221 protein-coding genes and 12 pseudogenes (1 of these 233 cut by a window edge) are annotated in these 225,800 nt (G+C 69.4%); 137 read left to right on the forward strand and 96 right to left on the reverse strand.

What is annotated here, in order from left to right:
- The first annotated feature begins 345 nt into the window (after positions 1-345).
- From KIS93_RS04680 to KIS93_RS04700, 5 genes are all read left to right on the forward strand, one after another.
- Positions 346-846 carry a hypothetical protein gene (locus KIS93_RS04680; protein WP_186403737.1) on the forward strand — a complete coding sequence of 167 codons (501 nt, stop codon included), beginning with the start codon at positions 346-348 and terminating at the stop codon, positions 844-846.
- Positions 847-878: 32 nt separating this feature from the next.
- On the forward strand, positions 879-1,700 hold the full coding sequence (locus KIS93_RS04685; protein WP_186403738.1) for a TetR/AcrR family transcriptional regulator: 822 nt from the start codon (positions 879-881) through the stop codon (positions 1,698-1,700).
- Positions 1,684-2,790, forward strand: a complete 1,107-nt coding sequence (locus KIS93_RS04690) for an LLM class flavin-dependent oxidoreductase (RefSeq protein WP_186403739.1) — start codon at positions 1,684-1,686, stop codon at positions 2,788-2,790. The genes KIS93_RS04685 and KIS93_RS04690 overlap by 17 nt, the downstream gene beginning before the upstream one ends.
- A gap of 1 nt (position 2,791) precedes the next feature.
- Positions 2,792-3,262 (forward strand): flavin reductase family protein, encoded by a 471-nt coding sequence (locus KIS93_RS04695; RefSeq protein ID WP_222107245.1) that lies wholly within the window; start codon positions 2,792-2,794, stop codon positions 3,260-3,262.
- A 331-nt stretch (positions 3,263-3,593) separates the two neighbouring features.
- Positions 3,594-3,929 carry a hypothetical protein gene (locus KIS93_RS04700; protein ID WP_186403741.1) on the forward strand — a complete coding sequence of 112 codons (336 nt, stop codon included), beginning with the start codon at positions 3,594-3,596 and terminating at the stop codon, positions 3,927-3,929.
- Positions 3,930-3,932: 3 nt separating this feature from the next.
- On the opposite strand, the gene KIS93_RS04705 is transcribed toward KIS93_RS04700, so the two are convergent.
- The gene (locus tag KIS93_RS04705; protein ID WP_186403742.1) at positions 3,933-4,409 is read right to left on the reverse strand and encodes an ester cyclase; all 477 of its coding nucleotides are present in this window, start codon (positions 4,407-4,409) and stop codon (positions 3,933-3,935) included.
- Between the two features lie 317 nt (positions 4,410-4,726).
- Between KIS93_RS04705 and KIS93_RS04710 the strand changes: the two genes are divergently transcribed.
- Positions 4,727-5,944, forward strand: a complete 1,218-nt coding sequence (locus KIS93_RS04710; RefSeq protein ID WP_168017649.1) for an MFS transporter — start codon at positions 4,727-4,729, stop codon at positions 5,942-5,944.
- 39 nt (positions 5,945-5,983) lie between these two features.
- Here the strand turns inward: KIS93_RS04710 and KIS93_RS04715 are convergent, their stop codons facing one another.
- Both KIS93_RS04715 and KIS93_RS04720 read right to left on the reverse strand, forming a co-directional pair.
- Entirely contained in the window at positions 5,984-6,181 is a 198-nt protein-coding gene (locus KIS93_RS04715; RefSeq protein ID WP_186403743.1) for a hypothetical protein, read from the reverse strand.
- Positions 6,182-6,562: 381 nt separating this feature from the next.
- Positions 6,563-7,492: a hypothetical protein gene (locus tag KIS93_RS04720; RefSeq protein WP_186403744.1), complete on the reverse strand. Its 930-nt coding sequence runs from the start codon at positions 7,490-7,492 to the stop codon at positions 6,563-6,565.
- Between the two features lie 161 nt (positions 7,493-7,653).
- Here KIS93_RS04720 and KIS93_RS04725 point away from each other — a divergent pair, with 161 nt between their 5' ends.
- Positions 7,654-8,016, forward strand: coding sequence for an SPW repeat protein (locus KIS93_RS04725; RefSeq protein ID WP_186403745.1), 363 nt, complete (start codon positions 7,654-7,656; stop codon positions 8,014-8,016).
- 74 nt (positions 8,017-8,090) lie between these two features.
- Here KIS93_RS04725 and KIS93_RS04730 read toward each other — a convergent pair whose 3' ends face one another.
- The 3 genes from KIS93_RS04730 to KIS93_RS04740 form a co-directional block, all read right to left on the reverse strand.
- The gene (locus KIS93_RS04730) at positions 8,091-8,519 is read right to left on the reverse strand and encodes a hypothetical protein (protein ID WP_186403746.1); all 429 of its coding nucleotides are present in this window, start codon (positions 8,517-8,519) and stop codon (positions 8,091-8,093) included.
- A gap of 1,006 nt (positions 8,520-9,525) precedes the next feature.
- Entirely contained in the window at positions 9,526-10,449 is a 924-nt protein-coding gene (locus tag KIS93_RS04735) for a DnaB-like helicase C-terminal domain-containing protein (protein ID WP_186403747.1), read from the reverse strand.
- A gap of 144 nt (positions 10,450-10,593) precedes the next feature.
- Positions 10,594-11,406: an SAM-dependent methyltransferase gene (locus KIS93_RS04740; RefSeq protein WP_186403748.1), complete on the reverse strand. Its 813-nt coding sequence runs from the start codon at positions 11,404-11,406 to the stop codon at positions 10,594-10,596.
- 195 nt (positions 11,407-11,601) lie between these two features.
- Here KIS93_RS04740 and KIS93_RS04745 point away from each other — a divergent pair, with 195 nt between their 5' ends.
- The 8 genes from KIS93_RS04745 to KIS93_RS04780 all read left to right on the forward strand — a co-directional run bounded on the left by KIS93_RS04745 (position 11,602) and on the right by KIS93_RS04780 (position 20,411).
- Positions 11,602-12,201, forward strand: a complete 600-nt coding sequence (locus KIS93_RS04745; RefSeq protein ID WP_186403749.1) for a TetR/AcrR family transcriptional regulator — start codon at positions 11,602-11,604, stop codon at positions 12,199-12,201.
- Positions 12,202-12,638: 437 nt separating this feature from the next.
- Positions 12,639-13,214 carry an RNA polymerase sigma factor gene (locus tag KIS93_RS04750; RefSeq protein ID WP_186403750.1) on the forward strand — a complete coding sequence of 192 codons (576 nt, stop codon included), beginning with the start codon at positions 12,639-12,641 and terminating at the stop codon, positions 13,212-13,214.
- Positions 13,215-13,341: 127 nt separating this feature from the next.
- Entirely contained in the window at positions 13,342-14,346 is a 1,005-nt protein-coding gene (locus KIS93_RS04755; protein WP_281261945.1) for a CU044_5270 family protein, read from the forward strand.
- Positions 14,347-14,381: 35 nt separating this feature from the next.
- Entirely contained in the window at positions 14,382-14,714 is a 333-nt protein-coding gene (locus KIS93_RS04760) for a hypothetical protein (protein WP_168017641.1), read from the forward strand.
- A gap of 335 nt (positions 14,715-15,049) precedes the next feature.
- The gene (locus KIS93_RS04765; protein ID WP_186403752.1) at positions 15,050-16,270 is read left to right on the forward strand and encodes a cupredoxin domain-containing protein; all 1,221 of its coding nucleotides are present in this window, start codon (positions 15,050-15,052) and stop codon (positions 16,268-16,270) included.
- Positions 16,271-16,444: 174 nt separating this feature from the next.
- Complete coding sequence (locus KIS93_RS04770; RefSeq protein WP_222107246.1) at positions 16,445-18,559, forward strand: molybdopterin-dependent oxidoreductase; 2,115 nt, start codon at positions 16,445-16,447, stop codon at positions 18,557-18,559.
- 168 nt (positions 18,560-18,727) lie between these two features.
- Positions 18,728-19,414 carry a carboxymuconolactone decarboxylase family protein gene (locus KIS93_RS04775; protein ID WP_186403753.1) on the forward strand — a complete coding sequence of 229 codons (687 nt, stop codon included), beginning with the start codon at positions 18,728-18,730 and terminating at the stop codon, positions 19,412-19,414.
- A gap of 115 nt (positions 19,415-19,529) precedes the next feature.
- Entirely contained in the window at positions 19,530-20,411 is an 882-nt protein-coding gene (locus KIS93_RS04780; RefSeq protein ID WP_186403754.1) for an SDR family oxidoreductase, read from the forward strand.
- Positions 20,412-20,440: 29 nt separating this feature from the next.
- Here KIS93_RS04780 and KIS93_RS68780 read toward each other — a convergent pair.
- Positions 20,441-21,285: pseudogene (locus KIS93_RS68780) on the reverse strand (SAM-dependent methyltransferase).
- Positions 21,286-22,085: 800 nt separating this feature from the next.
- On the reverse strand, positions 22,086-22,226 hold the full coding sequence (locus tag KIS93_RS68785) for a hypothetical protein (RefSeq protein WP_246005234.1): 141 nt from the start codon (positions 22,224-22,226) through the stop codon (positions 22,086-22,088).
- On the opposite strand from KIS93_RS68785, the gene KIS93_RS68790 reads away from it, so the two are divergent.
- Positions 22,170-22,421, forward strand: a complete 252-nt coding sequence (locus KIS93_RS68790; RefSeq protein ID WP_246005223.1) for a hypothetical protein — start codon at positions 22,170-22,172, stop codon at positions 22,419-22,421. The genes KIS93_RS68785 and KIS93_RS68790 overlap by 57 nt on opposite strands.
- Positions 22,373-22,705, forward strand: a pseudogene (locus tag KIS93_RS68795) (sulfotransferase); the annotation flags it as partial. The gene KIS93_RS68790 and the pseudogene KIS93_RS68795, both read left to right, overlap by 49 nt.
- Here KIS93_RS68795 and KIS93_RS04800 read toward each other — a convergent pair.
- The 3 genes from KIS93_RS04800 to KIS93_RS04810 all read right to left on the reverse strand — a co-directional run bounded on the left by KIS93_RS04800 (position 22,632) and on the right by KIS93_RS04810 (position 25,439).
- Positions 22,632-23,789: an alpha/beta hydrolase family protein gene (locus tag KIS93_RS04800; protein WP_186403755.1), complete on the reverse strand. Its 1,158-nt coding sequence runs from the start codon at positions 23,787-23,789 to the stop codon at positions 22,632-22,634. The pseudogene KIS93_RS68795 and the gene KIS93_RS04800 sit on opposite strands and share 74 nt — an antisense overlap.
- 65 nt (positions 23,790-23,854) lie before the next feature.
- The gene (locus KIS93_RS04805) at positions 23,855-24,880 is read right to left on the reverse strand and encodes an AraC family transcriptional regulator ligand-binding domain-containing protein (protein ID WP_186403756.1); all 1,026 of its coding nucleotides are present in this window, start codon (positions 24,878-24,880) and stop codon (positions 23,855-23,857) included.
- 13 nt (positions 24,881-24,893) lie between these two features.
- Complete coding sequence (locus KIS93_RS04810; protein ID WP_222107247.1) at positions 24,894-25,439, reverse strand: TetR/AcrR family transcriptional regulator; 546 nt, start codon at positions 25,437-25,439, stop codon at positions 24,894-24,896.
- Between the two features lie 60 nt (positions 25,440-25,499).
- Here KIS93_RS04810 and KIS93_RS04815 point away from each other — a divergent pair, with 60 nt between their 5' ends.
- Positions 25,500-25,640: a hypothetical protein gene (locus tag KIS93_RS04815; protein ID WP_168017629.1), complete on the forward strand. Its 141-nt coding sequence runs from the start codon at positions 25,500-25,502 to the stop codon at positions 25,638-25,640.
- A gap of 82 nt (positions 25,641-25,722) precedes the next feature.
- Here the strand turns inward: KIS93_RS04815 and KIS93_RS67270 are convergent, their stop codons facing one another.
- Positions 25,723-26,079, reverse strand: a complete 357-nt coding sequence (locus KIS93_RS67270) for a transposase (protein ID WP_222107248.1) — start codon at positions 26,077-26,079, stop codon at positions 25,723-25,725.
- 631 nt (positions 26,080-26,710) lie between these two features.
- Between KIS93_RS67270 and KIS93_RS64590 the strand changes: the two genes are divergently transcribed.
- Both KIS93_RS64590 and KIS93_RS04830 read left to right on the forward strand, forming a co-directional pair.
- A complete protein-coding gene (locus KIS93_RS64590; RefSeq protein WP_246005186.1) occupies positions 26,711-27,073 on the forward strand; it encodes a carboxymuconolactone decarboxylase family protein in 363 nt (120 codons plus the stop codon).
- Positions 27,074-27,294: 221 nt separating this feature from the next.
- Entirely contained in the window at positions 27,295-28,599 is a 1,305-nt protein-coding gene (locus KIS93_RS04830) for a M50 family metallopeptidase (protein ID WP_186403759.1), read from the forward strand.
- A gap of 1,608 nt (positions 28,600-30,207) precedes the next feature.
- Here the strand turns inward: KIS93_RS04830 and KIS93_RS04835 are convergent.
- From KIS93_RS04835 to KIS93_RS04855, 5 genes are all read right to left on the reverse strand, one after another.
- Positions 30,208-31,044 carry a hypothetical protein gene (locus KIS93_RS04835; RefSeq protein ID WP_186403760.1) on the reverse strand — a complete coding sequence of 279 codons (837 nt, stop codon included), beginning with the start codon at positions 31,042-31,044 and terminating at the stop codon, positions 30,208-30,210.
- 236 nt (positions 31,045-31,280) lie between these two features.
- Complete coding sequence (locus KIS93_RS04840) at positions 31,281-32,222, reverse strand: ParA family protein (protein WP_240973824.1); 942 nt, start codon at positions 32,220-32,222, stop codon at positions 31,281-31,283.
- Between the two features lie 924 nt (positions 32,223-33,146).
- Positions 33,147-34,451 carry a LysR family transcriptional regulator gene (locus KIS93_RS04845; protein WP_186403761.1) on the reverse strand — a complete coding sequence of 435 codons (1,305 nt, stop codon included), beginning with the start codon at positions 34,449-34,451 and terminating at the stop codon, positions 33,147-33,149.
- Positions 34,448-35,143 carry a CTP synthase C-terminal region-related (seleno)protein gene (locus tag KIS93_RS04850; protein WP_222107249.1) on the reverse strand — a complete coding sequence of 232 codons (696 nt, stop codon included), beginning with the start codon at positions 35,141-35,143 and terminating at the stop codon, positions 34,448-34,450. Before KIS93_RS04850 ends, KIS93_RS04845 begins: the two co-directional genes overlap by 4 nt.
- 774 nt (positions 35,144-35,917) lie before the next feature.
- Positions 35,918-36,715, reverse strand: a complete 798-nt coding sequence (locus KIS93_RS04855; protein WP_186403762.1) for a hypothetical protein — start codon at positions 36,713-36,715, stop codon at positions 35,918-35,920.
- A 256-nt stretch (positions 36,716-36,971) separates the two neighbouring features.
- Here KIS93_RS04855 and istA point away from each other — a divergent pair, with 256 nt between their 5' ends.
- The 7 genes from istA (at position 36,972) to KIS93_RS04890 (ending at position 46,262) form a co-directional block, all read left to right on the forward strand.
- Entirely contained in the window at positions 36,972-38,543 is a 1,572-nt protein-coding gene (istA, locus tag KIS93_RS04860; protein ID WP_186403763.1) for an IS21 family transposase, read from the forward strand.
- Positions 38,544-38,648: 105 nt separating this feature from the next.
- Positions 38,649-39,431: an IS21-like element helper ATPase IstB gene (gene istB / locus KIS93_RS04865; RefSeq protein WP_186403764.1), complete on the forward strand. Its 783-nt coding sequence runs from the start codon at positions 38,649-38,651 to the stop codon at positions 39,429-39,431.
- 169 nt (positions 39,432-39,600) lie between these two features.
- Entirely contained in the window at positions 39,601-40,704 is a 1,104-nt protein-coding gene (locus KIS93_RS04870) for a TniQ family protein (protein WP_186403765.1), read from the forward strand.
- Positions 40,705-40,859: 155 nt separating this feature from the next.
- The gene (locus KIS93_RS04875) at positions 40,860-41,618 is read left to right on the forward strand and encodes a TnsA-like heteromeric transposase endonuclease subunit (protein WP_186403766.1); all 759 of its coding nucleotides are present in this window, start codon (positions 40,860-40,862) and stop codon (positions 41,616-41,618) included.
- The gene (locus KIS93_RS04880) at positions 41,615-43,741 is read left to right on the forward strand and encodes a Mu transposase C-terminal domain-containing protein (protein ID WP_186403767.1); all 2,127 of its coding nucleotides are present in this window, start codon (positions 41,615-41,617) and stop codon (positions 43,739-43,741) included. Before KIS93_RS04875 ends, KIS93_RS04880 begins: the two co-directional genes overlap by 4 nt.
- The gene (locus KIS93_RS04885; RefSeq protein WP_186403768.1) at positions 43,738-44,934 is read left to right on the forward strand and encodes a TniB family NTP-binding protein; all 1,197 of its coding nucleotides are present in this window, start codon (positions 43,738-43,740) and stop codon (positions 44,932-44,934) included. Before KIS93_RS04880 ends, KIS93_RS04885 begins: the two co-directional genes overlap by 4 nt.
- Positions 44,931-46,262, forward strand: a complete 1,332-nt coding sequence (locus KIS93_RS04890; RefSeq protein ID WP_186403769.1) for a TniQ family protein — start codon at positions 44,931-44,933, stop codon at positions 46,260-46,262. Before KIS93_RS04885 ends, KIS93_RS04890 begins: the two co-directional genes overlap by 4 nt.
- Positions 46,263-46,283: 21 nt before the next feature.
- On the opposite strand, the gene soxR is transcribed toward KIS93_RS04890, so the two are convergent.
- Positions 46,284-46,739, reverse strand: coding sequence for a redox-sensitive transcriptional activator SoxR (gene soxR, locus KIS93_RS04895; RefSeq protein WP_186403770.1), 456 nt, complete (start codon positions 46,737-46,739; stop codon positions 46,284-46,286).
- A 100-nt stretch (positions 46,740-46,839) separates the two neighbouring features.
- On the opposite strand from soxR, the gene KIS93_RS04900 reads away from it, so the two are divergent.
- From KIS93_RS04900 to KIS93_RS04915, 4 genes are all read left to right on the forward strand, one after another.
- Positions 46,840-47,430: an NADPH-dependent FMN reductase gene (locus KIS93_RS04900; RefSeq protein ID WP_186403771.1), complete on the forward strand. Its 591-nt coding sequence runs from the start codon at positions 46,840-46,842 to the stop codon at positions 47,428-47,430.
- 63 nt (positions 47,431-47,493) lie between these two features.
- Positions 47,494-48,435 carry an erythromycin esterase family protein gene (locus KIS93_RS04905; RefSeq protein ID WP_186403772.1) on the forward strand — a complete coding sequence of 314 codons (942 nt, stop codon included), beginning with the start codon at positions 47,494-47,496 and terminating at the stop codon, positions 48,433-48,435.
- 453 nt (positions 48,436-48,888) lie between these two features.
- Entirely contained in the window at positions 48,889-49,632 is a 744-nt protein-coding gene (locus KIS93_RS04910) for a TnsA-like heteromeric transposase endonuclease subunit (RefSeq protein WP_222107250.1), read from the forward strand.
- A 220-nt stretch (positions 49,633-49,852) separates the two neighbouring features.
- Positions 49,853-50,728, forward strand: coding sequence for a COG3415 family protein (locus tag KIS93_RS04915; RefSeq protein ID WP_186403774.1), 876 nt, complete (start codon positions 49,853-49,855; stop codon positions 50,726-50,728).
- A gap of 280 nt (positions 50,729-51,008) precedes the next feature.
- Here KIS93_RS04915 and KIS93_RS04920 read toward each other — a convergent pair whose 3' ends face one another.
- From KIS93_RS04920 to KIS93_RS04930, 3 genes are read right to left on the reverse strand one after another with little or no spacing between them, the layout of a single operon-like run.
- Positions 51,009-51,410: a DUF6009 family protein gene (locus tag KIS93_RS04920; protein WP_168017614.1), complete on the reverse strand. Its 402-nt coding sequence runs from the start codon at positions 51,408-51,410 to the stop codon at positions 51,009-51,011.
- A complete protein-coding gene (locus KIS93_RS04925) occupies positions 51,407-52,921 on the reverse strand; it encodes a DNA primase family protein (protein WP_168017613.1) in 1,515 nt (504 codons plus the stop codon). The genes KIS93_RS04920 and KIS93_RS04925 overlap by 4 nt, the downstream gene beginning before the upstream one ends.
- Positions 52,918-54,066, reverse strand: coding sequence for a bifunctional DNA primase/polymerase (locus KIS93_RS04930; RefSeq protein ID WP_186403775.1), 1,149 nt, complete (start codon positions 54,064-54,066; stop codon positions 52,918-52,920). Before KIS93_RS04930 ends, KIS93_RS04925 begins: the two co-directional genes overlap by 4 nt.
- A 1,745-nt stretch (positions 54,067-55,811) precedes the next feature.
- Here KIS93_RS04930 and KIS93_RS04935 point away from each other — a divergent pair.
- Positions 55,812-57,086 carry a serine hydrolase domain-containing protein gene (locus KIS93_RS04935; protein ID WP_246005188.1) on the forward strand — a complete coding sequence of 425 codons (1,275 nt, stop codon included), beginning with the start codon at positions 55,812-55,814 and terminating at the stop codon, positions 57,084-57,086.
- Between the two features lie 311 nt (positions 57,087-57,397).
- A complete protein-coding gene (locus tag KIS93_RS04940) occupies positions 57,398-57,757 on the forward strand; it encodes a hypothetical protein (RefSeq protein WP_186403776.1) in 360 nt (119 codons plus the stop codon).
- Between the two features lie 525 nt (positions 57,758-58,282).
- On the opposite strand, the gene KIS93_RS04945 is transcribed toward KIS93_RS04940, so the two are convergent.
- The 6 genes from KIS93_RS04945 to KIS93_RS04970 all read right to left on the reverse strand — a co-directional run bounded on the left by KIS93_RS04945 (position 58,283) and on the right by KIS93_RS04970 (position 62,213).
- Positions 58,283-58,708 carry a hypothetical protein gene (locus KIS93_RS04945; RefSeq protein WP_186403777.1) on the reverse strand — a complete coding sequence of 142 codons (426 nt, stop codon included), beginning with the start codon at positions 58,706-58,708 and terminating at the stop codon, positions 58,283-58,285.
- Between the two features lie 160 nt (positions 58,709-58,868).
- A complete protein-coding gene (locus KIS93_RS04950; protein WP_186403778.1) occupies positions 58,869-60,155 on the reverse strand; it encodes a hypothetical protein in 1,287 nt (428 codons plus the stop codon).
- A gap of 42 nt (positions 60,156-60,197) precedes the next feature.
- Positions 60,198-60,545 (reverse strand): hypothetical protein, encoded by a 348-nt coding sequence (locus KIS93_RS04955; protein WP_186403779.1) that lies wholly within the window; start codon positions 60,543-60,545, stop codon positions 60,198-60,200.
- A 135-nt stretch (positions 60,546-60,680) separates the two neighbouring features.
- Entirely contained in the window at positions 60,681-61,115 is a 435-nt protein-coding gene (locus KIS93_RS04960; protein WP_240973822.1) for a YbaB/EbfC family nucleoid-associated protein, read from the reverse strand.
- Positions 61,116-61,172: 57 nt separating this feature from the next.
- Positions 61,173-61,892 (reverse strand): hypothetical protein, encoded by a 720-nt coding sequence (locus KIS93_RS04965; RefSeq protein ID WP_186403780.1) that lies wholly within the window; start codon positions 61,890-61,892, stop codon positions 61,173-61,175.
- Positions 61,893-61,910: 18 nt separating this feature from the next.
- Positions 61,911-62,213 (reverse strand): hypothetical protein, encoded by a 303-nt coding sequence (locus tag KIS93_RS04970; RefSeq protein ID WP_168017605.1) that lies wholly within the window; start codon positions 62,211-62,213, stop codon positions 61,911-61,913.
- A 376-nt stretch (positions 62,214-62,589) separates the two neighbouring features.
- Here KIS93_RS04970 and KIS93_RS04975 point away from each other — a divergent pair, with 376 nt between their 5' ends.
- Entirely contained in the window at positions 62,590-63,183 is a 594-nt protein-coding gene (locus KIS93_RS04975) for a hypothetical protein (RefSeq protein ID WP_186403781.1), read from the forward strand.
- Positions 63,184-63,444: 261 nt separating this feature from the next.
- On the opposite strand, the gene KIS93_RS04980 is transcribed toward KIS93_RS04975, so the two are convergent.
- Genes KIS93_RS04980 through KIS93_RS04990 form a run of 3 tightly spaced genes read right to left on the reverse strand, consistent with a single transcriptional unit; the run spans position 63,445 to position 67,063 of the window.
- On the reverse strand, positions 63,445-66,168 hold the full coding sequence (locus KIS93_RS04980; protein WP_186403782.1) for an ATP-binding protein: 2,724 nt from the start codon (positions 66,166-66,168) through the stop codon (positions 63,445-63,447).
- Between the two features lie 59 nt (positions 66,169-66,227).
- A complete protein-coding gene (locus tag KIS93_RS04985) occupies positions 66,228-66,638 on the reverse strand; it encodes a hypothetical protein (RefSeq protein ID WP_186403783.1) in 411 nt (136 codons plus the stop codon).
- Positions 66,608-67,063 (reverse strand): hypothetical protein, encoded by a 456-nt coding sequence (locus tag KIS93_RS04990; RefSeq protein ID WP_186404011.1) that lies wholly within the window; start codon positions 67,061-67,063, stop codon positions 66,608-66,610. The genes KIS93_RS04985 and KIS93_RS04990 overlap by 31 nt, the downstream gene beginning before the upstream one ends.
- Positions 67,064-67,507: 444 nt before the next feature.
- Between KIS93_RS04990 and KIS93_RS64595 the strand changes: the two are divergent.
- The 3 genes and pseudogenes from KIS93_RS64595 to KIS93_RS62995 form a co-directional block, all read left to right on the forward strand.
- Positions 67,508-67,642: pseudogene (locus tag KIS93_RS64595) on the forward strand (IS5-like element IS4811 family transposase); the annotation flags it as partial.
- A 339-nt stretch (positions 67,643-67,981) separates the two neighbouring features.
- A complete protein-coding gene (locus KIS93_RS64600) occupies positions 67,982-68,203 on the forward strand; it encodes an alcohol dehydrogenase catalytic domain-containing protein (RefSeq protein WP_246005225.1) in 222 nt (73 codons plus the stop codon).
- 345 nt (positions 68,204-68,548) lie between these two features.
- Entirely contained in the window at positions 68,549-68,983 is a 435-nt protein-coding gene (locus KIS93_RS62995) for a zinc-binding dehydrogenase (RefSeq protein ID WP_222107253.1), read from the forward strand.
- A 522-nt stretch (positions 68,984-69,505) separates the two neighbouring features.
- On the opposite strand, the gene KIS93_RS05005 is transcribed toward KIS93_RS62995, so the two are convergent.
- The 4 genes from KIS93_RS05005 to KIS93_RS05020 all read right to left on the reverse strand — a co-directional run bounded on the left by KIS93_RS05005 (position 69,506) and on the right by KIS93_RS05020 (position 74,755).
- A complete protein-coding gene (locus KIS93_RS05005; protein WP_186403784.1) occupies positions 69,506-71,014 on the reverse strand; it encodes a hypothetical protein in 1,509 nt (502 codons plus the stop codon).
- A gap of 1,054 nt (positions 71,015-72,068) precedes the next feature.
- Positions 72,069-72,614, reverse strand: a complete 546-nt coding sequence (locus KIS93_RS05010; protein WP_186403785.1) for a hypothetical protein — start codon at positions 72,612-72,614, stop codon at positions 72,069-72,071.
- 456 nt (positions 72,615-73,070) lie between these two features.
- Positions 73,071-74,144, reverse strand: a complete 1,074-nt coding sequence (locus KIS93_RS05015) for a cytochrome P450 (protein ID WP_246005189.1) — start codon at positions 74,142-74,144, stop codon at positions 73,071-73,073.
- A gap of 332 nt (positions 74,145-74,476) precedes the next feature.
- Entirely contained in the window at positions 74,477-74,755 is a 279-nt protein-coding gene (locus KIS93_RS05020) for a hypothetical protein (protein ID WP_186403787.1), read from the reverse strand.
- Positions 74,756-75,170: 415 nt separating this feature from the next.
- Here KIS93_RS05020 and KIS93_RS05025 point away from each other — a divergent pair, with 415 nt between their 5' ends.
- Positions 75,171-75,611, forward strand: a complete 441-nt coding sequence (locus tag KIS93_RS05025; RefSeq protein WP_186403788.1) for an SRPBCC domain-containing protein — start codon at positions 75,171-75,173, stop codon at positions 75,609-75,611.
- On the opposite strand, the gene KIS93_RS05030 is transcribed toward KIS93_RS05025, so the two are convergent.
- The 3 genes from KIS93_RS05030 to KIS93_RS05040 are packed head-to-tail and all read right to left on the reverse strand — an operon-like array spanning position 75,608 to position 77,939.
- The gene (locus KIS93_RS05030; RefSeq protein ID WP_186403789.1) at positions 75,608-76,804 is read right to left on the reverse strand and encodes a DUF6545 domain-containing protein; all 1,197 of its coding nucleotides are present in this window, start codon (positions 76,802-76,804) and stop codon (positions 75,608-75,610) included. The two genes, KIS93_RS05025 and KIS93_RS05030, sit on opposite strands and share 4 nt — an antisense overlap.
- Positions 76,797-77,489 (reverse strand): hypothetical protein, encoded by a 693-nt coding sequence (locus tag KIS93_RS05035; RefSeq protein ID WP_186403790.1) that lies wholly within the window; start codon positions 77,487-77,489, stop codon positions 76,797-76,799. The genes KIS93_RS05030 and KIS93_RS05035 overlap by 8 nt, the downstream gene beginning before the upstream one ends.
- Before the next feature lie 48 nt (positions 77,490-77,537).
- Positions 77,538-77,939 (reverse strand): helix-turn-helix domain-containing protein, encoded by a 402-nt coding sequence (locus tag KIS93_RS05040; RefSeq protein ID WP_186403791.1) that lies wholly within the window; start codon positions 77,937-77,939, stop codon positions 77,538-77,540.
- Between the two features lie 234 nt (positions 77,940-78,173).
- Between KIS93_RS05040 and KIS93_RS05045 the strand changes: the two genes are divergently transcribed.
- The 10 genes and pseudogenes from KIS93_RS05045 to KIS93_RS05085 all read left to right on the forward strand — a co-directional run bounded on the left by KIS93_RS05045 (position 78,174) and on the right by KIS93_RS05085 (position 85,752).
- Positions 78,174-78,440, forward strand: coding sequence for a hypothetical protein (locus KIS93_RS05045; RefSeq protein ID WP_186403792.1), 267 nt, complete (start codon positions 78,174-78,176; stop codon positions 78,438-78,440).
- 125 nt (positions 78,441-78,565) lie between these two features.
- Positions 78,566-80,041: an MFS transporter gene (locus KIS93_RS05050; protein WP_186403793.1), complete on the forward strand. Its 1,476-nt coding sequence runs from the start codon at positions 78,566-78,568 to the stop codon at positions 80,039-80,041.
- Positions 80,042-80,082: 41 nt separating this feature from the next.
- A complete protein-coding gene (locus tag KIS93_RS05055; protein ID WP_186403794.1) occupies positions 80,083-80,388 on the forward strand; it encodes a hypothetical protein in 306 nt (101 codons plus the stop codon).
- Positions 80,385-80,777 carry a hypothetical protein gene (locus KIS93_RS05060; RefSeq protein ID WP_186403795.1) on the forward strand — a complete coding sequence of 131 codons (393 nt, stop codon included), beginning with the start codon at positions 80,385-80,387 and terminating at the stop codon, positions 80,775-80,777. The genes KIS93_RS05055 and KIS93_RS05060 overlap by 4 nt, the downstream gene beginning before the upstream one ends.
- Positions 80,774-82,369 carry a thiamine pyrophosphate-binding protein gene (locus KIS93_RS05065; protein ID WP_186403796.1) on the forward strand — a complete coding sequence of 532 codons (1,596 nt, stop codon included), beginning with the start codon at positions 80,774-80,776 and terminating at the stop codon, positions 82,367-82,369. Before KIS93_RS05060 ends, KIS93_RS05065 begins: the two co-directional genes overlap by 4 nt.
- Positions 82,370-82,435: 66 nt before the next feature.
- On the forward strand, positions 82,436-83,233 hold the full coding sequence (locus tag KIS93_RS05070; protein WP_186403797.1) for a 2,3-dihydro-2,3-dihydroxybenzoate dehydrogenase: 798 nt from the start codon (positions 82,436-82,438) through the stop codon (positions 83,231-83,233).
- 18 nt (positions 83,234-83,251) lie between these two features.
- Positions 83,252-84,298 (forward strand): annotated as a pseudogene (locus KIS93_RS67275) (isochorismate synthase); the annotation flags it as partial.
- A complete protein-coding gene (locus tag KIS93_RS63000) occupies positions 84,256-84,417 on the forward strand; it encodes a chorismate-binding protein (protein WP_222107254.1) in 162 nt (53 codons plus the stop codon). The pseudogene KIS93_RS67275 and the gene KIS93_RS63000, both read left to right, overlap by 43 nt.
- 147 nt (positions 84,418-84,564) lie before the next feature.
- Positions 84,565-85,109, forward strand: a pseudogene (locus KIS93_RS05080) (isochorismatase family protein).
- Positions 85,110-85,137: 28 nt separating this feature from the next.
- Complete coding sequence (locus tag KIS93_RS05085) at positions 85,138-85,752, forward strand: RNA polymerase sigma factor (protein ID WP_186403798.1); 615 nt, start codon at positions 85,138-85,140, stop codon at positions 85,750-85,752.
- A 683-nt stretch (positions 85,753-86,435) separates the two neighbouring features.
- Here KIS93_RS05085 and KIS93_RS05090 read toward each other — a convergent pair.
- Entirely contained in the window at positions 86,436-86,669 is a 234-nt protein-coding gene (locus tag KIS93_RS05090) for a hypothetical protein (protein ID WP_186403799.1), read from the reverse strand.
- A 944-nt stretch (positions 86,670-87,613) separates the two neighbouring features.
- Between KIS93_RS05090 and KIS93_RS05095 the strand changes: the two genes are divergently transcribed.
- From KIS93_RS05095 to KIS93_RS05110, 4 genes are read left to right on the forward strand one after another with little or no spacing between them, the layout of a single operon-like run.
- Entirely contained in the window at positions 87,614-88,438 is an 825-nt protein-coding gene (locus tag KIS93_RS05095) for a hypothetical protein (RefSeq protein ID WP_186403800.1), read from the forward strand.
- A gap of 52 nt (positions 88,439-88,490) precedes the next feature.
- Positions 88,491-89,180, forward strand: coding sequence for a hypothetical protein (locus tag KIS93_RS05100; RefSeq protein ID WP_186403801.1), 690 nt, complete (start codon positions 88,491-88,493; stop codon positions 89,178-89,180).
- Positions 89,181-89,213: 33 nt separating this feature from the next.
- Positions 89,214-89,693, forward strand: a complete 480-nt coding sequence (locus KIS93_RS05105; RefSeq protein ID WP_186403802.1) for a hypothetical protein — start codon at positions 89,214-89,216, stop codon at positions 89,691-89,693.
- The gene (locus tag KIS93_RS05110; protein ID WP_186403803.1) at positions 89,585-91,540 is read left to right on the forward strand and encodes a TraM recognition domain-containing protein; all 1,956 of its coding nucleotides are present in this window, start codon (positions 89,585-89,587) and stop codon (positions 91,538-91,540) included. The genes KIS93_RS05105 and KIS93_RS05110 overlap by 109 nt, the downstream gene beginning before the upstream one ends.
- Before the next feature lie 175 nt (positions 91,541-91,715).
- On the opposite strand, the gene KIS93_RS05115 is transcribed toward KIS93_RS05110, so the two are convergent.
- The 3 genes from KIS93_RS05115 to KIS93_RS67280 all read right to left on the reverse strand — a co-directional run bounded on the left by KIS93_RS05115 (position 91,716) and on the right by KIS93_RS67280 (position 93,274).
- Positions 91,716-92,747, reverse strand: a complete 1,032-nt coding sequence (locus tag KIS93_RS05115; RefSeq protein WP_186403804.1) for a hypothetical protein — start codon at positions 92,745-92,747, stop codon at positions 91,716-91,718.
- Positions 92,744-93,073, reverse strand: coding sequence for a PadR family transcriptional regulator (locus KIS93_RS05120; protein WP_246005190.1), 330 nt, complete (start codon positions 93,071-93,073; stop codon positions 92,744-92,746). Before KIS93_RS05120 ends, KIS93_RS05115 begins: the two co-directional genes overlap by 4 nt.
- A 69-nt stretch (positions 93,074-93,142) precedes the next feature.
- Entirely contained in the window at positions 93,143-93,274 is a 132-nt protein-coding gene (locus tag KIS93_RS67280; protein WP_281261946.1) for a hypothetical protein, read from the reverse strand.
- 196 nt (positions 93,275-93,470) lie between these two features.
- Here KIS93_RS67280 and KIS93_RS68800 point away from each other — a divergent pair.
- A pseudogene (locus KIS93_RS68800) lies at positions 93,471-93,809 on the forward strand (DDE-type integrase/transposase/recombinase); the annotation flags it as partial.
- Positions 93,810-93,873: 64 nt separating this feature from the next.
- Entirely contained in the window at positions 93,874-94,092 is a 219-nt protein-coding gene (locus tag KIS93_RS68805) for an integrase core domain-containing protein (protein ID WP_420895848.1), read from the forward strand.
- A gap of 78 nt (positions 94,093-94,170) precedes the next feature.
- On the opposite strand, the pseudogene KIS93_RS68810 reads toward KIS93_RS68805, so the two are convergent.
- The 4 genes and pseudogenes from KIS93_RS68810 to KIS93_RS05145 all read right to left on the reverse strand — a co-directional run.
- Positions 94,171-94,803, reverse strand: a pseudogene (locus KIS93_RS68810) (WbqC family protein); the annotation flags it as partial.
- Entirely contained in the window at positions 94,745-95,413 is a 669-nt protein-coding gene (locus KIS93_RS05135) for a YdcF family protein (protein ID WP_246005191.1), read from the reverse strand. The gene KIS93_RS05135 and the pseudogene KIS93_RS68810, both read right to left, overlap by 59 nt.
- A 322-nt stretch (positions 95,414-95,735) precedes the next feature.
- Entirely contained in the window at positions 95,736-96,239 is a 504-nt protein-coding gene (locus KIS93_RS05140; protein ID WP_186403806.1) for a site-specific integrase, read from the reverse strand.
- The gene (locus tag KIS93_RS05145) at positions 96,220-96,639 is read right to left on the reverse strand and encodes a site-specific integrase (protein ID WP_246005192.1); all 420 of its coding nucleotides are present in this window, start codon (positions 96,637-96,639) and stop codon (positions 96,220-96,222) included. The genes KIS93_RS05140 and KIS93_RS05145 overlap by 20 nt, the downstream gene beginning before the upstream one ends.
- Here KIS93_RS05145 and KIS93_RS05150 point away from each other — a divergent pair.
- From KIS93_RS05150 to KIS93_RS05180, 9 genes are all read left to right on the forward strand, one after another.
- Positions 96,610-96,900 (forward strand): tyrosine-type recombinase/integrase, encoded by a 291-nt coding sequence (locus KIS93_RS05150; RefSeq protein WP_246005193.1) that lies wholly within the window; start codon positions 96,610-96,612, stop codon positions 96,898-96,900. The two genes, KIS93_RS05145 and KIS93_RS05150, sit on opposite strands and share 30 nt — an antisense overlap.
- Before the next feature lie 130 nt (positions 96,901-97,030).
- On the forward strand, positions 97,031-97,186 hold the full coding sequence (locus KIS93_RS63005) for a hypothetical protein (RefSeq protein ID WP_222107255.1): 156 nt from the start codon (positions 97,031-97,033) through the stop codon (positions 97,184-97,186).
- A gap of 64 nt (positions 97,187-97,250) precedes the next feature.
- Positions 97,251-97,505 (forward strand): site-specific integrase, encoded by a 255-nt coding sequence (locus KIS93_RS63010; RefSeq protein ID WP_222107256.1) that lies wholly within the window; start codon positions 97,251-97,253, stop codon positions 97,503-97,505.
- Positions 97,506-97,661: 156 nt separating this feature from the next.
- Positions 97,662-98,006, forward strand: coding sequence for a tyrosine-type recombinase/integrase (locus KIS93_RS63015; protein WP_222107257.1), 345 nt, complete (start codon positions 97,662-97,664; stop codon positions 98,004-98,006).
- Positions 98,003-98,335 carry a helix-turn-helix domain-containing protein gene (locus KIS93_RS05160; protein WP_186403808.1) on the forward strand — a complete coding sequence of 111 codons (333 nt, stop codon included), beginning with the start codon at positions 98,003-98,005 and terminating at the stop codon, positions 98,333-98,335. The genes KIS93_RS63015 and KIS93_RS05160 overlap by 4 nt, the downstream gene beginning before the upstream one ends.
- 4 nt (positions 98,336-98,339) lie before the next feature.
- Positions 98,340-100,679, forward strand: a complete 2,340-nt coding sequence (locus tag KIS93_RS05165; protein ID WP_186403809.1) for a hypothetical protein — start codon at positions 98,340-98,342, stop codon at positions 100,677-100,679.
- A gap of 55 nt (positions 100,680-100,734) precedes the next feature.
- A complete protein-coding gene (locus KIS93_RS05170; RefSeq protein WP_186403810.1) occupies positions 100,735-101,349 on the forward strand; it encodes an alpha/beta fold hydrolase in 615 nt (204 codons plus the stop codon).
- A gap of 227 nt (positions 101,350-101,576) precedes the next feature.
- On the forward strand, positions 101,577-102,830 hold the full coding sequence (locus tag KIS93_RS05175) for a hypothetical protein (protein WP_186403811.1): 1,254 nt from the start codon (positions 101,577-101,579) through the stop codon (positions 102,828-102,830).
- A gap of 136 nt (positions 102,831-102,966) precedes the next feature.
- Positions 102,967-103,704 carry a PIN domain-containing protein gene (locus KIS93_RS05180; RefSeq protein WP_186403812.1) on the forward strand — a complete coding sequence of 246 codons (738 nt, stop codon included), beginning with the start codon at positions 102,967-102,969 and terminating at the stop codon, positions 103,702-103,704.
- A gap of 213 nt (positions 103,705-103,917) precedes the next feature.
- Here the strand turns inward: KIS93_RS05180 and KIS93_RS63020 are convergent, their stop codons facing one another.
- Entirely contained in the window at positions 103,918-104,454 is a 537-nt protein-coding gene (locus KIS93_RS63020; protein ID WP_222107258.1) for a hypothetical protein, read from the reverse strand.
- 28 nt (positions 104,455-104,482) lie between these two features.
- Positions 104,483-104,782: a hypothetical protein gene (locus KIS93_RS05190; RefSeq protein ID WP_186403813.1), complete on the reverse strand. Its 300-nt coding sequence runs from the start codon at positions 104,780-104,782 to the stop codon at positions 104,483-104,485.
- Between the two features lie 28 nt (positions 104,783-104,810).
- Here KIS93_RS05190 and KIS93_RS05195 point away from each other — a divergent pair, with 28 nt between their 5' ends.
- Both KIS93_RS05195 and KIS93_RS05200 read left to right on the forward strand, forming a co-directional pair.
- Positions 104,811-104,969 carry a hypothetical protein gene (locus KIS93_RS05195; protein WP_186404012.1) on the forward strand — a complete coding sequence of 53 codons (159 nt, stop codon included), beginning with the start codon at positions 104,811-104,813 and terminating at the stop codon, positions 104,967-104,969.
- 88 nt (positions 104,970-105,057) lie between these two features.
- Positions 105,058-105,489 carry a general stress protein gene (locus tag KIS93_RS05200; RefSeq protein ID WP_222107259.1) on the forward strand — a complete coding sequence of 144 codons (432 nt, stop codon included), beginning with the start codon at positions 105,058-105,060 and terminating at the stop codon, positions 105,487-105,489.
- Between the two features lie 12 nt (positions 105,490-105,501).
- Here the strand turns inward: KIS93_RS05200 and KIS93_RS05205 are convergent, their stop codons facing one another.
- The gene (locus tag KIS93_RS05205) at positions 105,502-106,593 is read right to left on the reverse strand and encodes a serine hydrolase domain-containing protein (RefSeq protein WP_246005226.1); all 1,092 of its coding nucleotides are present in this window, start codon (positions 106,591-106,593) and stop codon (positions 105,502-105,504) included.
- 145 nt (positions 106,594-106,738) lie between these two features.
- Positions 106,739-106,921: a hypothetical protein gene (locus tag KIS93_RS05210; protein ID WP_186403815.1), complete on the reverse strand. Its 183-nt coding sequence runs from the start codon at positions 106,919-106,921 to the stop codon at positions 106,739-106,741.
- Positions 106,922-107,330: 409 nt separating this feature from the next.
- On the opposite strand from KIS93_RS05210, the gene KIS93_RS05215 reads away from it, so the two are divergent.
- Positions 107,331-107,945, forward strand: coding sequence for a hypothetical protein (locus KIS93_RS05215; RefSeq protein ID WP_186403816.1), 615 nt, complete (start codon positions 107,331-107,333; stop codon positions 107,943-107,945).
- Between the two features lie 326 nt (positions 107,946-108,271).
- On the opposite strand, the gene KIS93_RS05220 is transcribed toward KIS93_RS05215, so the two are convergent.
- The 3 genes from KIS93_RS05220 to KIS93_RS05230 all read right to left on the reverse strand — a co-directional run bounded on the left by KIS93_RS05220 (position 108,272) and on the right by KIS93_RS05230 (position 111,010).
- On the reverse strand, positions 108,272-108,838 hold the full coding sequence (locus KIS93_RS05220; protein WP_186403817.1) for a hypothetical protein: 567 nt from the start codon (positions 108,836-108,838) through the stop codon (positions 108,272-108,274).
- Positions 108,839-108,967: 129 nt separating this feature from the next.
- Positions 108,968-109,519, reverse strand: coding sequence for a GNAT family N-acetyltransferase (locus tag KIS93_RS05225; protein WP_186403818.1), 552 nt, complete (start codon positions 109,517-109,519; stop codon positions 108,968-108,970).
- 9 nt (positions 109,520-109,528) lie between these two features.
- Positions 109,529-111,010: an NsdA family TPR-like regulatory protein gene (locus KIS93_RS05230; RefSeq protein WP_222107260.1), complete on the reverse strand. Its 1,482-nt coding sequence runs from the start codon at positions 111,008-111,010 to the stop codon at positions 109,529-109,531.
- 273 nt (positions 111,011-111,283) lie between these two features.
- On the opposite strand from KIS93_RS05230, the gene KIS93_RS05235 reads away from it, so the two are divergent.
- The 6 genes from KIS93_RS05235 to KIS93_RS05260 all read left to right on the forward strand — a co-directional run bounded on the left by KIS93_RS05235 (position 111,284) and on the right by KIS93_RS05260 (position 116,565).
- Positions 111,284-112,126, forward strand: a complete 843-nt coding sequence (locus KIS93_RS05235; protein ID WP_186403819.1) for an SAM-dependent methyltransferase — start codon at positions 111,284-111,286, stop codon at positions 112,124-112,126.
- Positions 112,123-112,437, forward strand: coding sequence for a Rieske (2Fe-2S) protein (locus KIS93_RS05240; protein WP_186403820.1), 315 nt, complete (start codon positions 112,123-112,125; stop codon positions 112,435-112,437). Before KIS93_RS05235 ends, KIS93_RS05240 begins: the two co-directional genes overlap by 4 nt.
- Positions 112,438-112,845: 408 nt before the next feature.
- On the forward strand, positions 112,846-113,736 hold the full coding sequence (locus tag KIS93_RS05245) for a radical SAM protein (protein ID WP_186403821.1): 891 nt from the start codon (positions 112,846-112,848) through the stop codon (positions 113,734-113,736).
- 26 nt (positions 113,737-113,762) lie between these two features.
- The gene (locus tag KIS93_RS05250; protein WP_186403822.1) at positions 113,763-114,974 is read left to right on the forward strand and encodes a methyltransferase domain-containing protein; all 1,212 of its coding nucleotides are present in this window, start codon (positions 113,763-113,765) and stop codon (positions 114,972-114,974) included.
- 419 nt (positions 114,975-115,393) lie between these two features.
- Complete coding sequence (locus KIS93_RS05255; RefSeq protein ID WP_186403823.1) at positions 115,394-116,356, forward strand: CPBP family glutamic-type intramembrane protease; 963 nt, start codon at positions 115,394-115,396, stop codon at positions 116,354-116,356.
- Positions 116,353-116,565 (forward strand): hypothetical protein, encoded by a 213-nt coding sequence (locus KIS93_RS05260; protein ID WP_186403824.1) that lies wholly within the window; start codon positions 116,353-116,355, stop codon positions 116,563-116,565. The genes KIS93_RS05255 and KIS93_RS05260 overlap by 4 nt, the downstream gene beginning before the upstream one ends.
- 602 nt (positions 116,566-117,167) lie before the next feature.
- Here the strand turns inward: KIS93_RS05260 and KIS93_RS05265 are convergent.
- Positions 117,168-118,361, reverse strand: a complete 1,194-nt coding sequence (locus tag KIS93_RS05265) for a hypothetical protein (protein WP_186403825.1) — start codon at positions 118,359-118,361, stop codon at positions 117,168-117,170.
- Complete coding sequence (locus KIS93_RS05270; protein WP_186403826.1) at positions 118,354-118,938, reverse strand: RNA polymerase sigma factor; 585 nt, start codon at positions 118,936-118,938, stop codon at positions 118,354-118,356. Before KIS93_RS05270 ends, KIS93_RS05265 begins: the two co-directional genes overlap by 8 nt.
- Before the next feature lie 133 nt (positions 118,939-119,071).
- Between KIS93_RS05270 and KIS93_RS05275 the strand changes: the two genes are divergently transcribed.
- From KIS93_RS05275 to KIS93_RS05325, 11 genes are all read left to right on the forward strand, one after another.
- Positions 119,072-119,581 carry a hypothetical protein gene (locus KIS93_RS05275; protein ID WP_186403827.1) on the forward strand — a complete coding sequence of 170 codons (510 nt, stop codon included), beginning with the start codon at positions 119,072-119,074 and terminating at the stop codon, positions 119,579-119,581.
- Positions 119,582-120,414: 833 nt separating this feature from the next.
- The gene (locus KIS93_RS05280) at positions 120,415-120,876 is read left to right on the forward strand and encodes a hypothetical protein (protein ID WP_186403828.1); all 462 of its coding nucleotides are present in this window, start codon (positions 120,415-120,417) and stop codon (positions 120,874-120,876) included.
- Positions 120,877-121,021: 145 nt separating this feature from the next.
- On the forward strand, positions 121,022-122,761 hold the full coding sequence (locus KIS93_RS05285) for a ParB/RepB/Spo0J family partition protein (protein WP_186403829.1): 1,740 nt from the start codon (positions 121,022-121,024) through the stop codon (positions 122,759-122,761).
- Between the two features lie 84 nt (positions 122,762-122,845).
- Positions 122,846-123,196, forward strand: a complete 351-nt coding sequence (locus tag KIS93_RS05290) for a hypothetical protein (protein WP_186403830.1) — start codon at positions 122,846-122,848, stop codon at positions 123,194-123,196.
- Positions 123,197-123,451: 255 nt separating this feature from the next.
- Positions 123,452-124,156, forward strand: a complete 705-nt coding sequence (locus tag KIS93_RS05295; protein ID WP_186403831.1) for a hypothetical protein — start codon at positions 123,452-123,454, stop codon at positions 124,154-124,156.
- A gap of 182 nt (positions 124,157-124,338) precedes the next feature.
- Positions 124,339-125,481, forward strand: a complete 1,143-nt coding sequence (locus tag KIS93_RS05300; RefSeq protein ID WP_246005195.1) for a DUF932 domain-containing protein — start codon at positions 124,339-124,341, stop codon at positions 125,479-125,481.
- Between the two features lie 41 nt (positions 125,482-125,522).
- Positions 125,523-125,993 (forward strand): hypothetical protein, encoded by a 471-nt coding sequence (locus KIS93_RS05305; RefSeq protein WP_186403832.1) that lies wholly within the window; start codon positions 125,523-125,525, stop codon positions 125,991-125,993.
- A gap of 99 nt (positions 125,994-126,092) precedes the next feature.
- Complete coding sequence (locus KIS93_RS05310; RefSeq protein WP_186403833.1) at positions 126,093-126,974, forward strand: hypothetical protein; 882 nt, start codon at positions 126,093-126,095, stop codon at positions 126,972-126,974.
- Positions 126,975-127,059: 85 nt separating this feature from the next.
- Positions 127,060-127,746, forward strand: a complete 687-nt coding sequence (locus KIS93_RS05315) for a hypothetical protein (protein WP_186403834.1) — start codon at positions 127,060-127,062, stop codon at positions 127,744-127,746.
- Between the two features lie 27 nt (positions 127,747-127,773).
- Positions 127,774-128,382 carry a vWA domain-containing protein gene (locus KIS93_RS05320; protein WP_186403835.1) on the forward strand — a complete coding sequence of 203 codons (609 nt, stop codon included), beginning with the start codon at positions 127,774-127,776 and terminating at the stop codon, positions 128,380-128,382.
- Positions 128,383-128,429: 47 nt separating this feature from the next.
- Positions 128,430-129,098, forward strand: coding sequence for a DUF4192 domain-containing protein (locus tag KIS93_RS05325; protein ID WP_186403836.1), 669 nt, complete (start codon positions 128,430-128,432; stop codon positions 129,096-129,098).
- On the opposite strand, the gene KIS93_RS05330 is transcribed toward KIS93_RS05325, so the two are convergent.
- Entirely contained in the window at positions 129,095-130,384 is a 1,290-nt protein-coding gene (locus KIS93_RS05330) for an IS256 family transposase (protein ID WP_080044965.1), read from the reverse strand. The genes KIS93_RS05325 and KIS93_RS05330 overlap by 4 nt on opposite strands.
- A 4-nt stretch (positions 130,385-130,388) precedes the next feature.
- Here KIS93_RS05330 and KIS93_RS05335 point away from each other — a divergent pair, with 4 nt between their 5' ends.
- The 4 genes from KIS93_RS05335 to fxlM all read left to right on the forward strand — a co-directional run bounded on the left by KIS93_RS05335 (position 130,389) and on the right by fxlM (position 134,275).
- On the forward strand, positions 130,389-130,970 hold the full coding sequence (locus KIS93_RS05335; protein ID WP_281261953.1) for a DUF4192 domain-containing protein: 582 nt from the start codon (positions 130,389-130,391) through the stop codon (positions 130,968-130,970).
- A 423-nt stretch (positions 130,971-131,393) separates the two neighbouring features.
- A complete protein-coding gene (locus KIS93_RS05340) occupies positions 131,394-132,005 on the forward strand; it encodes a hypothetical protein (RefSeq protein WP_186403838.1) in 612 nt (203 codons plus the stop codon).
- Between the two features lie 648 nt (positions 132,006-132,653).
- On the forward strand, positions 132,654-133,046 hold the full coding sequence (locus KIS93_RS64605; RefSeq protein WP_246005196.1) for a hypothetical protein: 393 nt from the start codon (positions 132,654-132,656) through the stop codon (positions 133,044-133,046).
- On the forward strand, positions 133,043-134,275 hold the full coding sequence (fxlM, locus tag KIS93_RS05345) for a methyltransferase, FxLD system (RefSeq protein ID WP_246005197.1): 1,233 nt from the start codon (positions 133,043-133,045) through the stop codon (positions 134,273-134,275). The genes KIS93_RS64605 and fxlM overlap by 4 nt, the downstream gene beginning before the upstream one ends.
- A gap of 212 nt (positions 134,276-134,487) precedes the next feature.
- Here fxlM and KIS93_RS05350 read toward each other — a convergent pair whose 3' ends face one another.
- The 8 genes from KIS93_RS05350 to KIS93_RS05385 form a co-directional block, all read right to left on the reverse strand.
- The gene (locus KIS93_RS05350) at positions 134,488-135,933 is read right to left on the reverse strand and encodes a glycine hydroxymethyltransferase (RefSeq protein WP_186403840.1); all 1,446 of its coding nucleotides are present in this window, start codon (positions 135,931-135,933) and stop codon (positions 134,488-134,490) included.
- 55 nt (positions 135,934-135,988) lie between these two features.
- Positions 135,989-136,339 carry a putative quinol monooxygenase gene (locus KIS93_RS05355; RefSeq protein WP_186403841.1) on the reverse strand — a complete coding sequence of 117 codons (351 nt, stop codon included), beginning with the start codon at positions 136,337-136,339 and terminating at the stop codon, positions 135,989-135,991.
- Positions 136,340-136,362: 23 nt separating this feature from the next.
- Entirely contained in the window at positions 136,363-137,205 is an 843-nt protein-coding gene (locus KIS93_RS05360) for a phytanoyl-CoA dioxygenase family protein (RefSeq protein WP_186403842.1), read from the reverse strand.
- 11 nt (positions 137,206-137,216) lie between these two features.
- Positions 137,217-138,113, reverse strand: coding sequence for a hypothetical protein (locus KIS93_RS05365; RefSeq protein ID WP_186403843.1), 897 nt, complete (start codon positions 138,111-138,113; stop codon positions 137,217-137,219).
- A 65-nt stretch (positions 138,114-138,178) separates the two neighbouring features.
- Positions 138,179-139,015, reverse strand: coding sequence for a class I SAM-dependent methyltransferase (locus KIS93_RS05370; protein WP_186403844.1), 837 nt, complete (start codon positions 139,013-139,015; stop codon positions 138,179-138,181).
- A gap of 128 nt (positions 139,016-139,143) precedes the next feature.
- A complete protein-coding gene (locus KIS93_RS05375; protein ID WP_186403845.1) occupies positions 139,144-139,407 on the reverse strand; it encodes a hypothetical protein in 264 nt (87 codons plus the stop codon).
- Positions 139,408-139,889: 482 nt separating this feature from the next.
- Positions 139,890-140,186: a hypothetical protein gene (locus KIS93_RS05380; RefSeq protein WP_186403846.1), complete on the reverse strand. Its 297-nt coding sequence runs from the start codon at positions 140,184-140,186 to the stop codon at positions 139,890-139,892.
- A complete protein-coding gene (locus KIS93_RS05385; protein WP_186403847.1) occupies positions 140,183-141,082 on the reverse strand; it encodes an SAM-dependent methyltransferase in 900 nt (299 codons plus the stop codon). Before KIS93_RS05385 ends, KIS93_RS05380 begins: the two co-directional genes overlap by 4 nt.
- A 270-nt stretch (positions 141,083-141,352) precedes the next feature.
- Here KIS93_RS05385 and KIS93_RS67285 point away from each other — a divergent pair, with 270 nt between their 5' ends.
- A complete protein-coding gene (locus KIS93_RS67285; protein ID WP_186403848.1) occupies positions 141,353-142,534 on the forward strand; it encodes a helix-turn-helix domain-containing protein in 1,182 nt (393 codons plus the stop codon).
- On the opposite strand, the gene KIS93_RS05395 is transcribed toward KIS93_RS67285, so the two are convergent.
- On the reverse strand, positions 142,511-143,401 hold the full coding sequence (locus tag KIS93_RS05395) for an alpha/beta hydrolase (RefSeq protein ID WP_246005198.1): 891 nt from the start codon (positions 143,399-143,401) through the stop codon (positions 142,511-142,513). The genes KIS93_RS67285 and KIS93_RS05395 overlap by 24 nt on opposite strands.
- A 443-nt stretch (positions 143,402-143,844) precedes the next feature.
- On the opposite strand from KIS93_RS05395, the gene KIS93_RS05400 reads away from it, so the two are divergent.
- On the forward strand, positions 143,845-144,033 hold the full coding sequence (locus KIS93_RS05400; RefSeq protein WP_186403849.1) for a hypothetical protein: 189 nt from the start codon (positions 143,845-143,847) through the stop codon (positions 144,031-144,033).
- A gap of 56 nt (positions 144,034-144,089) precedes the next feature.
- Positions 144,090-144,605 (forward strand): P-loop NTPase family protein, encoded by a 516-nt coding sequence (locus KIS93_RS05405; RefSeq protein WP_186403850.1) that lies wholly within the window; start codon positions 144,090-144,092, stop codon positions 144,603-144,605.
- Here KIS93_RS05405 and KIS93_RS05415 read toward each other — a convergent pair.
- A complete protein-coding gene (locus KIS93_RS05415) occupies positions 144,538-145,839 on the reverse strand; it encodes a phosphotransferase (protein WP_222107261.1) in 1,302 nt (433 codons plus the stop codon). The two genes, KIS93_RS05405 and KIS93_RS05415, sit on opposite strands and share 68 nt — an antisense overlap.
- A 411-nt stretch (positions 145,840-146,250) precedes the next feature.
- Here KIS93_RS05415 and KIS93_RS05420 point away from each other — a divergent pair, with 411 nt between their 5' ends.
- Positions 146,251-147,444, forward strand: a complete 1,194-nt coding sequence (locus KIS93_RS05420) for an FAD-dependent monooxygenase (protein WP_186403852.1) — start codon at positions 146,251-146,253, stop codon at positions 147,442-147,444.
- A gap of 449 nt (positions 147,445-147,893) precedes the next feature.
- Here KIS93_RS05420 and KIS93_RS05425 read toward each other — a convergent pair whose 3' ends face one another.
- Both KIS93_RS05425 and KIS93_RS05430 read right to left on the reverse strand, forming a co-directional pair.
- Entirely contained in the window at positions 147,894-148,508 is a 615-nt protein-coding gene (locus KIS93_RS05425; RefSeq protein WP_420895854.1) for a hypothetical protein, read from the reverse strand.
- Between the two features lie 84 nt (positions 148,509-148,592).
- Entirely contained in the window at positions 148,593-149,027 is a 435-nt protein-coding gene (locus KIS93_RS05430) for a hypothetical protein (RefSeq protein WP_186403854.1), read from the reverse strand.
- A gap of 718 nt (positions 149,028-149,745) precedes the next feature.
- Between KIS93_RS05430 and KIS93_RS05435 the strand changes: the two genes are divergently transcribed.
- The 7 genes from KIS93_RS05435 (at position 149,746) to KIS93_RS05465 (ending at position 160,544) form a co-directional block, all read left to right on the forward strand.
- Positions 149,746-149,937 (forward strand): hypothetical protein, encoded by a 192-nt coding sequence (locus KIS93_RS05435; RefSeq protein WP_186403855.1) that lies wholly within the window; start codon positions 149,746-149,748, stop codon positions 149,935-149,937.
- A gap of 90 nt (positions 149,938-150,027) precedes the next feature.
- On the forward strand, positions 150,028-150,513 hold the full coding sequence (locus KIS93_RS05440; protein ID WP_186403856.1) for a single-stranded DNA-binding protein: 486 nt from the start codon (positions 150,028-150,030) through the stop codon (positions 150,511-150,513).
- Between the two features lie 81 nt (positions 150,514-150,594).
- Positions 150,595-150,885: a hypothetical protein gene (locus tag KIS93_RS05445; protein ID WP_186403857.1), complete on the forward strand. Its 291-nt coding sequence runs from the start codon at positions 150,595-150,597 to the stop codon at positions 150,883-150,885.
- 489 nt (positions 150,886-151,374) lie between these two features.
- On the forward strand, positions 151,375-153,006 hold the full coding sequence (locus tag KIS93_RS64615; RefSeq protein ID WP_420895844.1) for an IS1634 family transposase: 1,632 nt from the start codon (positions 151,375-151,377) through the stop codon (positions 153,004-153,006).
- A gap of 213 nt (positions 153,007-153,219) precedes the next feature.
- Positions 153,220-158,430 (forward strand): MobF family relaxase, encoded by a 5,211-nt coding sequence (gene mobF / locus KIS93_RS67290; protein WP_186403858.1) that lies wholly within the window; start codon positions 153,220-153,222, stop codon positions 158,428-158,430.
- Between the two features lie 427 nt (positions 158,431-158,857).
- Positions 158,858-159,409, forward strand: coding sequence for an RNA polymerase sigma factor (locus tag KIS93_RS05460; RefSeq protein WP_186403859.1), 552 nt, complete (start codon positions 158,858-158,860; stop codon positions 159,407-159,409).
- Positions 159,402-160,544, forward strand: coding sequence for a CU044_5270 family protein (locus KIS93_RS05465; protein ID WP_186403860.1), 1,143 nt, complete (start codon positions 159,402-159,404; stop codon positions 160,542-160,544). Before KIS93_RS05460 ends, KIS93_RS05465 begins: the two co-directional genes overlap by 8 nt.
- Positions 160,545-161,324: 780 nt before the next feature.
- Here the strand turns inward: KIS93_RS05465 and KIS93_RS64625 are convergent.
- On the reverse strand, positions 161,325-161,717 hold the full coding sequence (locus KIS93_RS64625; protein WP_246005199.1) for an MmyB family transcriptional regulator: 393 nt from the start codon (positions 161,715-161,717) through the stop codon (positions 161,325-161,327).
- A 905-nt stretch (positions 161,718-162,622) separates the two neighbouring features.
- Between KIS93_RS64625 and KIS93_RS64630 the strand changes: the two genes are divergently transcribed.
- The 4 genes from KIS93_RS64630 to KIS93_RS05485 all read left to right on the forward strand — a co-directional run bounded on the left by KIS93_RS64630 (position 162,623) and on the right by KIS93_RS05485 (position 165,182).
- Positions 162,623-162,772 carry a hypothetical protein gene (locus tag KIS93_RS64630; protein WP_246005200.1) on the forward strand — a complete coding sequence of 50 codons (150 nt, stop codon included), beginning with the start codon at positions 162,623-162,625 and terminating at the stop codon, positions 162,770-162,772.
- Positions 162,769-163,119 (forward strand): sigma-70 family RNA polymerase sigma factor, encoded by a 351-nt coding sequence (locus tag KIS93_RS05475; protein ID WP_246005201.1) that lies wholly within the window; start codon positions 162,769-162,771, stop codon positions 163,117-163,119. The genes KIS93_RS64630 and KIS93_RS05475 overlap by 4 nt, the downstream gene beginning before the upstream one ends.
- Entirely contained in the window at positions 163,119-164,423 is a 1,305-nt protein-coding gene (locus KIS93_RS05480; RefSeq protein ID WP_186403861.1) for a TolB family protein, read from the forward strand. Before KIS93_RS05475 ends, KIS93_RS05480 begins: the two co-directional genes overlap by 1 nt.
- Before the next feature lie 525 nt (positions 164,424-164,948).
- Positions 164,949-165,182, forward strand: a complete 234-nt coding sequence (locus KIS93_RS05485) for a heavy-metal-associated domain-containing protein (RefSeq protein WP_186403862.1) — start codon at positions 164,949-164,951, stop codon at positions 165,180-165,182.
- Between the two features lie 289 nt (positions 165,183-165,471).
- Here KIS93_RS05485 and KIS93_RS64635 read toward each other — a convergent pair whose 3' ends face one another.
- A complete protein-coding gene (locus KIS93_RS64635; protein WP_246005202.1) occupies positions 165,472-165,846 on the reverse strand; it encodes a zinc-binding dehydrogenase in 375 nt (124 codons plus the stop codon).
- A gap of 9 nt (positions 165,847-165,855) precedes the next feature.
- Positions 165,856-166,122 carry an MDR/zinc-dependent alcohol dehydrogenase-like family protein gene (locus KIS93_RS64640; protein WP_246005203.1) on the reverse strand — a complete coding sequence of 89 codons (267 nt, stop codon included), beginning with the start codon at positions 166,120-166,122 and terminating at the stop codon, positions 165,856-165,858.
- Between the two features lie 836 nt (positions 166,123-166,958).
- Here KIS93_RS64640 and KIS93_RS05495 point away from each other — a divergent pair.
- Together KIS93_RS05495 and KIS93_RS64645 are read left to right on the forward strand one after the other, a co-directional pair.
- A complete protein-coding gene (locus tag KIS93_RS05495) occupies positions 166,959-167,144 on the forward strand; it encodes a hypothetical protein (protein WP_186403863.1) in 186 nt (61 codons plus the stop codon).
- 83 nt (positions 167,145-167,227) lie between these two features.
- Positions 167,228-167,631: pseudogene (locus tag KIS93_RS64645) on the forward strand (transposase family protein); the annotation flags it as partial.
- 329 nt (positions 167,632-167,960) lie between these two features.
- On the opposite strand, the gene KIS93_RS05505 reads toward KIS93_RS64645, so the two are convergent.
- The 3 genes from KIS93_RS05505 to KIS93_RS64655 are packed head-to-tail and all read right to left on the reverse strand — an operon-like array spanning position 167,961 to position 169,047.
- Positions 167,961-168,614: a permease-like cell division protein FtsX gene (locus tag KIS93_RS05505; protein ID WP_186403865.1), complete on the reverse strand. Its 654-nt coding sequence runs from the start codon at positions 168,612-168,614 to the stop codon at positions 167,961-167,963.
- Between the two features lie 5 nt (positions 168,615-168,619).
- Positions 168,620-168,748, reverse strand: coding sequence for a sigma factor-like helix-turn-helix DNA-binding protein (locus KIS93_RS64650; protein ID WP_246005227.1), 129 nt, complete (start codon positions 168,746-168,748; stop codon positions 168,620-168,622).
- The gene (locus tag KIS93_RS64655; protein ID WP_246005204.1) at positions 168,748-169,047 is read right to left on the reverse strand and encodes an RNA polymerase sigma factor; all 300 of its coding nucleotides are present in this window, start codon (positions 169,045-169,047) and stop codon (positions 168,748-168,750) included. Before KIS93_RS64655 ends, KIS93_RS64650 begins: the two co-directional genes overlap by 1 nt.
- A 686-nt stretch (positions 169,048-169,733) precedes the next feature.
- On the opposite strand from KIS93_RS64655, the pseudogene KIS93_RS68815 reads away from it, so the two are divergent.
- Positions 169,734-170,456: pseudogene (locus KIS93_RS68815) on the forward strand (aminotransferase-like domain-containing protein); the annotation flags it as partial.
- 113 nt (positions 170,457-170,569) lie between these two features.
- Positions 170,570-171,184 carry an aminotransferase-like domain-containing protein gene (locus KIS93_RS64660; RefSeq protein ID WP_246005205.1) on the forward strand — a complete coding sequence of 205 codons (615 nt, stop codon included), beginning with the start codon at positions 170,570-170,572 and terminating at the stop codon, positions 171,182-171,184.
- Between the two features lie 448 nt (positions 171,185-171,632).
- Here the strand turns inward: KIS93_RS64660 and KIS93_RS05520 are convergent, their stop codons facing one another.
- The 3 genes and pseudogenes from KIS93_RS05520 to KIS93_RS05530 form a co-directional block, all read right to left on the reverse strand.
- On the reverse strand, positions 171,633-172,130 hold the full coding sequence (locus KIS93_RS05520; protein WP_186403866.1) for a hypothetical protein: 498 nt from the start codon (positions 172,128-172,130) through the stop codon (positions 171,633-171,635).
- 219 nt (positions 172,131-172,349) lie between these two features.
- Positions 172,350-172,582 (reverse strand): annotated as a pseudogene (locus KIS93_RS05525) (transposase); the annotation flags it as partial.
- Between the two features lie 172 nt (positions 172,583-172,754).
- Positions 172,755-173,063: a hypothetical protein gene (locus KIS93_RS05530; protein WP_168018245.1), complete on the reverse strand. Its 309-nt coding sequence runs from the start codon at positions 173,061-173,063 to the stop codon at positions 172,755-172,757.
- A 93-nt stretch (positions 173,064-173,156) separates the two neighbouring features.
- On the opposite strand from KIS93_RS05530, the gene KIS93_RS05535 reads away from it, so the two are divergent.
- Positions 173,157-173,744 (forward strand): TetR/AcrR family transcriptional regulator, encoded by a 588-nt coding sequence (locus KIS93_RS05535; RefSeq protein ID WP_186403867.1) that lies wholly within the window; start codon positions 173,157-173,159, stop codon positions 173,742-173,744.
- 615 nt (positions 173,745-174,359) lie between these two features.
- Positions 174,360-176,036, forward strand: coding sequence for an FAD-dependent monooxygenase (locus tag KIS93_RS05540; RefSeq protein WP_281261947.1), 1,677 nt, complete (start codon positions 174,360-174,362; stop codon positions 176,034-176,036).
- 255 nt (positions 176,037-176,291) lie between these two features.
- On the opposite strand, the gene KIS93_RS05545 is transcribed toward KIS93_RS05540, so the two are convergent.
- From KIS93_RS05545 to KIS93_RS05565, 5 genes are all read right to left on the reverse strand, one after another.
- Entirely contained in the window at positions 176,292-176,807 is a 516-nt protein-coding gene (locus tag KIS93_RS05545) for a hypothetical protein (RefSeq protein ID WP_186403869.1), read from the reverse strand.
- A 127-nt stretch (positions 176,808-176,934) separates the two neighbouring features.
- Positions 176,935-177,966, reverse strand: a complete 1,032-nt coding sequence (locus tag KIS93_RS05550; protein ID WP_186403870.1) for an alpha/beta fold hydrolase — start codon at positions 177,964-177,966, stop codon at positions 176,935-176,937.
- Positions 177,959-179,386: an amidase gene (locus KIS93_RS05555; RefSeq protein ID WP_246005206.1), complete on the reverse strand. Its 1,428-nt coding sequence runs from the start codon at positions 179,384-179,386 to the stop codon at positions 177,959-177,961. Before KIS93_RS05555 ends, KIS93_RS05550 begins: the two co-directional genes overlap by 8 nt.
- Positions 179,383-180,561 carry a hypothetical protein gene (locus tag KIS93_RS05560; protein ID WP_186403871.1) on the reverse strand — a complete coding sequence of 393 codons (1,179 nt, stop codon included), beginning with the start codon at positions 180,559-180,561 and terminating at the stop codon, positions 179,383-179,385. Before KIS93_RS05560 ends, KIS93_RS05555 begins: the two co-directional genes overlap by 4 nt.
- Positions 180,561-181,460 carry a nitrilase family protein gene (locus tag KIS93_RS05565; RefSeq protein ID WP_186403872.1) on the reverse strand — a complete coding sequence of 300 codons (900 nt, stop codon included), beginning with the start codon at positions 181,458-181,460 and terminating at the stop codon, positions 180,561-180,563. Before KIS93_RS05565 ends, KIS93_RS05560 begins: the two co-directional genes overlap by 1 nt.
- 119 nt (positions 181,461-181,579) lie before the next feature.
- Here KIS93_RS05565 and KIS93_RS05570 point away from each other — a divergent pair, with 119 nt between their 5' ends.
- The gene (locus KIS93_RS05570; RefSeq protein WP_186403873.1) at positions 181,580-182,611 is read left to right on the forward strand and encodes a LacI family DNA-binding transcriptional regulator; all 1,032 of its coding nucleotides are present in this window, start codon (positions 181,580-181,582) and stop codon (positions 182,609-182,611) included.
- A 226-nt stretch (positions 182,612-182,837) separates the two neighbouring features.
- Here KIS93_RS05570 and KIS93_RS05575 read toward each other — a convergent pair whose 3' ends face one another.
- Entirely contained in the window at positions 182,838-183,095 is a 258-nt protein-coding gene (locus tag KIS93_RS05575; RefSeq protein ID WP_186403874.1) for a hypothetical protein, read from the reverse strand.
- Positions 183,096-183,308: 213 nt separating this feature from the next.
- On the opposite strand from KIS93_RS05575, the gene KIS93_RS05580 reads away from it, so the two are divergent.
- The 7 genes from KIS93_RS05580 (at position 183,309) to KIS93_RS05610 (ending at position 193,433) form a co-directional block, all read left to right on the forward strand.
- Positions 183,309-185,825: a hypothetical protein gene (locus KIS93_RS05580; RefSeq protein ID WP_186403875.1), complete on the forward strand. Its 2,517-nt coding sequence runs from the start codon at positions 183,309-183,311 to the stop codon at positions 185,823-185,825.
- 61 nt (positions 185,826-185,886) lie between these two features.
- The gene (locus tag KIS93_RS05585) at positions 185,887-187,263 is read left to right on the forward strand and encodes a DUF2201 family putative metallopeptidase (RefSeq protein ID WP_186403876.1); all 1,377 of its coding nucleotides are present in this window, start codon (positions 185,887-185,889) and stop codon (positions 187,261-187,263) included.
- Between the two features lie 66 nt (positions 187,264-187,329).
- Complete coding sequence (locus KIS93_RS05590; protein WP_186403999.1) at positions 187,330-189,153, forward strand: AAA family ATPase; 1,824 nt, start codon at positions 187,330-187,332, stop codon at positions 189,151-189,153.
- 145 nt (positions 189,154-189,298) lie between these two features.
- Positions 189,299-190,051 (forward strand): alpha/beta hydrolase, encoded by a 753-nt coding sequence (locus tag KIS93_RS05595; RefSeq protein ID WP_186403877.1) that lies wholly within the window; start codon positions 189,299-189,301, stop codon positions 190,049-190,051.
- Positions 190,052-190,149: 98 nt separating this feature from the next.
- Complete coding sequence (locus KIS93_RS05600; RefSeq protein ID WP_186403878.1) at positions 190,150-190,662, forward strand: SigE family RNA polymerase sigma factor; 513 nt, start codon at positions 190,150-190,152, stop codon at positions 190,660-190,662.
- Positions 190,659-191,792, forward strand: a complete 1,134-nt coding sequence (locus KIS93_RS05605; RefSeq protein WP_186403879.1) for a TolB-like translocation protein — start codon at positions 190,659-190,661, stop codon at positions 191,790-191,792. The genes KIS93_RS05600 and KIS93_RS05605 overlap by 4 nt, the downstream gene beginning before the upstream one ends.
- 207 nt (positions 191,793-191,999) lie before the next feature.
- Complete coding sequence (locus tag KIS93_RS05610; RefSeq protein WP_186403880.1) at positions 192,000-193,433, forward strand: serine hydrolase domain-containing protein; 1,434 nt, start codon at positions 192,000-192,002, stop codon at positions 193,431-193,433.
- Between the two features lie 279 nt (positions 193,434-193,712).
- Here the strand turns inward: KIS93_RS05610 and KIS93_RS05615 are convergent, their stop codons facing one another.
- Positions 193,713-194,939: an FAD-dependent oxidoreductase gene (locus KIS93_RS05615; RefSeq protein ID WP_186403881.1), complete on the reverse strand. Its 1,227-nt coding sequence runs from the start codon at positions 194,937-194,939 to the stop codon at positions 193,713-193,715.
- A gap of 88 nt (positions 194,940-195,027) precedes the next feature.
- Here KIS93_RS05615 and KIS93_RS64665 point away from each other — a divergent pair, with 88 nt between their 5' ends.
- The gene (locus KIS93_RS64665) at positions 195,028-195,486 is read left to right on the forward strand and encodes a TetR/AcrR family transcriptional regulator (RefSeq protein ID WP_246005207.1); all 459 of its coding nucleotides are present in this window, start codon (positions 195,028-195,030) and stop codon (positions 195,484-195,486) included.
- Between the two features lie 26 nt (positions 195,487-195,512).
- Complete coding sequence (locus KIS93_RS64670; protein ID WP_246005208.1) at positions 195,513-195,803, forward strand: hypothetical protein; 291 nt, start codon at positions 195,513-195,515, stop codon at positions 195,801-195,803.
- A 130-nt stretch (positions 195,804-195,933) separates the two neighbouring features.
- Here KIS93_RS64670 and KIS93_RS68820 read toward each other — a convergent pair whose 3' ends face one another.
- Together KIS93_RS68820 and KIS93_RS05625 are read right to left on the reverse strand one after the other, a co-directional pair.
- Complete coding sequence (locus tag KIS93_RS68820) at positions 195,934-196,125, reverse strand: alcohol dehydrogenase catalytic domain-containing protein (protein ID WP_420895849.1); 192 nt, start codon at positions 196,123-196,125, stop codon at positions 195,934-195,936.
- Positions 196,126-196,278: 153 nt separating this feature from the next.
- On the reverse strand, positions 196,279-197,250 hold the full coding sequence (locus KIS93_RS05625) for a hypothetical protein (RefSeq protein WP_186403882.1): 972 nt from the start codon (positions 197,248-197,250) through the stop codon (positions 196,279-196,281).
- 190 nt (positions 197,251-197,440) lie between these two features.
- Here KIS93_RS05625 and KIS93_RS05630 point away from each other — a divergent pair, with 190 nt between their 5' ends.
- The 8 genes from KIS93_RS05630 (at position 197,441) to KIS93_RS05665 (ending at position 203,855) form a co-directional block, all read left to right on the forward strand.
- On the forward strand, positions 197,441-198,733 hold the full coding sequence (locus KIS93_RS05630) for an amidohydrolase family protein (RefSeq protein ID WP_186403883.1): 1,293 nt from the start codon (positions 197,441-197,443) through the stop codon (positions 198,731-198,733).
- A gap of 102 nt (positions 198,734-198,835) precedes the next feature.
- Positions 198,836-199,537, forward strand: coding sequence for a DUF2975 domain-containing protein (locus KIS93_RS05635; RefSeq protein WP_186403884.1), 702 nt, complete (start codon positions 198,836-198,838; stop codon positions 199,535-199,537).
- Positions 199,537-199,800, forward strand: a complete 264-nt coding sequence (locus KIS93_RS05640; protein ID WP_186403885.1) for a helix-turn-helix domain-containing protein — start codon at positions 199,537-199,539, stop codon at positions 199,798-199,800. The genes KIS93_RS05635 and KIS93_RS05640 overlap by 1 nt, the downstream gene beginning before the upstream one ends.
- A 122-nt stretch (positions 199,801-199,922) precedes the next feature.
- On the forward strand, positions 199,923-200,891 hold the full coding sequence (locus KIS93_RS05645) for an endonuclease/exonuclease/phosphatase family protein (RefSeq protein WP_186403886.1): 969 nt from the start codon (positions 199,923-199,925) through the stop codon (positions 200,889-200,891).
- Between the two features lie 77 nt (positions 200,892-200,968).
- On the forward strand, positions 200,969-201,304 hold the full coding sequence (locus KIS93_RS05650) for a hypothetical protein (RefSeq protein ID WP_186403887.1): 336 nt from the start codon (positions 200,969-200,971) through the stop codon (positions 201,302-201,304).
- A gap of 303 nt (positions 201,305-201,607) precedes the next feature.
- Positions 201,608-203,071, forward strand: a complete 1,464-nt coding sequence (locus tag KIS93_RS05655; RefSeq protein ID WP_186403888.1) for an aldehyde dehydrogenase family protein — start codon at positions 201,608-201,610, stop codon at positions 203,069-203,071.
- Positions 203,072-203,327: 256 nt separating this feature from the next.
- The gene (locus KIS93_RS05660) at positions 203,328-203,594 is read left to right on the forward strand and encodes a hypothetical protein (RefSeq protein ID WP_186403889.1); all 267 of its coding nucleotides are present in this window, start codon (positions 203,328-203,330) and stop codon (positions 203,592-203,594) included.
- A gap of 45 nt (positions 203,595-203,639) precedes the next feature.
- Positions 203,640-203,855, forward strand: coding sequence for a hypothetical protein (locus KIS93_RS05665; protein WP_186403890.1), 216 nt, complete (start codon positions 203,640-203,642; stop codon positions 203,853-203,855).
- A gap of 85 nt (positions 203,856-203,940) precedes the next feature.
- Here KIS93_RS05665 and KIS93_RS67295 read toward each other — a convergent pair whose 3' ends face one another.
- Both KIS93_RS67295 and KIS93_RS05675 read right to left on the reverse strand, forming a co-directional pair.
- Entirely contained in the window at positions 203,941-208,374 is a 4,434-nt protein-coding gene (locus KIS93_RS67295; RefSeq protein ID WP_186403891.1) for a polymorphic toxin-type HINT domain-containing protein, read from the reverse strand.
- Between the two features lie 72 nt (positions 208,375-208,446).
- Complete coding sequence (locus KIS93_RS05675; protein WP_222107263.1) at positions 208,447-209,355, reverse strand: FG-GAP repeat domain-containing protein; 909 nt, start codon at positions 209,353-209,355, stop codon at positions 208,447-208,449.
- Between the two features lie 231 nt (positions 209,356-209,586).
- On the opposite strand from KIS93_RS05675, the gene KIS93_RS05680 reads away from it, so the two are divergent.
- Positions 209,587-210,126 (forward strand): hypothetical protein, encoded by a 540-nt coding sequence (locus KIS93_RS05680; protein ID WP_186403892.1) that lies wholly within the window; start codon positions 209,587-209,589, stop codon positions 210,124-210,126.
- A gap of 68 nt (positions 210,127-210,194) precedes the next feature.
- On the opposite strand, the gene KIS93_RS05685 is transcribed toward KIS93_RS05680, so the two are convergent.
- Both KIS93_RS05685 and KIS93_RS05690 read right to left on the reverse strand, forming a co-directional pair.
- A complete protein-coding gene (locus KIS93_RS05685) occupies positions 210,195-210,407 on the reverse strand; it encodes an RNA polymerase sigma factor (RefSeq protein ID WP_186403893.1) in 213 nt (70 codons plus the stop codon).
- A gap of 115 nt (positions 210,408-210,522) precedes the next feature.
- Positions 210,523-211,005, reverse strand: coding sequence for a hypothetical protein (locus tag KIS93_RS05690; protein ID WP_186403894.1), 483 nt, complete (start codon positions 211,003-211,005; stop codon positions 210,523-210,525).
- 310 nt (positions 211,006-211,315) lie between these two features.
- On the opposite strand from KIS93_RS05690, the gene KIS93_RS05695 reads away from it, so the two are divergent.
- The 3 genes from KIS93_RS05695 (at position 211,316) to KIS93_RS05705 (ending at position 214,265) form a co-directional block, all read left to right on the forward strand.
- Positions 211,316-212,170, forward strand: coding sequence for an alpha/beta fold hydrolase (locus KIS93_RS05695; protein ID WP_186403895.1), 855 nt, complete (start codon positions 211,316-211,318; stop codon positions 212,168-212,170).
- Positions 212,171-212,337: 167 nt separating this feature from the next.
- Positions 212,338-213,753 carry an MFS transporter gene (locus tag KIS93_RS05700; protein ID WP_246005209.1) on the forward strand — a complete coding sequence of 472 codons (1,416 nt, stop codon included), beginning with the start codon at positions 212,338-212,340 and terminating at the stop codon, positions 213,751-213,753.
- A gap of 26 nt (positions 213,754-213,779) precedes the next feature.
- A complete protein-coding gene (locus KIS93_RS05705; RefSeq protein WP_281261954.1) occupies positions 213,780-214,265 on the forward strand; it encodes an NUDIX hydrolase in 486 nt (161 codons plus the stop codon).
- A 9-nt stretch (positions 214,266-214,274) separates the two neighbouring features.
- Here the strand turns inward: KIS93_RS05705 and KIS93_RS05710 are convergent, their stop codons facing one another.
- The gene (locus KIS93_RS05710; RefSeq protein ID WP_222107264.1) at positions 214,275-215,240 is read right to left on the reverse strand and encodes a GlxA family transcriptional regulator; all 966 of its coding nucleotides are present in this window, start codon (positions 215,238-215,240) and stop codon (positions 214,275-214,277) included.
- A 92-nt stretch (positions 215,241-215,332) separates the two neighbouring features.
- Between KIS93_RS05710 and KIS93_RS05715 the strand changes: the two genes are divergently transcribed.
- Both KIS93_RS05715 and KIS93_RS05720 read left to right on the forward strand, forming a co-directional pair.
- The gene (locus tag KIS93_RS05715; protein ID WP_222107265.1) at positions 215,333-215,722 is read left to right on the forward strand and encodes a dienelactone hydrolase family protein; all 390 of its coding nucleotides are present in this window, start codon (positions 215,333-215,335) and stop codon (positions 215,720-215,722) included.
- 55 nt (positions 215,723-215,777) lie between these two features.
- A pseudogene (locus KIS93_RS05720) lies at positions 215,778-215,954 on the forward strand (leucine zipper domain-containing protein); the annotation flags it as partial.
- A gap of 63 nt (positions 215,955-216,017) precedes the next feature.
- Here the strand turns inward: KIS93_RS05720 and KIS93_RS05725 are convergent.
- The 3 genes and pseudogenes from KIS93_RS05725 to KIS93_RS05735 all read right to left on the reverse strand — a co-directional run.
- A pseudogene (locus tag KIS93_RS05725) lies at positions 216,018-216,377 on the reverse strand (TetR family transcriptional regulator C-terminal domain-containing protein); the annotation flags it as partial.
- A 169-nt stretch (positions 216,378-216,546) separates the two neighbouring features.
- Positions 216,547-217,629 carry an ABC transporter substrate-binding protein gene (locus tag KIS93_RS05730; protein WP_186403899.1) on the reverse strand — a complete coding sequence of 361 codons (1,083 nt, stop codon included), beginning with the start codon at positions 217,627-217,629 and terminating at the stop codon, positions 216,547-216,549.
- Positions 217,626-218,165 carry a SigE family RNA polymerase sigma factor gene (locus KIS93_RS05735; RefSeq protein ID WP_186403900.1) on the reverse strand — a complete coding sequence of 180 codons (540 nt, stop codon included), beginning with the start codon at positions 218,163-218,165 and terminating at the stop codon, positions 217,626-217,628. Before KIS93_RS05735 ends, KIS93_RS05730 begins: the two co-directional genes overlap by 4 nt.
- 639 nt (positions 218,166-218,804) lie before the next feature.
- Here KIS93_RS05735 and KIS93_RS05740 point away from each other — a divergent pair.
- Together KIS93_RS05740 and KIS93_RS63030 are read left to right on the forward strand one after the other, a co-directional pair.
- On the forward strand, positions 218,805-219,641 hold the full coding sequence (locus KIS93_RS05740) for an oxidoreductase (protein WP_186403901.1): 837 nt from the start codon (positions 218,805-218,807) through the stop codon (positions 219,639-219,641).
- Positions 219,642-219,650: 9 nt separating this feature from the next.
- Positions 219,651-220,685 carry an MFS transporter gene (locus tag KIS93_RS63030; RefSeq protein ID WP_222107266.1) on the forward strand — a complete coding sequence of 345 codons (1,035 nt, stop codon included), beginning with the start codon at positions 219,651-219,653 and terminating at the stop codon, positions 220,683-220,685.
- 117 nt (positions 220,686-220,802) lie between these two features.
- On the opposite strand, the gene KIS93_RS63035 is transcribed toward KIS93_RS63030, so the two are convergent.
- Positions 220,803-221,354, reverse strand: a complete 552-nt coding sequence (locus KIS93_RS63035; protein ID WP_246005211.1) for a DJ-1/PfpI family protein — start codon at positions 221,352-221,354, stop codon at positions 220,803-220,805.
- Between the two features lie 92 nt (positions 221,355-221,446).
- On the opposite strand from KIS93_RS63035, the gene KIS93_RS05750 reads away from it, so the two are divergent.
- From KIS93_RS05750 to KIS93_RS05760, 3 genes are all read left to right on the forward strand, one after another.
- Positions 221,447-222,295, forward strand: a complete 849-nt coding sequence (locus KIS93_RS05750) for a dienelactone hydrolase family protein (protein ID WP_186403902.1) — start codon at positions 221,447-221,449, stop codon at positions 222,293-222,295.
- Positions 222,296-222,350: 55 nt separating this feature from the next.
- Positions 222,351-222,851, forward strand: coding sequence for a GNAT family N-acetyltransferase (locus KIS93_RS05755; RefSeq protein WP_186403903.1), 501 nt, complete (start codon positions 222,351-222,353; stop codon positions 222,849-222,851).
- Between the two features lie 266 nt (positions 222,852-223,117).
- Complete coding sequence (locus KIS93_RS05760; RefSeq protein WP_186403904.1) at positions 223,118-223,660, forward strand: TetR/AcrR family transcriptional regulator; 543 nt, start codon at positions 223,118-223,120, stop codon at positions 223,658-223,660.
- 115 nt (positions 223,661-223,775) lie between these two features.
- On the opposite strand, the gene KIS93_RS05765 is transcribed toward KIS93_RS05760, so the two are convergent.
- Positions 223,776-224,612 carry an enoyl-CoA hydratase/isomerase family protein gene (locus KIS93_RS05765; RefSeq protein ID WP_186403905.1) on the reverse strand — a complete coding sequence of 279 codons (837 nt, stop codon included), beginning with the start codon at positions 224,610-224,612 and terminating at the stop codon, positions 223,776-223,778.
- Positions 224,613-225,077: 465 nt separating this feature from the next.
- Positions 225,078-225,800, reverse strand: partial view of an NADP-dependent oxidoreductase gene (locus KIS93_RS05770; RefSeq protein ID WP_186403906.1) — the 3' portion only. It continues 192 nt past the right edge of the window; the window shows 723 of its 915 coding nt (coding positions 193-915); the start codon falls outside the window, past its right edge; the stop codon is at positions 225,078-225,080.

A 225,800-nucleotide genomic window follows, 5' to 3' on the forward strand; every position in this document is an offset into this window, starting at 1 on the left:
CGACCTGTGCTCCGCCCCCGGCGACCTGCTGAACCGGCACGCCCCGGAAGAGGTCCCTGCGGCGGTTCCTGCCGCTGCTCGTGGACCACGCCGCCGTGGGCAAGGGGATGTCCGTCGCGCTGGAGAGCATCATGGCGACGGACTCACCGGTCTTCGACGACGCCCGCACCCACAGGAGCGACGCCCGCACCCGCCTGCTCGGCCGCCTGCGCCACGGCGCCCCGTGCCCGAGCTGAGCCGAAGCCCGCGCGGCCGGGCCACGCCGACGCTCCTTCAACACGAAGCGCCCCCCGAACACAACCCCGCGGGCCAACCCTGACCCGCACCATGCTGATTGGATGGCGAGTGAGCACCCTGAGTTTCGCGCTGGACGTCGTGGCCCGCGGCGACGTGCTCGGCGCCGACCACACCTGCACCCCTGACCAGGTCAGCGCGATACTCGAGCCCACGCCCGCCGAGAACCGCCAGGGCGACTTCATGTGGCGCGACCACGGGCTCGTCGAGTTCTTCTGGGAACGCGGCGACGACGGCTGGCGGGGCACCCACTTCACGGTCCAGCTCCACCGCCTCGCCTCTATCGGGTCCGAGGTCGCCGCCGGGCCGATCGAGGCCAGGTATGGCCCTCTGGAGCCGACCCTGCCGTTCGAGGCGCTGCGGGTGGCGGCGGCCGGGCTCGGCATCGACCTGGTCAGGCTGCCCAGTACAACCTCAGGCGTGCGCGAGTACTGGCAGCCCCGCTCAATGGTGCTGGCCATTCAGGACGACACCGGCGAGGTGTACGCCCTGATCTGCCCGTACAGGCCCCCTGCGGCCAGCCGGTCCAGCATCCCCTCGTGTGACACTTGAAATGAGGTTGATTTAACATCTAGTCTCATTCCATGGCTTCGGTGGAAGAGATCGCCCGGCAGTTGCTCGCCCGCGCCGAGGAGACGGGTGCGGGCCCGTTGGCGGCACTGCACCTGGAGGAGATCGCCGCCCTGTACGGGGTGTCGCGCTCCACGTTGCTGCGCCAGATCGGCAGCCGTAAAGCACTGGACGCAGCGCTCGCCGAGCTGGGCGCGCAGGGAGCACCCCGCCAACGCGTGGCGGATCGGGCGATCGCCGCCGCGGCCGACCTGATCGCCAAGCGCGGCGTCGGCGGCACCACGCTGGAGGACGTGGCGGCCGCCGCGGAATGCAGCGTGCAGGCGATCCACGCGCAGATCGGCGGCAGGGAGGCCCTTCTTGTCGCGATCTTCAAGCACTACAGCCCCATGGACGGCATCGCCGCCGCGCTGGCGGACCCGCCGGCCGACCTCGTCGCCGCAGCACGGGCGGTCTACCTCGCGATCCTCGACGCTGTGCTCGACACCCCCGCGATCGCGCCCATGCTGGCCGAAGTGCTGGCCAGGCCGGACAGTGCCCTCGGCCGCTACGTCCGCGAGAGCTATGTGGCCAGCACGGTCGGGCTCATCGAGCAGTGGCTGGAGGAGCACCTGCGCCGCGGCACGATCCGCCCCATGCGGCTCCGCCTGCTGATGACCCTGTTCGGGGGCCCGATCGCGGCCGAAGCGCTCTCCCATGCCACCGCCGGGTCCAGTCCCGGCCCCGCCTACCGCCGCAGAACGGCTCGCGAGCTCGCGGAGTCCTTCGCCCTCGCCGTCCAGCCGCGCGGCACCACTTCAACCCCCGCAGGAGACGTACATGCGCGTCATGAGTGACAACACCTTCCAGCTCGGCCTGTTCGCCCCGAACGTCTGGGGCGGGCTCACCAAGACGACAGCCGAGCAGCGCTGGCAGGCCACCTGGGACAACAACGCCGCGCTCGGGAAGATGGCCGACGAGGCCGGTCTGGAGTTCATCCTGCCGCTGGCACAGTGGTCGCAGCTCAAGGGGGCCTCCGACACCGACGGCCACACCTTCGAGGCGTTGAGCTGGGCGGCCGGCATGCTCGCGGCGACCGAGCGCATCACCGTGTTCGCCACGGTGCACAGTCCGTTCGTGCACCCCCTGTTCGCCGCGAGACAGGCCGTGACCTGCGACCACATCGGCAAGGGCAGGTTCGGCCTGAACATCGTGTCCGGATCGGCCGGGCCGGACTTCGCGATGTTCGGCACGCCCATGCGCGACCACGACGAGCGCTACGCCTACACCGAGGAGTGGACGACGCTGGTCAAGCGTCTGTGGCAGGAGCCCGAGCCGTTCGACTTCCACGGCAGGTTCTTCGACCTCAAGGGCGTCTTCGCCCTGCCGGGCCCCTACGGCGGCGACCGGCCGACCCTGATCAGCGCCGGCTCCTCCCCCGCCGGCCGCAGGTTCGCCGCCCGGCACGCCGACTGCCTATTCATGATCATCATCTCGCCTGAGGGCCTCGCCGGCCAGATCACCGCCGTCCGCGCCGATGCCGGCCGGTCGATGCCGGTGTACGCCAGCGGCCACGTCATCTGCCGCAAGACCCGCCAGGAGACCGAGGAGTACTACCACTACATCGTCGAGGAGAAGGGCGACTGGGAGGCGGCCGAGGAGGTGCGGCGCAGCATCTTCGGCACAGGGCAGAAGTCGTTGCCGCCCGAGCTCGCCGACCGGATGCTCGAGCGCATGGTCAGCGGCGGCGGCACCTTCCCCGTCAAGGGCGACCCCGACGATGTCGCCCAGACCTTCAAGCGGCTCAGCGACGCCGGGCTCACCGGCATGGCCGTCGCCCTGGTCAACTACCTCGACGACTTCCCCATCCTGCGCGACGAGGTGCTGCCGCGCATGGAGCGGCTGGGCCTGCGCCGGCCGGCGATCGGAGCGGGCCATGCCGGTTGACATGCGGGACTTTAAACAGGCCCTCGCCAAGTACGTCACCGGCGTCACCGTGGTGACCACCGTCGACGGCGCCGGCCGCCGCTGGGGCTTCACCGCCAGCTCGTTCAGCTCGGTCTCGCTCGACCCGCCGCAGATCCTCGTCTGCCTCGCCCGCTCCGCACAGTGCTATCCGGCCTTCACCAGCTCCGCCGGATTCGCGGTGAACGTCCTGACCGGCGAACAGGAGAATGTGGCCAGGCGCTTCGCCCAGCACGACGCCGACAAGTTCGCCGGCCTGCCGTTCAGCACCGGTGAGCACGGCATACCCATCCTCGAAGGCGCCCTCGCCGTCCTCCAATGCGTCACCCGTGCCCGGTTCCCCGCAGGAGACCACACCATCCTGCTCGGTGAGGTCGTCCAGGCGAGGGTGGGCCAGGGAGAGCCGGGCCTCTACTACGACCGCCAGTTCCGCGGAGCCGGCTGCTTCAGGTGAGCCTGGACTGATCGGCCGACTCAAGGTGCCTCACCCCGGTCACGAAGCCAGCCGAACGATATCGGACACGGCGGATCATCCTCCACCGGCACCGGGCCGTCACCGAAGCGACCGTCGTCGCCCGGCAGCATGGCTGAACCTGCGTCCGCGAAGTGCCGGCTGGGCCGCGCAGGCCATCCTCCATCGTGCGGGAAGCGGGATCTCCCGAGCTCTCAGGTCCTCCTTCGAGCACGACAACAGCCTCTGCAGCATCCTCATCGACAGCGTCTTGGGGGCTAACCCCCATCCGCACGATCGCCGCAGTCGTCCCTCAGGCATGTTGGTCGCCTGGATGCTCACCGAGTTGCTGGCGGAGACCGACAACGGGCCGGCCTGGCCGTTCGCGTTGCGGCGTGCGGGCCTGGACGCCGCAGGCGAAACCGATCCCGCCCTTTGGCCTGCTTCTCGGCGGTGGCTGCGGGCGTGGAACCGGACGTGGGACCCTGCGGTGTGCGAGCTCGCGGGGACCCTTCAAGACCGGCTCCGGATCGATCCGCTCTGCCGCCGGGCTGGGCCGCTTCCCGCGCACGCGGGCGGCTTGATGAAATCGCCGACCGCTGAGGTGGGGGTCCTGCCCGACCTCACCATCGACAGGGACCGACAGGGCGGCGTCCCGGTCTTGCGCTGAGTATTAGCGGGCTATCATGGCGTCGGCCCGTTCGCGCCAGGTGCGGAAGCGGTTCGCGGCGGTCGTGGTGTCGATGCCGAGATGCTCGCACATCTCGTTGAAGTCGTAGAAGAACCGCTCCAATGTGATGAGCCCGTCGTGGACGTACCACAGGCACACGAAGGGCAGATCGAAGGCGCGCCCGGTGGGCTCGACGCCCGCCAGGGGGCCCTTCATGGTGCCGGCGATCCTGCCGACGCCCAGCACAAGGTCATCCATCTCCCGCAGATCCTCAAGCTGGACGGAGTAGTCGGGGAAGGCTCCCAGGAAGCCCTGGAACTGCCTGCGAGCCGCGTCGATACCGTGCGCGGCGGACTGGAAGGCGATCGTCTCGAAAATCACGTCCTGATGGCACCAGGCCAATGCGCCAGTGATGTCGCCGCTGGTCTTCGCCTGGGAATGGGCCCGCACCACCGCGGCGGGTGTCAATTCTTCGCTCATATCACTCGTACGCTAAAGCGCTCGGCCGCTTTCCGAATCCGTCGCCCGACTGGTGGTGAGCTCACCCAAGCGGCCATCGTCCCCGGCCGCTGCGGGCGGCGCGCCACATCCAGTCACGTGACGGATGCACCATGGCCTGCGGGACACATAGCCTGCCGCCTGACATGGATTTCCTCAGGAGGTGACACATGCGTATGGGCAACGGCTGGGACTGAGCGGACGTCATGTCCTCCGGCCTGATGGGCGTGATCCCCTGCACGCTCATCAGGCTTTTCCGTGATCGGGGCTTCTTGGTGCGTTATCGAGATCTTTTCGCGGTGCGCGAGTTCCGCCTTCTTTATGCCGGGCTCGCCTCGTCGTACGCCGGGGACCAGCTCGCCGCGCTGGCCGTGTCGGTGCTGGTGCTCGACCGCACCGGCTCCGGCATCCTGTCCGGTCTCGCCTACGCCTCGGCCTACCTTCCGTCACTGGTCGCGGCCCCGCTGCTCGGTGCCCTCGCCGACCGGCTGCCTCGCCGGGGCCTGCTCATCGCCTGCGACCTGGCCCGGTCGGCGCTGGTCTCGGCGATGCTGATCCATGGCCTGCCCGTGTGGGCTCTCGTGGTGCTGCTCTATGCCGCGAGCCTGTTCACCCCGCCGTTCATGGCGGCGCGGTCGGCGCTCATCGCGGAGATCCTGCCCGTGGACGCGGCCGTCACCGGCAACGGCCTCATCCGCGTCACCCACCAGTTGAGCCAGGTGCTGGGCCTGGCGCTCGGCGGCCTGGCCATCGGCTGGATCGGGCCCGAGGGGGCGCTGGCGTGCAACGCCCTCACCTTCGCCGTCTCCGCCGCCCTGTCCGCCGGGCTGCGTCCGCGCCCGCGGCCCGCCGGCTCGGGCTCGGTGCTCGGCGGCTCCCGTGCGGGGGTACGTTACGTCTTCGCCGACCCGTGGTTGCGCGGCTGCCTGCTGCTGGTGTGGCCGGTCTCCATGTTCGTGTACGCGCCGGAGGCCGTCGTCTACCTCTACGCGACGTCGCTCGGCGGCGGTGCACCCCTGGCGGGACTGATGTTGTCGTCCGCCGCGCTGGGTTTCGCGTCCGGCACCGTGCTGCTGACCCGGCTCGTGCCACCGCGTACGCGTGACCGCCTGCTCATCCCGTTCGCCATCCTGGCCGGGGCAGCGCTGATCCCGCTCTGGGCCAAACCATCCCCTCCTGTCGTGGTCGTCCTGCTCTTCGCCTCGGGAGTGGGAGGCGCCTTCTCCGCCCCGCTCAACGCCCTGTTCGTGCAGCGGGTCTCCCCCGAGTTCCGCGGCAGAGCCATGGGAGTGGCGGTCGCGGGCCTGGCCGGCGGGCAGGGACTGGGGTTTCTGCTCGCCGGTGCGCTCAGCAGCGCCGGACTGCACCCGGCTGCGCTCTGGGCCGGATGCGGGGCCGCCGCCACGCTCGCCGCGCTCCTTGCCGCACTGACGTGGGCACGCGACACCCCTCCCCCTTCGTCCTCCTCATCTGCCGGCCTCGGCACACCGGTCCGGGAGACCGCTGACAAGCGATGACCGCGTGAGGGTCGTGCATGACCTGGCGCCAGGCGATCCTCAGCGGGGTCGTTGTCCGGCTCTGTCCACGACGACGGTTTCGAGCACGGCGTCCCCGTCGTGGGTCTCGCCCTTCTCGATGCCGGCGAATGCCCTATCGTCGAACCGTCGCCACGGCTCGCGGGTGTTCGTCACGGCCGGCCCGCCGCGCAGCCACAGCCCGCCATCCGTCCGGGTCCGGACGCTGATGCCTTTCACGTAGCCCCACTGTGCGGGCTCGGCCGCGGCCAGGAATCGCGTTGTCGGCCACATCCTGGGCGTTCACCACGGGCCGAGCTCGGTGCGGCGGAAGCCTGGGCCGAGGACGGGCGCGGGTCTGGAGGAGAAGTTGGAGTCCGTCAGGCGAAGCGCCGGAGCGGAGGCCGGCCGGCCACGTCGCGCCCCAGACCCTGAGGATTGATGGGGGCACTTCTCTGAGGCCGCCTCCCCAGCGCCCACCGGTGCTGTCTCAGGGCAGGTGACGATGCGCCTGCCCGGCACTGCGGTTCCCTCTCACGTCACGGCACAACCCTGCGTCCGGGCTGGAACGACCTGAAAGGCACCGGGTGATAGACGGAATGCGAATCACCCGCGCCTTGGTCAGGGGGCGGTGCGGTCCAGACCGGCGGGCGGACCGTCGAGGGCCAGAAGGCCCGCCTCCCTGAAGGCGATCGTGACGGTCTCAACGTCCTGGCCGTGCACGGCGAGGTGACGCCCGGCCAGCTCGGCGTGCGACACGGCGTGGATCGCGGTACGGCCGTCCTCGTCGATCCAGATCTCCTCATAGAAGGGGGCGTCCTGACGCGCGAGGACCTCGATGAACCAGTCGTGATCAACGGTGAACGCCGGAAGCGGATCGGTGACGCCGGCGGGGACCTGCCACCAGCTCACGGGACGAGGAACCTCCCGCCCGGGAACGCCCGGCCGTACCGTGACCCAGTCCTCCTCGCCGTCCACGGGCCGCGCCGGGCGCAGCACCTCCGCCGGCTCCCGCTCCTCCTGCGCGGCTGCGAGGACCATCGGGTCGTGACGGAGCTCTCCGGCCACCTCTTCGGCGTATGCGGCGGCGGCTCGTACGTCTTCGTCCTCGTGCCGCAGCGCTTCCCTGAGCAGTTCCGCCGTCTCGAGCTCAAGATTCGTGCCTCCAGCCGCCATCACCAGCGGCACCAGAATCCACGACTGCCCGGCGAGGTCCTCCCGCGCCTGGGCGCGCAGCTCCTGTTCCGTCCACACGCGGTACCGCTCGCCGATGACGGCTCGGGCCGCGATGGCGCGTTCCTCGGAGTCCGCGCGTACGAGCAGCGCCTTCGACCCGGTGTCGGGATCGACCGCCTCGATCAGGACGATGCCGCGGGACTCGTCGGCGTAGACGTCGGCCACCGGTCCGCCACCGAACCCGCCGTGGCCGATGCCGGTCAAGGTCGTGCCCGTCCGGGCGGCGAGCTCGGCCAGCAGCCCGGCGTCCACCGAATCGTTCTCTTCGACGACCAACGCGCACCAGAACGGCCCGCTTCGCACCAGATTGATCACCGAAGCTACTCTGCCATGCATCGCGGGGAACACGGCAACCAGTCATGTTTTTGTGCGGCGACAGATTCATCGGATGAGCGGGCCAACCTACCGTGAGATACGGCGAAGCCTCCCACCCCGAGGCTTGGCCGCAATCGGCTTCCCCCACAAGGAGAAATCACATGAAGCCATGGACACGGTGGCAGGACTGGACGAACCTGGTGGCCGGCCTGTACCTCGCACTCGCCCCGATCTGGACAGCCAGTGACACCAGCGCCGCGACGACGCTCATCGTGCTCGGCGCCCTGATCGTGTGCACGGCTCTCTGGGCCCTGATCCAGCCGGCCTCGGCGGCCAGCCAGTGGACCAACGTCACCTGGGCGGTGCTGCTGATCATCGCTCCCTGGGCCATCTCCTACACCGGGCTCGGCGGCGCGGCCTGGACGTCCTGGATCGGCGGCATCGTCGTAGCATGCCTGGCCCTGTGGGCCCTGCCCGCCGCGAAAAGCACCGCAGGAAGCACTGCCGTCTCCACCAGGCGGTGATCCGACATCGCTGCGGAACAGCCCGACAGCGAACGGCGCCGGCCGTTCGCTGTCCGTGTGTCAGAGGCAGGTGCTCAGCCGCAGTGCTTGGACTTCACCGTCCGGGTGGCCGTCGCCATGACCCCGTAGACGTCGATGCACTTGCCGGGTGCCTTAACGAAGACAGGCCCCGCGTAGTACTTGTACATGGCCTGGTCGAGCTCCGCCCAGCCGTTACCCTTCGCCCCGGACACGCGAATGCCGACGCCCTTGTAGTTTCTCTTTCCGTAGAAATCGCCGACTCCTATGGCGACGGCGCAGTTCTTCTGCGTCCTGGAGCTGTAGAACACCTCGATGGACCCGCGGTGCCTGCCACCGTACATGATCTTGTAGCTGCCCACCTGCACGTAGCTGGCATCCTTGCAGAGGTTGCTCGCGGCCTGCGCCGGCGCGGCACCGAGGGGCATCCCGGCCAAAGCCACCAAGGCGCCTACCACCACTCCGAACGTCCTGCGAAACCTCACGGCTCTTCTCCCCTGTGCCACGCGACATAACCGGCCAGAGACGCTACGGGTGCGGCGGGCCGGAGCGAATCTGTCACGTGACTGGAGCTCAGGGGCACTCAGCACCCGGTCGCATGGCAAATTTGACCTCCCTGAAGGACACGCCTGCGATGTCGAGCCGTTCAAGAGTCTCACCGTCTCCCCCGCCACGGCGACGAGCGGCGGCTACACGCCCGGCGCCCCGGGAGTGGGCGGGTCGCTGCCGCCGGTCTTCACCTGAACGGCGCGCCCAACCAGGAGCAGATGGGCCGGTGACCCGCCGCCGCGCAGTACGCGATGGCCACCTTCTCCGCCTACTCGGTGCTGGCCGGCAAGCGCGGGAACACCTCCGGTCTTCGCCGCGGGCATTCCTGTGGAGCAAGCCGTGTCCTACGGCGAGAAGGCCGGCGAACCCTGCGACGCCTGCTACCACCGAAGCTGCGATGATCCGCGGAACGTCAGCGCGGGGCTACTGGCTCCGATGACCGGCGGCGCCGCGTACGCCGTCCAGCATGTCGCGACCACCACACCTGTGCTTCGCCCCTGAAGGCCGTCGCGGAGGGCGGGGTCTGGCGGTGACGCCAACCGGGCGGGAGAAGGACACGGGATGTCCGGCCGTCGTCCAACCCCACCCTCCGCGATCACACGATCGACGCTTTGTACCGTCCAGCGTCTCTCGCCGACCAATCCGAGATCTCAGTCGCTTCAGTCGCTGCGCCTGTCTCACGGACGCCAATGGGACCGCTCGTCTCACGTAGCGAGCCCGGCAGCGACCGAAGCGACTCACGCTCGTGGTTCGCGCTGCTTTCCCTCATAGAGAGGCGGCGTGCCGAGGCCATGCGAGGACATGAGTCGCTCCGGTCACCTGAGCGAACGACTTGCTCTGCCGTTGTTCGGTCCCAGTCGCTACTTTAGGGCGGCACCCCGGGCCGGTGAATCCGTCACATGACTGGCCGCACCGCACCGGTCAAGGCCCGGACGGGACGAATCAGGGCCGGGACGGGTCCGCGAAGCGGCCGTAGCGTTGATCGAAGGTCACCGTCACCGTGGCCTTGGGCCCGTAGCGATGCTTGGCCACGATCAGGTCTGCCTCACCCACGCGAGGCGACCACGGGTCGTGCGCGTCCTCCCGGTGCACCATGATGACAACGTCGGCGATGTGACCGACCGTGTCGGAGTTCCGGAAGTCCGTCAGCGGCCCCGGGCGGCGATCGGCCCGCTCCTTCGACCGGTCGCCGAGCTGGGCACCGGCCACCACCGGCACCTTGAGCTCCATCGCCAGCTCCTTCAGCGCGCGAGCCGCCTCGGCGACCGGCGGGTCCCGCGACTCGTCCGAAGGCCAGGGCCGGACGTCGTCGAGCCCGTCCACGACGATCAGCTCAAACTTCCCGTCGGTGGCCAGGTCTGCGATGTACGAGGTCAGATGCGTGGCCGTCCAGCCCGCGGGCGTGATGACGGACAGGGGCGCGCCGGCCAGTTCCGCCGTCCGGCGTACGACCCGAGCGGAGTCGTCCAAGCCGATCGTCCCCGCGCGCAGCTCATCGAGGGGGACGCTCGCCTCGGCGGCCAGCAACCGCAGGGTCAGCTCGTGATCGGGCATCTGGAAGCTGGCCAGCAGGGCCGGCCTGTGGCGGCGGAACGCGGTGTCACGGCACAGGTGCAGGAGCAGGGCCGACGTGCCCATCGACGGGCGGGAGGCCACCACGGTCAAGGTGCCGGGGCTCAGGCCGCCGCCGAGGAGGGTGTCGAGCTCCTGGAAGCCGGAAGGGGTGCTGAAGGTGTTCTCCGCGCGGGCGTCCATCGTGTCGAGGGCCGAGAAGAGCAGCACCGCCATCGGGACGGCTTCGTCCAGCGGGTCGCGTCTCTGGGCGTCCGGCGCGGGCGTCCGGCCGTCCTCATCGGGCACTGGCATGAGGGTTCCTGGTGGGTGTGCGTGGCGATCCCCTGCGTCGGGGCTGGTGAGAACGTCCGTCTCGCCGACGATAGGCAACCGCGGTGGCGCGGCGAATCTGTCATCAAACCAGTGAGCGGGTATGGCCGCGCGCGGATCGCTCGCTCAGGGAATGCGCCCGATCCCGCAGAGAACGTCGGCACCTCCGGGACCGGCGACGGAGGCGTCAAGAGCGTCCTCGGCGGTCGCCGAGACCAGGCCGGGCTCCACCATCTCCAGCCCGTCGAAGAACCCGGCGATCACCTCGCGGCTGCGCGGGGTCACATTGCCGGTGCTGGTCCTGCGGTAGACCTCGCGCCCCGCCCCCACCGCGCGGCCGTCGAGCCTTCCCTCGGTGACGTGCGAGATGACCAGATAGCTGCCGGACGGCAGTGCTTCGCGGACGATCCGAAGGATGTCCCGGACCTGGTCATCGTCGGGGATGAAGTGCAGCACCGCCATCAGCAGGACGGCCGTCGGCCGCCGCAGGTCGAGGTGCTGAAGGATCTCCGGATGAGTGAGGATGGCCTTGGGCTCGCGCATGTCGCCCTCCACCACGATCGTGTCCGCGGTCTCGGCCAGCAGAGCGCGAGCGTGCACGAGCACGATCGGATCGTTGTCGACGTAGACCACGCGGGTGCCAGGGGCGACCTGCGCCGCCACCTGGTGGACGTTCTCCTGGGTCGGCAGGCCGGTGCCGATGTCGAGGAACTGCCGGACCCCTTTCCGGGCGATCGCGCGAACGGCACGCCCCATGAACGCCCGGTTGGCCCGCGCGACCTCCTTGGCGTTGGGCGAGAGCCGGAGGATCTGCGCGGCGGCCTCACGGTCGGAAGCGAAGTTGTCCTTGCCGCCGAGCAGATAGTCGTAGATGCGGGCCACGCTCGGCACGGCCGGATCCACCCCGGCCGGCGCGTGTTCCTGCTCCGTCACGGTCATCACCTGCTTTCACACGACGGGTATCGCGACCGGTCTGAAGGACGAGGCTAGAGGAGGAGGCCGCCCGTCGAATCTGTCAACCTGCCAGTGTGTCGTCCGCGCGGCGGGTGCCTGCAGCGCCTCCCGGCTTGAAGTTCCCATGCGGGGCTTGGAAGTCTTTATGGGAGGATATACCTTGGTCATCGAGGGGGAGAGATGCACAGGACAGGACGCCGCCCGGGCACCTCGACCACCCGCGACGAGATCATCTCGGCGGCGGCCGCGGCTTTCACCGCCAACGGTTACGAAGCCGTGAGCGTGCGCAAGGTGGCCGCCGACGCGGGCGTCGACCCGGCCCTCGTCCGGCGCTTCTACGGTAGCAAGGAGCAACTGTTCACTGCCGTCGTCACCTCGGTTTTCCAGCCCGAGCAGGCCGTGACCATGCTGCTAGACGGCCCGCGGGGCGGGCTGGGTGAGCACCTGGCCGCCTACGTCCTCGACCTGCTCGGCGATGTGCGGCAGCCGGGCCCTCTCCTGGGATTGATCCGCTCCGCCGCCACCAGCGATCACGCGGCGGCGCTGATCAGACAGTTCCTGGCCAACGACATGCTGGGCAAGCTCACCCAGCAGCTCGGCGTGGATCAGCCCGAGCTGCGTGCCGCCCTGGCCGCCGGCCATCTGGTCGGGATCGCCATAGCCCGCTACGCCGTCCGCGTCGACGCGCTGGTCGCCGCCGAGCCCGACGAACTCATCGCCTGGATAGCCCCGGCCCTGCAGCGCTATCTCACCGGCCGCGCTCCCTTCCAGCCTGCCTGATCACAGAAGGGTTGGAGTTCGCGACCCGCTCCTTCTCCAGCAGTAACTTGCCACGATCGATGACATGGAGATGAGCGGAGCGGACCTCTTGGGACAGGCCGAGCGCATCACAACAGCCGTGGGCCGGCGTTCGTGTCGCGGCCTTGCGCGCGATCACCGAACACGTCGGCTGAGCAGCCCTCCGCCGCCACACGCGCACCGGGCCTGACGGACACGCGGGATCAGGCCGCGCCACATCGCGCCGGCGCCGCACCACGCCTGACATTCCGTGCGGTGGACTGCGCCGCCTCGGGCGCCGCGGCTGTCGGGCCGGCGTGCACAGCTCCTCGCGGGCTAGGCAGCGTGAACATCCCTGGGCCGGTCGGTGAATAGGGATGACGGACTCCCCGTGAGGAAAGGCGGCCGATGACAGCAGGAGCCATGGCGAGAGCCGTCACATGATCCAGGTGACGCCGCAGGTGACCGACGCCGCGCTCATCGAACGCTCCTTGACCCAGCCGGACTGCTTCGCCGCGCTGTTCGACCGCCACTATCCGGCGATTCACGGCTACGCGGAGCGTCGGCTGTCGCGCCCGCTGGCCGATGACATCGCGGCCGAGACGTTCCTGGTCGCCTTCGATCGGCGGGGCACCTACGACCGATCCCGGCCGGACGCGCGCCCCTGGCTGTATGGGATCGCCTCCAACCTGATCGCCCGCCACCGCCGGGCCGAGGTCCGGCAGTACCAGGCGCTGGCCAGAGCGGAGGTGAGCGAGGTCGGCGAGGACCACGCCGAGCGGGTCGTGGACTCGCTGGACGCCTTCGCCGTCCGTGGCCGGCTGTCGGCGGCGCTGGCCGGGTTACCGGCCGGTGATCGGGACGTGCTGCTGCTGGTGGCCTGGGCCGAGCTGACCTCTGACGAGGTCGGCAGGGCGCTCGGCGTGCCCGCCGGTACGGTCCGCTCCCGGCTGCACCGGGCCCGTACGAAGATCCGCGCCGTGCTGGATCCGGCGCTCACCGAGAAGGGGCGTTGACCATGGGCGACTGCTTGCGAACCGATCTGGAGGCGCTGCGCTGTGCTTGGCCCCAGCCCCGCCCCCCTTCGCCTGAGGCCCATGCCGCCGCCCGGCAGGCGCTCCTGCGGCGTGCCGCGTCGGCGTCTTGAAGAGCGCGTCTCTGACCGGTGCGGGACGATGGGCCGGCAACGCGGTCTCGCCAGGGCCGACGGGACGCCGAACCGGTGGCGCGGGTCCGCTCAGCGCGGGATGGTGGCCCGCCGTGACCGCGACGATGGCCCTCGTGCTGGGCCTGCTGGCCGCCGCGGTCTGGGCGATCCTGCTGGCGATCACTCCCCCGGCGATGGACGCGGCGGGCACCGTGCTGCCCGCGACGATCATGCCGGTCTCCAACGCGCAGGTGCTGCTCGGCCGCGCCGCCGAGGCCGCCGGTAAACGCGGGTTCACCGGTCCACGGCCTGACCAGTGGATCTACATCGAGACGCGCCGGCAAGGCGCCGGGAAGCCGGCTCGGGGCGCGACCCAGAGTGCGCGAGCACCTCTGGAAACGCAGGTGAGCCGTTCATGGACCCGGGCCGACGGCAGGGAGGTGGCCACCTACGAGAACGGTGACCTGGCGCGCTCGCCCACCGGCGGCGGCATGCCTCCTACCGACTACGCCACGGTGGCGGCGCTTCCCACCGATCCTGACGCGATGCTGGCCTGGATGTATGCCGCCGTGGACGCGTTGCTGCCCGGTTCGGACGAGGAACGGCACGTCCGGGCCTACCGTCTGTTCGACTCCTTGCTGGCACAGAACCTGGTGCCCCGGGCGCAGGAGGCGGCCGTCCACCGGGCGATGGCCAAGATCCCTGGGGTGAGCGTGAACCCCGACGCGGTAGACGTGGACGGGCGTCCGGCGGTGGCGGTGGCCCGCAGGGAGGACTGGGTGGATCACGAACTGCTGCTCGACCGCTCCACCTACACCTATCTGGGCGAGCGCGTGATGGCCAACGCCGACTACACCTTTCCGGAGGCCGGCATCCGCGCGGAAGGGGATCTGGAGATCGTCTACATGGGTTCCCCCCACACCATCGAGAAGGGAACCATCCTGACGCTCAACGTGCGCCTGGACATCGGGGTCACCGATCGGCCCGGGGTGAGACCCTGAACGGCGGACGGCGCCGCGGATGGGCACTGGCCGCGGTGTCGCTGCTGCTGGTGCTGCCCTCGGCCGTCAACCTGATCTGCGGGCTGACCTGGATCTGGACGCCGGCGCTTCCCTTGCCGCTGCTCGACCTGCTGGCGCGGGCGGGTTTGCTCGACGCGTGGCTGGTGGTGGATCTTCTGACCGCCGCCGGCGGGCTCGGGGCCGCCGGGGTGGCGGCGCTGGCGGGGCGGGAGCGCGCTGCCGGCACGTTGATCCTGGCGGCGGTCTCGGTGATCAGTTTCGCCGCCGCCGCGGCCGGAGGCGGCTGGCTTCCCGCATCGTACGGGCTGGCGTACGGCGTGGCGCTGGTCCCCTTGCGCCGCATGTGAGCCGTACGGCCGCGCCGAAACGGAAGGGCATGCCGGCCGGAGGCGAGAGCCCGGCCGGCATCCTGGTAACGAGTATCCCGATACCCCTCACCCCCGAACCTATATCCCCGCTCGGGGACTTTAAAGTCTTCATGCGAGGACTTATCTTGTGGAGGCATCGGGGCGGGCCCGGGTATCCGTCACGCGACTGGCCCGGCTCTGCCCAGGACAACCAGCATCCTCACCCGTTGCGGCGGAGCCGGCGGCACGCCACCATCGCCCTCGACGGCCTCCCTTGTCCGGCTGTGTCCCCCCGATCTGACGGACAGCGAGAACCAGGCGAAGGGCAAGACGTCTTGGACTTCACGATCTGCCGATTCCTCGGGCACGACTGCCACGACAACCTGCCCTCGCTCGAGTGGCGGGGCGAGATGCAGGTGGCGGCGCACGCTCACCTGCTGAACCGCTGGCTGGACGAGGACGCCACCGCGAGCCTGGCTCCCAGCGGGCGCCTGCTGGTGGACGTCAGGGACTGCGGCGGCCCGCTGAATGCCGGCCCGCTGGTGAAGTGCGGGCTCTTCCCCGCCCTGTCACCGGACGGGCCGGCGCGCGAGCCGCTGAGCTGCGAGCCGACCGGCGTTCACGACGCCATTCTCGCCGTCCGGCAGGCCATACTCGCGCACCCGCCGACGCGCCGCCTGAAGATGCTCTCCGCCGTACTGGGATGGGCCATCCTCGACGTGGCGGACGAGGCGGCCTTGGTGACGGTCGCCGACGCGGCCGGGGACGAGACGCATGCCGTGTTCTCGTCCGGCTCCAGGGTGATCCGCGTCAGCGTCACCAGTCCGGCCAGCCCAGGGAACGACCGCGACCCGGCCTGCTCGTTCGCGGGGCACTGGTGCGAGGCGCGGCCGGCCCTGCACGACGACGACCTCGCGCTGGCCGAGGCCCGGCTGCGCGCCGTCTGCGCCGGGACGATCCTGCGGGCGCCGCTGGACCTGGACGGTTACGCCGCGTTCCGGGTCGACCTGGCCGGGCACACGTTACCGCCCGATCCCGACCTGGCCTCCGTCCGCCGATGGTGGAGGAGCACCGGGTGGAGCCGTCGCTACGGCGAGGAGTACTTCGAGGACGAGTTCCCCTGGCCCGACGACCCCCAGGCCCAGGAGTTCGTCCCGGACGACGACGCCGATCCATGGGACCCTCTCGACCTGGGGGATCCCGCGGCGGGTGACGCGGCGGACGGGTGGATGCTGGGCATGGGGCCGCGGTCGCTGAGCACGCCGGTCTTCCTGGCCGAGGTCGAGGCGTTCAGCGCCGCCTGCCGCCGGGAGTCCGCCGGCCACGCGGCGGGCGAGCTCGTCCCGTACCTGCTGAACGAGCTGATCGACGAGCCCTTGTGGCGGGTGGGCGGGCCGCAGGGCCGCCTGCTGGTGTGGGCGGACGCCGACGAGGGCGGCCGCTTCTGGCGGACGGCCGACGGGGACCTCGACCGGTACGGCGAGGCCCGCAGGCTGCTCGTCGTGGGGCCACGCGAGGCGCTGTACGTGGTGTTCAAGGATGAGAAGAACTGCTGAGCATCCGGCACTGTCATGACGGCCCTCCAGTCACCGACCTGCGCGAATAGGTCATGTGACTGGTTGTCGCCTCTTTGTCGCTCTACGGGGAGCACCGCCGCTTACGCTGACAGCGCGTGCTGCCTCGGAAGTGGCCGGCGGCGCGGGGATGCCGGCGTAAAGGAGTCAACGTCCATGGTGGAGATGCGAACGCGGGCCGCCGCCTGCAATCTGTGCGAGGCCATGTGCGGGCTGAACATCACGTTGCGGGGCGATGAGATCGTCGACATCCGCGGCGCCGACGACGACCCCTTCTCCAAGGGGCACATCTGCCCCAAGGCGGTCGCGCTGCAGGACATCCACGACGACCCGGACCGGCTGCGCCTGCCGGTCAGGCGCACGCCGTCCGGCTGGCGGCAGATCGACTGGGACGAGGCCCTCGACCTGGTCGCCTCCCGCCTGGCAGACATCCGGATCCAGCACGGCGCGGACGCGGTGGCCGTCTATCTCGGCAACCCGGTCGCGCACAGCCTGGGCGCCCTCACGCACGCTCCCGGCTTCGCCCGCATGCTCGGCACCCGCAACCGCTTCTCCTCCAACTCCGTCGACGTACTGCCCAGCCAGTTCGTGTCCTACCTGCTCTACGGCAACCAGTGGCTGATCCCGATCCCGGACATCGACAGGACCGGCTACTTTCTCGTCTTCGGCGCCAATCCCGCCGCCTCCAACGGCAGCGTGATGGGCGCGCCCGGCATCACCCGCCGCATTCGCGAGCTGCGCGGCCGGGGTGGGCGGATGGTGCTGTTCGACCCCCGGCGTACCGAGTCGGCGAAGCTGGCCGACGAGCACCACTTCATCCGCCCAGGGGCGGACGCCGCGGTGATGCTGGCCATGGTGCGGACGATCGTGGACGAGGGCCTGGCCAGGCCGCTCCCGTACGTGGACGGCCTGGAGGACTTCCGCGCCGCGATCGAGGAGTTCACGCCCGAGCGGGTGGCGGAGGTTTCGGGCGTGCCCGCGGAGACGATCGTCCGGATCGCCCGCGAGTACGCCGCCGCTCCCTCCGCCGCCTGCTACGGACGGACCGGTGTGTCCACGCAGCGGTTCGGCACGCTGTCCCAGTGGGCGATCCAGATCCTGAACCTGGTGACCGGCAACTTCGACCGTCCCGGCGGCGTCCTGGTCACCCAGCCCGCCGTCGACATGATCGCCGGCGGCCAGCTCAACCCCGGCCACTACGCCAAGTGGCACAGCCGCGTGCGCGGCCTGCCGGAGTTCAGCGGAGAGCTGCCGGTGGCCGTCCTGGCTGAAGAGATCTTCACCCCCGGCGAGGGACAGATCCGGGCGATGTTCACCGTGGCGGGCAACCCGGTGCTGTCGACCCCGGCGGGTCACACCCTGGGCCGGGCGCTCGGCGAGCTGGACTTCATGGCGTCGGTCGACTTCTACATCAACGAGACGACCCGCCACGCCGACGTGATCCTGCCGCCGACCGACCTCATCGAACGCGACCACTTCGACCTGTTCTTCTCCATGTTCACGATCCGGGACGTCGCCCGCTTCACCCCCGCGGTGCTGCCCAAGCCCGACGGAGCCCGGCATGACTGGCAGATCATCGGCGAGCTGGCCCGGCGCTATCAGGAGTTCCTGCCGCCGGACGAGCGCAAGGACCAGCCCGCCCTGAGCCTGACCCCCGAGCAGATCCTCGACTACGGGCTGGCCGCCGGGCAGTACAAGCTGTCCGTGGCCGAGCTGCGCCGCCATCCGCACGGCCTCGATCTCGGCCCGTTGCGTCCCAGCATGCCCGCACGCCTGCAGACCGACGGCAAGCGCATCGACCTCGCGCCGCCGCTGCTGATGTCCGAGCTCCTGCGCGCCCGCGGCGAGTTGCTCACACCCCGGCCCGCGGACGAGCTGCTCCTCATCGGACGCCGCCATCTGCGCGACAACAACTCCTGGCTGCACAACTCCGCCCGCCTGGTGAAGGGCCGCCCGCGCCACCACCTGCTCATGCACCCGGACGACATGAAGGCCCGGAACCTGGCTCACGGCGACCTGGTGAGCGTGCGCTCCGACGCCGGCACGGTCGAGGTCGAGGTGTCGGCGAGCGAGGACGTCATGCCGGGCACCGCGAGCCTGCCGCACGGCTACGGCCACGCCCTGGCCCGCGAGACGTTGTCGATCGCCGGCACCCTGCCGGGCGCCAGCGTCAACGACCTCACCGACCCGCACTACCTCGACCACATCAGCGGCACGGCCGCGCTCAACGGTGTCCCCATCACGGTTACGCCGCCCCACGTGGTCGTCTGAACCGTCCGAACTCGGTTCGAGCAGGAAAGGCGCCCTGAGCCTGGCTGGTGCGCATTCCGGTTGTCCGACAGATTCGCGCCATCCCGGCACGCACTAGCGTCGGTCAGACCTCTGACACGCGCCGTCACGCGGAATGCGTCATCACAGCCCCACACAAGGAGATCAGTAATGAAACTCGCTTCCCAGGACGCCATTCAGGCACTGGACGCCGATTTCGCCGCGATGGCCGTGAAGCGCGGGCATTACGCGTGGGGGTTGCCGCAGCTTTCCATGCGGGAGAAGGCGTTCGTGTTCGTCGCGGCGGACCTGTGCAACCGTTCGCTGCAGTTCCCGCTGCAGACGCACGTGATGATGGCCCTGTCGAACGGCGTGACGCTGGAGGACATCCGGGAGGCCGTCCGCCATCTGGCGCCTTACGTCGGATATCCCACGGCGGCCGAGGCTCTCATGCGGCTCGGGGAGATCGAGAAGGCGGCCGTGGAGGCCGGCCTCGCCACCGGAGGAAAGGAGTCCGGCAACGGACACGCGGGGCAGGCGATCGAACTCCCCGAGCGCGTCGTGCAGGCGACCAAGTCGCTCAACGAGGACTTCGCCGCCTTCCTGCAGGAGGTGTTCGCCGAGCGCTGGGGCCGGCCCAACCTGACGGTGGCCGAGCGGGCGCTGTGCACGATCGCGACCGATGTGCTGAACGGGACGCTGGAGCAGTCGTTCGCCCAGCACGTCGGGCTGGCACTGGACCACGGAGCCGGTGAGGAGCAGGTGCAGGCGGTCCTGCTGCTCGTCGCCGAGTTCGGCGTGGCCAAGGCGGGGCGCGGCTTCGCCGCGCTGGCGGACGTCCTGGCCGCCAGGCGATGACCTGCTCTCCTGGCACGGGCCCCCGCCCCGCGAAGGCCGCTCGCCGTGAGGCTGTTGCGCGCTCTCACGGCGGGCGAACCGATTCCCACAGCATTCACATTCTTGGAGGGCGCTCATGCCGACGTACGGGACCAGCCGCGGAGGAGTCGTCGTCACCGGCGCTTCCACCGGCATCGGCCAGGCCACGGCTCTCGGGCTGACCAAGGCCGGCTATCACGTCTTCGCGGGCGTGCGGAAAGAGGCGGACGGCGAGGCACTGCAGCGCCAGGCCGGAGAAAGGCTCACACCCCTTCTTCTGGACGTCACCGATCAGCACGCGGTCCGGGAGGCCGCCAAGACCGTCGACAAGTCGGACGTGCCTTTGGTCGGCCTGGTGAACAATGCCGGAATCGGTCTGACGTGGCCGGTTGAGGCCATTCCACTGGAAACGCTGCGCTGGCAGTTCGAGGTCAACGTGTTCGGACAGGTCGGGGTGATCCAGGAATTCCTGCCCGCGCTTCGCCGGACGAAAGGCCGGATCATCAACATCGGCTCCATCGGCGACCGGCTGACCCTGCCGTTCGGCGCTCCGCTCTGCTCCTCCAAGTGGGCGTTCGCGTCGGTGACGGAGGCGCTGCGGATGGAGTTGCACCCGTGGGGCATCCACGTCGTGCTGATCGAGCCCGCCACGATCTCCACCACCGCCGTGCAGAAGCTGCGCAAGGACGCCGAGGACACCCTGGTCCAGATGACGGCGGAACAGCGCGGATACTACGAGACGACCTACCGTGCGATGACCGCCAAAGCCTATGAGAGGGAGCAGGGCGGCAGCGATCCTTCCGTGGTGGCGAAGGTGGTGCTGCAGGCCCTGACGGCCGGCCGGCCGGCGACGCGGTACAAGGTCGGCAAGGACTCCGGGCTCCTGGCGTTCGTGGCCCGCTGGCTCCCCGATCGCGTATTCGACCAGGCCAGGTTCAAGCTGTTCGACCTGCCCGGCAAGTTCGGCAGCCTCTCCTAGGCTTCTCACCGAGCCCGCGAGCAGGTCCCTCAGACCGGCAAGCGAGCGACGCCGCCGTAGACGCCGGACATCTCCGGTGGCAGGTCGCCGTCGTCCGTGCCGTCGGGCCGCCATCGGGGCACGTACACCAGGCCCGGCTCCACCAGGGTGAAGCCGTCGAAGAGGCGCTGGATGGCGTCGTGCGTGCGGAGTACGAGCGGGTCGGCGGCTCGCCGGTACTGTTCCTCGGCCGTCTGGATCTGCTCCGGGGACAGGGTCTTGTCCAGGCCGTCCATGGAGCCGTGGCTGAGGGCGAGGAAGCTGCCGGGAGCCATCCGGTCGCGGATGGTGGCGATGAGCCGCTGGGGTTCTGCTCGTCGGTGACGAAGTGCAGGACCGCGTTCAGGACCAGGGCGATCGGCCGGCGCCAGTCCAGGAAGTCCCGCACGTCGGGGTGGGCGAGGATGTCCTCGACACGCCGCAGGTCGCCGCCGATCACCCGTACGCGATCGTTGCCGGCTGTCAGGGCACGGGCGCAGGCCACCACGGTGGGGTCGTAGTCGACGTAGACCACCCGGGCGTCCGGATCGATGCTCTGGGCGATCTCGTGCACGTTGCCGGCGGTGGGGAAACCCGAGCCGATGTCGAGGAACTGGCCGATGGCGCCGCCGTCGGGGTCGGCGAGCCAGCGGACCGCCCGCCGCAGGAACGCCCGGGTGGCCCGCATGCCGACGGCCGTGTTCGGGCTGCCGGCCAGCATCGCCTCGGCGGCCTCGCGGTCGGCGGGGAAGTGGTCCTTGCCGCCGATGACGTAGTTGTAGATGCCCGCGGACGTCGGGCGGGTGGTGTCGATGCCCGCCGGCACCCACCCTTCTGGTCCGGCCTTCTCCGTCATCCTCGCCTCCCGGCAGTCCGGCTTCGCTGAGGGCTTTCGTGATCGTTGATCACCCTTGACGGTGCTCGCCGGGCTTGCGATGTGTCAAGGCTCCAGCTCGATATGCGTTTTTGACAGGCCGGCGCCGGGCGCGGCGCCGACAGCAGGAATGCGGCCGGGCTCCCTGCTCTGGGACAGGCTCTGCGCCAGCACCGGCGGCTCGATGCCGGCCGATCACGAGATCGGCCCGGACCTGCCGGGTCGGCGTAGGGGCGGGCGACACCTTGATGGTCGCGCACTCCCCCGTGTCCATGGTCCCGCAGGTGGACCATGCGATCGTGGGCCGGCTCCGGCGATGCCCGGCGTGGCGCTCCCGCCAATTGTCACGTCACCGCCGGCCCGCCGGCCCCGCGGTGAACAGCTTCGACCTCCTATGCTGTCCTCCTCCCGCTCGTCCTCGGGACCGAGCAGCAGGCCGCGCTCGTCGAGGCGCCCGATGACGCTGAGCTCGATCTCGGGTCGTGGCCAGGCAGTGTCATCCTGCCACGGTGTTCTCCGCCTGGCCACGAATCCCGGCACGACCGCCACGATGTCCGCGCGTTCTCACAGGCGGCCGGCGAGCGCGGGACGGCTCGAATGTACGACATGCGGCGGCAGTCCGAATCCGTCGAGTGACTGGTGCCGTACGGCCAGGCCCGCAGTGGATGACATGCGGCATCGGCCGCGGCAGGACATGCCCGCGACCAGCAACCGAAGCGACCGGTCATTCCGCACCAGCCGCAAGCCAGATACCCGCAGTCCTGCGGCAGGAACTCTGACGATCAGACGCCGGCGTCCACGAGGAGGTTGCGATGGGTCATATCGATGTCATCGGGGCAGGTTTGCCACGCATAGGGACCACGTCGATGAAGGCGGCCTTGGAGCATCTCGGTTTCGGCCCCTGCCAGCTGCTCCGCGAGCATGCGAAGCACAGTATTCAAACTCATCCGGAACCCGGCCCTGACCTCGGGCATGCCCGGAGCCGAGAGCATCGTGTCCCTTTCACGGCACCTGTGGAGCGCTGTCTTCGGGCACGGCCCGGACGTCGTAGTCCCCCACCGAGCGGGAAACGACAGAGGCGTTCGAGCGGCACACCGCAGAAGTCCTCTCAAGCGTGAGCCCGGACCGCGTGCTCGTGCACGACGCCGCCCAGGAATGGGAGCCGTTGCGCGAGTTCCTCGGGGTGAAGGCGCCAAGCATCCCCTATCCGACCCTCCACAGGGGTCACGCCACCCAGGAGGCGGTGCAGCGGCTGCGCCGCGGGGAACGCCCTTCCTGCCCTGCGGAGATCCGTTCCCGGCGGGGACGGCCCAGCGCACGCGTAACAGTCACGAACGTCCCACAGGGAGGATCCGGTCGAGCCAGTCGCACACCTCCTGGGCGAGCCGGGTGGGATTGTTGATCTGGCAGTGGGCGTCGGCGCCTGTGGCGGCGTCGAGTTCCAGCAGCTTTTTGCGCGGTGACGGCAGAGCGTGGTGCCAGCTCCGTACCTGCTCGACGAGGGCAGGCGACTCCCCCAGCCCGACAATGGACAGGAACGGGCAGGTGACCTGGGCGGGGTCGGCGGTGAAGGTGGCGAGCAGGCGAGCGAAGTCGACCGGCCCCGCCAGTCCGGAACGCCACAGGTACATCTGAAAGTTGTCCTTCATCGCCCCCTCTTCGGCCATCCGCCGCACCACCTCGACGGGTAGCAGCGACCCGAAGTCGGAGATGGGCGTGGTGGCGGCGGCCGCCGCGATCCGCCGCTCCGACATGACGGCGCGGCTGACCATGTAGCCTCCCCCGGAGAAGCCGATGATGGCGAGCGTGGCGGGATCCTGGCCGTAAGCGTCGATCAGATGGTCGACGACGGCGCCGACCGGCCGCTCGGTCTCGGCCATCAGGTGCAGGCCGCGCAGCGGCGTGCTGCCCTGCCCGGGCAGGTCCGCCATCACCGTGGTGTAGCCGCGCCGCCAGGCGTTTAGGCCGATCAGGTGGTACATGTCCTCCCGGCCGCTGTCGCCGCCACCGATGACGATGAGCGTGGGAGCGTCGGGTCCGGCGTCGAGTCGCAGCCCCGGCAGCGACGTGCCCTCGAACGGCACCTCGAGGTAGTCCAGGGGCAGGTCCAGCAGCGTCACCGCCCGCTCGAACGCGGCCTCGTACTTGTTGATCAGACGGATGAACCCGTCGCCGCGCCCGGCGAACTGCCACGCCTGTCGATAGCAGTAATAGGCCTTCATCATGACCTCACCGGCGCTGCGCCGACGGCCATCCACCTCCCAGCCGTCGGCCAGGTCACCCTGGGCATCCCCGTAACGTTCGAACTCTTCTGTCCAGCTCGCGGTGTCGCCGTCGGAGATCCGGGAGGCGATGTGGTAGAGCTCGCCGGCGTCGAGGCCGCCTGTCTTGGCGGCTCCGGCGGACCACTGGAAGATGAAGTCCATGTCCCGGTCGTCGAAGCGGTACCGGATGGGATTGCTGCGCTGCACCGTCTCGTCTGTCATGCCGCCGAGGCTAGGCCCGGCCCCTGGGCGGTGGTGAGGACAGAACACGCGGTGAGGGGGACCGTTCACGCAGTGGAGCTGCGGTACTCCTGAGGGGTGCGCCCGTGCACGCGCCTGAAGGCTCGCCGGAAGGCGCGCACGTCGGCGTAACCGAGCCGGGCGCTGATCGCCGCGACCGGCATGCCGGTGCCGGACAGGAGTTCCACGGCCAGCCTCGCGCGCTCCGCCTCCAGTTCCTGCCGCCAACTCGTCCCCTCCTCGTGCAGCAGTTGCTGCAGCCGGCGCGGGCTGATCGCGAGGCTGTGCGCGGCCGCTCTCAAGGTCGCTTTGTCATGGTCGAGCCCGGCGGCCAGGAAGGACCGCACCCGATCCCGCCACGGCCGCCCCTCTCCCTGCCGCCCCTCTCCCTGCCGCCCCTCTCCCTGCCGTAGCCGACTGACGGTTCGCCGGAGCAGGGCCGCCAGGGCGGGATCGGCTCCGAGCAGCGGGCGGTCGAGGTCGCGGCGGCGGAAGGTGAGAGTGTTGGCGTCCTGCCCGAATTCGATCAGTTCGGTGCCGTACGCCGCAACGAGATCACGGTGGCGGGGTGGCGCGGGCATCGCCATCCCGATGCTCACGGGCCGGACCGGCGCGCCCACCGCCGCCCTGGCGAGGGTCAATTGCCAGCCCAGGGCTGCGCTCGCGGGATGCCGGTTCTCGTCCATCGCGGGCATCCGCCGGGTCAGGGTGACCAGGTCGCCGCTCGTGCTCATCTCATACGACCCGCCGGTCGTCACGAGGTCGATGTGCCGGACGACGCTGCCGAACGCCTCACTCAGCGTGCCCGACGACAGGAACAGGAAGTCGAGGAGCGCGAAGCGCCCCGGCTCGTAGGACAGCCCCAGATTCATGCCGAAGTCGGGGTCCCCTACCGCGCGGGCCGCTCGGTTCCACAACTCCGTCACGGCCTCGGCCGGAACACGGGAGCCCGGCACGGGAACCCCGGCGACGTCCAGCCGTGTCTCTCCGACGAGGCGCCTGGGGTCTGCGCCCGCACGGGCCACAGCGGTCAGCAGGACGTTGACCACGGAGGCGGTGAGGCTGCCTGGCATTCCACTCCCCCGTTCAGCCGGACACCAGATAACGCTGCACGGTCGGCCCGACCCAGGTGACGAGTTCCTCGTGGGTCATGTCGGCCATGGGCGGGAGGGCGGCGACGAAGCGGCACAGCGCCAGGCCGAGGATCTGCGTGGAGGCGAGGGCCGCCCGCCGGGCGGCCTCCACCGGATCGTCACACCAGGTGGCTGCCAGAGGAACGATCTCGGCGGCGAAGACGGACCTCAGCCGCTCGGCTCCCAGAGGGCTGGTCGCCCCGCGCAGGAGGATGTGCAGCGCCTCGTCGGCCTCCCACCGCCTCAGGAAGAACTCGACCAGAGTGGCGCCCACCTTCTCCCGCGGGATACCGGCGGGATCCGGCAGCGGGACGTCGAAGGCGCATGCCGCGAGGAAGAGGTCCTCCTTGCTGGCGAAGTAGCGAATGATCATGGCGGGGTCGATGTGCGCCTGGCCGGCGATCGCCCTGATCGTGGTCCGGTCATAGCCATCGGCGGCGAAGCGTTCACGCGCTGCCGCCAGGATCAGGGCCTTGGTTTCACGCGATGACCTTCTCACCCCACAAGTGTAGGCCAACATCTGTTGGCCTACACTTGATCTGCCGCGAGCATCCGGCTGATGATGGACACCGCACAACCGATCGACGGCGCCGACACCGGCATCTCCATGAGCGAGGTCTCGCGCCTCCGCGCCGACCTGGACGCAGAGGCCACCGCTTCCGCGATTACCTGGGGTGTTGAGAAGGCGTCAGGCAAGTGACTGGCCGGTCAGCCAGTGCTCGCGGGCATCGATCCGATCCACAGCCAGCTGCCGGGATCGGCCGGGTGCCCGTCGGGCCCCGTCATGTCCACCGCCACGGCGGCGCCCCGCCACGGGTCAGGCGGCGGGACATCACATCCGTCATCGCCCAATACACCCGTGATTCGGAGCTGGCCGGCAGGTGCTCGTAGTCGCGGACCAGACGGCGGGAGAAGTAGTAGTACGTCGCGCTCTTGGGCGGCAGGTCATGCGGGAGATAGTCCCATTGCACGCCGGTCCGCCCCTGGTAGCGGATGGCATTGACGATCTCGCGTAACTCGTAGCCACTCTCGTGACCGCTGACGGACGGGTGCGCGGCCTTCCACGCCGTGAGCACCGGCTCGATCACCGCCCACTGCGCGTCGGATAAGTCGCTCGGGTACGGCTTGCGCTCAGTCACTCAACCGTCACAGCACGCACGGACCCGCCAACCGACGGTAACGCTACAAATCCATGCGATCACACTACGACATTGGGGGCATGAATTCGCGAACCGCACTTTCATAAGCCGTCGTTCATCCGCGATGGACCGGCGACTCCCTGTGAGCGCGTGTCCTGGGCTCTTCGCCTCCTGCTGGAGAGCTTGATCCACCACGCGGAGCATCATCCTGTCGTTGATGACGTCCGCCACGAGCGGCTGGGCGTTGGGGAGAAGGGATGTGCACTGGTTTTCGGGTGCACCGCCGCGGGCCGCAGATACCGGTGCCCTCAAGGTGGACGGTCGTTGGCGTCATACAGGCCGTAGTCGTCCACGACGTGGGCCGCCAGCCCGAACTCCAGCGCTCGATGGCGTCCGCGGAACAACACACCGATGGCCTGTACGGCTCGCAGTGCCCCCTTCCCGGGCGGCCCAAGGAGCATCGCCCTCGGGCTCAAGCTCGACGCGGTCCTGGGTGGTCATCAGGCATGCCGGACTCCGTGCCGGTCATAACAGGCGGGCTGTGTTGCCCCCTGGAAACCGTGACGGCTGCGGAGGTCGTGATGAGTCAGAGGATCGATGTCGCCAAGCTCGTCCCCGGCATCTACCGACAGTGAGCTGCCACACCCCGACGCTGGGGCTGGTCAAGCTGCGGGCCAGCCAGATCAACGGGTGCGCGTACTGCGTGGACATGCACACCCGGGACATGAAGCAGGCGGGGGAGAGCGACGAGCGGCTCTGGATGGTGGCGGCGTGGCGTGAGGCCGCGGTGTTCACCGCAGCCGAGCGGGCCGCGCTGGCCCTGGCGGAGGAGGCGACCCGGCCGGCCGACCGCGCCGTCGTGTCCGACGCGGTGTGGCAGCAGGCGGCCGAGCACTACAGCGAGGAGCAGCTCGCCGTGCTCTTGGGCGCCATCGGCATGATCAACAACTGGAACCGGATCCTCGTGGGTGCCGGGGTCACTCCAGGTACCTGACGCGCCCGCCCACACGCCCCAGACTTCTCCTGCCGAGAGGCGGCCTGCTCATCGAGGTAGGCGGCTGCCCCGGCACCGCGCTGACTGCCGTACGGTTCGCGCCCGACCGGCGGGCCGCCACTTCGTGAGCCGCGGTGGGCCGCCCTCGGTGGTGGATTCCACTACCCTGGGGGCGAAGCCGGGCCGTTCGGGCCCTTTGTCATCTTCTGCGGAGCGGCCCGATGAACTGGCTCTACGTCGTGGGGATCATCGTCTTCATCCTCGGGCTGATGGTCTCCATCGCGCTGCACGAGATCGGCCACCTCGTGCCGGCCAAGATCTTCGGCGTCAAGGTGACCCAGTACATGGTGGGCTTCGGCTCGACAGCCTGGTCGCGCCGCAAGGGCGAGACCGAGTACGGCATCAAGTGGATCCCGTTCGGCGGCTACATCCGCATGATCGGCATGCTGCCGCCGCGCCCCGGTGACGAGCCGGGCAAGCTGCGCAGCACGGCGACCGGCCCGTGGCAGGGCCTGATCGAGTCGGCCCGCGACGCCGCCCAGGAAGAGGTCCGGCCGGGCGACGAAGACCGCGTCTTCTACCGCAAGAAGTGGTGGCAGAAGGTCATCATCATGTCCGGCGGCCCGGCCATGAACTTCGTACTCGCCTTCATCTTCTTCACCATCCTGCTGGTCGGCATCGGCCTGCCCGTGGAGGCGCCCATCGTCTCGCCCGAGACCCGTACCTGCGTGATCCCCGCCTCCGAGCAGCGCACCACCTGCGCACCCGGCGACCGGCCCACCCCGGCCGCGCAGGCGGGCATGAAGCCCGGCGACCACATCGTCAGCTTCAACGGCCACAAGATCAGCTCCTGGGACCAGGCCCTCCGTCTGGTCCGCTCCCACGGCCCCGGCCCCGCACAGATCGGCATCCTCCGCGACGGCAAGCCGATGACGCTCGCCGTCACGCTCATCGCCCAGGACCGCCCCAACCTCGACGACCCGGCCAAGATTGACAAGAACGTCGGCTATCTCGGCGTGCGCTCTGCCGAGGTCATGGAGCAGCAGAGCATCGGCCAGGTCATCGGCTACATGGGCGAGCTGACCGGCCGGGTGGCCGGCTCGCTGATCAACCTGCCGGAGAAGATGGCCGGCGTCTGGCACGCGGCCTTCTCCGGCGAGCAGCGCGACCCCGAGGGGCCGGTCGGCGTGGTCGGCGCGGGCCGCATGGGCGGCGAGATCCTCGCCTCCGACCTGTCCACGGAGAAGAAGGTCGCCATCTTCGTCAACCTGCTGGCCGGCTTCAACCTCGCGATCGGCATGTTCAACCTCATCCCGCTGCTCCCGCTCGACGGCGGCCACATCGCCGGCGGCCTGTGGGAGGGCATCAAGCGGGCCTACGCCAAGGCCGTCCGGCGGCCCAAGCCCGCGTACGTGGATGTCGCCAAGGTGTTGCCGCTGACGTACGCGGTGGCGCTGCTGATGATGGTCATGGCCGGCCTGCTGGTGTACGCCGACCTGGTCAACCCCCTCACGCTCACCCGCTGAGACCGCCCCGCGGGCGGTGCGGCAGCCGTTTCGCGTCCGCGGGAACGACATGGAGATGGCCCCGGCGGCGCTGCACGTCGAAGCGCACGTTCCTGCCCGGACCCCGCTCGATCCTGTAGCCGTTCGCCGCGACGCTCCCCCCGGTCACCCATCAGTAACGTCACCGATCCAGCGACCCTGGTCACGGAAGGTGCCAGCTCGGCCCGGGTGGCGCTCGTGGTACCGCCGGCGACGAGAGACCCCATCACGATCACGGCGAGTGTTTCCGTGGATGACCTTCATATGCTCTCTCTCATCGTCGCCGGACATGCACAGGCTCGACCGTGTTCAGCACTGCGTCCTTCGTCGAGCTGTCATCTATGTCTTGTCACGGGAGGCGTGAGTGTTGACGGCGGCTCCCCGTTTCACACTCGCCTTGCCCGGCTCGGTCATGGAGCCATTCTCCACCAGCCATGAGTCCGGAACCGACTGCTTCGTCCACCGAACTCGGGGTCCATGTCCTCGAAGCTCTGGATGGTCACGCCGCGTTCCGCAACATGCCGCGTACCTCGGCCACGGTCCGTCCGATGTAGGGCAGGCAGTGCAGCGGCTCGCCCAAGCCGTTCGATCGTGGTGCCGTTCTCGAACGGTTCGCCGGGCCTGGCCTCGCGCCCGAGCGTAATGTCGGCGGGTCCTTGAAAGTTCTCCGGGATCTTCACCCCGATGGGGCAGCCGCCCATCCTGTCGCAGGTCCCCGGCTGGTCGATGGTCTTGATCTCGTCGAGGTACCGGTGCTCTGTGGGGGAGGTGGGGAAGATGGAGCCCACCCACGACGGCGTCGAGGGGATGACCCTGAGGGTCACGTTCAGCCCGGCGTCACGGAGCTGCGTCTGGTACGTTCCGGCGTCGGCGTACAGGTCCTTGGTCTCGATGATGTAGTATCCCGTCCTCCTTCCTGATGTCCAGCGCTGCGGCCCGTCCCTGGTCCGAGGCCGAGCCCGGCAGGCAAGAGCCAGCTCAGGGCGAGGAACGCGGCGGTCAGCATGGCCACGCCCGGCAGCGCGGCGCGCAGGATGGCAGCCACTCGATCAGCGCCGCCGGCTCCGGGCGGCTCATCCAGGTCAGTGCCGAATCGGCGAGCAGCGCCAACCCTTTTCAGTCGGGCCGGGACGATGGATCGATCGCTTGCGTTGGTCAAGCAACGGCAGGGAGTGCCGGGTGGAAAGCGTGACCACCATCGCGGGCAGGCGCACCAGCCAGATCAGCAGGAAAGCGCTCCGGCCGACACGCCGCGCTCACACGCGTCTGGGCCGCCGGAAATGGTTCTTCGTTCGTCTGTACCACCGAGCTCTCATCGAAGAGTCTCGCCTGAGGTGGAAAGCGGCACCCTCGACCTGTGTCCTCGAGAACGAGTCGCGCCTGCGAAGCCGCCGACACCGGCGACCGTTCGGGCTGCCCCGGTCACCTCTCCCCCGGCCCAGGACCTCCTGACAAGGCGGTGCACGCAAGCCCTCTACCGGCACCCTCCCCTCAGCCCGACAGCACGCAGAGCCATCGCTGCAAGCGAGCACGTCCTCACCGTCATGCCCAACCGCACGCGGGGCATGCGGCGATCGCGAGCCCCGCGCTTCAACCTCTCGACACCATCACATCGTGATGTGCCTCACCGGCAGCGGAAGTGTCGTCATCGTCGAGAAGATAGGCCTCCACCGCGACCGACACCAGCGTCGACAGGTGCTCGGCCCCGGTCTCCTTGACCAGGCCGTTGAGGATCTCGAGTTCGGCCGGGCGGAACTGCACCGGCCACAACACCCGCCGGATGCCCGGCTTGGACTTCGACCGCAGGTTCCTGCGCGGCGGGAAGCGTGAGCCGTTGGGGCGGCTCACCTCCAGGCGGGCACGGACCAGGAAGGTCAGCATGTCCAAGGCGAGGAAGTGGTCGATGGCGTCCATGGCCAGCTGGGCGTACTCGATGCTCTCGGCCCGGCTGGTCGCCCTGGCGCGCTCCTTGGCCTCCGGCTTGATGTAGATGCTGACCTGTTCCGGCGTCTGATAGTCGGTGGAGACGGTGGCAGCCGTCACCTGCGGTACAGGGCGGGAGGCGGGACGAGGGGCGGGACGCGAGGCGAGCGGAGCAGCCAGGGGGCGGGCAGCGGGCGGCACCGGAACGCTCGGCACAGCGACAGCCTTGCGGCCCGCTTCGGAGGGAGTCACCGGAGCCTCGCCGGTTGGCGCGGCGCCCTTCCGCGCCGCCGTGGCCGCCTTCTCGGTGACGGCGCCCTTGCGCGGTGCCGTTTCCCGCTCCTCCGTGACAGCGCCGCGCGGCGCCGTCCCCCGCTCTTCCGCGACGGCCCGTCGATCCTCGACCACCTCGACTGGGTCGGGCGCCACGGGTGTGGCCTGCTCGCCGCCTCCTGCGGAACCACGGACGGGCTCGGCGCCCGCGTCCTCCTCCACCAGCGCCACCCCCGCGTCCTGTATGGCAGGCGCCTGCTCGGCGACGGGAGCGGGCGGCACGTCAGGCACCGGGACGGGGGCCGGCTCGCTGGGAGCAGCCTGCTGGGGCTTGTCCGAAGCTTCCTGGCTGGGGGCGGCGGCCTTGGCGACCAGAGCGGACAGGCCGGTCTGGCCGCGTCGTCCGCGAGCCCGCGTCATCCCTCCGAGCTTGGGGGCAGGAGGCTTGTCGTCGAAGAATTCGCTGGTCACGCGTATGCCTCTGCTTCCAGTTCCAGAGCCCTGCTGATGATCTCGGCGGTCGCTTCCTCCATCTCGATGGCGGAGGTCTCGGCCGACTCGCTGCTCAGCGTCAGCTGGTGCCGCTTGGCGTGGGTCTTCCAGTCCGCCCCGGCCGTCAGGTCCGCCAGCTCGGCGAACACCCGCCCGTGCTTGCGGCATTGATCGGCGACGTTGACGGCGCGCGTGATCACGGTCTGGAAGATGGGGATGCCGGAGTCGCCCAGGACCTCGCTGATCTCCTTGCGCTTCTTCGCGAGGAACCCGACCTCCTTGATGCCCACCACCTCTCCGTCCTCGTCCTTGATCTTACGCAGGTTCTGCCGGTCGAAGCCGAACAGCAGGACGCCGAGCGGGGTCAGAGCGGGATTGAGCCGCGAGGCGACGTCGAAGACCTCGCTGACGCCCTCCAGGCCCTGAATGGCCCCTTGGTCGAAGCAGACGGGGATGAGCACGTACTCGGCGGCGACGGCGGCCAGGTGCTGCAGATCGGCGAGGTTCGGAGGGCAGTCGATGAGGATCCACTCGTAGTCCTCGGCGACCTCGGCGAGGGCTTGGGCCAGACTCAGGAGGATCTCCCGCCGTGGGTCGATGGACCGTGTGCCGATCATGGACGCGGTGATCCTCTTGAGGTTCTTGCCGCCAGGCACCACGTCGAGGTTCGGACGTACGTCCTTGATGATGTGGAGCCCCCCGGTCCCCTCGACCACGTCGATGATGCTCTTGCCTTCGTCGTCACCAGGCTTGCCCTGATGTCCCAGATCGAGTCCGAGGTTGCCCTGAGGGTCGAGGTCGATGGCGAGGACGCGCTTGGTCGAACCGGCGGCGTGCAGAGCGGACGCGAGCTGGGCCGAGATGTTGGCCGTGGTGGTCGTCTTGCCCGCTCCCCCCTTGTTGTTCAACACGATCATCACGCGCCTGAGCCGAGGGCGGATCGACTCCACGATCTCTTGTGTGCTCATCACAGGACGTGAGGCCACGGGTTGGGGGAAGGTCATTGCTCTGCTCTCCTGTGCATGCCGACGAGTTGACGGAAGACCCTTCTGCAGAGTGACGGACGCGGTGATCCCGGGACCGGTCACAGGGACGGAACTTCCGTCCCTTTACTAACAGATCTCCTGCACTCACGCCAGGATCGTGACGGGAGTGTCGGCATCTTCATCTTCCGCACGAAGGGTTCATCCGGACTAGCCGCTTCCCCGCCCATCGGTTGACCCGTCGGTGTTCCCCCCGCCTCCCAGCTCACTTCTTCCCCCGATCAGGGGATCGCCCCGATCCTCCTCCCGTCAGGCGGGTTGCTCGACAGGCGAGGGATCGCACGCCCTTGTTGCCTTTCGCCCTGGCTCCATAGTCTGCCCAACAGCATGCGACACACCTTGCGACCTATTGGTTTCTACCCCTGAGACTATCCCTGTCTCAACAACTACTGGATATACAGTTTTTGGGCCGTTCACCATACACATTATTATCCCTGCTCCAGCAGATATCGGCAGACATTTTTTCATACATATCGCTCCCACTATCTTTCAGCATTTCGTTGTTCCTTTTCTCGTTACCATTTTAGTCACGAGTGCAATAATTATTGCTACACCTTGCGCTACACCTATTACTCGTGGCGACCTGGGGTGATCCGCGAAGATGATCACGTCCAGAGCCATGGTACCGCACTCCTCATAATTATCACCAGCGTGGTACCCCGACGGGAGAATGTTGCCACACACGGTGTCACCCGCCCAGAGGGAAGCGTTCTCCCTTGAACGCCGAGGCAGCTATTCGCACAGCGCACAGCAATATCTCATGAGACCCTGCCACGAATCATCACCCGAGACCTTCCATCACGCCACCCGGCGCACATCTCCCGGAAGGGGATGCGGCTCCTTCAGGAGGGCTTCTTCACAGGCTTCCAACGCACGAGAACCAGCTCTCGCACGGCGCCACCTCCCCCTGCAAAGGGGACCCACCCAGCAATCGGACTTGATGGCAGAGCCACGGACGAGCCCGACCCCGTTGCCAACGAGGGAGGCCACAGTGCACGGGGCCGGTTGCCCTCGGCTCCGTGGACAGCCAGGACATCCAAGTGCGTCACCGACTGATGCATGCTTCTCCATCGCGTCCCGCCCAGTGCCGGCGCGTACGGACCACGGATTGGCTCTGTCGATGACAAGGGACAGCGTTTGCCGGTTCTCCTGCGAGAGTGATCGTTTCCGATGGAAGACGCTGTCGCTGAGAAGCGACAGCGCCGAGGGCTTGCGGTGAGAGCGCTGGCGTGCTTCAGACCCTTTCGAGCGCATGTTCGAGGAGCGCGGTGGCCGCAGGCAGCGGGTCGGCCGGGAGGGCCAGCAGGATGGTGCGCACGGAGGGCGGTTCGAGGGGATGGCGTGAACGCCGGCGTGGTGAGCGGGTAGGGAGAGCTCGGGCAGGATGCTCACGCCGAGCCCTTCGGCGACCATGGCGAGGATGCTGTTGGTGTCGCGGACGCGATAGTGGCAGCGCAGGCTCGCGCCTGCTTCCCGCGCGAGCGCCGTGATGAGCGGCTCGCATCCGCCCGTCGACATGATGAACGGCTGCCGGGCCAGGTCCGCGACCGGCACGGAGTGGCGTACGGCCAGGTCGTGACCGCTGGGCAGGGTGGCCAGCATCTGGTCGGCGGCCAGCGGGTGCATGACCAGATCCGGCACACTGGCGGAGACGGCTCCGGCCGTCAGGGTGCCGATGTCGGCGGCCCCGGTCTGCAGCCAGTCGAGGACCTCCTCGTCCGACCCTTCGATCACGGTGAGTCGCACGTGTGGATGCGCCTCGCCGAACGTTCGCAGGATCCGGGGCAGCAGGCGGGCGTTGGCGCTGGGGATGGCGCCGACGCGCAGGCTGCCACGGTCCTGCCCGCGCGCCGCGGCCACCTCCTGCTCCAGGGCTTCGAGCTGGGTGAGGATGAGCGTGGCGCGGCGGCAGACGGCTCGCCCGGCGGTGGTCAGGCTCACCCCGTGGCTGCCCCTGACGAGCAGGGCCAGGCCGAGTTCGCTCTCCAGGCCGCGCAGCGCATGGCTGACCGCGGACTGCGTGGTGTTCAGCTCCTCGGCCGCGCGGGTCATGTTGCCGGTACGTGCGACCGTCTGCAGGATCCTGAGCTGCGTGAACGTCATAGCGCCGCGCGCAGCAGCCCCACGACCAGCGGGTGCGGACGTCCGGGCGACGAGCTCGTCTGTGGCACGAACAGTGTGGCCAGGTAGTACGGGTGGTCGGGGATCTCCAGCACTCGGGCCTCGCCGGTGTCGTCCACGCCCGTCACCCGCAGTCCGCCCTCGTGCAGGGCACTCTGGTAAGCGGGATTGAGGCCGAAGTTGCAGTAGTACTGCTCCTTGGCCTCCTCGCGCCCGTACACGTCGGCCACCAGGGAGCTGGGCGTGAGCGTGACGGGCATGGTCCGGCCGGCGAGCGAGCAGGCGAGCTCGGTGACGAACAGGCTGGAGGCATAGGGGTCGTACTCGGCGTGCTGCGCGTCCTCGAACCGGAGCTTGTGGCGGGCATACTCGATGATGATGTGCTGGCAGCCGCCGCACGTCCCCAGGGTCGGGACGCCGTGCTCGCGGGTGTGCCGCAGGGCGGCAAGCGCGCCGCGCAGACTGCGGTACGGGCTGCCCGGGGCACACCACAGCACGTCCGCGGCGCGCACGGCGGACAGGTCCGTTTCGAGCGGCTCGGTGGCCAGCCAGCGGACCTCGATCTCCACTCTGAGGTGGTCGGCGGCGTGACGCAGCGCATCGTCGGTGGCCACGTGCGGGGTGTACGTCTTGTCGTAGTCGCCGACGACCGCGACCTGCAAGGAAGGCTTCACACGCCAACTATGCGGGGACGGCGGCATGAGCTCCAATACCTGATCGCGCAGCCGCCATGAGCTCACGTTCATGACAGCAGGGGGCCATGAGTGCCGGCGAGCCGACGTCCGGATACGGCCGGGGGTGGCGTTGTGATGGGAATGACCGCGATGTCCATGACACGTACGCCAACGACGCCAATGACCTTGCAACCTGGCTCTCCTCAGCCACCGGCCGCAGCACCTGCATGTCGATGATTCCCTGATGCCCTTGGACAGCGAAGACGACCCGATGTTCGGCCCTTGACCTGGGCGGCCCTGATTCGATGGCACAGGGCCGACCTCACTGGCAACGGATACCTGACGGTGGAGGGGGAGGGCCTTTCCTCCTGGGTGCTGCTCTTTCTCACCGGCATTCCGCGCTCGGCCAGCCCTCAAGCGCTGACCAAACTGACCGGCGACCGCCTCGCTCCAAACAGTGCCGCACCCGCGAGCCATCTACCGCCGATCGCGGCCATGAACCGGGCGCGGCCGCGTCCCCACCCTGCTCTCATCGTCCCGCCCTCAGCTTCACACACCATCGGCGGAACCGAGCCGGCACCACAACCCTGCGGTCGCTCGCCTCTCAAGGCGCGCCGCCCCGACACCAGCCACAAGTGCCAGGCCCGAGGTGATGACCATCTCACGACCAGCTGTCGACGTCCTTCGGCCTCTCTTACCCACTCGCACACCCGGGCTTCTCATGAGCGGGGTATCGCCTGAGCAGCCGGACCTGGCCTCTCGTCACTTGCCCCCTCAGGAATCACCGAATACAGCGCGATGGTGCTCAGCGGTGATCTCAGTAAGACGGGGGACAAGCTCGCCCAACTGCTCGCAGAAGGCGGCGTACCGAGGTTCCCCGAGCACGTCCACCACCTCCTGCATCCACCAGCCGATCTCCCGCAACGTCGGATACTGCGTCGCCGACAACGGCCACTGCATCTGCCGTACTGCCCGTCGCAGGGCGATGATGCTCTCAGCGAGCTCGTCATCGATCAGATGGTCGTATTGGCTCCGGGCGGCGACCAGTTCGGAGGCTGCTTCCCACAGCGGCAACGCATGCCGGTCGTACCAACGAGCCTCGGCAGAGGTCGTGCCGGGTCGGCTACTGCCCAAGCGGTGCGCACGCTCCGCCCGTTCGCTACGGGCCAGGCCCAGCTTGGCCGCCCGGTGTCGCAAGAGGCGATGCTCAACCGCTTGCCGACTACGGACGTTCAGGGCAGGCGCCATGCGGATCATCGCAATCTGCATCCTCACCCCCAGCTCCAGGAGTTCGTGCTCAAGCTTCTCGGCTTCGTCAGGACGGTGCGGACAATGCCGGCGGACGTAGGCGAGGACCCACAGAGCATCCAGAACGTCCTGCACGGTAACCCAGTCCGGCACCCGTCGGCAGGTGAGGATGTGGCGGACGATGGTGAGCGGATGCTCGATCGGGTCGACGCTCTCCAGCACGGCCAAATCGGGGTCTCCTACCTTCCTTCGTCGCTGTACGATTCGCTCGATGGCCTCCTGACCTGCGGTTTTATCGATCTGAACCAGTGTCCGCTTCGGCATGTCAATAGTGTATTGACATAAATGATCATGCGGAAGCCACTACGGAAGGCACCCAACCCCTCTGTCTGGCGGCCTTGAATGTCGACGATCACGGAATTGATCAGTTTGAGGCTTCCGCCATCACGTAATTGAGCACCACGATCACGTTATTGACCCTGGTCAGGGCGTGCGTGTCGGGATGGACCCGGTCATCGGAAGATCAGCATTCTTGCCCTCGTCACGGGACGGGGGGCCGATGGCGAGGAGGACGTTCGACGTGGTGGACATCACCGAGATCTTGGTGCACTGGCATGCCGGCCGGTCGAAGAACGAGATCGCGGCGAGCTTGGGATTGGCGCGTAATACGGTGCGCAAGTACGTGGCCGCGGCGGAGGAGGCCGGGATCGTGCCGGGCGGCGCGGCGATCAGCTCGGCCGAGTGGGCAGCGCGAGTGCGGGAGTGGTTTCCCGAGGTGGCCGACGGTCGGCTGCGGCAGGTGACGTGGCCGACCATCGAGCAACACCGCGACTACATCGTCGGGCAGCTCAAGGCGGGGGTGACGGTCACCACGATCCATCAGCGGCTGCGCGATGAGGAAGGGCTGGCGGTCAGTATCGCCTCGATGCGCCGTTATGTGCACGCGAACCTGCCCGAGGAAGCACGGGCTTCGCAGGTGCGGGTGCTGCGTCTGCACGAGGCCGAACCCGGCGCCGAGGCGCAGATCGATTACGGGCAGCTGGGCCGCTGGACGGACCCGAGGAGCGGTCGCCGTCACACGGTGCAGGCGTTCGTGATGGTGCTGCCCGCCTCCCGGCACATGTTCGTCTACCCCGTGCTGAAGATGGATCAGCAGGCGTGGAGCAGTGCGCATGTGGCCGCGTTCGCCTTCTTCGGCGGCTGCCCGGCCAGGTTGGTACCGGACAACCTCAAGACCGGCGTCGATCGTCCTGATCTTTATGATCCGAAGATCAACCGCGCGTATGCCGAGCTGGCCTCGCATTACGGCGTGCTGGTCGACCCCGCCCGCTCCCGCAAACCGCGCGACAAGGCCAGCGTCGAGCGGCCGATGCCCTATATCCGTGACAGCTTCTGGCGCGGCCGCAGCTTCGCCAGTCTGGAGGAGATGCGCGAGCAGGCGGTGCGCTGGTGCCTGGAGGTCGCCGGGACTCGCGCATGCCGGCCGCTGGCCGATGCCGCACCGTTGGTGGTGTTCAACGCTGTCGAGGCCGGGCAGCTGCAGGCGCTGCCGCAGGCGCCGTTCGTGCTGTCACGCTGGAGCAGGGCCAAGGTCGGCCCGGACATCCATGCCCGCGTGGACAAGGTGCTCTACTCGATCCCATGGCGGTATCTGGGCCGTCAGCTCGATGTCCGCTCCACCGCGACCATGGTGCAGTTCTTCTGCGGCGGCGAGCTGATCAAAACCCATCCGCGCAAGCTGTCAGGCAAACAGACCGATCTGGGCGACTACCCGCCCGAGCGGGTCGCCTTCCACCAGCGCACTCCGGCCTGGTGCCGCAGACAAGCCGAACAGATCGGCCCGGCCTGCATCGAGGTGGTCAACGTGCTGCTTGCCGAAGGCGCCCTCTATCGGCTTCGAGCTGCCCAGGGCGTGCTCGGCCTGGCCGACAAACACGACCCCCAACGGCTGGAGGCCGCCTGCGCCAGAGCGCTCGCGGTCGGTGATCCTTCTTATCGGACCGTCAAGGGCATCCTGGTGGCAGGCACCGAGTCCGATCCCGCCCCGGCGGGCCGCGGCGACGGCGGCGCGGAGGCGTTCCTGCACGGCCCCGACGCGTTGTTCGCCGAGGTGATCCCCTTGCACGGCGCCAGCACACCAGCCGCCAGCTGACCACCTGCCCGATCACTCGCTCGTGGTGAGCACCTTCACCGCGAAGTACGGCCATCACCTTCGCGCTGAAGCGGCGCACCACGAACCACGAACAGGAGCTCCTTCATGACCACCGTCACCGCGATCGAGACCGGCGCGCTGGACAAGGCGCTGCGCGCCCTCAAGCTTGGCGGCATGCTCGACACCCTGGATGCCCGCCTGGCCCAGGCCCGCGCCGGAGAACTCGGTCACGTCGACTTTCTCCAAGTCCTCTGCGAGGACGAGATCTCCCGCCGCGACAGCGTGGCCATGCAGCGGCGGCTGCGCAAAGCCCGCTTCGAGCAGCAGGCCACCCTGGAAGGCTTCGACTTCGGCGCCAGCCCGAAACTGCCCGCCGCCCAGATCCGCGACCTGGCCGCGCTGCGCTGGCTGCACGCCGGCGAGTCGGTCGTCCTGTATGGCCCGGTCGGAGTTGGCAAAAGCCACATCGCCCAAGCTCTCGGGCATCTGGCCATCCGCCACGGCGCCGACGTCCGCTTCGCCAAGACCAGCCGCGCGCTGGCAGAGCTGGCCGGCGGACACGCCGACCGCAGCTGGGCCCGCCGCCTGGCTGAACTCGCCCGACCGGCCGTGCTGATCCTCGACGACTTCGCGATGCGTGAGCTGACCGCAGCCCAGGCTGACGACCTCTACGAGCTGATCAGCGAACGGACCGGCAAGTCTCTGATCCTGACCGCGAACAGGCAGCCGATGGACTGGTATCCGCTGTTTCCCAACCCCGTCGTCGCCGAGTCCCTCCTGGACCGGCTGATCAACAACAGCCACCAAGTCTTCATGAACGGACCAAGCTACCGCCCGAACAAACGCCCCGGGCGCGCCGTGACCCCCGGCAAGACGAACACCGGATAGAACAGAAATCAGACCGGGACCTGGTCAATTACGTGAGCACCGGGCTGCTCAATATCGAGATCGCTCACACCTTGAAGACGACAGTCCGTCACGGCAACTGGAAGTGGACATGGAAGTCCGTCATCGAAGTTGACAGTAGCGGCGTGTACGGCAGGAGGTTCGGCGCGGTATGGCGGCGGTCTGGCCACGGCGGCTGGCTCTAGTGGTGGCACCGGCGTCCGGCGAGTCGTTCGCGTCGTGGGTGGATCGGATGGCCCTGCGGAACGGATGTCCGCCGTGGACGGTGGTCGAGGCGTTGGGGCTGGATGTAAGCGTGGCGAGTGACGTCCGTTCACTGGCGTACGGCGTCCTCACGACGCCGGAGATGTGCGGGGCGGTCGAGGCTGCCACAGGCGTGAGCTCCGAGGTCGTGCGTGGGATGCATTTGGAGGTGTTCGACGGCTCGGTCCTGGATCTGGCAGGCGTGCGCGTGGGCGACAAGGGGTCGGTGCGCCGGGCTGAGGGCCGTGAGTGGGTGCAGTTCTTCGGCAGCCGAGTATGCCCGACATGCCTGGCGGCTTCGGGCGGAGTGTGGCCGGCCTGGTGGAAGCTGGGCTGGGCCGCGGTTTGTCCTGTGCATCGGACGCTGCTGGTGGATCTCTGCCCGAGATGCCGCGTTGCCGTGCGACGAGGTCCCGCCGGCCAGCCTGCGCGTCTTTCTCGCTCACGGATGCCGGCCCCGTTGCAGTGCGGCGCGCTCCTCAGCGGGACCGTATGCGATCAGTCGATCCCCCAGATCAGCACGAGCTCGGTGAGTGGCAAACTTGCTGATCAGCAACACCTCGTGCTTGAGGCGGCAACGCACCACCGGCCTGCGCTGATCGCAGGCCAGGTGGTGAGTGCCGGTCAGTGGTTCGCGGTCTTGAAAGCGACGGCGATGCTGGTCCGGCTGGGGGTGCCGGAGGTTCTCCCTCTGCTGGAAGCGCCTCTGGATGGTCAGGGCGCGCTGGCCGCGGAGGCTGGTGGACAGCGATGGAACCGGGCGGGGCCGGTGGGCCGCTTCGGGATGGCTCCGCGGACGGCGCTGGTGGCTGCGGGACTGCTGGCGGCGGCATTGGAGGTGGCCGCGGCGGAAAGCGAGTCAGAGCTGGAGACCCGGTTGATGCCACTGGCCGCCGCCGCGCGGATGCGATGGAAGGAGCGGCGGCCGGGTCTGTTGACGCGGGTGGCTCTGCCGTCGGTCTTCACCGCAGCCTTGGACGCCGTGCTCGGTGAGCAGGCTCGCCGCCAGTAAAGGGCCAACAGGGGTGGCCGGAGATGCTTGGCCCGGAAAGTGAGGACGAAGTCGACCATGGGGCGCTAACGTGACCCCCGTCACACGATTCTGCTCCGCGTGCTGACGTTCTGAATGAATGCGAGCAGCCGCTTCTTATGGTCTCGGGAGGCGTGATGAAGGCTTCCGACCTGCGGTTACGCAGCGTCCAGGTTCGCTTTCTGCATCCGGACGGGCAGGAGGAACGGCTCCCGCTGGAGGTTGCCGCCGAGGTGGCGTTCGAGAACTGCGGCGCGATCCGGCGGATCCCGCACCGGGCCGATCAGGCGCACACGCCGAGCACGCACTGGTCGTCCACGACGAACCGGATGATCGAGTGCGAGTCGTATCTGGAGAGCGTCTGGATGACGATGCTGGACTTCGATCCCGAGGTGACCGGCTTCTCCGGCCAGCCGATGCAGTTGTCCGGCGTGGACAATCGCGGCGCGTGGAAGGCCACGCCGGACCTGTTCGTCCGGCGGGTGGACGACTCGGCGACGGTGATGGAGGTCAAGAACCCCAGCCGGTTGAACGACGCGAAAGTGCGGGCGACCGCTGAGCGGGTGGCGGCCTGCTGCGCGGTGGCGGGCTGGGGCTATGAGCTGGTCGGCGAGCCGCCCGGGCGGCAGCGGACGATCAACGTGCTGGCGTTGGCGGGCTATCGCCGCGAGATGGTCGGGGTGAGCGACTACCGCGCTCAGTTGCTGTCGCTGGCCGGCGAGCCGGTGCCGCTGGGGCAACTGGTCAGCTTCACCGCCGAACCGCTGGTGGCGCGCGCGGTCGTACTGCATCTGTGCTGGACCGGCGAAATGGTGGCGGACCTCTCCCGTCCGTTGGAGGACAGCACCCTGGTCTGGGCCGCTGCGGCGGCCGGCGACGCTGGAGCACGCCCATGAGCGAGCCGGACGAGGCCGGCGGCCGTCGGCTGGCCAAGGGCACGTGGGTCTGGTTCGGCGACGAACGCCATCAGGTGGTCGGCCAAGGCGGCAGCGAGGTTCACCTGCTGTCGGCCGCTGGGGAGTGGACCACCATCTACATCGCGGCCTTGATGGCGGCGCCCGGGTTCCGGCTGCTGAGCGAAAGCCCCGTTGACCTGCCCTCCAGCATGGTCGATAGGGGAGCGTTGCTGGACGGCCTCGCCGAGGACGGCACGGCCTCGGCGCGTGACCTCGAAGCGCACCTGAACGAGATCAGGACCGGCTACCGCAGTGGCCATCCGGAGGAGGCCGCACCAGGTGAGCCGCGGCCTGCCTACGATCAGGCGTTGCATCCCCGGGTGAGCGACCGGGTCAAGGCCAAGGCTGCTGAACTCGGTATGGGCGAAACGACGGTGTGGCGCAAGCTGCGGCGTTATCGCGAAGATCGGCGCAGCGGGCTGATCGACGGACGCGGCGCTGTCGTGCGTGATCCGCTGGCCCGCGCCGATCGGCGGGTGCTGGATGCGATCCTCGTCCAGCATCGGGTCGGGGAGCGGGAGGATTCCACCGGCGGCCTGGACCGGTTCTGCCGGCGGCTGCAGGATCGGCTGGACGACGAGCACGGGCCGGGCGTGGTGAAGCTGCCCTCGAGTTCGACCATCGCCCGCTACATCGAGCAGTTGTTGCCGGGTCAGTACACCTTCGGCCGGGCGCCGTCGCGGCGCAGCGCGGCGGCGCGGCCGCAGCGGTCCTACCGGGCGGAGGAGGCGGTGCGCCCGGGCCAGGTGGTGATGATCGACGCCACCCCGCTGGACGTGATCGCCTACGACCCGATCGGCGACGTCACCCACAAGGTGCATCTGGTGCTGGCGATCGATGTTGCGACCCGGACGCTGCTGGCCTGGCGGATGACCATCGGCGACACTCGCGCGGTCGACGTGGTGATGCTGCTGAACGAGGCGGTCACCCCGGAGCCGATGCGGCCCGGCTGGAAGCAGGCGCTGGCCTACCGGATGCTGCGCCTGCCCATCACCCGCGAGGTCGATCTGGAGGAGCGGCTGGAGCTGGCCGCGGCCCGGCCGGTGATCTGGCCGGAGCAGATCCTGGTCGACCACGCCAAGGTCAACCTGTCTGAGGCGCTGCGCGAGGCCTGCCTCGACCTCGGGATCAATTTGGGCCTGGCCCGCAAGGCCAATCCGACCGACAAGGCCAACATCGAACGCGCCTTCGGCACCATCCGGGAACATTTCGCCAAGCATGTCGCCGGTTACAAGGGCTCCGACACCTCCACCCGGGGCCGGCTGGTGGAGCACGCCGCCCGGTGGAGCCTGGAGGATCTGCAGGAGTTCTTCGCCGAGTACGCGGTGGCCATCTATCAGCGGCGCGTGCATTCGGGGCTGGTCGTCCCGGGGTTCCCGGAGCTGGAGCTGTCGCCGAACCAGGCATATGGCCTGATGGTGGCCCGCTACGGCTACATCCTCTGCCCGCCGCAATCACACCACTACTGCAAGCGGCTGCCGATCGAGTACCGGACGATCCGCCCGGAGGGGATCCAGCTCGACTACCTCTTCTATGACGATGAGATCTTGGACAGTTACCGGCGGGCGCTCTCGCCGGTGCCGGGCAAGGGCCGCAAATGGCCGATCCGTTACAACCCGGGCGACCCCAGCCGGGTGTTCATCTTCCTCGAAGGCGCCTGGCGGGTGCTGTTCTGGACGCATCTGCCGGATCCGGCCGTCCCGTTCACCACGCGGATGCTCCAAGAAGCCCGCCAACTCCTTCGCGACGGCGGGTTGCGGGAGCCGAGCCAGCAGCAGATCGCCGAGGAGCTGGTGGATCTGCAGCGCCGGATGGATTCGTCGGAGTCGGCGACCGCGCGCACCCGCCGCGAGCTGGTGCGGGCCCGCGAGGACGTGCGCGCCATCAAGCGTGATCAAGCTCGCCTCCAGTTCGGTGAGCCCGAGGAGCCGCCTCCGGCGCTGAGCCTGGTCCCGCCCGCCGACGAACAGGAGCCGGCGGAGGACGAGGTGGTGGACCTGTCCGAGCTGGAGGAGTTCGAGATCTGGGATCCCGGCGCACCGCAGGGGCCGGGCAGCGCATGAGGAAACGTGCCGCCCAGCCACGCACCAAGGAGCAGTGGCGCGAGTTCTGCGCCCGCCCGGCATCGCCCCGGCCGGAGCGGGTCAGCCGCGGCGAGTACGACAGCTGGGCCGCTGAGCGGCAGGATCCGTTCGATGAGATGCGCAAAAGCTGCAACGCCAACCCGCCGTTCCTCAAGCATCCGCAGGTTCTGCAGGTGCTGGACGCGCTGAAGCCGAAGCTGACCCAAGGCCGCTACAGCGAGGACGCCTCCTTTCACAGCGCGATCATCAACGGGCCCGGGTACTGCGGCAAGACGTCGCTGCTCAAGCTGATCGGCAAGGAGTGCGAGCTGGACTGGCGGCGCCGCCACCCCGACCTGGCCCCCGGCCCCGGGGGGTCACCGGCCGACTTTCGCGGAGACTTTCTCGGCGATCGGGTGCCGGTGATCTATGTCAGCGCCAGCACCGGCGCAACCGCGGGCATGCTGTCGCAGGCCATCGGCAAGTTCCTGCACGTCGCGAACCCGGGCCGGACCGCGACGAAGTGGACCCTCACCGACCCCGTGCTGGACGCGATCGAGGCCTGCGGCACGGAACTGCTGCTCCTGGACGACTTGCACATGCTGGACAAGATCCGCGACGGCGGCCAGGAGACCAACGACCACATCAAGAACCTGGCCAACCACGCCGCGGTCACCATCATCGGCGCCGGAATCCTGCTGGAGCAGGGCAACCTGTTCACCGATGGCGCCCCGCCGCGCACCCGCCCGGGCAAGGCCGGCACCGCCCCGGGCGGGCACGAGCGCGGCCGGGCCGGTCAGTTCGGCTCCCGCTTCGCCGACCTGCAGCACCTGGCCCCGCTCACGATCGCCACCCGCGAGGAGCAGCGCACCTGGATGTCGCTGGTGCGCCACTTCGAGACCAACCTGGTCCTGCTCGATCATCCGGCCGACGACCTGACCCTGCGTCACTGGCGCTACCTGCACGAACGCACCTCCGGCTACATCGGCTCGCTGGCCATGCTGTTCAAAGAGTCCGCCCACCGGGCGATGGACACCGGCGTCGAAGCGCTCACCCGCACCATCATGGACAGCGTGGTGCTCGGCCACGACGACGAGGTCGACTACGCCAAGACCACGGCCCGCCGCCAGGCCGCCGCACGGCGCCGCACCAAGAAGGACCCGCCCGCTTCCGGCCAGGCGAGCACCGGATGATCCAGCCCGACCTCGACCTCGACGTCGAAGAGCGGCGACCGGACCGGCCGCCGCCACGCCGGCTGGCCCTGGTGCCGCCACCCGCCGATGGCGAGGCGTTCCACTCCTGGTTCTTCCGCCTGGTCGAAGCGCAGCACAGCCACCGCGACACCATCGTGTCTCTGCTCGGCCTGCCGCCCTACACCCCGCAGCGCTACACCCTGGGCGAGGACTTCCTGACCATCTTCGACGGCGAGTACGTCTTCGAGAACCTGCGCGACGCCACCGGGCTGCGCGCCCGCGCCATGATGCGCATGGCCTTGTCCGGTCAGGGCGGCCAGTTCATCCCCTACAGCTGGACCGGCACCACCAGCACCCGGCCCTGGCCCTGGCGCGCCGAGACCGCCGCGATCTGCCCCCGCTGCCTGGCCGGGCCCGACCCGATCTGGCGCATCACCTGGCACCTGCTGCCCTGCGTCATCTGCCCCCAGCATCGCGTCTATCTGACCGGCTGGTGCCCGAGCTGCCACACCCGGATCAGCGTCGGCGACACCCCCCGCTACCGGCGCGAATGCAACGGACCGTTCGGCCCGCAAGGCCGCATCGTCGGCGCGGCCAACTGCCGGCAGCAACTCGCCCGGCTGCCCTGCCGGCCGGTCGGAGGCGAGCGGCTGCTGCGCATCCAGCAGAACCTCCTGGCCCGGCTACGCCGCCCCCGCGACGGACCCATCGAACCCATCAAGACGTTCTGGGACCTCTACGAGCTGCTGTTCCGCCTGGCGATCTATCTCGGCACCCCGGAGATGCTCCCCGCCGACACCGACGCCCACCTGTGGTGGACCTTCCACGAGTTCTGCCACCTACGCGACCAACTCGCCCTCACCGCCGGACCCACCGCCCGCGAACGCTGCGCCGACCTGCTCGCCTACCAGCCCGGACCGCTGCTCAGCGCCGCGGCGATGCTCATCATCGACGAACTCGGCTTCACCGGCAGCCCGCTGGACACGCTGCGCTACTTCATGGACCAACGCCGCTACGACCCCTGGGCCGGCACCCTCTGGCACAAATACTGCGACGACTACCACCCCACCGCCGTCACCAACCGAGTCCTCAACCACCTCAAGGTCAGCGCTATCGATCGCGCGCTACTCAAACCATTCTCCCTCTGGGAACCAGGCGCACCGCACCACCTGCACCCGCCCGAAACCGCCAACGACCTCGACCTGCCCGAAGCCGCGCTGCTCCTGGCCGGCGAAGGCCTTCACCCCTGGCAAACCAGCACAGCCGTCCGGGCGTCCCTGAAGCGAGTACGGGCTGGCAGTTCATCTTCGGGATCGGCCGGTCAGTGACGCCAGGAAGTCAACCACCACTCAGGGTTCCAGCAAGCGGTGGGGGCCCGGACCGTGTTCCGCGAGCGTGTCCGCGGGGTTGACCAGCGCGCACTGCTCGAAGGACAGACACCCGCAGCCGATGCAGTCGGTGAACCGGTCGCGCATCCGCTCCATCTTCTCGATGCGGGCGTTGATCTCCCTGCTCCAGCACACCGACGCGTTCATCCAGAACTCCCGGGTGGCGGTCTCGCCCTCCGGCAGAAAGCCCAGCACCTCTCCGATTACCGACAGCGGCATGCCAACGCTCTGCGAGGCGCGGATGAACGCCACCCGGCGCAGAGTGCTGCGGTGATAGCGGCGCTGGTTCCCGTCGGTGCGATGGCTGGCGATGAGTCCCTGGCGCTCGTAGAAGCGCAGCGCAGAGGCAGGGACGCCGCTGCGTCCGGACAACTCCCCGATGGTCAACTCCTGGGTAACCCCACCTGAAACCGACATATCGCTCACCCTAGCTTGACTTAAACCTTTGTTTAAGCACGAGGCTGTTCACACGGCGCGACGAGCGCCGCACTCTCCAGCAACCCCGAGGAGCCCTGTCATGTCCGAGAAGCCGATCAGGCTCGTTGTCATCGTCGGCAGCGTCCGGTCGGGCCGGTCCGGCCCGACCGTCGCGAACTGGTTCGCTCGCCAGGCCCGCCGGCACGGAGAATTCGAGGTCGATGTCGTCGACCTGGCGGAGGTCCCGCTCCCCATGACGATGCCGGATTTCGGGGCGGCGCCGTCCCCTCAGGCGGCACAGGCTCTTGAGAGCCTGACGCCGCGGTTGGACGCCGCCGACGTGTTCGTTGTCGTGACGCCGGAGTACAACCACAGCTTCCCTGCGTCCCTGAAGAACGTCATCGATTGGCATCACCGGCAGTGGCAGGCCAAACCGGTCGGCTTCGTCTCCTACGGAGGTCTGTCCGGCGGGCTGCGGGCGGTGGAGCACCTGCGTCTGGTCTTCGCCGAACTACACGCGGTGGGGATCCGGGACACCGTCAGCTTTCACGGCGCCGGCCAGTTCGACGACAAGGGCGACCCGGCCAACCCGGAGGGCTGCACGAGCGCGGTCACCATCATGCTTGACCGGCTCACCTGGTGGGCCCGGACATTGCGCGACGGCAGGACCGCCCGCCCTTACGCCGCCTGACCCTTACGCACGAAACGCAGCCTGCCCACCAGCCCGCGAAGAGCAAACCCAACGGAGACAGCAATGACGGAGACAGTACGTCAATGGATCAGGCAGCATGCCCATCCCCTCACCACCCTTGCCCCCCACGACTCGCTGGCCGATCTGGCGGCCCTGCGCGACCTGACGCGTGATACCACGGTCGTCGCCCTCGCCTCATCGGCCCGCCAGGCCCACGAACTGTCGGCCATCGCCCATCGCATGCTGAGATTCCTGGTCGAGGAGATGGGGTTCCGCTCAATCGCCTTGGAAGGCGACAGCGCCGCACGCCTGAACCTCGACGAGTACGTCCGCACCGGCCGGGGCGACCCGCATACGCTCCTGGCCGGCGCCCGGTCCTTCTGGCAGACTGAGGAGATCGTGGAGGTCATCCGATGGATGCGCGGCCACAACGAACGGCACCCGGACGACCCGGTCCGCTTCGCCGGCGTTCCCGACCGAGCCCCCCTGAAACTCGGAAATTTGCCGGAGATGGTCGGCGACGCCATCGAACAACGCCTGGCCGAGGACACAATCTGGTGGCACGACCACACCGGAGACAAGATCGTCTACTGGGGCGGCCTCGCGCACATGGTCAACGGCGCCACCCGGACGCTCTCCCCATCGCTCACGCACCGCAACGCGGGCAGCTACCTACGCGAACGCTTCGGCAGCGGTTACCTGTGCATCGGACTGACCTTCCATCACGGGTCGCTGCCCTTCCATGTCCCCGCCCCGCCGCCCGACTTCGCCGAGGCACCTCTGGGCGATTCCGGCCTGGACTCCTTCTTCCTGGACCTGCGCGCGCAGAGCCCGGCCCCGGTTCGCGCCTGGCTCGACACCCCGGCCAGAACCCGCCTGATCGGCCCCGTCTACGACCCCGGCAACGACGCCGCCCACCACCTGTCCGGCGGTTCACTCGCCGACTGGATGGACATCGTCGCCCACCATCGGCAGGTGACACCCGTCCGCCTCATCGGCCACTGATCCGCCGGGGCGTCACGCCCTCGCGCGCCTCCTTCAAGGGCTGAGATGTTCTCCCGGCAGTCGATCTTCGGCTGGCTACTGTCAACTTCGATGACGAGACCACCGATATTTCGGCATGAATCAAAGTGACAGTGCCAAGGTCAGGGGCGGGTCTCACTGTCATCTTTAATGCTTCCAGACACCCTCCGTTGTCCTGTCTCACGAGACCTGTCCTGTCTCACGAGACCTGGCGTGCGTCTCATCCACCTGGCGTGATTCGCCGTTCCGTCTCACCTAGTTGGCGTGACTGCCTGATCACGCAGCACTCGGTGTCTCATGTAGGTGGCGTGCGCGGAGCGGATGTCTCACCTAGTTGGCGTGGATTGGCGAAAGTCTCAGACATCTGGCGTCTTTGGCAACTACAGTGCGTCCTCGTATGGCTGCAATGCGTACGATACGTGGCGGTGGTCTACCTTGACGGCGTTATCGGCGGCTCGCGTCGAGCGGACCGGGTTTCATCTGACCTTCCTAGACGATGCAGGGGTCGAGCAGCATGCCCCGCTGGCTGTGAGTTGGCATGTCCGGTTTGAGCGGGCACCGGCGGTGCGGTCGTTTCCGTCGTTCCGCGGGCAGAAGAACTTCCCAGGCTGGTGGTGGTCGGCCACAACTGGCGATCACGTTGGCTACGAGTCGTGGGTCGAGCGCGACGTGCTGATGGCGATGGACTTCGACCAGGACATCGTCGCCTTCGCCTCCCAACCTTTCTGGCTCACCTGGGCCGCCGACGATCGCGTGCGACGACATGCACCGGACTACTTCGCCCGGACGCGGGACGGCCAAGGCCTGGTCGTGGATGTCCGACCTGACGACCGAGTCGATCCGGCGGCGAGTGAGGCATTCGCGGCCATGGGGCGCGCCTGCGAGGAGGTGGGCTGGAAGTTCCATCGAACGGGCGGCCCTGACCCAGTGCTGCGATCGAACCTTCGCTGGCTGGCGGGCTATCGCCACCGGCGCTGCTATCGGGAAGAGCTCGCTCAAGAACTGCTCCACGTATTCAGCGCTCCGACCGCGCTGTTGCGCGGCGCTCAGCAGGTTGGTGACCAGTTGGTGACGCTTCCGGTGCTCTATCACCTGCTCTGGACCGGGCATCTGACCACAGACCTTGATTCCTCGGTTCTCGGCCCGGCCGCCATCGTTCGCGCATCGGACCTGCCATGAGTACGGCACGAACGCCGAGGCCACCTGGGCTGCATCTCGGTGACCGAGTCATCCTTGAGAAGACGATGCATACCGTGGTCGGCTTGGCCGGCACCTTGGTACGGCTCGCCGCCGAGAACGGCGGCACCACCGCGATGCACCTGCCGCACTTGCTGGCCGACCCTTCCTTTGAGCTCCTGGGCGGCCCTGCTGGGCACCGCTTACCTTACCGGCAGGGCTCTTGGACGACCTTGCCGAGCAGGTCGTCGAAGAGGCCTGCTGGTGGGAGCACTACATCGTCGAGGTCCTGACCGGCGTGCGCCCCGATGCCCCGGCTGGCACTCGACCGAGACCTGAGTTCGACCCCGGCTTGCCCGCGGTCCGCGAACGCGACCAGGCCAAGGCCCGCGAACCGGCCAAGACGGGCCGTGAGGGAGTCAGCCTGCGCGCCATCGAGCGCAAGCGTCAGCGCTATCAGGCTCAAGGCCTGGCCGGGCTGGTCGACGGACGCTACGAAGGCACCGGCGGATCATCTGGACGAGTCGACCCGCACGTGCTGGCGACGCTGTCTCAGGCGATTGAGGAGTCCACGGAGCGATCCGCTCGAACGGCGAGCTACTTCTACGGGAAGATCGGCCAGCTCGTTGCCGATCAACCTGATGTCCGCATGCCTTCTCGCGCAACCTTCTGCCGCCTGTTCGACCGGCTCTCCCGTGGAGGCCACGTCACCGGCTCTGCCCGCACCCGCCGATCGCTGGCCAGCCGCCCGGATGGCGAGTTCAGCCAGGTCACCGCCAACCGTCCGGGCGGACGGATGGAGATCGACTCCACGCCGTTGGACATCTTGGTGACGTTCGACGACGGCGTGGTCGGGCGAGTCGAGCTCACCGGTATGGTCGACCGGGCCACCCGCACCGTCACCGCGGGCGGGCTCCGGCCGGCTACCAAGTCGGTGGACGCGGCACTCCTGCTGACGCGAACGGTCACCCCGGAGCGATGCGTCCAGGCTGGGTCCCAGCACTGTCCATGGCCCGCTCCGTGCTGCCCTATGAGCGTCCTAGGAAGCGATCCTGAGACCAGTCACGTGACAGATTCGCTGCCCCGTGACCGGTCATAGCCTGGCCACATCACCGTCGCGCAAGGGCCGATCATGCAGATCAACAAAGGCTGGCTCGTCATGGTCGTCACGAAGCGCTGAGAGGTTGACCTCCGTCGCGCGGAGCCGGGCGCAGGTCGCCCTGCGAGTGCCCGGCCGAACCACGTCGTCGGTCACCGCAACGTGCTCGCCTCTCTCAAGAGCTGTCTGCGGGGGTCGGTTTTGCTTGCGTCTCCTCAGGGCCGACGCTGCTGTCCAGGCATGCGGCAAGCTCGAGGAGCACGCCGACGGACATTGCAGATCAAGCCTTCGGAAGGGTGAGGCCCAGGGCGACCATGGCCGGAGAAGGCGGACCTCCTTCGGAACGCTCGGTCTTGTGACCGGGCTGACGCGGCGCGAGCGTGCGCGGATCGACCGACTCCAGCGGAGCGCCGGTGCTGTATTCACCGCCGGGCAGCGTGTCGCGATCGTGCGGAGCGAGCCAGAACACCCTGCGGTGGAAGGTCCCGGATGCCGCAGCCCCCTTGGCTGACGGCCCCAGGACGGCGTATCCCACCATCCGGCCATCGCGGTGATAGGCCGGTTTGCCTCGACGCGTGGGCAGCCGATCGAGACTCTGGCGGACGTAGTCGAGCTTGTCGATGTCCTCGAGCCAGACTATGTCGATCTCGTGGATCAAGCTCGCTTCGTTGATCAGACTCATCGCTGCGGCTCCTGATCCTGCAAGTCGGCGCTGAGTGCGATCCCTGGGTAGTACTTGCGTGAGTTGGACAGAACCATGTCCTTGGGTGAGGCCATCTTGAGTGTGTCGCGTATGCGTGCAGCGAAGTTACGGGCTGAGACCGGCGAAGCTCCCTCTTCACCGCACCAGCGAGTGTAGGCGGTGTAGAGGCTGGTCTGTTCTGCACGCATTCCGGGGGCCATTATGCACGCATCCGCAATGAATCGCCCCACCACATCCTCCGTCGCTTCATAGGCGTCAGTAGCTAGACGTACCCGTTCAGGACCGGACAAGTCCTTCTCCCCGGTCAGGTAGCGGCGTGCACCATCGACGAGCCATGCGAGTATCCCCGGCCCTTCCTCATCGACCAGGATGCGCGCCAGGTTGTCAATCTTCTGGGCATCGGACACCACGCGCTCGAAGGGGATCAAGCGCAGTCTCCGCCAGAAGGCGAAGCCTCCCGTACTGACCTCCGGCCGATGGTTTCCCAGCAGCCACAGGTGATGGGTCGGGTCGAAGCTGAAGAAGTCCTGTCGCATGCGACGGGCCTTGATCTTGTCTCCGCCCGTCAGGAGCTTGACCCGAGCTTCGTCGAAGCGGTCGCCGGGCTTGAGCTCGGAGCAGACGATGATGCGGCGGCCGTGCAGCTCGGCCAGATCGGTCGGATGGCCGTCGAACGACTTGGCCATGAGGAATCCCGGCGGCGCGGCGTCGGCGTAGTCGCCCAGCAGTTGCAGCATCACTTCCAGCAGAACCGACTTGCCGTTCTTTCCGGCGCCGAACAGGAACGGCAGCACCTGCGCCCCGACATCGCCCGAGATGGAGTAGCCGAGCAGCAGGTGCAGGAAGTCGATGGTCTGTTCGCCTTCGGCGTCATCTCCGAAGGTGTCGACCAGAAAGCGTTCCCAGCGAGGAATGGGGGTGGTTTCCGGGGCCAGGGTCGTGGCCCGCGAGTGAAGGTGCTTGTGCGGGTCGGGCGGGGTGATCAGGCCGGTGCGCAGGTCCACGACGCCTGCCGGAGTGCACAAGGCGTACGGATCGGCGTCCAGCATGGTGGCATTGAGCGCCATGCCAGGGGCGGCCTTGGCCTGCAGCAGCATGGCGTGGATGCCGGCCGTCGACAGCGCCCGCTTCTTGTGCCGTCTCAGTTCGGCGGGGGAGTGGCGGTGATATGGGTCGATCGTCGCCAGCTGCTCGGCCATGTCGCCGGCCGCCCACAGGACGGTGTCACCTTCATCGAGCACCCACCGGTAGTCGGCCCACCGGTACCAGCCGAGCCCCGGCACATGCCGGAAGTCGCGGCCGTAGAGGTCGACGAACAGCTTGGCGTTGCCGCGGTCGCTGAGATGTTCGGGCAGCAGGCCGTTCTTGGTGGCCGACGGCGGCAGGGAGGACTCCTGGGCCGGCGCGGCGGTGGGAAGGTCGGCCAGGTCGAGCATCTGCTGTGCGACGGCTTCGGCGTTGAAGTTGCCTGGCTCCGTTCTGGGAGTCATGAGCGTCCCTGAAGATAGAGCGGGCGAGTGGCACCTCGGGTCAGGCCACTGGCGATGATTTTCGCTGAGCGGTTCTCTTGTCCGGCGCGGGCGTGCCGGGCGGCTCTGGTGAGCTCCTGTTCCGCGTCCTGCCTGCTGAGGTAGCCTCCCGCTACCAGGCCGCCGGCAGTGTAGGCGGCGCGGTTCAGTTTCGCCGTGAAGCCCGCGCCCTCGTCGACGGCGGCGCACGCTTCGACCTCGGCCGCCAGAGTGTGCAGGATGCGCAGAGCGGGATGCGCGCCGCCTCCTGCCTTCGTGACGGCTTCGCGGGCACGGGGCGGGACAGGCGGGCTCGTCTCGGCGAGTGTACGGGGCCTGTCGCCAGGCACATGTCCGGTCCGGGCGAGCTCTTGGGCCAGCCAGCGGGGAAGTGCCGCAGGCTGACGGCTCTCTCCCAACGGGGTGTAGAGGCCGTCCTTCGTCCGGGTGCCCGGGGCGATGATGTAGCCGCCGTGCGCTCGGACGTCCACCTGCCAGGCAAGAGCACGCGCCTTACCAGAGCCGGTGGAGCACAGGAACGTCATACCAGGATCAGCTCGGTACCAGACGTGCAGCCCGCCCGAGGGGGTGCGGATACGCAAGGTGGTGGCGTCTTCGGCGGGGCTCTTTTGGCCGCGCAACGCGGCCAAAAGAGCCAGAGTGTGATAGCCCGAGGCCAGCCCCGTCAGGTCGACCTTCGGGTGAATGGGGATGCCGGGCAACAGCTGGTCGCGGTCCGGCACAGGCGTGGGGTGGGCATCGATGTCGATGACGACAAGTCTGGCTGGGCCGCACGCTACGCCCACGCCGGAGCCGGGCTGGGTCCGCCACCACCGGTTGATGACCTGCTGGTCGAGAGTGGCCGCTAGATGGCCGTGGCACCAACGCCCTTCGGTGAGGCAGGGGCAGCCCTCAGCCACATGACCGGGGGCCTGGCAGACGGCGCAGTTTCGGGCGGGGAACTTCCGGCCGGGGGCCAGTGGGTGGACTGGCCAGCCTTGAGCGGCGCACCATCGCGCAAGAGAGAGCGACTCACTCGGGAAAGGCTGTACGGCATCGGCTGTCTGAAGAGGGGAAAGCAGCGTCACATCGTCCCTTCTCTTCGGCCGTCGGTGTGCTGGGGCCATGCCCGGCGGTGGGACGAGTCGAGCTCGGCGGTCGCCGTGGAGCTGAGCGACTGGAGCGACTGAAGCGACCGACCCTCGGACATGGCACAACAGAGTAGCGGACCGGGGGGCGTGTGCGGCGGATTAGGCAGGCGTGGCGGGTGGGAGAAAGGGGGAACAACGGGGAGAGGCCATCCGCTGCCTCTGCCCCAGGCCCGTCGACGGCTGGCTCCCTGTTCTTCGGTCGCTGGTGCTTGAGTCGCTTCAGTCATGAGCAGGAACACATTGCTGAGCAGGACAGCAGCGACCTGGGAGCGACTGAAGCGACTCAGGTCTCCATCTATGAGTGCCTGCAAAACGAGCAGTATTACGGGGCCATATAGGGCAGGGACAGTCGCTTGGGTCGCTCCGAAAGCCACGGCCGGCCTGCTGACCTGCTGTTTCGTCCAGCGACTCAACCACAGCGACCGAACCGCAGCGACTCAATGCCGCCTGGCCTGATGAGCTTGGGTCACTGACATCACGAGTCCTCCCGGCAAAGCCCCCTGCGGGACCACTACACCGATGTCGACGGTGCTCGCCCTCCCCGGGACGCAGTGAGTTTCGTTCCACTTTCCGTGTCTCCCCCTGGCCGCGACCTCGCCTTCTCGGACGTGAGAATCAGTCGCTTCGGTCGCTGGCTGTCTTCGCCTGTACATCCGCCCCTCATGAGAGCGCCCTGCGTGCCCCGTCTTCCTGGTATCAGCGACCAGAGCGACCGAGGCCGCAACCATGACCGACCCTACGCCAGCTCGCGCCTCCGGAAACGGCCATTTCCCACCTGAACGCGCACAACCAGTCACTTGACGGATGCACACAAAGCCCTCACGACGGGCCCCAGCCCCGGCGACGCGAGAGCTTCTGGGTCGCTTGCCACGGCTGCCGTCGGCCACGAACGGCCTGATCAAAACGGGTTACACGCTCGCCGACGGCGGCCGGGCACCCCAGCCCGAGGAGGGTTTGGCCGCAACAGCACTGACAGCCGCCTGGAACAGTCGCTGTCTCGGCCGGCTGCCTCACCGTGCCGAGCTGACACATCCAGCAAGCACCCCAACCCATACCAGCCCGACGACAACGGCCGATCAGGATCGCTACGGTCGCTCCGTGACAGGGGCCCCCGCCCCTCGCGCCTCTCCACAATCAGGCGATGCCGTACGGCAAGGGAACTCACCAGTCACGTGACAGATTCGCTGGCGGAGCCGAGTGGTTTTAATCGTGGCGATGGCCAGCAGCCCTCCAGGCCAGTTCCACGAGGGCATCGGCGATGGCTGAAGAGTCGCTCGTCCCAGCGACCGAAGCGACCCATGCCCTCGCATGCCCCGGAACGCACCCCTTCCCTCGAAAAGGCGACTGCATGACAGCGACCCTCGGTCGCTCCGGTCGCTGTCTGGTGCCCGCCCGGCTCACAGCGACTGAAGCGACCGAAATCTCGGATAGGCTCTCGACTCGCGCGCCGGGGCGCGAGTCCACTGCCTGTGCGTGGCCCTCATGGCGCTCGCCCCTCCGCGTTCAGGGATACCTCCCCCAAGGGCACGCCGCAGGCAGGCTCGCGGCCGCCAGGCCGTTCCTGTGCCGGCCACCACGAGGACATCCGCGAGTTCCCCACGCCTTTCCCCGCAAGGGAGGCCCCAAACCGTGCCGATGGCCGAGGATCCGTTTCGGCCCGCAGGAGGCAATCCGGGTGAAATCGATCCACCAGAGGTCACCGATCCACTACACATCTGCTCATGACGATCAATAAGCCGCGCACGTCCATGTCGACTGGTCTGAGCCGCAGACGGTTCCTGGCGACGAGCGCCGCCACCGTGCCCGCCCTCGTTCTGGGAACCTCCCACCCCGCGCTCGCCGCGACGGTGCAGACCGCCGGAGTGGCCCCGGCCGCGCTGGCCGGCTTCGACAACGTGATCAAGACCTACATCGTCGAGCGCGCCATCTCCTGCGCCCAGCTCGCCATCACCAAGGACGGCAAGCTCGTGCTCGCACGGGCCTACCGCTACAGCGACGATCCGGCCGTGCCCACGCTCGGCCCCACCTCGCTGTTCCGCATCGCCAGCCTGAGCAAGCACATCACCGCTGTGGCGATCATGCGGCTAGCCCAGGACGGCAAGCTGAACCTCGGCACATCCGTCGCCTCCCTGCTCGGACTGCCCACCACGGCCGACCCCCGGCTGGCCAACGTGACAGTGTGGCGGCTGCTGCAGCACACCGGCGGCTGGGACCGCGACCTGTCGGGCGACTACCTGTACCTGGACCACACGATCGCCCGCTCCCTCGGCGTGCCTCTGCCGATCACGCGCGAGCACATCGTCCAGTACGCCTGCGCCCGCCCGCTCGACTTCACACCCGGCAGCCGGTACGCCTACAGCAACTACGGCTACCTGCTGCTTGGCATGATCGTCGAGAAGGTGTCGGGCATGACCTATGAGGCATACATCCAGCAGAAGATCCTGGCCCCCGCCGGCATCACCCGGATGCGGCTCGGCCATACCCTCAAGGCACAGGCCGCGCCCGGCGAGATCGTCTATGAGTCGGCACAGACGAGCACGACCGTCACCGACGCCTCCGGCGCGACGGTGCAGGCCCCGTACGGGGGCTTCAGCATGGAGAACCGCGGCCCCGGCGGCGGCTGGCTGGCCTCCGCGGTGGACCTGGTGCGCTTCGCGCGCATCCTCGACGCTCCCGGCACGGTGCTCAATGCCACCTCCATCTCCAGGATGGTGGCCCAACCGGAGACCGGCGTCACCGAGAGCGGCTCCTGGTACGGAGCCGGTCTGTGGGTCCGCCAGGTCACGGGACACCTCAACACCTGGCACAGTGGCGGCCTGCCCGGCACCTACACCTACACCGCGCGCCTGCAGAACGGCTTCACCTACGCCGCCCTGTTCAACCGCAACGAGGAGAGCGGCTCACCGGACTTCGACGTGCTCAGCCCTCGCATCAACGCCGAGATCGGCAAGGTGACCTCCTGGCCCACGACGGACCTGTTCCCCCGCTACCTCTGAGGTCGGCTCGGGCGACGAACTCCGAAGTCCATCAGGGACCTCGACCGGTGAGCCGTGGCATCGCTCCACGCGCTCGCCAGACCTGGCGACATCGGCATCCTTCTCTCAAGACCCCCTGACGCGATCTGACCGTCGCGCGCAACTCAGGCCGCAGAATGAGCCAGCGCGCCGCCAGTTGGCCGCCCGCCTGCGGGTGCGGCGAAGCGAGCCAAGGCCACCGACGCGGCGCATGCCAGTCGCGTGACGGATGCGCCCGTCCCCGTCCCTCTCATAGCCTGCCATGCCGCACGTTTCCGCAAGAAAGGACACACATGCGCTACCGCAAGAAGCTCGCGGCTCTTGCAGGAATGGCCTTGGCAGGATGCTGGCTGGCCGTGAACGCGGCACCCGCCGCAGCCGCCGGGCCGTGCGGTCGTGGCTACGAGTGGGTGGACAGCCACCGTATCCCCGACCATGGGCCGAAGGCAGGCTCCATCGAGGTCTACTACAACCCGGACATGGAGAGGAATTGCGCGATCGTCCAGGCGCAGGCGTCGGGGGAGAGGCAGTTCATGTCCGTGGACATCGCGCTCGCTGGTGCCAAGAAGTCGGCTGATGCCGACTTCGGTATGCGCAAGCATCGAGCAGGGCCTGTGTACGTGTCATCGGGGGCCGGTCCTGCATCGATCTGATCGCCATCATCGGCCCGCTCACCCGCCAGGTGAGCGGCGAACAGTGCCACTGATCCCTCGGACGACGCCTTCGGCCCGTTCGGTCGAGAACGCGTTGTAGCGCGATCTCGGTCCGGCCGTCGACCCCCCTTCGGGGTGGGCGGCCCTTCGGTCGAGTCCATGCTGCGCCGGCCCTTGACCCGAGGCCGACGGCGAAGATCCGATCCGCACACCAGTCATCTGAGGTTCGCTGACAGGTTCACCCCGACAGATCCTTTCCCAACCGTTTCCAGCCGCCGAATCACCCAGCGGATGGAAACCGATGCAGCATCACGAAAGGATCGCTGTACTGGCAGGTGCGATGCTGGCCTGCCTCTGCCTTCCCGCCAAGGCCGCACCGGCGCAAGCCGCCGGCCCCTGTGGGGACAGCTATGCGCAGGTCGGCAGCTACGGCATCAAGGTCGATGGGTGCAGTTCCCGATCGGGGATCGGATGAGCTCGGTTTAACGTGCGGTCGCGGTAGGCGGGGTCGTTCTTCTACCGCCGTCAGAGTTCGAAATCCTGGTAGCCGTACCCGGCAGTGTGCTCAAAGTGCCCGGGCAGCGGGCGCAGTGCGACTACGTCTCCCTCTCGCGCGACCTCCCCTCGCAAGGGCGGCACCTCGATACGGTCCCAGTGGACAGTGACGGATACCGAGTCCCCGAGCTCTCCGGCGAACATGCGAAACGACAGAGTCTGGATTTCGTCCTCTGCCTTCTCATCGGCCTCGAAGTCATACCCCACCTGCTCCTCAGGCCCGGTGAACGTGATGTCCGGATAGCCTGTTATTGAGATCGCCAGGAACGGATGCCGGTCGATCGAATCGGCCTGCATCCCCTGCTGGTAGACGTCCAAGGTCAGACGGGCGCCGTACCAGCAGAGCAGGTACAGGCTGATCTCCGGTGCGAGCTCCGCAGCCAGATCGTGCTGCACCGTCCGAAGTGCGAGTGGCCGTACCGCTGGTCCCAACCGACGTCGCCCGGATGGAGGCAGACGGGTCAGCTGACACTGGCACGCGTCCCACCGCTGCCGAGATCATCCCGTCAAACGGACGCGGTGACACTCCACCCGGACGTCATCAGGAGATCGCGGATCACGGCCGGCGCCCCGGCCGGAACCGCGCGGGGAGATGATTCCACGCGCGGCGGAACCCCCTCGGGAACGCACCGATCGGCAGCGGGTGACCCCAGCCGTTGTGCCAATCGTGTTGATCGGCCGGGAGCCGGCCAGCGCGGCAGGCCGACGCGAGCCTGGAAGCATGCGTACGCAGATGGGCCAGGACGAGCTGGGCCGCCCCTTCCTCACGACTCCACCCGGCCCGCCAACCGGCGAAGTCCTCGGCATCCCCCGAGGACAAGCGGTCGAGACCGGCCAGCCAACGCGCCGCCTCACCATCCCCCTCGCTGCTGAGCAGATGCTGATACCACGCGACGGGAAACCACCACGGGGGCGACCCGGTGTCGTGATCCAGCAGGCGGGCGTACGTTCCGGCGACAAAGCGGGGAACGTACAGCAGCGGCACGGCGGCTACGCCGATGAGGATGTCGGCCTCCTGGTGGTTCAGGCCGAAAGCGGTAAGCAACTCGCGCAGCCTGGTCCACACCGCCACCCGGTCAAGGTGCACGCCGCGTTGCGCCTCGTCCGGCAGGAACCACCGGTGGACCTGCCGCTCACGCAGGAGCGTGGCGCCGCCGGTGTCATGCTCGGCAGCGGCTCCCACTTCGGCCCAGCGCAGCCACGAACCGTCCGGTCCCGCGTCGGCGCCGATCGAGGCCGAACTACCGGCGTCGATCGGCGGGACCGGCAGCGGCAGGCAGGGCATCAAATCCGGCAGAGCCAGGAGGTCCACCCGATCGCCACGCCATGACAGGTGGCACAGCAGCGCCCCGGCGAGGACACATTGAGCCCCGACGGTGCTCAGCCTCTGCTCACCGGAGGGCAGATCGAGGCTGCAGGCGATCGTGTGATGCTTTTCCCGGTAGACGATGACGAGCGTCTCGTCGAAGAACCGCATCTCCTTCACATTGCAGCCGAAAAACGGGTTGTAGGTGGGCAGATCCACTCGAAGATGTGGCAGGCCACCTCCGGCCACGTTGATCGTGATGTTCACCGGGATGTGACCGTGCGCGGGGCTGCCTGCCACCTGCTCGACCCACCCGACGTGGCCGTCCTGCCGGTCGATCGTTTCGGCGAGGATCTCGACACCGCGATCGCTGGGCGCTTCCTGCATCGTTGCTGGAGAGAGGTAACCGGACGCGCGTGGCAGCGGGGACGCCTCATAGCGGCCGCCCAGGCCCAGGGCCGCACCGATCGAGGAGAGCAACTCCGTCCGGGAACCTGAGTTCCGGCCCGCCGCGCCCACCCGGTCAAGATCATCCACGGCGGCAGTGTACGGCGATCCACGACATCATGAACAGGCTGGTCACAGACGACGCCTCACCCGGTGAATGTCGGTCCCGTTTCCCGCATTGCCGCCATCGCAGACATTCACGCAGTCATGGTTACCATGGACCTGTGCGGTGACCTCCCGGAACCCGAGCTCGCCGAGTTGTACCGGCACCTTGATCCGCGCCTCAGGGCATGTCCGCGAGCAGACGCTCATCGTCAACGACGTCCTCGACCTGCTGGATGAGGAGCACGAGCCAATACGAGACGACAACGGCGACTGGGTGATCAGGGAGGTTTCCCGACCGGCGTGCGATGACGGCACCCCTGACGCGGCGTCGAAGAGGCCTGGTGCCGGGCTCTCGATCCTGGTGCGCTCGATCATGATCCACACGGTAGATCGGGACGCCTGCGCTCGACCGGCGCGCCCCACGACTGTCCCGCTGCGACACCCATCGCCCGGGGAGCCGCCTATCGCACCTCACAGCCGCATCAGCGCCTGGAGACCAAGCAGGGGGTCTCATCTGCCGCCGTCGATTCCCATCCGCCTGGTCTTTTCGTTGATGAACGCGGCGAAGGACGCGTCGGACTCGGCCAGCAAGGCCTCGATCCTGTCCGGATCGAACATCTGCTGGGGAAGCTGACCGCCGAGGGCGTTCTCCAGCAATTCCTGCGTACGCCGCGCCGCCTCATCCTGAGCGGTGCCGATCGCCCGCAGGAGTTCCTCCGCCAGAGTAGGCGAGTCGAGCCGCGTCACCCGAGGATTCAGATCGATCTTGGTCACCCGGCCGGCGCCATCCGTGAGCACCGTGATCAGACCGCTGGCGCCGCTCCCCACGCCCTGCACGCTGGACAGTTCCCCCTCCGCTCCGGACAGGCGACGCATGGTCTGCTGGGCTTCGTCTCGGATGCGGTCCAGATCGGCAAGGTCGATCTTCGCAGGGTCGAATGGCATGGCGGACACGATGACTCCTTCTCCACGGTGGCTGCTTCACTACCGATGACGGGCTCTTCAGGCCGACGCGGCCGGGCCGGTGTTCTTGGCATGCTCCGGCTTCTCGCGCTTGGGCGCCACCCACTGAGAGGGGGGATCCATGGAGATCACCGCCCTCTGGAAATCGATGCGGGCTCCCCCGGTCGGTGTAAGGTTGAATATCTTCGGCAGCGCCGTGCCGGTGTCGGCCATGGTGACGGCCACCGCCGCCAGGAAGGTCGCCAGGATCTTCGTCTGGTTGGCGAGGACGAAATTGGTGAAGGCGACGAGCCGGGCGAGCGCGATTTCCCCCTGGGCTCTCAGATACGGCGTGGCTCTCATGAGCAAGGTCGCGGCCAAGTAGCTCAAGACGATGGAGGCAAGAGCCCCGATCTCGTACCAGTACCGCGCATAGGCGTCCCGTATCTGATCGACCTGACCCTCCATGGTGTGGCAAAGGCCGCTCAGTTTCTGCAGATCGCCTCCGAAAACGGCGGCCGCGTTCAAAAACGCCTGACGGTCATCGGCGATCCAGTCGGCGCGGGACAGGAACACCGCATTGCCCAGCAGGCCCGGATACTCGACCTCCAAAGCCTTGGCAAGCGCGTTCCAGTTCGCCTTCGCATCCCCCATGCCGGGAACATTCGCCACCGCCGTGCTCAACATGACGACGGCCGGGACGAGCCGCTTCTCCCACCTCGCGGCCTCCTTGAAAGAATTCCAGGCGGCCGCCTGCTGCAAAGCAGGAAAGTAGACCACGCGGGTTCCCCTCCGATCTCATTTGTAGACGACGGTGCTGCTCTCCTCGGCGTCCCGCCAATTCTTTTTGATCGTCTCCAGGGCCGTGACCCACGCCTCCACCGTCTTGACTGCCTTGTCCACGGCACCCCGCACGTCATCCTGTCTCGCCCCGTACGCCTGGCTCAACGCCAAGCCCAAAGGCATGCCGAAACCCGGAGCGGGAACGTCGGTGTCGTCGATGGTCTTCTTCAAGGCTTCCAGGGCCGGAATGAACGTCTCGTCAAGGTGGTGCTGGATGCTGGAGATCGCAGCCGAAGTGACATAAATCTCCTGGGCCATGGTCGGCTCCTCCCCGCAATAGTGGCTGGCCTCGGCGCCGCCATGAGTCGGCTGGGCTCGCCGGGGATGGACGCCGCAGTGAACATTAGGTAAACCGAGCAAGACGGTGAATCCGTCAATTGACTGGTCATCAGCTGTCGCCCGCGGGTCGGGCCGACAGCATCGGCGCCAACCCCTCCGCCGCCTGGTCTTCGTGGACGGAGCCCGGCTCACCGTCATGGGGAGGCCAGCTTGAGAGATCTTGTAGGGTCGGCCGTCGATGAGCCGGATGCCTGTTGAGGCCGGTTCTGCCGGTTTTCGGGGTGCCGGTTTGTGGTGACGTGCCTGTGATGGTGTGGGCAGCGCGTTGAGGGTTCCCGGGAAGGGATGGTGATCCATGAGCTGGGGGCGGTTCCGCGGTCGTCGGCTGGTGTTACGCGATGGTGAGGGTGAGCGTGAGGTGATCGAATGCGCGGCGGTGATGAAGGCCGACATGAAGCGGGAGGTGAGCGCGAGCCCTGAGGTTGGGCTGTCCAGGGAGATCACCTGGGCGGTCGCCGGGAGGAGTTACCTGCACTACGGGCAGGAGTACCCCTACGGTTCACGGTTCGTGATGATCACTGGCGCCGGCCGCGATGAGGTCGACACGTTGACCCGGATCGTTTCGGACTACTTCGAGCCGCTTGAGGACGCGGAACTGCTGGACGCTGTCGTTTGCGCCCCGGAGGTGGAGCAGCGCCGGGCCGTGCTCGTCAGGGCGGGCATAGGCGCGCCCGTCTCCTGCGAGGGTGCCTTCCTTGCGCTCATCACCGAAGCGATGCGCGACCAGAACGCCCGGATCCGGGAGGGAGGACTCTGGGCGGCCATGTACGCGCTGTGGCCCGAACTCCTGCCGGCTGTCATGGAACTGACGGTCGATCCGGACAAGCTCCTGCGGGCGCAAGCGGACGCGCTCGTGCGATACATGAGGCGCGAGGGCATCACCCCATGAGGGCGGGTGACGAGGACCCGGCCCCCACACCCCCGTGAATCTTCATCACACCAGACGCAGCATACAACCTTCACCAGATGCGGCTTCATCGCCGCCGTAGGCGATCGTTGATGCAAACGCTCGCATTGCCTTTCAGCGTTCGGGCGGCCCCCACCTTGAGAGTGCTGATCCCGCGGAAAACGGAAGGTACCGTGACGGATCAACGAGGTCGCACGCGTTCGTCGGGCAACTCGTCAGCGCGAGAAGACGTGATGCCTTGCCTCAGCCCTCAGCTCGTTGCCGCTGCGCCGCTGTGAGTTTGGCTCGCACGAAATCGAGGATGTGATCGTCCTTCATGGAGTCGAACATCGTTAGAGCCCGCTTGAACGCGATGATGGCCTCATCGACTCGCCCCATATCGTGCAGGGCGAGGCCGAGGTTGTTCAGTGCCAGGCCTTGGCCATGGCGGTCGCCGAGATCGCGGTGGATGGCGGCGGCGTCCTGGTAGGTGGCGATGGCCTCCTCGCAACGCCGTGATTCGCGCAGGGCGAGGCCGAGGTTGTTCAGCGCCTGGCCCTCGCCGTGGCGGTCGCCGAGATCGCGGCAGATGTGCAGGCATTGCTGAAGGACGGTGATGGCTTCACCGAACTGCCGCACTTCTTGCAGGGCGAGGCCGAGGTTGTTCAGCGCCCGGCCTTCCCCGTGACGGTCGCCGAGATCGCGGCAGAGGACGACGGCGTCCTGGTAGGTGGTGATGGCCTCCTCCCAACGCCGTGATCCGTGCAGGGCGAGGCCGAGGTTGTTCAGCGCCCGGCCTTCCCCGTGACGGTCGCCGAGATCGCGGCAGATGCGCAGGTCTTGCTGGTGAGCGGCGATGGCCTCCTCGAAGCGCCGTATCCGGCGTAGAACAAGGCCGAGGTTGTTCAGGGCCAGGCCTTCGCCCTGACGGTCGCCGAGATCACGATGGAGGGTGGCGGCGGCCCGGAGTGCGATGATGGCAACCTCGAAACGCCGCACTTCTTGCAGGGCGAGGCCGAGGTTGTTCAGCGCCGTGCCCTCGCTGTGCCGATCTCCGAGATCACGATAGATGGTGGCAGCGGCCCGGTGGGCGGTGATGGCCCCGCCGAAGCGCCGCACTTCTTGCAGGGCGAGGCCGAGGTTGTTCAGCGCCTGGCCTTCGCCGCGGCGGTCACCAAGCCCGCGACAGAGGGCGACGGCGTCCTGGTGGGCGGTGACGGCCTCCTCGAAGCGGCGCAGTTCACGCAGGTCGAGGCCGAGGTTGTTCAGCGCTCCGCTCTCGCCGTGGCGATCGCCGAGTTCGCGGTAGATGGTGACGGCGTTCCGGTGGACGGTGATGGCCTCGCCGAAGCGCCGTACTTCTTGCAGGGCATTGCCCAGATTGTTCAGCGCCTGGCCTTCGCCGTGGCGATCGCTGAGTTCGCGGTAGATGGTGACGGCGTTCCGGTGGACGGTGATGGCCTCCTCGAAGCGCCGCACCGCGCGCAGGGCGAGGCCGAGGTTGTTCAGTGCCCCGCCTTCGCCGCGGCGGTCGCCGAGCTGGCTGGCGGCGGCCGCCGCGATTGTGCTGACCGTCAGGAGATCGTCGAGGGCCCGCCGCCAGGACAGGTAGACGTTCAGGCATGCCGACAGGCAGGAGGCGATCTGATGGCGACCGGCGGCATGGGCCACAGCGACGGCGGTGACGAGGTTGGCGCGTTCGGCGCCGAACCAGGCCAGGGCGTCGTCTCGTCCGGTGAACCGGTCCGGAACAGGCTGGCCGGACAGGGCGCGCAGATGAGCGTTGGCGAACTCGGCCGTGTCGAGGTAATGCCCCAGAAGGCGGTCCAGCGCCTGCTCGCGCTGGTCGTCGACTGCCTGACTGAGACCGTGCTGGCCGGCGTACAGGCGGACCAGGTCGTGCATGCCCCACCGGCCGGCGACCGGCGTGGTGAGCAAGTGAGCGCGGGCCAGTGCGGCCAGGTGCCGCCGTACCACCGGCTCCGATGTATCGGCCAGGGCGGCCGCGGCCGGGAGCGAGATGTCCGGGCCGGGGTTGAGCGGCAGCAGCCGGAACAGCCGGGCCTGCTCGGGCTGGTCGGCCAGCAGGTGCTGGTAGGACAGGTCGAACGCGGCCCGGACCGCCAGCGGGCGGCCGTATGGGTCACGGTCGCCGCTGTCGAGGGCATCCAGCCGGTGGTGGGCGTCGGCGAGTTCCGCGGCCACGTCAGCAAGAGGACGGCCGGGCTCGGCGCGCAGCAGGGCAGCGATGATCTGCAACGCCAGCGGCAGCCGCCCGCACAACCGCCCGATCTCCTTCGCGGGCCCGGGCTCGGCCGCGACACGCGGATCGGCCCGCCCCATCTCCAGAGCGGTGCCCAGCAGGTCAACCGCGTCGGCCTCGGGCAACACGGCCAGATCGACCAGATGGGCCGGCAGGGCCAGGATGTGCCGGGAGGTGACCAGCAGCCGGTGACACGGCTGGGCCGGCAACAGTGGCTCCACCTGGCCGGTCGTGGCGGCGTTGTCGGCCACCACCAGCACCGCCCGTCCCTTGCGGGCCCGCTCCTCCAGCATCGACCGGTACAAGCCTAGCTGCTCCTCGCCGGTGGGCGGGAGATCAGTGTCGCGGATGCCCATCGCTCGCAGCAACTGCCCCGCCGCCGCGGTGGCGGGCACGCGCTCGCACGGGTCGGGGGTGTACCCGCGTAGGTCGATGAAGAAAACCCCGCCACCGAACCAGTCCTCGGCCATCGCCTGGTGAGCGGCAACCAGCGCCAGCGCAGTCTTGCCCACCCCGGCCATTCCCGCCACCGCTAACACCCTCGCCGCCCCACTCCCGCCTGCCCGGTCCAGGAACGCCAGCACTTCCTTCAGAGCCCCGGCGCGGCCGACGAAGCCGACCGGCGCGGCCGGCAGACCGGCCAGGGCCTGAGGGGCGGGACGTGTGGGTTGCACGATGGTCGCTGAGGCGTTGGGACCGGTCTGGATGATGCCGTGATTGGTCACCACGCCAACGGCGCCGGGCCCTCGGGCGGATGCCGAGGGGTGCTCCCGCGGGGGAATGCTCACCGCTCGGCGTGACTGTGGTCGCCAGTCTGGATGATGCCGGTGTTGGTTCTCACAGCCACCGCTCGCTCACCGATGGCGTTCACCGTCATCGAGGCGGTGGCCGAGCCGAGCATGTCGGCGAGTTCCTTGGCCAGCGCCGGATCGGCGGCGAGCGCCTTCTTGATCTGCAACCGCAGCGCGGCCAGGCTGTCATCATCGTCAGGCGCCTGAACCCGGTCGGCCACCGCGCTCTCCAGCTCGGCCTGGCTTTCCGGCCGTTGCCAGATGCGCTGCAGCAGGCGCTGCCCCATGCCGATCGTCTCATCGGCGGCCACGTCCTGCGCCTTGGTCAGCACCGCACTCCCGTAGGCGGCGATAGCCGCGCTCGCATACGGCATCAGCAACGGCACCACAGCAGAGACGTCCATACGCCCTCCGGCCGGATCCAACAGGTGAGCCGATCGTACGCCGCACGGCCAGATGCGGCAGGCGCAAACCGGGCGAGCTTGGAGATATCCCTGGATAAAACCCGCACCTGCTGCGATGCCGCACAAGAGACCGGCACGGTGATGTGCTCGACTGTGCCGCATCCGTCGATCGATGGCGTGCTTTTGGCGTCAGAAGTCCAGACGCCAATCGGTCTTCGCCCGCTCCAACACCTCTTCCAACGAGTCAACCTCAGCCAGGAGGTCGACTCGGTCTCGCTGGCGCGGTCTCCGACGGTGGCGTCCGGGACGAAAAAGTCCGGCAATGCGCCCATCAGGTTGGGATCGAACAGATCTCCGAGCTCGTCCCACCGGAGATCCGTCATGCCGTCATGCCGCTTGCGCGGGGCCTGCCGCAGCTCGATCACGTCGGCTTGTGGCTGACGGCGATGACCGGAAGCAGCGTCGGCGGGGCCTGGCCGCCAACGTCTGTGGCGACCAGGTGCGCTTGGCACTGCTGGAGGCTCGCCCCGGCCGGGCTGACCGCTCACCAGCTGGTGGGCGCCACCGGGCTGAGCCTTAGCCATGTCCGCAAGGGCATCCTTTACAGCCGCGAGGTCTCGCCGATGGCGCACCTGACCCCGCTGATCTGGACCTACGTCGACGGCTACCGCTTCTCATCTTCACCCGACGACTGGATCGCCTACGAACGCTCGCGCACCGAGTCGACCCGGATCAGCAGCCTGCTGTCGGCCACCGTGGCCGCACGCGGCCGCGCGACCCGAGGAGGAATGGACCAATCTGGTACTGGGGCAGCTCAACGCGGTCCAGTCGGCGCCGGCCTTGCTGTCCAAGGCGGGAGCGTGAGCCCGATGCGTCATCGCCTTTGTCCTTCAGACACCTCCGACGCAGAGTGGGACTTCATCGAGCCCCTGCTACCGGTGCCCGCCTGTCTGACGCCCAAGGGCGGCCGCCCAGAGAAACATCCTCGCCGAGACGAGTTCGATACAGCGACTCAAGCCACCGGCCATCTCCATCTGCGGGCGAGCCTGCTCCAGAAAAGCGGCGATCTCGGACCTGGCCCAGCTCACCAATGTGCGATGCGGGACTCCTACCGGTGCTGCCGCCAAGAGCCGCCAACGATCCCCCCGCCACGGACGAAGACCGGCCAACCCCGGACAGGCGCGCGCCACCCAGTCATGCGACAGATGCGTCCCTGCCGCCGTGCCGGGGACGATGGCCGCCGGACTGCGGCGACCCCGACGGCGAGGAGCGCGATCTTCACCTCTGACCGCCCCCGGGCGGGCGCGGCGGACGAGGCAGTGCGCGACCGAGGAAGGAAGGTCATGCACATCAAGATGGCCGTACTGCGAGCACCCGACGCTCCGCACCACCTGGAGGACGTCGAGCTTCGCGACCCGGACGCGGGAAAAGTCCTGATCAAGATCGCCGGGGTCGGGATGTGCCACACCGACCTCCTGCCGCGCGCACCGGGGTATCCGGCCCAGTGGCCGCTCATCCTCGGGCACGAAGGCGCGGGAATGGTGGAGGAGATAGGCCCGGGGTGACCGGGTTGCGCCCGGGAGACCACGTCGTCCTGTCCTACGACTCCTGCCGCTGCTGCGACCTGTGCCTGGCCGGACACCCCGCCTACTGCGCCACATTCTTCCCGCGCAACCTCACTGGCGACGGCGTGGACGGACCGGGCCCCGTACGCGATCATGCGGGGGATCCGGTGGCCGCACGATGGTTCGGGCAGTCCTCGTTCGCCACCCACGCGGTGGTCGCGGCCCGCAACGCGGTCAAGGTCGGCAGGGACCTGCCGCTGGCGATACTCGGCCCACTGGGCTGCGCGATCCAGACCGGCGCGGGTAACTGTGCTGCTCGCGCTCAAGGTGGCCACAGGATCCAGCATGATCGTTTTCGGGACGGGAGCGGTCGGCCTGAGCGCGATCATGGCCGCGCGGGTGGCCGTCGCCGCCACGATCGTCGCCATCGACGTCCGCCCCGCACGCCTGGACCTGGCGCGGGGACTCGGAGCGACCCACGCCTTCGACGGAACCCGTGAGGACCTGCCGAGACGTTTGCAGGAGGTGACCGGCGAAGCCCACTACACGATCGACACCACGGGCCTGCCTGCGGTCATCGCCACCGCGATCGCCGCGCTGCGCCCCACCGGCACCTGCGGCCTGCTCGGCGCTCCCCAGGCGGACCTGGTGCTCGATCCCAAGCTCGTACTGGCCGGAGGCAACCTCATGGGCAGCTGCGAAGGCGACGCCGTCCCGCAACTCCTCATCCCCGCGCTGGTCCGGCTCTGGCAGCAGGGACGCTTCCCGTCGAAAAACTGATCACGACCTTCCTCCTGGCCCACATCAACGAAGCCGAGCAGGCCGCCGTCGCGGGCGAGGTCGTCAAACCCGTTCTGCTGCCCTGAACGGCAAGGCCGCCCGGCCGGCTCGCTCAGCGATCGGGCGCTCGACAACTTGTCATGTTCTCCTCGCACCGCAGGCAAGCTCCAAGGGCCTTCAGCCCGGCGGCGAATCACCGGAAAACGCATCAGTCCCGCCCGTCGCCGCGCCCGCAGGAAAGCGGGCCTGGCTGATGACAGCACGTCGCACCGGCAACTGCTGACCGACCACGACCCGACCGCCCACTGTCTCGCCCCTGTCGTCGTGACCTGGTGATGAGGACACGGCCCCGCCATGAGTGCACGATCATCGAGGCGCTGTCCAGGACCCGACCGCAGCCGAGATCGGATACGCGTTCACGCACCTGGGCCTTCGGCGATCGCTCCCGCGTGCGGGGACCATGGCCCACAGGGTCCACGTCCCGGAACGGAGCCGGTCCTGACGCCTGCGCGCCCACCTGCCTCACCCCCGCCCCGTACGAGTGCCTCGCCAGGACGAGGTGAGCCGGTCGACGATCGGCAGCCCCCGGGCTTCCAGCGCACGGCGGGCCAGGGCGGCGCCACGGCGGCGCGCATCGGCGAAGTCGTCCGGCGAACCGCCCCGAAAAAGCGGGGGAGAGGGTGCGGGCTTGAGCGGCCGTGCCGGTCGGTCACCAGGGCTGCGGATGGCAGAGGCGACGTCCGGCGCCCGGCGTGCCTCATTCACCTGCGCTCCGATGGCCACGCACGCCAGACAGGGATGCCCGGAGGGCAGCACATGATCCTCACACTCAGGACGCGGGCAGCGGTAGCCGCGCCGCAGCACCGTCAAGGCCGCCGCCACCGGCCGCCGCACCGGCAACCCACGCCAGACCGCCAGTCGGCGACGCACCCGAGCCGACAGCTCGGCGGCGGTCCGGCCTTTGCCGAGCTCAGCTTCGATCGCGGCCAATACCCGCTCCCGATCGGTATCCGACATGCGCGCCTGCCACTCGATCGGCAACGCGCACATCACACTCAGCGCCCCGCCGGGTCGCACCGCCGGGCGCGGCAGCCGCTCCACCACCTGCCTGTCGACGCCGCCGGTTTGTGCCCTCTCGCGCAGCGACCCGTCCTCAGCGCTCCTACGGCGCTGTAGATCGCCTACGGCGAGAGGAGAACAATCACGCTTCCTCCCTCCCGCTTGATCGTCAGGCTTCTGTGCAGGCTCGGCTTCCGAGATCGTTTCGCCGTGGCTTCCGCGATCACCTCGTTCAGCTTTCCGGGGTCGATCTTCCCCTGCGGACACGGCGCCCCCGCCCGCCTCCTCCTCACGAACCCCGGGACCGGAGCGCAAGGGCGCATCATGCGTCCGGTAAGCGATCAAACGGCCCATACGGTGGCCGGTGATCCAGCCGTCCATCTCCAGCGTGGCCAGCAGAGACCGCACCGTCCGATCCGTCACCCCCAGATCCTCGGCCAGCGCGGCTTGCTCACGAACCCGGCCGACCTCCTCCTCGCGGCGCAACCGGCAATACAGCTCCAGCAGCGCGGCCCGGTTCCGGCGGGGCGCCCACACGCCGCCGACACGGTGACAGCCGACTCCGGCCGCCGCCCGGTAGGAAATCCGGGCCCACGCGGCGTTCTGCGGGATCGGGGCCAGAAAGCGGCGGGTCACGGACGTGCTGGAGTCGGTGACGATCCATCCTCCGGCCGCAGCGAGCCCCTGGTAGATCGTGGAAGGGTGCACCCCGAGCCGCCTGGCCAGGTAACCGATGCTCGCGGTGCAGCCCGCCTGCCGCTGCGACAGCGCGGCGATCTGCGCCGCGACCGGCCAGGCCGCTCCATGCGGCAGTTCGAGGGGGACTTTGACCGTGCCGTCCGGCAGGTCGTCCAGGCGGACGGGAGAGCGCGCGGTCCCGGCTGGGCTCGGGGCGTCGGCCTCGCCGGAACGCCGGTCAAAGCGGTGGCCGGGGGCTGTTTTCGGGCATGCTGAAGAGAGCGCATGGCTCACGGTGTGCTCCTGCGGTGTTGGTGGGCGCACCAAAGACAGGTGCCGGCGATCGTGCCGGTGGCCGATCGCGCACCCGAGGTGCGTTATGGGGTTAGGAGATCCCGGGTATGTCTCCTCCGGGCGGGCGGCTGATCTAGATCACGGGCGCCTCCGGGATCACCTGCAGCCGGTGTGCGAGCCACGGGAACGCGGCGGTGACATCGGGTGGGCCCATGACGAGGCGGTCCGCAGGCAGGCGAACGTCACCGCTGCCGATGCCAGGGGTTGTCGGACCTGGCACCGTTTTCGGGCGTACTGAAGAGAGCGCATGGCTCACGGTGTGCTCCTGCGGTGTTGGTGGGCGCACCAAAGACAGGTGCCGGCGATCGTGCCGGTGGCCGATCGCGCACCCGAGGTGCGTTATGGGGTTAGAAGGGCCGGAATGTCGTCCGGGCGATGGGCTATTCAGGCCAAGGGCGCCTCCGGCCGAAGCTGGGTGTGATGCGCCGACCGCGCAACCACGGTGGCGAGCTGGAGGCGGTGGCAGATCGACGGCCCGACGACGGGCCGCCTGAGGCCGGTCGGGGCAGAGCGCACCCGGCTCGTCGCGACGCCACGAAGCGTTCCCTCGGCCGGCACTTCGACCAGCCAAGGAGCCGTGCGCAAGCCCCTGCGGGGCTGCTGAAGACCCGCCCCATCACCAGGCGCGGCAAGGCGCTGCCTGGCACACGGCGCGGCAGATTCCGCGCTTCGCGGTGTGCCCCGTTTAGGGCAGGCGCGAGCGGTAAAGATCGCGGTAGGGCCGGACACGCCGAACACGCCGAATGTGCGCACGACTAGCCGACCCGGTGATCCATCGTCTATGGTGGTCTCCGAGACGTCTGGACGCCGGCCAGGCACGCGAAAGCCGAAGCCGACACGAGCCGGGCCGGTCGTCTGGTTTGTAGAGAGAGCTCTCGCGCAAGGTTTTCCAGGCCGGTAGCGCGGGGGCTCTCTGCATTTGTGCGGGTGCGCCGGTGTGGGCGCGGCTTACATGGGCGTCTGCGTGCCTCCTCTTGCCGGAGTGCCGGCGAATCTAAGCGGCGCTCTGCCGGGGCTGGTCGGCGCCGTACACATCCAGGAACGACTGCTGCTCGTAAGTGGATCGAAGGTCCACCGCCGAGGTGTCGGCGCCGCCGCTCAGCAGAATGCCAACGAGCGAGCGAGCAGCCTCGGGCGCCAGCCCGCGACCGTCGTGGCCGTGATCGCCTTCTTTCGGCTCGGGGTGCAACGCACTCATCAAGGTCACGAGATAGGCCGTCATGCGGGAATAACCGTAGGCCTTGTACGCGGACTTGATGCGGGGCTTCACGCCCAGCGGAGTCCGGAACGTGAACACATGCCTCCCGCCGGACACCGGCACCTGCGCGGCTCCCAGCAGCATCGGAATCGCCGACTGGACAGACGCGGCCCGTTCCGGATCCTCGCGTTGCTCCGGGTGCAAGGCACTGATCAGGTCGGCCAGATAGACGCCGGGCTGAGTGTAGCCATGGCGCTGGCCGGCATCCTCGATGCGGCGTCTCAGCTCGGACGGCACCGCGAACGTCGATGTGTCCCTTTGCCCCTTGCTGAGCTGTGCCATCGCCATCCCCTCCCATCACTGGTGATCGAGACCGTAGCGCACAGACAATCAGATTGCGAGGAGCCGCGCAGGCGATTCGCATAGTTGCTCGCAGTTTCATGACATCAGCACTCCGTCACACGAAATCCAATCTTGATGATCACAGCCGAGGAAGCAGTACTACCGAATCCGGGCGGATGTTCCTCTGGAGGCGTGAGCGTGGCGATCCGTCCAATTGAGCGTCGAATGCCCGATCGCCTTGCCCTTCGAGGGAGATGTCTCGTTGGGCGACCTCCTTCCTGTGGTCGGGATCAATGAGCAAGCCCACGGCCACAGCCTCATCCGCGTTGTCGCAGCAGGATGTGGCGGCGTTGGAGTGCGGCCCGTAGGCAGTGTCAGCCGAACGCCGTCTTGATGGCACTTTGCTCGGCGGCTCTCACTGAGCGAAGAGTTGAGCGCGAGAACTCGCTGCCAGCTTCAGGCGAGCAGCACCGGCAGTCGCATGGGCTTGTGGGTGAACTCCTGGCTGGTCCAGGGCACGTCCTCCAAGGGGATGGCGCAGCGCAGCGCCGGAGCCCGGCTTGTGAGGGCTCGCAGCGCCTCCTGCAACTCCATCCTGGCGAAGGCGTGGCCGAGGCAGTAGTGCGGGCCGTGTCCGAAGCCCAGGTGTCCTCGAGTATCGGCGCCCTCATCGTAGCGGCGGATGTCGAATCGTTCGGGGCAGTGGAATGCCTGGGGATCGTGGTTGGCCGCGGCGATGTGTGGCAGCACCACGGTGCCTGCGGGTACGACTGCTCCGGAGGGGAGTTTCACGGTGGTGGTGGCGTGCCGTACCAGGCCGGGGTTGCCGGGCCCGTCGTATCGGAGGATCTCCTCCACTGCCGAGGGGATCAATGCGGGGTCCTGGACAAGGATCTGATACTGCTGCGGGTGCAGCAACAGCCGGAACACGCCGCGGGAGATCATCATGGCAGTGGTCTCGTGGCCGGCAGTGATAATCATGAAGACGATGTTGACCAGTTCCGTCTCTGTCAACTGATCTCCATCGTCATGGGCGCCGATGAGCTCATCGAGAAGGTCGTCGCCGGGGTTGGCGCGGTGGCTGTCCACCAGGCGGGCCACGTACGCCATGAACGAGGCGTAGGCCTCCATGCGCTTCTGAACCGAGGCGGTGTTGGTTGTCAGGAAGGCCGTGCTCCAGGTGTGGAACTGCTGATGGTCGGCGGTGGGTACGCCCAGCACTTGACAGATCATGCGGGAGGCAAGGGGCAGGGCGTATTCGGCGACCAGGTCGATGACTCCGTCGGCGGGGTCGAGGAGTTCGTGTGCGAGGGTGCGGCAGGATTGCCGCCATTGCTCGGCCGCCTGCACGGTGAAGGCAGTGCGGAGGATCCGGCGCTGCCGGCTGTGGCCGGGGGCGTCCATGTTGACCAGGATGCCGGGCACGTCCTCGACGGTCAGGCCCTTGATCGGCCGTGGCAGCGTCGGATCAGTGAGATCACGACTGCTGCCTGGGCAGGCCAGGATGGCCTGAACGTCGTCGTAGTTCACAGCCGTGAGGATGTTCGCCCCGCTCGGCATGGCCATGGGGGCGAGCGGGGCGGAGCGGTATCGCTCGGCCAGGGCAGGTGAGGGGGTGCCGTAAGGGCCAGGCGTCCATGCTGTCTCGGCGGTTTTGGGGGCGGTGGTCACAATGGGACTCCTCGTCTGCTGCTGAGGGAATGAGCGGGTAGGGCGCGCCAACCGCCGAAGCCGTGGCGATGGGTGCCCGGGGTACATGTGGAGAGGTTCGCTGCCGGTCTGTGCAAGGTGGCTCAGCGCGGAAGCGGGATGGCCACGAGCGGTCGTTGTGTCTGCGGCGGCAGGGTGTCTCGTGCTGGACGTCATGTGACCCCCAGGGCAGCGGCAATGCCCCTGGCCAGGGTTTCGATGATGTTGGGGACGTAGAAGATCACGCCGATGACGACGGCGACGGCCAGGAATTGAACGAAGCGCGTGATCTCTCTGGTGAACAGGAAGAACAGCGCCACCACCGAGACGGTGACCAGAAAGAGCGGTCCGAAGAAGGCGCGGAGGAAATCGGCCAGTCCCGTGGTGTCCAGCTCCCCCGTGGGGGTCGGCGATGGAGAGAGCGAGGTCAGGAGGTTGGTCACGTGATTCATGGCTGCGGGGATTGCGTCAGCGAGCCGGCTGCGGACTGTGGGCTCGCAGGGACAAGGAGTCCGCGCTTGAGTCCGGACCCGCGGAGGCGGACCTGGGCAGGTGGTGCGAGAGCCGGAGTCGCATTGGCCGCTTGCATGGGGGCACACCTCTTTCGCCATCCTGCATCGCGGTCACCATATATTGGTGAAAGCTGTCATGTGTCGTCAATTAATTGGTAAACAAGATGTCGCCGCGGTGGGTGGTATGTCAAGATCGATGGCCATAAATTGTTGGCGAGGGCGTCTGTTCGTCCATGTATGGTGTTGTGATCGTGTTAGCCCTGTACCAAGATCCATCCTCCATGTATGGTGGAGTTAATCCATCTATGGCGGGTTGTGGCCATGGATGCCTCCCGACGACACCGCGAGGTGAGGCGTGCACCAGGTCCGGACGGAGATCCACATCTCGGCATCTCCCGAGCAGGTATGGAAGATCCTCTGCGATTTCGGCGCCTATCCTGAATGGAATCCGCTGGTGCCCCGGATGCGCGGCGCCGCGGTGCCAGGAAGCCGACTGTCTCTGCCCACGGCCATGTGGCCGGGAGGCCCTGTCGTCATGCCGACGCGCGCGACGGTAGAGGAGGCGACGCCTCCACGGCGTCTGGCCTGGCGGGTCAACATGATCACGCGCAGTGTCGCCAGTTCACTGCACGATTTCGAACTGTCTCCCGATGGGGCGGGAGGCACGCATCTGCTGCATCGAGAGACCATCACCGGGGCGATGGCTCCGATGATGTGGTCCGTGGTGCGCCGGTTCGAGCCGACGTTCGTACAGCTCAATCAGGCACTGAAGAAACGCGCTGAAGCGTCGGCCTAGCTGCGCCCTGGGTGCTGCGAGAGGGGCGCGGCGTCCGAGGTCAGCGGCAGCGGGCCCTGAGCGTATTCGCGAGCGACCTTGGTGATCCACGAGATGCCGCCCGCGATATCGTCGGGGGCCGCCTGGCCGTAGGTCCAGCTGGTGTGCTCGGTCGCGAGGTCCGGCCGCTGCGCCAGTGCGGCGGCGATCCAGGCAGCATGTGCCGCGGGCTCGATCCGATCCTCAGGCAGCCCGGCTGCTCTGGCCGCCGAGCGCGCCCTGGCTAGCAGCGCGGGCGATTCGGGCCAGGCCGCCAGAAGTCCGAGAGTGTCGTGGATCTCGGTGACCGCGGCAATCAGCAGGGCGCCGGTCGGCAGGCTTTCCTGCACCCGGATCACGTCAGGGTAGGCGGTGCGTAGCGCCCGCCATAGCGGGGAGAGCAGGCGCAGGTCGCGGCGAGCTCGATACCAGTTCAGCGGCAGGGCGAGGGCCGGCACCGTCAAACCGACGAAACCGATGGTGTAGCCGGGGTAATTGATGACCGCCGCAAGGTCGGCCGACCATGGCCATGGCCAGGGCGGAACACCAGGCATCCAGGTTCTGAGGGCATCGGGCACCAGGTAGAGCAATGTGTACAGCGAGCGAGCGCCGCCGATGTTGCCGATGGCCATCATGTACAGGCCGACCTTGGTGAGCCGCGAGACGGTCGCGCGGGCGAGCGCGGTGAAGGCGACGGTCGCGGTCACGAACACGGCCAGCATGTATCCCTCGTACAACCCGAGAGTGATCATCTGTGCGGGCGAACCCCGATGATGGCCGATGGCGAGGTAGGAGGAGGGGCCGTCCAGGTGATGGGTGAGGGCCAGGACAGAGGTGGTGGCGATGAAGGCGCCGGCTACCGTCCAAAGGAGCCACAGCACGCGTATGGGATGCCGGCGATCCGCTGTCCGGCCCAGCTGCAGCCAGCCGCCGACCGCAGACATGGCGATCATTCCAGCGGTCATCTCGATGGCGAACGGCAGGCCGGGCAGGTTGCTGACGCGCAGCAGCCAGGCGTGGACCGCGGGCTGCGGGGCGATGGTGGCATTCACGCATCCGAAGGCCAGCGCGAGGGCGATCAGGAAGTGCCGGGGTGATCTGCGGATCCCCGGCATGCGTAACAGCGCGATCACCCACATCGGCACCAAGGTCAGGACGAGAATCAGACTACTCATCGAGGTAGGGGTTGAGCAGGGGCCCGGCGAGTTCGCGCAGGGTCTCGCCGCGTGCGGGGTTGAGGCTCTTGAGCCCACCGCGGCGGGCCCGATCCCCCAGGGCCATGGCCAGGGCGTCGGCTTCTTGCTCCAGCCGTCCCCGGTCGTGCAGGGTGCGGCCCATGACGGCCTGAATCTCGCTGCGGCCGCCAGCGCCGGAGAAGCCTTGCGCCTGCCGAGCCGTAGCGGCGAAGTCGGCGATCTGCCTCTTGGCTTCTTCGTCCAGCTCTCCCATGCTGCGGGTCAAGACCCGCAGCTCTGAGCCGGACGGCTCGGCGGCGCTCGACGATGGGGCCATGGTTCGAGCGATGTTCTTCCGCGCCTCGGGCTCCTTGTAATGGCCGCAGACGAGGTGCGCCGCCTCATGGAAGATCATCATCAGCTGATGCGGCACGGGCACGTACCCCGCGTACCCGATGATGTCCAGGTCGGCCGTCCGGATGTAGAGCCCGCCCACCCCGCACGCATCCAGCCGCGAGAATCGGCCAAGCTCGAAGGGGTGCGCGACCACGTGCCGGTCCGTCAAGCGGCTCAGCAGGGCACAAAACCCTTCGAGGTCAAAGGGATCTGGCATCTGGCGTAGCAGGGAGCCGTGTTCGCGCTGCAGTTGCTTGAACAGTGTCCGACCGCGCGGTAACCGGAACATGTGATCCTCCCTTCGCAGGCAACACTCAGAAGCTGGGATCGCTGGCGGTCATTGATCCACAGGGGGAAGTCCGTGCACGCGCCGGACCATGTTGGTGAAGTCGACGATCTGCTGCCGTGCCTGTTCGTCCAGCTCGCCGATGCTGCGAGTCAGGACGACCATCTCCGGGGTGGGCGGTTCCGGCACGGGAATGGAAGCGGAGTCGTCGGCTGATGCCGCTCCCTCGCCGGCCCAGTAGCCCAACGGCACGTCGGGAAACAGGATTTGCAGGGCGCCCATGGTCTTGGCCGTCGGATTGGTCATCTCGCCTCTCTTGGCCCGGCCGATCTGACTGGAGCTCCAGCCCAACACCGCCTGGAGTTCCTTGTCACTCTTGCCGGCCAGAGCGCGCTGGATCCGTTCCGCGATCACGAGCTCCCGAGGTGTAGGCACATCACTCTTTGCTGCCACGGTCCCCGCTCCTCACGGTCGCACCTCCATAAATGAAGGTTCTTCGAGGAATTCCACAATACATGGGCGGGAGATCTTGACACACCCCTTGCCTCATAGACATCGTGTTCATCAATAAATGAGTGACTTGCTGCTCGATCACCAATATATGGGTGAGCAGATTGGCGGTCGGAGGCTGTGCAGCGGCCTGCTCACAAGCGATTACCGATGTCCCCCGCCCTCGGAGATGCAACGATGCCGTTGAACGATCATCTACCCGTGCGGTCAGCCAATGCCGCTACGGCATGCCGCCGGACCCACAGCCATGATCAGCACGGAACCCAGCAGCTGACGGTGGCCGCGCCGTGGCTGAGCGCCGACGAGTTGCCGGCCCAGGACGAAGTCAGTGGCGGTGACCCAGTGCTGCTGGTGGTCGGTCGGCCCGCGATCAGCCTGAGCGAACGGCTCATCGCCGTGAGCGTCCCCAACCACGGCGGCTCGACGAGTTCCCGATGGTCGTGACCGCTGGGCCTGGCCACTCCGTGGCCTCACGGCGGCCGCGCGTCTCCACGCGCGCTTCTCACCGCCGCCCGTCATCATCGCAGCGATTGGTACAGGTGGTCAGTGCCGCCGTGACAGGCCTGGTAATGGCAGACACGCTGGCCTCCACCCTGGTCCTGCCGCTGGTCCGTCAAGATCCGATCGCACGAGGCGTGCCGCTGGCGCAGGTCAGCCTGCTCACCACCGCCTACCTGGCCGCCATCGCGGCGCTGCTGACTCCGGCCGGTCGCCTGGCGGACCTGATCGGCCGACGTGCGCTGCTGGCAGCGGGCCTGATGGTCTTCGCCGCGGGCGCGTTCACGATGGCGTTCGCCTCGAGCTGGCCACTTCTGGTGAGCGCACGGCTGGCCCAAGGGGTGGCAGCGGCGATGATGCTGCCCTCCGCGCTGGGGCTGCTGCTGAGCCGTGTTGGGAATCGGCAGCGGCGCGGCGCGGCCGCGCTGTGGGGGGCGGCCACCGGCGCCGGCGGGCTGGTCGCGCATGCCTTCGGCGGGCTGATGGCCGACGGTTACGGATGGCGGGCGTTGTACCTGCCCATGGGCGTCACCGCCATCGCGCTGCTGCTCCTGGTGGCGGCGCTGCCGCGCACGCCGACCGGTGAGCGCGGGGCGCTGGACGTGCCGGGGATGCTCGCCTCAACGTCCGCCATCGCCGCGGCGGTGCTGCTGCTGTCCTGCGGTGGTTCGTGGGGGTGGACCTCGCCCGCCACGCTCGCGGTGGGCGCCGTGATGGTGAGCGCCGCGAACCTGGCCTGGGCCCGCGCGCGCCGTCGCCCGGAGGGCGCTGAGCAGGTTGCGCCGCTGTGGCGGTACCCAGGCTTCACGTGGGGGCTGCTGACGTCACTGCTCTACGGGCTGCTGGCCTTCCCGCTGCTGGCGGTCGCGCCGCTGGTGCTACGCGGCGCCGGGATGAGCCCCACCGGCGTGGGAGTGGCCCTGGCCCCCCTGTCTGCCGCCGTCATGCTGTCCAGCACCCTGGTGGCCCGGGCTGCCCGCCGCGCCGGCACGTCCTGGACGATCTACGCAGGCGCCTACCTCAGCACCATCGGCCTGGTGGTGCTGTACGCCGCTCCGCACACCTCGATGGGCGCGCTGGCCGGGCTGGTTATCACCGGCGCGGGGTTCGGGTTCCTCTCCACGACCGCGACCATCGCGGGCACCTTGGGCGTGACCCCCGCTCGCTACGCCACCGCCATCGGCTCCATCACCACCGCGCGCATGTTGGGCGGCGCCATCGGGCCCGCGACCGCGCTCGCCTACCTGACGTCGACCGGACAGGACCCGGCTGAGGGCTACCCCGACGTGCTGGCAGGCGGAATCGGCTTGAGCCTGCTGCTGGGGCTGCTCTCGCTGGTGCGCCGCATCCGGCACATCAACGGCGCCGCGGCGACCTCCGCCCCGCCCTCGCCGGCCGCACTCACGGCGCGACCGGGGGAGGCGGAGCGGCTGCGGCAGATGCTGCAGCACCAGCGCGCCCGCCTGGAGGCCATCGCCAGCGCGGCCGAGGCCGAACTGGCGCGCCTGACCGGTCCGCGCTCCCGCAGCCCCATGTGGGCTCCCTGACCCAACCTGGCCCCCGTCGTCTCGACCCCTGGAGGACCCGCATGACGATGACCGACATCGCACCGCCGGCAACACGATCACCCCACCGGCCGCCCTACCAACCGCCGTACCAGCGACGAGTGGCGGGGACCAGCACGGCCGTACAGGGGCCCGACGCCTGCTGGGACGGCCGTCTGGACACCCTGCCGATGTTGCGCGCCGCCGACATCCGCTCGATGGAGCGGTTGCGCACCATCATCGCCTGCGCCCGTCAGGGGATCGCCGATCTCGACCTCGCCATCGCCGCACTCGAGGCATCCCAGCAGTCCGCGCAGGGCGCGGCCACCAAGGAGGCTGTCCGGCGATGAGCACCTCTGTGTTCCACACCGAACCCGCCGTCCGGGTGGCCGCGCTCGGTGGCGCCTTGGCCGATCTCACACTGGCGGACGCGGTCGGTGCCCTGACGTACGAGGTGCCGCCTTGTCCTCGTGGGAGGCCACACGAGACGATCAACAACGCCCTCGTCTCTCGGCGTCGCAGCTACACCGCGCCCCACTCGGATCTGGCCAGCCGTAATCTCCCCGCCAGAACGACGAGGGCGGAGTGGGGCAGCCATCTGGACACGCTGCCGCTGCTGCCTACCAGCGATGTCCGGATCATGGAACGGCTCCGCGGGATCCGAGAGTGTGCGCGTCAGGGCATGGCCGAGAACGGCGCCGCGCTCGCCGGGACGCCAGCCGGGAACGGCACACGATGACTCGGCAGAGCCGCCTGCCGGGCGAGATCGCGAACCTGCTGCCCACGTTGGACGTGCGGACTGTGTTCGGCACGGTGAACGGGGATTGCGCCGGCCTGGCCGCCGAATTGGCCCAGCACCAGACAGATCTCATCATTGCCCGCCACGAAGCAGGAGCCGCTGCCATGGCGGCCGTCCACGCCCGCATCAGCGGTCAGCTTGCGGTGCTGCTGCTCGACCGCACCTACGGCTTCGCCGCCGCCGCACCCGGATTGGCCGTCACCCGTCATGATCACGCCCCGATTCTCGTGCTCGGGCCGCACGACCAGACCGACGGCATGCCGCTGCTCGGCACCTGCGACACCCTCGTGCAGAACCTGCAAGATCTACGGCAGGCGAACGCGGTGGTCGTCCAGGCGGCCCGGACCGCGCGGGACCATCAGCGGCCGGTCTTGCTGCGGATCGCCAGCCAGGAGGCGGCCCCATGCTCTGCGCCGGGAGGCGAACGCGCTCCTGCTCCAGCGCCGGTCGCTGATCCTGCCGTAGTGGGGGAGTTGGCAGGACTGCTCGCCCAGGCACAACGTCCCGTCTTCATCGTCGGCCGCGGCGCCGCTCGTGCCGCCGAAGCCCTCGAACGCCTCGCCGAGCGAACGGGCGCACTGCTGGCCACCAGCGTCGCCACGTACGGACTGTTCACCACCAGCCCCTGGAACATCGGGATCAGCGGCGCGCTCGCCACCCCGGACATGGCCGCCATCCTCGCGGAGGCAGATCTGGTCGTCGCCTGGGGATGCTCGCTCGATCCATGGACCACCCGCCGGGGCACCCTGTTCCCGGCCCAAGCCCACGTGGCCCAGATCGACATCGATCCCGCAGCGCTCGGCCTGCATCACCGGATCGACCTCGGCGTCGCCGGCGACGCCGCCCGTACGGCAGAAGCGCTCCAGCAGGCACTTCCACAGACACGCACCGGTTATCGGACCGAACCTGTACGAGAACGAATCGCCACGCGCAGCCGCTGGAAGGATGTCGGATACCAGCCTGCCCTCGCGGCCGGCCGCATCGACCCGAGAACCCTGTCGCTGCTGCTGGACACGATCCTGCCCGCCGAGCGCACGCTCACGGTCGAACTGGGCACCACGATGGGTCCTGCGATCAGCCAGTTGCGAGTGCCCGACGCGGACGGCTTCTGCCTTATCCCCACCCCCGGGCTCGGTCTGGCCGGCGCCGTCGGCGCGGCCCTGGCCAGATGCGACCGACTGGCCATCGCGGTGCTCGACATCGACAGCACGTTGATGGCCGCTGCTGAATTGGAGACGGCCGCTCGCCACCGCGTACCTCTGCTGATCGTTGTCCACGACGATTCAGCCGGCGTCGAGCCCGGCGCGCCGGGGACTCATGCGACCGATCCGGCCGTCGACCTCGCCCTGATCGCCGCAGCACATGGCTGCCCGAGCGCCGTCATTCGCCGTCCCGCCGATCTGACGGTGGTCTCCGAGTGGCTGGCCGGACCCCACGACTATCCGCTGCTGCTGCACGCCCAGGTCACACGCAATGACTGGTGGTTCGAGGACGTCACGACCCTGTCCACGGGCGCATGGCACCGGGGCTGATCTACTTTGTAAAGGACGCTGTCTTTGTGCAATCCATCACCTAACGACAACCCAAAAGCTCCAGCAATGGGGGAGTGGGGCGTCTCCAGCCGGCCATCCTCGCTGGCCCAGCAGTCCGCCCTGGTGACCGGGGCCGCGGGCGGCATCGGCGCGGCCGTCGCCAGCGCGCTTGCCCGGGCCGGGGCCGCCGTCACCGCCTTCGACCTGGACTGGACGCGTCTCCGTCATGTCGCGGCCGAGATCACCGCGGCTGGTCACACTGTCACCGCACGACGCCTGGACGTCACCAACCCCTGGGCGGTCGAGGCGGCGCTCGCTCTGGCCGAAGCTGAACACGGGCCGCCCGACGTCCTGGTGAACGTGGCCGGCATCCTCCACCGAGGAAGCACGGTCAGTTTCTCCGAGGAATGGTGGCGAAGGCTGTTCGCCGTCAACACCGACGGCGTTTTCCATGTTTCTCGCGCCGCGGCCCGCCGCATGGTCCCTCGCCACGGCGGCGCCATCATCACGGTCACCTCGAACGCCGCCATCGTGCCGCGCGCTCAACTGGCGGGCTATGCCGCGTCCAAGGCCGCGGCGACGATGTTCACCCGCTGTCTCGGCCTGGAACTGGCCGCGTTCGGCATCCGCTGCAACGTCGTCGCGCCCGGCTCCACCGACACGCCGATGCTGCGCCAGGCCGGCCACGACGCCTCCAGCGCGGTCGAGGGCGTGCCGGAGGAGTTCCGGCTCGGCATTCCGCTGGGCCGCATCGCCAGCCCGTCCGACATCGCCGACGCCGTGCTCTTCCTGGCCAGTGATCAGGCCCGCCACATCACGATGCACGTCATGCCCGTCGACGGCGGCGCCGGCCTCTCCGCATGACCTTCGCAAGGAGATGACATGTCACCTTGGCTGCTTCCCCCCAAGGCCCCGGCGGTCGCCGACTATGTCGCCCCGCCCATCAAGCAGTATCGGCGCCGCGACGTGCTGTTCTCCGGCCTCGACTACACCCTCTTGGCCCGCGGCGGCGGCGTCTTGACCAGTTCCCCCTTGTCCGAGCTGCCCGAGGCCGCCGCCGCGGCCCTGGCCCAGCACGGCGGCGACCACCTCATCGGAGCGATCAGCTTCGACGGCCTCACCTCCCGCCTGACCGTCCCCGAACGGGTCACCCGTCATGGCCCACTGACCGCGCGTCAGTGTTTCCGCTGCGGCAGGGGTGACTGGCGCATCGTCCCGAAGCCCAGCGAGGACGACTTCATCAAGACGGTGCGCCTGGCCCGGGACCGCCTGGCCGCGGGGGAGGCGGACAAGGTGGTTCTCGCCCGCGCGCTGACATTGACCACGGCCACCGCTCGCCCCATCAGGCTCACCGACCTGCTGGTTCATCTCGGCGGGCGCGGGCGGCACACGTTCGCCGTGCCGCTCGGCCGCGGCTCCACCCTGGTGGGCGCTTCCCCCGAACTGCTCATCTCGCGGCACGGCCGCACGGTGACGACGAAGCCGCTGGCAGGCTCGGCCCCGAGGCAGCCCGATCCGGTCCAGGACCAGGAGACCGGACGGCAGCTCCTGGCCTCGCCGAAGGACGGGCGCGAGCACCGGCTCGTCGTCGACTCGGTCGCCGCCGCACTCGCGCCGTACTGCGCCAACGTGCACATCCCCCAGCAGCCGGAACTGCAGCCCACCCCCACCATGTGGCATCTGGGCACCACCATCACCGCCACGCTCGCCGACCCGGCCATCACCTCGCTGCACCTGGCCGCCGCGCTCCACCCCACACCGGCCGTCTGCGGCACCCCCACTTCGGCTGCGCGGGCGCTCATCACCGAGCTGGAAGGCGGCACCGGAATCGAGCGCGGCTGGTACGCCGGACTGGTCGGCTGGCAGGACGCCGCCGGCGACGGCGAATGGGCGATCGCCCTGCGCTGCGCCGTGATGGACGGCCCCGCCGGCTGCGGCTCTGGGCCGGCGCGGGTGTCGTCGCGGACTCCGATCCGGCGGCCGAGTTGGCCGAGACGAACGCCAAGCTGGCGACCATGCTGCACGCCCTGCACGCCATCCCTCGATGACCTCCGCCACTTGCTCGCCGATCAGAAAGGACCTCGCCGGTGTCGTACCTGCCCGCCGTGCCCGCCTACTTCATGCCTTCCCTGCCCGCCGACGCGTTTCCGGACTGGTCGGTGGAACGGCGCCGCAGCGCGCTGCTCGTCCACGACATGCAGAACTACTTCCTGCGGCCGTTCGCGCCCGCCGCCTCACCTCTCGCCGACCTGCTCGCCAACGCGGCGGCGCTGCGTGAGACGTGCGCCGAGGCGGGCATCCCCGTCCTGTACTCGGTCCAGCAAGGCGGACAGGACCCCGACGAACGCGGCCTGCTGACCGACCGGTGGGGTCCCGGGCTCAGCACGGACCCCGCCGACACCGACCTGCCGCCCGTGCTGGCCCAGGCCCCTCGGACCGGGTCATCATCAAATCCCGCTACAGCGCCTTCTACGACACCTCCCTCGATGAGGCCCTCACGGAGCTGGACCGCGACCAGCTGCTCATCTGCGGGGTGTACGCGCACATCGGCGTCCTGGCCACCGCCCTGGACGCCTTCAGCCGCGACATCCAGCCCTTCGTCATCGGCGACGCTGTGGCCGACCTGTCCTCCCACCACCATGCGATGGCGCTGAACTACCTCGCCTCCTGCTGCAGCCGCATCCTGCCCACCGCACAGGTCACGACCGCGCTGCGCCCGCGGCCGATCCTCGCGCCCTGACAGACCAAACTGCGGAGGAACGAGCGTCATGTGGCAAGCACTGAGCGCGGACACGCAGGCGGCGATCGAGCGGGCACGCCAAGCGTACGGTGACGTCCTGTTCGACTACTGCCACAGCACGCTCGCGGCGGCCGACGCCGAGCTGGCAGCCTGTGGTGCGCTGCTCAGTGCTCATGCCCACGCCGACCGGCTCTCGGAGCCGGAGAACCTGCGCGCCTGGCTCTACGCCCTGGCCCGCGCTCACTGCACCATGCAGGCCACGGCCAGCAGCGGCACCCCGACCGGGCCCGGCGCCGCAGCCGGCACCGACCTGGAAGAAGCCCTCGCGGCGCTGCCCGCCCTGCAGCGTGAGCTGCTGGAGTTGTCCGTCCGCCACGGCCTCACCAACACTGAGATCGCCCTGATCTTCGACGCCGGCGCCATCGAGATCGAACACCTGGTGGACGACGCCGCCGACCACCTGGAGACCTTGCTCGGCAGCGGCCCTGCCCTCACCGCAGCACACACCGCCGCCGACCTCCTCCAACACCTTCCGATCCGAGATGCACCCGCCACGATGGCAGCCCGCCTCACCTGCGCCGAACCGCTCCCGCCGGCACGACATGGCGCAGCGATGGCTTCCCCGAACAAGCACTCATCCTGATCACCAGGTCCAAGCCGAACGTCCGTCGCGGCGCGTTCTCGCAGGGAGAGGAGTTCCGGTCATGGGAACGACGCCACCGCGGCAGCGAGGAGTTCTGGGCCCGCCGCGCCGACGAATCCGACCCCGAGGCCCGCCTATCCCTGCGCCCCCTCGCCCCGGTCATGCGAGTCGGCGCCCTCATCGCAGCAGCCGTCACGAGCGTATTGGCCGCGGGCGCCGTATGGACCTGGCTGCAACCCGACCCCGCCCCAGCTGGCGTAACTTCGCCAGCCACCCCGCCCACCCTGACCCTACAACCCACCCAGCCGCTACCGGATCTGGGAGAACCGCCCATAAGCCACCCCGCCGCCACACACTCCCGCTCCGACCGGTCGACTCCGGCACCGAAGCCACACAAGACCACCCGCACCAGGCAACCGGACAAGGCCATCCCCGGCACGACCCCGCCACTCGTAGGACGCGACCAGCCGCTCACGGCACGCTGCAAGACCCGCCCACCACCCGCAGCCGGACCGGCACCCCACGAGGGCTGCCCCGACCAGCACCACCGACCGCCAGCCTGTCACCCTCGATCCTCGCCCTCGGCGCCGGCCGGAGCGGGACCTTCAGCCTGTCGTGCACCGGAACCTGCCAGCTCTCCTCCGGCACCGGATCGAACGGCATCACCGTCTCCGGCACCCGCGTCACCCTCGCGGCCCCGCCTCCCGGCCCGGCTGCACCGCCACCACGGAAACCGGCACCGCCACCATCACCTGGAGCGGCACCACCACCGGCGACGGCCACACCACCGCAGGGACCACGACCGGCGGCGGCACGCTGACGCTCACCGTCACCTGGACCGTCGAGGCCGACAAAGGCGAGTGGATCCCCACCGGATCGGTTACCACGGCGGCGACCGGCAGGGCTACTGGTCCCACTGCCGCACCGGCTGACCCCCTCTTGGAGAACGACGTGAAACGATTCCTCGGCAGCATCACCCGGCGGGAGAGACGCTTCGCGGCCGCCGGCATCGTCCTGACCCTGACGCTGCTCGTGCCGGTGGTAGCCGTCGCCGAGCCCAGCTTGCTGCCCGGCAGCGGCCCCAGCGCGGCTCCTCCTCCACCTCCGAACAGCCGGTCGATGCGCAGCGGGCGACTCCTGCCGCGCCCTGCTACCCGCCGACACCCCCAGCTACGTCACCTGCCGGTGGCTGAACCCGCCCCAGGACGCCGCCGCGGCGGCCGAGTTCTGGCTCGCCGACAACGGCGCCAACCTGCAACGTGCCCAGCCCCTGCCGCCCGAGTTCATCCGCTGCAACCACAACAGCGACCTGGCCAAGACCGGCACCTGCAAGGGCGGCGAAACCCTGTGCAAGCAGCAGCCCACCGGCTGGTACCGGTGCACAGACCAGGTCAGCCGCAAGGTCACCTATGAGGGGTATGTCAACGGCAAATGGGTCGTGCGATCAACGCCGCCCTCGACCGCACCACTGTCTACCGCGGCAGCCACCGTCACAGCGACCTCGACCGCGTCGTCGAGCACCCCGGTCCGGACGATCGACGCCACCGCCGTGCTCCCCGCCCCACCCAGCCAGCCGCCCACCACACCGGCCGACAGCTCCGCCAGCGCCAGGCCGACGGGCCAGAGCGAACCCCCGCCCGACGGCAACCCCGCCACCCGACCCTCACCGAGGCCCCCAACTCCACCAGCCCGGTTCCGACGATGACCAGCCAATCACCCGCCACCACTCCCACCACTACGCCCACCGTCGAGCCGACGGCCGAGCCGACCGCCACCGCCACCACCGCCATGCCCCGCCGTGCAGGCCATCGCGGCCGCAGCCGCCGTGCGACCACGACTACGCGTCTGGGTGGAGACCGACTTGGCCGACGACTACACCGCCGGAGACGCACGCTTCACGACCGCCCTGGACGCCGTCATCGCAGTCGCCAAAACGCCGGGCGTGATCGGCGTGAAATTCGCCGACAACCTCGGCTATACCGGCTTCACCAGCCCAGGCGACGTCACCCGCTTCCTCACCCGCGCCGGCGGCGCCCTTCGCGCCGCGCTGCCCGGTAAACGATTGAGCATCGGCGTGGTGGTGCCCGAGCTCGGCTGCGGATCGGCCAAGGCGTGCATCCAGGCCATGCGCGCCAAAGCCCCGCTGGCTACCAAGGAGAACGTCACCCGCTACCTGAAAACCCGTGCCGCCGACCGCGTCGAGATCTCCACCGGCCTGTTCGGCCGCACCTACAGCCGGCACCATGTGCCCGACCCGAAAACCGGCAAGCCCACCCCGATCACCCCCGCCCTGGCCGCCCGCGCCCAGTGGATGAGCATCAGAGCCCTGGAATGGGACACCCTGGCCCAGATCGGCGCCCGCGAATACGGCCTCGCCCACACCGGCGACACTTCGGCCTGGGACCAAGCCGCCGCCACCACGCAGATCGACGCCCGCATCGGCACCGCCATCGCCCTCGGCGTGCCCACCATCACCCTGTGGGGACACCAGGCCGTCGACGACAACCAGACCTACCGCCTGCTGGACGCGGGCCTCACCCCCAACGCCCTGTGGACGGCCCTGACCCGCCAGGGTCTGCGCGGACGCCTGGCCGTCATCGTCGACGCGGCCTCCACCGAACGCGGCATCACCGCCGACCTCGCCGAACTCGCCAAGGCAGTGAGCGAGGTCTTCCTCCTTCTTTGATCACGCCCCGAACCGGCAGCCCCTTCCGCCCGTGGAGAAGCCCCCATTCCCGATGCGACCCGACGACCGGCTCTTTCCCGGCCCGCACCGGCCACGGGCCTTCACCGACGCCACCGACGGCGGCTACCCCGTCGAAACCGACCTCGAACCCGACCCGACGCCAGGCCGGCAGAACCCTGCGGCAGACGACGACCCGCCTCCGCCGCCCTCGCCCGTCAGCGGCCGAGCCCTGCACAACCCCCTGCCCCCGGTCCGGCAGGCCACCACCGTCGAGGACGACTGGTACGGCCCGGAACCGGCCCGCGCCCGCTGGCGCGTCATCACCCCGATCGCCGTGCTGGTCGCCAGCGCCGCCCTCGGCATCTGGCTCGCCCTCCCCGCCTCGCACCCACCTCAAGCGAGCACGCCGGCACCGTCCCCGGCCACCTCCCCACCGACGCGGGCGAGCGACCAGCCGGCTGCGCCCCGCACCTCCACCCCTCGCGCCAGTATCACCCACGCCCCCTCACGCACCCCACGACCCGCACCGACCCGCACCCCGGCACCCCGGCGGCAGAAGACAACGCCTCCAGCGACTAAACGCCCGCCACCCACCGTCACCACCACCGTGACCATCACGACCGCCCCACCCGCACACCCGCCGCCACGGCCCGAAGAACCACCCCGCCCCGCCTCGCCGACACCTCCCACCCACGCCTGCCTGACCTGGGACGACTGCCACGACGACCCGCCCGACAACTGACCCACCACCCGCCGCCCCTACCAGGACCACCAGATGAGCCCACTGCCCTCCACGCTCACCCTCACCTCATGGGCCCTCGCCACCGCCGCGGCCCTGCTGACCCTCGCCCTTGTCGCCCTGGCCGCCGACCGGCTCCGCAACCCGCGCCGCCGCAGCGGACTGGCCCTATGGTGGCGACTACGCTGGCGCCTGTACCCGGGACGCGGCTTCGCCCGCAGACTCGAACTCCACCTCCACTACGGCCTCCCCGCCGCCCGCAAGGTCGCCCGCCGCGCCCGCCCCTGCCTGCGCGGCTGGTGGAGCCGGCACGTCGTGCGGCGCAACGAGATCGCCCTGTTCCTCGGCTGGGCCCAAGGCTGGCTGATCCGCTTCCGCGCCTACGCCACCCTCGAAGACCACATCCTGTGCCTGGCCCGCACAAGGAAGGCAAGACCGCCCACCTGGCAGGCTGGATCATCGACGCCCCCGGCGCCGCCATCGTCACCAGCATCCGCGACGACGTCGTCGACCTGACCGCCGGCCTGCGCGGCAACGTCGAACTGTTCAACCCCGAACGCTTCGGCACCTGGGCCTCCACCGTCCGCTGGTCACCCGTCCACGGCTGCCACGACCCCGCCACCGCCCTGCGCCGCGCCGCCACCATGGTCGCCGCCACCGAAACCGGCGGCCTGTCCGACCAGACGTTCTGGACCAACCAGGCCGCCATGACCCTGGCCGCCCTCCTGTACGCCGCTGGCCTGGAAGACCTCAGCCTGGAACACGTGGACGCCTGGACCCTGAACGAAGACCCCACCCCGTTGAAGATCCTCACCCGGCCCCGCCCCGGCCACAACACCAGCCGCGCCGCCGCCCTGGTCCGCCGCTACCACAACCTGCACGTCCGCACCCGCGACTCCATCTACCTCACCCTGCGCCAGGTCCTGCGCTGCATGGACGACCCCGACATCGCCCACCTGCTCTGCCCACCGGCCGGCGAAGGCCTGGACCTGGAAACCTTCCTGCGCCAGCGCGGCACCCTCTACCTCATCTCCGGAGACAGCACCCACCCCGCCACCCCCCTCCTGTTCGCCACCCTCATCTCCGAAATCCACCACCAGGCCCGCACGCTCGCCTCCCCACGACCCAACCGGCGCATGGACCCGCCCGTCACCTTCGTCCTAGACGAAGCCCCGGAAATCTGTCCCATCCCGCAACTGCCCGGCTGGATCGCCACCGCAGCCGGCTCCGGCTTCGTCTTCATCATCGCCGGCCAATCCTGGTCGCAATTCCAGCACCGCTGGAGCGAACACGGCGCGACCACCATCTGGAACAACTGCAAAGCCAAAATGCTGTTCGGCGCCACCTCCGACCCCCACGACCTGAAAGTCATGTCCGACCTGGCCGGCGAGATCACCCTGCCCTACCGCGAGAAAACCGTCGACAGCTCCGGCAAGCCCTACTACACCCGCCGCTGGGAAACCGTCCCGGTCCTGCCACCCGACCACGCCCGCCGCCTACCCACCTGGCGCGCCCTGGTCGTGCGCCGCAACGCCACCCCCACCATCGTCCGCACCGAACAGGTCTGGAAACGCGCCGACTACAAACGCTGGAAAACCAAAGACGGCACCATCCCCTTCCTCCCGCTCACCCCCACCCCACCAGCACCAACCCCGGCCACAACCCAACCATCAACGGACGACTCCGCCACCCCGCCACCGACCAGACAGCCACGCTCCTCCCGCCCCTGGCACATCAAACGCCCTGACCTGACCCGCCATGACCGACCCCAACACCGGCCCCGCCCACGCAGACGACCCCACCGACACCATCGCCGCCCTCGCCGCCGACCTCGAGCAGCTGTCTCACATCGTCACCAGCCTGACCACCACCGGGACGGCCAAAGCCACCGCTCCTCAGCTCCAGCCACCACCCCGCCCCTGGTGCTGGCCCAAGATGCCCCACGCCCGCAAAGCCGACCGGCTCGGCGAACTCGGCGACTGGCTGACCCAGGTGCTCTTCGGCTGGCCCACCGCCCAACGCGCCATCCAGCCCTGCTGGCCCCGCCACTGGGACGTCATCGAAGAAATCTCCATGCTGTACTGCACCTGGAAGACCGCCTACCTGTGGGAGGGAGCAACCGCCGGCGACGCCGCCGAACACCTCGACCGGTGGCTGCCCAACGCTCTGGAGAGAATCGAGATCAGACTGCGCCCCTGCAGCCAAAACCACCAACCCGACGGCCCCCGACGCGACGACACCGCCATCATCGCGGCCGTCCAAGACGAGCTGCGCTGGCTCTGACAGCCCTCACAGCCAACCGCGCCACCTCCTGCCGGACCCCGCTCGGCGCCCTTTTCATCTCAGGTGGCCTGGGCCCATAGTTGGTCGTTGCTGAGTGTCTCGGTCGACCTAGGGGAGGGTGGGACCTGATTTTGGCAGCGGCCAGAGGCGGTCGGCAAACTTGCGCGCTTTAGCAGAGAGGGTGCGTTATTTGCAATAACGTGGATCTCGTTAGCGCGCAGCGAAGATGACATAGAAATCCGATCGCTTTGCCGCCTACCCCGATCTTTCCCCGACCTTGCGAGTCAGGGGTACGGTCCCGGACCCGCCCGGCAGGCCTCGCGCACCCATCCAGGCGAGCGCGGTGGACAGAGCCCAGAGCACCGCGCACTGGGCGCAGACCATCGTCCACGAGGCGCCCTCGGGAAGGTTGCCGAGCAATGGCAGCCGCACCGTCAGCAGGAGCAGCCCGGTGGTCGTCATGGCCAGCGCCCATGACGGGGAGCTCCGGCGGGCGAGGACGACCACGGCGCCCGCCGCCCACACGAGGATTGTCGTGCCGAAGCCCAGCCACAGGTAGAGCCAGTCCAGGTGGTACGGTCGCAGGGCGACGACCAGCCAAGTGCCGCCCAGCACCGCCAGGCCGGCAGCCGCCGGTGACAGGGTGGTCGCCCACGACCGGCGTCGCGGCGTGATATCACTGTGGAAGCCCATCAGGAGCGCGATCACTGGCGCCGCCGTGAACACCAGGGTCGCGGCGGTTTCCGACAGCGGCCGGTCAGTCAGAGGTCCGGCCAGGATCATCGGGATCAGCGTGTAGACCAGTGTGGCTGCCGCACCGATCACGGCCGTGACTTTCGCCGTCCTGACGTGGCCGCGCATGATCGCCACGAACGCGAAAATCGAGCATAGGTCCGCCGTGGAGACGGCAATCGACACCAGCCGTTCGACGGAGCCTGGCGGGCCCGCCCACGCGACGTCCGTGCCGAACGTCAGCGCGTGCCCCCAGTGCAGGAGCTGGTTGAAGCTACCGACGGCCAGATGGCCGAGTCCGAGCAGCGCCACGAGCCGGACGGCCTCGCCCCAGGCGACGAAGCGGGGAGAAGCGCCTGCGCCGCCGAGGCGCACCCGCAAGGATAGAGACAGCACGCTGGCGATCTCGCCCCACCGAGGCCGCGGGTTCGTCTCGTCGGGCACCTCGCCCGATAGCTCCATGAACGCGTCCACCATCTCCTCCTCGCGTTTGGCGCGGTAGGAAGCCGGCAGCAGGCGCAGGACGGAGCGGTAGCGCTGTTCCAGTAGGCTCATGCGGCGCCTCCGGCCGTCCTGGCCCGCAGGCGGGCGGTGGCGGCCTCGGCGGTGGCGGCCATCCTCGCGGCCTCTTCCCTGAGCGCCTTGGCGCCATCATCGGTCAGCCGGTAATAGCGCCGCAGCCGTCCATGCCGAGCCTCTTCCCGGTCGAGTTCGACTAGGCCGGCGGCCGAGAGCCGGTCGAGCACGCCGTACAAGGTGCCGATCTTGAGTTGCACGTGCCCCTCGGACAGCCGATCGACCTCCTGGGCGATCCCGTAGCCGTGCCGGGGCTCATCCACCAGCGCGGTCATCGCAAGGAACATGGGCTCCGTGATATTCACCTATCTATGATATCGTGTTTCGCAAGATACCGTCAGAGATACAGCGACGACATTGAACCAGACCGCAACTCAGGATGAAAAGGGCTCACTACACAGCATGAAAGTTTGCGGTGTCAGGTCGATCTCGGCCTTGGGGGCCGGCTCATCGCCGTCGAAGTTCTCCAGCATGGCCAGTTCAGCAAGCGTCCAGGCATAATCCATCGCCTGCGCGCCGCGGCGGGTCGTCTCGACAGCTTGCCCGCGGAGAGCGCTATGGCCACCTGCTCGCGGCTGCGGCCCGTCTTCTTACGGATCTGGGCGCGGCTGGCGCCCAGCTGGTGGGCTACGGCACCCGCAAGGTCTGGCGGCAACTGCTGCGCGAGGGGTATCGGGTGGCTCGCTGCACCGTCGAGCGCGCATGCGCGCGCTCGGCCTGCAAGGCGCGCGCCGGGGCAAGAAGGTCCGCACCACCACCCTCGGTCCAGGACATGTACGGGCGGCCGACCGGCTGCGGCGCGACTTCGCCGCCTCCCGGCCGAACGCCGCGTGGGTGGCCGACTTCACCCATGTGACGGCCTGGTGCGGGGTGGTCTACGTTGCGTTCGTCGTCGACATCTACTCCCGGGCGATCGTCGGCTGGGCCGCCTCGCTGACCAAGCACACCACCCTCGTGCTCGATGCCCTGGACATGGCCCTGTGGCGGCGCAAGCGCGCTGGCCACCCGGTCGGGCCGGGGCTGATTCATCACTCGGACGCGGGCAGTCAACTTCGGACCCTGGGCCCTCACCCAACGGGCCAAGGACTCCGGCCTGCTGCCCTCGATGGGCAGCGTCGGCGACTGCTTCGACAACGCCATGATGGAGTCGTTCTGGTCGCGGATGCAGGTCGAACTCCTCGACCGTCAGCGCTGCAACACCCGCATCGAGCTCGCCAATGCGATCTTCGAGTACCTGGAGATCTGGCATAACCGGCAACGACGACACAGCAGCCTGGGCATACTCACCCCGATACAGATCGAGAAGACACCCACCGTGGCATGACAATCCAGGAACGCGACTCCACCGAACTCGGGGCATACCAAGATCTCCATCAAAGCCGGGGCGGTTCATCTTGATCGAATGGGCCTGGAAGGCTGCCGACTCCAGGTATCGCATGCCCCCGGTGCCACACAGGTAGGTCGTCGCGCCGGTCAGCCAGGCGAGATCAGCAAGCCGCTGCGACCGCCCGCCCCGCGCGAAAAGATCGCTGCTGTGCAGGACGCGGCCCGGCCATCCAACCTCCTCCAGCAGCAAGCGGGTCGACAACTCGGTGATGTCCGCCAGCCGGTCGGTACTCTCGAAGCAGGCAAGCAGGAGTTCGAGCCGCCACTTGAACGGCGGCCAGTAGACACTGCGCCGGTAGTGGTCGGCGAGGAGTTGACCGACGCGACGTCGGCAACGGACGGGTTCAGCCAGGCGGGCTCCACGGATAGAGGTCGATCGTCCGTGCGGCAGATGAGTCGCAACGGACAACCATTGCGTCTGGCGGGAGTCGTCGAGCGAGGCCAGGCGGGTGCGGTGTTGGTAGTCGCGCCGGGCGAACTGAACGTCATCCAGCACGATCCAGTAGTCGGCGGCGTACAGCTTGGCCAAGGTCGACAGGCGCGGGAAGAGGTTGGGCTGGTGGATCGCGCACACCTCTCCGTACGGCAGCTCAGGACGAAAGGAGCCTGCTGTCGAATCCGGCGCGGAGAAGAGCCTGGTAGGCGTCATGGACCTCTCCTGGTACGGGCTGCTCGATGGCGTAGCCGAGCTTGGGGTACTCGATCAGGCGCTGGAGGTCGCCGACGAGCATGTCGACGACCAGCTTCGGATCACCGATCGAGCTGACGTAGTCGTCCAGATCCAGCGGCTCAGAAGCGCACACCACCGCGACCTCCGGCCACACCTTGCGCGCGGTGGCGTAGGCCCGGCGCTCCATGTACGGCTTGGAGATCAGCAGCACGGAAGCGGGCTGAACTCCGGAGTCCGCCAGGACTAGCCGCGACAGGCTGATGTTCTGCCCGGTGTTGGTCGCGTTCGGCTCCAGCAGGATCGCCTCGGCCGGGACGCCGAGTTCCACGGCGTGCTCGCGGTAGTGGACGGCTTCGCCACGGGGGAAGCGTGCTGCGGTGGTGGGGCTGGTGGCGCCGGAGAAGACGAGCAGCGGGAACCATCCGGCGCGGTAGAGCTCGACGGCCGCCCGCGCGACGCCGAGATCGTGGCTGCCCAGGCCGATGGCCACATCGCAGTGGCGCAGGTCGTGGTGCATCTGGTGGTAGTCCCAGATCGTACGGGCGTGCCGCCACTGCTCGTCGGTGATGACCTGCTGCTTGACGCTCACTCGGCTGCTCCCTGATCGCCGTGGAAGGGGAAGACGGATGTTCCCCTGATGGGTCCGCTGGATGCCCTCGATGCTGCGCAGTTGGTGCGCGAGCCCGTGCTGCGCAGTCTCTCGTGCGGCACGGTCGAGGATCACCAGCCCATCATCCACGGTGGCCCGGTCGGAAAGCAGGATGTGCCCGTAAGCCGTCTCCAGCCGGACCCGCTGCATGGGCGCATCGGTGACGGCAGTGGAGCGAGCGAGATCGATGAGGCGCAGGGCCTCCGGAAGGTTGCCCGCGCCCCGGTGGGCCAGAGCGAGCTTCTGGTGCCGACTGGTGACGCTACAGGCCGCTGCCGCGCATCGGGTTGTGCGCCGAGCGATCGATGTCGCGGATATAACCGAGCGCGGTCCGCAACCCGTCGCGCCAATGCCCGTGCCGCCCGATCAGCAGCGGGTCCGCTCCGCCCAGGTAGGCCCCGGTCGCCCTTCCGGCGCGCAGGCTGTGCGGCTGCACCTCAGCACCGCCGAGTCCGGCCCGTTCGGAGGCGTCGTGCACGATGGTGTAGATCGACTGCCCGGACAGGCGATCACCGATGCGGCCAGAGCGATGAATCCGGCGAAACACCGCCCCTGCGGTAATCCACTGATCGGCGAGCAGAGTGGCCCAGGCCCGCCACAGCAGCACCGGGCAGGTCTGCGGGTCACGGCCGTGCGGCACCGCGACGAGGTGATCCGTGGCCGACGGATCGTTCTTGGACCGGCGCACCAGCACCTCCAGCCCGTGCTCGACCTCGGCGACGTCCTGCACGTCCAGCGCGCACAACTCACCCCGGCGGGCCATCATCGCTCAGCCCAGCACCAGCTGGTCCCGGGCCGCCGAGCGCGGGGCCGGTGTTGGCGATCCCGGCGGCCGCGCGCTCGTTGCGGTAGCATTTGATCACCGCCCGCGCGGGCGTGCCGTCCGGCATCGGGCGGGTGGCCAGGCGGTGCAGCGAGCGGACCGCCGCCATCATCCGCCGCAGCGAGGCCGGCGCATCCCCCCGATCGGCCATCGCCGAGACGAACTCGGCCAGCGTCTCGGCCGTGCACGGCAGCGCTGTCCGGCCCGCCGCCGTGCACCAGTCGCCAAAGCGGCTCCAGCCGGCGGTGTAGGAGCGCCGGGTGCCCTCCGGGACCCACCCCAGGATCCGGGCGGCCACCCGAGGCGACAGCGCGTGGTCGCCACTCACGACCGGCCCGGCCATCCGCTGCGGCTGACGGCCCGCGCAGTCGACCAGCTGCTCGACGAGCTCGCGACCGAGGCCGACCTGGTCGACGAGCACGGCGCGCCCGCCGCCTCCGCGCACACCCTGCGGCACACCCTTGGCACTAATCTGCTGCGCCAGGGCGTGGACATCGTCGTAGTCGCCGAGCTGTTGGGCCATGCCCGCCTGGACACCACACGGCGGTACACCAATCTTCGGGAATTGCATCAGACGGGCGAGAAACCGCAGGCCGCCTGCTAAGCGGGCCACCGGAATGGGTGCGACGGGGTGATCGTTCGTACCATTCGAGCTGAACCGCTTGCGCGATGCTCCCATCAGATGCAGGATTCACCCTTCAGACGGTCGGGTTTACATGGGCTGGAGGGGGCCTGTGAGACGAGGTGATCTGGCGGGCGCCGCGCATCTGGAGCTGGTGTCCGGAGTGGTGCAGTTACGGCCGGAGGACGCCGTGTTCGAGGCGATGCTGCGGGGCTGGCGGGCGCAGCAGACCGCTCGTGGGCTGCAGGAGGACACCATCGCCGCGTGAACGTCTGGTCCGCCGGTTCCTGGCGTTCTGCAACGAGTACCCGTGGCGGTGGCAGCCCGGACACGTGGATGAGTGGACGTTGTCGTTGACCAGCGCGCATCATCTGGCACCGTCCACGATTCGTGGCTACCAGACCGACCTGCGGTTGTTCAGCGAGTACCTCACCGACGCCCGATACGGTTGGGCGGCCGAGTGCGAGACGCAGTTCGGGCCGGGTGCCCATCCGGTGCCGATATGCCATGAATGGAACACGATCGCTCACCTGAACGACTACGAGGGCCGGCCCGAGGCCCGGCCGTTCACCCGTGAGGAGCTGTAGCGGTTCTTTGACTACGCCGATGAGCAGGTGGAACGGGCGGTGAAAGCCAAGCGGAAGGGGCGCTGGCCGCCTATCGGGACGCCACGTTGTTCAAGGTCATGTATGGGTGGGGCCTGCGTCGCACCGAGACCTCCAAGTTGGACTTGCGCCGACTACGTGGACAACATCCGGCCTCGGTTCGGCTGCGCGGATCAGCCAGCGTTATGGGTAACCGAACGCGGTGGCCGGGCGAAGCCGGCGGAGATCAACGCGCGTTTCGTCGCCTACCGGGACGTGCTCGGCCTGCCCAAGGAACTGTCGGCGCACTCGGCCCGGCACTCCTACGTCACACACCTGACCGAGGACGGCGTCGACCGCCGCTTCATCCAGGAGGCTGTCGGGCACCGCTGCGACACCTCCACGGCGATCTACACGCACGTCAGCGGGGACTTCATGAACATCGCACTGCGCAAGGCACTGGCGCCTGCCCTCGACACTGGACGGGACGGGAGGGCCCGATGACGCGCAAGCTCGACTACCGGTGGAACCGACGCCAGGTGATGGCCGCGCGCGGCATGTTCCAGACCACGGACCTGGCCCGGCCGCTGGCCCAGCGTGGCATTCAGCTGTCATCCAGCCAGCTCTACCGGCTGGTCGCCGAACGGCCCGAGCGGCTCAGCCTCAAGCTGCTGATGGCGCTGCTGGACATCCTCGGGTGCTCGATGGAGGACCTGATCGAACCGATCGCAGCTACCAAACCGTCTCGCGCCCGCAAGGCGGCCTCCGGAGAAGAAGCCGGGGTCGGCGACCTGCGGCCGAAGCGGGCCCGGATTACCGGGCCGGGCAAGTAAAAAGATGACCGTTCAGGCGCCGGAGGTGCTCGCCGATTCGATCGGCGTCATCGTCGACGCGATCGTCGATGCCGCACCGAACCTGAACCGGACGGTGGTGGAAGAGGCGGTCACAGGCGTCGCCGGCGGCCGGGCCAAGCGCCGCAAGGTCGCCCAGGCGCTGCTGGAGCGCCCGGCTGTCCTGACCGACGGGCGATCACCAGCTCCTCGAGCCATCGCCGAACTGCTCATTGCGCTGCGCACGGCAGGCGCCACGACGATCTCCCCGCCGGTCTGCGCCGAGTGCGGCAAGGAACTGCGGACGTTCCAGCGCCGTGACCAGGACTGGTACTGCGCCGTATGCGGGCCTCGCCGGGAGCCCTGCGCATCCTGCGGCCAAGTCCGAACGATCCACTGTCGTGACCGACAGGGCCGACCCCGCTGCGTCAGCTGTCCACCAGATGACGGCGGGGACCCCACCGACATCGTGGTGGAAGTGGTCAGGTCCATCGATCCGAACCTGCCGACGGCGGTTATAGTGCCTGCGGTCGCGACGGTGGTGCCGCAGCCAGGGCAGCGTTATCGGCTGGCTTGGTCACTTCAGGATCGGCCCGACCTGCTCACCGGAGCCGGAGCGTATGCGCCCGTCCCCGCGGTGCTCAGGTTGATCGACCGGCTCTGTGACGCGGGCGCCCAAGGCATCGTCCGGCCGCCCTGCCCGCACTGCCGACGAGTGATCCCGCTGGTCAAACCCCGGGATGGGGTCCGGCTCTGCCGCAACTGTGTGGCCAAGTCCCGCGCCGAACCCTGCTCGCGTTGCGGGAGTGTCCGCGAGGCAGCCACACGCGATGCGGACGGCGAGCCGCTCTGCGCCCACTGCCTGAGCACCGACCCGTCCAACCAAGAGGTCTGCATCGCATGCGACCGTCGCCGACCGATCAGCGTCCGCACCCAGGAGGGGCCACTTTGCCCCAGCTGCCGCCCCTACAAGAGCGCGACCTGCGGCATCTGCGGCCGCCAGGGCCCCTGCGAGATCTCCCAAGCCACCGGGCAACCCTGGTGCACGGCCTGCCAGCAACGCCGCGCACGATGCTCACGCTGCGGCCAGTTCGGCCGCGTCCGCGGCGGCAGCAAGACCGCACCGCTCTGCGCCACCTGCACCCGCTCCGACCTAGATTTCTGGACCAGCTGCCCCACCTGCGGTGAGACCGGGCGCCTGCACGCCGGTCGGTGCGTCCGATGCTCCCTCGATCCTCGGCTGCACGAACTGCTCGGTGACGCGAGCGGTCAGATCCGTCCCCATCTTGCCGCCCTTTACCAGGCGCTGGCCCACGCCGAGCGGCCTGGCACGGTCACTGCATGGCTCGACAGGAGCGCCGCCCCCGCAATCTTGCGAGAATTGCACGCCGAGGTCGAAATCACTCACTCCACCCTCGACGCACTGTCGCCCGGCAAGCCTGTCGAACACCTGCGCAGCGTCCTGGTGGCCATCGGCACGCTGCCCCACCGCGACGAGCAGATGGCCCGGCTGGAACGATGGATCACCGTCACCATCGCCGGCCCTGACCAGCAGCATCTGCTGCACCGCTACGCCATCTGGCACCTACTGCGCCGGCTCCGGCGCCGCACCCAGGGCACCGAAACCACCCACGAACAGCTGGCCACCGTTCGCCAGCACGTCAAGGCGGCGATCGGCTTTCTGGACTGGCTCACCGGCCGCGATCTCACCCTCGCCACCTGCCGGCAGAACCGCCTGCACGCCTGGATCGGCAGCAACCAGGCCACCCACCGCCGCGAGACCGGGCACTTCATCCGCTGGACCAAGAAACACAAGCTGACCAGCCTGGACTTCCCCGCTATCCGATGGGGCGGCCCCTCTCGCGTCCTGGACACCGAGGCCCGGTGGGACCAGGCCCGCCGCCTGCTCCACGACGCCCAATGGCCGTCGACCATCAGCCGTCTCACTCTCGACCACGTGCACGCCGACGACGAGCAAGTACGGCTGAGCCTCGGACGCGAACCGGTCATCCTGCCCGAACCCCTCGATGACCTCGTCCGGCACCTGCTGGCTAGGCGCCGCGGCCACGCCGCCATCGGCGACCACGCCACCTCGCCTTGGCTGTTCCCTGGCGGGCAACCCGGACGCCCGATCAGCTCCTTCCGGCTCGCCGGACGCCTCCGCGACCTCGGTATTCACTCCGGCCAGGCCCGCTCCATCGCCCTGTTCCACCTCGCTACCAACCTGCCTGCCGCCGTCTTGGGCCGGATGCTCGGCATCCACATCACGGTGGCCGTCGCCTGGCAGCGCACGAGCAGCGGCGACTGGACCACCTACGCCGCTGAGGTCAGCCAGCGACAGCGATGACAGTAATGACCACCACAGTCGATCAATGCAACCAGTGCAAGGACGCGATGCCCGCATGACCACACTCTTCCTGATCCACGGCGGATTCTGGGACGACATGAACGCAGATCTCTTCTGGCGCAAGCCAGGGATCGTCGCCGGCCTCCAAGACCTCGCCGTCGAGGTGCTCGCTCCCGACCGCCCCCATCAACCGTCAAGCTGGGCCGACGAAGCCCAGCACCTTACCGCAGCACTGCCCGATCAGCCGGTCACGGTCATCGCCGGGTCCAACGGGTGTTCAGCAGCCGTGCGTCTCACCCTTGCCAGCCCCGAACGCATCGAACGGCTCCTGTTGGCCTGGCCCGCCACAGCCAGCGATCTGGACATCGACATCCGCACCCGCCGCGCTTTGAGCGACCTGGGCGCCTCTCCGCAGGTCATCGACACGCTGCTAGCCGGCCAGACATTGCGCGGTACTACCGACGACGACCTGGCCGCCATCACCCAGCCCGTCGGCGTCCTCCCTTGTGTCCCCGAAAACCGATATCACCAGCGACGGACCGTCGATGCCCTGCTGCGCGCCATGCCTCACGCCCTGGAACTGCCGGGCTGCCCGGAGCCACCCCATCCGGGCTTCCCGCCCCACGCTGAGTTCTTCATCCGCACCGCCGCCAAGTTCGCGCTGATGTGAGCACTGACTGGCACCCATTCGGACGGTTCGAATATCCGACGTCGCCAGAGCTGCCCACCCACGGCGACCTGGAAGCTGCGGTCGCCAAGCTCCCCACCGACCAGTAGCCTCCACGCCGCCGTTCAATGACCCCCAGCGTTCCTCGATAGCGGCTGCCGAGACCCGGCCCGTACGTCAGCAAGTCCGCATCAGCGGATTTGTCGGTGAGATCGGCCAGGATGGGCGGTGTGAGCGAAGTTCTGTTTAGGCAGTACGACCTGCATCAGACCCTCAGGGCCGCCTCGGCCAAGATTGAGGGCCTGGTAGCTCAGTGGGATGCCGACGCGTTCCTCAAAGCGTCCGAGCACGACCTGATCGACAAGCTTGTGGAGGAAGGCAGCGCCCACTGCCCTCAGCTGCTTCGCGACCAGGCGTGGATGCCGGAGATGGCCGAAGTCGACATCGAGGTCCACGACCGCTTCTTCGGCGAGACGGCAACCCGTCGAGTACCGCAGTTCATACTGGTCGTGCCCTACACCGGGGAGAAGGACGTCTTCTACTGCCGCCCGTCGACCTGGACCTCGGTCGTGCCGCAAGCGCAGTCGCTCACCACGAGCGAGCTCCGCCTGGAGGTGACCGGGCAGTTCACCGACCCGGCCCAGCTCAACAACCGCTTCACTGAAGAACTCGACCGGATCGATCAGTACCTGGCCTGGTGCCGTGAGGAGATCGACCGGCACAACGCCGCCCTGCCGGCCTTCGTCACCGGTCTGGTGTCGGCGCGCAAGCAGAAGCTACTGGACGGCCGGAACCTGCAGTCGCAGATCGGGTTTCCCATCCGGCGCCGCCCCGACGCCAGCACTTACAGCATCCCGGTCACTCGCAAGACGGTATCCCCGCAGCGGCTGCCCCGGCCCGGCCTCGGCAACGGGGAGCCGTTCGCACCCGAGCCCGCACTCAGCGACGCCGACTATGAGGCCGCCCTCCACGTACTGGAGGCCCAGCGCAACGCCCTGGAGCGCACCCCGTCAGTCGTGGCCAGCATGGATGAGGAGACCATCCGCAACCTGCTGCTGGTCAGTCTCAACGCCCAGTTCAAGGGGACGGCCGCCGGGGAGCTGTTCAACGGCGATGGCAAGACCGACATCCTCATCCGCGAACGCGACCGCAACGTGTTCATCGGCGAATGCAAGATGTGGGACGGTCCCCAGACCGTCACCGACGCCCTGGACCAGCTGCTCGGTTATCTGGTGTGGCGCGACACCAAGGCCGCCCTGCTGATGTTCATCCGGACCAAGGACGTGACGGCGACCATCCAGTCCGCCACGGCCGCCATCGAAGCCCACCCCAACTACAAACGGCGCGGTACCCACGACACAGACGGCCGCATCGACGTCGTGATGCATGCCAACGGCGATCCCGACCGCGAGATCAAGCTCGCGTTCCTGCCGTTCTCCCTGCCACGAGACGCCACCAGTCGCTTCGCCCAAGCCAAGCGCTGACCGGTCGACGGAACAACCTCGGTGGTTCACGGGCAACTGCAGGCCAAGCAGCCCGCCGACACGTGATCTGCCACCGTCCTGCCGTGCGTCGAAAAACGCCAGGCGGGAAGGTTGCCGAGCGTGACACGATCAACGGATGCTCATCACACCGCTGCCCGGCACCGAGTCGGACAACGTCTTGAAGGCCTTGGAGTCGGTGTACATGGCCGCCGTCAATGCGCGGGGCGCGGGCGGAAACGTGATGGAGCGCCACGACGGCTACCTCAAGTGGGTGGACGATGCCGTCTACGCGCTGCGCGGCCAGATCAGCGGCGCCGACATGGACCGGCTGATCCTGACCTGCCGCTACTGGATGCTCCAGCCACTCACCACGGACCATCTCGTGCAGGGCCCCCTCAACCGGGTCATCAGCACCGAACTGGACGAGAGAGTCATCGCCTTGGAGGCCGCCGTCAAGGCGCTGCGCGCGCAAATCGCCCGATGGTCTCGGCCCGGTGTGTTCGTCATCCCCGACACCTCGCTGTTCATCGAGCACCTCGAGCGGATGGACGCCATGGACCTGCGCGCTCTGCTCGGTATCCGAGAAGAGCCCGTACATCTGCTGCTGCCGATCGTCGTCATCGACGAGCTCGGCAACCTCAAGCAGTCCCGTGACAACCATCAGCGGCGGCGGGCCCGGCAGACGCTGCGCATCATCGACGACCGGCTCACCAACCCGCTGGAACCCGCCGAACTCCAAGCTGAGGACTACACCCCGCTTGACAACGGGGGTATCCCTCGCGGGCGGTCACCGCGGAGCTGGTGTTCGACCCGCCAGGCCATGTCCGGCTGCCGATCGCCGACGACGAGATCGTGGACTGCGCCCTGCGCGTGAAGGCATTGGCCGGGCGGCAGGGGACGATCGTCACCTACGACACGCGAATGTCCACCCGGGCCCGAGCCGCTGGTCCCCACGCCGTGAAGGTCCCCTACGACCCGACAAGAGATCCCCGCAACAACAGACAGACCGCGCCGTGAGGAGAGCCGCAGCCCCAGTCCATGGCCACCATGTTCCCAGCCCCAGCGGGCGGCCGGCTCGCCAGGGCGATCAGCCGTTCGTGATGTGAGGGCAGACTTCACGCTGCTGGTAGCCGCCGGGCACGCCGGCGCCGACGGCGGCCCAGAACGGCCGGGATTCGCGGAAGTGGCCGCCGAGCATGTGCCAAAACAGGCCCGGGTGCTCAGCGCGCAGCTGAGCGAGGGCTGCGCTGGCCAGCCCGCACCTTTGGTACTCCGGCATGGTGTGAGGGCGTTCGACCCAGCCGAGCCGACAGCGGCGGCAGAGGTGATAGTCGACCGCGAAGGCGTGCTCACGGCCCAGGACGGCGGCGCGGGTCCGCCATCCACCGCTCCGCTCGCCTGAGACCATGTCCTGCCACAGCGCGTCCCGAACAGCAGCAACCGGCCAGCCGCGGCGCCAGCCGGACAGCCACCACCTGATCCACTGAATGAGTACGCGCCACGGCTCCGTATCGGGATCCCGGCCCACCACATGGGCCTGCCCCGCCAGGCGCAGGGCCGCCTCGCGGGCGCCTTCCGCGAGGTCGTCCCGGGTGGAGCCCTTGGCGCTGTCAGGGAAGGTCATGTCTGCCTTCCGTCGGCCGACGGGAACTCTACGGGCAAGCCGAGGGACTGGCGCTCAACACGTCCATCAGGCACGCCGCCCACAACTGCTTGGCCTCCTCCACGTCGGCCTCCGTCTGATGGCGATGGTCGGACATCCTTCCCGAGGCGAGCAGTTCAGCCACGCGGCGCGCGCCGGCCGGTCCTGATCGCAGCGCTGACACAGATCGACGACGCCCCTGCCATAGCGTCACAGATCCATTGTCATCAACGCCAGCCCCCGGCAGCGCGAGCACGAGGGCATAGGCCCCTCGACGGGCATGGAACTTCACCGTATGATCGTCGGTCATTAACGGACAGTAACACCGCAATCGCCCGATGCGGGAGCATCGTCCTGCGGGACCGCTGGACACCTGGCCCGGCTGCTGGCCCCCGGCGTCAACATCCGTTGTGGGCGTACGGGTGCCGCTGCTCGAAACGGCCAAGCCGCGGACGATCGAGATCACCAAGGGCGACCTCAAGGCCATCGCGAACTGACACGGGAGCCGCTCACCTCGCAAGAAGAGGTGACCATGATGTTCGACACGGTCCCACGCTGCTGCTCCCGAGCCCGGAAGAGCGCCCGGTGATCGGCACCTACTTCACAGCCGAACCGGCCCGCGCGGCCGTCGGGTTCATGGTCGGCAACGGCTTCCCGGTGGAGCGGACCAGCATCGTGGGCCGTGACCTGCACCTGGAGGAGACCGTACTGAGCTGCGCCACCGCGCACGCCGCCAGGTCCGGGGCGCTCACCGGCGTCTGGTTCGGGCTGCTGTCCGGCCTGCTCGCCGCACCGCTCGCGCGCCCTTCCGGCTCGGCGCTCGGCTTCGCGTTCGGCGGACTGCTGTACGGGGTGCTGTTCGGCGTGGTGTTCGGGCTGATCAGCCTGACCACGCGCGGCGGCCACGGGCTTGTCTCCCGCCAGGCCGTCGTCGCCGACCGGTACGACATCGTCGCCGACATCGCGGTCGCCAACGACGCCCGCAATCTGCTGGCCAGGTACAACTGGCGCCACTAACGCCGGGTAATGCTAGGGGCAGAGGACGGCTTCGCCGGCTTTGACCATCTCGGGGATGATGGCGCTGTCCCCGGTGCTACGCGTGACGGACATCTCGAACTGCCGGCGGCCATCGGTCGAGAAGAGGATCAATGTGGTGTAGCCGAGCCCCGAACCGCCCTGCATCTTCAGATCGTCCTGACACTGGCCGCTGTCCTGTTGCCTGCTGCCGCCGCCGGTGAGGATCTTCCGCAGCGACGGCGGCAGCAGCTTGCCCTGGTCGAACGCCCGCTGGAAGGCGCTGACGTCATGCGTGGTCGACACGACGTTGCCGGCGCCGAAGCCCCAGCTCGCGTTGGAGTGGTGCATATCGCGCGGGGTGCCGGTGGAGTCGGGGTAGTAGCCGTGCCCGTGCGGCCCCTTGATGCCCTCCGGGGGCTTGGTGAGCGCGTAGGTCCGCGTCATGCCGAGCGGACGGAACAGCCGCCTGGCCAGCTCGTCCGCCAGGGTGCCGCCGGTCACCTTCTCAATGATCATGCCGAGGAGGGTGTAGTTGGTATTGGAGTAGGCGAACTTCTCACCCGGCTCGCCGGTACGCGGCAGCCCCCGCGTCATTGCGACGATGTCGATGGGCCGGTAATAGGTGGTGAAGTCGAAGACATCGAACGCCGGCTCGTCCGAGCCGTTCCTGGACCACCAGTCGGGGATGCCGGAGGTGTGCTGGATCAGTTGCTGGACGGTGATCTCGCCGGCTCGCTCCACTAGCCCACCGGCGGCCACCTCGGGCAGCAGATCGGCGAGTTTGTCGTCCAGGCCGAGCCTGCCCTGCTCGACGAGCTGCAGGAGTACGGTGGCCACCATCATCTTGGTCTGCGAGCCGATGGCGAAGCGGGAGCCGGCCGGGATCGTACCGCCCTTGCCGTTGAGCAGCCGCGACCCGGCGGTGCCGCTGCCGGCGGGCTTGCCGTCCACGTACGCGCCGCCGATCGCGCCCACGACGCCGGGCGTCCGGGCCAGGCTCTCCATGGCCTGCTGGACATCGCCGACGCCGGTGCCGCCGGCGGCCGTCGCGGGCGCGGCGGTGGCCAGGAGCAGGGCCGCCACGGTGACGGCGCCAAGGGACATGTGCTTCAAGACAGCAACTCCTTCGAGGGGATCTTCCGGTCAACCCGATCCACTGTCGACCGGCCATGTCTCCGCCTCGTCCGCCCCGCGTCATGGTCGCGTCATGGATCGCGGGTGGCCGCCCTCGGCCACGACGGGACCCCGGTCAGTTACGCGGGCGTTCGCCGAGGCCGTCGGCCCAGCCCAGGTCCCCGTAGGTAACCTGCAGTGACGGCCGCGCCTGTCCTCGCGGGCGGACCTCGTACGCCAGGAGCCTCGCGATGCCGTCCCGCACGATCAGGCGGAACTCGCCGGCGCCGTCACCGTTGTCCGCCGTGGTCAGCGACAAGGCGATCCCCCCGGCGGCCCAGCGGATCAGTGACCTGTCCCAGCGACGTGATCCCCGGCTGTTCGGCGAGCAGCCGGTACACGGCGGAGCGGGTGCCGGGACTGATCGGGCCTGCCGGCAGGTCCCGGGCCGCCCACCACAGCCTCAGCAGTCGCTGGACGGTGAACCGGTGGTTGCCGGTCAGGTGCTCGAACCGCAGGTCGTAGGCGTTGACCGACCGCCTCCGCAGGGTCGGCGCGGGCGAGCCCAGCTTCCACTTCCTCTTGTCCTCGGGGAGGCGAAGGTGATCCTCTGGTCCTGGACGGTGAGGGTCCAGGTGGGCGGCCCTTGCGGCCGGGCGGACGCAATCCGCAGGGCGCTGTCATCCTCCTGATCGCGTGATCGAGCCGTTTCTGTGAGAGGAGCGTGGGTGAGCCCTGACGAGCTGCTCGTCGTCTCGCCGGAGAAGGTCGCGGTACGGGCCGGGCTGACGCTGCCGTTGACGGAGGAGCAGCGTGAGACGGTCGCCGAGGCGATCGGCGACGCGTTCGGGGACGTCGCCGTCTACCTGGGTATGCCTCCGCTGCCGGTGACTTGGGTGCAGCGCGGCGCGCGGGGGGACGGCCGCGGTGAGTGGCGGCTGGCGTTCGATCCGGTGATCGAGGTGCTGTCCGTCGTGGCGGAGACGGGACCGGATGGTGAGCTCACCGGGCTCTACACGATCACCTACCGGGCCGGCCTGAACCCGCAGGAGAACCCGGTGTACGGCAAGGCGCTCACGCGGTACGTGCGCGCGGCTGCGGCGCCGGAGGTGCGGCGGATCGTTCAGCGGGACGCTCCGGACACGCGGTTGATCAAGGCGGCGAGCGTCGAGGGGCAGAGCGTGACGTTCGAGGATGCCGGCGGCGGCGCGGCCGGCTCGGGCGCGGCCGGTGCTCCCCCGTCGTTGGAGAGCTTGAAGCGGTGGAAGCGCCGCGGCGTCAACCAGCCGGCGGGGATCGCCCCGCATCCGCTGGAGATCACGTGGCGGTGGCCGTGGCCGTGATGCTGGCGAACACGCGGTTCGCGGCGCGGCGCGCGACCGTGACGGTGGATGCGCACGGCACCCGCTCGGCGTCCGGTTGGGCGCCGGCGGGCGCGGCGCGGCCGGGCCGGGTCGTGGCCGAGCCGGCGGAGGATGGCGAGCGTGATGGGCCGGGTTCGTGGGTGTTGGGCGTGGATCCTGCGGAGTGGCCTCTGCGCGCCCGTGATCTCGTCGTAGAGGCGTCCACGGGCCGGGAGTGGGTAGTGATCACGGCGGAGCGGCGGTCGCACGCTGTAGAGCCGTCTGTGGCCTGGCTGCGTGTGGAAGCGTCGCTCCGGCCTACGTGACTACCGCCGGCGGGCCATGACGAGCGATCCGGCGAGGCTGAGGAAGTGCGAGCCGGAGGAGCCGTTGGAGCCGAACTCGGCTTCCGCGATGAGAGGGAAGACGACTTCCACCGCGGCGGACACCCTGGAGCCGCGGACGCGTGCGGGCAGGGCGCGGGTCGCGGCGGCGATGATGCCGGGCACGATGACACTCTGGCACTCGCAGTTGATGCGCTGATGGATGGGAAGGCCGGGGTCGCGCGGCCGGTCGGCCAGATCCACGGCGCTGAGGGTGATCCACCTGCCAGGGCCGTCATCGCTCCGGCGGCGGTCGTCTCCGTCTTTCCGGAGGTACTCCATCTTCGGCAGCCGGTAAGGGATGGTCGCGGGGATCGTCTGCCCGTCAGCATGTCTATGGGAAGGACGAGCGTCGGCACCGTTGGTGGCCTGCCACCGCTTCGCGGCCGGCGCCCGGTCCTTCGCCTCCTCCGCGACCGCTTCGGTGATCCGCTCGACCTTGTCTCGGATGACGCCAGCGGCGAGACGCTTCGCCAGGCCGGGACTGATGCGGGCTCTCGTCCGTGCCATGAATGGCATGGTGCCTAGCGCCTCGACCTTATGTCTGCATCCCTCAGGCAAGACGCGGCCACGCCGGCAAGAGGGGTGAGGGAGGAGCAAACGGGTGGGGCGAACTCTCTTCCGGTTCTCATACTTCGATCAGGAACCCCACTCCGGCGCCAGGATCGAATGCACCACAGAGTCTCGCCACCGTCCGTCAGCGAGGCGCAGGTGACCGCGGATAACGCCTTCCTCCACCATGCCGGCCTTGGCCATAGTTCGCGCTGACGCCGCGTTTTCCGGGCTTCGCGCGCCCCATATCCGGTAGACGCCCAGTTGCTCGAACCCAAGCTGCAGCAGTAGGCGCACCACCTCGACGCCGAGTCCATGCCCCCACCGGTCAGCGCGAAGCGCGAACCCGATCTGAGCGCTGTTCTGCTGCGGGTGGCCGACTTCGACCGCGATCCGCGCGATGGCCACCAGTTCCTCATCAGGCAGCACCGCGGCGAGGGAGTAGTCCATCCGCGGCTCTGCCTGCGCGGACGATGCCACGCCAGCGATGATCGTCTCGACCTGTTCGCGGGTACGCGGCTCGAAACTCATGTGCTCGGTGACCCGGGGGTCGCCGTAAATGGCCAGCAGCGCGTCCACATCGCCGGGTGTGAACTCCCGCAACGTCAGAGTGGGAGAGGAGATCCTTACCGGGTGCATGGCCTGACCCTACTGGGCGGGCGGCAGCGCGCCCTGCGCAGGAACACCGGTGAAATACTCGATCTGCTGCTGAATGTCCGCAGCGAGCGGACCGCCCCGGAAAGCCGGGTCCAGCAGCGCCGCGTGAATGCGCCTCGTGCTCACGATGATCCCGCCGATGCGCTGTTCGACCGGGAGCGTCAGCACGTCGGCTAGCGCCTCGGCGGCGCCGTCGAGGTCGCGGAGATGCACCCGGGCCAGCGCCAGATCGGCCCGTGCGCCGGCTTCGTCGCTGAACGACTGCTCGCCCTCGTCGGCTTCCTCGTACGCGGTGATCGCCTCGCTGGCGGCTGCCGCGGCTTGGCGTTCCATACCAGGCAGCCACACCATGGCGTCGGCACCGTAGTACAGCTGACGCTGCGGGGTGAACGTCATAATGCCGCCGAAGTGGTCCAGGTCGTCGGGTTCGACCTGCTCGCGCGCCTGGACGGCCTGCGCGATGGCTTCGCGTACCCGATCTGCGTGGCCAAGCACACCCCACACACGGGCGGTCTGGGACGGCAGCCAGACTGCGGCGGTGCTGTGGGTGCGGGCGGCGTACTCCGCCCCGGCTTCGGCGAACCGGGCCGCCTGGTGGGGGCTCCCGGACCAGTAAGCGATCATCGACTGCAGCACCCGGAGCCAGGTCCGTAGCCCGTCGTGGCCGGCGTTCTCGGCACACACGATCGCGGCGCGAGCGTGCGTCATGGCCGCGTGCGGGTTGCCCAAGTCGTGGCTGGCCTTGGCCAACATCCCAGAGACGATCCCGCTCAGCAGGAACAGGTCAGCCGTCTCCGCTGGCCGCTGACGTCCCTCCAACAGGCGGAACACCACGTCCTGCAACTCGGCGAGGCTGCCCATCAGGTGCGCCAGCGGCGTCACCGGGTACAGCCGGGCAACGTGGGTCACCTCATCGCGGAGTTGCTCCAGCATCTCCGGGCCCACGTTGCTGCCCTCCACGGCCGCAGCGAATTTCAGCGCTCTTCGAGCAATCATGTCTATCTCCTCTTGCAGGCTGCCGGGGACCGGCGGTCGGACGTGAACGGTGGGAACGACAGCGGTGCCGCTGCCGAAAGCGGGTGAGTCTGCGAACCCCGGGTTGCAGCGGATCAGCACCTCGCGCTCGTGAGACGCCAGCCGATCCAGCGAGTTGGGGTCGAGGAGACTGAGCGGTGTCGTGCCGTAGACGCTGGCCAGGGTGATGAGGTGGGTGGCCAGCGGGGGTTTGGAGCCTAGCGCCGGGAACATCTCCAGTCTCGACAGCAGCGCCTGATCCATGAAGGCCGAAGGCGACTGATCTCGGTACTGCTCGACGACTTCGGGCTGTGAGAGCCCCAGTGCCATCCGATACGCAGGCAGTGGCGAAAGGCCGAACTGGACACGGAGCTCCACCGCGATCTCGGCGGTGGAGCGGTTTTGATTTCGCATCTGATTGCGTAGGCGATTCACCCTGCGCCTGATGTCGTTGACCATGGCCAGGCTCCCCGTATGAGGCTTTGACAGCAGGGTGCGGTTGGGGCGACCTCTTCGGCAACCGGACAAATCGGGGCCCGATCAATCGGCGTACATAGAACGGCCATCACGCGGCGAGAAATCGCAGGTCAAAGCGTCGCTGCCGTACATAGAAAATATGTCGCCACGCCGGGTGACCGGAAGACAGCGGGAAGCGTTAACTGACTCCACGCTCAACACCCGGTAAGTGGGAGCGCGTCTCGGCTCCCCCTGAAAGATGACGATCGAGGTCCAATGACCCGCGAACCGCCCCCACCCGACAGCGTCGCCGCCATCTACAACTACGGGCTCGGGGGGAAAGACAACAGGCAGCTCGACCGGGACATCTTCGACAGGCTCACGGAGATCGATCCGGGGCTACCCGAGTCGGTGCTCGCCCAGCGCGAAGCCGTGCACCGCGGCGCCCGCCTGGTGGCCGAGCTCGGCGTCCGCCAGTTCATCGACCTGGGCAGCGGCCTGCCGGCCGCGGACGGCAGGAACATCTACGACACCGCGGCGGAGGTCCACCCGGAAGATGCCCGCGTCGCCTACGTGGACGTGGCAGCGGTGCCCGCCGCACACGGGCGCGCGATGCTGGGCCGGATCCCGCCCACGCTCATGGTGCAGGCCGACGTCCGCGAATGCCGCAAGGTGCTCAAGGAGGCGTTCGAGCTGCTCGACCCGGACGAGCCCACGGGCGTGATCGCCACCGCGCTGGTGCATTTCTGGCGGTCCCAGCCGCATGCGATCTGGGTGCTGCGCTCCTACCTGCGGGCGTTCCGCGCCGGCGGCTACCTGATCTTCTCGCACGGCCTGGCCGACATGGACCCGGACGTGCGCGAGGCCATGGTGAAGGAGTACAGCCACAGCGGCGCCAACATGTACCCGCGCACCAGGGACGACATCGCCAGCTTCCTGGACGGGCTGGTCCTGCTCCGGCCCGGTCTGATCGAGGCGTCCACGTGGCGGCCCGAACCCGACGTACCGGCGCGCCTGGTCGGGGAGGCGAAGTTCTTGTTCGCCGTGGCCGGGTTCGGCCCGTACGGACGCACGTGTCCCGCCGACCAGCAGCACGTCCCCGCAGGGAGGCTGGCATGAGCGCCGCGATCTTCGCCGCTTTCGACATGGAGATCGACGACGGCACCGGCAGGATACTGGCGGCCGAGCTGGAGCACGAGTACGCGGGCATGGCGGTCGTGCTGTGGGAGGTCGCCGGCAGGCACTTCACCGCCTTCTGGCGTGGCCACGTCCCAGTCCCCGTCTACGTCAAGGCCAGAACCCCGCAGGAGCTGCGCGCGGCAGTCGCCGCCCGCTTGTACGACCTGCGGCTGGAGGCGGAGGCGGAGCGTCTGCCCCGCCTCCGTGGCGGCAGCTTCCCCGTGCCCCAGCCAGGCAGGGGCATGGGATGACCAGACGTGGCGTGGCCCACGGACGCAGCGCTCACCCCCCTCGCTTGCTGCGTCGGCCACGCCCGGGGCGGACGGCCCGGTGTCGATGTCCCCGCCGTCCACCACCCCACGGCGCAGGCCGGGCAGCCGACCCTGCCGCCCTGCATCGGCGTCCGGCCTGCGCCCCGCAACCGCATCCCACCCGGAGGTGTTGCCATGCCCGATGAACTGATGCAGCGCTCAACCGCCCGCCCCGCCTGGCCTCCACCCCGTGGGCGGCCGTCCGCGAACCGCACCAGGACGGCCACATGAACTACATCTTCCTGTCCCTCTTCGACTGCCTCTTCCCCTACCCCAGGCAGCGAAGACGCGCCATCCGGGACACGACGCCCACCCCCCTCCGAACCGATCCCACGACCGGAGCACGAGATGGCCTCTCTGAAACCCTCACCCCCGCCTGCGCCTGACTCCTACCGCCTCTTGTGGCTCGAACTCACCGGCTTCTGCCAGCTCCAATGCCCTCACTGCTACGCCAAATCGGGGCCGAAGGGGTCACACGGCGCCATGGAGCTCACCGACTGGCTCGCCGTCATCGCCCAGGCCGCCAAGATCGGCGTCCGGATGGTGCAGTTCATCGGTGGCGAGCCCACCCTGCACCCGCACTTCACCAACCTCACCCTCCAGGCGCTCAACGCCGGCCTTCAGGTCGAGGTCTACAGCAACCTGGCCTACATCCCGGACAAGACCTGGAAGGTGCTCTGCCACCCGGGCGTGCAGCTTGCCACGAGCTTCTACAGCGACGACCCGGCCCAGCACACGCTCATCACCGGCGGCAGGGCGACCTGGCACCACACCGTCCGCAACATCGAGCAGGCCCTGGCCTACGACATCCCGCTGCGCGCCGGCATGGTCCGCGTCCTGGAAGACCAGCGGCTGGACGAGGGCCGCCAGTTCCTGCTCGGCCTCGGCGTCAAGACGATCCGCGCGGACTCGATGCGGATGCTCGGCCGGCCCGCCGGCGACAGCACGCCCGACATCACGCAGTTGTGCGGGAACTGCGGCAAGCGGAGCGCCGCGGTGCTCCCCAATGGCAACGTGGTCCCATGCCCGCTGGCGCGGTGGATGCACGGCCTCGACGTCCGTGCCGCCGGCCTGCCGGCCGCGTTGGAGGCGATGCGCCCCCACCGCGAACTCATCGCCGCCACCATCGCGCCCATCACCATGTGCGGCCCGGACAACGACGGCCAGTGCGGGCCGTGCGAGCCGTCCTGCACCCCCGGCTGCGACCCGGGCGTGGGCGACGGCAACGGCGACGGCTGACAGCGGAACCGACCGAGGGGAGCAGCATGAACTGGCAAGACGTGAAGATCGACTACCACGTCACCGAGCTGTCGGCCTACCTGGCGAGGCAAGGAGTCATCAGGGAAAACGACTGGAACAGCCGCGCCTGGCGGACCGGCCTGCGTCACGTGCGCCGCCACAAGTTCGTGCCCGACCAGGCGTACGCGAACGCGATCCAGCCGGGCGAAGCGTCCAGGCCGATCGACCTCAAAGCCAACCCCGCAGACTGGTGGCGGGCCGTCTACACCGACTGCGCCATCATCACCCAGCGGGAGGACGGCCTGTCCCCGGTCAGCGACCCGATCGGCGACCCCACCTGCTCGCTGTCGGCGCCCAGCATCGCCATGACCTTCCTGGGCGAGCTCGACGTGCAGGACCACCACCGTGTCCTGGACATCGGCACCGGCACCGGATGGACCGCCGCCATGCTGGCCTGGCGGCTCCGCAACGAGCAGGTGGTCACCGTCGAGGTGGACGAGACGCTGGCCAACGTCGCGGCGGCGAACCTAACCCAGGCGCACTTCTCACCCGAGTTGCTCGTCGGCGACGGCGCCGCTGGAGCGCCAGGGTTCGGCCCCTTCGACCGGATCCACGTCACCTGCGGGGTCCGGGACATCCCGTACGCGTGGATCGAGCAGACCCGGCCCGGCGGCATCATCGTCATGCCGTACATGCCGGCCCCGACCGCGTTGCAGGGCGGGCAGCGGCTGCTGCTGACCGTGCTGGAGGACGGGACCGCCCGCGGCCGTTTCACCGGCCGCGCCAGCTACATGATGATGCGCTCCCAGCAGCGCCCGCCGACGCCCACGCAGGTGCTGGAGGAAGGCCGCCACAGCACCACCGACTTCCACCCGCGCAACCTGCACGATCTGACCGGGCCCCGCTACGAGGGCGCCCTGCTCATGCTGGCCTCCGCGATGCCCACCGTCATGATGGAAACGCAGCAGGTGCGCCGCGACGACGACACCTGGGGGTACGCGGTGCGGCTCTACGACCTGGAGGGCCCCTCGTGGGCGCTGTGCGAGAGCACCCCCACCCAGACCGAAGCGGACGTCGTCCAGTTCGGAGACCGGAACCTGTGGGAGGAGCTGGAGACCGTCTACTTCTCGTGGGTACGGCACGGCCAGCCCGGCAGGGACCGGTTCGGGATGATGGTCACCCCGGACAGCCAGTACGTGTGGCTCGACACCCCGACCGCCGCTCTCCTGCGGATCTGACTCTGCGCGGCCGGTGAGGTGGCAGCCATCGGCCGCGCCTCCGCTGTGGGCCCTTCCCCCGTGAGGGCTCGCAGCGCCCCCGGCCCCCGGCTCAGGCCGCCGGTCCGGGGCGGCCGGCCGTGGGACTGGTCCGGTTCCAGCCGTCCCACGGCCGGCCCAGCATGGCATGCGGCCCGATCAGCAAGGACCTGCAATGATTCCCCCTCCCGCTCCTGACGGCGGCTTCTACGGTTCGTCCGGTACGGCGAACGCTGAGCTGCGCCCCTGCTGGAAGCGGTTGGGCGCAGGATCGCGCCGGTATTGGGATGTGGCCGTCACGCTCGCATGCGCATGCGTCAGGCCGCTCACCCGCCCCGGGCGAGGCCGGATCGCACCTGATCACGCACAGTGTCAGGTCCAGCAGAATTGAAAGGAGTTCCATGCGTGATCCACGCTTACCGGCCAGCCGATCGGTGCCGGGCGCGTTGACGGCGGCGGTGGTGATCTTCGTCGCGCTGGCTTATCCCGCGCCGCTGATCACCTGGTGGAACGCCGCCGGTTTCACGGTGCCAGCGATCAGCGCCGCGCTGACGCTGTATTACGTCATACAGGTCTGCATCCTGGCCCTGTTTCTCGTGGGCCGGTGCCTGCCGCGTTCGGCGTTCCTGGTCAAGGCCGCCATCATGGCGGCCAGTGTGGCCGTCACCCTCGCGGCCATCAGCGCCCCGAGCCTGCTCACCTACGGCTCGTTCTACGCGGCCAGCACGGTGATGTGCCTGCTCCTGGCCGTGCAGCAGCTCGGCCGGGCGCCGCTGTGGCCGCCCCGCGCCCGGGACGTGCCGCTGACGCTGGCGTCTTTCCCGCTCATCCTGCTCAGCGTCCTGACGGTATCGGCGCTCGCGACCGTGCTGGGTATCCCCCTGACCGGCGAGCCGAGCGCGCACTCCTCGGCCACCGGCCTGCTGGGCACGGTCGCACACATCGACACCGGCGCCGAATGGCTGATCCGCTCCGCGTGGACCGGCGTCGGCGAGGAGACCGGAGCTGCCCTGCTGGTGACCGGCCTGACCCGCCGCGGCGTCCGGCTCCCCGCGGTGTGCCTGATGGCCGCCGCGGTGCGCGTCACCTATCACGCCCAGTTCTCGCTGGCCGCCGTAGGGCTCGGCATCCTGGCCGTGGGCATGGTGCTCCTCTGGCGCCGCTATGAACGGCTGCTGCCCCTGATCGCCGCGCACACGCTGTGGGACGCGCTCGCGCAGGAACACCCGCAGTCCCTGCTGGCCGCATCCGGCGCCGGCCTGGCGATCGTGATAGGGGCGTGCGGCCGGCTAGCCGTCCGGCGGCTGCGGCGCAAACACGGCAGGCCCGACCCCGCCGCGGCGCCGGGCACGGTGACGCCATGATCCGGCCTGGCAGCGACCGCATCGTCCGCGTCGCCTTCGCGCTGCTGGCTCTGGTGTGGTGGTGCCCGATCCGGCCCCCCGACGACCGCCTGACCCCCACGCTCCTGAGCAGGCGACTGATGCGCGCAGCCGCATCCACCCTCATCATGTTCCTGCTCCGCACCGCCTTGATGGAGACGGAGCGGCCACCAGCCCAGCCGGCGGCGTAGAAACGGGTGGCGTCTCACGGCCTCGCCGGCCACGTACTCGATCATGGTGGGGCAACCGTTCAAAGCGGCGCAGCGACCACGGTGCGGCACCAACCTCAGCGGTGCCGCTGCCACGCCCGGTGCCGGACGGCCACTGCCGTCCTGCACCGCTAAGGGCACAGGCCGGGATATCTCCTGACCTGCGCCCTTTCGCGTTGTTGGCCACCCCGCCACCGTCGCCGGCAGAAGCTGCGGTTCGAGCCAAGTGGCAGGCTTGCCGCATCTAGAGTCCGGAGGCTTGGGGTACCTGCGGCTGATTGAGCGCGCCGCCGCCCACGATCGAGTCGCCGTCCAGCACCGAGCAGAAAGTGATATCGGGCGTACACAGCGCGTCGAGGCCGAGGGGCGTGCTTGCTCTCCAGTGGCGTGCTGAACCTCTTCTGCTGGACGCGCTCATCGAAGGACTCGACGGTCTGCGTCCCAGACAGGTCCAATCCATGACGATCTTCGTCTCGTTCCTTCGGCTGCGACTTGCGATGGCTGGACGCCAGGTAAGCCTATGGCCGCTAGCGACCGTCCCCACTGGTCCGGCTGGCCGGGACAGGACGGAGAATTGCGCTGGATCAGTTGGGCGGGGGTGTGTTGGTCCACTCGGCGACTTCGAAGGCCTGGTAGGAGGCCAGATCGCCGGGGCGGCTGAAACGGTCGGGCATGTTCTTGGCCTCCAGGACCCTGGGCCTGCCGTCGTCCCCTGAGCCGATCTCGCGCCTGCCGCGTGGCGGGCTGGCTACCCGGTCGACGATAGCCAGCAGAATGCCGGTGTCCGGGTTGACGATCAACTGGCGGTGGTACTTGCCGAGCTGCTGGGGGGCGGTGAACAAGCCGAGCGGGACGGTGGTCTCCAGCGGCAGGGAGATCACGGATCCGGTGCGGCCCAGCGGATCGGTTGCGCGTCCGGCGGCCTGGACGCCGGGCTGCGCGGCGAGCACCCGCCATGCCGCCGCGCGGACGGCGGGCGGCGCCGGCGCTTTGGAAAGCAGGATGGTGACGACGTCGCTCAGCGCGCGGACACGTTCTTGCCCGCGCAACGCGCGGATCGGCTCGACTTCGGCCTTCGACGAGTAGGCGCGCCAGTTGCCCTCAAGTCCCAGGAGGACGTTCTCCAGCGCCTTCGGGTCCGTAGGCAGGTCTGCGATTTGCGTCGAGGTCAGGCCGTGGAAGCTGTCACCGGTCGGCATCCACCAGCCCTGCGCGCTTTGGTTCCGTGCCGACATGTCGAGTTTAAGTACTCGCCCGAGTCCGATCGGGTCCGGGATGGGCACCCACTCCGGGGATCCCGCCGCCTGCCATTTCTTTCGGTCCTGTGCGGTGAGCGGAACGTCGGCGAAATCGACGAACATCTGCACACCCATGCCGTTTCGGTCTGTGTACGCCTCGTTCCCCTGGCGTGAATCGACCTTGTAGTGGTTGGCCACTGTCGGCCCGACTGCATTGATCTCGCCCATGATGGTCTTGGTGTGCCAATACTTGCCGAACGGCGCCTTCTCCGCGTTCGTGGCAGCCACCAGCAGGACATTGCCCTGCGGAACCACGGCGGTGGAACGTCCACTGACCACGTCCGACTGGACGTAGACGACGAGGGCCCCAGCAGCGAGCGTTGCCGCCGCGAACATCAGCGGAATCTTGAAGCCGCGGCGCGACGGCGGCAGAGCGGTCTTGGCGGCCGCCTGCCAGTCGATGCGCTGCGCGAGCCGCTCCGGGTGCTCCTCCTGAGCCAGGACCGTACGCATGCGACGCAGGGCGTCGAGTTCATTCATCGCTCATCTCCAGGGGAAGGGCCTTACGGAGCTTCTTGCGGGCTCGGTGGATCTTGGCCTTGACGGTGCCGAGCGGCAGGTCGAGCACCGTCGCGATCTCGGTGTACGACAGTTCGCCCCAGGCAAGCATCAGCACGGCGTTGCGCTCCTGCGTGCCCAGCGAGGCCAGCGCCCTGGCCAGTTGGGGACCGAGCACCGCAGCTTCCGCTCGGTCTCCGGCACGCTCGGCGACACCGTCCTCGGCGGGGTCGACACCGGTCCGGGCGAAGGCCCGGTACATGCGGGTCTCATGCCGGTGGTGCTTGGCAATCAGGTTGCTGGCGATGCCCCACAACCAGGCGGAGAAGTCGGCGCGTCCGTCGTACCTCTCCCGCTGTCGGAACGCGATCGCGAACGTCTCCGACACCAGATCGTCGGCGAGGACGGACCCGAGGCGGCGTCTGATGTAGGCATGCAGGCGAGAGGCGTGGCGGCTGAACAGCTCGCCGAACTTCTCAGGATCGCGTAAGGACGCGGCGACGATCTGCGCATCTTCCAGATCGTCCAGGCCGTCCCCGGCATGACTCACCATCGCCATGGGCGTCTATTCGGCAATGCAGGCTCCGTGACTCAGGGGTGCTGACACCACCTCTATCCCGAAGTCCGCCTACCGGTTGCGTCCAGGTTTCAGGCGCAGGTCGCGGGCCGGGTGCGCGGCGGCGTCAAGGTAGGTGAAGCAGCATGTCCCGAGAGATGAGCGGATCAACGCCACAGAGGAGCAGCGCCACGTCAGAGCCTTCAGCACACTCGCCTCCCTGCCCAACCACTACCTCGTGCCCCCGGCCCAAGAGGTCGCCATCCACCAAGCCACGGCCAAGATCCCCGGCGAGGCCCTGATCCAAGACTCGGTCGACGTCGAGGGACAGCCTGTGCTGGCCATTGCACGCGCCGAAGACGGCTCGCTGCGACAGGAAAGCTGTTCGATCCGGCCACATACGCCTATCGTGGCGGACGCGTCGTCGCGGTGGCGGACCACTCGGAATCCACAAACGACGCCAAGGCCTTCATTTGAAGGGGGAGCAATCCTCTCCCTATCGGTCCGCGTCGGCGCAGGGATCACCGACCACCAGGAGGTGGCGCAGACCGAACTTGTGACGGCATGGTCGAACCAGCAGAGCCTCACGCGAGAGCCGAACTACACCACTCCGCGCATGACCAGACCGCAGGGCACGAAGGGATGAGTGAGAGCTCTCTGCCAGTGCTGCAGGGGCCCGTACCGCCGCCAGCCGAGATGTCACGGGAGGAGCTGTCAGGGATCTCGTTGGTCGGCCCTCACTGGGGCATGTCCCTGACGCCGGTCTGCCGCCCCCGGTCCGGAGAGGCCGGCGTGATCTCACGTTGGCCGTCGAGCGGCCCGGTCGTATGGCCGTACCTCACCGGAACCGAGAGGGTCACAACCCCAACCGATCAGGGCTGCGAGGTCAAGGGTGCCGTAACGAGGTCGTACCTCGTTCGGGAGATGAGGTTGTACGCGGACATGGCGTGCCAACATCGGGCCCCGATGCCGCAGGGGCGCCCACGGCAACGGCAACGGCAGAGGGCTCCGAGCACCGGCTCTGACACCGAGAGCTCCTCGGCGGCACCATCTCTTTGTCCTTGACGTAGTTGCCCGGAGTCGGTAGATCTCCGGCGGCTGCGCGATGGATGTCAGGGCCGCTGCAGTGTCGTCCCAGTGCGAGCAGAAGTACGGGCTGCCTCTCACCGGCCCTTGCGTTGATCAGGTGCCGTCTGCGGTGGGGCTCCCCGTCCCGGTCGTGCCGATCATGCGCCCCCGTCCCCGGCTCCGGCAATCCGGGTTCTCGCCCGAATGAGAGCTTGGGCGGCGAGTGTGGGGGGTTGAAGATCTTTTGCTGGCGCAAAACATCTTCAACCCCCCACACCGCCCGGATTGCCGGAGCCGGTCCCGGCGTCGCTGGCTCGGCTCGCCGGGACGGGGAGCCCCACACGCGCAGGCGCCCCGCCGGTCCAGACGCAGGTGATGCGGCACTGCGCCGCACCAGGCCAAGGAGCGCACATGGACGACATGCAGATCAGCTTCACCGGACGCATCGCATACGACCCGAAGTTCTGGCCGGCCGGTGACGACAAGCCGCCCATGTGGTCGGCCCTGATCGAGGTGGCCGGCCCGCCGACGCAGGGCCGGAACGGCACCTACGTGCCGACCCGCCGGATCGAGGTGATCGCGTACGGGCTGGACGCCATCCGCGCCAGCGAGTCCTACCACGTCGGCCACGTGATCACCGTCCAGGGCCGCGATCTGATCGCCCGCGCCTACGAGAGCAAGGATCGCCACAACAGGCCGATCGTCCGCGGCGTCGTCCAGGTGGTCGCCAAGACCTTGGCCATGTCCACCCGCTACGACCCGGTGCGCCAGCAGGTCGGCACCTGGCCGCCGGCATCCTCACCCCGCCTGGCCCAGGGCGCGGCGACTCCCGCCACCGAGGAAGACCCGGCGCAGTCCGTTCCCGCCGGCTGACGTCCCGCCACGCGAGCGGCCTCTGCTCCTCTGGGGGCCGCTCGTCCGCATGCCCTGACCTGAACGAGTGCCGTGGGGAATCTCGCACCTCATGAGGCCACTCCACGTTCACCTTTGTCCACCCTGCTGAAGGGAGTTTCGTCTCGTGTCGACGGTTCCACTGCATTTGCCGGATATCGCCCAGCCGGACAACCTGCACTTGCTGCGCATCCCGCTGAAGTACCTGACGCACTTCCCGGACAACGTCCGCGAGGACTTCGGCATCACGCCTGCCTTCTGCAAGTCGCTGCTCGCCAAGCAGCAGGTCGTCCTCACCGCGATCCCCATCCCGGACGACTACGACCGCCAGGAAGGAGAGGAGGAGTTCCTCTTCTGGGTGATCAAGGGTAACCGCCGCCTGGAGGGAGGACGCAAGCTCCAGCTGGAGACGATGCTGTGCCTGGTCGATCTCACCATGGTGGGGGACCGGGCGGGCCTGTTCATCGACCAGCTCGTCGAGAACGACGGTGACTTCCGCGTTTCGCTGTCGGCCTTCGAACAGGCACAGGCCCTCTTCCAGGCGCATCAGGCAGGCGCCAGCCGGACCGAGCTGCGCCAGCGCACCGGCCGTACCAGACAGCAGATCACGGCCGGCATCAAGGCCGGGAAGATCAGCGAGCAGACCAGGCGCGCCGCACAGGCCATGGATCACGCCTGGACGCTGGACGATGTCGCGCTGCTGGCGGAGTTCGACGGCGACGAGCGGGCGCTGGCGAAGATCCAGCAGCGCATCGACTGGGGGCACCCCGTCGCCTACGCCGTCGAATCCGTTCGTGACGAGCTGGCAGAGCAAGCCGCCCAGAACCGGCTCGTCGCCGAGCTGGAGCAGGCCGGCGTCCGCGTCACCGAATCCCGGCCGCCGGACGCGCTGCTGCTGGACAGCCTGGCCCGCCTCGTCGACGGCTTCGACCCCGACCCGGCCCGGCACGCCTCCTGCGCGGGGCATGGCGCGTTCTTCTACAGCTACAACAAGACCCAGCCGGAGTACTACTGCACCACCCCCGCCGAACACGGCTACACGCCGCGAGAGTCCACGACCCCTACGGCGGCGGCCTCCGCACCCAGCGGGTCTGCCGAGCCTCGCGGAGACGAGCCGGCCCGGAAGACCGTGATCGAGGGGCGCGCCGCCTGGCCGCGCGCGGGCACCCTCCGGCAGCAGTGGCTGGCGGAGTTCTTCCAGCGCAAGAACGCCCCCAAGCCGGTGCTGCCCTTCGTCACCCGGATGCTGCTGGACATGCCCGGCCCCGTCCGCGACTTCCTGACTGCGGCGCACCGCAGCCCGCTGTATGCGCAGTTCGGCGGCCCGGCAGACCTCGACCAGGCGCTGCGCGGAGCCTCGACCGGGCAGCAGGCCATGATGATGCTGCGGCTCATCGCGGTGGCGTTCGAACACCAGATGACCAAGGCCGGCCAGGACTGCAAGAACACCTGGCGGCCGGACAAGTACAGCCCCTGTTCGCGGGCCGATGCCGCGTTGTGGCTGCGGTTCCTGGTCGACACGCTGGGGCCGGAGCTCGGCACGCGGACGCTGCAGCCCTACCAGCCGGCCCCGATCGAGCGGGCACTGATCGACGGCACCCCGTACCGGGGTGATGTCCCAGCCGACCAGACCGACATCGCGGGGGAGGAGCTTACCGAACCCGCACCGGAGCCGGACGAGGCCGCAATCATCGAGCACGGCAGCGCCCCGGTCGAGGCGAGCGAGCCCGCGCCGTCGACCGATGACGAGCCGATCCTCCCACACGATCCCGCTCCTGCCAGCTCTGCCCGCCAGGACCTGGCCGAGGTGACCTCTCTCACCGAGACGGCCGTTCCCGGCGACCTCGGCGACGCACAGGCGGCCTGACCCATCCCGCAAGCTCCGGTCTGGCCCTGGGCGCTGCGGACCAGGACCAGACCGGCCCTATTCCCCGGAAAGAGCCGCACCACCATGACCGACACCGCACCCCGGTACTTCTTCCAGATCAAGGAGTCGGCCCAAGACTTCACCCACGCCGGTTGCCGGACCTGCACCCGCGGCGACAGCGCCTGTCGGGCCACCTGGACCATCCACCTGTTTCAACCCTGCAGCGGCGAATGCGGGTGCGTGATGCTCCTCGACCACGCCGACGCCGTGCACGACAGCAGCCGCGGCGGCGACTGGACGGGACGCTACGACACCATCGACCAGATCGGAGATCCGGCACTGCGCCAGCACGCCCAAGCCCTGCTGGCCGCTGCCCACCTCGCACCACCACCGGGCCGGCCGCGACGACGCGATGGCCGGTACCGATCCGGCTGACCACGGCCCAGACCGGGCTGATCATCCCGGACATCACCGTCCGCCGTCGCGACGGCCGAGCCCGCTTCAGCACAACGACCCGCGCCGTGCGAACACGGCACCTCTGGTGATAGGGCGCCACCCCGACGACCTCGAGGCCGCCCGCATCATGCTGCTCGGCCCGGCCTGGCGGGCCGCCCGCCACCTCCTAAATTCCCGCCCCGCGTCCCGGCCATGACCGGCGGCGCCCTTTTGTCATGCCCACAAAGGAGTTCGATGTCCAGCACGTACACCCGTCATCTACCGCTGTCCATCGGCGGTGAACTCGCCCTGCGGTCCGACCCCGGCCCGCACCCGTGGAACGTCCACCGCGCCTGCGTGGCCGGATACCGCGCCGGTTTCGCCGTAGCTATCTGCGAAGGCGACAGCCTCGACAGGGACAAGGAGCGCGCCCGCGCCCACGCCCGGATCGCCGCCGAAGTCTCCGCGGTCGCCGCCGCCCACACCGCCAACGCCGCCGCCGGCCTCTACGCGGGCCGATCCGCCCTCGAAACCAGCGTCGCCGACGAGGGCCTGCCCTTCCCCTCGCAGATGACCCGCATCGTCACCTCGCTCCTCACCGCCGTGATCACCGACTGGACGATCGACCTGTGCTGGACGGGGGAGAGCGTCAACGCCTTCGCCCTGACCGCCGACCTCGCCCTGCACGCGCTGATCCACTCCAGCCCGCACCAGCGGACCCGGCCCCCGCACGCGATCGGTCCCGTGCGGCGCCGGCAGGTGTGGCGCGAACCGCCCGGCCCCGGCCACCACGACGAGCGCATCCTCGACATCCGCCGGCTCCTGCTGTGCTCCGACAGCCTCACTCTGCCGCTCGGCACGGATGGCCTGTCCCGGCTCCTGCGCCGCGACACCCGGCCGCCACGACCTGCGCGCAGCTCATCGACGCCGCCACGCAGGCCGGCGCGCTGGACAACCTGACCGCCGCCGTCATCGACCTGCCGACCCTCGACACCCTTGACCTCGCGCAAGCACTGGTTCACCGGCATCCGCTCGCGCCCGCCCCGACCCGCGAGCCGGACGCGCTCGAACGGCCGCCCTTTCCACTGCTGCGCGCCGCCTGACCACCATCCGCGATCCATCCGAGAATAGGAGGACCCTTCGTGACGATCGCCGCACCCTTCCCGCCCCTGGCCCTGCGCAACGCCACCCTGGACGACCTGGTCGACGTGCTGCGCGCCCAGCACGCCCGAAAGATCGACGTCATCGTGCCGGCCGAGCGGCTGCGCGCCGTCGGCACGCACCTCGAGCTGGTCGGCACCGAGCCGCTGGTCACTGAGGACGGCGTCACCGCCACCGCCGGCCGCTACCTGCCCACCGCGCACTGCGACCAGGACATCGCCACCAAACTCGGCATCCCCGCGCAGTATCTGCGCCGCACCCGTGAGGAGCAGCCCCGCCTGTACGAGGCCAACATCAACGGCTGGCTGCAGGCCGACCCGCACCGCCGCTTCCTGTTCCGCGCGCTGGCCGGCAACGGCCGCACCGGCGTCGGCCGGGCCCTGCTGTCCAACAGCTACAAGATCGTCGACAACCTGGACGTGCTCATGGCCGCCCTGGCCGGCATCACCGACAGCGGCGTCGCCGTCCAGATCGACGGCGCCGACCTCACCGAACGCCGCATGTTCCTGCGGGTGGCCTGCGAGCAGATCCACGCGTACGCCCCCGACCTGGTCACCGGCTACCGCAGCCCCTTCTCCGGCGCGGACGCAGCCGCTCACCCGGTCGTGTTCGCCGGCTTCCTGCTGGCCAACAGCGAGACCGGCGACGGCGCCTTCACCATCACCCCCCGCCTGACGCTGCAGGTGTGCCGCAACGGTATGACCATCAACCGGGACGTGCTGCGCGAGGTGCACCTGGGCGGGCGCATGGACGACGGGGTCGTGCGCTGGAGCCCCGACACCCTGGCCAAGAGCATGGCGCTGATCACCGCCCGGGCCCGCGACGCCGTGCGCACCTTCCTCGACGTCGACTACGTCCGCGCCAAGATCGCCGAGCTGAGCCGCCAGGCCTGCGTCGACGTCGCCGAGCCCGACCAGACGATCGCCTTCGTCGCCACCAAGCTGTCCTTCACCAAGGACCAGCAGCAGCTCATTCTGCAGCACTTCATCAAGGGCGGCGCGCTGACCGCCGGCGGCGTCATGCACGCCGTCACCAGCGCCGCCCAGGTCCTCGACGACGCCGAGAAAGCCTTCGAGCTGGAAAGCCGCGCCGTCCAGGCCATGCACCTGGCCGCCACCCTGTAGCGGCCACCGCCACCCGATCGAGAAGAAAGGTCGCCCCTGTCATGCCCATCCAGATCGTCCCGTTCCGCGGCATCGCGCTCGCCTGGCACGCATTCGACCACGTCACCGCCCCGGACTGCACCACCTGGGACCAGACCACGTGGAGATCACACGAACGCTGCGGCACCGTGTGCTGCTACGGCAGCCACCTGGCGCTCGCCGCCGGCGGCCGCTGGCTGGTCCGCATCGACGCCGAACGCCAGGAGTGGATCGACACCCAGCCCGTCACCGCAACCGACGCCGCCCACCTGAACGGCTCCATCGAGCAGTACCTGATCGCCGAGGCCGGCGACCCCGCGCACCTGCTGGAGACGGCCCGCGGCAGGAAGGTCATCCACGTCCGCTTCCGCGCAGCGCACTTGATCGGCCTCGACCCTGAAGAGCCCCACGAATACGGCGGCCTGTTCGATCCCCGCCTGAGTGCGGCCGCCCTGGCCGACCTGCTCGAACGACGAATCGGCCCACGCCCCTGACCCCGCACACCCACACGCGGCAGCACCCGACCCGACCGGGCCCGCCCGGGCTCGGGCGGACGCTGCCGCGCCACCGCCATCCCGCGAAGGGAGGCCCCTATGATCACCATCCACGTGTCAGCAGACCGGGGCATCATCGTCACCGGAACCAACCGCGACCAGCACAACCTGCTCGGCAGCCGCCGCCACGGCGGTCTCGGCCTGCGCTGGTCCGACCGCATCGAACACCACGGCCGGCACGGCGCCTGGTACGAGCCGCGCTCCCGCAACCGGCGCCCCCGCGACCACCGCGCCCGCGTCACGGAGATCGCCACAGCCCTCCAGGCCGCTGGCCTGCCGACCACCATCGACGAACACACCAGCGCGCCCACCCGCCCCAGCCGGCACGCCGACCGGCAACCGTACTGGATCAGCCGAGCCCGAGCCGCCGAACACCTCCGGCAGCACCATCGTGACCCCCGCGCCACCCTGCGCCGCCTCGACCGGCTACGCGAACGGCTGCGCCGCATCCAACGCGAGCTCACCGGCCAAGCCCACCCCCGGCTCGTCGAACGCGACGGCCACATCGTCCTCAACGACGAGGGTGCGCCGCTGCTGCGGTGGCAGCCCGCCACCGGCGACTACCGCGACCGCCTGCTCACCGAACAGGCCCGGCTGTCGGCGAGGATCGCCTACTGGGACGACATCGTCGCCCAAGCCGCCGCCGACGGCGTCAAGATCTGGCGCCCGGCCGACTTCACCGTCGGCGACTTCGCCCTCTACCTCGGCACCTGGTACGAGGTGCTGCGCGTCAACGCCAAGAGCCTGACCATCCCCACCGGCCCCCTCGAGGTCGGCCGCCGGCTCCTGCGCCGCAGCGAGAACGTCGATCGCTTCGGCCACCCCTCCCACGCCACCCGACGCCTTGCGTACGCCGAGATCCAAGGCCGGATGAGCAGCGCCGAAGCCGCCACCCGGTTCCCACCCGAACCAGCCGGCTGACCCGGCCCTCTTGAGCCAGGGCCGGCGCTTCCTTTCCCCGAAGCGCCGGCCCTGCCCCGCCCGCCCCGGAAAGGAAGGTGCCTCCGTGACCGAGACCCGAACGGCGCAGACACCCGCCGACGTCGGCGCCGTCACCCTGCCTGTCATGCTGTCCGCCGCCCCCTACGGTGACCTGCGCGTCCTGGCCAAGCCCAACCCCGCCACCGGCGTCCTGCGCTGCCTGATCCACCACACGTCGGCCACTGGCGTCTTCACCCTGGAACCCGACTTCGACCGCGACAACCCCGACCCCGCCACCACCCGGCTCCGGATCCACTACGGCGACGAACTCCCCAACGGCGCCCACACCGGCACCTACCGCCCGCACCGCCCCGTGATCGACGGCACCCTTCGGCTGGTCGACTCCACCACCCTCGACGCCCGCTCGCCCCGCCACCTCCGCACCCGCATCTACCACCGCGACGCCACCAGCGGCCACCGCAGAGCCCGCGTCCCCACCCCTGTCGCCCGGCGCGTCACCGCCATCCTCGCCTCCCTGGCCACCTCCTGGCTACGGCGCCCCGATGTGGACCAGCTTCGCCGCGCCGCCGCCCGCACCCTCCTGCAACGCACCGGCCTGCACCGCAAGCACGCCACCATCGCCGAGCTCGAAGCCCTCATCGCCGACCGGCAACGCGAGCTGGCCACCCAGCGCGCCCAACTCGCCCGCATGACCGCCCTCCTGGCCGACGACACCCCTGCCACCGGCCTGCCGAACCAGACCGCCGCCTGAACACCACCCCTCCAGAAAGGCACGATCATGCCGAACCCGAACCGCCGCCACATCACCGTCATCCTCGACCGGTCCGGCTCCATGGACCGCATCAAGGACGACGCCGAAGGCGGACTCAAGGCCTTCCTCGCCGCCCAGCACGCCCACCCCGCCGAAACCCTGATCTCGCTCTACCAGTTCGACCACCGCTACGACGTCGTCTACGAATACCGGCCCCTGACCGACCTGCCGGACTTCGCCCTGCTGCCCGCAGGCCAGACCGCCCTCCTGGATGCCATCGGCACCACCCTGACCCGCATGCAAGACCACCTCGAAGCGATGCCCGACGGCGAGCGCCCCGGCGAAATCATCGTCGTCATCCTCACCGACGGCCACGAGAACGCCTCCACCCGATGGCGCTCCCGCACAGCGATCCGCCACCTCATCGAGGAGCAGACCCGCCACGGCTGGACGTTCCACTACCTCGACGCCACCCCCGACGCCTTCACCAACGCCGCCCACCTCGGCATCCGGCCGGACACCACGCTGCGCTTCAACACCGACCGCACCGCCGAGGCGCTCACCCGGCTCGGACGCGTCACCTCCCACGGCGAACAGGGCTTCACCGACGACGACCGCGACGCCACCAGCCACTGACCATCCGAGCAGCCACACCCCACCACCCCGCCCAGGAGAACGAACACATGCACCACCACCCCGAACAGCCCCGCAGGCAGCCCACCACCATCCGGCTCCAAACCCCCGCCGACCTCATCGCGATCGTGCCCTACCTCATCGGCTACCGGCCCGACCAAGGTCTGGTCGTGGTGGCGTTCAACAACGACCTCCTCACCGTCGCCCTCCGCTCCGACCTGCCCGACCAACCGTCCGACCGAGACGAGTTCGTCACGCAAGCCGTCCGCATGCTGGTCCACGAGGCGGCACCCCGCGTCGCCCTGATCGGCTACGGACCAGCCGAGCGGATCACCCCCTACATGCACGCCTTCGCGACCGCGCTCACCGCGCACAACATCGCCATCCTCGACATGCTCCGCTGCGAGAACGACCGCTACTGGTCCTACCTCTGCCCCGACCCCGCCTGCTGCCCGCCCGAGGGCACCCCCTACGACGCCGGCAGCAACCGGGCCGCCGCCCACGCGGTCCTGGCGGGATTGGTCGCCCTGCCCGGAAAGGAAGCCCTCCAGCAGATGCTGCAGCCCGTCGAAGGAGAACAACGAACAATCATGACGGCGGCCACCGCCGCGGCCCGCGCCCGAGCCGAAGCCAAGCTCGCCACCCCCAACCTCGACGAGCACTACTGGTTCACCGAAGGACTGAGCAATAGTCAAGACCTGTGGATCATAAGTTCCTAGGCGGCTGTGGGGACAGGTGATTCGGTGGGGCGTTCGACGAGTTTGCCGTCGATAAAGGTGGCTCCGGCGCGGACCAGGGCGACCAGGTGGGCGCCGTTGATCGCGCGCCAGCGGGATTGGGCGGACTCGATCAGCTTGAAGGCCATGGCCAGGCCGGCGGCGCGGGAGCCGGGGCCCTTGGTGACCTTGGTGCGGTGCCGGACAGTGGCGAAGGTCGACTCGATCGGATTGGTGGTGCGCAGATGCCGCCAGTGCTCGGCCGGATAATCGTAGAAGGCCAGCAGGTGCTCGACGTCGTCGGTGATCTTGGCGACGGCCTTGGGAAACTTGGCGCCGTAGGCGGCCTCGAAGGCGGCGACCGCGGCGAGGGCATGGTCCTTGCTCTCGGCGTTCCAGATTTCGGCGAGGGCCTTCTTCGCGCCCGGGTGGGCTGACTTCGGGAGCGCCCCGAGCGCGTTGGCGATCTTGTGAAACCAGCACCTCTGACCCCTGGCCTGCGGGAACACCTCGGCCAGCGCGGACCAGAAGCCGAGCGCGCCGTCACCGATGGCGAGCACCGGGGCGCGCATGCCGCGCCGGGCGCAATCGCGCAGCAGGTCGGCCCACGACTCCGTTGATTCGCGGTAGCCGTCGGTCAGCGCGACGAGTTCCTTGCGGCCGTCGGCGCGCACCCCGATCAGCACCAGCAGGCAGAGTTTGTGCTCCTCCAGGCGGATGTTGACGTGGATGCCATCGGCCCACAGGTAGACGTAGTCGACGCCGGACAGATCGCGATCGGCGAACGCGCGCTGCTCGGCCTTCCACTGCTCGGTGAGCTTGGTGATGACCGGAGCCGACAGGCCGTGGCCGGTGCCGAGGAACTGGCTCAGCGCGGGCACGAAGTCGCCGGTGGACAGGCCATGCAGGTAGAGCAGCGGCAGCACCTCGGTGATGGCCGGGCTCTTGCGGCACCAGGGCGGCAGGATGGCTGAGGAGAACCGGCGCCGCTCGCCGGTGGTCTCGTCGATGCGCTTGTCGTTGACCCGCGGGGCGTGCACCTCGATCGCGCCCGCGCTGGTCAGCACGGTGCGGGGCTGGTGGTGGCCGTTGCGCACGACCAGGCGGCGACCGGCCTCGTCGCGTTCGCCGGCGAAGGCGGCGATGTAGGCGTCGACCTCGGCCTTGAGCGCTTCGGCGAGCATCCGGCGGGCACCTTCACGCACCAGCTCGTCGATCAGCGCGGGTGAAGGGCCGGAGGCGTCCGTGTTGCGGTCGCTGTCGGCAGGGTCAGGGACTACGGTGAGCACGGGTGTGCCTTCCCGACCGACGTTGGCGCGTCGGTCATGTCTTGAGAACTCGCATGATCATCGGGAAGGTACACCCCCCTCCCGACCGATCCACAGGTCTCAAGCATTGCTCGAAGGACTCCAGCACGCCCACAAGTGCTACCAGCACGCCCAAGCCGACCGCCCCATCCCCGCCGCCGACCTCGCCTGGCTCGGAGTACTCCTCACCGGAGTCCTCGTCCGCGACATCAGCTACACCCTGTACCGCCAGTACGGCACCCACATCGCACGACGACTTTGGATCGACGTCACCCGCACCATCGACCCCTCCTACGCCGCCGCACCGGCCACCATCCTGGCCTTCCTCGCCCTCCACCACGGAGAAACAACCCTGGCCCGCTACGCCGCCGAACGCGCACTCCAAGCCGAGCCGAACTATCCCTTCGCCCGCCTCATCCTCGCCACCCTGCCCTACGGCATCCCACCGGCAGAATCCGACGCCGAACTCGACGACCTGGTCAAGACGATCACCGAACAAGCCACCAGAACCCCCGACCTCGCCCAACCGGCTCTACCCACGCCACCAAATCTCGGCAGCCACACTTGAACTCTTCGCGGCGATCGTGGCGAGGGACGGCCCATGGTGGGTGACGCGCTGGTGGAGCAACTCTTGTGTGAGCACAGAGTGAGCACCGTGCGGGCGCAGCTGTCTACAGTGCTCGACTCAGCCCTACTCAGCCCGCGATCGCCGATGCCGCGTCGGCTCAGGCTGCCGCACCCTGCGGCTCTACCTGGAAGGCGTCCCGAATTGGGTCAGGCACAACCATTGCGGCAGCTCCTCCGGATCAAAGTTCGTGCCCACTACGCGTGGGGCGTCTCAACCAGAGACCGCTGGCTAGGCAAGGGCATCACCAATCTGGAGATTGGACATGACTACGGCGGGTTTATTACCAACGCCTGCTTCGCGATCACGCAACAAGCAGCACATCCCACGTTGACATCGATGGCGCCGAGGTCCCAGGTTTAGTTCATGGAAGAGTTTCGTATGGCGCGCGCATTTTCGGTCGCGACCGTTGTTCGGCTGTTTCTCCCCTCCGTGCTACTAATCCCCGTATGGCTGGTATTCATCGCCTTCGTCCCTGATCGTCATCGTAGCGAGCTGGTGTTCCTTGCAGCAGCGGCGACGGTGGCCTTCACCGGAGTGCGGGTAGTCAGGTGGCGGCAGATAGCCGCTGCCACGGTTGCGCGCCTCTCTCCTCAGAGCGTGGAGATGGAGGACTGGTACGGATCGCGCGTGCGCCTGGCATGGCGGCACGTTGAGCGCATCGATATCGTAGAAAGCCGGATTCCCAGTCCACGGACCATTACCAACGCCGGCAGGATAGGTGTCCGAACCGGAGCCAGGCAATGCATCGGCCTGGTCGGCTGGGGCGAATACGAGCTTCCGCACAACGCTCCCAACTGGTTGGTGGCCCATCGGGCCCGGCTGCCCATCGATCCGGCGTCGGGTCTACAGAGAATCAGCATCCCCCTCGGCGTTGTCGATCCCCTGTGGGAACACGGCCCGATGGGCGACCAGATCCGCCAGCACAGGCCGGATCTCTTCCAGTCGACCGTCGCTCCCAGCACGCATCCTGCCTGAAGGACAGCCGAGCAGCCGGTCTCACCGTAGATGCGCAGACTCGTCGCGTTCTATCAGGGGGGACTGCCCCGCCAGGGCTCGTCGTCGAGGCCGCGTCCCCCCGACGAGTTGCTCAAGCGCATGAACGACGAAGCACCCGCGCCATGGCTCTCCCGCCAGGAGCATCAGCCGCTGTTCCTGGCGAGAGCCCATCCCGGCCCTGTGGGAGAGCAGGGTGATGAAGCGAGACGTGGCCTGGCACGCTGTGGCCCTCGCTCGGGTGCGCGGCCAGGCCACGTCCCGGCGCGCCGACGGGCAGACCTCTTGTCCACCGGCCGCGCACTGCGGCGCGGGCTCCAACCCACCAGCGGAGTCCATTCCCTCCCTTCTGGCCCGCGCCGCCCTCGCCTCGTGGTCCACGCTGGAGCCTCTGTCCGGCGTGGACGAGGAGTTCCACGGTGCACACCATCCGACCCGCACGAAGGGGTCACCCCCCATGGATTCGATCATGCAAGCTGCTCTCCGGCTCCAAGGCGCCAACCGGCGCACGAGCAGCAGCTCCGACGAACCACCCGTCGTGGACAACGATCAGCCGCAAGCAGACGATGACCCGTCCGGCCAGGCAGCCACAAGCCCGCCTTCGCCGTAGGCAGTCCGAAGGCTTTCCGCATGGATCTGATCGTGCTCGTGTACGGAGATCCCTGGACACCCGGCCTGCCGCCGGACACCGCCCTCCGCCCCGGGCTCGCGCGGTGCTTCATCGTGGGCGGCCTGATTTTGCTGCTGGTGGTCAGCAGCAGGAGGTCCAGCGCGGATGCCGTGCGCGTACACCTGCTCGCCCAGGTCGCCGCTCACGTCTCGACCTTCCGGCCGGGCTCACGGTGCCCATGCCCGGCCGGAAGGCGCTGGCAAACACCCTCACCGGCAGAGCATGGCGCCAGCCGGCTCCGGCGTGTCCGTTGGACACATTCGACCGGCCCCGCCACGGTGAACCCGCGCCGTACCAAGCCCCTCCGCACGACCGCCGATCAGCAAAAACACCTCAGGGAGATCATCCAGTGAACGATGAGACCACCGACCAGGCGCAGGCCGCCGAGCTGCGCAACAAACTGGCGGACGAGCTCGCCGCGGCGGGCCACATCCGCTCGGCTCAGGTCGACCAGGCCTTCCGCGCCGTGCCCCGGCACGCGTTCGTGCCGGCCGACACCCCGCTGGAGGTCACCTATCAGGCCGACAGCGCCGTGGTGACCAAGCGGGATGAGAACGGCACGGCCATCTCCTCCGTCAGCGCCGCGTACATCCAGGTCGCGATGCTGGAACAGGCCGAGCTGGAGCCGGGCATGCTGGTGCTGGAGATCGGCTCCGGCGGGGTGAACGCCGCGATGATCGCCGAGATCGTCGGGCCGGACGGGCACGTCCTCAGCGTGGACATCGACCCGGAGGTGACCACGCGCGCCTCCGAACTGCTGCACGCCAACGGGTACACGAGCCGGGTCAGCGTGATGGAAGCCGACGCCGAGCACGACATCCCCGCGTTCGATCGGTTCAACGCGATCATCGTGACGGTCGGCGCGTGGGACCTGTCCCCGGCCTGGCTGCGCCAGCTGGCCCCGAACGGCACGCTCGTGGTGCCGTTGCGGATGAACGGCGTCACCCGCTCCACCGCGTTCCGCCGCACCAACGACCATCTGACCAGTACGTCCGCCGTGGTGTGCGGGTTCGTCCCCATGCAAGGCGCCGGCCAGCACACCGACCGGGAGTTCCGTCTCTCCGACCCCAACGGGCACGCCGTCACCCTGCGGTTCGACGACGGGGCGCCCGACCACCCCGCCCTGCTGGACGGCGTTCTGGCGGGCGAGCGGAGCGAGGTCTGGTCCGGCGTCACGATCGAGCACGGCGTGTCGTTCGCCGACCTGCACCTGTGGCTGGCCAGCTTCCTGCCGGGCTTTTGCAGGCTGGCCGCCGAGGAGGGGACCGAACTCGCCCAGGAACGCAAGACGTGGTTCCCGTTCGCCGGGGTGCGCGGCGACTCCTTCGCCTACCTGTCGGTGCGGCCCGCGCTGGACGGCGCGGGTGCGGAGTTCGGCGCTCGCGCCTACGGGCCGCACAGCCTGGAAGCGGCGGCCGTGCTGGTCGAGCAGATCCGGGCGTGGGACGAGCAGGCCAGGAGCAACGCGGAGCCCACGTTCGCCTACTGGCCGTCCGGCCACGCCCCCGCCCACCTGCCCGAAGGGACGGCGAGGCTCAACAAGACGCACGGTCTTGTCACGATCTCCTGGCCCACCGGCTGACCGGCCGGCCGGGCCAGGATGCCCCCCACCCGGCCGCCCGCGACATGTTCGGGCGCCGGATCTTGGGTGGCGTGTCGGATGCGCAATGCCAGGCGTTGACCGACATGGTGGCGGTCTCCGGTCTCCGGTCTGGGGGCTGGGATGCTCGGTTCGCTCGCACACTCGGCGAAGACCGCGAGCGAAGCGCTGACCGAAGCTGTGTGACAACCGCTTCAGCTGATGCGGATCGCCGGGTAGAGCGGATACCCGGCCATCAGGTCGGCCGCCTCCTCACTGACCTGGTCGCGGACCTTCGCGTCCAGCCGGTATTTGGCCGGAGATGCCTTGCCGTCGGGTGTGGTGGTGGGCTGGGTGTTGGCCAGTACCGTGTGGATCAGGTGGGCGATGCGGTCCATGTCGGTCTGGTTGAGGCCGCGGGTGGTCAGGGCGGGTGTGCCGAGACGGATGCCGGAGGTGTACCAGGCGCCGGCGGGGTCGCGCGGGATGGCGTTGCGGTTGGTGACCACGCCCGCGTCGAGGAGGGCGGCTTCGGCCTGTCGGCCGGTCAGCCCGAAGGGGGAGACGTCGAGCAGCACGAGGTGGTTGTCGGTGCCGCCGGTGACCAGAGTCACATCCCGTCGCCGCAGGCCCTCGGCGAGCGCCTGGGCGTTGGCGACGACGGCTTCGGCGTAGCGGGCGAAGTCGGGCGTGCGGGCTTCGGCCAGAGCGACGGCCTTGGCGGCCATGACGTGCGGGAGCGGCCCGCCGAGCACCATGGGGCAGCCGCGATCCACCTGCTCGGCCAGCTCGCTCTGGCACAGCACCATGCCGCCGCGGGGGCCGCGCAGGGTTTTGTGGGTGGTGGTGGTGACGATGTGGGCGTGCGGGATCGGGTCGTAGTCGCCGGTGAAGACCTTCCCGGCGACGAGGCCGGCGAAGTGGGCCATGTCCACCATGAGGGTGGCGCCGACTTCGTCGGCGATCTCCCGCATGATCCGGAAGTTGATCTTCCTGGGGTAGGCGGAGTAGCCCGCGATGAGGATGAGCGGCCGGAACTCGCGGGCCTTGGCGCGCACCTGGTCGTAGTCGAGCAGGCCGGTGGCCAGGTCGGTGCCGTAGCTGGCCTGGTGGAACATCTTGCCGCTGATGTTGGGGCGGAAGCCGTGGGTCAGGTGGCCGCCGGCGTCGAGGCTCATGCCGAGCATCCGCTGGTTGCCGAGGTCGCGGCGCAGGTCTTCCCAGTCGCTGTCGGACAGGTCGTTGACGTGGCGGGCTTGGGCGCGGGCCAGGGCCGGCGCTTCGACGCGCTGGGCGAGCACGGCCCAGAACGCCACCAGGTTGGCGTCGATGCCCGAGTGCGGCTGCACGTAGGCGTGGGGCGCGCCGAACAGGGCGGTGGCGTGGTCGGCGGCGATTTGCTCGACGGTGTCGACGTTGCGGCATCCGGCGTAGAAGCGGCGGCCGATGGTGCCTTCGGCGTACTTGTCGCTGAGCCAGTTGCCCATCGCGGCCAGGACGGCGGGGGAGGCGTAGTTCTCGCTGGCGATCAGCTTGAGGCTTTCCCGCTGGTCCTGAAGTTCTTGCCGGATCGCTTCGGCGACGCGGGGTTCGACTTGCGAGATGAGGTCCAGCGCGGCGGTGAAGGCGAGCGAGTCGGCGGGCTCAGCAGGCAGGGCCATGATCGTGTCTCCGAGATGTGGGCGAGGAACGGCAGCACGCTAGGCGGCAAGGCTTTCACACTCCGTGCCCGGTCGTGCTGTCCTGCGGCGGGGTTGGTGGCTGCGGTGGCCATGGCTCGCTGGCCGACACGACGAACTTGGTTCCCGCGAGGCTGCTGGTCAGCAGTGCGGGCAACGCGTCCATCACCGCTTGGAGCTGGGGCAGCTTGTCCTGCAGTTCGACAGCGGCTTCGTCGGCGTAGACCTCGATCGACACGAAGCGGTGGGGGTCGGCGGGGTCTTGCAGGATGTCGAAGTCGATCACTCCCGGGACTCGGCGGCTGGCCTCGACCAACTCGGCGAACAGGTGGCGAGCGTGCTCCACCTGGCCGGGGTCCACCGTGAGGGCCACGCGGTACAGGATCATCCGTCCTCCTCCTCGTGTTGGGGTCAGTAGCGGGCGCTGAGCGGGTTGAGTCCGCCATGGCCGAGCAGTTCCAGCAGCGGCTCGTCCTCGCGCGAGCGGGCCTGTTCGAGCTCCCGTTGGTAGGCGGCGGAGGGGAGGCTGGGCTCGAAGTTGAACTCCGGCATGAAGATCGACGACAGTTGCAGGGTGAGCAGGCGGCGCGTCTGCTCGCTGTGGTTGGCGCCGCCGCGGTGCCACAGGGCGGCGTTCATCAGGACGACCTGGCCGGGCTCGATGCGGATCGCGACCTGGTCGTCGAAGGTGTCGTCTGTTGCCGGTGGCTGGTCGTGACGGTGGTGACTGCCCGGGACCACCAGCAGCGGGCCGCTCTCCTCGTTCGCCGCGTCGAGGTAGATCAGGCAGGTGATCACGGTGGGTGCGGACACCAGGCGTGACGGTGGTGAGGTGTGGGGCCGATAGTCGGTGTGCCACACGGTTCCGTCCCCGGTCCGGGGCCGCGTGACGCGCACGTTGGAGTTGCGCAGCACGATCCGGGGGCCGAGCAGGCAGCGGACGGTGTCGGCCAGGCCGAAGGACTGTAGCGGGATGATGGCGATGCGTGGGTCCTGCTTGTGCGGGTCCCGGACGTACTGGCCGGCGAACTCCTTGTCGTAGGTCTTGTCGCCGGGTGAGGGGAAGTGGGCGGCCACCTGCTCATCGATCGCCTCGCGCAGCAGGTCGAGCAGGTCGTCAGGGATGCGGCTGTCGGGGACGAGGACACCTCGGCGGACGAAGGTGTCCTCCTCGTGCGGGGTGAGCATCGTGGTGCAGGTCCGGTCGGGCCTGGTGACGTCGGCGTTGTGGATGACGAACGTGGTGGTGGGCATGCCGTGGCCTCTCACTCGGGACTTTGCAGCAGGTAGGTGTGCTGCAGGATGTGGTCGGGGAAGATGCGCGTCTTGAACGCGAACAGGGAGCTGGTTTCCGAGCCACCGAGGTTCAGCGCCGAGGCGCCGGCGCGGCGCTGCTGGAGGTAGATCAGCCACAGGAAGTAGGTGGCCAGCCGGGGTTCGCTGCGGGCGGCCAGATAGTAACCGTGAGCGATGCCGGTGATGTCGGCCGTGATCGCGAAAGCGGCCAGCCGGTCGTGGCGGGTCAGGTAGTGGTAGGTGAGCCCGTCATGGCCGTGGGAGTCCAAGCTGGCTGTGACGGCGTCGTTGAACCCGCGCTCGTGCGGGTCATAGTCGCTGGCTCTGGCCGCTTCGGCGTGGATGAGCGTGGTCTCGCCGATGCCGAGTGGCGCGGGCCGGGCGGTGTACTGGTGGTGGGGGGCGTGCATGAACACCGCCTCCCGCAGCGGCTTGTACTTGCGGCCGCCCGGCATTTCGACGGCAGGGGCGGTGACGATCACCTCCGGGTGCATCTCGTCGTCGGCGGGCGCGTCGGCGTGCCACGGGCTGCTCATCTGCGTCCATCCCTCGGCGTGCAGGTGCTCGGCGAGGGCCGGCGAGCAGTACCGGACCACCAGCGGCGGGCCGGTCCGAGCGGCGGCCGAGCGGGCGGCGGCGTCGAGGAGCCGCATCGCCTCGTCGAGAGGGCCGACCGGGCGGATGGCGATCAGCCGTTCAACGTCGTAGCGCCAGGCCAGCACCATCGCGGCGGCACCACGACGCACCAGGTGGCCGCGGCCGCGGGCGCGCAGCCAGTAGAACAGGCCGTGGCTGCCGTGCACGTCGGCGCCGGCCTGGAGGTAGGTGGGCAGCAGGCCGGCACGGTTGAGGGTGGTCAGGGTCATCGGGCGTACGTCGGCGCCGAACTGGTGGCGCAATGTGTGGACTGCTGGGCCCAGGCGTGACACGTCTACCTCGCCTCCTTCCGCAGCGTCCACACGTGGGTGAACGCGGCGGGGCTGTAGTGGTTGTGCTCCAGGTCGCGGACTCGCTCCACGCGCATGCCCGCCGCCGCGGCCAGCTCGTGGAGCTGGCCGGCGTCCACCGCGTACTGGATGTGGGTCTCCCTCCAGCAGGTCGCGTCGGCGGCGTCTCGACGTTCGACCACGCTGACGCACCGGTCGTTCTCGGGGTCGTAGCGGTGCCGCCAGTGCACGGCGCCATCCTGGAATTCCTGCACGTCGCTGTGGTCGCGCCAGCGGCAGCGCAGCAGGTGGGGTGAGGACAAGTCGGCGATGAGCCGCCCTCCTGGACGCAGGCAGCGGGCGACCTCGCGCAGGCACCGGCCGAGTGCGGGCACGGGCAGGTAATTGAGGGTGTCGAAGCCGGACACCACCAGGTCGGCTGACTCGCCGCTCAGCGGCAGGACGTCGATGGAAGACAGCACGGTGTGCTCGTAGGCGTCGGCGGCCTGGGCGAGCATCGCCGCTGAGCGGTCCACGCCGATACGCATGGGCTGCGGCAGGTGGGCGGCGAGCAGCCGACCACCGATGCCCGTTCCCGCACCGAGATCGACGACGACTGCGGACGGGCACGGCCGGGTTCGCGCGGCCTCGGGCAGGACGCCGACGCGCCAGGTGTGTTCGGCCAGCTCGCCGAGCAGCATGTGGTAGTCGTCGGCCAGCCCTGCGTAGGACTCTGACCTCATGGTCGTCTCCTTGCAGCCGAGCCGGCGCATCAGCTTCTTGACCCATGGCCGTAGCGGGCCGCTGGGGACGTAGTAGGGATGAGCGATGAAGGGGTCCACCAAGGCTTCTTTCGTGGAGCGGGGCAGCCGTGGGACGGCATGAGCGGCTGGACCGCCCCACGGCTGGGGCCGCCCCGGACCGGGCCCAGCCGAGGGCGGCGGGGGAGGCATGCGGGTGTGCCTCCTTTTCAGGTGGTACGGGTGGTGGCGCGGAACATGTGGGCGAGGTGCTGCTGCTGGGACAGCGCGGGGGCCAGGGTGTGGCAGTCGGGCGCGCGGATGACGAGCTTGACTCCCGCCGCCTCCATGGGCTTCGTGATCGTGAAGCGGGGAATGGCGCCCCATACCTCTGCGCCGTTCTCGCGGCCACGCATGATGTCCCAGCCCGGGTATACGCGGCGAAGGGCGTGGAGCTGCAGGTGGGCCCTCGTGGTGGGGTTGTCTCGGCTCATCTCGATCACCAGGTTGTGCTCGTAACTCGGTTGGTGAGGTGTGGCCGTGGGACGGCGGGTGAGCTGTTGCGAACGCCGTCCCACGGCCTCTTCGCCCGTCAGGGGCAGCAGGGCGAAGGGAAGGTGCGGCGGGCCCGATGCGGGTAGTTCGGGACCCGCCGCGTGTGGAAGAAGGGGAGAGGCGGAGCGTTGCGGAAGGCGGGCCGACGGTCGCGCCAAGCCCGCCTTCCGCGATCCCCTGGAGGTCAGGCGGGGAAGCGTCAGCCAGGGGAGTGTGGAACTCGCCGCCCCCGGACGGGCGGTACGCCGGGGGCGGCGAGTGTCGATCGGCGCGAGCACGATGGTGGAGGGTGCAGGACACCAGGCTCGCGCCGTGGTGCGTGGCCGGCCATGGATGAGCGGTCCCGGGCCGGCCACGCCGGGACGCGGCGCGACGGTTTTCGCTGCGCACGGGGCCGTGTGCATGGCCGCGTCTCGTCTCATCACCCGACCGTCGTCCGCAGGGCGTCGGGAAGCTGATGCTCCAGGACGGGAGGCAGAGGGCGTACGCCGTTCTGGATCGCCCAGCGGCGACTCTCGTCCTGCGTCTTGCGGATGTGCCTCCACAGCGGCTCAGGGTCGTACACGTCGCCAGCGTGGTAGACGCCGGCTGGGTTCCAGTACCCCCGGTAGAACGCGATGACCAGCTCCTCGAACTGGAGGACCCGCCACCAATAGCCGGTCTCCAGCTCAAGCCGATCGGCCCATCCTCGATCTGTGCTGTTGCTGACCTGCTTCACGACGCCTCCGACAGAGGGTGACCCGTTTCGACGCTCGTGCGGTCTTCCCTGCGGAAGGTGACGACGTAGTGGCCGAACTTGGCAACAGCCGCAAGGAAGTACGCGTCGCCAACGTCAATGCGCCGATCGTTCGATCGCCACTGCGACGCCTCGACCAGGCCCGGCTCCAGCACGTCCAGCCCGTGCAGCATCGCGGCGACTTCTGCCCGGGTGCGGGGGTAGATCGGCGCGAAGCGCCGCTGGTAGATGGAGCGGAGCTGGGCGTACCGCAGAGCGTCCATCTCCTCGCCGCAGGCGTGCGACAGGACCAGATAACCCGCAGGGACCGCCCGCATGTACTCGTACAGGACGGCGGCCGGTTCCTGCTCATCCGGCCAGAAATGCAGCAGCGCCGTGGCCACGATGCAGAGCGGCTTGCTGAGGTCGAGCAGTTCTGCGGCCTCCTTCAGCACCAGGTCCGGTTCGCGGGCGTCGGCGTGCACCATGGACACGTTGTCCACTCGCGCGAGCATGGCGCGGCCGTGCGAGGCCACTACCTGGGACGCGTCCACGTGGACGACTCGGGCGAGCGGCTGGTGGGGTCGTATGACGTCGGCGATGGAGATGCCGTCCGGGGTGGGGAACCCAAGACCGAGGTTGAGGAATTGATCGACGCCGCCGAGCGCTGCGGCCGTGACCCCGCGGAAGCCGAAGTGGCGGTTCTCGGACACGGCTATCGGCAGCAGCGGCGCCACTTCGGTCAGTTCCTGGAAGCCGGCCTTGTCTTCCTCGTAGTGGTCCTTGCCGAACAGGCCGGCGTTGTACGCGCGGGCGGTGGGCTCGAACTCGTCGCGGTGTCGCCGAGGCGGGAGGTCACCAGGAGGGGTGGTGCTTCCTGCGGCTGGGGTGTCGTTCATTGCGTGACCGCCGCGCTGTGCTCGGTGTGCGCTTGGACGATGGCGGCTCTAGGCTTCTTCATAGTCAGGACCTCGATTCCTGATCAGGCCCCGGAGCCCCGGTGTTCACGCACCGGGCCGGGGCCGTCTACTTTCTCTGGAAGGCTGCTGGTGGGAACGGCCGGCAGTAGTAGCGTCGTCAGTACCGCGAGTCATGGGCTAGGGGTGGACTGTCCGCGGACACGTCCGCAGAATTGCGGACATCCATGCGGACGGGACAGGGAGCACCGCATGGGCATGGAGACCTTTGGTGAGGTGCTACGACGTCTGCGCCTACGTGCGGATATGTCCTTTCGTGAGCTGGCCGCTTCGGCCCACTGCAGCAAGACCCATGTCTCCGATCTCGAAAGCGGGCGCCGCGCGCCCACGCTGCCGATCGCAACGGCGCTGGATGAAGCGCTCGGAGCGAAGGGTGCGCTCATCGCCCTGGCCGATGACCGGCAGCGCTCGGTCATCTGGCCGGAGGCAAGCATGGACGCGCTGCCGCCCGTGGCCGAGATCTTGTCGGATCCTCGCCGCTACCTGGACGGGGCCGTAGTGGAGGAACTGCGCGCGCAGCTCGACGCGAGCAAGGCGGAAGATGGAACCATGGGCCCGGCGGCAGCGCTGCCGAAGGTGCAGGCCGTACTCGCGGCTGTGCAGTACGCCGTTCGCGAGGTGAGGCCGCACATCCGGCGGCAGTTGCTGGTGGTGGGGGCCGAGGGCGCGGAGTTCATCGGCTGGCTGTACCGGGACCTGCGTAACCTGCCTACGGCGACGTACTGGTACGACCGGGCGATCGAGTGGGCGCAGGAAGCTGGCGACGGCCCCATGCAGGGGTATGTGCTGCTGCGCAAGTCTCAACTCGCTTACGACCGGCAGGATCCGTTGAAGGTGTTGACCTTGGCTGAAGCGGCGCAGCACTCCAGCACGCGGCTTCCCTCGGGGGTGCGGGCCGAAGTGCTGCAGCAGCAGGCGTTGGGCCTGGCCATGCTGGGGGAGCCAGTGCGGGAGGTGGAGGTGAAGCTTGACGAAGCGCGCGGGGTGCTGCCTGATGTGTTGGGGGAGGAGCCGGGGACGCTCGGCGCTTCCTTCACCGAGCACATGCTGTTGCTGCGCAGCAGCGCATGCTTCACCGAGGCGGGAAAGCCCGCCAGGGCAGCTGAGATCCTTGAGTCGATCCTCGCTGGCGGCAGCCTGTCCTATCGGGACGCCGGCTACTTCCAAGCGCGTCACGCGGCTGCGCTGGCCTTGATTGGCGAACCTGATCAGGCGGCCGCTCTGGGGCTCGCGGCGGCGCGCGTTGCGCGGGCCACTCGTTCGCGGCGAACGATCACCGTGTTGGACGACGTGTTGCAGTCGATGGGGCGCTGGCTGCGTCGGCCGGGGGTGCGCGCACTGCAGGATTTCCTAGCTGATCGTCCTGTCGCTTAGGTGTCCGTCGCGCAGCCATCCGGCGACCGTCTGGATCACTGCGGCTTGCCATGCCTGGCTTTGCGGGTTGTGATATTGCGGGTCGTCGTGGACGGCGAAGGTGTGCTGTGCGCCGTCGACCTCGACCAGGTCGCATGGGGCGGTGAACTGAGGTACGGCTGCTCGGGAGGACTCGATCGGCACGAGGGTGTCTTTGGTGCCGTGCACGATCAGGGTTGGTGTCTTGATCGAGCCGAGGATGGTGTGTGGCTGCAGCCAGAAGACCTCGTTGAGGAGTGGCCGGCCGTGCCGCAGGGTGGGGGTGAAGATGATGGATCCCTGCTCGGTGAGTTGGCGGGCCGCGTCCTCGTCTAGGTAGTCGTCGTGCCAGTAAGGACGGCTGTCGATGGTGCGCTTCTTGTAGTTGAGCTGGGGGTTGAGCAGTACCAGTCGGGACACTTCTTCGGGTTTGTGGGCGGCGTAGTAGCCGCAGATGCCGCCGCCGAAGCTCGTGCCAAGCAGGCTCAGCCGGGCGGCTCCCGTTGTTTCGCGGAGCTGCTGGAGTGCGGCTCGGATGTCGTTGAGGATGATCGAGAGGGTGAGTTCTTCTTGTCGGCCCTCGCTCTCGCCGTGGCCGCGCAGGTCGAAGCGAAGGGACGCCAGGCCGTGGTCGCTGAGTCCTCGGGCCATTCGGGTGAAGAAGCCGCTTTCGTGGCGTGTCACCCCGCCGCCGTGGACCAGGACGACGGCGTGCGCTGGCGGTTCATGTGGTGTGACGAGCGTTCCGGCGAGGTGTTGGCCGTCGAGGGTCCGGAAGGTGATCTCATGCTCTGTTGAAGTCACCTTCAGCAGCATAGGCACGGGTGCGGAACCGTCGGAAGCGTTCATGATGGCTCGTGGGCGAGAACGCAGTCCAGAGCGAGGTGAACGACAGCCGCTGGTCCACGAGATGCACTCACGGCGGGTTGGCCAACCGGCGCAGGAGCTTGGAGGGTCTAACAGGCGTGGTTGATTCTGTCGATGAGCTTGGGAGCCACATGTAGGCGAGTTTGGTCGCCACTTGGAGATCAACGGCTTGCAAATGTCGATGAGTTTGACGCCGCTCCATGGCCGCGGGGGCGGCCTCGTGCGCAGCCGGCATGCCGCGCCACGTCTTGGCGCGGCCCGGTCCGCCGAACGGGCACTGCCCCTTCTCGCCGACCATGCACCACGGCGCGGGCTCAACCCACCGCCGGAGCCCATTCCCTCCCTGCTGGGCCGAGACCCCCCGATGGTGGCCGTGAAGCTCAAAGGCCACCCAGACGCAGCAGCTGGGCAAGCAGCTGACCAGCATGAACCTGGCGCCGCTGTCGGTGAGCACCGACATCCTCCTGCCCGAGCGATACTCGGCGCCCAGCGATGTCGTCGAAAAGCTGGAGATCGCCCCCGATGGCCACGTCTATCTGTCGTGCGCCGAAGTCGCCGGCCCTCACCGCGACGTCCGGTTCGGCTTCGACGCTGCCGCCCTGGTCGCCGCGTGAGCGACACGATGCGAACCCCGGCCCGGCATCTTCCCCGCTGGATAACCTCTGACGACATGCGCAGGATCGCCATCATCGGCTGCGGCGGCAGTGGCAAGACCACCGTGGGACGCCGGCTCGCCGCTCTCCTCGACGTCCCCATGACCCACCTCGACGCCGTCTACTACGACGCCGACTGGAATCCGCTGCCGCCGGAGGAGTTCGCCGCCATCCAAGAGAAGCTCGTCGCCGAGCCCCAGTGGGTGATCGACGGCAACTTCGCCTCCACCCTCCACATCCGGCTGACGAACGCCGACACTGTGATCTTTCTCGACGTCCCCCCACTCGTGTGCCTGTGGGGCATTCTCCAGCGCCGCCGGCGCTACCGCGGCGGCCAGCACGCCGAGCAAGGCGTGTACGACCGCATCCACTGGGGCTTCATCACCTACGTCCTCGGCTACTGTCGCCGGATGCGTCCCAAGGTCCGCGCCCTCATCGCCGAGCACGCCACCCACGCCCGCGTGATCACCTTGACCAGCCGCCGAGCCGCTCGCCGCTTCCTGGCCGGGCTCCCCGGCTCCACCATGACCTGATCCCGTCCCCGGGGGGATGCTCCTTGTGACCGTCGACCCGTTCTTCGACCCCAGCACCATCCGCGACCATCTGTACGGCGACGCCGCCCGCCTCACCCAACGCACCACCGCCCGACGGCGCGCCAAGACCGCCGGCCACCACCCCGCCGGCGTCATCCCAAGCTGAACGCCGCCCGCACCCGCTCGCGGTTGCCGCTCCACCAGTGCAGCAACCGCTCGCCGGACACCCAAGCCCATCCGGGCCGTGATCGCCCTTGCCGTAGTGCCACTGCAGCGGCCAGAAATCCGTCATGCGCTTCCACCACAGCCACTCGACCGCATCCGCCAGCTCCTCCCGCGCCAGCGCCACCACCGACCGGTAACCGGCCGCGAAGGCCGCCACCCGCTCCAGCTCCCACCGCCCGTCCTCGGCGGCGAACTGCACCTGCGCGGTACGGACGACCTCCTCGGCATACGGCCGCACCCCCAGCCGGTCCCCATCCAGCACCGCCACCACCCGACCGTCCCGCCACAGCAGGTTCAGCGGCTGAACGTCACCATGCGTCCACCCGACCGGGCCGCGCACCACCTCATCACCAGGACGATCACCCGCGTGCCGGGCCAGCAGTTCCTTGCGCCGCTCCAGCGCCTCGGCGGCAGCGGCGTCGAACGGCTCCGCGCACGGCAGTGCGCCGATGAGCCGGAGGAACCGATCAGCCTCGGCCGCCGCCGCCTTGGGTGAGCCTACCTTGGCCCGCGGACGCACGTCCACCGGCCCCAAAGCGGTGGCCAGCGCGCGATGGATCCGGCCGAGCAGCAGCCCGAGCTCGCGCGCCTGCCCGACGTCGAGCTCCGTTCCCCTGCGGTGGTCGCCGTCCACCCACGGCAGCAGGCAGAAGAACCTGGCGTCGTCCACCTCCGCCACCACGTCCCCGCCGACCGCCGGGCGGGGCTCGCACACGGGCAACCCGGCCGCCGCCAACGCACGAACCGTGACCAGACTCCGGCGCGCCTCGGGCACCGGCACGTCCACGATCTCCTTCAGCGCGAACACGCCCGCATCGGTGCGCAGCCGCCAATTGCGGTTCATCATCCCGGCCGGCAAGAACCGGACCTCCCGCACGCCACCGAGCCCGAACGCCTGCGCGATCCGCCTCACCTCGACATCGGCGATCCTGCCGCGGCCACTGGCCTGCACGTGGGCAGCCTCATCCCTCACCATCAGAGAGGCTACCGGCCGGCCGCCCCGGACCACCGCACGATCTCCTCAAGCACCGGCCTCACGGCCTTCGACGGTCACCCCGCCGCCGCGCCGGGGGTCGCGCCGAGAGCTTCCACCCGCGAGCCGGTGCCCGGCACATGCGGGGTGCAGCGCCGTGGATTCCCCCTCCGGCTTCGGAGCCTGCGGCACGGCTTCCCGCCCTCGCAACCGTGCTCTCGCCCCGGCTCCGCCGTCCTGGTGGGCGAGCCGCGGCCCGGCTGACAGATCTTTTGCTGGCGCAAAACATCTTCAGCCAGGCCGCGACCACACGGTTGCGAGGGCAGTACGCCGCACCGCCGACGGCTCGGGCGCCGGAAGGGGCCCCACGCCGCAGCCCGCAGCATCGGCCAGGCGCCCGTCACCCCCTGTCCGGCAGCCCCTCAGCCACACACCCCAGGAGCTGCCATGATCACGCCCGTCCAGCCCTCCCCAGCGACGCCCGCCGGCCACTCGCAGCCGTCGATCGCCATCGTCGGCGCCTCGATCACCGGCCCCGTCCTCGCCCTGCTGCTCCACCAGGCCGGCTTCACCCGCGTGTCCGTCCTGGAAGCCGCACCCACCCCGTACGCCCAATCCGGCGGCGTCATCGGCCTCGACCACGTCTCGCTGGCCACCCTCGAGGCCCTCGGCATCCCCCAGCACGAGCTGGTGCCCTTCCCCAGCGAACACGTCACCGCCATCCAGATCACCGACCGCCGCGAGACCCGCCGCACCCAGTTCGTCTACCCGGGCCGCAACACCGGCTGGCACCAGCTCAACACCGCCCTGCTCACCCGGCTCCCCGAGTGCTGGCTGCACCCCGGCCACCGCGTCCGCGCCCTGCGCCCCGCCGACGACGGCACCGCCGTACTCGACATCACCGGCGCCGCCCCGTTCCACGCCGACCTGGTGGTCTTCGCCGACGGCCGCCGCTCCCTCGGCCGCCGCCTGCTCGACCCCTCACGGCCCCTGCGCTACGCCGGCTACGTCGCCTGGCGCGGCCAACGGCCCGAACCCCACCCGGACCTGTGCGCCTTCACCCGCTACGAGCCGCACACCAGCCAGTTCAACCTCTTCCCGATCCTGCGCCCGGACGGCACCACCGCGCTCGACTGGACCTTCTACCTCAACATGACCGCCGAACGCTTGCGCTACCTGACCGGCTACGACCCCACCCACCGCACCTACCTCCTGCCCCGCCAGATCGGCGCCGTCGCCCGCACCGTCGTCCTGTCCGAAGCCCAGCGGCTCCTGCCCCCGCAGGCCGCCGCGGTGATCGACGCGACCAGCGACTGGAACGCCGCCCCCGTCCTGGACATCGACCCGCCCCACCGCATGATCCACCCCGTCGGCGGCGCACGGGCGATCCTGCTCGGCGACGCCCTGGCCCCCGTCCGCCCGCACACCGCCCGCGGCGCCAACCACGGCATCCACCAGGCCCATGGCCTGGCCATCGCCCTCGCCCAGCACCTCCACCACGGCGCCGACCTCACCGCCGCCCTGACTGCCTGGCAGGAACGCTGCCTGCCCGCCGTCCACCACGCCCTCCACCTCGGCCCATACCTTGGCGCCGCCATGGGCCTCGGCCTCCAGCCCACACCCGAACCCGTCCCGGCATAAGCCGCTACCAGGCCGGCCCGGGGCCACCCGCCCCGGGCCGGCACCCCGACCTCACGACGAAAGGCCCCGTCATGATGCCGACCTTCGTTCAAGCCGACCTCACCGAGCTGCTCGGCTACCTCGGCGGCGAACTTGCCCACCCTCAAGGAGATCTCCGCGTGGTACTCCTGCACGCCATGGCGGAACTCGCCGCCTCCTGCGAGACGACCTCCACGACGAGGACTGGCCCACCCCGCCCGACTGCGGAAAAGGAAGGCTCACCCGCGCACATCAGCATGAAGCAGCTCGTTGCTCGAGCGAAGGTGGCCTCCCACCGGCCACGGCCACCCAGGCATAGGGTCAACGACCCACTAGATCACCACCACCCGGCGAGCGCGCACCAGGCCCAGCGACACGACACTCCCGTGGCGGTTCCAGATCCCGCACATACCCCCGGAGCCGTGCCGGTCTCAGCCGAGGTCGAGCGTGCCGTTAATGCGGAAATTCTCATCAAGAACGGTGACGAGGCGGTCGGCGGCTCGAGGCGCGATCTCACCCGCCCATGCATGGACCAGGCACAGGAACCCCTGCAGCCGCAACTGGACCGTGGCCAGGAGCGCAGGCAGCTCCTCCAGCCGAATCTCCACCTCACTCACGCGCGCAGGCAGCGAGCCGCCGGCCAGCTCCTGCCTGAGCCGCACGGTTCCACCCGTGAAAGCCAGAACAGTGCCAGGATCGTGCCCGAGCCAGATGCCCCGCCGGTGCAGGACGTCGCGCCACTCCCGCCAGTCCTCCAGACCGCAGCAGCAGCCGGGCAGGATCTCGGCCCCGGTGGTGGTGTCCCTGACGCGGAGCCCGCCCGGGGCGATGAGCCTGCCGGCGTCGGCCAGATGCCGGTCCAGAAGGTGGTGGAGCTCGCTGATCGGCGCTGTCGGGATGCCGCCGTAGCCGAAGATGACCGCCATCGCGCTGCCGACCTCGGCCGGGCTCAGCCGGCCGGACAGGGCAAGGAAGCCGTCGGCCTGCGCGGCGACCGGCCAGGCGTCGAAACCGGCGTCCACCTCGATCTCCAGAACGACGTCCATGATGATCACGGCCCCGATTATCCGCCACGGGCCGACGCAGCTCACCCAAGACCAGCCGACGCCTGCACGGCGTCGCAGGCCAAGCTACGCCTCGGCTTGGTGGGGCAGCGTGTCGATGCGCAGCCGCCGCAGCCGCGATCTGATCGCGCCCTCACTGCGCTGCAGTGCCGCAGCCAGTCCCTTCACCGAAGCGTCCGGCCGGCAGGCGAGCTGCCGCAGCTTCTCATCCTGCTCAGCGGTCCAACCCCGATAGGCGTCGGCATGCGTGAGCCTCTGCTGCTCCACCACAGAGCCCCGTCCTTCGTCCGCTTGACCGCACCTCACCCTCAAGAGCTCGACCAAATCGGCCAGAAGCCCGACATCGGCCAGGGGCAGGGCCCCGCTCAGCACCGCCACCGCATCGCCGTCCGCGCCACCACCCTTGACCTCGAGCTCCAGACGGCCGTCCGCAACCCGGCGCGCGCTCAGCTCATAGCGCCGCCCCTGCCGTGTCAGCTCCACCCGCAGACCATCGTCCACAGCGCCGCCCCTCCGATCCGAACCTCAGCCGCGTCAACCCCACACCTCTTCAACAGCCCACCCCCCAAGATCGGCCGCCTGCCAGGCGGCGGCACCCGCCGACAGGGAAGGCCAGGCCACTGACTCCAGTTTCGCACACAGCATCGAATCACGGCCTTGGATCATCCGCCCCGAAGAGCCGACATGACCCCCGGCCGCGCAGTGCGATCGCCGGTCCGGCTCGCCGAGCTCACACCGTCCACACCGCACTGCCCAGCCCCCAACACGGGCAGAGCCGACGACCCCCCACCCCGACGTCCGACACCTCGTGGAGCCCCGCAACCAGCGCACCCCACAAGCACCCCCGGCCTGAACCCGCACAGGGTGCTCCCTGCACGTGAGGGCACAGCCGTAGTGGGCCGTGGGGGAGTGGCCCACGACGCGCGCCTGCCGGGTCCCCTCCCGCTCCCGGGGGTCCGGGTGGGTGGCCACCCCGCGTTCCGGCACAGTCACCCTCGCAGGCGTCCGGTCGTCCCGCAACCAAGCGGCTCAACCCGCGCGAGCAAGATCTTTTCCGCGCGGGACCCCGCCCGCTCCACCTCCTCGCCGACCCCGCGCGGAAAACATCTTCCTCCCGCGGGCCGCTCGGTTGCCCTCCTCCCTCCCGCCTGCGTGGCCTCCCGCACCGGAACACGAAGCGGCCACCCACCCGGGGGCCGCGGACGGAAGGGAAACCTCGATGAAGCGCCTCAGCCTCGGCATCCGCCCGTACGCCACCGACGTCACCGCCTGCTCCCGCTGCGGCAACTCCGTCCTGCTGCGCAACAGCTGGCCTCTGCTCGGCGGCGGCCGCATCTGCCCCGACTGCGTGGCCGAAGCCGTCGAGGCGCACCAGCTCGCCACGGCCACCGACCACGAGCTCCCGTCCTGACCCCTCCCCGTGGGGCGGGCAACCGCCCGCCCCACACCGGTTCATCGAGGCCCGCCCCATCCGAACCGCGTCCAGCGAAGGAGACCCACCATGGCCAACGACATCGTCATCACCATCACCGGCAACCTCACCGACGACCCCGAACTGCGCTTCACCCCGACCGGAGAGGCCGTCGCACGCTTCCGCGTCGCCTCCTCCCCGCGCTTCCTCGACCGCCACAGCGGCGAATGGAAGGACGGCCGCCCGCTCTACCTGACCTGCAGCGCCTGGCGCCAGCAGGCCGAGCACGTGGCCGAGTCGCTGCAGCGCGGCATGCGGGTGATCGTGGAAGGCCGGCTCAAGCAGCGCACCTACGAAACCACCGAAGGCGATAAGCGCACCGTCTACGAGCTCGAGGTCATCGAGGCGGGACCGTCCCTGCGCAACGCCACCGCCAAGGTCACCCCGATCAGGAACGGACGCACCCCCGCACCCGCCCAGGACCCCTGGGCCGGCGCCTTCCCCGAACGACCCGACACCGAACCCGCCCTGGCCGCCACCACCAGCGACGGCACCGACCCCGAGCCACACCTCTGACCCGCACCCGGTGGGCGGAACCCCGCCGTTCCGCCCACCCCTTCAGCACCCCTCCGACAACTCGACAGAGAGACCAACCCCATGCACCCGGACGCGCTGACCCACCGCGCACGGCGGCACGGCTGGAGCGTCGAAACCGCCCCCGGCCCCGTCCTCACCCTGCGCCGCCACTGCTGGCTCCTTGAGATAGCCTTCGCCGGCGACGCCCCCCAAAGCGCCCGCATCACCAGCCCGGACGACCACGCGAGCCGACCCGTCAACCTGCGCTCGATCAACGCCCTGCTCCGCGCCGACCCTGCGGAGATCGCCCGGCATGCCGCAGAGGCGGTCGTGGGGCAGCGCCCACACCGCACACACCACCACGCCCCGTAACATCGCCCCGCCACGACACAAGAGGCGACCTGCCCCACCTCTCCGGGCACACCAGATGAACAACCGGACCGGTCCCCGCCACACGGCCCCTCACCGCCGCACCGGCTACCGGTCTCCCTATATCCGCGCGCAGGGCGCTCGCTACGCTCGCGTCCCGCAGGGATCGGCCTGGCGGCCGCCCCTGCGCGCGGGGCGCTCGTCTCGCCGGCCAGAAGACTCCGCTGGCGCTCCGCTTCTGGCCGGCGATCCTCGCGCCACCCACCCGGACCCTCCTGCCATGGGTAGTGCAAGCCCGCTCAGACGAAGATCATGCAACCCGTCGCTGTGTCCAACGGTCGGCATTGCCCGCCGATGCATGCTGATGGATATGAGGAGATTCCCCGCGAACCTCACTGATGGCCCCTGGTCTGCGCCCCCAGCTAGCCCCGTTTTCCGCATGTTGCGGTAAGTGAAGATCGCCGGGTTTGCCGTGGTGATCGTTGTCGCGGTATGACCTGGCTGGTGAGACAGCGTGCGCAGTGGGGTCAGGCCAGTGTCGAGAAGATGCTCGGGGCATTACCGGTGGTGGCCGGGTTTTGCTCGCGGTTGCGGGTCCGGGAGTTGGTGGATGCGGCCTGTCCGGTGCGCGATGTCGCCGAGTTGACTCATGGGCAGGTGATCGAGGTGCTGGTGGCCAACCGGCTGACCTCGCCCGCCCCTTTGGTGCATGTGCGGGACTGGGCGCGCGCCTGGGCGGTGGGTGAGGCGTTCGGGGTGGATCCGGAGTTGCTCAACGATGACCGGATCGGCCGCGCGCTGGATGCCATCGCCCCGCATCTGGAGCAGCTGGCCGGGTCGGTCGGGCTGGCCGCGATCGAGGCGTTCGGCCTGGACGTGGCGCGCCTGCACTGGGACATGACCTCGATCTCGCTGCATGGCGACTACGAGCAGGCCGAGCCCGCTTTCGCGACACCGCGCTTCGGTCACCCCAAGGACCGGCGGCCGGACCTGAAGCAGATCCAGGCCGGGATCGCGGTGGCCGCCGATGGTGCGATCCCGGTCTTGCACCGCGCCTACGACGGCGCGGCCGGTGAGGTCGGGCAGGTCATCGGCGCCATGCAGGGCCTGCAGAAGCTGGCCGGCCCGCAACGCATGCTCATGATCGGCGATTCCAAGCTGATCTCGTATGCCAATCTGGCGGCGATGAGCGCCGCCGGGGTCGCCTTCATCGCGCCGGCCTCCAAGCAGTACGTCGGCGCCGCGGCGCTGGCCGGCCAGAAGATCGACGACGCGGCCCGGGTGGACTACGTCGCCGCCCGGGACGAGCGCAAGAGCGCCGACCGGCGTGGTGCCTGGCATGTGCGCGAGGACGACACCATGACGCTGGCCGGGCCGCGCAAGAAGGACCCGATCCTGACCCTGCGGCGCATCTTCGTGCACTCCTCCGCCCGCGCCCAGGCCGCCGCCTGCGCCCGGGCCAAGAAACTCGATCGCGCCCGCGACGATCTGGCCCGGCTGGAACGCGGCCTGGGCACCCGCCACTACCCCACCGAGCAGGCCGTCGCCGACCGCCTCGCCGCGATCGGCCGCGACCGCCGGGTCAGCACCTACCTGACCGCCCGGACCGGCACCGACCCGGCCACCGGCAAACCCACCCTGACCTGGCAGTTCGACCAGAACGCGATCGACGCCGAAGCCGCCGCCGACGGCTGGTACGCCCTGCTCACGAACCTGCCCCCCGGGGCCGCCGACGCCGGACAGGTGCTACGCCACTACAAAGGCCAAGAAGCCGTCGAACGCCGCTACCAGGCCTTCAAGGGGCCGCTGGCCGTCACCAGCCTGTACCTGAAGAACAACCGCCGCATCCACGCCCTGATCACCGTCATCTGCCTGGCCCTGCTCATCTTCTGCCTGATCGAGCGCCAGGCCCGCCAAGCCCTCGCCGACCGCGGCGAAACCAAGGTCAACGGCCTGTACGCCGGACGGCCCGCCGTCCCCACCGGCAGACTCATCCTGGACGCGCTGGCCGGCATCCGGCTGATCCCGGGCACCGGCCAGTCACCCCCGACCATCCCGCAACCCACCGACCTCCAACTCGACCTCCTGGACCTCCTCGACATCGATCCACGAGACCTCCGCTGAAGATCACTCACCTGCGGAAAACGGGGCTAGCCACCCTCAATCACACCACCGCATCTCCCTCAGCTTGTCGATCTTGAAGCATCTTGCCTCCGCGCTTCACACCTAGGCATCTTTTGCCCCTTTTGCTACATTCGTCACAGCAGCAACTTTCGCGCGTCGCCCTGACCCCGGCTCTGAGGCCCAGCCTCACGATCTCGGAGGTGATCGCTTGCGATGTTGAGCATCGGCCTGGGCTACGACCCCGGCTACTTGACGCGCCAGGTCGGCAAGGGCGCCGAGAACTACTACCTGTCATCGGTAGGCGAGGCGGAGCGCGGTGAGCCGCCCGGGTTCTGGAGCGGCCGAGCGTGCGCCGAATTAGGGTTCGTCCCCGGCCAGCCGGTCGACGCCGACGCCTTCGAGCGGCTGTATCGCAGCTTCGCCGACCCCCGCCATCCCGCCTTCGGCGACCCCGCCGTGCCCGAGGCGGACAAGCCGACGCTGGGCAGCAGACCCGCCCGCTTCACCGAGCAGAGCGGCCGCAAGCCCGTCTACTTCCTGGACCTGACCTTCAGCCCGCCCAAATCCGTCACTCTCCTGCACGCCGGCCTGCTGGCCAAGGCCGCCGAGCAGCAGCACGACCACCCTGAGGAAGCGTTCGCGTGGCGGGCCCAGGCCGAGCTGGTGTGGGAGGCGGTGATGGCCGGCAATGCCGCGATGCTGGAGTACTACCAGGACGTGTGCGGGGTCAGCCGGGCCGGCAAGCACGGCCCGAAGGTCGCCGGCCGCTCCACGGGCCGGTGGGTGGACGCCCCGCGCTGGGTGGTCGCCTCTTTCCGGCAGCACACCTCCCGCAACGGTGATCCGCAACTGCATGTGCACAACCCGGTGCTCAACCGCGTTCCGTGCGACATCGACGGCAAATGGCGTGCGCTGGACAGCCGCGCCATCCACGCCGTCCGCCCGGCCGCCGCCGCGCTGGCCGAACGCGTGATGTGGGAGACATTGACCCGCTCGCTCCCGGTTCGCACCCGCGCCCGGGACGATGGCCATGGGCTGGAGGTGGAGGGCATCGCCGATGAGCTGATCGGCCTGTTCTCCTCGCGCCGGGTGGAGGTGTCCGGCCTGCTGGAGCAGTTGTGCGCCCAGTACGTGGCCCGCCATGGCCGCCGGCCTTCCGCGCGTGCCCTGTTCTCCATGGCGCAGTACGCCACCCGCGCCACCAAGGCCCGCAAGAGCAAGGCGCAGGCTCCCACGCACGCGTCCGAGCTGGATCAGTGGATGCGGCAGTCCCGCCAGGCCGAATCCGGCACCCTGGCCGAGGTTCCCGAGCGGGTCCTGCGGTCCGACGCCGATCCGGAGACGATCGCCGACCTGGAGCGAGCCGCGGCCCTGGCCCGGCACGTCCTGAACGACTCAGCCGGTGGGGGAGAGGCCTCGGGAGCGGAATCGGCCCTCGACGCGCAGATCGACGACGTGCTGCAGGCGGCGGTCGCCGACGTTCAGCAGGCCAGGGCGGTCTTTTCCCGGTATGAGGTGATGCGGGCGATCAACCGGCACCTGCCCGGCCGGCTCGGTGGGCTCACCCAGGGCGCGGTGCGGCAGTTGCTGGAGACGCTGACCGAACGAGCGATCGGGCCGGGCAATCCGTTCGGGGTGCGGCTGCTGAACCTGCCCGAACTCATCGATGTGCCCGAGGTGCTGCGCCGATCCGATGGCAGCAGCGCCTACGTCGCTCCTTGCGCCGACCGGTTCACCACCGACGACCAGCTCGCCGTGGAGAACCGGCTGCTGGCCGCTGCCCAGGCGCACACCGCCCCCGCTCTCCCGCACCGGCGGGTGCAGGAATGGCTGGCCCCGCGCCGCGCCGAGGCGGGTGGGCCGGGACTGCGTGAGGATCAGGCGGCGGCGATCCTCGGCATCGCCACCTCCGGCCGGGCCGTGGACGTGTTCGAAGGGCCCGCCGGCTCCGGCAAGTCCTACACCTTGGGCCGGCTGACCGGGCTGTGGCGCGCCGTCCAAGGGGTCGGCTCGATCGGGCTGACGCTGTCCACCAACGCCTCCTACGTGCTGGCCGAGGAGGGCTTCGACCGGGCCTACAACATCCGGCGCTTCCTGGCCCTGCACCAGGCGGGCAGGCTCCGCCTTGAGCCCGGCACGCTGATCGTCGTCGACGAGGCGTCCATGGTGCCGACCGCGGACCTGGCCGCCATCCAGCAGGTCGCCGACCGCTCGTTCTGCAAGGTGGTGTGGGCCGGCGACACCGCGCAGCTGTCGGCGCCGGAGGCCGGCGGGCTGATGCGGGTGCTGGCCGCCGATGCCGGCTCGCACGCGCTCACCACGGTGGAACGGATGGAGGCCGCCTGGGAACGGGAAGCATCGTTGCGGCTGCGCGCCGGCCACGCCTCCGTGCTGGACGCCTACGACGAGCACGGCCGCATCCTGTCGGGCGACCGCGAGCAGATCACCGCCCGCCTGGTGGCCGACTACCTGGACGACCGCGCCGCCGGCCGGCGCACCGTGATGCTCACCATGGCCAACGCCGACGCCCGCGACCTGTCGGTGCGGGTGCGGGCCGAGCTGGTGCGCCGCGGCGAGGTCGACGCCGACGGCGTGCGGCTGCGCGACGGCACCACCGCCGGCGCCGGCGACCTGGTGATGGCCCGCGCCAACACCCGCCGCGTCAACGTCGCCGGCACCTGGCGCACCCTGTCCAACCGGGACGTCCTGCGCGTGCACCGGGTGCTGGAGGACGGCGCCCTGATCGCCCACCTCACCAGTTCGGCGCATCCCGGCGGCGACCCCGCCCGCCGCGTCTACCTGCCGGCCCGCTACGCCGCCCGGCACCTCGAACTCGGCTACGCCAGCACCGCCCACGCCGCCCAGGGCCGCACCGTGGATGTCGCCCGCGCCCTGATCGACGGCCGCGTCACCCACCAGATGCTGTACGTGATGCTGACCCGCGGCCGCTCGGCCAACCTCGCCTACGTCGACACCAGCGTGCTCACCGCCGCCGACCTGCGCGAAGGCGCCCAGCAGGCACCCCAGCTGGCCGGCCCCGACCCCGCCCCCGGCGCGCCCACCCTCAACGCCCGCACCGTGCTCGCCCACGTCCTCGAACGCGACGACGCCGGCCCCGCCGCCGTCGAAGCCCTACGCCAGGAGAGCGAACGCGTCACCCACATGGCCCACCTGATGGCCATCTGGCGCGACCTCATCACCCTGGCCACCCGGCCCCGCCACCGCCAGGCCCTGGCCGCCGCCCTCACCCCCGACGAGTTCGACCGGCTCCACCAGGACCCGGCCCGCCGCACCCTCTACCGCCTGCTCCAACGCATCGAGCTGGCCGGAGGCGACACCCGGCACCTCATCACCCGGGCCGCGCGCCGGCGTCCCTTCGACGACGCCCGCTCCATCGCCCAGGTCCTGCACCACCGCCTCACCCGCCTGCTCACCACCATCCCCACCACCACCGGTGGCGGCGCGCCCTCCTGGCAATGGCGCGACCGCATCCCGCACATCGACGACCCCGACCTGGCCAGAACCGCCCTCGAGGTGGCCGAGCGGATGGACCAGCGCACCGAGCAGCTCGGCCAGCGCGCCGCCCACAACCCGCCCGAGTGGGCGCTGCGCCAGCTCGGCCAGGTCCCCGACGAGCCGCTGCTGCGCCACGAATGGATCGTCCGCGCCGGCGTGATCGCCGCCTACGGCGAGGCATACGGCACCTTCCTGCTCACCGACCGCCGCCCGGGCCCCCTCGACCCGGACCGCGACGCCGCCTGGCACGCCGCCCACCACGCCCTGCACCACCCCCGCTTGCCGAACCGCGCGGCCGAACGCCCGAGCCTCCCACCCGGCCGCCTCGACCGCCCGCCATCCGACCGGCACGACGGTACCGAGTTGGCACCCGCCGGCGACTCCGTGGCCGCGATGCGCCAAGCCGGCGCGCTGCTCGCCCTGTCCCACACCCCCTACCAGGTCGGGCTGCTCGACCACGCCGACCTGACCGCCCGCGCCGGCACGCTCGCCGCCCAAGCCCGGCAGGCCGCCGTTGACCTGACCGCCGCCGAACAGCGCGCCCGCACCTACACCAGCGCCGGTGGCGGCCCCGCCGAACGGGAACTGCTCGCCCGACGCGACCAGCTCACCACCCACCTGCAGCACATCGACGCCGCCACCACCGCACAAGAACGGCTCCAGCAGGCCCAACAGCAGCGGGAACACGCCCGGAGCGACACCCTCGAGGCGGTGCACCAGCAGGTTCGGGCAGCAGCCGAGCAGGCCCGCCGGGCTCTCGCCCAAGCCCCGCCGCGCACCGTGTGGCCCTTGATCCGCCACCAGCACCGTCAGCTGACCCGCCACTGGGACAGCATGCTGCACGACGTCCGGCACACCGACATCCAAGCCGCCCAGCACGAGGTCGCCACCGCCCACACCACCCAGCAGCAGATTCGCGGCGAACTGGACGCCATCCAGCGCGAGATCGCCCGCCGCGCCGCCCTGCCACCGGCCCGCCACCGCATCGAACAGGCAGCCCGCGACCACCACCACACCCGGCAACGACTCCAGCACCTCCTCACCACCCTGACCAACACACCCGACCAGGTCGGCCTGCTGGACGACCGGCAGCTCACCGCCCGCATCGCCGAACTCCGCCACCGGGCCGAGGAACTCCACGCCGCCGAACGCACCGCCGCGCACGACCTGGCCCACTGGAGCCAGCACGGCGGCGGCCCCTGCGAGCAGAACCTCCACCACCACCGCCAGGAGCTCCAGACCCAGCTCAACCGCATCAACGCCGCCCACCAGGCCGCCCAGCACCGCGACCGCGAGGCCGCCCACATCGCCGACCTCACCGAGCAGAACGCGACCGTCCTGGACCGCATCCAGCAGATCCGCCACGAGCTGCGCACCGGTAAACCCCTGCTCCCCAAGGCACGCGCCCGCCGCGCAGCACTGGAAAGCGAACTCGGCCGGCTCTTCGACACCAACGCCCAACTCCTGGGACAGCTCCAGCAGCGGCAACACCGTCACGCCGCCGCAGACCAGACGGCCCGCACCGCCGCCGACCAAGCACCGCCCGCACCCCTGTGGCCGCAAATACGCCACCGAGCCGCCGCACTGGACCGCACCTGGCCCCAGACGCTCGAACAAGCTCGCGCCACCGACCAGGAAACCGGCCGCCGCCACCTCGACAAGCTACGCCGCGACATGCAACGGCTCGATCTCACCCTGCACGCCGCCCTCGACGAGTCCGAGCGCCGCAGCACCCTGGCCCGAACGGAACGTCAGGCAGAACAGGCCGTCCGCCGCGAGCACCAGCAGCGCCTCCACGAAACCCAGCAAACCCGCCAAGCCAGCCGAGCCGCGACCCCATCCCGAACCTCGTACCGCCCCGACCGAACACGAGATGTCAACCACCGCGAGCACGAGCCCGGCCGCTGACAACAAGCCGCGCCCACCCCTACTCCACCGCCGAGTACGGCAGGAAGATGTACTCGACGGTGGCACCGAGGGAAGCCACCCAATCCGAGGACAGGCGTGGCGGGCGCCGCCGACACCAACAGCACCATGGATGGCTCGCACCATCGGCAAGACCTGCACGTTCCGCCGGACGCCCGCTGCGCCGTGCCGGCTCCGGTAGCCGCAAGAGGGCCGCCACCATCAAAGACGTGTCCAGGCGAGGTTCAACTCACCCTCGGCCACTCTGCCTGCCGGCGACGGGTGCCCGATATCGGGCGACCTGTTCTACGGGCTACCCCTGAGGCCTCTACTGGAGGCCACGGATACCGAGCCTCGTGAAAGCCGCAGACGCCTGCGGGCAACAAGAGGTGATCAGTATTAGTACCCCAATCCCAGCGGAGTCGCCTGCATGGCCACACCATCCGATCACCCGGACGCGCCGGACGGCCAGGTCGACTGGGAAGACATCTTCGCCACACACTTCGCAGGGATCCACCGCTACATCGCCGGACGGCTGTCGAAAGACATCGCCGACGATCTGGCCGCCGAGGTCTTCCTGGCCGCATACCGGCAAGGCTACGACCCATTACGAGGCGCGGTACGCCCGTGGTTATACGGAATCGCCACGCACCTCGTCGCGCGGCACTACCGCAGCGAAACACGCAAATGGAAGGCACTCAGCCGGTCCGTCGAACGACTGGAACACGACCACGAGGACACGACCCTGGCCCGGGTGGCGGCCAACGCACTGGCCGGCAGGTTGGCGGAGGCCTTGGCGAAGCTGTCCCGCAGGGATCGTGATGTGGTCCTGCTCCACGCGTTGAGCAACCTCACTCACGCCGAGGTTTCCGCCGCTCTGAACATTCCGGTCGGCACGGTTGCCTCCCGCCTCAGCCGCGCTCGCAAGCAACTGCGCGGGACGCTCGGTGACACCAACCCCCTGGAAGGCGATCATGGATGAGTTCGACCTGCTGGCCAGATGTTTCCCCACCACACCACCCTCACCGGAAGTGGCCGAAAGAGCCCATGCACGACTGACGGCGGTCATGAGCGAGCCCTCAGGACGCCTCAGACGCCGTCAAGCCCTGTGGCCATGGACCGTCGCAGCCACCGCCGGCATCATCACCGCCGTGATCGCCCTGATCGCAAGCCTGACGCCAGCTCCCAGACCGGCAGCCAGACAGGCCACCGGCACAGTACCCCCGCCGTCCCTCACCCCAGCCGACGCCAACAAAACCTTGTTGCGGATCGCCGACAGCGTCGCCCAGCGCGCCAACCAACCGAACCGGACTGGGGCTTACTGGCGTCTGCAACAACTGTCTGACACGCTGATGCGAGTCAAGGCCGGCAAGAGAACGTTCAACATCCTGGCCGGCTACCGCTACAACCTTTGGCTGCCGATCGACCAGCGAAATTCCGCCCAAGTTCTGCGCTACGAATACGTCAGACCCGCCACCCCCGCCGACGAGCAGATCTGGAGGGCCGCCGGCTCTCCCCTGATGGTGCACCGGATCGGGTGCCTCATCAAGAACTGTCCCCTCATGCGCGTAACGAACGCACCCTGGGATTGCGTGTACGAGCGTCCACCCAAGCGCCCCTTCAGCAACCTCACGTTCGAGGATCTCGCAGCCCTGCCAGCCGACCTTGATGAGTTGCGCAAAGCTATGCGCGAGTTCTGGCAGGCAGATAACGGGCAAAGCTTCGGCTTCTTCGTCTCCCGCTTGTTGAACGCGCCCATCAGCCCGGCCGTACGGGCTACCGCCCTTCGTCTGCTAGCCGAACTGCCGACGACCGAAGTCGGTGAACAGATCATCGACCCGCTGGGACGGCCAGGTCTTACCGTCAGCTTCAACAAAAGTGAGGAATTTTCCAACCGTTTCGGCACGGACGACGCGGTGCGCCAGCGGTACATCACCATTCTCGATCCCAGAACCGGCATCCTCTTGACAGATTTCGCCTCAATCGCCACAGAGAGCGCCGATGGACTCGCCAGGGACACATACGTGCAGTACAACGCCTTAGAGGAAATGGGCTGGACCAACAACAAGTCAGAGCCGCAAGACTGCAGGCAGAAAACCCAGCCGCGCCCCTCCTGACCAAAACCTGCAAAACCCCACTGGCAAGGGCGCTGAGAAACTTGGCCAAGGGATACAGATGCCCGAAGCGATCTCATGGATGAGCCGGCCGTTGACGCGGTGCGGCATCCGCCGGTACATGGCGTTCAGCCGAGGTGGCAAGCGACACCTCAAGGTCGCCCAGGAAGGGCCCGGACTCGGAACGAAAGGGGGCAGGACCCGTGCTGTCTGTGGCGGTCGGCCGGAGGGATGGGGCGTTCGTCCCGAAGCAGACAGGCCGCGTAGGCGTGGCTTACCGGAGGGATGCCAGGTCAGAAGCACCCACCGACGCCCCGTAGCTGCTGTGGTGCGACATCCCACGCTGAGGGCTGTTCCTGAGGCCTGGGAGACCCGTCGGAGCGAAGGTCGGGAAGAGGAGGCCATTGGCGTCCGGTACGGTGGGCCACCTCACTGAGCCGCTCAGCCGGGTTCGGTGTAGTCGTGGAGATGCTCGCGAAGTTCCCGCCCTTGGGGATCGAGGCGCCCGCGAGCGCTGCAACGTCCGATCGTGCAGGCGATATACCCGGCCACCTCCGGCGTCCGCAACCGCCGCGCTGTGGCCCGCCAATCGGGAACGGCCGGTGGAACTGGAAGAAATCCGGTTTCGATCAGCGATGCGGGCGCTCACCTGCAGATCATGTGCGCAATGAGCTGATCGTGATCCATCCGGTGGCGCTGAGGTGGGACCGGGACAGGCCGCTCTGGGCCCTGCCCCGGGCAGAGGACGGCGGCTGTGCCGCCCCGATCCATCCCCGTTGTCCGCTACTGGACACCGTTTCGCAGGTGCCGCGCGGTCTGCTCGTCTGCCGGGAAGTACGCCTCCACCGCGATCTCCTCTAGCATGACGTCGAACGCCGCGCCGAACGTCGTGATCGTGCTGAAGAAGCACAGCTCCCGCCCCCGGTGCTCGATCCTGATCGGCAGGGCGATGTCGGTGGGCGCGTCCGCGACGGGGCCGGCCTCCTCGCCGTACTGGCATACCCCCTCCAGCAGCGCGCTCAGCTCCGGATCGCCGGTACGCGCCACCTGCCGGGCCAGCCGCGGCACCAGGAAGCCGCGCACCTGCGCCAGGTTCCGCAGCCGCGGCGCGAACCCGCCCGGATGCAACCCGAGCCGCATCATGTTCACCGGCGGCTCCAGCAGCGCCCCATCCACCGTCCGGAAAGACCTCGGCCGCCGCGTTCGCCAGCAGCAGATTCCAGCGGCTGTCCACGGCCGGCGCGGGGAACGGTTCGTGGCCCCGCAGCACTTGCTCGATCGTCCGGTCCGTCTCGACGAAGCTGACGTGCCGGGCGGACACGTCCGCCTGTATGGCCAGGTCGAGCTGGCTGAGCTTGCGCCGGTGCCGCCACTCGCGCAGCAGCTCACCGACCGGACGGTCCTGTCGCATGGGCTCGGTTGTAGCCGATCGCGGGCGACCGGCGCCATTACATGTCATGTAATCGAGGGCATGGGACGGCATCTGCGACGGTTCCGTTCATGAACGACAACAAGGACATCGTGCTGCACAGCTTCAAGGAGTCGTATGGTCGTCCGGGCGGGGCGGGTCGTCGTTCACAGTCGGGTGCACGACATAGTTCCCATCGCCAGGGAAGGCGTGCCGGATCAGAGGCACAGCGAGCAGGTCGACGTCACGGCCGAGGGCGCTGAGCGGGTAGGCACCGGCATAGGTAGGCGTATGTCGGCAGCGTGGTGTCGTGGTGGTTGTTGGTCAGGCTCAGGTGCGATAGCCATCGGCGCCTTCGACATCAGCGGTGACCGGCAACCGGATGACGTCTGGAGAGGCGGCTGCTGCGCCGCCCGGCGTCCTCTACCGGCTCCATCGGTTCCTCTCGGCGCTGAGCGCCCTTCACCAACTCCGAGTCGGTGGTGCCCCGGCCGTTCCCGTCCCTCGTCTGGGCGGCGCCCGTCCCGGACCGGCAAGCTCATCGCGGTTGCCCCCTCATGCACCCATGCCCTTTCCGCGCAACGGTCCAGTCCCCCTGGGAATATTCGGCGGGCGGTGCAACGTCGTCGTGCCTTCGGCCGTCTGGGACGGTGACGACCGAAGGGACAACCCCGTGGATGACGAGCCCGGCTTCGACGACTTCGTGGCAGAGCAGACGGACGCGCTGCTCCGCTACGGATACGTCCTGACCGGAAATCCTCATGACGCCGCCGACCTGGTGCAGGAGCGCTGGTGCGGTTGTGCGGTGCCTGGCCGAGGGTGAAACGCAAGGACAGCCCGCACGGCTACGCCCGGATCACGATGGCGCGGCTGCACATCAGCATCTGGCGGCGGCGCCGCCGCGAGCAGCTCACGGGGGAGCCGCCGGAGGGCGTGCACCACGAGATCTTCCCTCCTGATGAGGAGCAGGGCCTGTGGGAGGCGCTGGCCGTGCTGCCCCGCAGGCAGCGTGCCGTGCTGGTGCTGCGCTACTACGAGCAGCTCAGCGACGCCGAGATCGCCAAGGGGCTCGGCATCTCCGCCGGAACCGTGCGCAGCCAGGCCTTCCGGGACCTGGACAAGCTGCGTTCCGCCCTCTCCTCCGCACCGGCGACCCACGGGAGCATGTGATGACCGATCTGGAAGACAAGCTGAGCCGCGTCCTCGCCGAAGCGGCGCATCGCGCGCCGGAGAGGCCGGCCGGGCTGGCCGCGATGGTCAGGACGCGCCACCGCCGGCGGCGGGCGCGAACCGCGGCCCTGTGCGCGGCCGCCGCCGTGATCGTGGTGGTCGGAGGGGCCGGGGTGGCGGTGAACGTCCTGGGCGCGCCGGCCACGCCGAACCCCGCGGCGGGTGTGAACGGGGAGCCTGCGGTGGACCGGATTCCGCCACGGATCGAGAAGGTGTGGCCGCAGGCCGTGCACAAGATCCCGGCCAGGCTGCCCGACGGGCGCGCGTACTTCCCGCAGCTCCTGCTCGACGAGCGCACGCTGCTGGTCATGACGGGCGTGCAGGACGGCAAGCGGCAGTTCCTGTGGAGCTATGACCTGGACACCGGTCGGCCCCGGCAGATCGCCGAGATCCCGCCAACGAAGGGATCGGCGATCTTCGCCGACGGCGTCGCCGCCGGTGGCGGCAACATCGTCTGGTGGGCGTCCTACAAGGAGCCGGGCGGGCCGCGGGTCGCCCGCATCTGGATGGTGCCCGCCGCCGGCGGCCGACCCCGCCAGGTGACCGACGTCCCCCTCACCAACGTCATGAAGCAGGGGCACATCAACGGGCTGGCGGTGACCGGCTCGGACGTGGTCTTCAACTACGAGAAGGGCGGGGTGTACCGGGTGCCGCTGAGCGGGGGCACGCCACAGCCGGTCAAGGGTGCCGAGCGGCACCACGTCCTGCAGTGGCCGTGGGTGGGCGTCCATCGCGGGAAGGCGGTCTTCCGTGAGCTGATCAACGTCGAGACCGGCGAGCGGCGCGACGCCATGGTCAAGGCCGATGAGGAGGTCAGGTGCGGCGTCGAGCGGTGCTCGGGCGTGGCGGTGCGCTACAAGACCGTCAAGGTCGAACGCCCCCGCGACCGCTCCGGCAAGCAGATCAAGTGCGGCGCCCGCCGGCGCCCGGACACGGTGCAGATCCAGACCATCCTGCGCAGGTTCGTCCGCGACCGCGACGGCTCCCACGAGCGTCAGCTACCGAACGGTTTCCAGATGGGCGACGACGCCGGCCTGGAGCGCTTCTTCAAGGTCACCCTGAAAGGGCCGGGAAACCAGCCCGTCCTGACCCTGTACGACGCCGACACCGGCACCTCCGCCGACCTCGGCATCCGGCCGGACGCGAAGGGCACCATGGCGATCCCGGACGGCGGCCTCGACCGGCTGATCACCTACCCGATCAAGAACGAGATGTACGTTCTGGACCTGGCCGCTATCAGGTAGGAACGCGGAGACCGCCCACGTCAGCAGGAGTGCCGGTCTGATACCGCCATGCGCATCACCTTGGAAACGTTCACCAACGGCATCCGCGAGCAGCTTCTCACCATCGGAGAGATCCCCCCGGGGTGCTGCGGACGCCTGCCGAGGGCTCCGGTCCCCGCCCGCTGCCTGATCGGGCATGGCGGCCGGTCGCACAGAAGGGATAGGAGGTCGTCTCCCGGGCCTTCCCGTACGTCACCTCCTGCGGCTTCGCGGTCGCCGCCATCGACGCGCCGAGCTGGACTCCGTCGGCGACAGCCGGCCCGTCGGGTACTACGGCCTGTCGCAGGGCGGTGAGATGCGTCCATCGATCGCCCCTCACCGCGCCGGCTCTCACGCTGACCAGCGACATCTGGCTCGATACCGGCAGACGGCTCCGGTTTCCGCCATGTCCCGTTTCGGAAGCCGCTCAACCCCTACGCCTGCCCATCTTGCAGCATGATCTTCTCAGGCGCGGAGTAGCACACTGCCGAGAAACAGGAGGACCCCTTGATCACCGTTGCCTACAGTCTCGTCTCCTATCGCGTCACCGGCCTGTCCACCGAGACGCGCGAACACTGCCGGGCCGCCATCAAGCTGGAACTCATCCAGGTGCCAGGAGTGGTGGGCGTGGAGGTCGATACTGAGCAAGGCCGCGTCAGCATCCTGACCGACGGCCCCGTCGAGGAGGAACTGGTCCGAGCGGCCGTGGAAGCGGTCGGCTGCACCATCGCGTGCTCCTGAACACCAGGCGCCGGGGTCCACCTCCACCGATACGGCGGACCCGCACACATCTCGGAGTCGTGAACGGGACGAAGACCGCCTCCGACCAGCGATCCTCGCCCGCTAGGCGTCCGATCCGCCAGCCGGACGAGCATCTTGCCAGTATTGCCGCCCTTCAGCATGCTGAGGAAGGCATGCAGGGCGCGTTCGAGCCCGTCCACGACCGTCTGCTCGTAGTGCAGCGAGCCGTCGGCAATCCACGCCGCCGCCCGTTCGATCCACTCCGGGAACAGGTCGAGATAGAAGTTGATCAGCATGCCGCGCAGGGCGGCGTTCCTGCCAGATAGATCGAAGAGGATGTCCGGGTCGGGCACCGGCTCGGTGGCGTTGTAGGAGGAGATGCACCGACCATGCCGATCCGGCCACGGTCGCGCAGGGCGGCGATGGCGGCGCGCAGGTGATCGCCGCCGACGTTGTCGACGTAGACATCGATGCCGTCCGGGGCCGCCTCGGCCAGCTGCTCGGCGATCGGCCTGACCTTGTAGTCGAAGCCGAAGTCGGTGACCAGCTTCTTGACCTTGTCCGGCCCCCCGGCGGAGCCGATGCCTTTGGCGGCGCCCAGCTGGCGGGCGATCTGCCCGGCAATGATGCCGACCGCGCCGGCCGCGGCCGACACCCACACCACGTCACCAGGCTAGACCCGCGCCACTTTGGTGACCGTCGCATACGCGGTCAGCCATGTCGTCCCCGACGGCCCCAGATACGCCTCCGCCGGAGCCAGCGTGGTGTCCACCACCACGGCCTGCGCCGCATCGAGCACGCAGTACTCGCGCCAACCCAGGAAATGCGTCACCACGCTGCCCACCGGGACCGCCTCGGCACGTGAGGCCACCACCTCGCCGACCGCGCTGCCCAGCAGCGGCTCGCCGATCAGGTACGCCCTCAGCCGGTTCGGGCACACGCGTCCAGGCGAGGGTGAAGGTGTCGAGGCTGGGCTCGCCCGCCGGGCACGCGGCCGGCCGGATCCCGCGGCTGATCAGTTCGCTGCTCATGGCCATCAGGTGCCGTCCACCGCTTTGGATCTGCTGGGGGTCGGCTGTGCCGGCTTTGTCCGCCTGCGGCGTCCTCGACGGAGCCGTGCGCGACAGCGCTCTGTCCTCTGCGGCCGCAGGCGCGTCGGGCTGGAGGCAGGACGCGTGAGCGACAGCCGCACGACGCTACGCACCTTCGCGCTGCCTCTCGGTCCCCACGGGGCGCGCATGCCTTCACCGAACTTACTTTGTAAAGGCGTCCGATTTGCACACTGATTCATCTCAATGACGTCAAGGAACGGGCTTCGCCCGTACCTCCTTCATCAACCGCGGAACCTGGCCCTGGCGCCCTCGGCTCCATGGCTCACTCTCAGCAAAGTCGGCCGGGGCGGGCGGGGAACTCGTCGAGATACATCACCAGACTGACTGGGCAGGCTGCTCGGTTCCGGGGCGCTGCGGCTCGTCGCCGCCGCGCGCCGGCGCCGCAAGACCGCGGCCGGTGACGTCACTGTGGCGCCCGGCTCACCCGCAGACGGCTACGACGCCACATGGTCACATCTTCACTGGCAGCGGCGTGCCCGCCGCACATGGGCCATCGGATATTCGATCACGGAATGGGGGCTGGCCGAGCGCCTTTCCGGGGGCTCATGGGCGCCGAGCTGCTCCATCCCGGCCGATGCGCTGGCGCATGACTGGTCAAACGACAGATTCATCTTCTTACACGGCTGTTTACTGTGTGAGGAAGTCATCTGCGGAGAAGGGACGTATGCGAGCAACCAAGCGCAAACTCAACGTGCTGAATGTCGCTGGGCTCATTGTCGCGGGGGCGGGCTTTCTGGCTGTCTTGGTGGCCAAGGCCGGCACGATCGTGGAGTTCATCGGGCGCTTGTACGACGTCTATGAGTGTTCCTCCTACGGCTGGCAGGGGCCGGATCTCGCGCCGTGCCGCTAGGTGGCCTCACACGGGACTGTCTAGACAACTACTCTGGCCCGTTATCGGTTGGTGACGCTGGGTGATACCTGTCAGGCTGGGCCGTGCTGAAGATCGACGATCTTACGGGTGTCGTGTTCGCGGGCCTGCCTCCCCTGGTCATCGAGGGTGTGGAGGGCGAGGACGATTTCATTCGGGTCACCACCCGTACTCGGGATAAGCCGGTGCCGTGCCCGGTGTGCGGGACGCTGGCCGGCCGGGTGCACGGCTACTACAGCCGGACGGTGGCCGATGTCCCGTCGACGGTCGGCGGGTGGTGATCTCGGTGCAGGGACGGCCTCTGCTCTGCCCGGCGTGGGAGTGTGCTCGGCAGACGTTTCGTGAGCAAGTGCGCGGGCTCCTCGAGCGTTACCAGCGTCGAAGACGCAGGCTCACCGGCCAGCTGGGCGCGGTGGTCACCGAGTTGGCTGGCCGGGCGGGCGCTCGACTCTCGGCGGTCCTGGCCGTCGCGGTCATCGGTGCCTGAGAAGCCCGGCTTGCCGTAGGACACAGGGTCGCCATCGCCACCTCAACCTGCCGCCACGCACGATCGACCGCGAAGGCGACCCGCTTCACGACGCTGTCCCAGCGCACCGAGTGGCCCGCTTCCCACGGCCCTGGACGACGGACAGTCATCCACGTTTGAAGATCATGTCGATGGGGTTCTGCCCCCAGGGACGTGGGGAGAGGCCGGCCACCCCAGCTCTTTGCGGCCTCTTCCAGGATGGGGCGGTGCCGATCCACGGCACCCGTCCTGACCAGAAAACTCCGGTCTCGGCAGTCCTGAGCTGAGGCGGGTCACTGTCCCTTGCCCATGAAGGAGCACTGCTCATCGCTTCCCAGGAGCCTCTTGACGAGCCCCCAGGGCCAGCCGTTGTCCACGAGGCAAGCCTGATCGAAGCTGATGGACACGCCGGGCAGCTCACTCGCGGCCCGGGCCACCGCAGAAGCATCCGCACCCGCCCTGATCCGGGCGCGGAAGGACTCGGGCATGTCAGTCGGAGTTGTCGCCTTCAGGAGCTCAGGGTCGTCCTCGTACTGGCGACGGAAGCTCTCCCATGCCTGCTGCCGGTCCTCGAACCTGACACTCTCCACCTCAGGCCGGCCCTCCAGGGCCCGCTGGAGATTCAGCCGCTCCGGCTTGGTGATCTCGCCACCCGCGCAGCTCGCCCAGGAGTCGCCATCCTTGCACAAGAAGACGGAGACCTCGGGCCCTGCAGCAGATGCCGCGCCACTCAGTGCCATGGCGATGACGCTCTCCTGCGGTTCCAGCGAGGGCACGGCGAGCCTGACGACTGCGAGGGCCATCACGGCGACCGCCAGGGTGACGGCGGCGACCCTGACCAAACCTCCGTTGGGGCCGCGCCGGGGCCGCGGGGCGGGGAACGGACGATCATCGTCCCGGACGATCTCCGCGCGAGCCGCCATGGCATCGCGGAGCCGCTCTTCCATGCTGTTCATGCGTGCTCTCCCAGCTCGCGAAGGAGCCTGGCCAGGGCTCGGGCGATCATGGATCGGACGGTGCTCTGCCGGACGCGCATGGCTTCGGCGATCTCGGCGTCGGACAGGTCGAGGTAGTGGCGCATCACCAGGGCCTCGCGCTGGCGCCGGGCAGGCAGGCCAGCGCGCGCAGCACCTCCCGTCGCGACTCCCCGATCAGCGCGACGGTCTCCGCCGAGTCGGCCAGGCCCGCGACCGGCTCGACCCGGCGCAGCGCGACCGCCCGGCGGCGAAGGACCGACCGGGATCCGTTGAGCACGCACGTCCTGACGTACGCGATCGTCGTGACGCCCGGACGCCACATGCCATGAAGCCGGGCGAACACGTCCTGCACCACGTCTTCGGCCGTCTCTTGGTCGCCGACGAGCAGCACAGGGAACCGCACAAGACTGAGCCGATGCCGGCGATAGAAGGTGATCAGGTCGGCGCCAGGGGATGCGGCCGGCGGGGCCAATCCCTTCAGCGCCGGCTCCGCCAACCGCAGAGTTTCACTGTCCATGGTCTATGAACGCGCACCCCTATCGATCCGCTGCTCCTCCACGTCAAGACGATCCGCAATGGGCTTCGCCGCCCCTCGCCAGAGTCGTCTCGGCCTCGTGAGCTGTGCGAAGCAGGGTCCACCACACTGCGGGCACTTCCAGCGCGCAGCCTCCATGAACCTGCAGGCGATCAGGCATCTTCGGCGGCTGGACCTGGCTCCGGACGATCTGACTCGCCCAACTGCCAAGGGGGACAGGTGAGCGGGCAGCGGTTCCAGGTGCCGCCGGCCGCGGTCACGCGGCGGGTGGCGGTGCACGCACGGCATCACAGCCTCGAAAGCTTCGAACCCTTTTTCAGCGCTCCCGTCAGTGCCTCTCCGCCCTGTCTGTCTCGCTGCGTGCAGGGGCGCCCCACCCACCGAGCCAGCGGACGACACCCCAGGGCCGATCCGTGTCCGGCTCGGCGGCTTCGGCTTCCTGCACGCTGGGGCGAGCCTGCCCGAGCAGGTAATTCGTGAGCCCCACCGCGGCTGCGAGATGCTTCATACGTCGACCGTAGGGAGCGTCTGGCTCAGGGATATAGTCCAGATCCATGGAAGATGAATGGTCCAGATGGGGGTTGGATCTCCATCTTCACCTCCGGCGAGGCGACAGCCAGGGGCTGCGGGCCGGGCTCGAAGGTGCGCTGCGCGATGCCGTGCGAAGCGGCCGGCTTCCGTCGGGAACACGGTTGCCCTCGTCCCGGTCGCTGGCTCGTGATCTCGGGGTCGCCCGCGGCACCGTCACCCAGGCCCTGGACCAGCTTGTCGCCGAGGGGTACCTGGAGTCGAAGCCCAGGTCGGGCATTCGTGTGGCTCCACGGCCGGCAGCCTCGGTCGCAGAGGCCCCGAAGCCGGAACACCTCACCCTGCCGCCCGTACGGGGGTTCGACCTGAGGTCGGGATTCCCCGACCTGGCCGCCTTCCCGCGCCAGGAGTGGCTCGCCGCCACCCGGCATGTGATGCAGCACGCGCCCAACAGCGCGCTGGGCTACCGGGACCGGGCAGGCGCCATGGAACTGCGCGAGGCCTTGGCCGAATACCTCGCAAGGGTCCGCGGTGTCGCCACCACACCCGGCCACATCGTCGTCTGCGCCGGCTTCGCTCATGCGCTCCGGTTGGTGTGCCAGATTCTCCATCACCACAGCACTTCGCCGGGCTCGATCGCCTTCGAAGATCCCGCCGAGCCCGACTATCCCGCCATGGTCGAACAGACGGGACTACAGGCGCGCCGCATCCCCGTCGACCGGGACGGGCTGATCGTCGATGAGCTCACCAACGAGTCCGCCGTCGTCGTCACCCCCGCCCACCAGTACCCGCTCGGCGTGACACTCAGTCCCGCCGGCGCGTCGGCCTGGTGTCCTGGGCCAGGCGAACGGGCGGGTTCATCGTGGAGGACGACTACGACGGCGAGTTCCGTTACGACCGCCAGCCGGTCGGAGCGCTTCAGGGGATGGCTCCCGAACGGGTCCTGTATGTGGGCACCGCCAGCAAGATCCTCGCTCCCGGTTTGCGGCTGGCCTGGCTCGTCCTGCCCACCGGCCTCCTCACCTCGTTGTGGGAGGTCACGCGCCAGGACGAGTCCTACGTCAGCGTCATCGACCAGCTCGTCTTCGCCCGATTCATGCAAACCGGTGCCCTTGACCGCCACGTACGCCGCTGCCGGACCCGCTACCGTCGGCGCCGGGACCTGCTCGGCGAAGCCGTCGCCGGGCAACTGCCACATGCACGGCTCTCCGGCATCGCGGCCGGCCTGCACGCGGTACTCCGCCTTTCCCCAGGTTCGGATCAGGAGTCCGCACTGCTGGACTACCTGGCCGGACGAGGCATCCACGTCGAAGGCATCTCGCCCTTCTACCGCCAGCCGGCACAGGCACCCCTCGCCCTCGTCATCGGCTATGCGACCCCGGCCGATCACGCCTACAGCGGCGCTGTCAGCGCACTCACCACCGCCTTGCGGGAGCGCAGCAGACGCCTGCCCGCGGCCAGGACCAGACAGCCTTAACCGATCCTCTGGTCCCCGGCGGAGCATCCTTCAGCGGGCCGTATCGCCGGCGGTCACCTCCGAGAGCAGTCAGGGTGACTCGATCGGGCCGAGGGATCGCTTCAGCGGGACGTGGACCGGCGCCTGACTGCACCCCTCATCTGTCACCGACGCCGAAGAACGCACCCGCCGCACCGTCATGCGACGCCCGGCTCGCCGCATCCCATGACCTCACTGGCGAAGTCCACGCCGCCTGCGCCGAACTCCTCGAAGAGGATGCTGGCCACCGGCTGCGGATGCGCAGCGTCGGCGTCATCACCGCCGACCGAAGCGAGATGTCCGGCCCCGGCTCCGGCCGCTGCCGCAACGAGGAAGCCATCGCCGCCATGGCCGACGTCCGCGCAGGCCGCTTGACAAAGCTGGAAGCGTCCTGCGGATCAGGAGGAGTTCTGCGGTCCGCCCCAGGGGTTCAGATCTCCAGGGACACCAGAGCGCCCTCGACGCCGTCGCACATGCGCCGCACCTGAACGAGAACTGGTTCCCGCGCGGTGGAGTGCCCGGTGAGCACGCGATCCAGCAGCCCTACCAGCCGAGCCCGGGAAGAGGACCCGACTGCTTGATCCCGCTGGTGTCGAAGCGGGCCTGGGGGGCGTCGGCGATGTCCGCCTTCGCGGGGTCCCAGATAGCGCTGGCCTGGAGCAGATCGGGCTTGCTCGCCGATACCCGATCTCATCAGCGGCAGGTCTCGGGTGAGCTGGTTGAGCGTCACACCGGCGGCCGACATGATGAGGCCGGCCTTCAGCACCAGTTTCCAGTGGTTCTTGATCACGCTGGACAACGACAGGTGGAGTCGTCCCATGATGCCGATCGCCTGCGCCTCGGCCGCGGGACCGGCCGGCGTGGGCCGCACCATGACGACGTACGCCGCCAGCGTCGCCAGGAGGCCGGCAAGGACGACGCAGAACATGGCCAGCAGGAAGGCCGCCGCCGAGCACTTGAGCGTGTTCCGCAGCCGGTCCTGTTGTTCTCCAGGGTCTGCAGGTGGCCGTCGAACTCGGCGACCTGTCGAGGAACGAGTCGTAGGCGCGTCCCTGCCAATCACCGGACTCGCCGATCTGCCGGGTGAGTCGCTGCAGTTCGTTGCGCACGTCGGTCATGGAAGGCGGACGGCGGCGGCGCTCAGGGGGAACGAGCCGGTGTGAAGCTTGGGGATCCGCAGCTCCAGATCGCCGGCGGTGGTGGTCGGCGTTCGAGGCCGGTGGCCGTTGCGCTGCGCATGGCGGTCCGGGGTCGCCGTGGTCGGCTCGGCTTCGATGAGGGCTTGGTAGATGGTCTGGGCGGAATGCCGGATGCGCTCGTCGCCTCGGAGTTCTTCAGCACCGAAAGAACCTCTAACAGGGCAAACTTGTCCAGGGCCATCGCGTTGGTTCTCCTCTGCGTGTCACTTGGCGGTTTCACGCAGAGACCCGCGCGATGGCCCTCGGACGTTGAAGGCGACACGCCGCTCGAGGCCGGATCTACACCAGTCGACGGGACGTAACCCCCGGTGTGTTGGTGTTCGGCACCCGCGTATCGGGTGCGACGAACCTTGTCAGGCGCCGGCTGTCAGATAGGGGTTGACGATCGGCTTGGTTCCGAGCCACACGCCGTCAGGGAAGCCTGCCGCGCCGCAGCGTTCCCTCGCGTCGGCCAGGGTCTGCGAGTTCTCGTAGGTGCGCGCGGCTTCCTCCGTTTCGGCCTCCAGGACCACTATCACCGTGTGATCGTGGTAGGCGTCGACGAAGGTGCCGGCCACTGTGAGGCCGTGCTCGCGGCGGGCCGCGTCGAGTTCGGGCTGGTAGAACCACTTGGCCCAGCGGTCGATGTCGAAGACTCGCTGCTTGATGAGCATGGTGCCCATGTCTGTGACTCCTAAAACGAAGGTTTGTTTTATTTAGCTTGCTGCGGCACGGATCGACTTGTCAAGAGGACGAACATTCGTTTTACTTTGACCATGCCCCGCGTCTCCGCCGAACATCTCGAGGCCCGCCGCCGCCAGATCATGGCCGCCGTCCGGCGGTGCGTCGGCCGCAAGGGCTTCGACTCCGTATCTGTCCAGGATGTTTTGGACGAGAGCGGATTGTCCGCCGGGGCTGTCTACCGCTACTTCTCCAGCAGGGAGGAGCTCGTCATCGCGGTGGCCGACGACATCCTCAGCAGCGTGCGCCTCACCTTTGAGCAGTCGTTGGCCCGGCGCCCGTTGCCCCCGTTGTCGGACCTTGTGGCCGAGGTGTTCACTCAGGAGTCCCCGATGGACGCCACGCCGGAGTCGAGCCGGCTCATGCTGCGTTTCTGGGCGGCGGCCGCCGACCAGGAAGCCCTCGGTAAGCGACTGGCCGACATGCTCGCCGAGGTCCGCGTCCTGTTTGCCGACATCGTCCGCACCTATCAGGAGCACGGGGAGATTGCCCGCGATGCCGATCCCATTGCCGTCGCCGACGTTCTGATCGGCGCCGTACACGGCTTTGTTGTCCGTTCTGCCTTCACCGAGGACGCCTCGATAGATGCCCTACGCCACGGTCTGCGGGCGCTGGGCGGATAACACCCGCCCATCAGCGAGGCGGCAGACCGTCCGTGGCGCCAGACCCTGACGAAAGACGAGCCGGCGGTCAGGGGATGCGCGTGGCATCCGGCAGCGATTAGGGGCGCGGCGATCCCGTCCACGGGGCCGTAGTGCTTGAAGGCGGTGACGGGGAGGGCTTCCTGCCGCTGATCCGGGCATGGAGCGCCCGTGTGCTGTAGTCGGCGGCGGCCCGCCGCATCCTCGAGCGTCGTGTCGCCGACACCCGCGCTGCGTGATGACGGCGGTAGCCCTGATCGCCCGCTCCGCGACGTGTGACCGCGGTGCGGCTTGAGCACCGAGGGCGTACAAGGCAGCGTCGAACTGTCTGCGGCTGCCGACCGGCAGAGCAGAGCCGAATGAGACACTGCCGCCAAGGCAGCCGATCTCCTCCAGGCTCATGGCCGCCAGAGGGCTCGCGTCTGCCTCTTCAGCGCGGCTGAGCAGCGCCGCGCACTCTTCTCCGTCATCACCATGAAATGACACTTGATATTGATACAACCCCGCATCGCGTGTCATGCTTGTCATATAAGCGTAGGCCAACAGTCGATGGCCTGCAGTTGTAGGCAGCATGTGGCCTCTCGGAAGGGTAGGGGAATGAGCGACTCTGACGGGCGCGAGCCCGGGTATGACGCCGACGTGCTCATCGTGGGGGCGGGCCCGGTGGGGCTCATGGCCGCTCATGAACTGGCGCGGCACGGCGTCTCCGCCCGCGTGGTGGAGAAGACGGATGAACGGTCCCCCTTGTCGAAGGCGTTGGTCATCCACGCCCGCACCCTGGAGATGCTGGACTTCGCAGGACTCGTGGACGAGTTCCTCCGCCGGGGATATCCCGCCCCGGGCATCGCGATCGGGCTGCGCCGTTCGGGCAAGCCGCTCCCGGTGAACCTCCAAGGCCTGGATACCCGCTACCCCTTCATGCTCGTCCTGCCGCAGCGGCAGACAGAGCAGATCCTGCTCGAAGCACTCCAGGACCGAGGTGTGCGGGTCGAGCAAGGAGCGGAACTCGTCGCCGTCGAGCAGTCCGACGACGACGTGAGAGCCACGGTGAGCGTGGACGGGCGAGAAGAGACCATCAGGGCCCGGTACCTGCTGGGCTGCGATGGTTCGCACAGTGCCGTGCGGCACCTGGCGGGGCTGCGCTTCGACGGCGAGCAGCTGGAGAGTCTGGTGCTGATCGGAGATGTGAAGGCCGACACCGAGTTCGTACGCTCTCGCATCACGAACTACACCTCGCCGCGTGGCTTCGTCTCGGTGCTGCCGTTTCTTGGTGAATACGTGCGGGTTTTCGCCATCGACTTCACCCGGCAGGATTTCCGTCGCGACGACACCCTGTGCCTGGAGGAGCTCCAGGACACCGTTGACGCCATCGCCCCCCTTCCCATCAGGTTGAGCGATCCCCGCTGGCTCACGCGTTACGTCGCCCACAGCCGGCAGGTCAACACGACGCGCAGGGCCCGGGTCTTCCTCGCGGGGGACTCCGCGCACGCCCACAGCCCGGCGGCGGGGCAGGGCATGAACACCGGTCTGCAGGACGCCGCCAACCTGAGCTGGAAGCTGGCCATGGTGCTGCGCGAGCAGGCTCCCCAGACGCTCCTGGACACCTACGACGAGGAGCGGCGGCCGATCCACGAGAGCGTCAGGCACGGGACCGACCTGATGTTCCGGGCATTCGCCTTGCGTAATCCCCTGCTCAAGCTCGCCCGCAACGCCGCGGCACGCTGCCTGATTCCGCGCTCACCGGTGCAGCGCCGGCTGGCCTCCAGCATCTCCGGCATCATGTTCGGCTATCGGCATACCCGGCTGGCGCGAGCCGGCAGGAGCGGCAACGGGTCGCTCGGCGTAGGCGACCGGATGCCGGACGCCGACCTGTGGATGGCGGGCCGGTCCTCGCTGCGGCTGCACGAGCTGCTGCGCAGCAGTGGTTACACGGTTCTGATGATCGCCGCTGCGGACCACCTGGCCGATGACCGCGAGCAGATCGTGGCGTTTCTGAGGAAGACCCAAAAGATGTACGGAGCCGCCGTACGCCCCTATCTCGTACTCGACGAGGGGGTGCTGGACCCGGAGGAGGTCGGCGTCCCGGTGCTCATCGACGTCAAGGGCCAACTGGTCGACAGGCTACGCAGGGGTCATGGCACGGTGGTGCTGGTGCGGCCCGACGGTCACCTCGCAGCTGTCGAGCCCCGCGGGCATGTGCCGGGGAGGATGACGGACGTCCTGGCTCCGTGGCTCATTCCACGCTCGGTCGTGAGCCCGGTAGGGCAGCGCTAGCGGCGATGCCATTGGCGATCTTCTACGTCGGAGCGACGAGGGTGTGGAAGTGACCGGCCCGGCGGCGCTTGGGGGTGGTGTTCGGCCGGTCACGCGGCGGATCGGGTTGCAGACCATGACGGTGAGCACGTGCTGGAGGTGCGACACCAGCGACCAGGCGGTCGACGCCATGCTGGCCGAACACCGCGGCCGCGGTGCACCACGGTCTCCAAAAACCCGGACCGGTTTGCCATGCGCGACACCGCGCAGGCGGTGTCAGAGGCACTCGTCCAGTGTGGAGTTGCGGCCGTAGCGAAACAGGCGCTGGCCCATCGCCACGACGTCTCCTTCCCGCAGTATCGGCGGGACCAGCTCGGGCAGGGCGACGTCAGCCCAGTCAACCCGCGCCTGAATGTCCTCAGGGTTCTCCAACGCAGCCTCGTGAACATCCGCGGCCAGTTCTGCCCAGATTGCGCCCTCGCTCAGGCCCTCGTACCGCCCTCCGGGCTCCGGCAGGCCACCGGCGGCTTGTGGGTCCCCGGTGAAACGAACCGCCGTCAGCCCTGGCACCTTCACCGTCAGGAAGGGATACAGGTCCTGCTCAAGTACGAGTTCCCCGTGCTGGTAGACCCTGGCGACGCACCAATCGGATGCAGCGGCCGCCCACGATCCGGTGCGAACGTAGAAAGACACAGCGGCATCGAGCTCCGGCACAGTGCTGCACACCTCGATGTGCTCCCAGCCGCCGCCACCTTGCCAGAAGGCACCCTCGAACATGGAGAAGCTCTGCATGCCGGCCTCCCGGTCGAGCAGGTGAACACCGGGATCCTAGCGATCCTTGCCGGCAGCCCGGCCGCGTGCGGCGCCTGTCCACTCTCGTGACGCTGACTGGCCAGGCGCCGCGACGTCATGGCGTCGATCACGTCCGGGCTGGTGCGAGGGCGACAGGTGAAGCGAGGATGTGGCGGATGGCTGCATCGATGAAGGCGGCGTCCACGGGATTGGCGCCACCGCCCGTAAGGTGGCCCCAGATGCCAGGGATCACGCGTACTTCGCCGTGAGGGATGTGGCGAACGGCGCGCATCTCGTCCTCCGGCGGGAAGTACAGGTCCTTCTCGGCGGGCAGGGCCAGGACCTTGGCCCGGATGGAGCCGAGAGCGCGTTCGATGTCGCCTTCCAGGCCGGGCGTGGTCGAGACGTCTGCGTCCTGCCACGTGCGCAGCATCGCGAGGAGATCGTTGGCATCCTGGTCGATGAAGTTGCTCTCCCAGAAGCCGGTCAGGAACTTCTCCAACGATGCGAACCCCAACTGCCGATACGTCTCCTCCCAGTAGAAGGCCTGGGAGAACCCCCATCCGGCGTACACCCGGGCGAACGCCCTGATTCCGGCCAGCGGTTGGGTCCGGTAGCGTCCGCCCTCGTAGGCGGCGTCCAAGGTGAGAGTGGCACGCAGGCTCTCGATGAAGACGGCGTTGTGCGGTGAGGTCCTGGGTGCCCCGCAGAAGGGAAGGGCTCGCTCCACCATGTCGGGATGGCTCACCGCCCATTGGTACGTCTGCAGCGCGCCCATGGAGCACCCGAGCACCAGCGCCAGCCGTTCGATGCCGAAGTGCTCGGTGATCAGGTGATGCTGGGCGCGGACGTTGTCGCGGATCGTCACCGAGGGAAAACTGGACCGGTCGTGAGGCGCCGGCGTGTTGGACGGCGACGAGGAGAGCCCGTTGCCGAACAAGTTCGGCACGATGATGAAGTACGTGCGCGGGTCGAGCGCTTTGCCAGGGCCGATGAGCCATTCGTTGGAGGTGTGGTCGCCGGCGAACCAGGTGGGAAAGAGCACGGCGTTCGTCCGCGCGCTGTTCAGCTCGCCATAGGTCTTGTACGCCAGCCGCGCCGGGTCGAGGACGGCGCCGCACTCGAGCTCGAAGGCCGGCAGGTCGATGATGTCATGCATGGTTTCCTCCCGATGGGGTGCACAGAGCGGCGATGTGGGAAAGGTGCTGTTCGTGTCCGGGCCGGCAGACGAGCTGGAGTCCGACAGGCAGGTCGTCCACGCTTCCCGCGGGAATGCTCAGCGCCGGCAGGCCCAGCAGGTTCCACGGGCTGGTCAGGGTGAGCAGAGCGTCACGTACGGCCACGGACGTGCCGCCCACGTGGAGCTGTCTGCGGCCGAGGTGCGGGGCGATGATGGGCACGGTCGGCAGCGCGAGCACCTGATGGTGCTCGAACAGCGTGTCGAGGGTGCCGGCGAGCCTGGTTCTGACCTTCAGGGCGCGTTCATACCGCCAGGGGGGAACCTCGGCTGCGGCGCGCAGGCGTTGCAGCACCTCGCGGTCGAACAGATGAGGGCGTTCGGCCATACGCTCTGCGTGGACGATCACCGCCTCACGGCTCTGAATGGCGATGAACGCCTCCTTCGCATCACTGATGTCGGCTGGCGGCAGCCGGAGCTCGGCGACGGGTCCGGTCGCGGACTCCAGCGCCTGGCGTGCCGTTCGGACCACGCGGGGATCGCAGGCGAAGAGGATGGTGGGATCGAGCCAGGCGATGCGGGGCAGGCTGCCCTCTGCCGGTGTGGTGAGGGAGGTGTCCTCGTTGGCGCTGCGCGCCGAAAGAGCCTGGTAGGCGATGAGGCAGTCCTGGCCGCGTCCTGCGAGCACGCCGAGGTGGTCCAGGGTGCGCGCCAGGGGGAAGACTCCGTCCAACGGGATCGTGCCGTACGCGGGTTTGAAGCCGGCGATCCCGCACAGCGCGGCAGGGATGCGCGATGAACCGCCGGTGTCTGTCCCGAGCGCGAACGGCACCATGCCCGCGGCCACGGCCACCGCGCTGCCTCCGCTGGAGCCGCCCGACATCCGGGTGGCGTCGCGCGGGTTGAGCGACGGGCCGGCGGCCGAGCGGTCGCCCGTCGGGCCGTAGGCGAATTCGTGGGTGGTGGTCTTGCCGACGATGACCGCTCCGGCCTGACGCAGGCGTCCGACACAGTCGGCGTCCGCGGTGGCGACATGTCCCGTGAAATGGTGTGAGCCCATGGTCGCGGGCAGGCCCGCGACCATGATGACGTCCTTGACCGCGGACGGAAGACCGTGCAGCGGCCCCCGGTCGATGCCGCGGGCCAGGTCGCGGTCGGCCTGCTCCGCCGCGGCCAGCGCGCCTGCCGCATCCACGGTGACGAAGGCGTTGAACAGGGGGTTCAAGGCCGCGATCGCATCGAGGGCGTGTCCGACGAGCTCCACCGACGTGACGCGTCCCGCGCGCAGGTCGTTCGCGAGCTCGGAGATGGTGCGGCCGGCGAAGTACCCGGGGTGGCCGAGGCGCACCCGCTCTTCAACGCCGGGCCCGGCCGGTGTCGGCATCAGATCCTTCCTGGTCATGAGGGGAAGCCGGGGATCAGATCAAGGAGAGGGATGAGCGCCGCCGTGCACACGGCCATCGTCGCGGTGTAGGCGACCATCGGCTGGACGTCGTCAGGCAGTCGCCGGGCCAGCGCCGCCGCGAGCGGGGGAGCGACGGCGGCGCCGATCACGGCTCCGGCCACGATCGACGGCACCGTGCCACCGAAGGCCAGCACGGTGGCCGGTGCCACCGAGACGATCGGCACGAACGTCGGGTACCAGCCGTGAGATGCCCACCGCCTGCTCCACAGCAGTACCCCGCAGGCCGCGGTCAGCAGTTGTGCCAGGAGCAACTGCGGGAGCAGTCCGCTGCCGTACGCGGGTGCGACGGGGTTGAGCAGGAAGTGCAGGACACAGCCCAGCAGCAGGAACGCTCCCGCCCATTCGTTGCCGTAGAAGTGTGCTTCGGTGAAGTCCGCGAGCATGCGTCGCACGACCCAGAAGGGCCCGTACCGGGCAGGTGGTCCGTCCGGATGGGACGCTCGCGTCACGCGCGGCGGGGGCAGCCAGGGCAAGCGCCGGCACAGCCAGAAGGCGGCCAGCCCGCCCAGGGACATGGCCAGGGTGCTTCCGGCCACGGGCGAGACGCCGAGCGGGCGGCAGACCAGGTTCACCAGGATCAGCGCGAGGGGCGTGACCAGCAGCACGCCGAGGATGGCGCCGGTCACCGCGACACGCCAGCCGGGTCCGTAAATGATCACCAGGGCGGGTGGGAGCGAGACCACCGGGGCAAAGGTGGGCTGCCAGTCGTGCAGGGTCCAGCCCCACAGCAGATTGCTGGCCAGCAGACCCATGCCGGCCGCCGCCAGGACCCATGGCCAGAGCTCACCCGTGCCGCAGGCCATGGCGAAGCCTTGCCACCGCCGGCCACGGCGTCGGGCGACATGAGCCAGCGCCGCCCCGGCGATCATGAGCAGGCCGCCGAGGAACGACTTCGCCAGGGTCGCCTCGGTGATGTCGCCGAGAATCCAGTACGCGTACCAGCTCGGATCGGAGTAGCGCAGCCCCCAGGAGGAATAACCCGGCAGCAGAGAAGGCAGCGCGGGCTGTAGCGCTGTGAGCCAGCCGGCGAACAGGGTCGCCGCACCGACCACCGCGGCGGCAGCGATCACGTGTCGCGCGCCCAGGTGGGCTCGTGCGATGGTGATGGCCATCAGCGCGGCATCGCCGGGCCCAGCGTGTAGCCGAGCATCGGGTCGTACAGGTCGGCTCGCCGGTCGCGGACCAGATCGTTGAGCTGGTTCCAGATCGGCGCGCTGCGCGCGGAGACGATGTCGATGTCGGCCATCAGGATGGTCTCCTCCTCGGCGCCTGCCATGCGGCCGATCGGCCAGCCGTTGGTGCCGGCGATGAGGGAGCAGCCCAGGAACCGCGCGCCGCGGTCCGTGCCGACCCGGTTGGCGGCGGCGATGAAGACGTTGTTCACGTGCGCGGCGGTCATGGTCAGGTACGCGGCCATGCAGCGACCGGCCTCGTCGAAGATCGGCGGGGGCGTCCAGACCCAGTTGTTGACGCTGCAGATGATGTCGGCTCCCTGCTGCGCCAGGAGCCTGGGCACCTCGGGGAACCAGATGTCCCAGCAGATCAGCAGCCCGATACGGCCGATCGAGGTCTCGAAGACCGGGAAGCCGACGTCGCCGGGGGTGAACCACAGCTTCTCCCGGTTCCACAGGTGGGCTTTGCGGTAATGGCCGATGTAGCCGTCGGGCCCTACCAGGACGGCGGTGTCGTAGAGCCGCATCCCGTCGCGTTCGGCGAGACCACCGACGAGGTGGACCCCATGCTCGCGGCTGAAGGACTCCCATGCCTTCACCGTCGCCCCGTCCGGAACTCCTTCGGCGTGCTCGTATGCCTCGAAGCGGTCGCGGAAGCTGTATCCGGTGGTCGCCAGTTCCGGCAGCACGATGAGTGTCGCCCCGTCCTGGACCGCGCGGGTGGCGAATGAAAGGGCGCGTTCAGCATTGGCCTTGTGGTTGTCCAGGCCCACTTGAGGGTCGAACTGGACCACCGCCACTCGGGCGGGGCTGGCTGGAGGGTCCGTCGCATCGGTCATTTTCAGGTTCCTTCCCTAACCCAAACGTTTGGGCCAAACGTTTGGGTTAGCATGAACCTCGTTCTCGCGTGCCGTCAAGAGGACGCTAGCGTTGGCAAGTGATCGGAAAGCGAGGCTTCGTGGCTGAGTCCAAAGCGCGCCAGGTAACCCTGCGCTCCATCGCCGACCAGCTCGGACTGCACGTCTCCACGGTCTCCCGCGTCCTGAACGGGCGCGCCGACGACGGCGCCCGGGCGGCCTCAGGGGACACCGCCACACGCATCCGCCGCCTGGCCCAGGAGCTGGGATACCAGCCCGACCCGCATGGCAGCGGCCTGCGGACAGGGCGCAGCAAGCTCGTGGGAGTCCTGGTGCCACGGTTGTCCGACCTCGTGCTGGCGATGATTTACGAGGGCATCGACGAGGCGGCCGGAGAGCTCGGGCTGACCACCATCACCGCCAACAGCCGCGACGATGACAAGACGCGGCGGGTGCGTACCAAGATGCTGCTCGCCCGCAGGGTGGAGGGACTGATCTTCGGCGACGCCAGCCTGGACAGTGGGTTCCTTGACGAGCTGGCCGCGGACGGCGGGAAGTTCGTCCTGGTCAACCGGCGTGCCGGAGAGCACCCCTCGGTCACCGCCGACGACCTGCTGGGCGGACGGCTGGCCGCCGAGCACCTGCTCGGCTTGGGCCACACCGACGTGGCGGTGATCGCGGGGGAGCCCTACGCGAGCACGGGAGCTGACCGCACCGCCGGCTTCGTCGGCCTCTACCGAGATCGTGGCTTGCCCGCGCCACGGGTGGTGCACTCGCCGTTCGACACCGCCGGAGGACGCCTGGCCGCCGAGCGGCTGCTCGCCGACCCGAACCGGCCGACCGCGATCTTCGCGGTCAACGACTTCGCGGCCATCGGCGCCATGGGCGCGGCACGCGACCATGGCCTCACCGTGGGAACCGACATCTCGATCATGGGTTACAACGACACACCGCTGGCTGCTGAGCTGCCCGTCCCGCTGACAAGCGTCTCCGTGCCCATGCGCGATATGGGACGCAGAGCCCTGCAGATGCTGACCCGGCTCCTGTTCGGAGGGGAGGTGCGATCGGAGCGTCTGCCTCCGGTCCTCGCCGCCCGCGCCTCCACAGCCAGAATCCGCCCGGCAGCCCTATGACGGGAAGGTGCCCTCGCGCAACGGCCGGCCACGAGCGGCAGGCACCGTTGCTGGTCGCAGGCCTACGCGCACAGCGCTCACGGCTGCCCATGCGTCGCTCGTGCGGCCGCGTCGTGGGAGGACGAGGCTCCGGGTACAGATTCTTCTTGGTCGTTGGGCCCTTACCGGAGGGCCTCTTCACTTGTTCGGCTCTGACACGCCGTTGATAGCACCTCGAGACAGGCCCTCACAGCAAGACGCCGGCAGCCATGGCCCGAACAGCGCAGTGCCCGTCGGCGAGCAGCACGACCACGGTGGCGGCGAGGGCCGTCACCCTCGCCGCCACCTCCCTCATCACCCGCCGGTGCGGAAAGGACACGCCGATGGCCTTGGGCAGCGTGACCTGCTCGTCCGCCGCAGCGGACGCGTCCGGCGGATCGGGCGCTCCGGGAAGCGCCGGGGCAGGCGCCGTTCGCACCACGTTCTCGGCGAGCCCGTCATCCATCCGTCGTCCATCCGTCATCGTCGTCTTGCCGCTTCCGGCGAGACAAGGTTAGGGGTGGCGTCGCGCGGCCGAATCCGTCATGTGACTGGTTGACCCTGACCGCCGTCGTATCGGTACCGAGTCATTGACGGGGCGATCGAAGATCAAGTACGCTCCCCGGCCCAGCGGCGCGGCAGCGCGTGGGCTGGTTCGCAACGGAGCGGAGTAACGTCGATGTCCCTGTACCGTCGTCCGGCTGACGTCCGGGTGTTCCTGGTCGAGGCCGCGGAGGTGGATGACTGGGACCGCCTGCTGTCCGGTGCCGCCGAGGTCTGCCTCGCAGCGCTGCGCCGCAGCCCGCGAATCCCCGAAGGCATGCTGGGGAGCTCGCTGGCGGCGGGCGAGCCCGCCTTCGTCGACGCTCTGCTCGCCAATGAGCACGTCGGTCCCGGCATGCTCGACTGGATCGCCGGGGTGCTGGGAGCGGGCGACGTCAAGCCGTACATCCGGTCGTTGCTGGCCCACCCGCACCTGTCCAGCCGCGCCGATGTGCGGGAGAGGCTGGCTGCGACCGGCGATCCCGGTGTCGCCGACCGGGCGCACGCCACCGGGGCCGGGGGATGGAACTGGCGGTTGCGCCGCGAGGTGCTGGCCGCCGCCGGCCCTGCCGAGGCCGTCCGCCAGGCGTGCTCGATCCTTGAGGATGGCGCGCGACCCGCCTCCGACCAGCTCTATGCCCTGCTGCTTCTGCACGAGCATGGACGGCTGGGCGAGGTGTCCGCCGAGCGGCTGCGTCCCGAGGTCGCCGAGGTGCTCGCCGGCGGTGATGTCGCCGCGTTGCGCGGGGCTGCGGAGCGGGCCATGGGCACCGACGGCCTGATCGCGGAGTTGCGCGAGCCGGCGCCGGGCGGGCGGGCTCAGTACGCCGCCGCCATCGCCCGGCGCGAACGACCGGACTGGACGGCGCTGCTCGCCGCCGCAGGCACGAAAACGCGAGGCCAGGGCGGGAAGCCGGTCGGCAAGGACGCCGCCGCGGCACTGGTGGCGCATCCGGACTGCCCCCGGGAGCTGCGCGACCTGCTCTACTTCCGGCATCCGGCGGCGGTCGCCGAGCACGCGGCCTGCCTCGATCTGGGCCTGGTGACGGCGGAGTGCGTCGAACGCAGCCGTCCCAAAGCCGTGAAGATCCTGGTGGGCCGGGGGCTGGGCCGAGGTATCGGCGGCGCCGCCCTGGCCACCGAGGCGAGCGCGGCCGTGCCGGTGCTGGAGGCGATGCGGGTCCGGCCCGGGCAGGACGCCGCGGCGGCCCGCGAGTGGGACGCGTTCACCAAGGTGCTGTCGGGCCTGGTGGAGGAGCATCTGGGCGGCGACGTCCGGGCCTGGCGGGCGGCGCGTGCCCTGCTGGGCGACTTCACCGGCACCATTCCCGAGCTGCTCGTCGCGGCGGCGTCCGCGCCGCTGGACGGGGAGTGGCCCGATGCGGCCGGGCACCCGGCCACGTCGGCGCCGTCGTCGCTGTCCGGCGCCCGGGCCGCGTTCGTGACGATGCTGGAGGCCGCGCCCGACGCCGCCCATGCCGCGCTGCTGCCGCATCTCGACGCGCGCACCCTGCACGACCTCTACCGCTTCTGCGCCTGGCGGCCGGCATGGCCGGACCAGGCGGTGGCCACCGCCGCAGCCGCGGCCGGTACCCAGACAGAGCGGGCGGCCACCCTCCTGGCGCCGGCGCGGATCCTGGCCGGGCGCCCCCATCTGCGGACGGACTCGATCGAGAGGCTCCTGGACGTCGACGACCCCGAGACGCTCGTCACGCTGTTCTGGCACGCCGCCGCGACCGATGACCAGCGCACCCGCATCTGGTCCTCCGTCGCCGCGGAATCGCTGTTCACCTGCCACGACCGGACATCGGACCTGCCCGCGCACCTGGACAGCTGGCGGCACCACGACCTGTTCGCCTGCCCCGACGCCGCGATCTTCCGGCTGATGCTGAAGCGGGTGTTCGTCATCGGGCAGGTGCCCCAGCTGGAGCTGTTCCTGCACGTGTGGCGCACGTGGGGGCCGGAGGAGGTCGCGGCGATGCTCGACCGCACCCCGGTCACGTACTCGACCTATCATCGCTCGCGCGAGCAGGTGCGCGAGCTGCTGGCCCGGCCCGATCGCGCGGCGGCGCGCGCCGAGCTGGAGGCGCTGGTGGCCGAGGGCACCGGCGTTCAGGGGCAGATCGCGATGTGGCGCTCCCGCCGGGACCGCGCCGCCCTGATGGCGGAGAGCCATCGCTGGCACTGGCCGGAGCTGCTGGCCGAGCACCGGCGCGAGCCGTTCGACGACGACCTTGTCGCCGTGCTGCCCCGGGCGTCCGGCTGCCCCCGCGAGTTCCTCGACGAGGCCCGCACGGTGCTGCCGAGCTGGCAGCACCAGGGATACCGCCTGCTGATGGCGGGCACGCCGGCGGAGCAGGTGCTGGCCGGGATCAGGCCCAGCGACACCGACACCGCCGGGCGTCCCTGGCTGACCATCGCCGTTCAGCACGGGCGCCTCACCTGGAAACAGGTCCTCGAACACGGCCGGCCCGCGCGCAGGGTGCTCGAAAGGCTCCAACTGGACGACGCCGGCCGTGAACCGCTGGCCGCGCTCATGCGCGACACTCTCAAGGGCAGCCCGGACGCCTGGCTGCTGGCGGTGAGCATGCTGCCGGACTTCACAGGAACGGTGTCCGAGCTGCTGCGCACGGCCAGGCTGGCAGCAGGCTGAGCGGTGTTTGTCGGCGCCGATTGTTAGCGTACCGCCACGACGGAACACGTAAGGGGCACCGGTGGGACGGCGCGTCATCGACCTCACCGACCGTCGTGCCCTGGCCGCCCACGAGCCCGCCGAACCCGGGGTGGTGGAGCGGGCGCGGCGGCTGAAGGACGCGGCGCTGCTCGACTTCGGCATCAAGGACAGCGTGGTGGCGTCGTGGCTTTATGCCAAGTGCCACCACCAGATCCCGACGACCGCGGTGGAGACGGCGGCGGTGGTGGCGTCCGGCGATGGCACGTGCCTGCTGCTGTACAACCCGGTCTTCTTCGACGCGCTGGGGCCGCACGGCGTCAAGTTCGTGCTCTACCACGAGGCTCGTCACCTCATGCAGCGCCATCTCTACACCGATGCGGCGCTGCGCGCCGACCCCGTGTTCATCCTGGCCACCGAGGTGAGCATCAACCACGTGGTGCTCACCAGGCTGGGCCGGCACGAGCTGCCCAGGACGGCCGAGGGCAGGGCCGGGGTCGATCCGCGTGAGGTGCACCGGGCCTATGCGGCGGACCTGCGCGGCCAGGGCCTGGCACCGTTGCCGTACGACGCCTTCGTCCGCACCGACCTGTCGGTGTACGGCGAGCTCAAGCGCATGAGGCGCCCTTTGCTGCCGCCTGCGGTGTGCGTGCACATGGGGCAGGGCGTCCCGGTCGATCCGGAGACGCTGGAGGCGGTCGGGGGAGAGGTGCTCTCGGAGGTCATGCGCCAGGCGCTGGGCGGCAACGAGCAGGCTCGCGCCGAGCTGCTGGAGCTGGCGGAGCGCACGGAGGGCGGCGGCGAGCGTCTGGCGCGCACGTGGGGAGATCTCGGGCTGGCGGCGCTGCGCGGTCAGACGCCACGCACCCGCCGGGTGGAGTGGTGGAAACGGTGGCTGGCCGACACGCTGGCCGCCAAACTGCGCGAGGGCGAGCGCCTGGTCTATCCGAAGAAGCTCGGCGCGGTGCTGCTGTCGCTGGGGCACGACCCGATGTTGTCGCGGCGCGGGCCCGAGCGGGTCAAGGTGGTGCTGGTGGCCATCGACACATCGGGTTCCATGCCGGACGCGGTGGTGCAGTGGCTGACCACGCTCGTCGGCCGGACCGACGGGGTGGAGACGCATTGGCTGAGCTTCGACGGCGCCGTCATGCCGTTCGTGGCGGGGGAGCGGGTGCTGGGCGGCGGCGGCACGAACTTCCAGAACGTGGTCGACTACGCCGAAGGCCGGCTGGAGGTGCGCGGGCGGGCGTTCGAGCAGCACCCCGACGCGGTCATCATGGTGACCGACGGGCACGCTCCGCCCGTCAGGCCGGCCGATCCCGGCCGATGGATCTGGCTGATCACCGATGGCGGCGACACCTGGCCGGAGACGCACGACCCGCCGATGGCCTGCCACCGGGTGACCACCGGCGACCGCTGAGCCGGGCGGCCCTCCCGCGCGATGACGAGCGCCCCCCTTGACGAGAAACCGGAGACGACCCGCGTGATGAGCACCCTGGCCGGGTGGAAGCCCAACGCCACCTACCCTGATCCTCCCGAGCAGGGCGACCGCTCGCGCCTCGAGCGGTTCATCGACGCGATGCTGGCCACGGGGCAGACCGGGCAGGTGTTCGGCGAGCACGGCATCGGCAAGACTTCGACGTTCCTGTCCTCCATCCCCCGCGCCCACCCCGGCACCGAGGTGGTGCTGGTCCCCGCCGCCAATCTGACACCCGACGACCTGCTGGTCAACGCGCCCGTACGGACCGAGCGGGGCGAGCTGGCGCTGCGGCAGCTCATCATGCGGCAGCTCAGCCCCGGGCGGCCGTTCGTGCTGCTGATCGACGACTCGCTGCAGGCGGGCGAGACGATCCAGTCGCAGCTCATGCAGGTGGCCTGCAACTGGACGCTGGGCGAGCACGACCTGCGCGCGCTGGGCTGCGTGGGGGTGTTCCTGACCGACAACGAGTCGGTGGCCGAGACGGGCGCGCGCCGCGCCGACCTGGCCGTGCTCGACCGCATGGTGACGTTGCGCATCACCGCCAACGACACCGCCTGGCGCCGCCATCTCGCGGACCGGCACGCGGGCTGGGATCTGACGGAGGTGTTCAGGATCTGGGCGGGGTTGAGCCCGTACCTGCGGCATCTGCTGTCACCGCGCACGCTGGAGCACGTGCTCGACTGCGCCCGTGAGGGCTTCCCGCTGCACTGGGGGCTGCCGCTGCTCAACGGCGCCCGGGTGGCGCTGGCCGAGCCGCGCGACGGCGGGTCGCCGGGCGCGGACCGCACCGGCGAGATCCTCGGCCGGATCGCGGCGGCGGTCGGCGCCGCGAACCCGCACCAGGTCGCCGACCCGGTGCGGCGCATCCTGCGCGCGGCCGTCCGCAACCGGTGGGCGGTGCTGCTGCAGGGTCCGCCCGGCTGCGGCAAGACCGAGATCACCAAGCAGGTCGTCACCGAGGAGATCGGGCGCCCACCGGTGTACTTCTCGCTGCCGGTCACCAACGTCGAGGACCTGTGTGTGCCGGTCCCCGCCCCCGACGGGACTTTGGACGTGCTGGTGACCCGCGCCCTGCTGGGGCCCGGCCCCAAGGTGCTGGTCTGGGACGAGTACAACCGGCCCAAGGACAGGTCGGCGTTCGCCAGGCTGATGGAGGTCACCCAGGAGTGGTCGCTGGCCGGGCGGCCGATCCCCGGCCTGCGCGCCCAGGTGGCGCTGCAGAACCCGCCCTACCACCTGGGCCGCAAGCTGCTGGTCAGCTCCAACAACGTGGCACAGGCCAGCCGTTTCACCGTCAGCTACGAGGTGCGTCCTGACGACATCCCGGCCAACCAGTGGCTCATCGACACCTACGGGGAGGTGGCCGAGACGGTGCTGGAGTGGTGGAAGAACGACATCGATGACGAGGGCCGCCAGTGGGTGACCAAGCGCACGCTGGAGCGGCTGATCAAGCTGCACCAGGTGGGCGAGCCGCTGGAGAGCGGGCTGATCTACCTGGGCGACGGCGAGTACGCGCCGATCCCCCTGTCCGGGCTGCGGCACCGGCTGTCGGGGCGCCGCTCCCTCGGCCTCCGCGACCTGGCGGCCGAGGTGGACACGTGGGAGGCGCGGCTGGCGGCGGCGGCCGAGCACGACGAGGGCACCGCCGACTCCGACACCGTGCACCAGATCTTCGCTAACGCGGAGGTGTCACAGCTGCGCGAGCACATCGAGGTCGTGGCCCGGCTGCTGCCGCACCTGCCGCCCAAACTGCGCGCGACGTACCTGGTCGGCCAGGCGGAGGACAAGCAGCGTCTGTGGGTGGACGCGTTCGCCATGATCGCCACCTGACAGAGCGTGCGAGGTGTGACGCCTGGCCGGGCGCGCATGCTCATGATGCCCGGCCAGGCGATGCCGATGACGCTACAGACTCTTGCGGGGGCGGCGAATCCGTCACCTGACCGGTTGGAGGTTCTCCCCGGTAGAGTCGCGGGCCATGATCGGCATCCCCCTCTGGCCGGCGGCTCCTCCCGGCCCGGCCACCGGTGAGCCGCCCCGGCTGACGCGGTACGGAGCCGGCGCGCCCACGACGAGTGCGGTGGTGGTGTGTCCCGGCGGCGGTTACGCCAGGCTGGCCGAGCACGAGAGCGCGGATGTGGCCCGCTGGCTGGTCACGCTGGGCCTCGACGCCTACGTGCTCCACTACCGGGTGGCCGGAGGTGAACCGGTCTGCCAGCCGCTGCGTCCGGCTCCCCTGTACGACCTGCGCCAGGCGGTGAAGGTCGTCAGGGAACGCGGCGCCACCCGGGTCGCCGTCATGGGGTTCTCCGCCGGCGGCCATCTCGCCGCCACCCTCGCCGTAGCCGAGGACGGCGGCGAGCGCCCGGATGCCGTGGTGCTCGGGTATCCGGTCATCGACCTCACCGGCGCGCAGTCCTCCTCGCGCCGCCGCCTGCTCGACACCGAGGGCGGTGAGAAGCAGGCCGCAGCCCTGTCGGCCCACCTGAACGTGACAACCGGAACCCCGCCGGCCTTCCTCTGGCACACCGCCGCCGACCAGGTGGTGCCAGTCGGCGACAGCCTGCTGCTCGCCGCCGCGCTGGCCCGCGCCGGCACACCGTTCGAGCTCCATGTCTTTCCCGGGAGCGAGCACGAGCTGGGGCTCGCCCAGGACGATCCTGCGGCGTCCGCCTGGACCGGCCTCTGCGCCGCCTGGCTTGCGGCCCAAGGCTTCGGCCCGCGTCTCTGAGCGCCGTCTACACCGCGCTTGAAGTGAGTTCGCGGGCCCGGGGTTCCAACCTTTCGCCTTCTTGCAGGCGTGGGAACCTGCGAGAGGAGACCATCGTTTTGGATCGCCACGAAGGCTTTCGCGAGTTCGTGCTCGCCCGCCAGCAGGCGCTGACGCGCAGCGCGTACCTGCTCACGGGCGATGCCCATCTCGCCGAGGACCTGCTGCAGAGCGTTCTGCTCAACGTCGCCGACCACTGGCCCAGGCTGGTCAGGCGCGGCATCCCGGAGGCGTACACGCGCAAGGCCATGATCAACCAGTACATCTCGTGGCGGCGGCGCAAACACATGGAGTCGCCCAGCGCCGACCTGCCGGAGCATGGGCACGCTCACGACGATGCCGCCGTCGACCGCATCGTGTTGCGCCAGGCGCTCGCCAAGCTGACGCCACGGCAGCGGGCGGTGATCGTCCTGCGGTTCTACGAGGACCTGAGCGAACGGGAGAGCGCCGAGATCCTCGGCTGTTCCGTCGGCACCGTCAAGAGCCAGACCCACCACGCGCTCGGCCGCCTGCGTATCCTCGCGCCCGAGCTGTCCAAGTTGTTCGCCGACGCCGAGGAGGTGTCCCGATGAACAGGCTGCGTGAGGCGCTGGGCGAGCTGGCCGCCGACGCCCCGGCCGTCGACCTCGCCGACTGGGCGGTCGAGGGCAGCCACCGCAGACGGCGGGCCCGGCTGGCCGCCGGATCGGCCGGCGCGATGGCGCTGGTGGTGCTCGTCGGCGTCCTGCTGTACGTTCCCGGACTGCCGCAGGACGCCAAGCCGATCGTCGCGGTGCAGGCCGCCGCGGTCCCGGACCTGCCCGGCCGGGGCGTCGGGCCGCTCAGCCACGCCTTGCGCACCTTCTGCCACGTCGGCGGACCGATCCCGCCCGACTGCCGGGACGGCGAATGGCGGGTGGTCACCCGGAGCGGCGAGACATACCATGTGCCGCAGGCCATGACGAGCGGGCACACGTTCTCGCCGCTGGCCATCAGTCGCGACGGCCGCGTCATCGCCTACTACAGCCGGCAGGCCGCGACGTTCAAGGTACGCGACCTGGCCGGCGGCGCCGAGCGGACCGCGCCTGTCACCATCCCCGTCACCAAACTGGGCCGCAACCCGCGCCTGCAGCTCTCCGACGACGGACGGTACCTCGCCTACACCGACTACTGGTCAGGGAAGGACGGCCTGGTCATTGACATGCGGATGGGGACCACACTGCCCCTGCCCGCCGGGTGGGATCCCCGGAGCGTCAGCGGCACGGCCGTGACCCTGGCCAGGTCCGGCCTGTTCGGGCAGCGGCCGGGGATCTGGGTGATGCCGCTGACCGGCGGCGGCTCACCTGTCACGCTGGGCAAGGCGTACAAGCGTTTCAGCGCGCTCGCCCCTGACGGCGCCACGGTGGCCGCGCTGGGGCAGGCCTCGGCTCCCATGTTCGTGTACGACGGCACGATCACCCTGCTCGACACCAGAACCGGCCGGGCCAAGGAGACGGCGACCATACGCGGGCTGCCGGAGGGCACCCGTCCCCTCGATCTCGGCTCCTGGCTGAACGCGGCCGAGGTCACGCTCAGCGCACTCCCCTCGACGTCATGGAAGGAGACCCGCCACATCACGTACGCGGTGAACGTGCGGACCGGCCAGGCCAGGCAACTCGCCATCTACCACCCGCAGAGCGTGATGCACGACGTCATCCCGGGAGCCGGCACCCCGGCCTGGTGAGCTGTCAATGAGGTCGATCGCACGGCCGCTGAGGTCATCCACCGTCGCGATCACGCGGTCTGCCAGGTGGCCGGCCGTGCCGGAATGTCGGGTTGCATGAGGATGGCAGATCATCGGAAGGAGCATTCACATGAGTATCGCGTTCAGGGCCACGAGAGCGGGGGACGGATCCTGATGTCGGCTGGTGCCCGTCAAGGCTCGGGTCATGTGCTGGTGAAGGTGAGCGCGGCGGTGTCGGCCCTGGTGGTGTGCGTTCTGGCCGTGCTCATGGCGCCCCGGCCGCCGGCGCTCGGCCCGCAGCGGACCGGCGACGCCGCCCTGGCCCGCGACGTGCTGCGGGCCGCCGGCGAGGACGGCTACCAGGGCCTGTCCGTGGCGCTGCTGGAGAACGGCCGGATCCGGTACGCCGGGCTGGGCACCGCCGACGGCAGCCGCCCGGCCGATGAGCGCACCGCGTACGAGATCGGCTCGATCACCAAGACCATGACCGGCATGCTGCTGGCGGACCTGGCCGAGGACGGGCTGTCTCCCGACACGCCGGTCCGCGACCTGCTGCCGCGCGCGGGCCTGTCCACCCCGGCGACCCTGGCCGAGCTGGCCTCGCATCGTTCAGGGCTGCCCCGGCTGCCTGTGTCGGGGCGGCTCCTCGCCGGAGCGCTGCTGGGCCCGTACACCGGGGCCGACCCGTACGGAGGCGCCGGCCCCGGTGAGGTGCTGGCCGGCGCGGCAGCAGTCAAGGCTGGCCCGCGTGGCACGGTCGCCTACTCCAACCTGGGCATGTCGCTGCTCGGCCTGGCGCTGGCCGAGCGCTTCGGCACCACCTACGCCGACCTGCTGCGCACCCGCCTGCTCACCCCGCTGGGCATGACCTCGACCGTCGCGCTCGGCCCTCGCGACGCCCTGCCGGCCCGCCACGCCACCGGCCGCGCGCAGAACGGGCTGACCATGGACTTCTGGCGCAGCCACGGTTATGCCCCGGCGGGTGGCGGCGTCTGGTCCACCGCCGAAGACCTCGCCAAGCTGGTCGGCGCTGTCATGAACGGCTCGGCCCCCGGTGCCGGCGCTGCCACACCGCGCTGGGACGAGGATGACCGCCGGCGCGTCGGCTACGGCTGGTTCACCACCCGCTACGACACCAGGACGATCACCTGGCACAACGGCGGCACGGGCGGGTTCACCTCGTTCGCCGGCTATGATCCGGCCACCCGACGCGGTGTGGTCGTGCTCAGCAGCACGGCCAAGCCGGTGGACGCGGTGGGGCTGCGCCTGCTCGGCGTGCCGGCGCCCGGCGACGGCAACACTTTGACCCCGCAGGGGATCGTGATGCTGATCGTCACGTTCGGCGGGCTCGGCCTGCTGGTGGCGGCGGCCCGTGGGCGCGTGCGCGATCGGCTGTCGATCGTCGGGCGCACGCTGTCCGGGCTGTTCCTGCTGCTGGTGGCGCGCAACGGCGGGCCGTGGGAGGTGGTGCCGCCGTTCGTCTGGCTCGCCGGCGCGGGCGTGCTGGCAGCGGCCGTGGCGCTGGCCGTCCTGCGCTGGCCCGCCCTGCCGCTGACCCGCGGCCGCCCCTGGTGGCGCTGGGCGAGCGCGGCGCTGCCCGCTGCGCTGCTGCTCGCGCTGGCGCTGGCGATGGCGGGATGAGCCGGTCCGGGGCGACTTCGACCAGCTGCTGTTCTCCACCATCGCCAAGTGGGCCGTGCTGTGGATGTCGTCGAGCCCGCCGTTCTCGACATCGGCGGCAACGCCCTGGCCGGGTACCCCGAGGTCGCCTATGCCGCGGCCACCACTGGCCCCACCAGCAGCCACGCCGGCGTCACCGGACTAGCACGCCGATCCTGTCGGACTGTCTCACCCGCCGGATCGCCCCGCTTCCCGGCAGTCGATGGCGAGCGGTGCTCTCGCCGTCCTGCGCGCGGGAGTTCAGCCGGCGCGCTCGCCCAGCACCGACGGCGTGCGGATGTGCTCCTGCCGGACACCGAGGCTGATGACCCGCAGAATCTGGTGCCGCAGCGCGGGAACGTGCCGGATCGTCCGCAGCGCCAGCGGCATGGTCGGCGTCTCGTTGCGGAACGCCGGCTCGACGATCCTGGAGTAGGCGGCCTGCTGGAGCTTCTGCGTGACGATGGTGGGCAGCTCCGGGCGGCGCTGCACGGCCGCCAGCAGCTTGTCCGGCAGCTCCGTACCGTCGCGCTGGACGCCCAGCAGCGGCTCGGCCAGGAGGTTCGCGGTCGCCACGGCGTCGTCCAGCGCGAGTTTGACGCCCACTCCGCCCATGGGCGACATGGCGTGCGCGGCGTCACCGATGAGCAGCAGGCCGGGCAGGTGCCAGCGGGCGGCCCGGTTGACGCGCACCTCCAGCATGGTGACGTCGTCCATGGAGCGCAGGTGCCGCACGCGGCCGGCCAGCTCGGGCACGACCGCGGCCGTCCCCTCGCGGATCTCCTCGACGCCGGCCCGCTCGACCGCCGCGAAGCCGCCCTTCGGGATCATGTACGCGACCTGCACGTACGTGCGCCGGTCGAAGCCGACGATCCACCGGCCGGGGCCGACCCGGAAGTACAGCTCGGTCGTGTCGACGTCCTCCTTCGGCAGCCGGAACCACAGCGTGTCGAACGCGGACCCGGTCTCCTTGACCTCCAGGCCGGAGGCGGCGCGGATGCGCGAATGCCGGCCGTCCGTCGCGACCGTGAGCGCGGCCCGTACCTCGTGCACGCGGCCGTCCGGGTCGCGGTAGCGCACGCCGGTGATGCGCCCGGCATCCCGGATCGGTTCGGTGACCTCGGCGTTCATGATCAGCTTGAACGAGGGGAAGCGCCGGCCCTCCTCGGCCAGCATGGTGAGGAAGTCCCACTGGGGCGCGATGGCGATGTAGGGGTGCTTGAGGCCGAGCGCGGTCAGCGAGCCGAGCTTCACCTCGCCCATGGCGAAGTCGTGCACCTTGCCGTGCGGAATCTGCTCGAACCGCTCGGTGAGGCCGAGCTGGTCGATCAGCTCCAGGGTGGACGGGTGGATGGTGTCGCCCCGGAAGTCCCGCAGGAAGTCGGCGTGCTTCTCCAGCACCACCACGTCGATGCCGGCTCTGGCCAGCAGCAGGCCCAGCATGATGCCCGCGGGTCCGCCGCCCGCCGCGACGACCGTCGTCTCCATGCCATCCTCCTCCTTTAACTCATCACTTGAAGAGTTTCCTTTGGACGGTATCTGGCACTTCGTCCTATTAGTAGTAATGTGGGGTTCCATGTTGGACGACATCGTCCGCGCGGCCCTGGACGTGGCGCGGCAGCGCGGGCAGGACGTCGCCGAGGTGCCCCTGCCCGTCATCGCCGCCGCCGCGGGCCTGTCCCGCAGCACGCTGATCCGCCGGCTCGGCGGGCGGCGCGAAACCCTCGACGAGGCCGTACGCGCGGCCGGCGTGGACCCCGGCGGGCGCGTCCCCGTACGCGAGCGGGCGATCACGGCCGCGGCCGAGCTGATGGCCACGCGCGGCCTGAGCGCCGTCACCCTGTCCGCGGTCGCCACGGCCGTCGGTTGCTCGCTGCCGACGTTGCACGCGACCTTCGACCGCCGCGACGGCCTGCTGCACGCGGTCTTCGACCGCTATCTGCCCATAGACGAGCTGGAGGCCCTGGTCGGCGACCCGCCGGAGGCGCTCGACGAGACGTCGAGGCCGTCCAGCGCACGCTCATCACCGCCCTGACCAGGCAACCACGCGTCTTTCCCGCCATGCTCGCCGACGCCTTCGGCAGGTCCGACGGGCCGACCGGCCGCTCCCTTCTCGCGTGGGCTCCGCGGCTGATGCGGGTCTTCCAGACGCTGCTGGTCCCGCACGTACGCGCCGGCCGCCTGCGCCCCCTGCCGCTCCCGCTGCTCATCCAACTTCTGATCAGCCCGCTGGTGACGCACCTGCTCCTCCGGCCGGTCCTCGAACCCGCGCTGGCCGCGTCCATGCCGGAAGTGGAGCAGGTCCGCGCGGAGTTCAGCGCGGCGTTCCTGCGCGCCGCCGCCATGGAATAAGCCCGCGCTTTCGTCGGAACGACCGAAGCCCTGCCCCGCCGGTCAGAAAACGAGCACGATCTTTCCCGCCAACTGAGCGCGGCCGAAACGCTCGTGTGCTTCTCGCGCGTTTCGCAGGCTGTGTGCGGAGTCAAGTCCTACCTTTCACCTGGCCCGCCAGTTCCCCTCCCAAGATCATTGGCGGAGGTGGGGCGCCCTCACCGATGGCCCCTTCACGCGTCTTGTCGTCCACGGGGTTGACGGCGGAGGCGACAACACCTACCAGCACCAGGCCCCCCGAGGCGGGGCGCCGGCGCCTTCGCCAAGGTCCCCTCTGTGCCATCTGACAGGCCCTGCCCGAGCGGGTCCGCCATGCGGTCACCGAGCACCTGCCCGCGCCGACCGCCTCGGTCGCCGCCCGAGGCGGCGGCTTCACCCGGGCACCCTGACCCGCGCCTTGCAGAAAAGGCACCAGGTTCGCCGCGACGCAGGCCCGTCAGTGGCGGTCGTCGACCGTGATGACCGCCGTCAGGCGGGGGCCGACCAGCACCAGGCGGGCGCCCTCTCCGGCGAACTTGAGCGGCCAGCCCGTGCCGAAGGCGGGCAGCGACGCTCGCAGCCCGCCGCCGATGCGGTCGGCGATCGTGTCGAAGAGGTCGCGCAGGAGAACGGCCACGAGGTGTCCCACCCCACTCTCCGCGTCACCCTCGAACACGGCCAAGGCCAGATCGGCGGCGGCTCGTTCGGTGTCGGCGACGACGCGGGCCAGCGCCGCGCCGTCCATCGGCCGGAGATCGTCGTCGGCGAACCGCCGCCATGCGCGCAGCGCGGCCTCGGCGTCGGAGCCCAGGTCCAAGCCGTGCGCCACGACGGTCACCGTGAAGTCGACCGGTTTGTCGCGGCCCACCCAGAGGAACTCGCCGAGCAGCGTGGTGAGCCATTCGATCCGGGCGTCGAGGGCGGCGGGCCGCGGGGCGTCAGGGGTCAGGGACAGACGGCACGTCTCGCCGTCGAGATCGCGGACGAACAGGTGCAGCTCGCCGTCAAGGGGAGGGCCTCCCGGTTCGGCCGCCATGTGGAGCCGGAGCAGGTCCTCGCAGTCCCATTCGGTCAGCACACCGGCCAGGAAGGCGATCAACGACCGGAGATGCGCTGGCAGCGGCCCGCAGTCCCGTTCGATGACCTCGCGCAGCAGCGCGATGACGTGCGCGGCGGCGGCGTCGGGGCGGCCGGACGCGGCGCGCTGGCCCGCATGGAATCCCGGGTTCTCATCGAACTTCAGCGACTCGACGGCGACGGGGAAGCGCCTGCCCGTCCGCGGGAACCGCGCGTGCTCCCAGGCCAGTGCGGGATCCCACTCCGTGCCCGGCACGCTGCCGCGCACGACCTCGAAGCGCCACGGGCCGGCCGGCAGCCACTGCTCCAGAAGCCGCGCGGCCGCCGTGATCAGATACTCCTCGACGGCCATGAGGCTCCCGGCGGTGCTTGCGGACCCCTGAGGGAACACCGTACGAGGTGAGGCCGCGCGGCGAATCCGTCGCCTGACTCGTCGCGATGCCGGGCCTCGCCGGCCGGTGGAATGACAGATGCGCCGCTGCGCGACGGCCGCCTACGCTCAGGCCGGTCTTTTCGCGAGCAGTGACGGGAGAGGTCTTCCCATGTGTTACGTCCATGCCCTGCGCGACCACCCGCTGAGCCGTCGCACGTTCATGGCCGCTGCCGCGGCCGCGCCCTTCGCGGCCCGGTTCAGTGACGTGGCTCCCGCCGGCCCGTTCGTCATCGCGGGCGCGCGGATCTTCGACGGTGTCCGGCTGCTCGGGGCCGGCAACGTCGTGGTGTCCGGCGGCCGCATCAGGTCGGTGACGTCCGGCGGCGCCGTTCCCCAGGGGATGCCGGTGCACGACGGGCGCGGGCGGACGCTCGTACCGGGCCTGATCGACAGCCATACGCACTATTCCGAGGTGAGCCGCCGGGACGCGCCGCGCTTCGGCGTGACCACCGAGCTGAACCTGTTCTCCACGCTGGCGGAGCTGGGCGACTTCGCGGACCGGCGGCGCTCGCACGCTCCGACGAGCCTGCCCGACCTGTGGACGGCGGGAACCTGGGCCACCGTTCCCGGCGGGTGGGGGACCGGCCAGGGCATCGACTTCCCCGTGCTGGAGGACGGCATGGACCCGGCGGCATTCGTGGACGCCCGCCTGGCCGAAGGCTCGGACTTCCTCAAGATCGCCTTGGAGGACGTCGGCATGCAGGGCGAGCCGATTCCCGCGCTGAGCGCCGCGCAGGTGCGCGGGCTCGCCGCCGCCGCCCGGCGCAGAGGGGTGCGCTCGGTCGTGCACGTCTCCAAGCAGCGCTACGCCCGCATGGCCTTCGACAACGGGGTCAGCGGCCTGGCGCACGTGCCTTCCGACGTGCCTGCCGATGAGGAGTTCCTCCGGGCCGCCAAGGGGAGCGGCGGCTTCGTCACCTCGACGCTGGCCCTGCTGGGCGCGGCCACCTACGCGGACGACCCGGCCAGGGCCGCCGTGGTCGACGATCCCCGGGTGGCCCCGTACCTCTCGCCGGACCAGCGCCGCCAGCTCGAGACGCCCTGGCCGGTGAAGATGCCGTGGAACGTCGAGACGGGCCTGGACAACGTGGGCCGCCTGCGGCGGGCCGGGGTCCCGATCCTCGCCGGCACGGACGCCGGCGCCTTCGGGGTGGCGCACGGCGTCAGCATGCTGGTCGAGCTGGAGTCGCTGGTACGGGCCGGGCTGCGGCCCGCGGAGGCGCTGGCCGCCGCCACGTCCGGCCCGGCGGCGGCCTACGGGCTGGCCGACCGCGGCCGCGTGCGACCCGGGCTCCACGCGGACCTCGTGCTGGTCAACGGCGATCCGACGCGCGACATCACCGTGATGCGCGACGTCGCCGCCGTGTGGAAGAACGGCTCGCTCATCGACCGCCGATTCTGATCCGTGCGTGCGCGATATCGGGCCGCCGGACACGTTTGCGCCCATATCGTTTGTCGTTATTATCGAGCTTCGATAATAACGACAAGCGATATGGAGACCTCCGTGTCCCGCGCCTACCCCCTCACGCGCACGCTGATCGTCGTCCGCGTGCTCCTTGCCCTGTACGTCGTCGTGCTCGCATACGAGATCGGTCACGCGATCCTGACCGGCGGAGAGAACGCCTACAGCGGCCAGAGCGCCTTCAGTCTGGTGTGCGTGGACGCGCCGGCGGCGACTCAGGTCGAGGGCAACGTTTTGGAGAACCCGCCACCCGTGAAGAAGCCGCGGGAGGAGAAGCCCGAACCCGCTGAGGACTCCTTCTTCCCGGTCGAGCCGGGGGTCGAGTTCTTCCATCCGCTTCCGCAAATGTGCAAGGACGACTCCAGCCCCGCTATCCAGGCGTTGTACCAGAGCTCCCGTTTCGCCACCGCGCTCGTCGTGCTCACCGCGATCATCCAGCTCGAACGGCTGATCACCCGCGCCCGCCGGGAGAGCGGCTTCGACGAGGCGGTCGTGCGCGGGCTGCGCGTCACCGGGCTCATCCTCGGTGTGGGCACGCTGGTGTCGTCGCTGTACGAGACCCTCGCCGAGATAGCCCTGACCGACTGGATGGTGCCGGGCAGGCTGCGTGCTCCGTGGGACTCGGTCATCATCGGCTGGGACGTCCCCTGGGCGTTCCTGATCGCCGGCATCGGGCTCACCGTCCTGTCGAAGGTGGTCGGCGTCGGTGCCCGGATGCGCGAGGAACTCGAAGGGACCGTCTGATGCCGGCCGAGCAGCACGTCGAGCAGCACGTCGAGCAGCACGTCGAGCAGCATGTCGAGGTGCACCTGGACCGGCTGCTGGCGGAGCGCGGGATGACGCTCGCCGAGCTGGCCGACAGGGTCGGCATCACCAACGTCAACCTGTCGATACTCAAGAACAACCGCGCCAAGGCGATCCGGTTCACGACACTCGCCAAGCTGTGCGAGGTCCTCGAATGCCAGCCCGGCGACCTGCTGTCGTACGCACCCGTCCCCATGACGTGACACAGAAGAACCGGTCGGATGACAGATTCGCGGCCGGTCGGCGGCGGTTACGATCCGCGTACCCCCCAAGCAGCGCCCCCGCCTGCGGCACGAGGGTGGCGGCGAGATCGGAGTGACGCCGAATGCGAACGCTTGCCCGCTCCTTAGCCGCCCTCACGACCATCGCCGTCCTGCTGCTGCCCGGCGGCGCGGCACACGCCGACGATCCGGCCGTCGAGACCGTCCGCATGTGGCAATGGAACGTGGCCGGATGGACGATGAACGACGGCTCCGCGACCACCGGCATGGTGAAGGCCGCCGCCGCGTCGATCAAGGAGAGGAACGCCGACTTCGCGGCGTTCAACGAGCTCTGCTGGGATCAGTACAAGGCGATCCAGGCCACGCTGGGCAAGCTCGGCTGGCCTCAGGGCGCGAGTTTCTCCCGCTTCGCGCCCATCAGGAACGAGGTGGCCGGCACGGAGGGCGCCTGCGGCGGCGAGCGGTTCGGGATCGCGATCTTCAGCCGCCGCGACATCGGCTCCGCCGTCCAGTACGCCCTGCCGCAGGACAACGAAGGCGGGGTGCACAAGCTGCTCTGCGTGTCGCCGGCGGCCCGGCCGCACCTGCGGTTCTGCACCACCCACATCACCGCGTCCAACGAGATCATCGACGGCGAGTACATCAACCGGAAGCAGCTCGCAGAGGTCCTGGGTCACCTCCAGACCTTCCACGACGCCGGGGACACCGTGCTCATCGGCGGCGACTTCAACGCCCGACCGCAGTACAGCCGGCTCGACACCTGGTACGCGCCCAGCCTCGACGTGCCGAACAACGGCGGCAACACCGGCCAGTACAGGGAGCTCGACGACCTCGAACCGGCTTGCCCGGGTATCGGCGAGACCACGGTCGGCGAGGTCAACGGCAAGGGCAAGCCGATCGGCCTCGTGCCTCCCTGCAACCAGCGGCCGAAGATCGATCTGCTCTTCGCCCAGGAGAGCGCGATCGTCGGCTCCTACACCGGCGACTCGCTGGAGATCAGCACCGCCTGTGGCGGGCCGTGCTCCGATCATCGCATCGTCGTCGGCACGGTCTCCGTCCGGATTCAGCCCTGACCTCTCTACAAAAGTCCTCACATAAGGACTTATGCTGGTGGTAGCCAGAGGTTCTCCCTCCAAGATCAGGAGCTGCCATGTACGCCGTCATCCGCGCCTACACCACGAAGGCAGGCTCGGCCGAGGACGTCTTCAGCCAGGTCGACAGCGAGTTCGCCGACCGCATCCCCAAGCAGGTCGGCGCGCTCCTCTACACCGCCGTGGACACCGGCGACGGCTCGGCGCTGACGGTGACCTTCTTCGCCGACGAGCAGGCGGCCGACCGCTCGGAGACTGCGGTGTCACAGGTGCAGCAGAGCCTGGCCGCGCGATTCGGCATCGAGGAGGCCGGCGTCCGCCGCGGCCCCGTCATGGTCAGCCGCGCGGAGGCGGCCGTCGCCCATCCGGTCAACATCGGCGACCGGCGGTCCTGACGCGGACGAGGTGCGCGATCGCGAGTGTTTTCGCATTTTGCGGAAACACCCCTGGCGGTACCTGTCGTGCGACAGCTTCGCGCTCCAGCCGGTGAAACTACCGTATTCCCCATGCGCCGCCTGAAAGGCGGGAAGCCTGCTTTTCCGCGTCATGGGACGGGACCCCGGCAGCCGCCAGAGGCGCACAGCACGCCCCGTCCTGAGCCTCGTCTCCGACGCGGATAAGTCCTTTATATGCACAGCCGGCCGCCGAGCCCGCGAAGCGAACCCGGCACCATTGTTTTTTACTGGACGGAGAAATTCATGTCGCAATTCCTGGACCCGAAGAACTGGACGGGCCTGATCCGCACCGCCGACGGCTGGTCGCCCGGGGGCGGTCCCGCGCTGGCCGTGTTCGACAAGGCGACCGGCGAGCAGATCGCCGAGGTCGGCACCGCCTCTCCCGCCGATGTCGCTCGTGCGGCGGCGACGGCCGCCGAAGCCCAGCGCGCCTGGGCTTCGGCGCCGCCGGCGCAGCGGCGCGATATCTTCGTCCGCGCGACCGAGGTGCTGTCCGAGCACCACGATGAGCTCGCCGAATGGCTGATCCGCGAGAGCGGCGGCATCCGGCACAAGGTCGAGTTCGAGCTGTTCAAGAGCCGCGAGCTGCTGCTGCACGGCGCCTCCCTCACCACCCGCCCGCTCGGCCAGATCCTGCCGTCGGAGCCCGGCGTGCTCAGCCAGGCCAGGAAGGTGCCCAGGGGCGTCATCGGCGTGATCACACCGTGGAACTTCCCGCTCGTCCTGGCCCTGCGCACGCTCGCGCCGGCCCTGGCGACCGGCAACGCCGTGGTGCTCAAGCCGAACCCGCACACCCCCGTCACCGGCGGCGTCCTGCTGGCGCGGCTGTTCGAGGAGGCGGGCCTGCCCGCCGGGGTGCTGCAGGTGCTGCCCGGCGACGGCGACGTCGGCAACGCCATCGTGACCGACCCCGGCATCGCCATGATCTCCTTCACCGGCTCCACCGCCACCGGCCGCAAGGTCGCCCAGGCGGCTGCGCCGCTGCTGAAGAAGGTCGTGCTCGAACTCGGCGGCAACAACCCGTACATCGTGCTGCCCGACGCCGACGTCGACGCCGCCGCCTCGGCGGGCTCGTTCGCCACGTTCATGCACCAGGGGCAGGTCTGCATGACCGCCGGCAAGCACATCGTGCACCGCTCGATCGCCGAGGCGTACGCCACCGAGCTGTCCGTCCGCGCCCAGTCGCTGCGCGTGGGCAACCCTGCCGTGGAGGAGGTCCACCTCGGGCCGATCGTCAACCGGGCGCAGATCGACCGCGCCCGGCGCATCGTGGACGACAGCGTGGCCGCCGGCGCCGTGGTCCTGGCCGGCGGCGGGCACGAGGGGCCGTTCTTCAAGCCGACCGTGTTGTCCGGCGTGACGCCGGACATGCCCGCGTTCACCGAGGAGATCTTCGCCCCGGTCGCGCCGATCATCGCCTACGACACCGAGGACGAGGCCGTCGCGCTGGCCAACATGGGCGAGTACGGCCTGACCGCCGCCATCCGCAGCGGCTCGGAGTCGCGGGCCTCCGCGGTCGCCGACCGGCTGCGGGCCGGCGTCATCCACGTCAACGACCAGACCGTCGTGTACGAGACCTGGGCCCCGTACGGCGGCATGGGCTCCTCCGGCAACGGCGACGCCTTCGGCGGCCCCGCCGACCCGGAGGGCTTCACCGAATGGCAGTGGATCACCCGCCGCGCCGAGCAGACCACGTACCCCTTCTGAACCGTTCAGCGGCAACGACCGTGGCCGGCACGGGTTTCCCAGGCCCGTGCCGGCCAGGCTCATCACCGGCCCCTCGCGAGCAGAGGACGATCATGACCGACGAGGTGACTCCCGGTACCGTGGTGCGGGCCTACGCCGCCGCCAAGACCGGCGGGGACATTCCCGGCGCCCTCGCGTGGTGGCGCCGCCGCCCGCGTACGCGCCCGGCGGGACCGATCCAAGGGCGCCGCCACCCGCCGATGAGTATGATCCGGGTATGAGCGGCGCCAAGAAGCGCATCAGTATCACCGTGGACCCCCACCTGGCCGACTACCCCGAGCATCTGGTGGAAGCGGGCAAGGCCGAGTCGGTGTCCGCGACCTTCAACGAGGCCAGGGCGGCCAAACGCCAGCGCGACCAGCACGCCCTGGCCCTGCTGCGCGCCCGGGCGGCCCAGGCCGACCCGGTGCGGGTCGAACGCATGAGAAGGCACATCGACGCCCAGGCCCGCCAGGCGGGCTTCGAGGTGGCCGCCGGTGAGTGACCAGGTCCCGGCGCCCTGCTGTCCGGCCTGACCGCGTTCGAGCACGTGCAGGTCGCGGCGCTGGACGGGGTGGAGCAGGCCGGCCTGCTCGCGCACATGATCCAGCGCACCAGGCTGGACCCCTGCCACGGCCACGTCGCGGCGCTGGCCTCCGTGGCCACCTGCCCGATCCTCTCCCTCGGCCGCTCCCGCTGGGAGCAGGCCGCCGCGGCCCTGGACGACCCGCTGTACTTCATCGAGATCGCGGACCCGGGCGAGTGATCAGCCGGGATGCCGGCGTGCGAGAGCCTCGGGAAGGGCGGCCGGCGTCGCAGCGGACGCCGGCCCTCGCCCGGGCCCGGTGAGATCACCGCGCTGGACGGTCCACCTCTACCTTGACGAACGCGCCGTTTCGCGTCATGTAGAAGTCGATATCCTCCCACTCCTTGTTGCCCATGATGTAAGAGGTCCTGAGGCGCCTCATCTCCCATGCGGTCCCGAGGTTGTTTTTCCTGTCGGCGATTGTCCGCCAATCCCCTGCCGGCACCTTTTCGGCTCGTGCCACCTGGATCGCGAACGCCCGGGTCGGGTCGGCGACAATGGCGCCTGTCTCGTCCATGACACCGTCAAGAGTGACCGACACCTTGACTCCCGGCGTGCTCACTGAGTTGTCGACGAAGTCCATCCACAAAGGTCGCTCGGAGACACCTTCCTTCGCGAACGCGTCACCCAGGAAGTTGATCGCGGCGGGATCTCTTTTCCGGACCTCCTTCGTCAACGCCGTGATGTACGGATCCATACCGAGCACGACATGGGTCCCCCGCTGGATCTTGGGCAGGCAGTCGTTGTGCACCAGGACGGGCGTCGATCCGGCGTACACGTAATAGGTGTGGTCGGCCTCGACCTCGAAGTTGTACACGTCGGCGCCCCTGCCACCGGGCGACACCGCGACGACGCGGGCTGCCTTCCCCGACGGCTCCTGCAGCGCGTCCCCGGGCCGCAGATCCTTCGCCTGTGTCCAGCCCTGACCCTGCACCCAGAACCGGTGGCCTTCGGTCGCGGACAGCGTTCCACCGGCCGCGGTGATGTTCACCAGCGAGTCCGCCGAACGATGGAACAGCCTGGTGACCCGATGCAGGCCGCGCCTGCCGGTCGCCGGATCCGCGGACCAGACGCGGTCTCCGACTCGTATCTGCTCGATAGGGCGCGCGCCGTGCTCGGTGTCGACCAGGGTCCCGGCAGGGAAGCACTGCCCTGCCGCCATTGCTCGTCCCGCCGCGACCTCCAGGCGCGTGACGGCCGTGGCGGGCAGTCCCGAATAGTTGCGTAGCTGGAAGACTGCCTCGGCCAGATTGCCGCCGTCGCGGATACCTACGCGCACGGCCCGCGCGTACCGGTAACCCGCCTTGATCATGGGCGGAACGACGATGTCGCCGAAAGCCCAGGCGCAGTTGCCGAGCGATCCTCCGCTGCCGGTGACCTTGCGCCAGCAGCCGACGTAGTCGTGAACCAGAGCCTTGGTCAGGCTCGCCCACACGGACTGGGTCAGCTCCCCCCCGTCGATGTAGGTCCGTTTGGTGAAGCGGAGGTCGAACGGTCCGCTGCCGACGTAGTCACCGACCAGCGGTGCGGTGCAATCGGCGATCTCCTTGCCGGCCTGGGGACAGCTCAGCAGGTAGTAGTCCTGCGTCCCGTAGAGGTGATACTCCATGTCGATGTGGCAACCGGACCCGGTTCCCGTGCAGTTGCCCTGCGGGTCCATGTCGAGCGAAGGCTCCCAGGCGAAGCCGATCAGTCCGGGAATGCCTGTCGGGCCCGCCTCCGACGCTCGCTCGGCCTCGCGTTGCCGATCTGCTTCCGCCTCGGCGCGCTCGGCGGCCCGTTGCGCCTCTTCGGCCAGCTCGCGCGCGTGAGCGGCGGCGTTCTCCGCCGTGTCGGCGTCCTTCTCGGCCTGGGTGGCCACGTCGCGGGCCTTGGCCGCGTCGTCCTCGGCCGCGGTGGCGGCCTGGCGTGCCGAGGCCGCGTCCCGCTCCGCTTCGGTGGCCGAGTCGCGGGCCTCGCCGGCGTATCCGTCGGCGGCGTCGGCGGCCGATGCGGCTGCTGCCGCGTCCGCGGTGGCCTGGCGATCGTAGGCGACGGTCGCGGCCTCCGCCCGCACCGCTGCCTTGGCCGCCGACGCCGCCTGCGCCGCGGAGGCCTGCGTCTCGGCGAGCGAGTCGGCCGCCTTGGCCGCCCAGTCGGCGGCGTCGGCGGCGGCGGTCGCGGCGACCTTGGCATCGGCGTCGGCCTTGGCCGCCAGCGCCGCGGCCTCCTTGGCGGCCCTGGCCGCCTGCGCGGCCTTGGCCTTGGCGACGGCGGCCTGCTGGGCGGCGACGGTCTTGGACGCCTGCCCGGTCAGGACCGCCAGTCCGGCCGAGGCGTCGGTCTCCTGATACGGGGAGCCGAGCTCGATCGCGTCGTTGGCCGGCTTGATCACCTGGGCGGCGGAGTCGCGGGCCGCGCGTGCCGCCTGCGCGGTGGAATAGGCGAATCCAGCCGTACGGACCGCGGCCGCCCCCGCCGCGTCGGCCTCCTGACGCGCCACCGTGGCGTCCGCCTTGGCCTTGGCGGCCTTGGCCTTGGCGGTGTCGGCGTAGATCCGGGCGAGGCGGACGTTCTCCGCCGCGGCCTCGGAGGCGTCGATGGCATCGGCCGCCGCGGCGTGAGCACTCTTCACCGCGGCGTTGGTGATCGCCACGTCGCGCTGGGCGGCGTCGGAGGCCGCCTTGGCGCGGGAGGCGGCGGCTTCGGCCCGGGTGGCGGCCTCGCGGGCCGCCGTCGCCGCCGCGGTGGCGTCGTTGGCGGCGGCGCGGGCGTTGGCCGCCGCCGTGGTCGCCCGATTGGCCGCGGCCCGCGCCTGGGTGGCGGCGGTCCGGGCGGCCGCGGCGGCGTCGGTGCCTTCGACAGAGGCGGCGTGCGCCTCGTGAGCCTCGGCCTTGACCAGGAGGGCGTCCCGCTCGCTCTCCGCCTGCAGCGCGTCGTTGCGGGCCGCGGCCGCTGTACGCTCCGCCTCCAGGGCCGCTTGTTTCCGCTCGGCCGCCGTGGCACCGGCGCTCTGGGCCGCGCTGAGCTGAGTGGCCGCCCTCTGCCGCTCGGACTGAGCTCTGGCGTCGGCCTCGGCGGCGACGGCCTGCTGCCTGGCGGCGATCTCCTTCTGGGTTCGGGCGTTCTCGCGCTCGGTCTCGGCGATCTCCCGTTTGGCCCGGGCGTCCGCGGCGGCGTCCTTGGCCGCCTGCTCGGCGGCCTCGGCTCTGGCCTGCGCGTCCTTGGCCTTGGTGGCGTTGACCGCAGCCTGGGCGGCCTGCTCGGCGGCGCCCTCGGCGGCGGCCTTGGCCTGGGCGGCGGCTTCCTGGGCGGCGACGCGGCGGAACTCGGCCTGTGAGGCGTGTGCCTGGGTCTCGGCCAGCGCCATCAGTGTCTTGCTGTCGGTGGCCGAGGCGCGGGTGGCGTTGGCGGCGGTCTCGGTCGCCTTGGCGACGGCCAGGGTGGCGGCGGCTGAGGCGCGGGTGACCTGCACGGCCTGCTGGCCGTAGAGCAGGCCGCGGCCGCGCGGCAGGTGCGCGGCGTCGGCGATCTGGTAGGCGGCCTGCTGGGCGGCCACCGCTTTGGTGGCGTGCTGCTGTGCGGACTGGGCGGCGCGGGAGGCGACGAACACCCTGCCGAGGGCCAGTCCCTGGGCCTTGACGATGTCGTTCCTGACCCGGGGGAACTCGGCCGCGTCGGGGTAGGACGGGGTGTCGGGTGTCTGCTTGAGCCAGTACGCCTGCCAGTCGGCCAGCCGGGACGCGATGATGGACTGGCCGAGCGCCTCGCCGAGGGCCTGGGTGGCGATCTGGAGGTCGGCGTTGGCCTCGGCCTCCTCCGCCAGGATGGACTCGCGCTGGGCGCGCTGGCCGTCGATCTCGGCCTGCCACTCGGTGGAGGCGGTGACCAGTTCGGTGGTCAGCACCTTGAACGGGTCGGGCGGGTTGTGGCTGGTGCAGGAGGCGAAGCGGGCCTTGAGGTTCTCGACGTCGATCCGGAACTCCGTGCTGTCCGGGTCGGGGGCGCTGGTGGGGAAGCCGCCGTGCTCCAGGAAGAGCCGCGCGTCGTCGGCGTACATGGGGTGCATGAACGTCATGCCCTCCCACGCGTTGCGCGCGTTCCAGTCGGAGCCTTCGGGGTAACGTTCGGCGGCGATCTTGGTGGCCGCCTCCACCGAGTCCTGGCCCGCCACCGGCGTCCGGTCGGCGTACAACTCGTCCTCGGCCTGCCAGAACATCGTGTTGATCCAGCCGAACAGGCCCACCTTGACGAACGGGTCGTCCTTGGACTCGATCGTGTGGAAGGCGGCGTAGGAGTAGCCGTCCGGCGGTGAGAGGGCCAGGGACTCCTCCCACACCTCGTTCCGCCCGGCCAGTTCGTCGGCCTTGGCCCGCAGCCAGTTGTGGTCCATCGTGGACGCGAGATGCAGCCGGGTCCCGGGGGTGCTCCAGTACTCGGGGTCGGCGGCCTGCAGGAGCTCCTCTTCGGTGCCCTTCAGCCCGCTGCGCGCCACGGACTTGAGCGCCTGGCCGCCCTTGCGCTGGACGACGGCCAGCAGGCACTGCGCGGCACGCACGTCGGCGGCACGATCCAGGTCGTAGCCGGAGCCGGAGCCGGATTCATAGCCGGAGGAGGCGTACGCGGCCGCCGGGCGCTCGCCCGGGAGCGGGGCGGCGGTGGCCAGCAGCGCGGCGGATGCGACGACCGCGACCAGCCGCCGCGATAAATTGATCGACATGGTCAACCGTTCGGGGAGGAAGAAGGGGGACGCGTCGGGCTATTACGCGTCGGGCCATTACGCGTCGGGCCCTTAGAGGAAGGCGTTGGCGGCGTTCCAGCCCGATGCGCCGATCTGGACGCGCGCGGCGAACGGCGCCGAGGCCGTGCCGGTGCCCTTGAACAGCCACAACGCGCCGGCCGCATCACGGGCGAACAGGTCGGCCTTGCCGTCCCCGTCGTTGTCGCCGGTGGAGACCAGCGCGGTGTAGGCGTCCCAGCCGGTGCCCGCGCTGATCCGGGTGCCCAGAACGGCGCCGGCGGTGGTGCCGCCCGTTCCGGGGTAGATGTAGAGGGTGCCGCCGGTGCTGCGGGCCAGCAGGTCGTTCTTGCCGTCGCCGGTGTAGTCGCCGTATCCGGCCAGCGCGCTCATGGTGTTCCAGCCCGCCGGCCCGACCTGGACGCGGTCCAGGAGGGTGCCGTCCGGCTTGCCCTGGAACAGCCACAGGGCGCCGTCCGCGTCCCGCGCGAGAATGTCCGGCACCGCCGCGCCGCCCATGTCGCCCGGCGACATCAGCAGGTTGTAGGCATCCCAGCCCGGTCCGATCCGCCTGGTCCCGCTGCCCCGCTCGGCCGTATAGAACAGGGTCCCGTTCAGCCGGAAGTACACATCGCTGCCGGCCGCCCCGGACACGTTCGCGCGCAGGATCGCCGTCACCGCCGAGAACCCGCCACCCAGGTCCACGGCCGGCTGCAGACCCGCTCCCGTCGCCTTGGGCTCATAAGCCAGCAGATGACCGTCGCTCGACCTGCGAACCAGCAACGGCAGCCGCGGCGCCGCCGTCAACGTCGCCGTCACCGTCGCCGTCAGCGCCGCCCGGACGCCCTTCCCGGAGCTGGCCGCCGCGTGCGGAGCGACCATGACCGCGGACACGGCCAGCACGACCATCGCGAAAAGGCCCGCCGTTCGCCGCGAACGGACGACGGCCGTCAAGAGAGACATCCCTCGACGATCAGGCAACGCGGGGCTCCGCCGCATCTGTCAGCCGACTGGGGTCCTGCCGGCGCCGTCGGCAGCGCGTACGTCCCGAGCGTGGACGTGGCCACATCAGGTCACCGCCGGGTTACTGACGGCAGGCCCGGCTCGTGAGGCAAGGGAAATGTCCCGGAACGGCAGGCCGGCCGCGTTCCCGGGCGCCATCGCACGAGCACCCCCCGAAAGGAGCCCGCTGCCATGGCCCGTATCCGCTCGCTCGCCATCCTGCTCGCCACCGCCCTCGGCGCCGCCGTCCTGACGATCGCGCCCGCGGCCTCCGCGGAGGTGCCGGATGTCACCTGCACGCCGCCCAGCAGCAACATCGCCACCTACAACCCGGCGCTGACACTCACGCCGCAGACCGTGACGGTGGTCAACACCGCCCAGTACGGACCCTGCACCTCAGCGTTCCAGCCGACCCTGGCCTCCGGGACCCGCACGAGCGTCAACGTCTCCTCGCGAAGCTGCCTGGATCTCCTGGCCGCCACCCCCATCGCCTTCACCGTCACCTGGAACACCGGACAGACCTCCACGATCTCCGGCAACTCCACCACCACCATCGCGGGTGCCGTGGCCACCTTCACCCTGACCGGGACCGTCACCTCCGGGCTGTTCGCCGGCAGCACCGTCGTCCAGGCCAACGTCGCGCCATCCGCGAGCCTCCTGCTGTGCACCGCGGGACTGGGCACCGTCCCGAGCTTCTACTCCCTGGTCACCCTGGAGATCACCTCGGCCTGACCGCATCCCGGCCACGCCGGCTCATCACCCCACGCATTGATCGCCGGCGACGGGCCGGGCGGGGTCGGTCACGTCCGGACCGGCCCGGCCCACACCCGCAGCGCCTCGTCCAGCGCGGCCCGGCGCAGCTCGTCCCGGTAGAGTCCGCGTGTCACGTTGCGGGCGACGCCGAGCAGCCACGGCAGCCCGGCCCCGGCCGGCATCTCCTCCCGGCGCCGCCAGGCGACCATGGACGTCTCGCTGACCACCTCTTCGGCGAGCTGGAGGCCACATCTGCTCACCGCGTACGCGTGACCCGGGCCGCGGTACGCACGGTGACCCGGCACGGACGCTCGGCGCACAGCCCAGTCGCGACCCACTACGTGACCAAGGACCCCTGCGGCTGGGCCCGCACCTTCACGCGCCGGCCCGCACGTCCCGTACGGAGACCAGCCGGGCGATGAGCGCGCAGGTGAGCAGCACCGCCCCGCCGCCGGTGACGACGATCGGCAGCAGGCCGGGCAGCCCGTACCGCTGCAGCGCCGCCTGGTGGACCTGCCCCGGTACCAGGCCGGAGAGCGCACCGGCCTGCGTGAGGTTGACCAGCAGGGCCGCCCAGTATGACCACGTCGTGCCGCGCAGCGCGAACATGCCCAGCACGTTCCCCAGCACGCCGATCGCGATGACGGCGCGGAGGTTGGTCAGGAGCTCAGGCAGCGCCGCCGACGCCTCCGCCGCGCTCTTGCCGGCCAGCCGCAGCGCCAGGGCCGTCGTCTCGGGACTGGTGGCCAGCCATCCGTACACGAGGGTGCTGAGCGCGAAGACGAAGGAGCAGGCGAACGTCGTCCGTAGCAGGCGGGGGCTCCAGATGGGGGCGAGCTCGCGGGATGCCGCGGCCATGGCGACGCCTCTCGTGACGTTCGGGCTGGTGACTGCCTGTCAGTGTGCGGCGACCGGACGCGCGGCCGCATCCGTCATCCGACCTGTCCACCCCTGAGGCTCGTCCTTGCCCCGTCCAGCACCGAGGACGATGAGGGCAACCGCCACGAACCCGCGCAAGGATCTCACTCCAGCCCGGTCACGTGACAGATGTGCGGCCCGGCTCGTGCGCTCTAGCGTTCGACCGCCGAACCGTCAGGGGGCGCGCACGACGTACGCGCCGCCGTCCAGCCGGGGCCGCGGCGGTGAAGGCGGCACGATCGGAGGAGACATGTCCCGGGGAGAGATCCGCCAGGTGCGGGCCAACGCCATCGACTTCGCCTACCTCGAACGTGGCGCCGGGCCGCTCGTCCTGTTCCTGCACGGCTTCCCCGACAACGCCTTCACCTGGACGTGGCAGCTCGAGCGGTTCGCCGCGGCGGGTTACCGGGCGGTGGCGCCCTTCCTGCGCGGCTACGCCCCGTCGGGCGCCCCGGCGGACGGCGCCTACGACCCCCGCACGCTGGGCGACGACGTGGCGGCCCTGATCGACGGGCTGAGCCCGGACGGCAGAGCCCACGTGGTGGGCATGGACTGGGGCGGGACGGCCACGCACGCGGCACTGCTCACCCATCCGGCCCGGATCAGGGCCGCCGTCGTCCTGAACACCGCCCACCCTTACACCGTGCTGAGCGGCGTCAAGGATCCCGAGCTGGTCCAGCGGCTGTTCCACTTCTGGTTCTTCCAGTCCGACAGCGCCGACTGGGCGGTGCCCGTCGAGGGCCTGCCCATGGTCGACTACCTGTGGCGCACCTGGTCGCCGAACCTCCAGGACCCCGACCACGTGGCCGGGGTGAAACGCACCCTGGCCGCGCCCGGCGGGATCAAGAACGCGCTGGGCTACTACCGTGCCCTGTGGCGCGCGCAGCGGGAGCGCACCGTGCCGATGGGCGCGACGGAGGTGCCCACACTGTCGCTGTTCGGCGAGACCGACTTCACCACGAGATACGCGGCGGAGGAGGCACCCGGCTTCAGCGGCCCCTACGAGCGCAGGATCCTGCCCGCCCTCGGTCACTTCCCGCACCGGGAGGCTCCCGAGACGGTGACCGGGCTGATGCTGGACTGGTTCGCCCGCCACCCCGGCTGAGCGGCCGGCGCGCCGCAGGGGGCCATTCCAGTCGGGCGACGGATTCGCAGTGGAACGTGCCCATGCCATGGTTGCGGTTGGTTCGTACGTAGCGAAGGGCTGAGATGAAGGCGATCGGCGATCAGCGGGCGGCGGCGGGTCCGGCCGCGCCCGACCATCAGGCCCGGATGCGATACGCCTGGAGGGTGTGCTCGGTCACGAGCCTCGGCCTGATTCTCATCGGGGTCGCCGGAAGCACGCTCAACGTGGCGCTGCCCTCGGTGGTGCGGCACTTCCACGCGAGCGCCATGGAGTCAGGCTGGATCCTGCTGTCGTTCCTGCTGGTCAACACGGCCAGCCTGGTGTTCTTCGGCAGGGTGGCCGACCTGGTCGGGCGGCGCGAGGTGTATCTGACGGGCCTGGGCCTGTTCACGGCCGCCTCGCTGCTGGCCGGGCTGGCACCGGACGTGTGGCTCCTGGTCGGGATGCGGGTGGTGCAGGCGGTCGGGGCGGCGATGGTCCTGGCCAACGGCACCGTCATCCTCACCGACGCGTTCCCGCCGGAACGGCTCAGCCAGGGCATGGGCGTCTACATCGGCACCCTGTCGGTGGCGCAGCTGGCCGGGCCCACGCTGGGCGGGCTGATCGCCGAGACGGCTGGCTGGCAGTGGATCTTCTGGGTGAACGTGCCCGCCGGGCTCGCGGCCCTGACCTGGGGCGCCATGACGCTGCGCCGGATGCCTCGCGGCCCGCGGCGGCCGGTGGACGCGCTGGGCAACGCGCTGCTGTTCGCCGCGTTGTCGGCGCTGCTGCTGGCCTTGTCGGAGGCCGGCTCGGCCGGACCGTCCAGCCCGGCCGTCATCGGCGGCGCGGCGGTGTTCGTGGTGCTGGTGCCGGTGACCGTGCTGGTGGAGCGGCGGGCTGCGTCCCCGGTACTGGACCTGCGGCTGCTCGGCGGGCGGCTGCTGACCTGCGCCAACCTCGCCTCGTTCTGCAACGCCCTGGCGCGCTCGGCTCTCATCCTGATCGTCGCCCTGTACTTCCAGGCCGTCAGAGGGCTGGACGCGTTCGACGCCGGGCTGAGTGTGCTGCCGCTGCCGGTCGGCATGGCCCTGGCCTCTCCTGCGGCGGGGCTGCTGGGCCGTCGGGTGTCGTCGTACGCGCTGTCCGTCGGCGGGGCGCTGCTGAGCGCGGCCGGGCTGGGCGTGCTGATGCTGGCCATCGATCCGGCGGCGCCGTACTGGATCATCGGGCTCGGCCTGCTCGTCGCGGGATGCGGCAGCGGGGCCTTCATGACCGGGAACACCACGGAAGTCATGCGGGCCGTGCCTCAGAGCAGCCTTGGCGTGGTGAACGGCCTCCGAATGATGATCATGAATGTGGGGATCGTCATCAGCGTCGGACTGTCCCTCAGCGTCCTGACCAGCAGCGTGAACGAGCACCTGCGGGCCCAGGTGAGCGCCGGCACCCTGTCCGCCCTGTCGCCGGTGGCGGTCGGGCAGTTGACACAAGGGTTCGGGCGCACCTACGCCGTGCTGCTCGCCGTCGCCCTGGCCGGACTGGCCCTCGCCGCCCTCGCCCGCGCGCCGAAGGAACCACGCTGATCGAGCACCCCAAGGACCTGCCGGTCATCGAGAGAGACGCGGTACGGCTCGTCGTCCTCGACAGCGAGAACCGGTTGCTGCTCTTCCACACCCACGATCCCACGATGCCGGACAAGGGCGTCTGGTGGGAGCTGCCCGGCGGCGGGATCGACGACGGCGAGAGCTATGTGGACACGGCGATCAGGGAGCTGAGGGAGGAGACCGGAATCCGCGCCGTCCCGTCCCAGATCGGCGCTCCCACCTGGCGGCGTGACAGCTCCTTCCGCTACCGGGGCACCCGGCGGCTGCAGCACGAGGTCGTCGCCTGCGTGCGCCTCGGCATCCCCGGCCCCGATCTCGACACGTCGCAGAGACTCGAGTTCGAGCTGCAGGACTATGTCGGCTTCCGGTGGTGGCCGGTCGCCGAGGTGGCGGCCGGCCGCGAACGGTTCTATCCGCGCGCGCTGCCCGAGCTGCTGCCGCTGTTCCTGGCGGGCGAGCACATCGTCGAACCGCTGGAGCTGTGGCCGTGACGTGACGCGTCAGCCGGGGCTGGTGCGGCGGAAGGCCGCGCGGTAGTCCCTGGGGCGGCGTCCGGTGTGCCTGGCGAACAGCGCGGCGAACGCGCCGGGATCGGCGTATCCGACGGCGGCCGAGATGCCGGCCACGGTGCGGTCAGTGGTCTCCAGAAGGTGGCGGGCACGGCGGACCCGCGCCGCCTGCAGGTACGCCAGCGGGCTCTGCCCGGTCTCCTCCGCGAAGCGGCGCAGCAGCGTACGGGTGCTCACCTGGAAGGCGGCCGACAGCGCGGCGAGGTCGTAGCGGGCGGCGAGGTTCTGGTCGAGCCGGCGCATGACCTGCTGGGAGAACGCGTTGCCGGGCCGGGGCAGCAGGCGCCCGTCGATATAGGGGGCCTGGGAGGAGCGCGCGTCGTCGACGAGCGCCACGCGCGCGGTCGTACGGGCCACGCCGGCGCCGCTGTGCCGGCGGATGAGGTTCAGCGCGAAGTCGTACATGGCGCTGAAGGCCGCCGTCGTCGTCACCCCGGTGTCGGTGACGACCAGGAGCTCGGGACGCACGTCGATGTCCGGGTAGCGGCGGGCCAGCTCGCCGGCCAGGAGCCAGGCCGTCGTGGCGCGGCGCCCGTCGAGCAGGCCGGCCTCGGCGAGCAGGAACGCGCCGACACAGATGGCCACGACGGCGGTGCCCGCGGCGGCGTGCCCGCGGATCGCCGCGACCTCGGGGCCCAGGGGCGCGAGCCTGGCGTCCAGGTCGAGGCCCGGCGCGAGCTCGAACCCCGGCACGAGCAGGACGTCCGCCTCGCGCAGCGGAGAGACATCGAGCGCCGCCCCGCCCGAGGCGAGGACGCGGCGGCGCGGTGAGACGATCGACACCTCATACCTGGGACCGCCCGGCCCGGCGACGTGCGTGGCCATCGTCAGCAGGTCGGGCACGCCGAACACCTCCGAGGCGAAGCACCCCGGATAGGCCAGGACCGCGACCCGCAACGCCCCCACCTCCTCCCCATGGCGAGATTACCCGCATACTTGGCGATCTCGCCTCTTACCCGGCACGGGGCCCCAGGTTCAGGCTGTCACCCATGAGTTCTGACGACCCGATCACCGACTTCGCCCGCCGATCCGTCGACGTGGAGGGGGTGGTCAAGACGGTGTACGTGGCCGGTTGCGGGCCGGCCGTCGTGCTGATGCCGGAAATGCCGGGCATCAGCCCTGACGTGCTCCGGCTGGCGCGGTGGGTGCGGGACGCGGGCTTCACCGTCTTCGTCCCCTCCCTGTTCGGCGTCGACGGCGCCTACCCCACGGCCGAGGACGGCACCGAGATCGTCCGCCGCGCGTGTGTCAGCGCCGAGTTCCGCGCGTTCGCCGGGGGCGGCACCAGCCCGGTCACCGCCTGGCTGCGCGGGCTAGCTGTACTGTCCACAGAGGTTGAGTACGGACGACACGACATCGATGATCTTGTGAATGGGTGAGGGCCTTCGGTTTGGTGTGGATTGCGACATCTGCACACCAACCAGAAAGGCCCTCATGCCCCACCGTAACGCGCCGCTGACCGAACTCGGACGCCTGCGCCTGGCCCGCTGTGTTGTCGAGGACGGCTGGCCACTGCGTCGTGCCGCCGAACGCTTCCAGGTCGCCGTCACCACCGCACGGCGCTGGGCCGGCCGCTATCGGCAGTGCGGAGCGGCAGGCATGTCCGATCGTGGATGACTCGGCGTCCACGTCGTCGGCGAGTTCGCCCGGGCGTTGGGCGAGGCGGATCTGTTGGTGCAGGATCCGGCTGCCGGTGACCGCCACTTCGGCGATCGCGTCGCGGACGGGTCCTTCGCGGCCGTCGAGCTCGGGGGTGACGGCGCAGAAGAAGCACCCGCCGTCGAAGGTGTCGAGGTAGCCGATCCAGGCGTCCGCCAGGCCCGCAGCCGAGGGAGCCCGTCGGCGGCACTCTCGGCCGCGCGCAGGACCTTCTCCTCGAAGACCTGCGTGGCCGCCGCCACGATCTCCAGTTGCAGCTCCTGCTTGGTGCCGAACAGGCCCTGATCGCCGCTCTTGCTCATGCCCAGGGCGGTGGCGAGCTTGCCGAGGGTGATTCCCTCCAGGCCGTCGAGGGTGGCAACGTTCAGGGCGCATTCGAGGATCGCGCGGCGTTCGTCTCCAGGAGGGGACGTCGGCATGCCCCCATCGTAGGTTGTGTGCGATCGATCGCACGGATAGGTACAGGCGTACGGCCTGCGGTCGGCTGGAGTTCCCCGCAGGACGCGTTGCGATCGGGGGGGGGGGGGATTCGATGCCGGGCTCGTCACCTGCCCTTCACGAGGGCATCGGTAACGTCCACCGGGCGTCTGAGCATCTTGTGGCTCCGGGACAGATCAGCGAGGCGCTGGAGTTTCCTCAGATCGAGCTTGGTGGGGTAGGAGCCGAGCGTCACGCGTTCCGCCACGGTCGCGGAGACCTTCGTGTAGCCGGGCAGGACAGTCCGCGCCTGCTGGGGGTCGTGCCCGATCCGCCTTTGGGCCTTGGCCAGGGCGCGATGGAAGGCGGCCAGCGTCCGGGGGTTGCGCCGGATCCATCGTTCGGTGGCGGACATGCCGGCGGCGTGCAGGCCCGCGAGGTCCCCGGCCGGCACCTCCTGGACGATGCGGATGTGACCCGTCTCGCGGCCCATGGTGACGAACGGCTCGGCCAGCAACGCCGCGTCGACCTGGCCCGCGTGCAGCGCCTTCAGCATCTCGGGGTACGGCTTCTCGACCATCAGGACGTCTTCGCGCAACGTCAGCCCGTCCCGCTTCAGCGCGGAGGCCAGAGCCAGCGGCCCGAGCCCTACGAGGTTCGGGACGGCGACCCTTTTGCCTTTCAGGTCCCTTACCGCGTTGATCTTCGACTGGGTGTTCACGACGATCGCGGCGCTTCCGCGGGCGGCTTGATGCATCCCAGAGACGATCTTGAGCTTCTTGCCCGCCTCGTTCGCCTGGAAGAGCGTGAGATAGTCCGTTTGCACCAGGTCCAGCGCACCGCTTTCGAGCAAGGGCACCGCGGCTGCCGGGCCGGTGATGAGCATCGGCTTCACCGTCAGCCCCTCCGCTGCGAAGTCGCCGTTGGCGAGGGCGACGTACACGGGCGCCGACTCCACGCTCGGGACCACCCCGACCCTGATCACCGACTGCTCGGGCGGGCCGGACGGGCGGGCGGCGGCCTCCGGTCGCGCGGGCAGCGCCCGGATGCCGACGGTGCCGGCGAGCACGGTGACGACGACCACGGTGGCGGCGGCCAGCGCCATGAAGGTGCGCCGCCTGCGCTGATGGACCTCCAGCGCCGCGGCGGCCAGGTCGCGCTCCGGTACATCGTCCGCGATGCGGCTCAGCTGCTCTGCGAGCCAGGTCATGGGCGGGCCTCCTCTTTCCGTTCACGGGCCGGCTCGTCGGGTTCGGGCAGCCGCGGCGCCAGCTCGGGTGCCAGCGCGCGCAGCCGGGCCAGAGCGTGGTGCGTCTGGCTCTTGACCGTGCCGATCGAGCAGCCCATCAGGTCGGCGACGTCGCGTTCGGTCCGGTCCTCGTAGAAGCGCAGGACGAGCACCGTGCGTTGCTTGGGCGTCAGCCGCATGAGCGCCTGTTGCAGAACGACCCGCAACACGGCGGAGTCCTCGCAGGCGTAGGCGCGCTCGGGCGGCTCGGCGCTGGGCACCTCGGCGGAGCCGCGCCGCCGCCGCCACGAGATGTACTGGTTGACCATGCTCCTGCGCGCGTAGGCGTCGAGGTTGTCGACGTGGCGTAACTTCGGCCACCGCCCGATCATGCGGACCAGGACGTTCTGTAACAGGTCCTCGGCGAGGTGGACCTCGCCGGTCAGCAGGTAGGCCAGGCGCAGCAACGGGCGTTGGTGAGCATCCACGAACGCCCGGAAGCCGGCATCGCGATCCAACGTCTCTCCTCAGGGTCGATACCCTCCAGACGTCGTGGGCGCGGCAAAAGGTTGGCACTGGTGAGAAACGGGCGTACGGAAGTGACGCCGGTCGTTTCAGGAGGCGTCGGTCGCAAGCGGTCCCACCGCAGGGGATCGCCGGCGATCCCGCCCGCATGATGGCCGCGAGCGCCCCGTCGCCCACGAGAGGAAACAGCGACACGGCAGGTATGGCCGATGCCCGTGCCCGTCTCCAGCAAACCCGCATGCCGGGCTCGACCCCTCCCGCCGCGCATGCCTCTCCCGAAGGAGGACCCAGTGCGCGAACACGTTCGGCATCCCCACGCCGCGCGGCTCCAGCAACGTCAACCAGTTCTCCCACCCGGCGGTCGGCCCCGGCGGCGGCGCCGGTCAAGGCGGGCGACTTCTTCGACTTGCCCGACTGCGCCACCTACCGCCGCCGATCCGCGCCATGGCGATGCCCAGCCGGTCGTTCATCTCGGGCGGCGCCGTCCCTCCCTCCTGGCCCTGTTGCACTCTGCTACAAGCTCATTGCACCAGAAAAGACGCTCTGACCTGCATATATGAGATTCACGAGTTGCCTTGATTCTAGCCACAACCCTAGCGTTCCCCCAGACCGAAGAGGAGGTTGGTTGCACCATGCAGAAGGTCGTTCTCATCACCGGCGCCTCCGCCGGCATCGGCAAGGCCACCGCACTCGAGCTCGCCCGCGCAGGCCACACCGTCTACGGCGCCGCCCGGCGCGTCCGGCTGATGGACGAGCTGCGCGACGCCGGCGGACACGCCCTGGAGCTGGACGCCCGCCGCCCGGAGGACCTGGAACGCGCCGTCACCACCGTCGTCGAGGAGCAGGGCCGGATCGACGTCCTGGTCAACAACGCCGGCACCGTCCTGCACGGCGCCGCCGAGGACGTCCCCATCGACCTGGCGCGCGACCAGTTCGAGGTCAACGTGTTCGCGCCGGCCCGGCTCGTCCAGCTCGCCCTGCCGCACATGCGCGCGCAGGGGGCCGGCACGATCGTCAACGTCTCCTCCATCGGCGGCGAGATCGCGCTGCCGCTCGGCTGCTGGTACTACGCGACCAAGCACGCCCTGGAGGCCTACTCCGACAGCCTGCGCATGGAGGTCGAGCCGTTCGGCATCGACGTCGTCGTCATCCAGCCCGGCATCATCAAGACCGGGTTCGAGGACCGTACCGCACAGGACCTGCGCGAGATCTCCGGCACGACCGCCTACCGGGACATGGCGCAGGCCATGGCCGCGCGCGCCGAGGCGCAGCTCGGCGACAACAGCCCGGGCAGCGACCCCGGCGTCGTCGCCGCCGTCATCCGGCAGGCCGTCGAGGCCGGCAAGCCCGAGACGCGCTACCCGGTCGGCTGGATGGCCGACAAGCTCCTGGAGCTCAACCGGACGCTGCCGGACCGCGAGTTCGACAAGCTCGTCACCGCCAGCGCGAAGACCGGCACCGCGAAGTAGGCCGCTACGATGTCGCTTCGACCTCACGCCCGCAGGTGGTGGGCGCTGGCCGCGCTCGTGCTCACGTCCCTGGCGGTGGGCTTCGACGTCACCATCCTGAACCTCGCGCTGCCCAGCATGGCAGCGGACCTGCACGCCGGCAACGCCGAGCTGCAGTGGTTCGTCACCGTCTACACGCTGGTGCTCGCCGCCGGCATGATCCCGGCGGGCATGCTGGGCGACCGCTTCGGCCGCCGGAGAATCCTCCTGGTGGCGCTGGCCGTCTTCGGCATCAGCTCGCTGGCCGCCGCCTACGCCCCCACCACCGGGATCTTCATCGCCGCGCGGGCCGCGCTCGGCCTGGGCGCGGCGCTCATCATGCCGACGATGCTGGCCGTGCTGCCCACTATGTTCAGCGAGCACGAGCGGCCGAAGGCGATCGGGACGCTGGCGGGCGCCTCCATGCTGGCCTTCCCCATCGGCCCGCTGCTGGGCGGCTGGCTGCTCGACCACTTCTGGTGGGGCTCGGTCTTCCTCATCAACATCCCCGTGGTGGTGCTGGCATTTCTCGCGGTCGCGGCGTGGCTGCCCGAATCGCCGCGAGAGCGTGGCCGGCGGATCGACGCGGGCGGCCTGGTGCTGTCGAGCGTGGCGCTGACGGCGCTGACGTACGGTCTCATCGAGATCGGCGAAGCCGGCTGGACGGACGCTGCCGTGCTCGGCCCGCTGCTCGCCGGGGTGGCGGCGCTGGCACTGTTCGTCGTGTGGGAGCGGCGGGCCGAGGCCCCGCTGGTGAACCTCGCGCTGTTCGGCAACGCGCGTTTCACCGCCGGCACCGCGCTGGCCACGCTCGTCAACTTCACCATATTCGGCGTCCTGTTCGCGCTGCCGCAGTACTTCCAGGCGAACCTGGGCGCCGACGCGATGGGCAGCAGCCTGCGCCTGCTGCCGCTCGTCGCGGGCATGCTCGCCGGGATGTCCTCGGCGGCCAGGCTGAGCAGGACGATCGGCCCCAAGCTCGCGGCCGGGCTCGGGTTCGCGCTGCTCACCGCCGGCCTGTTCTAGGGCGCCACCACCGGTACGGGCAGCGGCACCGCCTCGGCGGCGGCGTGGACGGCGATGTACGGGCTCGGGCTCGGCTGGATCCGGCCCACGGTCATGGACGCGGCGCTGGGCGCCCTCTCACCCGGCAACGCCGGCGCCGCTGTGCCGGCGGATGAGATTCAGCGCGAAGTCGTACATGGCGCTGAAGGCCGCCGTCGTCGTCACCCCGGTGTCGGTGACGACCAGGAGCTCGGGACGCACGTCGATGTCCGGGTAGCGGCGGGCCAGCTCGCCGGCCAGGAGCCAGGCCGTCGTGGCGCGGCGCCCGTCGAGCAGGCCGGCCTCGGCGAGCAGGAACGCGCCGACACAGATGGCCACGACGGCGGTGCCCGCGGCGGCGTGCGCGCGGATCGCCGCGACCTCGGGGCCCAGGGGCGCGAGCCTGGCGTCCAGGTCGAGGCCCGGCGCGAGCTCGAACCCCGGCACGAGCAGGACGTCCGCCTCGCGCAGCGGAGAGACGTCCAGCGCCGCCCCGCCCGAGGCGAGGACGCGGCGGCGCGGTGAGACGATCGACACCTCATACCTGGGACCGCCCGGCCCGGCGACGTGCGTGGCCATCGTCAGCAGGTCGGGCACGCCGAACACCTCCGAGGCGAAGCACCCCGGATAGGCCAGGACCGCGACCCGCAACGCCCCCACCTCCTCCCCATGGCGAGATTACCCGCATACTTGGCGATCTCGCCTCTTACCCGGCACGGGGCCCCAGGTTCAGGCTGTCACCCATGAGTTCTGACGACCCGATCACCGACTTCGCCCGCCGATCCGTCGACGTGGAGGGGGTGGTCAAGACGGTGTACGTGGCCGGTTGCGGGCCGGCCGTCGTGCTGATGCCGGAAATGCCGGGCATCAGCCCTGACGTGCTCCGGCTGGCGCGGTGGGTGCGGGACGCGGGCTTCACCGTCTTCGTCCCCTCCCTATTCGGCGTCGACGGCGCCTACCCCACGGCCGAGGACGGCACCGAGATCGTCCGCCGCGCGTGTGTCAGCGCCGAGTTCCGCGCGTTCGCCGGGGGCGGCACCAGCCCGGTCACCGCCTGGCTGCGCGGGCTAGCCCGCCAGGCCCACACCGAGTGCGGCGGCCCGGGAGTCGGCGCGATCGGCTTGTGCTTCACCGGCAACTTCGCCCTGACGATGGCGCTCGAACCGGCCGTCATCGCCCCGGTGGTCAACCACCCGTCCCTGCCGCTGGACGACCCGGCCGGGCTCGAGCTCAGCGACGAGGACGCGCGCGCCGTCCGCGACCGCGTCACCCGCGACGGGCTGACGGTGCTCGCCTACCGCTTCGACAACGACCGCTGGTGCACCGGGCAGCGCTTCGCCGCCTACCGGGCACTGCTCGGCGACGCCTTCGACGGCCGCGTCCTGCCCGGCGGCTCGGCGAACACCAGCCCGCCGCCGTTCTTCGCCGACGTGGTCGAAACCCCGCACAGCGTCGTCACCGCCCACCTCGTCGATGAGGACGGGCACCCCACGGTGCGGGCCAGGGACGAGATCCTCGCCTTCCTGACCGAGCGCCTGAGCCCTTCCGGGCCTGGCGGGACGGCGAACCGCCGCGCCGGAGCAGCGTCGTGACCGCCGTGGCCCGGCCGGCTCGGGGACGGGCGCATCGGCCAAGGACACTGTCACCATGACCGAGGCTCCCGTGGCTCCCCGGCGGTCGCGTCTCGACGTGCGCCTGCCGCGGGCCGTACCGGCGCACGACTTCCGGCACCCGGTGGAGGCCGACATCCCGGTGCTGGGGCACCTGATGTGGCAGGCCTACCGGGGTACGCCCGACGAACAGGACGCCGGAGGCAGCGTGGCCGCGGCGACGCAGGAGATCCGGCTGACCCTCACCGGCGCCTACGGGCCCTTTCTGCCCGCCGCGTCCTTCGTCGCGCAGGACGACGGGCGGCCCGTGGCCGCCGCGCTGGTGACGGTGTGGAAGGACGTGCCGCTGCTGGCCTACGTCTTCACCGCGCCGCCCCATACCGGCCGGGGACTGGGACGGCGGCTCATCGAAGCGGCGATGCACGCCCTCGGCGCGCAGGGTCACGGGTGGTTGTCCCTCGCGGTGACGCAGGACAACATTCGCGCCCGCCGCCTTTACGAGTCCCTGGGCTTCGTGCCACACCAGAAGAAGCAGTGAGCCGCACGACCGATGCCGGCCTGCCACCCGGCGATGGCGAGACCCCCGGGCCCCCAGGGTGATGGTTCACCGCTCGGGTCGGCCCGGCCGGGCACAAGGTGGTCGTCGTGGTGTACTTGTCGAATGCGGAGCCATCATGGAGGCGGTGTGACCTGGCAGGCGACGCCGAGTCGCTGCGCGACGACGGTACGCGTGCACCTCCTCGGGGACGTCACCGCGATCAGCGATCGCCGCGCCGCGCCGGCCGGTGACGCGAAAGCGCCCGCATGACCACGGACCGGCGGGTCCGGCGGACGCGATCGCTGCTGCGCCAGGCGGCCATCGAGGTCATCCATGAGAAGGGCTTTCGTGCGGCCCGGGTCCGCGACATCACCGAGCGCGCAGACGTCAACCGAGCCACCTTCTACGCGCACTACGCCGACAAGTACGCGCTCGCCGAAGCAATGGTGCGCGATGAGATCCGGCACCGGTTCGCCGGCAGGCTCCCGGCCACGCCCGCGCCGCTCGCCGACCTCGTCCACGCCCTGGCGGTGCTGCTGTGGGAGGATTCCAGCCGGGCGGACGGCTGCCGGCGCGACGTCGACGTTCTGCGCCCGCTGATCCAGCGCGCGGTGCGCACCGAGGTGTCTCGCTTGCTCGTCGAACGGGGCGCGTACGAGTCGGCCGTGACGGCGCACATCGCCGGCTCGACGATCGTGGGCGCGGTTTGCTGGTGGCGGGAGAGCGGGTTGCCGGACACCCCACCCGACCAGGCGGCCGACGAGGTGACCCGCGCGGTGTTGCACGGGCTGGGGCCGGCGTCACGGTGACCTGGGTACTTCTGCGCTATTCGGCACCATGCCCGCCTGCGGGCGCCGTGCAGGATGCCGCTGAACGCCGTCGCCTCGCGGTTCCATGCGGCACCATGCCCGTCCGCCACCGGGCTCACCATCGAAGCTCCTCGCCGGCCGGTGGGCGGCCGGCCCTCGGGCCGTCGAGGAACAGTGCCGCAGCCTGGCTCTGCAGCTGGAAGGGGAAGTCATGGACGACCCGCTGCTTCCACGGTCGGCTGACGATGGCGTGTGTCATCCGGCGCGCGCTTCGCGGACGTCGCATGATCAGGTCAGCGAGCTCCCACGCCCGGTCCATCAGGCGCTCGCGCGGCACGATCTCCGACACCATGCCGTACTCGAGTGCCTGCCGCGCATCCACCGCCTGGCCGGTGTAGAGGTGATAGGCGGCTCGCTTGGTGCCCATCAGTTCCTGGAAGGTGAGGCCTTGCCCGTCACCGGGCGCGGTCGACACCAGGAAATGCGGGTCGAAGAAGCGTGCGTCCTCGGTGCAGATGGTGATGTCGCAGGCGAGCGCGATCTCGGTGTGCGGTCCGGGCCCGTTGACCGCGGCGATCGTCGGGACGTCGACGCCGAAGACGAAGTTCTGCAACAGCTTCGCCGCGTCCTCGTACATCGTGGCGATGTCGTCAACCGTCCGATCGACATGCCCATCGGCGCTGCGCCGCGCGTCCAGCCAATGCTCGCCGGTGCCTGTGAGGATGAGCACCTCGTTCTGCGGGTCGTTACCGACCTCCAGCCATGCCTGCCCCCAGGCGTTGTGACCGGCGAACGTCTGGACGTACGAGCCGCCGTCGGTGTGCATACGAAGCTCGAGGATGCCGTCGCGGCGGCGCATCGCGAAAAAGTCGCGGTACTTCTCCGCGTACTCGGCGAGGTCGGGTCGGCTGACGAGCCCCGCCCATCTGGCTGCGTTCAACTGATCGGTCATGCGATCATGCTCCTCGCGTGCCACAGCCGACTCAATCCCCAAAAGCCGGCCGGTGCTGGATATCCGACAGATCACAGAAAGCGTCGGATTCGGGCCGAACGGAACGTTCATCGGCGATGCGAGCTGCCAGGCAGGGAGATGGCGTCAATCACCGTTTCGGTGCGCCGGAGCCCAGCGTCTTCTGTCCGGACATGGTCGTGGTGACCGGCGCGGTGTGTTGAGAATCGATCGCTCACAACGCCTTCCTGGGCAGTTTCAGTGCCATGCGCGATCAGCATCAGCGGTACCAGTTGGAGCAAACGATGAGAGGAAGTAAGGGCGTCTTCCAAGCTCGCTAAAAGGTGGCCTTATGTGCCGATGTTCCCGACGTAAGCAGGCCACGTTGGCACCCGGCCGTTCGAGCTCGAACCGCCGGGCCGAAACAGAGTCCGATGCCCGTACTCTGGGTGAGAGGTGGGTTGGTGGTCAGACGGTGAGGACCACCTTGCCGCGTACGTGGCCATTCTCGACGATGCGGTGCGCGGCTACGGCCTGGCTCAGGGGGAAGGTCCGGACGGGCAGGATCAGCTGTCCGGTCGCCGCCTTGCCAACGACCTCGCGTAGGGCGGGCAGCGAGCGGCCCCCCACTCGTCGCACCCCGTGCTCTGCGACGGCACGCTGGTCGACGGTCGTTCCGATGCGGCGGCGGTCGTGGATCAGGGCGAGGCTGGTGGCGATGGTGTCACCGCCGACGAGGTCCAGGGCGACGTCGACTCCGTCTGGTGCGAGAGCGCGGACGCGGTCGAGCAGCCCGGGACCGTAGGTGGTGGGCAAGGCGCCGAGGTCGCGCAGGTAGTCGTGGTTGTGCTCGCTGGCGGTGCCGATGACCCGTGCTCCCAGCTCGCGTGCGAGTTGGACGGCGATGGTGCCGACGCCGCCGGCCGCGGCATGGATGAGGAGGACATCGCCGGGTTTCACCCCCAATTGGGACAGGGCGGTGTGGGCGGTTTGCCCGGCGGCGGGCAGGCCTCCAGCCATCTCCCACGGGAGCGGTGGTGGTTTGACGACCAGGCCGGCGGCGTCGACGACCAGAACCTCTGCGTAAGCCTGCGCTGTGGCTGACCCCACCACGTGCGTGCCGACAGCGACGGCGCCGCCGGCAGGGACGTCCGGGCCGAGAGCGATGACCGTTCCGGCGAACTCGTTGCC

Source organism: [Actinomadura] parvosata subsp. kistnae (genome assembly GCF_900323885.1).
GTDB classification, from domain to species: Bacteria; Actinomycetota; Actinomycetes; order Streptosporangiales; family Streptosporangiaceae; genus Nonomuraea; species Nonomuraea composti.

Excerpts from the sequence above, each read along its gene's own strand:
- KIS93_RS04685 (WP_186403738.1), top strand. The coding sequence starts at position 879 with ATGGCTTCGGTGGAAGAGATCGCCCGGCAGTTGCTCGCCCGCGCCGAG.
- KIS93_RS04690 (WP_186403739.1), top strand. The coding sequence starts at position 1,684 with ATGCGCGTCATGAGTGACAACACCTTCCAGCTCGGCCTGTTCGCCCCG.
- KIS93_RS04695 (WP_222107245.1), top strand. The coding sequence starts at position 2,792 with ATGCGGGACTTTAAACAGGCCCTCGCCAAGTACGTCACCGGCGTCACC.
- KIS93_RS04700 (WP_186403741.1), top strand. The coding sequence starts at position 3,594 with ATGCTCACCGAGTTGCTGGCGGAGACCGACAACGGGCCGGCCTGGCCG.
- KIS93_RS04705 (WP_186403742.1), bottom strand. The coding sequence starts at position 4,409 with ATGAGCGAAGAATTGACACCCGCCGCGGTGGTGCGGGCCCATTCCCAG.
- KIS93_RS04725 (WP_186403745.1), top strand. The coding sequence starts at position 7,654 with ATGAAGCCATGGACACGGTGGCAGGACTGGACGAACCTGGTGGCCGGC.
- KIS93_RS04735 (WP_186403747.1), bottom strand. The coding sequence starts at position 10,449 with ATGCCAGTGCCCGATGAGGACGGCCGGACGCCCGCGCCGGACGCCCAG.
- KIS93_RS04740 (WP_186403748.1), bottom strand. The coding sequence starts at position 11,406 with ATGACCGTGACGGAGCAGGAACACGCGCCGGCCGGGGTGGATCCGGCC.
- KIS93_RS04745 (WP_186403749.1), top strand. The coding sequence starts at position 11,602 with ATGCACAGGACAGGACGCCGCCCGGGCACCTCGACCACCCGCGACGAG.
- KIS93_RS04750 (WP_186403750.1), top strand. The coding sequence starts at position 12,639 with ATGATCCAGGTGACGCCGCAGGTGACCGACGCCGCGCTCATCGAACGC.
- KIS93_RS04770 (WP_222107246.1), top strand. The coding sequence starts at position 16,445 with ATGGTGGAGATGCGAACGCGGGCCGCCGCCTGCAATCTGTGCGAGGCC.
- KIS93_RS04775 (WP_186403753.1), top strand. The coding sequence starts at position 18,728 with ATGAAACTCGCTTCCCAGGACGCCATTCAGGCACTGGACGCCGATTTC.
- KIS93_RS04780 (WP_186403754.1), top strand. The coding sequence starts at position 19,530 with ATGCCGACGTACGGGACCAGCCGCGGAGGAGTCGTCGTCACCGGCGCT.
- KIS93_RS68790 (WP_246005223.1), top strand. The coding sequence starts at position 22,170 with ATGAAGGCGGCCTTGGAGCATCTCGGTTTCGGCCCCTGCCAGCTGCTC.
- KIS93_RS68785 (WP_246005234.1), bottom strand. The coding sequence starts at position 22,226 with ATGCTCGCGGAGCAGCTGGCAGGGGCCGAAACCGAGATGCTCCAAGGC.
- KIS93_RS04800 (WP_186403755.1), bottom strand. The coding sequence starts at position 23,789 with ATGACAGACGAGACGGTGCAGCGCAGCAATCCCATCCGGTACCGCTTC.
- KIS93_RS04805 (WP_186403756.1), bottom strand. The coding sequence starts at position 24,880 with ATGCCAGGCAGCCTCACCGCCTCCGTGGTCAACGTCCTGCTGACCGCT.
- KIS93_RS04815 (WP_168017629.1), top strand. The coding sequence starts at position 25,500 with ATGATGGACACCGCACAACCGATCGACGGCGCCGACACCGGCATCTCC.
- KIS93_RS04830 (WP_186403759.1), top strand. The coding sequence starts at position 27,295 with ATGAACTGGCTCTACGTCGTGGGGATCATCGTCTTCATCCTCGGGCTG.
- KIS93_RS04840 (WP_240973824.1), bottom strand. The coding sequence starts at position 32,222 with ATGATCGTGTTGAACAACAAGGGGGGAGCGGGCAAGACGACCACCACG.
- KIS93_RS04845 (WP_186403761.1), bottom strand. The coding sequence starts at position 34,451 with ATGACGTTCACGCAGCTCAGGATCCTGCAGACGGTCGCACGTACCGGC.
- KIS93_RS04855 (WP_186403762.1), bottom strand. The coding sequence starts at position 36,715 with ATGCCGAAGCGGACACTGGTTCAGATCGATAAAACCGCAGGTCAGGAG.
- istB (WP_186403764.1), top strand. The coding sequence starts at position 38,649 with ATGACCACCGTCACCGCGATCGAGACCGGCGCGCTGGACAAGGCGCTG.
- KIS93_RS04870 (WP_186403765.1), top strand. The coding sequence starts at position 39,601 with ATGGCGGCGGTCTGGCCACGGCGGCTGGCTCTAGTGGTGGCACCGGCG.
- KIS93_RS04875 (WP_186403766.1), top strand. The coding sequence starts at position 40,860 with ATGAAGGCTTCCGACCTGCGGTTACGCAGCGTCCAGGTTCGCTTTCTG.
- KIS93_RS04880 (WP_186403767.1), top strand. The coding sequence starts at position 41,615 with ATGAGCGAGCCGGACGAGGCCGGCGGCCGTCGGCTGGCCAAGGGCACG.
- KIS93_RS04885 (WP_186403768.1), top strand. The coding sequence starts at position 43,738 with ATGAGGAAACGTGCCGCCCAGCCACGCACCAAGGAGCAGTGGCGCGAG.
- KIS93_RS04890 (WP_186403769.1), top strand. The coding sequence starts at position 44,931 with ATGATCCAGCCCGACCTCGACCTCGACGTCGAAGAGCGGCGACCGGAC.
- soxR (WP_186403770.1), bottom strand. The coding sequence starts at position 46,739 with ATGTCGGTTTCAGGTGGGGTTACCCAGGAGTTGACCATCGGGGAGTTG.
- KIS93_RS04900 (WP_186403771.1), top strand. The coding sequence starts at position 46,840 with ATGTCCGAGAAGCCGATCAGGCTCGTTGTCATCGTCGGCAGCGTCCGG.
- KIS93_RS04905 (WP_186403772.1), top strand. The coding sequence starts at position 47,494 with ATGACGGAGACAGTACGTCAATGGATCAGGCAGCATGCCCATCCCCTC.
- KIS93_RS04920 (WP_168017614.1), bottom strand. The coding sequence starts at position 51,410 with ATGAGTCTGATCAACGAAGCGAGCTTGATCCACGAGATCGACATAGTC.
- KIS93_RS04925 (WP_168017613.1), bottom strand. The coding sequence starts at position 52,921 with ATGACTCCCAGAACGGAGCCAGGCAACTTCAACGCCGAAGCCGTCGCA.
- KIS93_RS04930 (WP_186403775.1), bottom strand. The coding sequence starts at position 54,066 with ATGGCCCCAGCACACCGACGGCCGAAGAGAAGGGACGATGTGACGCTG.
- KIS93_RS04935 (WP_246005188.1), top strand. The coding sequence starts at position 55,812 with ATGACGATCAATAAGCCGCGCACGTCCATGTCGACTGGTCTGAGCCGC.
- KIS93_RS04940 (WP_186403776.1), top strand. The coding sequence starts at position 57,398 with ATGCGCTACCGCAAGAAGCTCGCGGCTCTTGCAGGAATGGCCTTGGCA.
- KIS93_RS04955 (WP_186403779.1), bottom strand. The coding sequence starts at position 60,545 with ATGATCGAGCGCACCAGGATCGAGAGCCCGGCACCAGGCCTCTTCGAC.
- KIS93_RS04960 (WP_240973822.1), bottom strand. The coding sequence starts at position 61,115 with ATGCCATTCGACCCTGCGAAGATCGACCTTGCCGATCTGGACCGCATC.
- KIS93_RS04970 (WP_168017605.1), bottom strand. The coding sequence starts at position 62,213 with ATGGCCCAGGAGATTTATGTCACTTCGGCTGCGATCTCCAGCATCCAG.
- KIS93_RS04975 (WP_186403781.1), top strand. The coding sequence starts at position 62,590 with ATGAGCTGGGGGCGGTTCCGCGGTCGTCGGCTGGTGTTACGCGATGGT.
- KIS93_RS04985 (WP_186403783.1), bottom strand. The coding sequence starts at position 66,638 with ATGGACGTCTCTGCTGTGGTGCCGTTGCTGATGCCGTATGCGAGCGCG.
- KIS93_RS64600 (WP_246005225.1), top strand. The coding sequence starts at position 67,982 with ATGCACATCAAGATGGCCGTACTGCGAGCACCCGACGCTCCGCACCAC.
- KIS93_RS62995 (WP_222107253.1), top strand. The coding sequence starts at position 68,549 with ATGATCGTTTTCGGGACGGGAGCGGTCGGCCTGAGCGCGATCATGGCC.
- KIS93_RS05010 (WP_186403785.1), bottom strand. The coding sequence starts at position 72,614 with ATGGCACAGCTCAGCAAGGGGCAAAGGGACACATCGACGTTCGCGGTG.
- KIS93_RS05020 (WP_186403787.1), bottom strand. The coding sequence starts at position 74,755 with ATGAATCACGTGACCAACCTCCTGACCTCGCTCTCTCCATCGCCGACC.
- KIS93_RS05030 (WP_186403789.1), bottom strand. The coding sequence starts at position 76,804 with ATGAGTAGTCTGATTCTCGTCCTGACCTTGGTGCCGATGTGGGTGATC.
- KIS93_RS05035 (WP_186403790.1), bottom strand. The coding sequence starts at position 77,489 with ATGTTCCGGTTACCGCGCGGTCGGACACTGTTCAAGCAACTGCAGCGC.
- KIS93_RS05045 (WP_186403792.1), top strand. The coding sequence starts at position 78,174 with ATGCCGTTGAACGATCATCTACCCGTGCGGTCAGCCAATGCCGCTACG.
- KIS93_RS05050 (WP_186403793.1), top strand. The coding sequence starts at position 78,566 with ATGGCAGACACGCTGGCCTCCACCCTGGTCCTGCCGCTGGTCCGTCAA.
- KIS93_RS05055 (WP_186403794.1), top strand. The coding sequence starts at position 80,083 with ATGACGATGACCGACATCGCACCGCCGGCAACACGATCACCCCACCGG.
- KIS93_RS05060 (WP_186403795.1), top strand. The coding sequence starts at position 80,385 with ATGAGCACCTCTGTGTTCCACACCGAACCCGCCGTCCGGGTGGCCGCG.
- KIS93_RS05065 (WP_186403796.1), top strand. The coding sequence starts at position 80,774 with ATGACTCGGCAGAGCCGCCTGCCGGGCGAGATCGCGAACCTGCTGCCC.
- KIS93_RS05070 (WP_186403797.1), top strand. The coding sequence starts at position 82,436 with ATGGGGGAGTGGGGCGTCTCCAGCCGGCCATCCTCGCTGGCCCAGCAG.
- KIS93_RS63000 (WP_222107254.1), top strand. The coding sequence starts at position 84,256 with ATGGGCGATCGCCCTGCGCTGCGCCGTGATGGACGGCCCCGCCGGCTG.
- KIS93_RS05085 (WP_186403798.1), top strand. The coding sequence starts at position 85,138 with ATGTGGCAAGCACTGAGCGCGGACACGCAGGCGGCGATCGAGCGGGCA.
- KIS93_RS05100 (WP_186403801.1), top strand. The coding sequence starts at position 88,491 with ATGCGACCCGACGACCGGCTCTTTCCCGGCCCGCACCGGCCACGGGCC.
- KIS93_RS05105 (WP_186403802.1), top strand. The coding sequence starts at position 89,214 with ATGAGCCCACTGCCCTCCACGCTCACCCTCACCTCATGGGCCCTCGCC.
- KIS93_RS05115 (WP_186403804.1), bottom strand. The coding sequence starts at position 92,747 with ATGAGCCTACTGGAACAGCGCTACCGCTCCGTCCTGCGCCTGCTGCCG.
- KIS93_RS67280 (WP_281261946.1), bottom strand. The coding sequence starts at position 93,274 with ATGGATTATGCCTGGACGCTTGCTGAACTGGCCATGCTGGAGAACTTC.
- KIS93_RS68805 (WP_420895848.1), top strand. The coding sequence starts at position 93,874 with ATGGGCAGCGTCGGCGACTGCTTCGACAACGCCATGATGGAGTCGTTC.
- KIS93_RS05140 (WP_186403806.1), bottom strand. The coding sequence starts at position 96,239 with ATGATGGCCCGCCGGGGTGAGTTGTGCGCGCTGGACGTGCAGGACGTC.
- KIS93_RS05145 (WP_246005192.1), bottom strand. The coding sequence starts at position 96,639 with ATGGCCGGGCCGGTCGTGAGTGGCGACCACGCGCTGTCGCCTCGGGTG.
- KIS93_RS05160 (WP_186403808.1), top strand. The coding sequence starts at position 98,003 with ATGACGCGCAAGCTCGACTACCGGTGGAACCGACGCCAGGTGATGGCC.
- KIS93_RS05165 (WP_186403809.1), top strand. The coding sequence starts at position 98,340 with ATGACCGTTCAGGCGCCGGAGGTGCTCGCCGATTCGATCGGCGTCATC.
- KIS93_RS05170 (WP_186403810.1), top strand. The coding sequence starts at position 100,735 with ATGACCACACTCTTCCTGATCCACGGCGGATTCTGGGACGACATGAAC.
- KIS93_RS05180 (WP_186403812.1), top strand. The coding sequence starts at position 102,967 with ATGCTCATCACACCGCTGCCCGGCACCGAGTCGGACAACGTCTTGAAG.
- KIS93_RS63020 (WP_222107258.1), bottom strand. The coding sequence starts at position 104,454 with ATGACCTTCCCTGACAGCGCCAAGGGCTCCACCCGGGACGACCTCGCG.
- KIS93_RS05190 (WP_186403813.1), bottom strand. The coding sequence starts at position 104,782 with ATGACCGACGATCATACGGTGAAGTTCCATGCCCGTCGAGGGGCCTAT.
- KIS93_RS05195 (WP_186404012.1), top strand. The coding sequence starts at position 104,811 with ATGCGGGAGCATCGTCCTGCGGGACCGCTGGACACCTGGCCCGGCTGC.
- KIS93_RS05205 (WP_246005226.1), bottom strand. The coding sequence starts at position 106,593 with ATGTCCCTTGGCGCCGTCACCGTGGCGGCCCTGCTCCTGGCCACCGCC.
- KIS93_RS05220 (WP_186403817.1), bottom strand. The coding sequence starts at position 108,838 with ATGGCACGGACGAGAGCCCGCATCAGTCCCGGCCTGGCGAAGCGTCTC.
- KIS93_RS05225 (WP_186403818.1), bottom strand. The coding sequence starts at position 109,519 with ATGCACCCGGTAAGGATCTCCTCTCCCACTCTGACGTTGCGGGAGTTC.
- KIS93_RS05230 (WP_222107260.1), bottom strand. The coding sequence starts at position 111,010 with ATGGTCAACGACATCAGGCGCAGGGTGAATCGCCTACGCAATCAGATG.
- KIS93_RS05235 (WP_186403819.1), top strand. The coding sequence starts at position 111,284 with ATGACCCGCGAACCGCCCCCACCCGACAGCGTCGCCGCCATCTACAAC.
- KIS93_RS05240 (WP_186403820.1), top strand. The coding sequence starts at position 112,123 with ATGAGCGCCGCGATCTTCGCCGCTTTCGACATGGAGATCGACGACGGC.
- KIS93_RS05245 (WP_186403821.1), top strand. The coding sequence starts at position 112,846 with ATGGCCTCTCTGAAACCCTCACCCCCGCCTGCGCCTGACTCCTACCGC.
- KIS93_RS05250 (WP_186403822.1), top strand. The coding sequence starts at position 113,763 with ATGAACTGGCAAGACGTGAAGATCGACTACCACGTCACCGAGCTGTCG.
- KIS93_RS05255 (WP_186403823.1), top strand. The coding sequence starts at position 115,394 with ATGCGTGATCCACGCTTACCGGCCAGCCGATCGGTGCCGGGCGCGTTG.
- KIS93_RS05260 (WP_186403824.1), top strand. The coding sequence starts at position 116,353 with ATGATCCGGCCTGGCAGCGACCGCATCGTCCGCGTCGCCTTCGCGCTG.
- KIS93_RS05265 (WP_186403825.1), bottom strand. The coding sequence starts at position 118,361 with ATGAATGAACTCGACGCCCTGCGTCGCATGCGTACGGTCCTGGCTCAG.
- KIS93_RS05270 (WP_186403826.1), bottom strand. The coding sequence starts at position 118,938 with ATGGCGATGGTGAGTCATGCCGGGGACGGCCTGGACGATCTGGAAGAT.
- KIS93_RS05280 (WP_186403828.1), top strand. The coding sequence starts at position 120,415 with ATGGACGACATGCAGATCAGCTTCACCGGACGCATCGCATACGACCCG.
- KIS93_RS05290 (WP_186403830.1), top strand. The coding sequence starts at position 122,846 with ATGACCGACACCGCACCCCGGTACTTCTTCCAGATCAAGGAGTCGGCC.
- KIS93_RS05295 (WP_186403831.1), top strand. The coding sequence starts at position 123,452 with ATGTCCAGCACGTACACCCGTCATCTACCGCTGTCCATCGGCGGTGAA.
- KIS93_RS05305 (WP_186403832.1), top strand. The coding sequence starts at position 125,523 with ATGCCCATCCAGATCGTCCCGTTCCGCGGCATCGCGCTCGCCTGGCAC.
- KIS93_RS05310 (WP_186403833.1), top strand. The coding sequence starts at position 126,093 with ATGATCACCATCCACGTGTCAGCAGACCGGGGCATCATCGTCACCGGA.
- KIS93_RS05320 (WP_186403835.1), top strand. The coding sequence starts at position 127,774 with ATGCCGAACCCGAACCGCCGCCACATCACCGTCATCCTCGACCGGTCC.
- KIS93_RS05325 (WP_186403836.1), top strand. The coding sequence starts at position 128,430 with ATGCACCACCACCCCGAACAGCCCCGCAGGCAGCCCACCACCATCCGG.
- KIS93_RS05340 (WP_186403838.1), top strand. The coding sequence starts at position 131,394 with ATGGAAGAGTTTCGTATGGCGCGCGCATTTTCGGTCGCGACCGTTGTT.
- KIS93_RS64605 (WP_246005196.1), top strand. The coding sequence starts at position 132,654 with ATGGATCTGATCGTGCTCGTGTACGGAGATCCCTGGACACCCGGCCTG.
- KIS93_RS05350 (WP_186403840.1), bottom strand. The coding sequence starts at position 135,933 with ATGGCCCTGCCTGCTGAGCCCGCCGACTCGCTCGCCTTCACCGCCGCG.
- KIS93_RS05355 (WP_186403841.1), bottom strand. The coding sequence starts at position 136,339 with ATGATCCTGTACCGCGTGGCCCTCACGGTGGACCCCGGCCAGGTGGAG.
- KIS93_RS05360 (WP_186403842.1), bottom strand. The coding sequence starts at position 137,205 with ATGCCCACCACCACGTTCGTCATCCACAACGCCGACGTCACCAGGCCC.
- KIS93_RS05365 (WP_186403843.1), bottom strand. The coding sequence starts at position 138,113 with ATGACCCTGACCACCCTCAACCGTGCCGGCCTGCTGCCCACCTACCTC.
- KIS93_RS05375 (WP_186403845.1), bottom strand. The coding sequence starts at position 139,407 with ATGAGCCGAGACAACCCCACCACGAGGGCCCACCTGCAGCTCCACGCC.
- KIS93_RS05385 (WP_186403847.1), bottom strand. The coding sequence starts at position 141,082 with ATGAACGACACCCCAGCCGCAGGAAGCACCACCCCTCCTGGTGACCTC.
- KIS93_RS67285 (WP_186403848.1), top strand. The coding sequence starts at position 141,353 with ATGGGCATGGAGACCTTTGGTGAGGTGCTACGACGTCTGCGCCTACGT.
- KIS93_RS05395 (WP_246005198.1), bottom strand. The coding sequence starts at position 143,401 with ATGAACGCTTCCGACGGTTCCGCACCCGTGCCTATGCTGCTGAAGGTG.
- KIS93_RS05400 (WP_186403849.1), top strand. The coding sequence starts at position 143,845 with ATGAACCTGGCGCCGCTGTCGGTGAGCACCGACATCCTCCTGCCCGAG.
- KIS93_RS05405 (WP_186403850.1), top strand. The coding sequence starts at position 144,090 with ATGCGCAGGATCGCCATCATCGGCTGCGGCGGCAGTGGCAAGACCACC.
- KIS93_RS05420 (WP_186403852.1), top strand. The coding sequence starts at position 146,251 with ATGATCACGCCCGTCCAGCCCTCCCCAGCGACGCCCGCCGGCCACTCG.
- KIS93_RS05425 (WP_420895854.1), bottom strand. The coding sequence starts at position 148,508 with ATGGACGTCGTTCTGGAGATCGAGGTGGACGCCGGTTTCGACGCCTGG.
- KIS93_RS05435 (WP_186403855.1), top strand. The coding sequence starts at position 149,746 with ATGAAGCGCCTCAGCCTCGGCATCCGCCCGTACGCCACCGACGTCACC.
- KIS93_RS05440 (WP_186403856.1), top strand. The coding sequence starts at position 150,028 with ATGGCCAACGACATCGTCATCACCATCACCGGCAACCTCACCGACGAC.
- KIS93_RS05445 (WP_186403857.1), top strand. The coding sequence starts at position 150,595 with ATGCACCCGGACGCGCTGACCCACCGCGCACGGCGGCACGGCTGGAGC.
- KIS93_RS64615 (WP_420895844.1), top strand. The coding sequence starts at position 151,375 with ATGACCTGGCTGGTGAGACAGCGTGCGCAGTGGGGTCAGGCCAGTGTC.
- mobF (WP_186403858.1), top strand. The coding sequence starts at position 153,220 with ATGTTGAGCATCGGCCTGGGCTACGACCCCGGCTACTTGACGCGCCAG.
- KIS93_RS05460 (WP_186403859.1), top strand. The coding sequence starts at position 158,858 with ATGGCCACACCATCCGATCACCCGGACGCGCCGGACGGCCAGGTCGAC.
- KIS93_RS05465 (WP_186403860.1), top strand. The coding sequence starts at position 159,402 with ATGGATGAGTTCGACCTGCTGGCCAGATGTTTCCCCACCACACCACCC.
- KIS93_RS05480 (WP_186403861.1), top strand. The coding sequence starts at position 163,119 with ATGACCGATCTGGAAGACAAGCTGAGCCGCGTCCTCGCCGAAGCGGCG.
- KIS93_RS05495 (WP_186403863.1), top strand. The coding sequence starts at position 166,959 with ATGCGAGCAACCAAGCGCAAACTCAACGTGCTGAATGTCGCTGGGCTC.
- KIS93_RS05505 (WP_186403865.1), bottom strand. The coding sequence starts at position 168,614 with ATGGAAGAGCGGCTCCGCGATGCCATGGCGGCTCGCGCGGAGATCGTC.
- KIS93_RS64650 (WP_246005227.1), bottom strand. The coding sequence starts at position 168,748 with ATGCGCCACTACCTCGACCTGTCCGACGCCGAGATCGCCGAAGCCATG.
- KIS93_RS05520 (WP_186403866.1), bottom strand. The coding sequence starts at position 172,130 with ATGTTCTGCGTCGTCCTTGCCGGCCTCCTGGCGACGCTGGCGGCGTAC.
- KIS93_RS05530 (WP_168018245.1), bottom strand. The coding sequence starts at position 173,063 with ATGGGCACCATGCTCATCAAGCAGCGAGTCTTCGACATCGACCGCTGG.
- KIS93_RS05535 (WP_186403867.1), top strand. The coding sequence starts at position 173,157 with ATGCCCCGCGTCTCCGCCGAACATCTCGAGGCCCGCCGCCGCCAGATC.
- KIS93_RS05540 (WP_281261947.1), top strand. The coding sequence starts at position 174,360 with ATGAGCGACTCTGACGGGCGCGAGCCCGGGTATGACGCCGACGTGCTC.
- KIS93_RS05545 (WP_186403869.1), bottom strand. The coding sequence starts at position 176,807 with ATGCAGAGCTTCTCCATGTTCGAGGGTGCCTTCTGGCAAGGTGGCGGC.
- KIS93_RS05550 (WP_186403870.1), bottom strand. The coding sequence starts at position 177,966 with ATGCATGACATCATCGACCTGCCGGCCTTCGAGCTCGAGTGCGGCGCC.
- KIS93_RS05555 (WP_246005206.1), bottom strand. The coding sequence starts at position 179,386 with ATGACCAGGAAGGATCTGATGCCGACACCGGCCGGGCCCGGCGTTGAA.
- KIS93_RS05560 (WP_186403871.1), bottom strand. The coding sequence starts at position 180,561 with ATGGCCATCACCATCGCACGAGCCCACCTGGGCGCGCGACACGTGATC.
- KIS93_RS05565 (WP_186403872.1), bottom strand. The coding sequence starts at position 181,460 with ATGACCGATGCGACGGACCCTCCAGCCAGCCCCGCCCGAGTGGCGGTG.
- KIS93_RS05575 (WP_186403874.1), bottom strand. The coding sequence starts at position 183,095 with ATGGATGACGGGCTCGCCGAGAACGTGGTGCGAACGGCGCCTGCCCCG.
- KIS93_RS05580 (WP_186403875.1), top strand. The coding sequence starts at position 183,309 with ATGTCCCTGTACCGTCGTCCGGCTGACGTCCGGGTGTTCCTGGTCGAG.
- KIS93_RS05590 (WP_186403999.1), top strand. The coding sequence starts at position 187,330 with ATGAGCACCCTGGCCGGGTGGAAGCCCAACGCCACCTACCCTGATCCT.
- KIS93_RS05595 (WP_186403877.1), top strand. The coding sequence starts at position 189,299 with ATGATCGGCATCCCCCTCTGGCCGGCGGCTCCTCCCGGCCCGGCCACC.
- KIS93_RS05605 (WP_186403879.1), top strand. The coding sequence starts at position 190,659 with ATGAACAGGCTGCGTGAGGCGCTGGGCGAGCTGGCCGCCGACGCCCCG.
- KIS93_RS05615 (WP_186403881.1), bottom strand. The coding sequence starts at position 194,939 with ATGGAGACGACGGTCGTCGCGGCGGGCGGCGGACCCGCGGGCATCATG.
- KIS93_RS64665 (WP_246005207.1), top strand. The coding sequence starts at position 195,028 with ATGTTGGACGACATCGTCCGCGCGGCCCTGGACGTGGCGCGGCAGCGC.
- KIS93_RS64670 (WP_246005208.1), top strand. The coding sequence starts at position 195,513 with ATGCTCGCCGACGCCTTCGGCAGGTCCGACGGGCCGACCGGCCGCTCC.
- KIS93_RS68820 (WP_420895849.1), bottom strand. The coding sequence starts at position 196,125 with ATGGCACAGAGGGGACCTTGGCGAAGGCGCCGGCGCCCCGCCTCGGGG.
- KIS93_RS05625 (WP_186403882.1), bottom strand. The coding sequence starts at position 197,250 with ATGGCCGTCGAGGAGTATCTGATCACGGCGGCCGCGCGGCTTCTGGAG.
- KIS93_RS05630 (WP_186403883.1), top strand. The coding sequence starts at position 197,441 with ATGTGTTACGTCCATGCCCTGCGCGACCACCCGCTGAGCCGTCGCACG.
- KIS93_RS05640 (WP_186403885.1), top strand. The coding sequence starts at position 199,537 with ATGCCGGCCGAGCAGCACGTCGAGCAGCACGTCGAGCAGCACGTCGAG.
- KIS93_RS05645 (WP_186403886.1), top strand. The coding sequence starts at position 199,923 with ATGCGAACGCTTGCCCGCTCCTTAGCCGCCCTCACGACCATCGCCGTC.
- KIS93_RS05650 (WP_186403887.1), top strand. The coding sequence starts at position 200,969 with ATGTACGCCGTCATCCGCGCCTACACCACGAAGGCAGGCTCGGCCGAG.
- KIS93_RS05655 (WP_186403888.1), top strand. The coding sequence starts at position 201,608 with ATGTCGCAATTCCTGGACCCGAAGAACTGGACGGGCCTGATCCGCACC.
- KIS93_RS05660 (WP_186403889.1), top strand. The coding sequence starts at position 203,328 with ATGAGCGGCGCCAAGAAGCGCATCAGTATCACCGTGGACCCCCACCTG.
- KIS93_RS67295 (WP_186403891.1), bottom strand. The coding sequence starts at position 208,374 with ATGTCGATCAATTTATCGCGGCGGCTGGTCGCGGTCGTCGCATCCGCC.
- KIS93_RS05675 (WP_222107263.1), bottom strand. The coding sequence starts at position 209,355 with ATGTCTCTCTTGACGGCCGTCGTCCGTTCGCGGCGAACGGCGGGCCTT.
- KIS93_RS05680 (WP_186403892.1), top strand. The coding sequence starts at position 209,587 with ATGGCCCGTATCCGCTCGCTCGCCATCCTGCTCGCCACCGCCCTCGGC.
- KIS93_RS05690 (WP_186403894.1), bottom strand. The coding sequence starts at position 211,005 with ATGGCCGCGGCATCCCGCGAGCTCGCCCCCATCTGGAGCCCCCGCCTG.
- KIS93_RS05695 (WP_186403895.1), top strand. The coding sequence starts at position 211,316 with ATGTCCCGGGGAGAGATCCGCCAGGTGCGGGCCAACGCCATCGACTTC.
- KIS93_RS05700 (WP_246005209.1), top strand. The coding sequence starts at position 212,338 with ATGCGATACGCCTGGAGGGTGTGCTCGGTCACGAGCCTCGGCCTGATT.
- KIS93_RS05715 (WP_222107265.1), top strand. The coding sequence starts at position 215,333 with ATGAGTTCTGACGACCCGATCACCGACTTCGCCCGCCGATCCGTCGAC.
- KIS93_RS05730 (WP_186403899.1), bottom strand. The coding sequence starts at position 217,629 with ATGACCTGGCTCGCAGAGCAGCTGAGCCGCATCGCGGACGATGTACCG.
- KIS93_RS05740 (WP_186403901.1), top strand. The coding sequence starts at position 218,805 with ATGCAGAAGGTCGTTCTCATCACCGGCGCCTCCGCCGGCATCGGCAAG.
- KIS93_RS63030 (WP_222107266.1), top strand. The coding sequence starts at position 219,651 with ATGTCGCTTCGACCTCACGCCCGCAGGTGGTGGGCGCTGGCCGCGCTC.
- KIS93_RS05750 (WP_186403902.1), top strand. The coding sequence starts at position 221,447 with ATGAGTTCTGACGACCCGATCACCGACTTCGCCCGCCGATCCGTCGAC.
- KIS93_RS05755 (WP_186403903.1), top strand. The coding sequence starts at position 222,351 with ATGACCGAGGCTCCCGTGGCTCCCCGGCGGTCGCGTCTCGACGTGCGC.
- KIS93_RS05760 (WP_186403904.1), top strand. The coding sequence starts at position 223,118 with ATGACCACGGACCGGCGGGTCCGGCGGACGCGATCGCTGCTGCGCCAG.
- KIS93_RS05765 (WP_186403905.1), bottom strand. The coding sequence starts at position 224,612 with ATGACCGATCAGTTGAACGCAGCCAGATGGGCGGGGCTCGTCAGCCGA.